The organism is Streptomyces sp. NBC_01471, assembly GCF_041438865.1.
Classification (GTDB): Bacteria; Actinomycetota; Actinomycetes; order Streptomycetales; family Streptomycetaceae; genus Streptomyces.
The window spans coordinates 2,349,387-2,577,119 of the sequence record NZ_CP109450.1 but is presented as its reverse complement, the minus strand read 5'-3'; the positions used below and the strand labels follow the sequence as shown (position 1 = coordinate 2,577,119).

208 protein-coding genes, 2 tRNA genes and 1 riboswitch (2 of these 211 running past the window's edge) are annotated in these 227,733 nt (G+C 70.8%); of the genes, 126 read left to right on the top strand and 84 right to left on the bottom strand.

Translation table 11 applies throughout. From position 1 onward, the window contains the following. Positions 1-1,155 carry the 5' portion of an exodeoxyribonuclease VII large subunit gene (gene xseA / locus OG285_RS11105; RefSeq protein ID WP_356827384.1) on the bottom strand. 117 nt of this gene lie to the left of the window's left edge, so only the first 1,155 of its 1,272 coding nucleotides appear in the window; the start codon lies at positions 1,153-1,155; the stop codon falls past the left edge of the window. Between the two features lie 170 nt (positions 1,156-1,325). Further along, positions 1,326-2,696 (bottom strand): APC family permease, encoded by a 1,371-nt coding sequence (locus OG285_RS11100; RefSeq protein ID WP_356827383.1) that lies wholly within the window; start codon positions 2,694-2,696, stop codon positions 1,326-1,328. A gap of 62 nt (positions 2,697-2,758) precedes the next feature. On the opposite strand from OG285_RS11100, the gene OG285_RS11095 reads away from it, so the two are divergent. Beyond that, entirely contained in the window at positions 2,759-3,790 is a 1,032-nt protein-coding gene (locus OG285_RS11095) for a 4-hydroxy-3-methylbut-2-enyl diphosphate reductase (protein WP_371790871.1), read from the top strand. A 98-nt stretch (positions 3,791-3,888) separates the two neighbouring features. After that, on the top strand, positions 3,889-4,626 hold the full coding sequence (gene ppgK, locus OG285_RS11090; protein ID WP_356827381.1) for a polyphosphate--glucose phosphotransferase: 738 nt from the start codon (positions 3,889-3,891) through the stop codon (positions 4,624-4,626). Positions 4,627-4,809: 183 nt separating this feature from the next. Here the strand turns inward: ppgK and OG285_RS11085 are convergent, their stop codons facing one another. Continuing rightward, complete coding sequence (locus OG285_RS11085) at positions 4,810-5,274, bottom strand: DUF6542 domain-containing protein (protein WP_371793502.1); 465 nt, start codon at positions 5,272-5,274, stop codon at positions 4,810-4,812. Between the two features lie 233 nt (positions 5,275-5,507). Between OG285_RS11085 and ychF the strand changes: the two genes are divergently transcribed. The 3 genes from ychF (at position 5,508) to OG285_RS11070 (ending at position 7,327) form a co-directional block, all read left to right on the top strand. After that, positions 5,508-6,596: a redox-regulated ATPase YchF gene (ychF, locus tag OG285_RS11080; RefSeq protein ID WP_356827380.1), complete on the top strand. Its 1,089-nt coding sequence runs from the start codon at positions 5,508-5,510 to the stop codon at positions 6,594-6,596. Between the two features lie 201 nt (positions 6,597-6,797). Then, a complete protein-coding gene (locus OG285_RS11075; RefSeq protein ID WP_356827379.1) occupies positions 6,798-7,076 on the top strand; it encodes a type II toxin-antitoxin system prevent-host-death family antitoxin in 279 nt (92 codons plus the stop codon). After that, the gene (locus tag OG285_RS11070) at positions 7,073-7,327 is read left to right on the top strand and encodes a Txe/YoeB family addiction module toxin (RefSeq protein WP_266508211.1); all 255 of its coding nucleotides are present in this window, start codon (positions 7,073-7,075) and stop codon (positions 7,325-7,327) included. Before OG285_RS11075 ends, OG285_RS11070 begins: the two co-directional genes overlap by 4 nt. Positions 7,328-8,399: 1,072 nt before the next feature. On the opposite strand, the gene OG285_RS11065 is transcribed toward OG285_RS11070, so the two are convergent. Further along, positions 8,400-9,350: a hypothetical protein gene (locus tag OG285_RS11065; RefSeq protein ID WP_371790870.1), complete on the bottom strand. Its 951-nt coding sequence runs from the start codon at positions 9,348-9,350 to the stop codon at positions 8,400-8,402. Positions 9,351-9,564: 214 nt separating this feature from the next. Between OG285_RS11065 and OG285_RS11060 the strand changes: the two genes are divergently transcribed. Next, positions 9,565-9,813 (top strand): hypothetical protein, encoded by a 249-nt coding sequence (locus tag OG285_RS11060; RefSeq protein WP_356827376.1) that lies wholly within the window; start codon positions 9,565-9,567, stop codon positions 9,811-9,813. A 98-nt stretch (positions 9,814-9,911) separates the two neighbouring features. Here OG285_RS11060 and OG285_RS11055 read toward each other — a convergent pair whose 3' ends face one another. Beyond that, complete coding sequence (locus tag OG285_RS11055; RefSeq protein ID WP_371790869.1) at positions 9,912-10,829, bottom strand: cyclase family protein; 918 nt, start codon at positions 10,827-10,829, stop codon at positions 9,912-9,914. A 240-nt stretch (positions 10,830-11,069) separates the two neighbouring features. Between OG285_RS11055 and OG285_RS11050 the strand changes: the two genes are divergently transcribed. Beyond that, entirely contained in the window at positions 11,070-11,675 is a 606-nt protein-coding gene (locus tag OG285_RS11050) for a TetR/AcrR family transcriptional regulator (protein WP_371790868.1), read from the top strand. A gap of 116 nt (positions 11,676-11,791) precedes the next feature. On the opposite strand, the gene OG285_RS11045 is transcribed toward OG285_RS11050, so the two are convergent. Both OG285_RS11045 and OG285_RS11040 read right to left on the bottom strand, forming a co-directional pair. Then, positions 11,792-12,313 (bottom strand): hypothetical protein, encoded by a 522-nt coding sequence (locus OG285_RS11045; protein WP_371790867.1) that lies wholly within the window; start codon positions 12,311-12,313, stop codon positions 11,792-11,794. A gap of 8 nt (positions 12,314-12,321) precedes the next feature. Then, positions 12,322-12,654, bottom strand: coding sequence for a YkvA family protein (locus OG285_RS11040; RefSeq protein ID WP_371790866.1), 333 nt, complete (start codon positions 12,652-12,654; stop codon positions 12,322-12,324). 144 nt (positions 12,655-12,798) lie between these two features. Here OG285_RS11040 and OG285_RS11035 point away from each other — a divergent pair, with 144 nt between their 5' ends. From OG285_RS11035 to OG285_RS10990, 10 genes are all read left to right on the top strand, one after another. Beyond that, positions 12,799-13,242, top strand: coding sequence for a MarR family winged helix-turn-helix transcriptional regulator (locus tag OG285_RS11035; protein ID WP_371790865.1), 444 nt, complete (start codon positions 12,799-12,801; stop codon positions 13,240-13,242). Between the two features lie 71 nt (positions 13,243-13,313). Continuing rightward, the gene (locus OG285_RS11030; RefSeq protein ID WP_371793501.1) at positions 13,314-14,729 is read left to right on the top strand and encodes an MFS transporter; all 1,416 of its coding nucleotides are present in this window, start codon (positions 13,314-13,316) and stop codon (positions 14,727-14,729) included. Positions 14,730-14,737: 8 nt separating this feature from the next. Continuing rightward, positions 14,738-15,289, top strand: a complete 552-nt coding sequence (locus OG285_RS11025) for an isochorismatase family protein (RefSeq protein ID WP_356827370.1) — start codon at positions 14,738-14,740, stop codon at positions 15,287-15,289. A 256-nt stretch (positions 15,290-15,545) separates the two neighbouring features. Beyond that, entirely contained in the window at positions 15,546-16,298 is a 753-nt protein-coding gene (locus OG285_RS11020) for a GntR family transcriptional regulator (protein WP_356827369.1), read from the top strand. Positions 16,299-16,692: 394 nt separating this feature from the next. Next, a complete protein-coding gene (locus OG285_RS11015; RefSeq protein ID WP_356827368.1) occupies positions 16,693-16,875 on the top strand; it encodes an SPOR domain-containing protein in 183 nt (60 codons plus the stop codon). Between the two features lie 92 nt (positions 16,876-16,967). Then, a complete protein-coding gene (locus tag OG285_RS11010; RefSeq protein WP_356827367.1) occupies positions 16,968-17,372 on the top strand; it encodes a (deoxy)nucleoside triphosphate pyrophosphohydrolase in 405 nt (134 codons plus the stop codon). A gap of 334 nt (positions 17,373-17,706) precedes the next feature. Beyond that, positions 17,707-18,111: an ATP-binding protein gene (locus OG285_RS11005; RefSeq protein ID WP_356827366.1), complete on the top strand. Its 405-nt coding sequence runs from the start codon at positions 17,707-17,709 to the stop codon at positions 18,109-18,111. A 154-nt stretch (positions 18,112-18,265) separates the two neighbouring features. Continuing rightward, a complete protein-coding gene (locus OG285_RS11000; RefSeq protein ID WP_371790864.1) occupies positions 18,266-20,779 on the top strand; it encodes a SpoIIE family protein phosphatase in 2,514 nt (837 codons plus the stop codon). Between the two features lie 122 nt (positions 20,780-20,901). Beyond that, the gene (locus tag OG285_RS10995; RefSeq protein ID WP_371790863.1) at positions 20,902-21,741 is read left to right on the top strand and encodes a helix-turn-helix domain-containing protein; all 840 of its coding nucleotides are present in this window, start codon (positions 20,902-20,904) and stop codon (positions 21,739-21,741) included. Further along, positions 21,726-21,932 (top strand): DUF397 domain-containing protein, encoded by a 207-nt coding sequence (locus tag OG285_RS10990; RefSeq protein WP_371790862.1) that lies wholly within the window; start codon positions 21,726-21,728, stop codon positions 21,930-21,932. The genes OG285_RS10995 and OG285_RS10990 overlap by 16 nt, the downstream gene beginning before the upstream one ends. On the opposite strand, the gene OG285_RS10985 is transcribed toward OG285_RS10990, so the two are convergent. Continuing rightward, positions 21,933-23,606 carry a TPM domain-containing protein gene (locus OG285_RS10985; RefSeq protein WP_371790861.1) on the bottom strand — a complete coding sequence of 558 codons (1,674 nt, stop codon included), beginning with the start codon at positions 23,604-23,606 and terminating at the stop codon, positions 21,933-21,935. 132 nt (positions 23,607-23,738) lie between these two features. Here OG285_RS10985 and OG285_RS10980 point away from each other — a divergent pair, with 132 nt between their 5' ends. After that, positions 23,739-24,782 (top strand): hypothetical protein, encoded by a 1,044-nt coding sequence (locus OG285_RS10980; protein WP_371790860.1) that lies wholly within the window; start codon positions 23,739-23,741, stop codon positions 24,780-24,782. 111 nt (positions 24,783-24,893) lie between these two features. On the opposite strand, the gene OG285_RS10975 is transcribed toward OG285_RS10980, so the two are convergent. The 4 genes from OG285_RS10975 to OG285_RS10960 all read right to left on the bottom strand — a co-directional run bounded on the left by OG285_RS10975 (position 24,894) and on the right by OG285_RS10960 (position 29,253). Then, positions 24,894-26,093 carry a glycoside hydrolase family 1 protein gene (locus OG285_RS10975; RefSeq protein WP_371790859.1) on the bottom strand — a complete coding sequence of 400 codons (1,200 nt, stop codon included), beginning with the start codon at positions 26,091-26,093 and terminating at the stop codon, positions 24,894-24,896. 69 nt (positions 26,094-26,162) lie between these two features. Continuing rightward, positions 26,163-27,011 carry a carbohydrate ABC transporter permease gene (locus OG285_RS10970; protein WP_356827359.1) on the bottom strand — a complete coding sequence of 283 codons (849 nt, stop codon included), beginning with the start codon at positions 27,009-27,011 and terminating at the stop codon, positions 26,163-26,165. Beyond that, positions 27,008-28,003 carry a carbohydrate ABC transporter permease gene (locus OG285_RS10965; protein ID WP_371790858.1) on the bottom strand — a complete coding sequence of 332 codons (996 nt, stop codon included), beginning with the start codon at positions 28,001-28,003 and terminating at the stop codon, positions 27,008-27,010. Before OG285_RS10965 ends, OG285_RS10970 begins: the two co-directional genes overlap by 4 nt. A 5-nt stretch (positions 28,004-28,008) precedes the next feature. After that, positions 28,009-29,253, bottom strand: coding sequence for a sugar ABC transporter substrate-binding protein (locus tag OG285_RS10960; RefSeq protein ID WP_371790857.1), 1,245 nt, complete (start codon positions 29,251-29,253; stop codon positions 28,009-28,011). A 268-nt stretch (positions 29,254-29,521) separates the two neighbouring features. Here OG285_RS10960 and OG285_RS10955 point away from each other — a divergent pair, with 268 nt between their 5' ends. Next, complete coding sequence (locus OG285_RS10955; RefSeq protein WP_371790856.1) at positions 29,522-30,544, top strand: acetylxylan esterase; 1,023 nt, start codon at positions 29,522-29,524, stop codon at positions 30,542-30,544. Between the two features lie 17 nt (positions 30,545-30,561). Here the strand turns inward: OG285_RS10955 and OG285_RS10950 are convergent, their stop codons facing one another. The 5 genes from OG285_RS10950 to OG285_RS10930 all read right to left on the bottom strand — a co-directional run bounded on the left by OG285_RS10950 (position 30,562) and on the right by OG285_RS10930 (position 35,800). Beyond that, positions 30,562-31,686: a LacI family DNA-binding transcriptional regulator gene (locus OG285_RS10950; RefSeq protein ID WP_371793500.1), complete on the bottom strand. Its 1,125-nt coding sequence runs from the start codon at positions 31,684-31,686 to the stop codon at positions 30,562-30,564. 191 nt (positions 31,687-31,877) lie between these two features. Beyond that, positions 31,878-32,648 (bottom strand): succinate dehydrogenase/fumarate reductase iron-sulfur subunit, encoded by a 771-nt coding sequence (locus OG285_RS10945; RefSeq protein WP_356827356.1) that lies wholly within the window; start codon positions 32,646-32,648, stop codon positions 31,878-31,880. Beyond that, positions 32,645-34,615, bottom strand: a complete 1,971-nt coding sequence (locus tag OG285_RS10940; RefSeq protein WP_371790855.1) for a fumarate reductase/succinate dehydrogenase flavoprotein subunit — start codon at positions 34,613-34,615, stop codon at positions 32,645-32,647. The genes OG285_RS10945 and OG285_RS10940 overlap by 4 nt, the downstream gene beginning before the upstream one ends. A 14-nt stretch (positions 34,616-34,629) precedes the next feature. Continuing rightward, positions 34,630-35,454 (bottom strand): hypothetical protein, encoded by an 825-nt coding sequence (locus OG285_RS10935; protein ID WP_371790854.1) that lies wholly within the window; start codon positions 35,452-35,454, stop codon positions 34,630-34,632. Positions 35,455-35,485: 31 nt separating this feature from the next. Further along, the gene (locus OG285_RS10930) at positions 35,486-35,800 is read right to left on the bottom strand and encodes a hypothetical protein (protein ID WP_356827353.1); all 315 of its coding nucleotides are present in this window, start codon (positions 35,798-35,800) and stop codon (positions 35,486-35,488) included. Positions 35,801-36,139: 339 nt separating this feature from the next. Between OG285_RS10930 and OG285_RS10925 the strand changes: the two genes are divergently transcribed. Together OG285_RS10925 and typA are read left to right on the top strand one after the other, a co-directional pair. Next, a complete protein-coding gene (locus OG285_RS10925; protein WP_371790853.1) occupies positions 36,140-38,356 on the top strand; it encodes an ABC transporter family substrate-binding protein in 2,217 nt (738 codons plus the stop codon). Between the two features lie 351 nt (positions 38,357-38,707). Then, positions 38,708-40,579 carry a translational GTPase TypA gene (gene typA, locus OG285_RS10920; protein ID WP_356827351.1) on the top strand — a complete coding sequence of 624 codons (1,872 nt, stop codon included), beginning with the start codon at positions 38,708-38,710 and terminating at the stop codon, positions 40,577-40,579. Between the two features lie 115 nt (positions 40,580-40,694). Here the strand turns inward: typA and OG285_RS10915 are convergent, their stop codons facing one another. Then, complete coding sequence (locus tag OG285_RS10915) at positions 40,695-41,156, bottom strand: GNAT family N-acetyltransferase (RefSeq protein WP_356827350.1); 462 nt, start codon at positions 41,154-41,156, stop codon at positions 40,695-40,697. Between the two features lie 58 nt (positions 41,157-41,214). Here OG285_RS10915 and OG285_RS10910 point away from each other — a divergent pair, with 58 nt between their 5' ends. After that, entirely contained in the window at positions 41,215-41,805 is a 591-nt protein-coding gene (locus OG285_RS10910) for a chloramphenicol phosphotransferase CPT family protein (RefSeq protein ID WP_371790852.1), read from the top strand. Between the two features lie 7 nt (positions 41,806-41,812). Here the strand turns inward: OG285_RS10910 and OG285_RS10905 are convergent, their stop codons facing one another. The 8 genes from OG285_RS10905 to OG285_RS10870 all read right to left on the bottom strand — a co-directional run bounded on the left by OG285_RS10905 (position 41,813) and on the right by OG285_RS10870 (position 53,250). Then, the gene (locus OG285_RS10905) at positions 41,813-43,078 is read right to left on the bottom strand and encodes an MFS transporter (protein WP_371790851.1); all 1,266 of its coding nucleotides are present in this window, start codon (positions 43,076-43,078) and stop codon (positions 41,813-41,815) included. A gap of 414 nt (positions 43,079-43,492) precedes the next feature. Further along, a complete protein-coding gene (locus OG285_RS10900) occupies positions 43,493-44,641 on the bottom strand; it encodes a ThiF family adenylyltransferase (protein WP_356827347.1) in 1,149 nt (382 codons plus the stop codon). A 206-nt stretch (positions 44,642-44,847) separates the two neighbouring features. Continuing rightward, positions 44,848-46,683, bottom strand: coding sequence for a M3 family metallopeptidase (locus OG285_RS10895; protein ID WP_371790850.1), 1,836 nt, complete (start codon positions 46,681-46,683; stop codon positions 44,848-44,850). 453 nt (positions 46,684-47,136) lie between these two features. Then, a complete protein-coding gene (locus OG285_RS10890) occupies positions 47,137-48,156 on the bottom strand; it encodes a dipeptide ABC transporter ATP-binding protein (protein ID WP_356827345.1) in 1,020 nt (339 codons plus the stop codon). A gap of 27 nt (positions 48,157-48,183) precedes the next feature. Next, positions 48,184-49,221: an ABC transporter ATP-binding protein gene (locus tag OG285_RS10885; protein WP_356827344.1), complete on the bottom strand. Its 1,038-nt coding sequence runs from the start codon at positions 49,219-49,221 to the stop codon at positions 48,184-48,186. Between the two features lie 59 nt (positions 49,222-49,280). Further along, the gene (locus tag OG285_RS10880) at positions 49,281-50,261 is read right to left on the bottom strand and encodes an ABC transporter permease (RefSeq protein WP_356827343.1); all 981 of its coding nucleotides are present in this window, start codon (positions 50,259-50,261) and stop codon (positions 49,281-49,283) included. 108 nt (positions 50,262-50,369) lie between these two features. Continuing rightward, positions 50,370-52,136 (bottom strand): ABC transporter substrate-binding protein, encoded by a 1,767-nt coding sequence (locus OG285_RS10875; RefSeq protein WP_356827342.1) that lies wholly within the window; start codon positions 52,134-52,136, stop codon positions 50,370-50,372. 79 nt (positions 52,137-52,215) lie between these two features. Next, a complete protein-coding gene (locus OG285_RS10870) occupies positions 52,216-53,250 on the bottom strand; it encodes an ABC transporter permease (protein ID WP_371790849.1) in 1,035 nt (344 codons plus the stop codon). 368 nt (positions 53,251-53,618) lie between these two features. Between OG285_RS10870 and OG285_RS10865 the strand changes: the two genes are divergently transcribed. The 5 genes from OG285_RS10865 (at position 53,619) to OG285_RS10845 (ending at position 59,516) form a co-directional block, all read left to right on the top strand. Next, complete coding sequence (locus OG285_RS10865) at positions 53,619-55,250, top strand: ABC transporter substrate-binding protein (protein WP_371790848.1); 1,632 nt, start codon at positions 53,619-53,621, stop codon at positions 55,248-55,250. Between the two features lie 79 nt (positions 55,251-55,329). Then, on the top strand, positions 55,330-56,253 hold the full coding sequence (locus OG285_RS10860) for an ABC transporter permease (RefSeq protein ID WP_356827339.1): 924 nt from the start codon (positions 55,330-55,332) through the stop codon (positions 56,251-56,253). Then, positions 56,246-57,220 (top strand): ABC transporter permease, encoded by a 975-nt coding sequence (locus tag OG285_RS10855; RefSeq protein WP_371790847.1) that lies wholly within the window; start codon positions 56,246-56,248, stop codon positions 57,218-57,220. The genes OG285_RS10860 and OG285_RS10855 overlap by 8 nt, the downstream gene beginning before the upstream one ends. Before the next feature lie 12 nt (positions 57,221-57,232). Then, positions 57,233-58,210: an ABC transporter ATP-binding protein gene (locus OG285_RS10850; protein ID WP_356827337.1), complete on the top strand. Its 978-nt coding sequence runs from the start codon at positions 57,233-57,235 to the stop codon at positions 58,208-58,210. Then, entirely contained in the window at positions 58,200-59,516 is a 1,317-nt protein-coding gene (locus OG285_RS10845; protein ID WP_371790846.1) for an ABC transporter ATP-binding protein, read from the top strand. Before OG285_RS10850 ends, OG285_RS10845 begins: the two co-directional genes overlap by 11 nt. 27 nt (positions 59,517-59,543) lie before the next feature. On the opposite strand, the gene OG285_RS10840 is transcribed toward OG285_RS10845, so the two are convergent. Together OG285_RS10840 and OG285_RS10835 are read right to left on the bottom strand one after the other, a co-directional pair. Continuing rightward, complete coding sequence (locus OG285_RS10840) at positions 59,544-60,698, bottom strand: ABC transporter ATP-binding protein (protein WP_371793499.1); 1,155 nt, start codon at positions 60,696-60,698, stop codon at positions 59,544-59,546. Positions 60,699-61,094: 396 nt separating this feature from the next. Next, entirely contained in the window at positions 61,095-63,236 is a 2,142-nt protein-coding gene (locus OG285_RS10835) for a prolyl oligopeptidase family serine peptidase (RefSeq protein ID WP_371790845.1), read from the bottom strand. Positions 63,237-63,449: 213 nt separating this feature from the next. Between OG285_RS10835 and OG285_RS10830 the strand changes: the two genes are divergently transcribed. The 8 genes from OG285_RS10830 (at position 63,450) to OG285_RS10795 (ending at position 70,800) form a co-directional block, all read left to right on the top strand. After that, a complete protein-coding gene (locus OG285_RS10830; RefSeq protein ID WP_356827334.1) occupies positions 63,450-63,644 on the top strand; it encodes a hypothetical protein in 195 nt (64 codons plus the stop codon). Positions 63,645-63,723: 79 nt separating this feature from the next. Next, on the top strand, positions 63,724-64,656 hold the full coding sequence (gene mshB / locus OG285_RS10825; protein ID WP_371793498.1) for an N-acetyl-1-D-myo-inositol-2-amino-2-deoxy-alpha-D-glucopyranoside deacetylase: 933 nt from the start codon (positions 63,724-63,726) through the stop codon (positions 64,654-64,656). Then, positions 64,653-65,060 carry a DUF6113 family protein gene (locus tag OG285_RS10820; RefSeq protein ID WP_356827333.1) on the top strand — a complete coding sequence of 136 codons (408 nt, stop codon included), beginning with the start codon at positions 64,653-64,655 and terminating at the stop codon, positions 65,058-65,060. The genes mshB and OG285_RS10820 overlap by 4 nt, the downstream gene beginning before the upstream one ends. A 164-nt stretch (positions 65,061-65,224) precedes the next feature. Further along, a complete protein-coding gene (locus OG285_RS10815) occupies positions 65,225-67,234 on the top strand; it encodes a hypothetical protein (protein ID WP_371790844.1) in 2,010 nt (669 codons plus the stop codon). Between the two features lie 143 nt (positions 67,235-67,377). After that, complete coding sequence (locus tag OG285_RS10810) at positions 67,378-68,301, top strand: ABC transporter ATP-binding protein (protein WP_371790843.1); 924 nt, start codon at positions 67,378-67,380, stop codon at positions 68,299-68,301. Further along, a complete protein-coding gene (locus OG285_RS10805; protein WP_356827330.1) occupies positions 68,298-69,038 on the top strand; it encodes an ABC transporter permease in 741 nt (246 codons plus the stop codon). The genes OG285_RS10810 and OG285_RS10805 overlap by 4 nt, the downstream gene beginning before the upstream one ends. Beyond that, positions 69,035-70,198, top strand: a complete 1,164-nt coding sequence (locus OG285_RS10800; protein ID WP_371790842.1) for a sensor histidine kinase — start codon at positions 69,035-69,037, stop codon at positions 70,196-70,198. The genes OG285_RS10805 and OG285_RS10800 overlap by 4 nt, the downstream gene beginning before the upstream one ends. Then, positions 70,195-70,800 (top strand): response regulator transcription factor, encoded by a 606-nt coding sequence (locus OG285_RS10795; protein WP_371790841.1) that lies wholly within the window; start codon positions 70,195-70,197, stop codon positions 70,798-70,800. The genes OG285_RS10800 and OG285_RS10795 overlap by 4 nt, the downstream gene beginning before the upstream one ends. 4 nt (positions 70,801-70,804) lie before the next feature. Here the strand turns inward: OG285_RS10795 and OG285_RS10790 are convergent, their stop codons facing one another. Together OG285_RS10790 and OG285_RS10785 are read right to left on the bottom strand one after the other, a co-directional pair. Next, on the bottom strand, positions 70,805-72,205 hold the full coding sequence (locus OG285_RS10790; protein ID WP_371790840.1) for a hypothetical protein: 1,401 nt from the start codon (positions 72,203-72,205) through the stop codon (positions 70,805-70,807). A gap of 359 nt (positions 72,206-72,564) precedes the next feature. Beyond that, complete coding sequence (locus OG285_RS10785) at positions 72,565-73,089, bottom strand: DUF2000 domain-containing protein (RefSeq protein ID WP_356827327.1); 525 nt, start codon at positions 73,087-73,089, stop codon at positions 72,565-72,567. 49 nt (positions 73,090-73,138) lie between these two features. On the opposite strand from OG285_RS10785, the gene OG285_RS10780 reads away from it, so the two are divergent. Next, the gene (locus OG285_RS10780) at positions 73,139-73,945 is read left to right on the top strand and encodes an AraC family transcriptional regulator (RefSeq protein ID WP_356827326.1); all 807 of its coding nucleotides are present in this window, start codon (positions 73,139-73,141) and stop codon (positions 73,943-73,945) included. A gap of 77 nt (positions 73,946-74,022) precedes the next feature. Here OG285_RS10780 and OG285_RS10775 read toward each other — a convergent pair whose 3' ends face one another. Together OG285_RS10775 and OG285_RS10770 are read right to left on the bottom strand one after the other, a co-directional pair. Then, positions 74,023-74,865, bottom strand: a complete 843-nt coding sequence (locus tag OG285_RS10775) for a transglutaminase-like domain-containing protein (protein ID WP_356827325.1) — start codon at positions 74,863-74,865, stop codon at positions 74,023-74,025. Between the two features lie 17 nt (positions 74,866-74,882). Next, positions 74,883-75,902, bottom strand: coding sequence for a GNAT family N-acetyltransferase (locus tag OG285_RS10770; RefSeq protein WP_371790839.1), 1,020 nt, complete (start codon positions 75,900-75,902; stop codon positions 74,883-74,885). Positions 75,903-76,015: 113 nt separating this feature from the next. Between OG285_RS10770 and fdxA the strand changes: the two genes are divergently transcribed. Continuing rightward, positions 76,016-76,336, top strand: a complete 321-nt coding sequence (gene fdxA / locus OG285_RS10765; protein ID WP_164267011.1) for a ferredoxin — start codon at positions 76,016-76,018, stop codon at positions 76,334-76,336. A 92-nt stretch (positions 76,337-76,428) separates the two neighbouring features. Continuing rightward, positions 76,429-77,529, top strand: coding sequence for a succinyldiaminopimelate transaminase (gene dapC / locus OG285_RS10760; RefSeq protein ID WP_356827323.1), 1,101 nt, complete (start codon positions 76,429-76,431; stop codon positions 77,527-77,529). A gap of 111 nt (positions 77,530-77,640) precedes the next feature. Here dapC and OG285_RS10755 read toward each other — a convergent pair whose 3' ends face one another. Together OG285_RS10755 and OG285_RS10750 are read right to left on the bottom strand one after the other, a co-directional pair. Then, complete coding sequence (locus OG285_RS10755) at positions 77,641-78,057, bottom strand: ATP-binding protein (RefSeq protein WP_356827322.1); 417 nt, start codon at positions 78,055-78,057, stop codon at positions 77,641-77,643. A gap of 311 nt (positions 78,058-78,368) precedes the next feature. After that, on the bottom strand, positions 78,369-79,310 hold the full coding sequence (locus OG285_RS10750; protein ID WP_371790838.1) for a hypothetical protein: 942 nt from the start codon (positions 79,308-79,310) through the stop codon (positions 78,369-78,371). Positions 79,311-79,340: 30 nt separating this feature from the next. Between OG285_RS10750 and dapE the strand changes: the two genes are divergently transcribed. Then, positions 79,341-80,420, top strand: a complete 1,080-nt coding sequence (gene dapE / locus OG285_RS10745) for a succinyl-diaminopimelate desuccinylase (RefSeq protein WP_371790837.1) — start codon at positions 79,341-79,343, stop codon at positions 80,418-80,420. A 65-nt stretch (positions 80,421-80,485) separates the two neighbouring features. Then, positions 80,486-81,241 carry a TIGR00730 family Rossman fold protein gene (locus OG285_RS10740; RefSeq protein WP_356827319.1) on the top strand — a complete coding sequence of 252 codons (756 nt, stop codon included), beginning with the start codon at positions 80,486-80,488 and terminating at the stop codon, positions 81,239-81,241. Positions 81,242-81,293: 52 nt separating this feature from the next. On the opposite strand, the gene folP is transcribed toward OG285_RS10740, so the two are convergent. Further along, entirely contained in the window at positions 81,294-82,154 is an 861-nt protein-coding gene (gene folP, locus OG285_RS10735) for a dihydropteroate synthase (RefSeq protein WP_371790836.1), read from the bottom strand. Positions 82,155-82,272: 118 nt separating this feature from the next. Here folP and OG285_RS10730 point away from each other — a divergent pair, with 118 nt between their 5' ends. Next, positions 82,273-82,602 carry a DivIVA domain-containing protein gene (locus OG285_RS10730; protein WP_356827317.1) on the top strand — a complete coding sequence of 110 codons (330 nt, stop codon included), beginning with the start codon at positions 82,273-82,275 and terminating at the stop codon, positions 82,600-82,602. After that, on the top strand, positions 82,599-83,192 hold the full coding sequence (locus tag OG285_RS10725; RefSeq protein ID WP_356827316.1) for a DNA-3-methyladenine glycosylase I: 594 nt from the start codon (positions 82,599-82,601) through the stop codon (positions 83,190-83,192). The genes OG285_RS10730 and OG285_RS10725 overlap by 4 nt, the downstream gene beginning before the upstream one ends. A 16-nt stretch (positions 83,193-83,208) precedes the next feature. On the opposite strand, the gene OG285_RS10720 is transcribed toward OG285_RS10725, so the two are convergent. Continuing rightward, on the bottom strand, positions 83,209-84,009 hold the full coding sequence (locus OG285_RS10720) for an enoyl-CoA hydratase-related protein (RefSeq protein WP_356827315.1): 801 nt from the start codon (positions 84,007-84,009) through the stop codon (positions 83,209-83,211). A 319-nt stretch (positions 84,010-84,328) separates the two neighbouring features. Here OG285_RS10720 and OG285_RS10715 point away from each other — a divergent pair, with 319 nt between their 5' ends. Further along, a complete protein-coding gene (locus OG285_RS10715) occupies positions 84,329-84,496 on the top strand; it encodes a DUF3117 domain-containing protein (protein WP_003966491.1) in 168 nt (55 codons plus the stop codon). Between the two features lie 136 nt (positions 84,497-84,632). Here OG285_RS10715 and OG285_RS10710 read toward each other — a convergent pair whose 3' ends face one another. Continuing rightward, a complete protein-coding gene (locus OG285_RS10710; protein WP_356827314.1) occupies positions 84,633-85,298 on the bottom strand; it encodes an O-methyltransferase in 666 nt (221 codons plus the stop codon). Positions 85,299-85,425: 127 nt separating this feature from the next. Here OG285_RS10710 and sigE point away from each other — a divergent pair, with 127 nt between their 5' ends. The 5 genes from sigE (at position 85,426) to OG285_RS10685 (ending at position 90,070) form a co-directional block, all read left to right on the top strand. Beyond that, complete coding sequence (gene sigE / locus OG285_RS10705; protein WP_356827313.1) at positions 85,426-86,199, top strand: RNA polymerase sigma factor SigE; 774 nt, start codon at positions 85,426-85,428, stop codon at positions 86,197-86,199. Beyond that, positions 86,196-87,128, top strand: a complete 933-nt coding sequence (locus tag OG285_RS10700; protein ID WP_371790835.1) for an anti-sigma factor — start codon at positions 86,196-86,198, stop codon at positions 87,126-87,128. Before sigE ends, OG285_RS10700 begins: the two co-directional genes overlap by 4 nt. Before the next feature lie 108 nt (positions 87,129-87,236). Beyond that, the gene (locus tag OG285_RS10695) at positions 87,237-88,775 is read left to right on the top strand and encodes a S1C family serine protease (protein ID WP_371790834.1); all 1,539 of its coding nucleotides are present in this window, start codon (positions 87,237-87,239) and stop codon (positions 88,773-88,775) included. Between the two features lie 103 nt (positions 88,776-88,878). Continuing rightward, positions 88,879-89,376: a sec-independent translocase gene (locus tag OG285_RS10690; protein WP_356827310.1), complete on the top strand. Its 498-nt coding sequence runs from the start codon at positions 88,879-88,881 to the stop codon at positions 89,374-89,376. Between the two features lie 82 nt (positions 89,377-89,458). Then, entirely contained in the window at positions 89,459-90,070 is a 612-nt protein-coding gene (locus OG285_RS10685) for a hypothetical protein (protein WP_356827309.1), read from the top strand. Between the two features lie 99 nt (positions 90,071-90,169). Here OG285_RS10685 and OG285_RS10680 read toward each other — a convergent pair whose 3' ends face one another. The 3 genes from OG285_RS10680 to OG285_RS10670 are packed head-to-tail and all read right to left on the bottom strand — an operon-like array spanning position 90,170 to position 93,210. After that, positions 90,170-91,303, bottom strand: coding sequence for an Mrp/NBP35 family ATP-binding protein (locus tag OG285_RS10680; protein WP_371790833.1), 1,134 nt, complete (start codon positions 91,301-91,303; stop codon positions 90,170-90,172). Positions 91,304-91,346: 43 nt separating this feature from the next. Next, on the bottom strand, positions 91,347-91,916 hold the full coding sequence (locus OG285_RS10675; RefSeq protein WP_371790832.1) for a DUF1003 domain-containing protein: 570 nt from the start codon (positions 91,914-91,916) through the stop codon (positions 91,347-91,349). After that, positions 91,855-93,210 carry a magnesium transporter MgtE N-terminal domain-containing protein gene (locus OG285_RS10670; protein WP_356827306.1) on the bottom strand — a complete coding sequence of 452 codons (1,356 nt, stop codon included), beginning with the start codon at positions 93,208-93,210 and terminating at the stop codon, positions 91,855-91,857. The genes OG285_RS10675 and OG285_RS10670 overlap by 62 nt, the downstream gene beginning before the upstream one ends. Positions 93,211-93,405: 195 nt before the next feature. Between OG285_RS10670 and OG285_RS10665 the strand changes: the two genes are divergently transcribed. Further along, positions 93,406-94,143, top strand: a complete 738-nt coding sequence (locus tag OG285_RS10665) for a hypothetical protein (RefSeq protein ID WP_356827305.1) — start codon at positions 93,406-93,408, stop codon at positions 94,141-94,143. Between the two features lie 13 nt (positions 94,144-94,156). Here OG285_RS10665 and OG285_RS10660 read toward each other — a convergent pair whose 3' ends face one another. Together OG285_RS10660 and OG285_RS10655 are read right to left on the bottom strand one after the other, a co-directional pair. Continuing rightward, positions 94,157-94,666, bottom strand: a complete 510-nt coding sequence (locus OG285_RS10660) for a hypothetical protein (protein ID WP_356827304.1) — start codon at positions 94,664-94,666, stop codon at positions 94,157-94,159. Between the two features lie 47 nt (positions 94,667-94,713). Then, the gene (locus tag OG285_RS10655; protein WP_356827303.1) at positions 94,714-95,829 is read right to left on the bottom strand and encodes a magnesium and cobalt transport protein CorA; all 1,116 of its coding nucleotides are present in this window, start codon (positions 95,827-95,829) and stop codon (positions 94,714-94,716) included. Between the two features lie 435 nt (positions 95,830-96,264). Here OG285_RS10655 and OG285_RS10650 point away from each other — a divergent pair, with 435 nt between their 5' ends. Then, positions 96,265-96,858, top strand: coding sequence for a suppressor of fused domain protein (locus tag OG285_RS10650; RefSeq protein ID WP_356827302.1), 594 nt, complete (start codon positions 96,265-96,267; stop codon positions 96,856-96,858). A gap of 101 nt (positions 96,859-96,959) precedes the next feature. Here OG285_RS10650 and OG285_RS10645 read toward each other — a convergent pair whose 3' ends face one another. Next, complete coding sequence (locus OG285_RS10645) at positions 96,960-98,192, bottom strand: MFS transporter (protein WP_356827301.1); 1,233 nt, start codon at positions 98,190-98,192, stop codon at positions 96,960-96,962. Between the two features lie 192 nt (positions 98,193-98,384). On the opposite strand from OG285_RS10645, the gene OG285_RS10640 reads away from it, so the two are divergent. The 3 genes from OG285_RS10640 to OG285_RS10630 all read left to right on the top strand — a co-directional run bounded on the left by OG285_RS10640 (position 98,385) and on the right by OG285_RS10630 (position 100,977). After that, entirely contained in the window at positions 98,385-99,020 is a 636-nt protein-coding gene (locus OG285_RS10640) for a DUF6758 family protein (protein ID WP_356827300.1), read from the top strand. Between the two features lie 254 nt (positions 99,021-99,274). Then, positions 99,275-100,156 carry a PHP domain-containing protein gene (locus OG285_RS10635; protein WP_356827299.1) on the top strand — a complete coding sequence of 294 codons (882 nt, stop codon included), beginning with the start codon at positions 99,275-99,277 and terminating at the stop codon, positions 100,154-100,156. Between the two features lie 215 nt (positions 100,157-100,371). Continuing rightward, positions 100,372-100,977, top strand: coding sequence for a MarC family protein (locus OG285_RS10630; protein ID WP_371790831.1), 606 nt, complete (start codon positions 100,372-100,374; stop codon positions 100,975-100,977). Between the two features lie 94 nt (positions 100,978-101,071). Here the strand turns inward: OG285_RS10630 and OG285_RS10625 are convergent, their stop codons facing one another. Further along, entirely contained in the window at positions 101,072-101,224 is a 153-nt protein-coding gene (locus tag OG285_RS10625) for a hypothetical protein (RefSeq protein WP_266853372.1), read from the bottom strand. 260 nt (positions 101,225-101,484) lie between these two features. Here OG285_RS10625 and OG285_RS10620 point away from each other — a divergent pair, with 260 nt between their 5' ends. Then, a complete protein-coding gene (locus OG285_RS10620) occupies positions 101,485-102,372 on the top strand; it encodes an NYN domain-containing protein (protein ID WP_356827297.1) in 888 nt (295 codons plus the stop codon). Between the two features lie 26 nt (positions 102,373-102,398). Here OG285_RS10620 and OG285_RS10615 read toward each other — a convergent pair whose 3' ends face one another. Both OG285_RS10615 and OG285_RS10610 read right to left on the bottom strand, forming a co-directional pair. Continuing rightward, positions 102,399-103,256 (bottom strand): alpha/beta hydrolase, encoded by an 858-nt coding sequence (locus tag OG285_RS10615; protein ID WP_356827296.1) that lies wholly within the window; start codon positions 103,254-103,256, stop codon positions 102,399-102,401. Between the two features lie 124 nt (positions 103,257-103,380). Next, positions 103,381-105,042, bottom strand: a complete 1,662-nt coding sequence (locus OG285_RS10610) for a DEAD/DEAH box helicase (RefSeq protein ID WP_371790830.1) — start codon at positions 105,040-105,042, stop codon at positions 103,381-103,383. A gap of 534 nt (positions 105,043-105,576) precedes the next feature. On the opposite strand from OG285_RS10610, the gene OG285_RS10605 reads away from it, so the two are divergent. Beyond that, positions 105,577-106,302: a ferritin-like fold-containing protein gene (locus OG285_RS10605; RefSeq protein WP_356827294.1), complete on the top strand. Its 726-nt coding sequence runs from the start codon at positions 105,577-105,579 to the stop codon at positions 106,300-106,302. A 70-nt stretch (positions 106,303-106,372) separates the two neighbouring features. Here the strand turns inward: OG285_RS10605 and OG285_RS10600 are convergent, their stop codons facing one another. From OG285_RS10600 to OG285_RS10585, 4 genes are all read right to left on the bottom strand, one after another. Then, positions 106,373-106,639, bottom strand: a complete 267-nt coding sequence (locus OG285_RS10600) for a hypothetical protein (protein ID WP_356827293.1) — start codon at positions 106,637-106,639, stop codon at positions 106,373-106,375. Positions 106,640-106,835: 196 nt separating this feature from the next. Further along, positions 106,836-107,063, bottom strand: coding sequence for a DUF3107 domain-containing protein (locus OG285_RS10595; protein WP_266853361.1), 228 nt, complete (start codon positions 107,061-107,063; stop codon positions 106,836-106,838). Between the two features lie 149 nt (positions 107,064-107,212). Continuing rightward, complete coding sequence (locus OG285_RS10590) at positions 107,213-107,854, bottom strand: TetR/AcrR family transcriptional regulator (RefSeq protein ID WP_356827292.1); 642 nt, start codon at positions 107,852-107,854, stop codon at positions 107,213-107,215. 140 nt (positions 107,855-107,994) lie between these two features. Then, positions 107,995-108,168, bottom strand: a complete 174-nt coding sequence (locus OG285_RS10585) for a hypothetical protein (protein ID WP_356827291.1) — start codon at positions 108,166-108,168, stop codon at positions 107,995-107,997. Positions 108,169-108,279: 111 nt separating this feature from the next. Here OG285_RS10585 and OG285_RS10580 point away from each other — a divergent pair, with 111 nt between their 5' ends. From OG285_RS10580 to OG285_RS10510, 15 genes are all read left to right on the top strand, one after another. Beyond that, entirely contained in the window at positions 108,280-109,245 is a 966-nt protein-coding gene (locus OG285_RS10580) for an alpha/beta hydrolase (protein ID WP_356827290.1), read from the top strand. A 47-nt stretch (positions 109,246-109,292) separates the two neighbouring features. Beyond that, complete coding sequence (locus OG285_RS10575) at positions 109,293-110,678, top strand: DUF3152 domain-containing protein (protein WP_371790829.1); 1,386 nt, start codon at positions 109,293-109,295, stop codon at positions 110,676-110,678. Positions 110,679-110,745: 67 nt separating this feature from the next. Then, the gene (locus tag OG285_RS10570; protein WP_356827288.1) at positions 110,746-110,841 is read left to right on the top strand and encodes an Ms4533A family Cys-rich leader peptide; all 96 of its coding nucleotides are present in this window, start codon (positions 110,746-110,748) and stop codon (positions 110,839-110,841) included. 164 nt (positions 110,842-111,005) lie between these two features. Beyond that, positions 111,006-112,739, top strand: a complete 1,734-nt coding sequence (locus tag OG285_RS10565) for an ABC transporter substrate-binding protein (protein ID WP_371790828.1) — start codon at positions 111,006-111,008, stop codon at positions 112,737-112,739. Between the two features lie 2 nt (positions 112,740-112,741). Further along, on the top strand, positions 112,742-113,734 hold the full coding sequence (locus OG285_RS10560) for an ABC transporter permease (protein WP_371790827.1): 993 nt from the start codon (positions 112,742-112,744) through the stop codon (positions 113,732-113,734). Then, on the top strand, positions 113,731-114,720 hold the full coding sequence (locus tag OG285_RS10555; RefSeq protein ID WP_356827285.1) for an ABC transporter permease: 990 nt from the start codon (positions 113,731-113,733) through the stop codon (positions 114,718-114,720). The genes OG285_RS10560 and OG285_RS10555 overlap by 4 nt, the downstream gene beginning before the upstream one ends. 17 nt (positions 114,721-114,737) lie before the next feature. Continuing rightward, positions 114,738-116,354 carry a dipeptide ABC transporter ATP-binding protein gene (locus OG285_RS10550; RefSeq protein ID WP_371790826.1) on the top strand — a complete coding sequence of 539 codons (1,617 nt, stop codon included), beginning with the start codon at positions 114,738-114,740 and terminating at the stop codon, positions 116,352-116,354. A gap of 198 nt (positions 116,355-116,552) precedes the next feature. Then, complete coding sequence (locus OG285_RS10545) at positions 116,553-118,352, top strand: DUF3492 domain-containing protein (protein ID WP_371790825.1); 1,800 nt, start codon at positions 116,553-116,555, stop codon at positions 118,350-118,352. A 313-nt stretch (positions 118,353-118,665) separates the two neighbouring features. Continuing rightward, positions 118,666-119,802, top strand: coding sequence for a hypothetical protein (locus OG285_RS10540; protein WP_371790824.1), 1,137 nt, complete (start codon positions 118,666-118,668; stop codon positions 119,800-119,802). 150 nt (positions 119,803-119,952) lie between these two features. Beyond that, positions 119,953-120,915 carry an NAD-dependent epimerase/dehydratase family protein gene (locus tag OG285_RS10535; RefSeq protein ID WP_356827281.1) on the top strand — a complete coding sequence of 321 codons (963 nt, stop codon included), beginning with the start codon at positions 119,953-119,955 and terminating at the stop codon, positions 120,913-120,915. Beyond that, positions 120,903-121,679: a spherulation-specific family 4 protein gene (locus OG285_RS10530; RefSeq protein ID WP_356827280.1), complete on the top strand. Its 777-nt coding sequence runs from the start codon at positions 120,903-120,905 to the stop codon at positions 121,677-121,679. The genes OG285_RS10535 and OG285_RS10530 overlap by 13 nt, the downstream gene beginning before the upstream one ends. A 62-nt stretch (positions 121,680-121,741) precedes the next feature. Beyond that, positions 121,742-122,920 carry an adenylyltransferase/sulfurtransferase MoeZ gene (gene moeZ / locus OG285_RS10525; RefSeq protein WP_371790823.1) on the top strand — a complete coding sequence of 393 codons (1,179 nt, stop codon included), beginning with the start codon at positions 121,742-121,744 and terminating at the stop codon, positions 122,918-122,920. A 235-nt stretch (positions 122,921-123,155) separates the two neighbouring features. After that, positions 123,156-124,280, top strand: a complete 1,125-nt coding sequence (locus OG285_RS10520; RefSeq protein WP_356827278.1) for a PP2C family protein-serine/threonine phosphatase — start codon at positions 123,156-123,158, stop codon at positions 124,278-124,280. Positions 124,281-124,474: 194 nt separating this feature from the next. After that, positions 124,475-124,978: a hypothetical protein gene (locus OG285_RS10515; RefSeq protein ID WP_356827277.1), complete on the top strand. Its 504-nt coding sequence runs from the start codon at positions 124,475-124,477 to the stop codon at positions 124,976-124,978. Continuing rightward, positions 124,921-125,127: a hypothetical protein gene (locus OG285_RS10510; protein WP_371790822.1), complete on the top strand. Its 207-nt coding sequence runs from the start codon at positions 124,921-124,923 to the stop codon at positions 125,125-125,127. The genes OG285_RS10515 and OG285_RS10510 overlap by 58 nt, the downstream gene beginning before the upstream one ends. Here OG285_RS10510 and OG285_RS10505 read toward each other — a convergent pair. Beyond that, entirely contained in the window at positions 125,096-127,975 is a 2,880-nt protein-coding gene (locus OG285_RS10505; RefSeq protein WP_371790821.1) for a lysylphosphatidylglycerol synthase domain-containing protein, read from the bottom strand. The two genes, OG285_RS10510 and OG285_RS10505, sit on opposite strands and share 32 nt — an antisense overlap. 200 nt (positions 127,976-128,175) lie before the next feature. Between OG285_RS10505 and OG285_RS10500 the strand changes: the two genes are divergently transcribed. The 5 genes from OG285_RS10500 to nudC all read left to right on the top strand — a co-directional run bounded on the left by OG285_RS10500 (position 128,176) and on the right by nudC (position 138,082). Beyond that, a complete protein-coding gene (locus OG285_RS10500; protein WP_356827275.1) occupies positions 128,176-128,556 on the top strand; it encodes an MGMT family protein in 381 nt (126 codons plus the stop codon). 174 nt (positions 128,557-128,730) lie between these two features. Further along, positions 128,731-132,105, top strand: coding sequence for an ATP-dependent helicase (locus tag OG285_RS10495; RefSeq protein WP_371793497.1), 3,375 nt, complete (start codon positions 128,731-128,733; stop codon positions 132,103-132,105). Positions 132,106-132,199: 94 nt separating this feature from the next. Continuing rightward, complete coding sequence (locus OG285_RS10490) at positions 132,200-135,616, top strand: UvrD-helicase domain-containing protein (RefSeq protein WP_371790820.1); 3,417 nt, start codon at positions 132,200-132,202, stop codon at positions 135,614-135,616. A 10-nt stretch (positions 135,617-135,626) separates the two neighbouring features. After that, the gene (locus OG285_RS10485; protein ID WP_356827273.1) at positions 135,627-137,030 is read left to right on the top strand and encodes a dipeptidase; all 1,404 of its coding nucleotides are present in this window, start codon (positions 135,627-135,629) and stop codon (positions 137,028-137,030) included. 146 nt (positions 137,031-137,176) lie between these two features. Next, entirely contained in the window at positions 137,177-138,082 is a 906-nt protein-coding gene (gene nudC / locus OG285_RS10480; RefSeq protein ID WP_356827422.1) for an NAD(+) diphosphatase, read from the top strand. 207 nt (positions 138,083-138,289) lie between these two features. On the opposite strand, the gene OG285_RS10475 is transcribed toward nudC, so the two are convergent. Next, on the bottom strand, positions 138,290-138,598 hold the full coding sequence (locus tag OG285_RS10475) for a trypco2 family protein (RefSeq protein WP_371790819.1): 309 nt from the start codon (positions 138,596-138,598) through the stop codon (positions 138,290-138,292). A 92-nt stretch (positions 138,599-138,690) separates the two neighbouring features. Between OG285_RS10475 and OG285_RS10470 the strand changes: the two genes are divergently transcribed. From OG285_RS10470 to OG285_RS10450, 5 genes are read left to right on the top strand one after another with little or no spacing between them, the layout of a single operon-like run. Then, entirely contained in the window at positions 138,691-140,481 is a 1,791-nt protein-coding gene (locus OG285_RS10470; protein WP_371790818.1) for a trypsin-like peptidase domain-containing protein, read from the top strand. Further along, positions 140,478-142,832, top strand: coding sequence for a tetratricopeptide repeat protein (locus OG285_RS10465; RefSeq protein WP_371790817.1), 2,355 nt, complete (start codon positions 140,478-140,480; stop codon positions 142,830-142,832). The genes OG285_RS10470 and OG285_RS10465 overlap by 4 nt, the downstream gene beginning before the upstream one ends. Continuing rightward, a complete protein-coding gene (locus OG285_RS10460) occupies positions 142,766-144,163 on the top strand; it encodes a VWA domain-containing protein (RefSeq protein ID WP_371790816.1) in 1,398 nt (465 codons plus the stop codon). Before OG285_RS10465 ends, OG285_RS10460 begins: the two co-directional genes overlap by 67 nt. Further along, positions 144,160-145,347: a hypothetical protein gene (locus tag OG285_RS10455; protein ID WP_371790815.1), complete on the top strand. Its 1,188-nt coding sequence runs from the start codon at positions 144,160-144,162 to the stop codon at positions 145,345-145,347. The genes OG285_RS10460 and OG285_RS10455 overlap by 4 nt, the downstream gene beginning before the upstream one ends. Beyond that, positions 145,347-146,597, top strand: coding sequence for an ABC transporter substrate-binding protein (locus tag OG285_RS10450; protein ID WP_356827267.1), 1,251 nt, complete (start codon positions 145,347-145,349; stop codon positions 146,595-146,597). Before OG285_RS10455 ends, OG285_RS10450 begins: the two co-directional genes overlap by 1 nt. Before the next feature lie 33 nt (positions 146,598-146,630). On the opposite strand, the gene OG285_RS10445 is transcribed toward OG285_RS10450, so the two are convergent. Beyond that, positions 146,631-146,870: a mycoredoxin gene (locus OG285_RS10445; RefSeq protein WP_164267504.1), complete on the bottom strand. Its 240-nt coding sequence runs from the start codon at positions 146,868-146,870 to the stop codon at positions 146,631-146,633. 255 nt (positions 146,871-147,125) lie between these two features. Between OG285_RS10445 and OG285_RS10440 the strand changes: the two genes are divergently transcribed. From OG285_RS10440 to OG285_RS10425, 4 genes are all read left to right on the top strand, one after another. After that, positions 147,126-149,312, top strand: coding sequence for an ATP-dependent DNA helicase UvrD2 (locus tag OG285_RS10440; protein ID WP_356827266.1), 2,187 nt, complete (start codon positions 147,126-147,128; stop codon positions 149,310-149,312). A 214-nt stretch (positions 149,313-149,526) separates the two neighbouring features. Next, complete coding sequence (locus OG285_RS10435) at positions 149,527-149,805, top strand: hypothetical protein (protein WP_356827421.1); 279 nt, start codon at positions 149,527-149,529, stop codon at positions 149,803-149,805. 131 nt (positions 149,806-149,936) lie between these two features. Continuing rightward, the gene (locus OG285_RS10430) at positions 149,937-150,305 is read left to right on the top strand and encodes a WhiB family transcriptional regulator (protein WP_266853311.1); all 369 of its coding nucleotides are present in this window, start codon (positions 149,937-149,939) and stop codon (positions 150,303-150,305) included. Further along, on the top strand, positions 150,302-150,631 hold the full coding sequence (locus OG285_RS10425; RefSeq protein ID WP_356827265.1) for a hypothetical protein: 330 nt from the start codon (positions 150,302-150,304) through the stop codon (positions 150,629-150,631). Before OG285_RS10430 ends, OG285_RS10425 begins: the two co-directional genes overlap by 4 nt. A gap of 209 nt (positions 150,632-150,840) precedes the next feature. On the opposite strand, the gene OG285_RS10420 is transcribed toward OG285_RS10425, so the two are convergent. Then, a complete protein-coding gene (locus OG285_RS10420; RefSeq protein ID WP_371790814.1) occupies positions 150,841-152,376 on the bottom strand; it encodes an ABC1 kinase family protein in 1,536 nt (511 codons plus the stop codon). Between the two features lie 41 nt (positions 152,377-152,417). Next, positions 152,418-153,560, bottom strand: a complete 1,143-nt coding sequence (locus tag OG285_RS10415; protein WP_371790813.1) for a TOMM precursor leader peptide-binding protein — start codon at positions 153,558-153,560, stop codon at positions 152,418-152,420. Between the two features lie 197 nt (positions 153,561-153,757). Between OG285_RS10415 and OG285_RS10410 the strand changes: the two genes are divergently transcribed. The 4 genes from OG285_RS10410 to OG285_RS10395 all read left to right on the top strand — a co-directional run bounded on the left by OG285_RS10410 (position 153,758) and on the right by OG285_RS10395 (position 157,625). Next, on the top strand, positions 153,758-154,354 hold the full coding sequence (locus tag OG285_RS10410; protein ID WP_356827262.1) for a M48 family metallopeptidase: 597 nt from the start codon (positions 153,758-153,760) through the stop codon (positions 154,352-154,354). A gap of 130 nt (positions 154,355-154,484) precedes the next feature. Further along, complete coding sequence (locus tag OG285_RS10405) at positions 154,485-156,161, top strand: TerD family protein (protein WP_356827261.1); 1,677 nt, start codon at positions 154,485-154,487, stop codon at positions 156,159-156,161. Between the two features lie 11 nt (positions 156,162-156,172). Then, a complete protein-coding gene (locus tag OG285_RS10400) occupies positions 156,173-156,853 on the top strand; it encodes an AIM24 family protein (protein WP_356827260.1) in 681 nt (226 codons plus the stop codon). A gap of 16 nt (positions 156,854-156,869) precedes the next feature. Further along, positions 156,870-157,625: an AIM24 family protein gene (locus tag OG285_RS10395; RefSeq protein WP_356827259.1), complete on the top strand. Its 756-nt coding sequence runs from the start codon at positions 156,870-156,872 to the stop codon at positions 157,623-157,625. A 103-nt stretch (positions 157,626-157,728) separates the two neighbouring features. Here the strand turns inward: OG285_RS10395 and OG285_RS10390 are convergent, their stop codons facing one another. Both OG285_RS10390 and OG285_RS10385 read right to left on the bottom strand, forming a co-directional pair. Further along, entirely contained in the window at positions 157,729-158,262 is a 534-nt protein-coding gene (locus OG285_RS10390; RefSeq protein ID WP_356827258.1) for an NUDIX hydrolase, read from the bottom strand. Beyond that, on the bottom strand, positions 158,259-159,752 hold the full coding sequence (locus OG285_RS10385; protein WP_371790812.1) for a zinc-dependent metalloprotease: 1,494 nt from the start codon (positions 159,750-159,752) through the stop codon (positions 158,259-158,261). Before OG285_RS10385 ends, OG285_RS10390 begins: the two co-directional genes overlap by 4 nt. 241 nt (positions 159,753-159,993) lie before the next feature. On the opposite strand from OG285_RS10385, the gene OG285_RS10380 reads away from it, so the two are divergent. From OG285_RS10380 to OG285_RS10365, 4 genes are all read left to right on the top strand, one after another. Then, complete coding sequence (locus OG285_RS10380) at positions 159,994-161,106, top strand: SDR family oxidoreductase (protein WP_371790811.1); 1,113 nt, start codon at positions 159,994-159,996, stop codon at positions 161,104-161,106. Between the two features lie 125 nt (positions 161,107-161,231). After that, the gene (locus OG285_RS10375; protein ID WP_356827255.1) at positions 161,232-161,690 is read left to right on the top strand and encodes a molybdenum cofactor biosynthesis protein MoaE; all 459 of its coding nucleotides are present in this window, start codon (positions 161,232-161,234) and stop codon (positions 161,688-161,690) included. 156 nt (positions 161,691-161,846) lie between these two features. After that, entirely contained in the window at positions 161,847-162,017 is a 171-nt protein-coding gene (locus tag OG285_RS10370) for a hypothetical protein (RefSeq protein ID WP_356827254.1), read from the top strand. Positions 162,018-162,097: 80 nt separating this feature from the next. Next, positions 162,098-163,192, top strand: coding sequence for a PDZ domain-containing protein (locus tag OG285_RS10365; protein ID WP_371790810.1), 1,095 nt, complete (start codon positions 162,098-162,100; stop codon positions 163,190-163,192). 69 nt (positions 163,193-163,261) lie between these two features. Here OG285_RS10365 and OG285_RS10360 read toward each other — a convergent pair whose 3' ends face one another. Then, the gene (locus OG285_RS10360; RefSeq protein WP_328319531.1) at positions 163,262-163,822 is read right to left on the bottom strand and encodes a PPA1309 family protein; all 561 of its coding nucleotides are present in this window, start codon (positions 163,820-163,822) and stop codon (positions 163,262-163,264) included. Positions 163,823-163,958: 136 nt separating this feature from the next. Here OG285_RS10360 and OG285_RS10355 point away from each other — a divergent pair, with 136 nt between their 5' ends. The 4 genes from OG285_RS10355 to OG285_RS10340 all read left to right on the top strand — a co-directional run bounded on the left by OG285_RS10355 (position 163,959) and on the right by OG285_RS10340 (position 169,274). After that, a complete protein-coding gene (locus OG285_RS10355; protein WP_356827420.1) occupies positions 163,959-166,835 on the top strand; it encodes a UPF0182 family protein in 2,877 nt (958 codons plus the stop codon). Positions 166,836-166,939: 104 nt separating this feature from the next. Then, a tRNA-Met gene (locus tag OG285_RS10350) sits at positions 166,940-167,013 on the top strand. A gap of 230 nt (positions 167,014-167,243) precedes the next feature. After that, positions 167,244-169,040 carry a tetratricopeptide repeat protein gene (locus tag OG285_RS10345; RefSeq protein ID WP_356827252.1) on the top strand — a complete coding sequence of 599 codons (1,797 nt, stop codon included), beginning with the start codon at positions 167,244-167,246 and terminating at the stop codon, positions 169,038-169,040. A 160-nt stretch (positions 169,041-169,200) separates the two neighbouring features. After that, positions 169,201-169,274, top strand: a tRNA-Met gene (locus OG285_RS10340). A gap of 103 nt (positions 169,275-169,377) precedes the next feature. Here the strand turns inward: OG285_RS10340 and OG285_RS10335 are convergent. The 4 genes from OG285_RS10335 to OG285_RS10320 form a co-directional block, all read right to left on the bottom strand. Beyond that, the gene (locus tag OG285_RS10335; RefSeq protein ID WP_356827251.1) at positions 169,378-170,511 is read right to left on the bottom strand and encodes an ABC transporter substrate-binding protein; all 1,134 of its coding nucleotides are present in this window, start codon (positions 170,509-170,511) and stop codon (positions 169,378-169,380) included. Between the two features lie 60 nt (positions 170,512-170,571). Further along, a complete protein-coding gene (locus OG285_RS10330) occupies positions 170,572-171,435 on the bottom strand; it encodes an ABC transporter permease (RefSeq protein ID WP_356827250.1) in 864 nt (287 codons plus the stop codon). Then, positions 171,432-172,250 carry an ABC transporter ATP-binding protein gene (locus OG285_RS10325; protein ID WP_371790809.1) on the bottom strand — a complete coding sequence of 273 codons (819 nt, stop codon included), beginning with the start codon at positions 172,248-172,250 and terminating at the stop codon, positions 171,432-171,434. Before OG285_RS10325 ends, OG285_RS10330 begins: the two co-directional genes overlap by 4 nt. Positions 172,251-172,409: 159 nt before the next feature. Further along, positions 172,410-172,826, bottom strand: a complete 417-nt coding sequence (locus tag OG285_RS10320) for a Fur family transcriptional regulator (RefSeq protein WP_356827248.1) — start codon at positions 172,824-172,826, stop codon at positions 172,410-172,412. Between the two features lie 126 nt (positions 172,827-172,952). Here OG285_RS10320 and OG285_RS10315 point away from each other — a divergent pair, with 126 nt between their 5' ends. Then, on the top strand, positions 172,953-174,422 hold the full coding sequence (locus tag OG285_RS10315) for a catalase (RefSeq protein WP_356827247.1): 1,470 nt from the start codon (positions 172,953-172,955) through the stop codon (positions 174,420-174,422). Positions 174,423-174,561: 139 nt separating this feature from the next. On the opposite strand, the gene OG285_RS10310 is transcribed toward OG285_RS10315, so the two are convergent. Then, positions 174,562-174,963: a cyclic nucleotide-binding/CBS domain-containing protein gene (locus OG285_RS10310; protein WP_371790808.1), complete on the bottom strand. Its 402-nt coding sequence runs from the start codon at positions 174,961-174,963 to the stop codon at positions 174,562-174,564. A gap of 197 nt (positions 174,964-175,160) precedes the next feature. Further along, positions 175,161-175,955 carry a histidinol-phosphatase gene (hisN, locus tag OG285_RS10305; protein WP_356827245.1) on the bottom strand — a complete coding sequence of 265 codons (795 nt, stop codon included), beginning with the start codon at positions 175,953-175,955 and terminating at the stop codon, positions 175,161-175,163. Between the two features lie 151 nt (positions 175,956-176,106). Here hisN and OG285_RS10300 point away from each other — a divergent pair, with 151 nt between their 5' ends. Then, positions 176,107-176,703, top strand: coding sequence for a helix-turn-helix domain-containing protein (locus tag OG285_RS10300; RefSeq protein WP_356827244.1), 597 nt, complete (start codon positions 176,107-176,109; stop codon positions 176,701-176,703). Positions 176,704-176,713: 10 nt separating this feature from the next. Here OG285_RS10300 and OG285_RS10295 read toward each other — a convergent pair whose 3' ends face one another. Beyond that, positions 176,714-178,405 carry an ABC transporter family substrate-binding protein gene (locus OG285_RS10295; RefSeq protein ID WP_356827243.1) on the bottom strand — a complete coding sequence of 564 codons (1,692 nt, stop codon included), beginning with the start codon at positions 178,403-178,405 and terminating at the stop codon, positions 176,714-176,716. A 290-nt stretch (positions 178,406-178,695) separates the two neighbouring features. Between OG285_RS10295 and OG285_RS10290 the strand changes: the two genes are divergently transcribed. The 3 genes from OG285_RS10290 to OG285_RS10280 are packed head-to-tail and all read left to right on the top strand — an operon-like array spanning position 178,696 to position 182,701. Then, positions 178,696-179,679 (top strand): ABC transporter permease, encoded by a 984-nt coding sequence (locus tag OG285_RS10290; RefSeq protein WP_356827242.1) that lies wholly within the window; start codon positions 178,696-178,698, stop codon positions 179,677-179,679. Between the two features lie 14 nt (positions 179,680-179,693). Further along, complete coding sequence (locus tag OG285_RS10285; RefSeq protein WP_356827241.1) at positions 179,694-180,629, top strand: ABC transporter permease; 936 nt, start codon at positions 179,694-179,696, stop codon at positions 180,627-180,629. Next, the gene (locus tag OG285_RS10280; RefSeq protein ID WP_371790807.1) at positions 180,626-182,701 is read left to right on the top strand and encodes a dipeptide ABC transporter ATP-binding protein; all 2,076 of its coding nucleotides are present in this window, start codon (positions 180,626-180,628) and stop codon (positions 182,699-182,701) included. The genes OG285_RS10285 and OG285_RS10280 overlap by 4 nt, the downstream gene beginning before the upstream one ends. A gap of 37 nt (positions 182,702-182,738) precedes the next feature. Here the strand turns inward: OG285_RS10280 and OG285_RS10275 are convergent, their stop codons facing one another. From OG285_RS10275 to OG285_RS10260, 4 genes are all read right to left on the bottom strand, one after another. Next, positions 182,739-183,062, bottom strand: a complete 324-nt coding sequence (locus OG285_RS10275; protein ID WP_328319545.1) for a multidrug efflux SMR transporter — start codon at positions 183,060-183,062, stop codon at positions 182,739-182,741. A gap of 80 nt (positions 183,063-183,142) precedes the next feature. Beyond that, the gene (gene rsgA / locus OG285_RS10270) at positions 183,143-184,153 is read right to left on the bottom strand and encodes a ribosome small subunit-dependent GTPase A (RefSeq protein ID WP_356827239.1); all 1,011 of its coding nucleotides are present in this window, start codon (positions 184,151-184,153) and stop codon (positions 183,143-183,145) included. A gap of 4 nt (positions 184,154-184,157) precedes the next feature. After that, the gene (aroA, locus tag OG285_RS10265) at positions 184,158-185,498 is read right to left on the bottom strand and encodes a 3-phosphoshikimate 1-carboxyvinyltransferase (protein WP_356827238.1); all 1,341 of its coding nucleotides are present in this window, start codon (positions 185,496-185,498) and stop codon (positions 184,158-184,160) included. 45 nt (positions 185,499-185,543) lie between these two features. Then, positions 185,544-186,230 (bottom strand): M50 family metallopeptidase, encoded by a 687-nt coding sequence (locus OG285_RS10260; protein ID WP_371790806.1) that lies wholly within the window; start codon positions 186,228-186,230, stop codon positions 185,544-185,546. A 49-nt stretch (positions 186,231-186,279) separates the two neighbouring features. Here OG285_RS10260 and OG285_RS10255 point away from each other — a divergent pair, with 49 nt between their 5' ends. From OG285_RS10255 to def, 8 genes are all read left to right on the top strand, one after another. Continuing rightward, on the top strand, positions 186,280-187,149 hold the full coding sequence (locus OG285_RS10255) for an SOS response-associated peptidase (protein WP_371790805.1): 870 nt from the start codon (positions 186,280-186,282) through the stop codon (positions 187,147-187,149). Positions 187,150-187,162: 13 nt separating this feature from the next. Next, a complete protein-coding gene (locus OG285_RS10250; RefSeq protein ID WP_356827419.1) occupies positions 187,163-187,816 on the top strand; it encodes an alpha/beta family hydrolase in 654 nt (217 codons plus the stop codon). 260 nt (positions 187,817-188,076) lie between these two features. Next, the gene (locus OG285_RS10245; RefSeq protein WP_250297961.1) at positions 188,077-188,733 is read left to right on the top strand and encodes a sigma-70 family RNA polymerase sigma factor; all 657 of its coding nucleotides are present in this window, start codon (positions 188,077-188,079) and stop codon (positions 188,731-188,733) included. Beyond that, entirely contained in the window at positions 188,730-189,044 is a 315-nt protein-coding gene (gene rsrA, locus OG285_RS10240; RefSeq protein ID WP_266853255.1) for a mycothiol system anti-sigma-R factor, read from the top strand. The genes OG285_RS10245 and rsrA overlap by 4 nt, the downstream gene beginning before the upstream one ends. 238 nt (positions 189,045-189,282) lie before the next feature. Next, the gene (locus OG285_RS10235; RefSeq protein WP_356827235.1) at positions 189,283-190,617 is read left to right on the top strand and encodes an HD-GYP domain-containing protein; all 1,335 of its coding nucleotides are present in this window, start codon (positions 189,283-189,285) and stop codon (positions 190,615-190,617) included. Beyond that, the gene (locus OG285_RS10230) at positions 190,614-191,903 is read left to right on the top strand and encodes an HD-GYP domain-containing protein (protein WP_371790804.1); all 1,290 of its coding nucleotides are present in this window, start codon (positions 190,614-190,616) and stop codon (positions 191,901-191,903) included. The genes OG285_RS10235 and OG285_RS10230 overlap by 4 nt, the downstream gene beginning before the upstream one ends. Positions 191,904-192,056: 153 nt before the next feature. Further along, the gene (locus OG285_RS10225) at positions 192,057-193,040 is read left to right on the top strand and encodes a hypothetical protein (protein ID WP_356827233.1); all 984 of its coding nucleotides are present in this window, start codon (positions 192,057-192,059) and stop codon (positions 193,038-193,040) included. A 77-nt stretch (positions 193,041-193,117) separates the two neighbouring features. Continuing rightward, on the top strand, positions 193,118-193,747 hold the full coding sequence (gene def, locus OG285_RS10220; RefSeq protein WP_356827232.1) for a peptide deformylase: 630 nt from the start codon (positions 193,118-193,120) through the stop codon (positions 193,745-193,747). Here def and OG285_RS10215 read toward each other — a convergent pair. Continuing rightward, positions 193,723-195,627, bottom strand: coding sequence for a family 20 glycosylhydrolase (locus tag OG285_RS10215; protein ID WP_371790803.1), 1,905 nt, complete (start codon positions 195,625-195,627; stop codon positions 193,723-193,725). The two genes, def and OG285_RS10215, sit on opposite strands and share 25 nt — an antisense overlap. A gap of 268 nt (positions 195,628-195,895) precedes the next feature. Between OG285_RS10215 and OG285_RS10210 the strand changes: the two genes are divergently transcribed. Beyond that, positions 195,896-196,672: a hypothetical protein gene (locus tag OG285_RS10210; RefSeq protein ID WP_371790802.1), complete on the top strand. Its 777-nt coding sequence runs from the start codon at positions 195,896-195,898 to the stop codon at positions 196,670-196,672. Between the two features lie 78 nt (positions 196,673-196,750). Here the strand turns inward: OG285_RS10210 and OG285_RS10205 are convergent, their stop codons facing one another. The 6 genes from OG285_RS10205 to OG285_RS10180 form a co-directional block, all read right to left on the bottom strand. Then, a complete protein-coding gene (locus OG285_RS10205) occupies positions 196,751-197,227 on the bottom strand; it encodes a TetR/AcrR family transcriptional regulator (protein ID WP_371790801.1) in 477 nt (158 codons plus the stop codon). 133 nt (positions 197,228-197,360) lie between these two features. After that, the gene (locus OG285_RS10200) at positions 197,361-198,386 is read right to left on the bottom strand and encodes a ribonucleotide-diphosphate reductase subunit beta (RefSeq protein ID WP_356827228.1); all 1,026 of its coding nucleotides are present in this window, start codon (positions 198,384-198,386) and stop codon (positions 197,361-197,363) included. After that, positions 198,386-200,743 carry a ribonucleoside-diphosphate reductase subunit alpha gene (locus tag OG285_RS10195; protein ID WP_356827227.1) on the bottom strand — a complete coding sequence of 786 codons (2,358 nt, stop codon included), beginning with the start codon at positions 200,741-200,743 and terminating at the stop codon, positions 198,386-198,388. The genes OG285_RS10200 and OG285_RS10195 overlap by 1 nt, the downstream gene beginning before the upstream one ends. 127 nt (positions 200,744-200,870) lie before the next feature. Beyond that, a riboswitch (cobalamin riboswitch) is annotated at positions 200,871-201,002 on the bottom strand. A gap of 283 nt (positions 201,003-201,285) precedes the next feature. Then, a complete protein-coding gene (mctP, locus tag OG285_RS10190) occupies positions 201,286-202,917 on the bottom strand; it encodes a monocarboxylate uptake permease MctP (protein WP_371790800.1) in 1,632 nt (543 codons plus the stop codon). Next, a complete protein-coding gene (locus OG285_RS10185) occupies positions 202,914-203,156 on the bottom strand; it encodes a DUF3311 domain-containing protein (RefSeq protein ID WP_328331285.1) in 243 nt (80 codons plus the stop codon). The genes mctP and OG285_RS10185 overlap by 4 nt, the downstream gene beginning before the upstream one ends. Before the next feature lie 339 nt (positions 203,157-203,495). After that, a complete protein-coding gene (locus OG285_RS10180; RefSeq protein ID WP_356827225.1) occupies positions 203,496-204,260 on the bottom strand; it encodes a GntR family transcriptional regulator in 765 nt (254 codons plus the stop codon). Positions 204,261-204,563: 303 nt separating this feature from the next. On the opposite strand from OG285_RS10180, the gene OG285_RS10175 reads away from it, so the two are divergent. The 4 genes from OG285_RS10175 to OG285_RS10160 all read left to right on the top strand — a co-directional run bounded on the left by OG285_RS10175 (position 204,564) and on the right by OG285_RS10160 (position 209,265). Next, entirely contained in the window at positions 204,564-205,844 is a 1,281-nt protein-coding gene (locus OG285_RS10175; RefSeq protein ID WP_356827224.1) for an extracellular solute-binding protein, read from the top strand. An 83-nt stretch (positions 205,845-205,927) separates the two neighbouring features. Continuing rightward, on the top strand, positions 205,928-206,914 hold the full coding sequence (locus OG285_RS10170; RefSeq protein WP_356827223.1) for a sugar ABC transporter permease: 987 nt from the start codon (positions 205,928-205,930) through the stop codon (positions 206,912-206,914). Beyond that, positions 206,911-207,741, top strand: coding sequence for a carbohydrate ABC transporter permease (locus tag OG285_RS10165; RefSeq protein WP_356827222.1), 831 nt, complete (start codon positions 206,911-206,913; stop codon positions 207,739-207,741). The genes OG285_RS10170 and OG285_RS10165 overlap by 4 nt, the downstream gene beginning before the upstream one ends. A 9-nt stretch (positions 207,742-207,750) precedes the next feature. Continuing rightward, positions 207,751-209,265, top strand: coding sequence for a glycoside hydrolase family 3 protein (locus OG285_RS10160; protein WP_371790799.1), 1,515 nt, complete (start codon positions 207,751-207,753; stop codon positions 209,263-209,265). A gap of 79 nt (positions 209,266-209,344) precedes the next feature. Here the strand turns inward: OG285_RS10160 and nagB are convergent, their stop codons facing one another. Then, positions 209,345-210,130: a glucosamine-6-phosphate deaminase gene (nagB, locus tag OG285_RS10155; protein ID WP_356827220.1), complete on the bottom strand. Its 786-nt coding sequence runs from the start codon at positions 210,128-210,130 to the stop codon at positions 209,345-209,347. Positions 210,131-210,809: 679 nt separating this feature from the next. Between nagB and OG285_RS10150 the strand changes: the two genes are divergently transcribed. Beyond that, a complete protein-coding gene (locus OG285_RS10150) occupies positions 210,810-212,276 on the top strand; it encodes a histidine kinase N-terminal domain-containing protein (protein ID WP_371793496.1) in 1,467 nt (488 codons plus the stop codon). Positions 212,277-212,516: 240 nt separating this feature from the next. On the opposite strand, the gene OG285_RS10145 is transcribed toward OG285_RS10150, so the two are convergent. Both OG285_RS10145 and OG285_RS10140 read right to left on the bottom strand, forming a co-directional pair. After that, on the bottom strand, positions 212,517-212,774 hold the full coding sequence (locus OG285_RS10145; RefSeq protein ID WP_004937597.1) for a WhiB family transcriptional regulator: 258 nt from the start codon (positions 212,772-212,774) through the stop codon (positions 212,517-212,519). A 320-nt stretch (positions 212,775-213,094) separates the two neighbouring features. Further along, on the bottom strand, positions 213,095-214,063 hold the full coding sequence (locus tag OG285_RS10140) for a diacylglycerol kinase family protein (RefSeq protein ID WP_356827219.1): 969 nt from the start codon (positions 214,061-214,063) through the stop codon (positions 213,095-213,097). A gap of 82 nt (positions 214,064-214,145) precedes the next feature. Here OG285_RS10140 and OG285_RS10135 point away from each other — a divergent pair, with 82 nt between their 5' ends. Continuing rightward, positions 214,146-214,574 (top strand): hypothetical protein, encoded by a 429-nt coding sequence (locus tag OG285_RS10135; RefSeq protein WP_356827218.1) that lies wholly within the window; start codon positions 214,146-214,148, stop codon positions 214,572-214,574. A gap of 30 nt (positions 214,575-214,604) precedes the next feature. Here OG285_RS10135 and OG285_RS10130 read toward each other — a convergent pair whose 3' ends face one another. From OG285_RS10130 to OG285_RS10120, 3 genes are all read right to left on the bottom strand, one after another. Next, positions 214,605-215,636 carry an RNA polymerase sigma factor SigF gene (locus OG285_RS10130; protein ID WP_371793495.1) on the bottom strand — a complete coding sequence of 344 codons (1,032 nt, stop codon included), beginning with the start codon at positions 215,634-215,636 and terminating at the stop codon, positions 214,605-214,607. After that, entirely contained in the window at positions 215,525-215,938 is a 414-nt protein-coding gene (locus OG285_RS10125; RefSeq protein WP_327295308.1) for an anti-sigma regulatory factor, read from the bottom strand. Before OG285_RS10125 ends, OG285_RS10130 begins: the two co-directional genes overlap by 112 nt. A 300-nt stretch (positions 215,939-216,238) precedes the next feature. Further along, positions 216,239-216,499 carry a UBP-type zinc finger domain-containing protein gene (locus OG285_RS10120; RefSeq protein WP_356827216.1) on the bottom strand — a complete coding sequence of 87 codons (261 nt, stop codon included), beginning with the start codon at positions 216,497-216,499 and terminating at the stop codon, positions 216,239-216,241. A 44-nt stretch (positions 216,500-216,543) separates the two neighbouring features. Between OG285_RS10120 and OG285_RS10115 the strand changes: the two genes are divergently transcribed. Further along, positions 216,544-218,142 (top strand): Na+/H+ antiporter, encoded by a 1,599-nt coding sequence (locus OG285_RS10115; protein WP_356827215.1) that lies wholly within the window; start codon positions 216,544-216,546, stop codon positions 218,140-218,142. On the opposite strand, the gene OG285_RS10110 is transcribed toward OG285_RS10115, so the two are convergent. Further along, the gene (locus OG285_RS10110) at positions 218,118-219,029 is read right to left on the bottom strand and encodes a 1-aminocyclopropane-1-carboxylate deaminase/D-cysteine desulfhydrase (RefSeq protein ID WP_371790798.1); all 912 of its coding nucleotides are present in this window, start codon (positions 219,027-219,029) and stop codon (positions 218,118-218,120) included. The two genes, OG285_RS10115 and OG285_RS10110, sit on opposite strands and share 25 nt — an antisense overlap. 269 nt (positions 219,030-219,298) lie before the next feature. Between OG285_RS10110 and OG285_RS10105 the strand changes: the two genes are divergently transcribed. The 6 genes from OG285_RS10105 to OG285_RS10080 all read left to right on the top strand — a co-directional run bounded on the left by OG285_RS10105 (position 219,299) and on the right by OG285_RS10080 (position 224,714). Next, entirely contained in the window at positions 219,299-220,705 is a 1,407-nt protein-coding gene (locus OG285_RS10105; RefSeq protein WP_356827213.1) for a family 2B encapsulin nanocompartment shell protein, read from the top strand. Between the two features lie 112 nt (positions 220,706-220,817). Further along, positions 220,818-221,858, top strand: coding sequence for a family 2 encapsulin nanocompartment cargo protein polyprenyl transferase (locus tag OG285_RS10100; protein ID WP_371790797.1), 1,041 nt, complete (start codon positions 220,818-220,820; stop codon positions 221,856-221,858). 114 nt (positions 221,859-221,972) lie between these two features. Next, positions 221,973-222,563 carry a GNAT family N-acetyltransferase gene (locus OG285_RS10095; RefSeq protein WP_356827211.1) on the top strand — a complete coding sequence of 197 codons (591 nt, stop codon included), beginning with the start codon at positions 221,973-221,975 and terminating at the stop codon, positions 222,561-222,563. Between the two features lie 221 nt (positions 222,564-222,784). Continuing rightward, positions 222,785-223,210: a DUF6304 family protein gene (locus OG285_RS10090; RefSeq protein ID WP_356827210.1), complete on the top strand. Its 426-nt coding sequence runs from the start codon at positions 222,785-222,787 to the stop codon at positions 223,208-223,210. 227 nt (positions 223,211-223,437) lie between these two features. Continuing rightward, entirely contained in the window at positions 223,438-224,364 is a 927-nt protein-coding gene (locus OG285_RS10085) for a DUF1648 domain-containing protein (protein WP_371790796.1), read from the top strand. After that, positions 224,364-224,714, top strand: coding sequence for a GntR family transcriptional regulator (locus OG285_RS10080; protein WP_356827208.1), 351 nt, complete (start codon positions 224,364-224,366; stop codon positions 224,712-224,714). Before OG285_RS10085 ends, OG285_RS10080 begins: the two co-directional genes overlap by 1 nt. 283 nt (positions 224,715-224,997) lie before the next feature. Here OG285_RS10080 and OG285_RS10075 read toward each other — a convergent pair whose 3' ends face one another. Continuing rightward, positions 224,998-225,837, bottom strand: a complete 840-nt coding sequence (locus OG285_RS10075; RefSeq protein ID WP_371790795.1) for an SDR family oxidoreductase — start codon at positions 225,835-225,837, stop codon at positions 224,998-225,000. A 99-nt stretch (positions 225,838-225,936) separates the two neighbouring features. On the opposite strand from OG285_RS10075, the gene OG285_RS10070 reads away from it, so the two are divergent. The 3 genes from OG285_RS10070 to OG285_RS10060 all read left to right on the top strand — a co-directional run. Further along, the gene (locus OG285_RS10070; RefSeq protein ID WP_371790794.1) at positions 225,937-226,314 is read left to right on the top strand and encodes a winged helix-turn-helix transcriptional regulator; all 378 of its coding nucleotides are present in this window, start codon (positions 225,937-225,939) and stop codon (positions 226,312-226,314) included. A 259-nt stretch (positions 226,315-226,573) separates the two neighbouring features. Then, on the top strand, positions 226,574-227,251 hold the full coding sequence (locus OG285_RS10065) for a TetR/AcrR family transcriptional regulator C-terminal domain-containing protein (protein WP_371790793.1): 678 nt from the start codon (positions 226,574-226,576) through the stop codon (positions 227,249-227,251). A 91-nt stretch (positions 227,252-227,342) separates the two neighbouring features. Then, positions 227,343-227,733, top strand: partial view of an FAD-dependent oxidoreductase gene (locus OG285_RS10060; RefSeq protein ID WP_371790792.1) — the start only. The gene runs 761 nt beyond the window's last position; only the first 391 of its 1,152 coding nucleotides appear in the window; the start codon lies at positions 227,343-227,345; its stop codon lies off the right edge, out of view.

The window sequence follows — 227,733 nt, the reverse complement described above, 5'->3', positions numbered from 1 at the left end:
CTCGCCGTCCGCGACCTCGCCGGGGGCGCGCACCACCGCGCCGGTCTCCCGCTGGAGCACCGCGTATCCCCGTTCCAGCGTCGCCGCCGGGGAGAGCGCGACGACGCGGGCGCGGGTGTGGGAGAGCTCCGAGTCCGCGCGGTCCAGCAGATGCCGCAGCGTCCGCCGGCTGCGCTCCACGAGGGCGTCGACGACTTCCTCGCGCTCCTCGACCATCCGCTGTGGCCGCTCCATGGACGGCCTGGCGAGCGCGGCGGCCAGCCCGCGCTGCTCCCGGTCGAGCAGCCCCTGCACGGTCCGCAGGGAGCGGTCCCGCAGCTGCCGTACGCGCTCCAGCTCCTCCCCGACGTCCGGTACGGCCTTCTTCGCCGCGTCCGTCGGTGTGGACGCCCGGACATCGGCCACCAGGTCGAGCAGGGGTGAGTCCGGCTCGTGGCCGATCGCCGACACCACCGGCGTACCGCACGCGGCCACTGCCCGGATCAGCTGCTCGTCCGAGAAGGGGAGCAGGTCCTCCACGCTGCCCCCGCCCCGCGCCACGATGATCACGTCCACCTCGGGGAGCCGGTCCAGCTCCTGCACGGCGTCGACCACCTGGGACACCGCGCGCACCCCCTGCACCGCCACATTGCGCACCTCGAACCGGACGGCGGGCCAGCGCCGCCGCGCGTTCTCCAGGACGTCCCGCTCCGCCGCGCTCGCGCGGCCGGTGACCAGGCCGATCAGCTGCGGCAGGAACGGAACGGGCCTCTTGCGGTCCAGGGCGAAGAGCCCCTCGGCGGCCAGTGTCCGCTTCAACTGCTCCAGCCGGGCGAGCAGTTCACCGATTCCCACCGGTTTGATCTCCACCGCCCGCAGCGACAGCTGGCCCCGTGGTGCGTACCACTCCGGCTTCGCGTGGACCACGACCCGCGCACCCTCCGACACCACATCGGCGACCGCGTCGAAGACCTGGCGGAAGCACGTCACGGACACCGAGATGTCGTACGAGGGGTCGCGCAGCGTCAGGAACACCACCCCGGCCCCCGGCCGGCGCGAGAGCTGGGTGATCTGCCCCTCGACCCACACCGCGCCGAGCCGGTCGATCCACCCCCCGATGAGCCGGGACACCTCGCCGACGGGCAGCGGCGCGTCCGCACTCGTATTCAGAGCCATGTACGCAGGTTAAGCGGTGCCACTGACAGCCCGCCCGCCCCGCGCGGCTCCGTACGGGGAGGCGCCGTACGGAGCCGCCCCGTACGGCTGCTGACCCGCGTACCCCTGCCCGACGGTCGACCGTCACACTTCACGCTCGGCACGCCTCACGCGGCACACCCCGCACCACTTCACACCTCGCGTTCGACGCGGCGGCCCCGCTGCACCCCGAACACCACGAGACCGGCCACCAGCCAGATCAGCCCGACCCACTGGGCGGCGCTCGTCGCCTCCACGATCACCGCGATCGTCACCGCCGCGCCCAGCACCGGCACCAGCACGTGCCGCCACCAGACCGGCGGCCCCGCCGCCTTCCGTACCGCGAACCAGCCCACCACCGACGCGTGCAGCAGCAGGAACGCGGTCAGCGCCCCGATGTCGACCACCGAGACCAGCCGGTCCAGACCGTCGTCGCGCCGCGCCGCCCACACCGCCGCGATCAGCGTCACCACCGCCGCGAGCAGCACCGCGACCCGCGGCACGCCGGACGGGCCGTCCACCTTGGACAGGACATGCGGCAGCCGCCGGTCGCGGCCCATCGCGAAGAGCAGCCGGCCCGCCGCCGCCTGGCCCGCCAAGGCGGCGAAGGCGGCGCCGATCGCCTTGCTCACCGCGACCAGGTCGTGCAGCCAGCTGCCGACCGACGCGTCCACCGTGTCGTAGAAGGCCGAGCCCTGGGCGACGGGCTTCGCGGCCAGCTGGGCGGACGACATGGGCTCCAGGACCGCCGCCAGATACGACTGCACGATGAAGAGCACACCCGCGAGCACCAGGCAGAACAGCACCGCCCGGGCGACCTTCGCCGACCCGCCGGTGACCTCCTCGGCGAACGAGGCGATGGCGTCGAAGCCCAGATACGACAGCACCGCGACGGACACCGCCCCGAGCACCGCCGTCAGCGAGAACCCCCCGTCGCCCGTGAACGGCGTCAGCCAGCCGCGCTGCGCGCCGTCCCGGACGAGCACCACGATCGCGGCCACCACGAACACCGCCAGGACCGCGATCTCCAGGGTGAGCACCGCGAAGCCGACCCGGGCCGCCGCCCGTACGCCCCACAGGTTCAGCGCCGTGGTCACCACCACGGCGATCGCGGTCCACACCCAGCGCGAGACAGAAGGCACCAGCGAGTTCATCGCGATCCCCGAGAAGAGGTACGCGACGGCCGGGATCAGCAGATAGTCGAGCATCGCCATCCACCCGGCGATGAACCCGGGCCCCTGGCCGAGCCCCTTGCGCGCGTACGCGAAGACCGAACCGGCCTGCGGGACGACCCGCACCATCTGGGCGTAACTGAACGCGGTGAAGGCCATCGCGATCGTCGCCGCGATGTAGACGAGCACGACCGCGCCGTGCGACTTGGCATCCAGGGTGCCGAAGATGCCGACCGGGGCCATCGGGGCAATGAAGAGCAGTCCGTACACCACCAGATCCCGGAATCCGAGATTTCGGTGCAGTTCCGGCGCCTTCACACCACTGTCCGGGGCCGTCTCGTCAGAAGTCATGGCATCAGTCTTCCCACAAGTGCGGATCCCGGTCCTCCTGACACGGCCTTACGATGGACCGCATGACTGCTACGCCCAGCCCGTCACCCGCCGCCACCCCGACCGGAGACGCCGCGCGAGGCAGCGGCGCCCGCCGCGTTCTGCTGGCCGCCCCGCGCGGGTACTGCGCGGGTGTGGACCGCGCCGTGATCGCCGTCGAGAAGGCCCTTGAGCAGTACGGCGCGCCGGTCTACGTCCGCAAGGAGATCGTCCACAACAAGTACGTCGTGCAGACGCTGGAGAAGAAGGGCGCCGTCTTCGTCGACGAGACGCAGGAAGTGCCCGAGGGCTCCATCGTCGTCTTCTCCGCGCACGGTGTCGCCCCCGTCGTCCACGACGAGGCCGCCCAGCGCAGCCTCGCCACCATCGACGCCACCTGCCCCCTGGTGACGAAGGTCCACAAGGAAGCCGTCCGCTTCGCGAACGACGACTACGACATCCTGCTGATCGGCCACGAGGGCCACGAGGAGGTCGTCGGCACGAGCGGTGAGGCACCCGAGCACATCACGCTGGTCGACGGCCCCGAGGACGTCGCCAACGTCAGCGTGCGCGACGAGTCGAAGGTCGTCTGGCTCTCCCAGACCACGCTCTCCGTGGACGAGACGATGGAGACGGTCGACGCGCTCAAGGAGAAGTTCCCGCAGCTGATCTCGCCGCCCAGCGACGACATCTGCTACGCCACGCAGAACCGCCAGACCGCGGTGAAGCAGATGGGCGCGGACGCCGACCTGGTCATCGTCGTCGGCTCCAAGAACTCGTCCAACTCGGTACGGCTGGTCGAGGTCGCCCTCGGCGCCGGTGCCCGCGCCTCCCACCTGGTGGACTTCGCGGACGAGCTGGACGAGGCCTGGCTGGAGGGCGTCACCACGGTCGGCGTCACCTCGGGCGCATCCGTCCCGGAGATCCTGGTCGACGGCGTACTGGAGTGGCTCGCCGCCCGGGGCTTCGGCGACGTGGAGATCGTGAAGGCGGCCGAGGAGTCGATCACCTTCTCGCTCCCCAAGGAGCTCCGCCGCGACCTGCGCGCCGAGGCCGCGGACCTGTCGGGCAAGTAGCCGCGGCGGGGCCGGGACGTCCGGGGGCTTTCACGCCCCCCGCGCCCCGGAAGCCGCTCCGGCAAGTGACGGAGGGCTCCACGCCGTAACGTGGAGTCATGCAGATCTTCGGTGTGGACATCGGCGGATCCGGGATCAAGGGCGCTCCCGTTGACCTGGACCGCGGAGACCTGGCGCAGGAGCGCCACAAAGTGCTGACCCCGCATCCGGCCACACCCGACGGTGTGGCGGACGGGGTCGCCGACGTCGTCAGGAACTTCGACTGGTCGGGGACGGTGGGGATCACCTTCCCCGGCGTGGTCACCGACGGCACGGTCCGTACCGCGGCCAATGTCGACAAGAGCTGGGTCGGCGTCGACGCGGCCAAGCTGATCGGCGGCAGACTCGGTCTCCCGGTGACCGTGCTGAACGACGCCGACGCCGCGGGCATCGCGGAGATGACCTTCGGAGCGGGCCGGGACCGCAAGGGCACGGTCATCCTGCTCACCTTCGGCACGGGTATCGGTTCGGCGGTCTTCCGCAACGGCGGCCTGGTCCCGAACACGGAACTGGGCCACCTCGAACTGCACGGCCACGATGCGGAGACGCGTGCGTCGACGAAGGCCAAGGAGGACGAGGACCTGAGCTGGCACCACTGGGCGCACCGGGTGCAGAAGTACCTGGAGCACGTGGAGATGCTGTTCTCGCCCGAGCTGTTCATCATCGGCGGCGGCGTGAGCCGCAAGGCCGACAAGTTCGTGCACCTGATCGAGGGGATCCGGGCCGAGATCGTGCCCGCCCAGCTGGAGAACAACGCGGGCATCGTGGGCGCGGCGATGGCGGCATCCAGCCGCTGAGCGCGGGGGCGGCGGGCTCTTCTGGTGGTGACGGCTGAGCGTGACGCCGGGGCCGGGGCCGGGGCGGTGGGACGGCGAGGTGAACAGGTGACTGGCCGCCGGGCAGGAGCGTCCCGTCCCGGCCCTGCCCAACCCACCCCAGTCCGACTCCCACCGTCCGTCCGCCGGGGAAGGCAGACCGGGTCAGCGGTAGCGGCGCCGGATCATCCGGATCTTCCGTACGGTGGCGATCACCCCGGCGATGAGCGTTCCGCCGTACAGCCAGCCGGCGTTCAGCGCCAGGGTCGTGATCACGGCGACGATGCGGCCACCGGCCCCACCGGTGCCACCGGCGATCGGCAGCGAGCCGAAGGCGAACGAGATCGGCACGCTGATCGGCGCGGTGACCAGGTCGGCGGGGCGCACCCAGAGAGCGGTCAGTGCCGCGACCGGCAGGAACAGCAGTCCGTACATCAGCGGCCCGCCGTCGAACAGCAGCGAGTCCAGGCAGCCGAGCAGGAACATCACCGCCGCACTGAAGATCCCACCGCCGAGACCGGTCAGCCGGGGGTTGGGGAACCGGCGCACCGCGATCACCGCCGACGGCGCCGGGCGGGCGGCCCGCACCGGGGCCGCCCGGTAGACGGCCGCCGGCGCGGACGCCGCGATGCTGCTCTCGGAAGGACCGTCGGCCTGAGTCGTACGAATCCTGGGTCGCTGCTCCACGTAACCAAAGTAGGTCGCAAGGTGGGAGGAATCCGGCGTTGGACACGCGCTTTGGGCGAGCTTGGCGATCAGTTCGACGAGACGGGGCGCCGGGACCCGTACGACACGCCCGTAAACTGGGGGATCGGCCCACCCCCGGGCCGGTACATCAGCTCTCGCTACGGGAAGTCGCCAACGTGTCGCTCACGATCGGAATCGTCGGTCTGCCGAATGTCGGCAAGTCGACCCTGTTCAACGCCCTGACCAAGAACGACGTGCTGGCGGCCAACTACCCGTTCGCCACCATCGAGCCGAACGTCGGTGTCGTCGGTGTCCCCGACAGCCGTCTCGCGGTGCTGGGCGAGCTCTTCAGCTCGCAGAAGGTCATCCCGGCGACCGTCGACTTCGTCGACATCGCGGGCATCGTCCGGGGCGCGAGCGAGGGCGAGGGGCTCGGCAACAAGTTCCTGGCCAACATCCGTGAGTCCGATGCGATCTGCCAGGTCATCCGGGCCTTCAAGGACGAGAACGTCGTCCATGTCGACGGCAAGGTCTCGCCCAAGGACGACATCGAGACGATCAACACCGAGCTGATCCTCGCCGACCTCCAGTCGGTGGAGAAGGCGGTCCCGCGCCTCCAGAAGGAGTCCCGCCTCCAGAAGGAGAAGGTCGCGGTGCTGGCGGCCGTCGAGGAGGCCCAGAAGATCCTCGAAGCGGGCACCACGCTCTTCGCGGCGGGCATCACGGCCAACACCGAGAAGGGCCGCCTCCTCCACGAGCTGCACCTGCTCACCACCAAGCCCTTCCTGTACGTCTTCAACGTCGACGAGGACGAGCTGGTCGACGAGGACTTCAAGAACGAGCAGCGCGCCCTGGTCGCCCCGGCGGAGGCGATCTTCCTCAACGCCAAGATCGAGTCCGAGCTGATCGAGCTGGACGACGCGGAGGCGCTGGAACTCCTCCAGTCGATGGGCCAGGAGGAGCCCGGCCTGGCCACTCTGGGCCGCGTCGGCTTCGCCACGCTGGGCCTCCAGACCTACCTGACGGCCGGCCCGAAGGAGTCCCGCGCCTGGACGATCAAGAAGGGCGCCACGGCCCCGGAGGCGGCCGGTGTGATCCACACCGACTTCCAGAAGGGCTTCATCAAGGCCGAGGTCATCTCCTTCGCCGACCTGGTCGACATGGGCTCGGTGGCCGAGGCGCGCGCCAAGGGCAAGGCCCGGATGGAGGGCAAGGAGTACGTGATGCAGGACGGGGACGTGGTGGAGTTCCGGTTCAATGTCTGAGCGGATGAAATAGCACCACGTTGGCAGACTGGTGAACGAGCAGGTCAAATGGGGTCGACTCTCCTTGGAGTCGGCCCCTTGCTGTCTTTCCCGTACTGGGATGGAGCTGGGAGGTCTGACTCTCCAACAGCCACTCGACCCCGCTGGAGGACGTCAAGAGTGGTACGTTATTACGTACCACTTGAGGGAAAGGGGCAGGTCATGTCGATAACCGCGAGTGAAGCCCGCAAGGGGCTCTTCCCGCTGATCAAGAAGGTCAACGACGATCACGAGGCTATCGAGATCGTCTCCAAGCACGGCAATGCCGTGCTCGTCTCGGCCGAGGACTATGCGGCGCTGCGCGAAGGTTCGTATCTGCTCCGTTCGCCGGCGAACGCACGTCGGCTCCTCAAGGCGTACGAGAACGCTCTGGGCAACATGAATGTGTCGGAACGTGAGCTGATCGATCCGGACGCGGACCCCGGAGCGGGTGCTGCGTGAGGCTTGTCTTCGAGGACCAGGGCTGGGAGGACTACACGTCCTGGCTCAAGAACGACCGCAAGATGCTCACTCGGATCAACAAGCTCATCGAGGACGTCAAGCGTGATCCCTTCACGGGGATCGGCAAGCCCGAGCCACTCAAGTACCACTTGCCTGGGGCGTGGTCGAGGCGGATCGATGACGAGCATCGTCTCGTCTACTTGGTCACGGACAAAGAGATCGTGATCCTGGCGGCTCGTTACCACTACTGAGTGCTGCACTGGGCCCAGCGCTACCCGGCATGGGGACCGACGCTGGTGATCAGGGAAGCAGAGGTGGCGGCGAGTGCGCGGGCGAGCCCCCGTGCCGGTCGCTCCTGAGAACCGCTCCAGAAGGGCTGTCAGTTCCCGTTCGCGGCCACGCACACCAGCCGCATAAGGAACATCGCGGAACAGGGCTCGGCCCGGCCCCGGTCGCTCACTTGCCGGCGCTGCTGGGGCGACCCGAAGCCCCTGTAACAGCCCTGGGAGCTCGTTCAGCCGAACCGTACGTCGGTTGAGCCGACGATCGCCGGACCACTGAAACATCTTCACGAACAGTGCGTCGACAGTGCTGTCGACCTCGCTGGCTGCCATGGCGATGGGAGACAGGCGAAGCAGCTCCAGCCGAGCCTGGTCGAGGATCTGTTCCCACGGGCCGCGCCGGGTCTCGAGCTCCAGTCGACGTAGGAGCGGGTGATCCTCGACGGACAAGGTGATGGCGTTTTGAAGCTCCACACATTCGGCCGACCACTGCTGCGCGTTGTGCACGGCGCGAGCCCGAGCTGCCGCTTCCTTCACGGCCTGCCCGGATGCGTTCACCGGGGCGTCTGACAGGAAACGCAGTACCGCGTACCGCAAGGGTCGGCCTCTCCCCATCGACGGGCGAGCCGGATCAGGTCGGGGCCGGACCACGAACCCGGCTCGACACGGGTCTTGGCTTGCGCCAGCAAGAGTGGCTGCCCCTGCGCATCGCGCACCTCGAAGTCGATGGCCTCGTCGGCCCCTTCCACCCGGAAAGTGTGGGCCTCCGGATACTGCTCTGGCGCACGAATCAGCTGCAAAATGGCGCACGCTGTCTGGAGCTCATGCCACGTGCTGTATCGACCCCACCCACGTCCGATCCGCCCCTCGATACTTGATCTGCTTCAGCATGCCGGACCTCACCGGCAGTCGTGCCTTGGATCTTCGAATCGACAGGTACGCAGCGGAGGAGGGGAGGTGTACGGCCCCGATCATGCCGGCCAACCCTCCCCGCCGCGGTGTGCGGTGAAGGGGATCCCCGGAGAGCCGACCGCCTACCGGATCAGCTCCCTTGCTCGTCCTCCTCGTCCTTCTCGTCCTCCTCGTCCTCCTCGTCCTTCTCGTCCCGTGCGCGAGGCGCGGCGGGCCGGTGCGGGCTGTGCGACCTGTCCCAGAAGCGCGGAGATGTCTTGTCGTCCTCGTTCGTCTTCCACCAGTCTTGGTTCCGCTCGCCCCTGCCGCTCTCCGCCGACCCCGGCGTGAACGTGCCCGGGCCCGCGTCGGTATCCGGGTCCGCGGCTGCGGCCGCGTCGGTGAATGGCGAGCCCTCGGGGGCTGGGAAGCCCGGCGACCAGGGCCCCGTGGCGTCGCCCTCGCCCGAAGTCCCATCCTCCGGCCCCTCGCCCTCACTCGCGTCCTCGTCGGGGGTCGGGAGAAGGGTCCGCCTGATCTCCGCGGCGGCCTCGTCCAGCCCGGCCGCTTCCAGGCTCCGCACCACACGGTGCACGAACACCGTGTACTCGTCCATGTCCGGCTTCAGGTCCAGCGCTGCCAGCAACAGGAGCAGCCGATCCGAGACCCCTACTTCCTCCTCACGGTCGAACATCCCTTCTTCCTGGCCGGCCCCGCCCCACTGCGGGCCCCCGACGGTCGCCTCGCTCCGCGCGCCCACGGGCGGGACGAGCAGGTGGCGGAAGAGTTCGGGCACCTCCTCGTCGTTGGCCGCTGCCGCGACCTGGGCGAGCGGGCCGATCATGTCGACCGCCTTCTCGATCTCGTTCTCGTGGCGGGCGAGCCACCACACCACCGCGCTGCCCGCGCTCTTGAGCACGTCGTCACCCAGGTAGTTCCGCTTGTTGCGCTCATGCTGACGCTCGTACTCCCAGATCTCCTCGTCCTTGCGAAGGTCTTGCAACTTCCGCAGGCGCTCGCGGTCGGCGGGGGCGAGGGCCAGCGTCACACCGGCCGCGAGGGCCTTCACCCGTCCGCTGCGGTCCGGGAGCGGGACGCCCAACTCCCCCTCCAAGAGGTACCCCGCGAAGCTCGCCCGGCCGGGCTCCTCACGGCGGACGACCTCAGTGCCCGGCTGACGATCGAGGACGCGGCGAGGGCCGGAAAGGCGCCGTCGGACCGGTCGGCGCGGTCGGGGACCGGCCTCCACCACACGGAGGCGGAGAAGAGGAAGTCGTAGCTTCGACCCTGACGGGGGCAGGCCGGAACCCGCCGACATGGCCCGGACGCTCTACGACTGGGAGGACGCGACCATGGTCGCGGCCCCCGAAGTCACCTTCCCCGAACTGCCCTCCGGTCCGTCGGTCCGGGTCCGGGGCACCTTCCGCAAGAATCGCCGCCGGCTGTTCGGGCGCCGGATGGCCGAGTTCATCCGGTACGCGATCTACTCGCCGGACGTCGGCTGCCTCGTCATCATGACGGCGATAGGGAGCAAGCTCGCCGTCGACGAGGTGGCGGCTCCGTGAACGTCATCGCCCGGCAACTGGAGATCGGGAGCGGCGAGACGGCGGCGGAGGGGGGCACGGCACAGTGAAGACCGCGGGCGGATTTCCGGGTGGGTGGTTCAGCGGATCGCCACCGGGCTGACGGGGGAGCCGACGCCGCCCGTGATGCGGAGGGCCGTGGCCGTGAGGAAGAAGTCCCACGTGTTGTCGGCGCGGCAGGCTGCCGCGAGTTCCTCGAAGTTCCACATCTCGCCGAGCATCATGCCCATGTCCCTGATCAGGATGGCGTGCAGGGGTATGTCGCCGTCGGTGCCCGGCAGGACCTCGACTCCCCAGTTGTCGGATGCCACCATCGCCAGTTCGCGGTCGTGGATCCAGGTCGCGCACTCCGGTGCGAGTCCGGGCTCGGCGTCCAGCCAGCCGTCCCAGCCCTCGGTGAGCCCCTTGCGCATCCAGCCGGTGCGGACGAGCAGGGCGTCGCCGCTCCCGAGCCGCGATCCGCCGGCTTCCTCGCCGCGTTCCAGATCGGCCACCGTGATGGCACGGCCGGGCTCCAGCCACGGTCCGCCGTCGAGGGAGGCGAGGTCGAGGAGGACGCCGCGGCCGGTGAAGCCGGGGAGCGTCGCGTCGATGGAGTTGCGGGTCGCCCCGCGGGCCGGGGTGACCGCGTCGACCGGCACGCCGTTGTAGAAGGCGCCGTCGTAACCGACGTGGGTGAGGCCGTCGAGTTGGGTGCCGGACTGGAGCGGCATGGCGATGAAGTCGTCGCTGATGACGACGCCCTCGGGTGCGGTGAAGTCGTGCGGCGTGACCGTCATGGTGTGTACGGGGTTGATCCGCCGCATCCAGCCGGTCTGCGGCCCGCCGGCACCCACGGGGATGCTCAGCTCGTACCGTCGGCCGGTCCGCACGGCGTTGACGGCCTGCCTCACCGTGTCCGGCGTCACGAAGTTGAGGGTGCCCCTCTCGTCCTCGTCGCCCCAGCGTCCCCAGTTGGACAGTTTCCGGCCGGTCTCTTTGAACGCGTATTCAGCCATGTCGTGCCTTTCTCGTCGAGGGCGGCGCCGGGGCGGCGGCGTCGGGTGGCGGTTCGGTCGCCGGGCCCCGGAGGTCTCCGGAGCGGGTCCGTGGGACTGCCTCGGTTCCGGTGCGCCGGCTGCGCTCCTCAAGGCGACGTCGGTGCACTCATTGCACTCTCGGTCGTGAGGGTACTCTGAGGGTGCAATGAGTGCAAAGGCCCGGCTGGGCGACCCCGATACGTCGACAGGACAGAAGCTGTGACTGAACCCCGGCGACAGCCAGTGAGCCAGCGCGAGAACCGGAAGCGGGCGACGGCCGCGCGGCTGCGTGACTCGGCGACCAAGCTGGCCGGCCGCCGGGGGACGGACCGGGTCACCATCGACGACATCTGCGCCGACGCGGGAGTCTCCCGGCGCACGTTCTTCAACCACTTCGCGACCAAGGACGAGGTCTTCCTCGCCTGGGACGCTTCCGACGACGCCTACCTCACCGGCCTCATCGTGGACCGGCCCCGGTCCGAGAGTGCCGTGCGGGCCGCGTTGTGCGCCATGACCATCACCGCTTTCCCGCCCGAGCCCGGCAGTCGGGCCACCGTCGTCCGGGAGGTCATGGCGAACCATCCGGACGTGGCCGCGCAGGCCACCCAGCTCACGCGCAAGGTCGTCCGGGCCGTCGAGGCGGGCATCGCCGAGCGCCTCGGCCTGCCCGCCGACGCCCATGCCGTGCGGCTCGGCGCCGTAACCGCCGTCGCCGCGCTCACTGTCACCATGAACCCCTCGGACCCCGACGAAGCCGCGCGGCAGCGGCTCCTGGAAGAGACCTGTCGCATCCTGGACCAGGGGTTCATGACCGTCGAGCCCTGAGGGGGGGGCAGGTATCGCCGGGGCGGCGAGCGCCAGGAGGCGCGTGCCCCGGAGGGGCGGCCGGCCCAGCCGTCCCGGCTGTCGGCGTCGTCCCCGCCGTCGTCCCCGAAGTCCGCTCAGCCCCGCAGGTCCACCTCGTGCGGGCCGTTGAATGCCGCCAGGCACCGTACGGTCCGGGGGGTGCGCAGTCCGTCGTGTCCGGTGAAGAGCTTGCGGGCTTCCTCGTACCGGACCTCGTTGCCCGCCACCCGTGCCACCTCGTCGTACAGGTCGCGGATCGCGTCCGTCATGCCCTCGTCGTCCTCCGCGCCCACTCCCCAGATGTCCCACAGCAGCGTCTCGGTGCGGTTGAGTGCCGCGAGGTCCAGCCGTACGTTGCCCGCCACGAACCACGCGCCCGTCAGTTCGGCCCCGGGGATCAGCAGGCCGAACGTCTTCGGGTCGGCCTCGCCCGCGCGGATCGACCGCCATGCCTCGCCCGCGACCAGGAAGCGGTCGCGCGGAACGTCCATCGGGTCGAACGGCACCGCGTAACGCGCCGCGACCGCCGGGTCGGTGAGTTCCGCGTCGGCGAGCAGCCAGCCCCGCCGTGCGTCCCGGTGTTCGGTGACGACATGGTCGCGGTGGAAGCTGACCACACATTCGATTACGGGGTCGGTGGGCCCACCGTGCCAAATTTCCCCGCCTGGTGTCCAGGCTTCTGCGGGAGCCCCCGGCGGGCCGCCCGCTCCAGCGAGTGCAGCGCGAACAGCAGGACGCCGATGTCGTCCAGGTAGACCGGGTCGGGAAGCAGGTCCACCGGGCTGATGGTGTAGATCAGCGCGCCCCAGAAGGCGAGCTTGTTCTGGAGGGGGATGCCCGCCTCGCGCAGGAAGCGCCGGGCGCGGAAGAGGCGTACGGCGAGGACGACCGTGAGGGCCAGCGTCGCCAGGAGCACGAGCGCGATGACCACCAGCAGCGCTTTCGAGTCGAAGTCCATGGGTGTACGGGTACCCGGCGGCCGGACCGCCACGCTGAACCTCGCTGGGCTGCACCCGCTCCGCCCGGGGGTGGTGGCAGGGCGGTGGAGTAGTTGGGCAGGGCAACTTGCAAGGCTTCCTGTCTATCTCTTACCGTGGCCGTCATGGCCAGCTCCCACGACGAACCCAGCCCCGAGCAGATCGCCGCCGAACTCGCGGTCGTTCTCGGACGCGTGGCGCGGCGGCTGCGGCGGACGTCTCCCGGCCTGGAGCTGACGCACTCGCAGCGGTCGGCCCTCTCCCTGCTGGACCGGGAGGGGCCGATGACCACGGCCGCGCTGGCCCGCGCCGAACTGGTCAGGCCGCAGTCCATGCGGCTGACCGTCGCCGCACTGGAGGGCCGGGACCTGGTCGAGCGTGTCCCCGACCCGACGGACGGACGCCAGTCCGTCATGTCGGTCACCGATCTCGGCCGCCGCACGCTCGAAGGCGTACGCGCCGACAAGCAGGGCTGGCTCGCGCTCGCCATCGGCGACGAACTCGACACGGCGGAGCGGCGCACGCTCACCGACGCCGTCGCGCTGCTCGAACGGCTGGTGCAGAGGTGACCGATGCGGAATCCGAAACGGATATAGCCACGGCCACCGGTACGGAGACGGATCCGGGTACCCGTCGGGCCATCAGGGCAGAGACGGATCCGGGTACCCGCCGGGCCACCGGCGCGGCCACACCCGGTCCCGGATTCGGGACCCGCCTCACTGCCCCCCTGCTGCTGGGCTCGCTGCTCAATCCGCTCAACACCACCATGATCTCGACGGCGCTGGTGTCGATCGGCCACCACTTCGGGATCGGCGCCTCCAGCACCGTCTGGCTGGTGTCCGTGCTCTACCTGGCCAGTGCCGTCGCCCAGCCCGTGCTCGGCAGGCTCGCCGACTCCATGGGCCCGCGCCGGGTCTTCCTCGCCGGGCTCGCCGTCGTGGCGGCCTCCGGGCTCGTCGGTGCGGTCGCCCCCGGCTTCGGCTGGCTGATCGCCTCCCGGCTGCTCCTCGGAATCGGCACGTCCGCCGCCTATCCGGCCGCCATGGCCGTACTGCGCTCCGAATCGCGCAGGCTCGGCCGCCCCACCCCGCGTACCGTCCTGGGCCGTCTCTCCTTCGCCGCGCTCGGCAGCGCGGCGGTCGGGCCCACCCTCGGCGGGCTGCTCGTCGCCACCTGGGGCTGGCGGGCGATCTTCGCGGTCAATGTGCCGCTCGCGTTCGTCGCGTTCGTCTGCGCCATGCGGTGGATCCCGAAGGACGACGGCCGGGGCGCGGTCGCGGGCGCGGAGCGGGGGCCGGCCGGGCTCGACCCGCTCGGCATCGTGCTCTTCACCGGCACCCTCACCGCCCTGGTCTTCTTCCTCCTCGACCTGGCGCACCCGGTGTGGTGGCTGCTCGGCCCCGTCGCCGTCCTCGCCGCCGTCCTCACCTGGTGGCAGCTGCGGTGCCCGGACCCCTTCATCGACCTCCGGATGCTCGGCCGCAACCACGCACTCGCCCGCACCTATCTGCGGCACGGTCTGAGCTATCTCGTCATCTACTGCGTGATGTACGGATTCACCCAGTGGCTGGAGGAGGGCCGCGGCTACTCCTCCCTGCACACCGGTCTGCTGATGCTTCCCATGTCGGTGGCCGCGCTGGTGTGTTCGCTGCTCGGAGCCCGTACGAAGGGGATCCGGGCCCCGCTCACCACCGCCGCCGTCCTGGTCACGGCGGGCAGCGCCCTGCTGATCCTCGCCACCGGCGCCACCCCGGTCGCCGTGCTGCTCCTCACCGGTGCCTGCTTCGGCATCCCGCAGGGGCTGATCGGCACCAGCAACCAGGCCGCCGTCTACCAGTACGCTCCCGCCGACGCCGTCGGCTCGGCCGCCGGCCTCCAGCGGACCGCCCAGTACATCGGCGCCATCACGGCCTCCAGTCTCATCGCCCTCGCCTATGGGCAGCGGGCGAGCGACGGCGGGCTGCATCTGATGGCAGCCGTCTCCGTTGTCCTCGGTCTGGTGCTCGTCGCCCTGACCGTCTCCGACCGGGCGCTCCGTGCCCGTAACCGAAAGTGAGCCATTCCATGACAGCCACCACCCTCGACACCCGCACCGCGCTGATCCTCGTCGACCTCCAGAAGGGCATCGTCGGCCTGCCGACCGTGCACCCCGCCGCCGAGATCGTCGAGCGTGCCGCGCGGCTGGCCGACGCCTTCCGCGCGCACGACCTGCCGGTCGTCCTCGTACGGGTCACGGGCGGTGCGCCCGGCCGCAACGAGTCGCCCGCCGGGCAGGGCACGCCCCCGGCGGACTGGGCCGACCTGGTCCCCGAACTGAAGCAGCAGGACAGTGACATCGTCGTCACCAAGCAGACCTGGGGCGCCTTCTACGGCACCGACCTCGACATGCAGCTCCGCCGCCAGGGCGTCACCCAGGTCGTGCTGGCCGGGATCGCCACGGCCATCGGCGTCGAGTCGACGGCCCGCTCGGCGCAGGAGCACGGGTACCACGTGACCGTCGCCACCGACGCCGTCACCGACATGGACCCGGAGGCCCACCGCAACGCCGTCGAGCGGATCTTCCCGCGCCTCGGCGAGACGGACACCACCGACGCGGTCATCAAGCTGCTCGGCTGATCACCCGTCCGTCCGTCGGATACCGCGGCCCGCTGTGACGCCCGGCCCCGGCCCAGGGACCGCATCCGGGGCCGGGGCCGGGGCCGGCGCACGGCGTGAGCAGATGCTGAACGGAGTCGACCAGCTGTGCCCTCCCTGTGGAGGGTTTCGCCAGGCACATTTCATCACTTCGGGTGAAACTTTGGCCTCTGCTTGCGGTCAACAACCCACGGTTGCCACGCTGTTGCGGTCTGTCAACCTTTATGGGGAGTGGCCAGTGACTTTTGGTGAGCAGCCGGCCTATCTGCGCGTCGCGAGTGATCTTCGGCAGAAGATCACCGACGGCTCGCTGCCACCGCACACGCGACTGCCCTCACAGGCCCGCATCCGCGAGGAGTACGGGGTCTCCGACACGGTCGCCCTCGAAGCGCGCAAGGTGCTGATGGCCGAGGGACTGGTCGAGGGCCGCTCCGGATCGGGTACGTACGTCCGGGAGCGCCTTGCCCCGCGCCGCATCGCCCGCTCCGGCTACCGGCTGCCCGAGGGGGCGACGCCGTTCCGCCAGGAGCAGGCCGACGAGAGCGTGCACGGCACCTGGGAGTCCAGCAGCGAGCAGGACGTCGCGGACGCCGACATCGCGCTGCGGCTCGACATCCCCCCGGGCGGGCGGGTGATGCGCACGCGGTACGTCTACCGCGACGCAGGCGAAACGATGATGCTGTCCACCTCCTGGGAGCCCCTGGGGATCACCGGGCGCACCCCGGTGATGCTCCCCGAGGAGGGCCCGCTCGGCGGCTGCGGCGTCGTCGAGCGGATGGCCGCGATCGACATCGTCGTGGACAACGTCGTCGAGGAGGTCGGCGCCCGGCCCGGTCTGGCCGAGGAGCTGCTCGCTCTCGGCGGGGTGCCCGGTCATGTGGTGGTCGTCATCTCCCGTACGTACTACGCCTCGGGGCGGGCGGTGGAGACGGCGGACATCGTCGTCCCGGCCGACCGGTACCGCATCGCGTACCACCTGCCGGTGAAGTGAGCGGCCGGGCCGGTTGATGCCCGGTCCGGCCCGCTCCACCGGGCCGTGCGGGACGGCGGGGACGCCGGATGCCGGCACGGCCCGTTCGACGGCGCTTGAGGCCGCTTCTTGCGGGGAGTTGGGCACAGCCGTGCCCGAACCCGTTGCGGCGCCTGCCCTCTTGGGTATCCGAAGGGTGTTCGTGGAGTGCCCGTGGTGTGCCCGTGAGGGGTCCGGCGGCTCTGCGACGCTCCGCCGTGTACTCAATGGAAATTGCAGAGTGGCTTGATGCGTACCTCTTTGTGAAAATACGTATTCGCTCAGTGAGGGTCGGGCGTACGCTCGGGCATATGCGGACTGCGGTTTCCTGGGGATTAGAGATGGCCTGCCCGCCGGCGTACGACGGGGGCATGCGATGACGGACAACGGGAACGCCATGCTCCCGTGGCAGGTGATACGTGAGGACGACAACGGCAATCGCTATCGCGTCGGAAGGTACGCGACGAGGGACGAGGCGCAGAAGACCGCCGACACCCTCGGTGCCCGCGGGCACCGGCAGATGTACTGGATCGAACGCGTCGGTCAGAGCGTGCAGTAGCGGGCCCGCGGCGGGCACCGGTCCCGCGCGGGTGTGACGCGGGCCCGCCGACGTGGACCAGAGCCCCGCGGGGCCTCGATAGGCTCGGTGCCATGGCTGATCGTGTCGTCGTGGGTGGAGCGTTGTACGACCAGGGGCGGCTGCTCGCCGCGCGCCGCAGCGCGCCGCCCGAACTCGCGGGGCGCTGGGAACTGCCCGGCGGGAAGCTGGAGCCGGGGGAGAGCGCGGACCAGGCGCTGGTGCGTGAGCTGCGTGAGGAACTGGGCGTCGAGACGGAACCGCTGGAGCGGATCCCCGGCGAGTGGCCGCTCGGCCGCGGCCTCGTGCTGCACGTGTGGACCGCACGGCTGATCTCGGGTGAGGTGCGTCCGCTGGAGGACCATGACGCGCTGCGCTGGCTCGGGCCGGACGAGGTCGACACCGTGGACTGGCTCGACCAGGACCGCCCCGCCGTGGCGGAGGCGGCGCGCCGCCTGAGGGCCGGGCTGCACGGGTGATCCGGGTCGGGCCCCCGGCGGGTCGGACCCACGCACGTCGGTCCACCCCTGACCTGCGTCGGCCCGTGACCTCGGCCCGTGACCTGCGCCGCCCTTCACCCGAGTCCGACCCCTGCCCTGCGCCGCCCGCTGGCCTGCCTGCGCCCGGTCCGCCCGGATGCGGTGAGGCCCCGGACGATGCCCCGGCCCACACCTGACGGACATCCAGGAATGTGCGCCGTTCGTGCCCCTGTGCGGCATAGGGGACGGCGTAGCCGATATCTGCGTGCGATACAGGGTATGTGCTGGTTAGTACCTATTCATCAGTGCGCATGTCCGTTGTCGGCCAGGGGAAGTGATCGGCTTGATCGACACCGAAGGCGGATGCGCCGAGTGGACCTTCCCCGCCGAGCCCGACGCCGTACGCGTCGCGCGCCGGGCGGTTCGGGACACTCTGCGCAGCTGGGAACTCGACGGCGCCTTCGAAGACGTCGCCATGCTGCTCGTGAGTGAGCTGGTGACCAACTCGATGCGGCACGCGTCCGGACCGATCGGGGTCAAGGTCGCGCGACTGGATCAAGCCACGCTCCGGGTGGAGGTTTCCGATCCGCTTCCGGATCCGCCCCGCGAGAGGACGGCAGGACCCGACGACGAGGGCGGCCGTGGGCTGCAGCTCGTGGCCTGCTCGGCGCAGCGTTGGGGGACGGCGCGCGGCAGATCGGGCAAGACGGTGTGGTTCGAGCTGGCTCAGCCTGGTTAGGAGAGGGGTGGGACTCGATCGCGGTCGGAGTGTCCGAAAGTGACTGAGACCGTGCTGTGATCGTGAACGCCGTGCCGCTGGGGTCCGTAGTGCTGAATACTGCGGGTGCCACCTTGGGCGGTTCGGTGCGTGGTGAGCTGGAGGGGACGGTCGCGTGAGCGATATATCCGGTGCGACGGGCGATGTCGTATGGCAGAGCAGTCCGCCCGGTTCGATCTATGACTACATCAGGGTTGCGTCGTTCTCGATCGGGGCCGACGGGCTGGTGGAGCAGTGGAGCAAGCGGGCCGAGGAGCTGTTCGGAGTGGACGCCCGCGATGCCGTGGGCGTGGACCCGGTGGAGGTCTTCCTGCCTCCGGAAGTGCGCGGCAGAGGGCATGGCAGGGTCACCGAAATCCTCGACGGCAAGGAGTGGACCGGACTGGTCCCCTTCCGGATGCCGGACCGGCCGGAGACACAGGGGCTCGCCGAGCTCTATGTGATGCCGACGGAGACGGCCGACGGCGGACGGGCCGCCGTCTGCATCATCGTTGACGTCAGAGTGCTGCGGCACATCGAAACCGACCTCGCTTCCTCGCAGGCCATATTCGGCCAATCTCCTTTCGGGTTCCTGCTGTTCGGTCCGGACCTCACGGTGCGCCGGGTCAACAAGCGGTTCGCGGAGCTCTTCGGGGACGAGGTGGCGGAGCACCGCGGCCGTACGGTCCACGACTATCTCGCCCGCGCCGAGGCCGACCGGATGACCGTGGCGCTGAAGCGGGTCCTGGAGACAGGGCGCCCCGTCACCGACCTCCAGCTGATCGGCTCCGCGCCGGGCAGCGCCGAGCGCAGGCACTGGTCGGTCAACCTCTACCGCGTACACAGCGGGGCAGGTGTCCCCATCGGTGTCGCCGGCCTGGGCACCGATGTCACGCGCCGTCAGGTCGCGGCCCGCGAGGCCGCCAACGCCCGGCGCAACCTCGCCCTGCTGAACGAGGCGGGCGCCCGGATAGGGAACTCGCTCGATCTGGAGACCACCGCCCGGGAACTGCTCGACGTGTCCGTCCCCGGCTTCTGCGACCTGGCGTCGGTCGACCTGTACCAGGGGCTGCTGGCCGGGGACGAGTCCCCGAAGGGCAGCGCCGACGGCAGTGCGGAGCTGCGCCGCGTCGCCTATGCGAGCGCTGTGTCCGACGTCCTGCTGAAGGACTCGGACGACGGGCCGACGCTCGGCGCCGTCCACCGCTACGCCTTCCACTCGCCGTGTGCGAGTGCCCTGCGCACCGGCAAGGTGCGCTCCGTACCGGGCTCGCCCGGCAGCCACGTGCAGTCCACCCTCGCGGTGCCGATGGTCGCCCACGACACGGTCGTCGGCCTGGTGCAGTTCTCGCGTACGAAGGGGAGCGAGCCGTTCGGGGAGCGGGACCGTTCGCTGGCCGTGGAGCTGGCCGCGCGCGCCGCGGTCTGTATCGACAACGCCCGGCTCTACCGGCGCGAACACGAACGGGCCCTGATACTCCAGCGTTCCCTGCTGCCGCCCGGCGACCCCGAGGCGGCCGGGCTCGACATCGCCTGCCGCTATCTGCCCGGCAACACGGCGAGTGAGGTCGGCGGCGACTGGTTCGACGTCATCGAACTGCCCGGACACCGGACGGCGCTGGTCGTGGGCGACGTCATGGGTCACGGGCTGCGGGCCGCCGTCGCGATGGGGGAACTCCGCACCGCTGTGAGGACGCTGGCCCTGCTGGACCTGGAGCCCGCCGAAGTCCTCGAAGCGCTGGACGAGATCGCCCGTGGTCTCGGCACCCCGAGCGGGACCCAGCAGGCCTCGCGCGCCGCGCACAAGACACGCGAGGCCGACCTCTCCGAGGTCTACCTCGCGACCGCCGTCTACGCGGTGTACGACCCGGTCACCCGGCGCTGCACCTTCGCCAACGCCGGGCATCTGCCGCCCGTACTGGTCGAGCCGGGTGAGCAGGCGCTGCTGCTCGACGTGCCGCCCGGGATGCCGCTGGGTGTCGGGGGCGAACCGTTCGAGGAGGTCGAGGTCGAGATCCCCGAGGGCGCACTCCTCGCGCTCTACACGGACGGCCTGGTCGAGTCCCGGGAACATCCGCTGGACGAGGGCCTGAGCGCCTTCCGCGACGCCCTCACCCACTCGGAGCGCCCGCTTGAGGACGTCTGTGACCACGTGCTCAACACGCTGGACACCCAGCACGGCGAGGACGACATCGCCCTGCTGATGGCCCGTATCCAGGGTCTGCCGTCCGACGCGGTCGGCGACTGGCAGCTGCCCCGCGAACCGCGCTCGGTGGGCCGGGCGCGCGAGCTGGCCCGGGAGCAGCTGGTGGCCTGGGGCCTGGACGATCTGGTCGACACGACCGAACTCCTGGTCAGCGAACTGGTCACCAACGCCCTGCGGTACGGCGAGGGTGAGATAAGGCTCCGGCTGCTGCTCGACCGCACCCTGGTCTGCGAGGTCTGGGACGCGGGCCTGGTCCAGCCCCGCCGCCGCCGCGCCCGCGACACGGATGAGGGCGGTCGTGGTCTCCAGCTGGTCGGACTGCTGAGCGCGGCCTGGGGCTCACGCAGGACGCCGCGCGGGAAGACGGTCTGGTTCGAACTCGCCCTCCCGGACGGCGCGTCCGCGCCGGAGCTGAGCGTGGAGCAACTGCTGAGCATGTACTAGGGCTGTTTCGCGGTGAGTTGGGTGGTTTCGCTGCCGGGCTCACCGCCCGTGAACTACGGTGCGTAGCAGGGCCGTTACGGGAAGACCGTCCGGGTGTGCCGGAGCGCCCTGGAAGGAGCGCCATGCCGCAGCGACGCCTCGTCACCAGCCGCAGCAAGGAGCCGCGTCAGCGGTTCGCGGAGGAGCTACGGAAGCTGCGCGCCCAGCGCGGTGACAGCCTGCGGCAGCTCGGCGACCGGCTCGGCTGGGACTATTCGCTGTTCGGGAAGATGGAGAAGGGCGAGACGCTGGGCGGGCCCGAAGTGGTCCAGGCGCTCGACCACTACTTCGGCACGCAGGGGATGCTGCTCGTCCTGTGGGAGCTGGCTTCGGGCGACCTCCGGCAGTTCCGTGAGCGGTACCGGCGGTACATGGAGCTTGAGTCGGATGCATCCAGCCTGTGGCACTTCGCTGTGGGACTGCTTCCGGGGCTCCTTCAGACCGAGGCGTACGCGCGCGAAGTGCTGGCTGCCGGACGGCTTCGCGGAGAAGAGATCGAGAAGCAGGTGATGGCTCGGCTGACCCGCCGGGAGCTGTTGGACGGGGACGACGCGCCCCAGTTCCGTTCCATCCTCTCGGAGACGGTGCTCCGAACTCCGTTGCGGGACAACGCCGCCTGGCGGGAGCAGTTGGCACACCTGGCCGAGATGGCCCAGCGCCCCAGAATCGTCCTGCAAGTACTGCTCCACAGCGCAGGCCCCCACAGCCTGGCCCACACGGACGTGATGTTTCTGCGGGTGAGGGAGGGACGTACGGTCGCCTACGTCGAGAGCGCCAGCAAGGGCGATCTGCTGGAGGCACCGGCACCTGTTGAGGAACTCCAGCAAATGTACGATTCGGTACGTGACTTGGCGCTGTCCCCGGGCGAGTCGCGTAATCACATTTTGCGCCTGTTGGAGGAAGTACCGTGCGATCCGACCTGAGCGCCGTCAGATGGCGCAAGAGCAGTTACAGCAACTCGGACGGCGGCCAGTGCGTCGAGGTGGCTGACGGCTGCGCCGAAGTCGTACCGGTCCGCGACAGCAAGAACCCGCACGGGCCGGTGCTCGCGTTCGCGGCGGCCGGCTGGGAGTCCTTCGTGTCGGCCGTGAAGCACGGAGACGTGCGCGCCTGATCAGTGGCCGGAGCTCATCCGGCCGCGTGTTCCGCTGCCGCCGAAACGGGCGGGGCCGCCCACCGTGCCGAGAATGATCCCGCCGACGACCGCGCCGCCCGGATCCCAGCCGTGCCCGTTCTCGTACGTTCGTACGTCCTGCTCGGCGAGGTACTGGGCCTGGCCGGCCATCGCGCCGGCCTGCTGGGCCTCGGAGAAGGCGCGCTGGGCGTCGGTGTCCGCGAGAGCGCCGGACTGCTCCAGATGGCGATGGGCCTCGGCCAGCCTGGTGCGGGCCTGGCAGCCCACCGCACCGCGGTGTGTCGTGAGGTAGTCGGCCGCCGCCCCGACCGTGGAACGCGCCGTCAGCGTCGCCGGTTCGAGGAGTTCGGCGGCCCTGCGGGTCCCGTCCAGTGCCTTGTTCAGGGAGGCGTCGGCCTCCTCGATCCGGCGCAGCGCGTCGACGGGGTCGTACCGTCCGGCCCGCTGTTCCCGCCGCACACCCGCCGTCACCGTCTCCGCCCGGCTGATCCGGCCCTGGAGGTCGGCCGTGGATGTCCCGGCCGCGGTGCCGTCGAGCAGGGTGCGGGCCGCCGCCAGGTCCGCGTCCGTTCCGGTGAGGGCACCACTCAGCCGGACCTCCGCCTCCGCCGCCTCCCGTGCCATCCGGTCCACCGCGTCGACGAGTGTGGTCGCCTGGCCCACAGCGCTCTCCGCCGCCCGCACGTGGACCGCCGCCCGGTCGTTGTCCCCGCCGTCCACCGCCTGCCGGGCCTGGTTCAGGCTGTTCGTCGCGAAGAGCAGCCGGTCCTTGGTCTGCTCGATGTTCCCGGCGACCGCCGCCGACGCCGAGTCCGCGTACCGCTGGCGCAGCGCGGCGAACGTGGACTCGGCTGCTCCGGTGCGCCCCGCGACCGCCCGGAAGGCGGTCTCCGCGGTTGTCAGCGCCTCTGGGGCGTTCCGCTCCAGGTCACGCAGCCGGTCGAAGCTCTCCGACTCCTCGTCGAGCCGGCGGTCGGCCTCCGTGCACCGCGCGATGATCTCCTCCAGCATCTGCCGCCGGGCCGGGTCGTCCTCGGGGTACGAGTCGTCGAGCTTCTGGCGCAGCCGGAACGCCGTGGTCAGCTCGCTCCGGGCATACGTGAGCGCCGCCGTGAAGGGCTCCGCCGCCCCGTCCCCGAACCGGGCCGCCGCGAAGCCCAGTTCCTCGGTACTGGTACGGATCGCGTCGTCCGCCCCGACCAGCAGCTTCCCGGCCTCGGCATCGAGCTGTGACAGCGGTACCCCCGCTGTGCCTGCGCCGCCCCAGCCCTGCTGCTGCGCACTGCTGCCGGGGGTCGTCCTGGCCTCGGCGCGCCGCCTTCTGACGGTGTACGCGTAGATCGCCAGGCCGCCGACCACGACCACCAGCCCGAGCGGCACCAGCAGGGCGCCGTTGCCCATGTCGGGGGTCCTGTCGCTGCCGGAATCGGACACGGCGGGGGCGGCCGCCTCCTCCGTCCGGTCGCCGAGTGCGATCGCCCGGTCGGCGATCCGTCCGTTCGCCGGGAGGACCGAAGGGCCGGCCGCGTGCGCGACCGGCACCGGAGCGGCCACCAGGCACACCGCGGCGAGCGCGGCGGCCAGGGCGGCGACGGCGGCGGGCGCGGCGGTGGCAGCGGTGCGCGGCCGTGCGGAGGGCTCGTGCGGCGTCACATTTGGGAGCGTATGACCGACCTGGGAGCCCCGCGACCGCAGCTACTCTGTGGGGCCTACCGTACGAGCTCGTGGGGGGCAGGAGTGCAGGTACGACGCTGCGGCGTCCGAATACGGCGCATGCTGGCCGGCATGCTGATCCGGATCGCACCGCACGGCAGAGGGGTGCGAAGACCGCTGCACACCTGGCTGAAGCGGTTCGCACTCGGGATCGCCGTACTCGTTCTCGTCCCGGTGCTCACCGCGGGCATCGCCCTGCGGGCCGACTACGCGGGCGACTACCGCGACGGCACCCGCACCCGCGGCCGGGACGCCCTCTGGCTCGGCCACGCCTGGGTCGACGGGCGGAAGAAGGACACCGACGTGGACGCGCTCGCGGCCCGGTTGCGGGGCACCGGCCTGCGGGACCTCTATGTGCACGCGGGGCCTCTGGAGCACGACGGCACCCTGCCGCCCGCCCGCTACACCAGGGCGAAGTGGCTCATCGGCGCCGTGCACCGCGAACTGCCCGGCGTGCGCGTGCAGGCCTGGCTCGGCGACCAGCTGGACACCGAGAGCGCGGACGGCCTCGACCTCACCCGGGCCGCGTCCCGCAGCGCGATCGTCGGCTCCGCGCGCGGGATCATCGACGCGGGCTTCGAGGGGACGCACTTCCACCTGGAGCCGCTGCACTCCGGCGACCGCGACTATCTGGCGCTCCTCGACCGCCTGCGCGCCCTCACCAGGGACCGGGGTGTCCTGCTGTCCGTGGCCTCCCACCAGATCGACCCGCTGCCCGCCCTGCACACCGTCGCGGGCGCGCTCACCGGACACCCCAAGTACTGGTCGCAGGAGTTCTTCGGGGAGGTGGCCCGCCGGGTGGACCAGATCGCCGTCATGTCGTACGACACCGCGCTGCCGCTCCAGAGCCTGTACGGCGGCGCTGTCGCCGAGCAGACCACGCTGGCCCTCGAAGTCACCCCGGAATCAACGGACTTGCTGATGGGGCTGCCCTTCTACCACGAGACGAAGCCCGGCCACATCGCGTCCGCCGAGACGGCCGCGGCAGCGGTGCGCGGGGTGCGGCTCGCGCTCGGCCGGCAGGATCGCGACCGGGAGCACTTCGGGGTCGCGCTGTACGTCGACTTCGCCGCGACGGAGGCCGACTGGACGGCGTACCGAAAGGGCTGGAACTGAGCGGCCTTCTGCGGGAACGGCCGGAACGGCCGGCCCATGGAGGGAGCCGGGCCGAGAAGGGAGCCGGCGGCGTCAGGACCGCCGGCTCCCCGGTTCAGGTGTGCCCCCGGATCAGGAGGCGACGCGCGGCAGCTCGCGGGTGCCGCCGAGCCCGCCCAGCCAGATCGCGGACGGCTTGGCGGTACGGGCGAAGGTCTCCGGGTCGACGGAGATCAGGCCGAAGGTGGGCCGGTAGGAGCCCCATTCGTAGTTGTCCAGGGCGCTCCACGCCAGATATCCGGCGACGTTGACGCCGTCCTCGACGGCCGCGCCCACCGCGCTGAGCGCTCCGGTGTAGTAGTCGATCCTGCGCGCGTCGTCGGCGGTCGCGATGCCGTTCTCGGTGACCACGAGCGGGATGTCACCCACGATCTCCGCGGTGTGGCGCAGCGCGTGCCCGACGGCGGCGGGGTAGTACTCCCACTGCGTCAGGGTCCGCTCGGCGTCGTCGGGCGCCGGGATCGGGCCGTCCTGGCCGATCATGGTCCGGGTGTAGGACTGCACACCGATCCAGTCGTCGCCGCGTGCCGCCTCGATGAAGACGTCCTCGCGCGGGTGGCGGTAGGCGGCGGTGACGTCCTCGGCGCCGGGCAGCGCCTGGTAGACCTGGTTGGCGATGGTCCAGCCGGCCTGGATCTCCGGGTTGATGCCCTTGACCGCCTTCACGGCCGCGTGGTGGGCGGCGATGACCGCGTCCGTGGTCCCGGCGTCTGGCGTCGGCAGACCGGCCGGCGGGAAGCCGTCGTTGCCGGACTTCGCGAGCCCCGCCATCACGGCGATCATGTTCGGCTCGTTGATGGTGCAGACATGGCGCACCCCCGTACCGATGACCGGTGCGGTGGCCTCCACGTACCGGGCGAAGAGACCGACGGCGCCGTCGGCGGTCCAGCCGCCGCGCTCCTCGAACCAGCGCGGCACGGTGAAGTGGTGCAGGGTCACCATCGGGCGCAGGCCGCGCTCGATCGCGCCCTCGACCATCCGCCGGTAGTGCGCGAGTTCGGCCCGGGAGAAGTGGCCTTCGGCGGGCTCGATGCGGGCCCACTCGATGCTGAACCGGTAGTCGGTGAAGCCCAGCCCGGCCAGCAGATCCATGTCCTCGGGCCAGCGGTGGTAGCTGTCGCACGCGTCCAGGCTCGGCTGCTCGACGTGCGAGGTTCCGCTGTGCTCCTTCGCCCACCAGTCGCTGTTGGTGTTGTTGCCCTCGATCTGGTGGGCGGCGGTGGAGGCCCCCCACAGGAAGCCCTCGGGGAACGGGGTCGGGGTGTGCGTCATCGCTCTGTCTCTCTTGTACGTACGTGAGGGGAGGGGGAAGGGGGCTCGGTGCGCCGGTGGGCGAGCCGGCTACTTCATGCCGGCGGTCGCGATGCCCTGGGTGAAGTGCCGCTGGAGTACGGCGAAGACGAGCAGCACGGGCAGCACCACCAGGAGGGACCCGGCCATCAGCATGCCGTTGGAGCCCGCCGACTGGTTGGGGTCGGTGGCGAACGTCGCCAGGGCCACCGGGAGTGTGTACTTCCCGGGGTCGTTGGTCGCGATCAGCGGCCAGACGAAGTTGTTCCAGGAGCCCAGGAAGGTGATGATCGAGAGGGTCGCGAGGGCGGGCTTGACCAGCGGCATCACGATCCGCCAGAAGATGTACCACTCGCGGGCGCCGTCCATCCGGGCGGCTTCGAGCAGTTCGTCCGGGATCGACTGCATGAACTGGCGCATCAGGAAGACCCCGAAGGCGCCCGCCGCGAAGGGCAGGACGAGACCCGCGTACGAGTCGATCAGATGCAGCTTGCTCATCAGGACGAAGAGCGGCAGCAGCATCAGATTGCCGGGCACCATGAGGGCGCCGAGCACCAGCGCGAAGACCTTGCTGCGGCCGGCGAACCGCAGCTTCGCGAGCGCGTAGCCGAGCATCGAGCAGAAGACCAGGTTGCAGACGGTGACCAGCACGGCCACGATCACCGAGTTGAGGAAGTAGAGCGGCAGGTCCAGCTTGTCGAGCAGCTCGCTGAAGTGCGTCAGGGTCCAGGTGGCCGGGATCCAGACCGGCGGGCTCGCGCCCAGCTCCTTGTTGGTCTTGAAGGCGGAGAGCGCCATCCAGAGGAAGGGCGCCGACATGACCAGCAGACCGGCCGAGAGCAGCACGTACACGAACGGCTTCTTCAGGCGTGCGCCGCCTGTGGCACGGATGTCGCTCACTTGGTGTTGTCCTTCAGCAGTCGGAGCTGGAGCACCGTGATGCCCATGATCACAACGAAGAGGACATACGCCATCGCGCTCGCATAACCCATGTGGAAGAAGTTGAAGCCCTCGCGGTACATGTCCAGCGAGACCGTCAGGGTCGAGTCCGAAGGGCCGCCCTGCGTCATCACGAACGGCTCCTCGAACACGTTGAGATAGCCGATGGTCGTGATCACCGTCGCGTAGAGCATCGTCGGCCGCAGCAGCGGCACGGTGATCCGGCGGAACTCCTGCCACATCCCCGCGCCGTCCAGCTTCGCGGCCTCCCGCACGTCGGCGGGGATCGCCTGGAGCCCGGCGATGAAGAGCACCATGACCGTACCGACGTTGCGCCAGACGGCCATCGCGATCAGCGAGGGCATCGCCAGCTTCTCGGACCCCAGGAAGTCCGGTGCGGTCAGGCCCACTTCGGAGAACAGGCCCGCGATCAGGCCGTCCGAGGGGTCGAGCACGAAGCGCCACACGACGGCGACGGCCACGATGCTGGTGACCACCGGCGCGTAGAAGCCGATCCGGAAGAACGTCCGCGCCCGGTCGATGCCGTTGTTGAGCAGGACGGCGACGACGAGTCCCAGGACGATCGTCAGCGGGACCCCGGCGACCACGAAGTACGCGGTGTTGAAGAGCGACGTGAGGAACTTGTCGTCGCTGAAGAGATGCGTGTAGTTGTCGAAGCCGATGAATTTCGCGCTGAGCGGGTCGGTGACGTTGCGCAGCCCGAAGTCGGTGAAGCTCATGACGAGCGTCGCGACGATCGGGAAGGCCATGAACACGCTGAACAGCACGAGGAACGGGGTGGAGAACAGCCAGCCCGCCGCGTTCTGGACACCCATGGCCCGGCGCCTGCCGCCCGGCCGCCGCCTCGGAGGCCCGGCGGCCGGGGACGTCACGGTCCCCGGTCCCGCCTGCTTGCCGGCCGTCTCCGCGGCCGGACCGGTCGTGGTGCTCATGTCGCCTACTTCACGAGGCCTTCGATGTCGGAGTGGGCCTTATTGGCGGCGTCCTCGGCGGACGCCTTGCCCTGGGTGACGGACTCGATGGCCGTGTCGACCTTCGAGGTGATCTCGGTCCACTTGGGCTGGACCGGCGAGGACCGCGCCGTCTTCATCTGCTCGCCGTAGGTCTTCAGACCCGGGTCGGTGGCGAGCTCGCCGGTCTTCCACGCCGAGGTGTTGGCGGGCAGGTCCTTCGACCGCTCGAACCAGTCGGCCTGGCCCTTCGCGCCCGTCAGGTACGAGATGAACGCCTTCGCCGCCGCCTTGTGGCCGCTGTCCTTGGAGATCGTCAGGCTGGAGCCGCCCGCCATCGAGACGGAGGCCTTGTCGCCGGGTATCTTCGCCACGGCCCACTTGCCCTTGAGCTGCGGCTGACCCTCGTCGATCATGCTGGTCTGCCAGGGGCCGCCGAAGAACATCGGCACCGAGCTGTTGCCGAAGTCCTTGATGACGTCGTAGCCGGGCTGGACGCTCTTCTTGACGATGCCCTTGCTGAAGTACGAGCCGTACTCCTTGAACGCGCGGACCGACGCGGGGCTGTCGATGACGATCTTGCCGTTGTCGTCCACGATGCCGCCGCCGGCCGAGTACAGGAACGGGTAGAAGCTCTGCACCGTGTCCAGGCCGCTCGGCTGGACGTAGAGGCCCCACTTCGTACCGGCCTTCTTCTGGTAGGCGGAGGCGAGCTGCTCCATCTCCTTCCAGTTGGCCGGGGCCTTGGTGATGCCCGCCTTCTTCGCGAGGTCGGTGCGGTAGTAGAGCACCCGGGTGTCGACGTACCACGGCACGCCGTACGCCGTGTCGTCGACGACGCTCTGCTTCCAGGAGGCGGGGAAGAAGTCGCTCTGCTTGAAAGTCTTGGTGTCCACGGGCTCCAGTACGCCGAGGTCGGCGAACTCGCCCAGGTAACTGCCCCCCATCTGCGCGATGTCCGGCATGGTGCCGGCGGCGGCCGCCGAGACCAGCTTCTGGTGGGCGACGTCCCAGCCGACCGGGGTGACCTTCACGGTGATGTTCGGGTGCGCCTTCTGGTACGCCTTCGCGACGTCCGCGAGCTTCTCGCCCTCGGCGCCCATGGCCCACACGGTGAGCGTCTGCTTCTTGTCGGCGGCGACGCTCCCGCCACCGGAACTGCCGCATGCGGCAAGAGTGAAGGCCGACGCGATGGCGACGGCGGCCGATGCGGTTCTGGCGGCGCGGTGCATGGACGGCTCCTCCTTGAGCTTCCCCGATGTATGCGCTGTCTGTAAGCGCATACATAACTGTGTGGCACGGCCCGGGAAGGTGGCAAGGGGGGACTGGGTCACACTCGCGTAACGGGTGTTCCGGTCGGTGCGCCGTGCGAGGTAAGGCTTAAGTAAGTTATGCCGGAAGTTTGCACATTAAAAGGAATAGTGACCGATTTCGCTTTTACCGGGACGGGGTGCGGGGTGCGGTCCGGGGGGTGGCGCGGCGGTCGTTAGGGTCGCGCGCATGGGTGCTCACTTCACGCACGAATTCCCCTTCGACCCGGCGTACGGCCAAACCCTGGACGACCTGCTGCACGTCGGGGCCCCGGCGGCGCCCGAGGACTTCGACGCGTTCTGGCGGGCCGGGTACGCGTCGGCCCTGCGGGTCGACCCGGCGCCGGAGACCGGGCCGCTGGAGGAGGAGCGCGACGGCGTGCGGATCTTCGCCGTGAGCTACACCTCCGTCGGCGGCGTACGGATCGGCGGGCGTCTGGTGCTGCCCGCCGAGGGCCCGGTGGAGCACGGCTTCGTCATCGGGCACGGGTACGGCGGACGCGACGCCGCCGGTCCCGACGTGCCTCTCCCGCTGCCGCACTCGGCCGCGCTGCTGCCCTGCGTCCGGGGCATGGGCGACCGGAGCCTGCTGCCGGGGATCCCCGGTACGGCCGACGCGCATGTGCTGCACGGGATCGGGTCGCGGGAGAGCTATGTCATCGGCGCGTGCGTGGCGGACCTGTGGTGTGCGGCGTCCGCGCTGCTCGCGCTGGTGCCGGAGCTGGACCGCAGGGGCGGTCCCGGTCCCGGTCCTGGTTCCGGCCCCGTTCCCGGTCCCGGGCTCGGGTATCTCGGGGAGAGCTTCGGCGGCGGGCTCGGGGCGCTCGCGCTGCCCTGGGACGCGCGGTTCGCGGCGGGCCAGCTGACGGTCCCGACGTTCGGCAACCACCCGCTGCGCCTGACGCTGCCGTGCGCGGGGAGCGGCGAGTCGGTCCGTGCGTACCACCGTGCGCACCCCGGCGTCACGGACGTACTGCGGTACTTCGACGCGGCGACCGCGGCCACGCGGGTACGGGTCCCGGTGCTGGTGGCGGCGGCACTCTTCGACCCGGCGGTGCCGCCGCCCGGGCAGTTCGCGGTCTTCAACGGGCTGGCCGGGGAAAGGGAGTTGAGGGTGCTGTCCGCAGGGCACTTCGAGCACCCGGGTACGGAGTCGGAGGTGCGCGAACTCGCCCTGGCCAGGCGGGAGTTCTTCGCGCGGCAGAACGTCTGAGGGGGCGGCCCGCCCCCTCAGACGGCCGGACCGTCCACGTCGGCGGCAGCGGTCCGGCCGGCGGGGCCGGAGAGGACCGCCGGGTCACAGCCGCAGCTCGCCCGGTAGACGGGCGTCACCGGCAGCATCAGCGACATCGGTTCGTCGCTGTCCGCGCCGGTGAGCCGGCGCACCAGCCGTTCGACCGCTTCCTCGCCCATCCGCCGCATCGGCTGGCGCACCGTCGTCAGGGCCGGACGGACCAGCCTGCTGAGCGGGATGCCGTCGAAACCCGTCACGGCCACATCCGCGGGCACCCGCACCCCGCGCCGCTCCAGGGCGTGCAGGGCGCCCGCCGCCATCTGGTCGTTGGCGAAGAGCATGGCCTGCGGCGGGCCGGCATCGCCGGGGTCGCCGTCGCCGTCGCGGTCGAGCAGCATCCCGGCGGCGCGCGCGCCCTCCGCCTGCGTCATCATCGCGATCCGCACGTCGGGCTCGTCGGCCACCGGCAGACCGGCCGTCCGGCACGCCTCCTGATACCCGCGGAACCGCGCCTCGGCGTCCGGTGAGTCCCGCTCGCCCGCGATGAAGGAGAGCCGCCGCAGCCCGTGGTCCTCGATGAGGTGGCGCGTCAGCTCCCGCTGGCCGTCGGAGTTCGCGGCCTCGATGTGGTCGAGGTGGTCTATCTCGCGCGGTCCGGCGAGCATCACCACCGGCAGCCGCCGCGAGATGACCTCCAGGTCCTCGGTCGGCACGGTCCTGGCCAGGACGGCGAACCCGTCGACCCGCCCCGCCACCTTCGCGACCAGGCTCTCCGGGCCGCCCTTGAGGGAAGCGGCGATCAGCAGCGCGTACCCGTGCCGGCGCGCGGCGCGCTCCATGCCGCGGATGATCTGGTCGGAGTAGAGCATCGCGGCGTTGTCGTCGGCCTCGTCGTCCGGTCCCGTTTCGGTGTCAGGATCGGCGTAGTCGGGGAAGCAGAGCCCGAGCACTCCGGTGGAGCGGCTGGCCAGTCCCCGGGCGTTCCCGCTCGGTACGTACCCCAGCTCGCGGGCCGCCGCGAGCACCCGCTCACGGGTCTGGGCCCGCACCGAATCCGGGTTCCGGTACACCCGGGACACGGTCGCGATGGAGACGCCGGACCGCTCGGCGACGTCGTACACCGTGGGGGCTGTGCTCACCCGATCGACCGCCTGATCCTCGTTCGGTGCCGGGCCCGTGCGGCGTCCTGAGCGCCGCACGGACGGACTCTCCGCGCCCCGGGGGCTGTCCCCTGCCTATGAAAGCGCATTCACCCTAGGCGCGGACCCGGCACGTGAGCAAGGCAGGGCCGGTCGCACGCGCACATCCGTGCTCACTCGCGGCGGCGGCCGATCTTGTTCCCCAGCCAGACCAGCGGGTCGTACTTCCGGTCCACGGCCCGCTCCTTCAGCGGGATCAGGGCGTTGTCGGTGATCTTGATGCCCTCCGGGCAGACGTCCGTGCAGCACTTGGTGATGTTGCAGTAGCCGAGTCCGTGCTCCTCCTGCGCGGTCCGCTTCCGGTCGAGCCCCGCGTCGGCCGCCGCGTCCAGCGGGTGCATGTCCAGCTCGGCGACCCGCATCAGGAACCGCGGACCGGCGAAGGCCGCCTTGTTCTCCTCGTGGTCGCGCACCACATGGCAGGTGTCCTGGCAGAGGAAGCACTCGATGCACTTGCGGAACTCCTGCGAACGCTCCACATCCACCTGCTGCATCCGGTACTCGCCCGGTTTCACCCCCTCCGGCGGTACGAAGGCGGGCACCTCCCGGGCCTTCGCGTAGTTGAAGGACACATCCGTCACCAGGTCCCGGACGACCGGGAAGGCCCGCAGCGGGGTCACGGTGATCGTGTCCGTCCGCGCGAAGACGGACATCCGCGTCATGCACATGAGCCGCGGCCGCCCGTTGACCTCGGCGCTGCACGAGCCGCACTTGCCGGCCTTGCAGTTCCAGCGGACCGCCAGATCGGACGCCTGGGTCGCCTGGATGCGGTGGATGATGTCGAGGACCACCTCCCCGTCGTTCACCTCGACGGCGAAGTCCCGCAGTTCCCCGCCGGCCGCGTCCCCGCGCCAGACCCTGAAGCGTGCTTCGTACGAACTCACTCGTACAACTCCTCTTCGGCGAGGTACTTGACCAGCTCTTCCCGCTCGAAGAGGGCGAGCAGGTCCTGACGGATCGGCACGCTCTGCTTCCGGACGAGCACGATCTGGCCCGTGTCGGGCTCGGCCGGGGCCGGGTCGGCCGCCGCCGGGCCGGCCAGCCGGCACAGCAGATTGACGCCGCGCCAGCCGCGGTCCATGGCGGGCCAGTCCTCGCGGGTGTGGCCGCCCCGGCTCTCGGTCCGCTCCAGCGCGGCGCGCGCGACGCACTCGCTGACCAGCAGCATGTTGCGCAGATCCAGCGCGAGGTGCCAGCCGGGGTTGAACTGCCGGTGCCCCTCCACCCCGGCGCGGCGGGCCCGGATCCGCAGTGCCGCCAGCTTCTCCAGGGCCTGTTCCATCTCGGCCTCGCGGCGGATGATGCCGACCAGGTCGTTCATGGTCTGCTGGAGTTCCTGGTGGAGGGTGTACGGGTTCTCGGCCGCTGCCCCCGGTCCGTCCCCGGTACCGGGGCTCTCCGCGCTGAAGGGGCGCAGCGCCTCGGCGGCCGCCGCGTCGATCCGGTCCTCGTCGACCTGTGGCCGTACGGTGAGCGACGCCGCGTGCCGTGCCGCGTGGAGCCCGGCGCGGCGGCCGAAGACCAGCAGGTCGGAGAGGGAGTTCCCGCCGAGCCGGTTGGACCCGTGCATCCCGCCCGCGACCTCGCCCGCCGCGTAGAGCCCCGGTACACCGAGCGCGGCGGCGGTCTCCGAGTCGACCGCGATCCCGCCCATCACGTAGTGGCAGGTCGGGCCGACCTCCATCGGCTCGGCGGTGATGTCGACGTTGGCCAGCTCTCTGAACTGGTGGTACATGGAGGGCAGCCGGCGTTTGATGACCTCGGCGGACATCCGCGTCGACACGTCGAGGTAGACCCCGCCGTGCGGTGTGCCGCGGCCCGCCTTGACCTCGGAGTTGATGGCGCGGGCCACCTCGTCGCGCGGCAGCAGCTCGGGCGGGCGGCGGTTGCTGTCCGGGTCCTCGTACCAGCGGTCGCCCTCCTCCTCGGACTCCGCGTACTTCTCCTTGAAGACATCGGGGACGTAGTCGAACATGAACCGCTTGCCCTCGCTGTTGCGCAGCACCCCGCCGTCTCCGCGCACCGACTCGGTGACCAGCAGCCCCTTCACCGAGGGCGGCCAGATCATCCCGGTCGGGTGGAACTGCACGAACTCCATGTTCAGCAGCGGCGCTCCCGCGAGCAGCGCCAGCGCGTGCCCGTCACCGGTGTACTCCCAGGAGTTCGAGGTGACCTTGAAGGACTTGCCCATGCCACCGGTGGCGAGGACCACGCTGGGCGCTTCCAGGACGAAGAACCGGCCCGACTCGCGCTGGTAGCAGAAGGTGCCCGCGACCCGCTCGCCCGTGGTGGAGCCGCCGTCCGGCGCGGTCGTGAGGATCCGGGTGACCGTGCACTCCTGGAAGACCTTCAACCGCGCCTCGGGGTCGCCGAATTCCCGCGCGTCCTCCTGCTGGAGCGAGACGATCTTCTGCTGGAGGGTGCGGATCAGCTCCAGTCCTGTCCGGTCACCGACATGCGCGAGGCGCGGGTACTCATGGCCGCCGAAGTTGCGCTGGGAGATCTTCCCCTCCGGCGTACGGTCGAAGAGCGCGCCCCAGGTCTCCAGCTCCCAGACCCGGTCGGGGGCCTCCTGGGCGTGCAGTTCGGCCATCCGCCACTGGTTGAGGAACTTCCCGCCGCGCAGGGTGTCGCGGAAGTGCACCTGCCAGTTGTCGCCCGAGTTCACATTGCCCATGGAGGCCGCGATCCCGCCCTCGGCCATGACCGTATGGGCCTTGCCGAACAGCGACTTGCAGATCACGGCGGTCCTGGCGCCCTGTTCGCGGGCGGCGATGGCGGCGCGCAGCCCGGCACCGCCCGCGCCCACGACCACGACGTCCCACTGCTGCCGGTCGAGCTGAGTCGTCATCCAAAAAACCTCATCTAGAAGAACCTCGGATCGTCGAAGACACCGGAAGCGACGAGCCAGACGTAGAAGTCGGCGACCGCGATGCTGACCAACGACGCCCACGCGAGCTGCATGTGACGGGCATTCAGCGCACTGACCCAGCCCCATAGCCGGTAGCGCACGGGGTGCCGGGAGAAGTGCTTCAGCCGGCCGCCCACGATGTGCCGGCAGGAGTGGCAGGAGGCGGTGTACGCCCAGATCAGCGCGGTGTTGACGAGGAAGACCACCGAGCCGAGGCCCATATGGCCCCAGTGGTAGTGCTCGTCGCGGAAGGTCATCACCGTGTCGTACGTGAGGATTCCGGCGATGACCACGGCCGCGTAGAAGAAGTACCGGTGGATGTTCTGCATGACCAGCGGGAAGCGGGTCTCCCCGCTGTACTTCTTGTGCGGCTCGGCGACCGCGCAGGCGGGCGGGGACGCCCAGAAGCCCCGGTAGTAGGCCTTGCGGTAGTAGTAGCAGGTCAGCCGGAAGCCCAGCGGGAAGACCAGGATCAGGATGGCGGGGGAGATGCCCCACCAGCTGCCGAAGAGGTCCCAGTTCGGTCCGTGCCGCATGGGCACGCACTTCTGCGCCAGGCAGGGTGAGTAGAAGGGCGAGACGTAGGGCGCCGTGTAGTAGTCGGCGTTCGCGAAGGCCCGCCAGGTCGAGTAGACGACGAAGGCGAGCAGTCCGGCGGCGGTGGCCGCGGGTGAGAGCCACCAGCGGTCGGTCCGCAGATGGCGGGCGGCGATGGCGGCGCGCGAGGCGTCGTGCACGCCCGTGCCGGGACGGGGCCGGGGTTCCGTGCCTGTTGCCAACGGGGACTCCACTTCGTCGGCCGAGCTGGGTTCAGGGGGCGTGCCGGTCGCGGGCGCCGATCCCCTCGTCGTCCACGTAGTCGGCGGCAGCGGAGGACGCGGCGGACGACCAGAGGGCCGTGTCGTACGGGGCGTCGGGGATGGTGACCAGATCGGGGCCGGCCGCGGGACCCGCGGCCGGTACGGCGTCACGCAGCAGGGCGAGGCTCTCGCGCAGATGACCGGCGTCCGTACGGACCCGGCGGATCTCCAGGCCGCTGCCGAGCCGCTCCTCCAGCAGGCCGAGCGAGCGGACCAGCTCATCGAGAGAGCGCTGAGCGGCGGTCAAATCGTCGTGCAGGGGCATGACGTGCCTCACTTCCGCCGATGCGGACGGCAAACGATCGCGCGTCGGAGAGTGTCGCGCGTCACATCGCGCTTGTGAAGGGATATGGACGGATCCGCCGGAGCCCGGGGCGCGCCCCGGCGGCGCGCGCCCGGTTGAGCGCCCCCCATTGCTCCGCACGGGTGGGGTTCGGGCGGTGCCGCGCCGTGTCTCCCACGGACGGTGCGGGGCCTCCCCTTCAGTGAAGGGGTCATAGGTGTGATCAACATGAAATGCCACCAAACCCGAAGATTCACGTTCCTTCCCGGCAGGGGTCGTTCCCGGCAGGGGTGGGCGGGGTCGGCCCCGGAGGTATCAGCCATGTCCCACGTCGGCGTCCCACACGGGGGAGCGAAGCGTCGCAGCGTCGCGCTCCTCGCCACCGGTGTACTCGCGCTGCCCGTGCTGGCCGGGTGCGGTTCGAGCGATGAGCACGGCAGCGGTGCGAAGGCGGCGGCCCCCGACATCGCGACGGCGTCGCGGGCCCGGGTCGCCGACGGCGGCACCCTGCGCTGGGCGGTCGACGCGATGCCCGCCACCCTGAACACCTTCCAGGCCGACGCCGACGCGTCCACCTCGCGGGTCGCGGGCGCGGTGCTGCCCTCGCTGTTCACGCTCGACCGCTCGGGGCGGCCGCAGCTCAACGGCGACTACCTGGAGTCGGCCAAGGTCATCAAGCAGGAGCCGAAGCAGGTGGTCCGGTACCGGATCAACCAGAAGGCGGTCTGGAGCAACGGCCGGGAGATCGGGGCGCCCGACTTCGTGGCCCAGTGGCGGGCGCTCAGCGGCAGGGACTCGGGGTTCTGGACCGCGCGCAACGCCGGGTACGACCGGATCGAGAAGATCGAGAAGGGCAAGGACGACCTGGAGGTCGAGGTCACCTTCAACAAGCCCTACGCGGACTGGCGTTCGCTCTTCACCCCGCTGTACCCGAAGGAGGTCATGAGCACCCCGGACACCTTCAACGACGGGGCGCGCAAGACGCTCGCGGCGACGGCCGGGCCGTTCGGCGTCAAGCGTGTGGACACGGGCGCCAAGCAGGTCACGCTGGTCCGCAACCCGCACTGGTGGGGGCAGCCGGCCAAGCTCGACTCGCTCGTCCTGACCGCCGTACCGGCCGAGGAGCGCACCGCGGCCCTCGCCGCGGGCTCCCTCGACCTGGCGGACATCGGCGGACCGGATGCCGGCCGGATCACCCTGGCGGACAAGGACGGGAACAACGGGCAGCCGCTGACCCACGGCCCGGGCAGCGAGGTGCAGCCGGCCGACGCCCTGCTGAACTGGGCGGCGGCGCACGGCGCGGACGGCCCGGAGGCAGAGGAGGCGGCGAGCCGGGCGGCCGAGCAGACCCGCAAGGACCGCCAGGAGTACGCCCGGCAGCAGGCGGCCCTGCACGGCTATGTGGTCCGCAAGTCCCTGGAGCCCGCCTTCACCCAGCTGGCCATGAACGGCAGCTCGGGCCCGCTCGCGGACGAGCGGGTGCGCCGGGCGGTCGCCCGGGCGCTGGACCGCAAGGAGATCGCGTCCGACGTGCTGAAGCCGCTCGGGCTGCCCGCCCTGCCGCCCGGCAGCCATCTGGCGCTGGCGGGCCAGGAGGACTACGCGGACAACAGCGGCGCCGTCGGCGGCCACGACCCGCGGCAGGCCCAGGCGCTGCTGGCGGACGCGGGCTGGACGGCCGGGGGTGCGCGCGGGACGGGCCAGGGCACCAAGGCGGGAAGCAAGCCGGACGCATCGGGCACACCCGCGGAGTCCGGCAGGCCGGACGCTTCCGGCAAACCCCAGGAGTCCGCGAAGCCCGAAGCGTCCACCCAGTCCGACGCTTCTTCCAAGCCCGACGCTTCCGCCAGGCCCGAAGCGTCGAAGTCCTCGGCGGGCTCCCTCGACGACTCGAAGTCCGGGGCCGCGTCCGGCGACGAGAAGCACCAGGTGGCAGGCGCGTACGCCCCCAAGGGCACCGCGGCTCCGGCCGCCGCCGCACCCGCCGCCGTGCTCGGCAAGAACGGCAAGCCGCTGACCCTGCGCTTCGTGCTGCCCTCGGGACCCGGCTCGGAAGTGATCAACAGCGTCGGCACCAAGATCACGCAGGAGCTGGACGCGGTCGGCATCCGCACGGTGGTCACCAAGGTCGACAGCGCCGGTTACTTCAAGGACCACATCGCTTCCGGCGACTACGACCTGGCCATCTACTCCTGGCCCGCCACCGCCTACCCGGCCACGGACGCCCGCCCGATCTACGCCAAGCCGGGTGTCGCGTCCGACGGCTCGCTCCTCGTCGACCAGAACTACACCCGGGTCGGCACCGAGCGTATCGACCAGCTCTTCGACCGGGCCTCCGGCGAGCTGAACGAGAAGTCCGCGCGGGACCTGGTGAAGCAGGCCGACGCCCATATCTGGGCCACCGCAGGATCGATTCCGCTCTATCAGCGCCCGGAACTCGTCGCGGCCAAGCGGGGTGTGGCGAACGCCGGAGCCTTCGGTTTCGCCGCCCCCGTCTACCAGGACATCGGCTTCCTGAAGTCCGCCAAGAGGTCCTGAGCGCCTACCGGAACAGACTCCGTATCCCCGCCGAACCCCGGCCGTAATTCCGCGGAACCGCAGGTCGTCGCGGTGATCCGGGGTGGTGACCGGAATCCGGACCTGACTCCTCCGCTTGCCCGCCGGCCCTGCCGGCGGGCAAGCTGGTTTTCCGCGCCGCAGGCCGGCCGGCGAGACCCGTCCAGCCCCCGCACGACCCTTGGTACGCAAGGGCCGGGGGCCGGTAACCCTCGCCCGGGAAGCCCCGGGCGCGCAGGCCCCGTACCATGGGACTGGCCGTGGCGCGTCCGCCCGGCGGGCGTACCAGGACAGACGCCGCATCCCACGAGCTGAGAGAAGCGCAAGCCACCCATGCCCACGCGCCACGACATCCGTAACGTAGCCATCGTCGCCCACGTCGACCACGGCAAGACCACCCTGGTCGACGCCATGCTCAAGCAGGCCGGCGCCTTCGCCGCGCACGCCGCCGAGCACCTCGACGACCGCATGATGGACTCGAACGACCTGGAGCGTGAGAAGGGCATCACGATCCTGGCCAAGAACACGGCCGTGAAGTACCACCCCAAGGATGGCGGCGACGTCATCACGATCAACATCATCGACACCCCCGGCCACGCCGACTTCGGCGGTGAGGTCGAGCGCGGTCTCTCGATGGTGGACGCGGTCGTTCTCCTCGTCGACGCCTCCGAGGGACCGCTGCCCCAGACCCGCTTCGTGCTCCGCAAGGCCCTGGACGCCAAGCTGCCGGTCATCCTCTGCGTGAACAAGACGGACCGTCCGGACTCCCGGATCGACGAGATCGTCAACGAGACGTACGACCTCTTCCTGGACCTGGACGCCGACGAGGACCAGATCGAGTTCCCGATCGTCTACGCGTGCGCCCGTGACGGCGTCGCCTCGCTGACCAAGCCCGCGGACGGCACCGTCCCGCAGGACAGCGACAACCTGGAGCCGTTCTTCTCCACGATCCTCTCCAGCGTCCCGGCGCCGGAGTACGACGCGGACGCCCCGCTCCAGGCCCACGTCACCAACCTCGACGCGGACAACTTCCTCGGCCGTATCGCGCTCTGCCGCGTCGAGCAGGGCGAGCTGCGCAAGGGCCAGACCGTCGCGTGGATCAAGCGCGACGGGACGATCTCCAACGTCCGCATCACCGAACTGCTGATGACCGAGGCGCTCACCCGCAAGCCCGCCGAGAAGGCCGGCCCGGGCGACATCTGCGCGATCGCCGGTATCCCGGACATCATGATCGGCGAGACGCTGGCCGACCCGGAGAACCCGATCGCGCTGCCGCTGATCACGGTGGACGAGCCGGCCATCTCGATGACCATCGGTGCGAACACCTCGCCGCTGGTCGGCAAGGGCGGCAAGGGCCACAAGGTCACCGCCCGGCAGATCAAGGACCGTCTGGACCGTGAGCTGGTCGGTAACGTCTCGCTCCGCGTCCTGGACACCGAGCGCCCCGACGCCTGGGAGGTCCAGGGCCGTGGTGAGCTGGCGCTCGCCATCCTGGTCGAGCAGATGCGCCGCGAGGGCTTCGAGCTGACCGTCGGCAAGCCGGAGGTCGTCACCAAGCAGATCGACGGCAAGACGCACGAGCCGATCGAGCGCATGACGATCGACTCGCCCGAGGAGCACCTCGGCGCCATCACCCAGCTGATGGCGACCCGCAAGGGCCGTATGGAGACCATGACGAACCACGGTTCGGGCTGGGTCCGCATGGAGTGGATCGTCCCGTCCCGCGGCCTGATCGGCTTCCGTACGGAGTTCCTCACGCAGACCCGCGGCACCGGCATCGCGCACTCGATCTTCGAGGGCCACGAGCCGTGGTTCGGTGACCTGCGTACCCGCCACAACGGTTCGCTCGTCGCGGACCGCGCGGGCGTCGTGACGCCGTTCGCGATGGTCAACCTCCAGGAGCGCGGTGTCATCTTCACGGAGGCCACCACGGAGGTCTACGAGGGCATGATCATCGGTGAGAACTCGCGCGCCGACGACATGGACGTGAACATCACCAAGGAGAAGAAGCTCACCAACATGCGTGCCGCCTCCGCGGACACCACGGAGAACGTGGTGCCCGCCAGGAAGCTGTCGCTGGAGCAGTCGCTGGAGTTCTGCCGCGACGACGAGTGCATCGAGGTGACCCCGGAGACCGTGCGCATCCGCAAGGTCGTCCTGGACCAGAAGGAGCGCGGCCGCAGCGCCTCGCGCGCCAAGCGCTGACGCCCTCTGGCACTGCCGGACCGGGTCCTGGTGGCCCGTGACGCCCGGCCCCACACCGCTCGCGGTGTGGGGCCGGGCGTCTGTGCTCCGGCTTCCCTTCCCGCCGGGTCCCGCGTCAGGCAGGCCCCCGGTACTGGTGCATCATCACCGCGGGATCCGGAGTCCAGTCCGCGTGCACGGTGGCCGTGCGGATCCATCCCAGGCGTTCGTACAGCGCGACCGCCGTGGTGTTGGTGGTGACCACGTCCAGGAGCGGGCACAGCCCCGACTCCCTTGCCGTGGCCGTGAGCCGGATCATCAGCAGCTCACCGATGCGGTGCCCGCGTGCGGCCGGAGAGACGTACAGCCGCTTCACCTGGCAGGTGCCCGGTTCGTCGCCCGGTGACAGCACCGCGTGCCCCGCCACCTCTCCGCCGAGTTCGCCCACCCAGACGCCGAGCAGGCCGTCCGGCGTGAGCCAGCCGACGGGGTCGGCGGGCCAGTTGAGGGGGTAGCTGTCCCTGGCGTGTACGTCGGTGAGTATGCGGACGCAGGCGGCCAGATCCGCGTCCCGGCGGGGGCGTACGTGAGCGGTCATCGGAGAATCGAAACACAGACGGATTGCGGGGCCGGAGCCCGCCCTGTTGGGTGAGCGGATGAGCAGCGGCAACGGTCAGCGCAGCCCCAACCGTACGCATGTGCCCCGCGGCGGCACGGTCATCTTCCTGAACGGGACGTCCAGTTCGGGGAAGTCCAGCATCGCCACCGAGCTGCTGCGCATCCTGGACGGCCGGTACTTCCACTTCCCGGTGGACGCCTTCCACGCGATGCGTTCGGAGCGGGAGATCCTGCCGCACGAGTTCCAGGAAGTCATCGACAGCACCGCCCGCGGATTCCACCGGGCCGCCACGGGCATGGCGGCCGGCGGGAACAACATCGTCGTGGACCATGTGCTCAGCCAGAGCTGGCGGCCGGCCGACTGCCTCTCCGTCTTCGTCCCGGACGACGTCCTGCTGGTCGGGATCCGCTGTCCGCTCCCGGAGCTGGAGCGGCGCGAGCGGGAGCGCGGGGACCGCACACCGGGGCTGGCGGCCATGCAGTACGCCCAGGTCCACGCACACGGTCTCTACGACATCGAATGCGACACCAGTGTGCTGAGCCCGCTGGAGTGCGCGGAGCGGATCAGGGACCTGCTGCCGGTCCGCCCGCATCCGACCGCCTTCCGGCAGTTGCGGGACAGCCCATAGCGGCGCGTCAGGAGGCCTGCTCCGCGCCCGCCGCCCCGGCCGCCGACCGGGGGCCGGCGTCGTCGGCTTCGATCACGCCCTCGACCGGGGTGCGCAGCGGGGAGAGGTACGCGAGCCCGGCGATGGCCAGGCGGAGCAGTGCGCCGACAGCGATGATCAGATACATGTCGTGGAAGGCCGATTCCAGGGCGCCGGCCAGAAGGGCGGAGACCGGGATGGAGGCGAAGGCCAGCATGCGGGTGGTCGCGACCACCCGGCCGAGCAGTTCCCGTGGAACGATCTTCTGGCGCAGGGTGAACCAGGCCACCGGGTTGATGGAGCCCAGCGCGTACAGCAGCCCCCAGACGACTCCGATGGCCAGCGGGCTGCGCAGCGGGATCAGCAGCAGGGTGCCCAGACCCGCCATCGCCGTGGTGGCGATCAGGATCCGGCCGGGCGCGAACTTCTGCACCAGACGGCCCGCGACCGCCGCGCCGAGCACCGCGCCGACGCCCTGGGCGGCCAGCACCACCCCGATCACCTCCGGGCTCAGGTGCCGGTAAGTGGTCAGGTAGAAGACGAAGTTGGCCTGGATCAGCCAGATCGCGAAGTTGGTGCCGGTGAACATCAGCGAGCCGGCGGCCAGCACCCGGTTCCGCCGGAACACGTAGCGCAGGGCCACCCGGATGTCCTGGACGAAGGTGGCCTTGCGGTGCGGCTGCCGTTCGCCCCCGCCCGCGGTCTGCCGGATCAGCAGGATGGCGCCGGCCGAGATGATGAACGTCGCCGCGTTGACGTAGATGGTGGTCTCGTAACCGAGGAACATCACCAGACCGCCCGCGGCGGCCGGCCCGATCATGCTCATGATGTTGTCGCCGGACTGCATCCAGCTGTTGGCCGGGCCGAGCCGGTCGGCAGGCACGATCTCCGGCAGGAAGCTCTGGAACGCCGGGTGGTAGACCGGCTCCACGCAGGCCAGCAGGAACGCCGTGAGGTAGATGGGCCACAGCGCGTGGCTTCCTGCCGAGACCACCAGGGCGAGCCCGGTGGCGATGACGGCCGCGGTGAGGTCACCGAAGATGAGCATCTTGCGCCGGTCGAAGCGGTCGGCGAACACCCCGCCGGGCAGGGACAGCAGTAAGAAGGGGATGTACTCGATCGCGTAGACCGCACCCGTGCTGAGCGCTGAACCGGTGAGTTTGAGGACCAGCAGGGGCAGGGCGAGCCGGTAGAGCCAGTTGCCCAGCGAGGACGTGATGTAGGCAGTCAGCAGGGTGTAGTAACGACTTCCCACAGGCGCTTCTCCAGAGAGTCCGTGACGAATCGGCGCCGATGCGCAGGAGTTGAGCGAGTTCTGGGCAGGGAAGCCGGGCCCCGTCCGCGGTCACTGACAGCGAGGGCCGGGCGACACTCTATATATTTCCGGGCCCCGACAGGCGGTGTCCGGCCCCGATCCCCCGATCCCGATCCCGGCCCCGGGCAGCCCTCCGGCGGCAGCGGGAGCAGCGGGCCGCCCTGACGGTTCGGCGGGTACGGGGCAACCCAGTTGTAGGACAACAGGGCGAGGGGACAACAGGGCGACGGGACAACAGGAGGGCCGGACAACCGGGTGGTGGGGAAACCAGGAGGGACAACTGGGTAGTAGGGCAACCGGGTAGTGGGGCAACCCGGTGGGACCACAACCGGGCGGAGGGCTCCCGCCGCTGGATCAGCGCGACGCGGCCAGACCGGCCACCTGCGGGCTGGAGTCGGCCGCGGTGCCGCACACGGGGCAGTCGCTCTGCCGCTCCCAGCGCTCGCTCTCGCCCATGGCGTAGTCCGCGAACCGGAGTTCCATCAGCCGTCCGGCGGCGACCGGCGGAGCAATGCCCGTGACCAGCCTGGTCAGTTCGCCGATCAGGAATCCGGTGGTCATCGTGACCAGCGGGCAGAACGCCGCGTTGTCCCCGCCGATCTGCCGCTCCCGCTTCTCCTCGAGGAGTTGTGCGGCGACTTCGTCGGCGGCGAAGGTCTGGCGCCGCCAGCACTCGATGCAGCCGGTCCGGCCCGGCAGCATGGTGTAGTACACGGCGCGCTGGGTCTCCAGACCGCCGGTGATCAGCGGTACCCCGGCGCGCACACAGGCTTCGTTCACCCAGTTCGCGATCTCCATCTTGGGCCGGTCCGCGACGGAGATGACCACGTCCGTCCCGTCCAGTACGCGCAGGACGTCCTCGACGGAGCCGATCTTCAGGTCGACCGGCTCGATGTCGATGTGCGGGTTGAACTGCTTCACCCGCTCCACTGCCAGGTGCAGCTTCTGCTGCCCGATGTCGGATTCCCGGTACAGGATCTGCCGGTTGAGGTTCGACAGCTCCACCCGGTCGAACTCCACGGCCCGCACGTGCCCGATCCCCATCGCGGCCATGTCCAGCAGGATGTGGGAGCCCAGGCCGCCCAGCCCGAGCAGGGTGACCCGGCAGTCGCGGAGCTTGCGCTGCTGCTCGTACTTGTTCTGGTCCATCCGCGCGAACGAACCGAAGAAGTTGATGTTGCGTTCCCAGCGCTTCAGTTCATGCGCTTCGAGGACACCGTCCGAGGAAAGCTGGGCGTCCAGCAGGAACTGGGCCTCGTCGAACTGGGCCACCGCCTCGTCGACGTCCTGGCGCGTGACCTCGGGGAAATCGGCGCTCAGCGCCTGATGCACCTCGCCGGTGGTGCGCGTGCCGTCCAGCAGCTGAAGGAGCCGGCGGATGGCTCCCGTCGGGTCGGCGATCTCGGTCACCTCGCCGTAGCCGCCGATGAAGACCGTGTCACCCGAGCCGAAGGTGGGCGAGGTGTGCTTGAGCTGGGGCCTGCGTGTCTCGGCGGGGGGCATCGTCGTCTTCCTTCCGCGATACTGATGCGTGCGACGGGCCGGAGGGCCGGACCGTCCAAGGGACCTCCGCGGGTGGGCGATTGGCGCGCCCACCCGCGGAGTCGTAGACAGTGAGGGGTCAGGTGCCCCTCACGTGAGGGCTCAGCCCTCGTTCGCCTGGCCGGCGATGCTGGCCTTACGGGTCGTCATGGCAACGGACATGTGGATCACCTCCTTCGGGCCCCTCGGGGCGTGGATTTCCCGCTGCCCGCGGGGTGCGGGGAACGGAAGTCTGTGAGGGCGCGCAGCTCGTCCAGCGAGAGCGTGAGCTGTGCGAGCGCGTCGTGCCAGGTACGGCCGGGGTCACCGGTGACCAGGGTCAGCAGGTCCGCCGGCTTCCGGGTGTCGCCCAGCCGCAGCATCGCCGTCAGCCGGGAGCCGACGCCGTGCGGATCGGCCTCGAAGTGGCGCAGCAGGGTGAGCGCGGACAACTGGCCGTAGACGTAGGCGTAGTTCGAACCGGGGGCGGTGAAGAGGGAATCCAGATAGCTCCACCACAGGCCGTACCCCTCGGTCAGCCGCACCGCGGGGCCGTAGAGCCGGCGCTGCCCCTCGGTCCACAGCGCGCCGATGTGCGCCGCGTCGAGCTCCGCACCGTCGCGCACCCGGTCGTGCAGGGCGACCTCGAAACGGTGCAGCGCCGCATGACGGCCGATCGCGACCATCTGGTCCTCCAGCCAGCGCGCCAGCCACCGCAATCGCACCGCCGGGTCCGCGGTACCGGCCAGTTGCTGCCGCACGGCCAGCCCCTCGCAGAACAACGCGAAGGTCTCGGCCATGACGGGGGCCGGGGTGGCCGCCAGGTAGGGCTGCCCCGCGGCGAGCTGAAGGTAGACGGCGTGCCCGGTCTCATGGACGAGAGTCAGCACGTCCCTGGGATTTCCGCGGAAATTCATGGAAATGCAGGGGAGCTGCCCCGGAATGGACTGGGTGTAGGCGCTCCTGCCCTTACCGGGGCGAGGTGCCGCGTCGATTCTGCCGTTCTCGAACATCGTGCGGGACAGCTCGGCAGCCGCCGGTGATATGGATTCCATCACCGATATCGCCGCGTGTACGGCCGCTGCCCACGTTATTTCTGGCGAGGCCGGGCCGACGGGTGCGTACCTGTCGTAGTCGGCAAAGTCGTCGACTCCCAGGATTTCTCGCTTCAGGGCGTAATAGGAGTGGATAAGCGGAAGGCATTCGTCCGACGCCGCCAGCAGTGCGTCGAGCTCCGCCCGGGTCACCTGGTCGAACAGGCGGCGTTCGCGCAGCCAGTCCGTGCCGCGGATCCCCGCCCGGGTCTCGCTGTCCGCCACCGTCATCGACAGGGCGAAGGCACGCAGTTCCGCCTGGTCGGCGAGGGCGGCTCCGATGGCCGCGTGGGTCGCCAGCCGGGCTTCGCGGTCCGCCTCGTACAGGCGGGGCACCGTCTCCGCGATGCTGTGCGAAGCGCCGTCCAGGTCGACCGAGATGGCGCGCAGCAGCTGCTGGGACAGCCGTTCCCAGCCCTCCCCGCCCGTCGGCAGCAGCTGGGCAAGAATGGATTCCTGCACGTCAGAAAGGTTTCCGGAGCTTCCGGCCCGCACCTTACCGACGAAGTTCATGTAGGGGCCCAGGTCGTCCGGTGCCTCGGATGTCCGGGTGCCCAGTTCCGTTTCGAAGAAGGCCAGGGTCGAGGCCAGTTCCGCCCACGCCCGGTCGCAGCGGGACAGCAGGGCGACCGCCCGTGGGCGCAGCGCGACGTCCGTCCGGAGGAGCTCGCCGTAGCAGGAGGCTTCCTGGATCCGCGCGACGCAGTTCTCGTACCGCTGGATGGCGACCCGTAAGGACTCCGCGTCCAGACCGGCCAGCACGCCGGTGTAGTCGGCTGCTATTTTCTGCGCCTCACGGAGCGGCTCGCCCAGTAATTCGTCCACCGCCGCGGACTGCGGGTCAGGGAAGAGGGAAGCGATGTCCCAGCGCGGTGCAGTGGAATCCGACAGGGAATCCAGAGTGAGTGGCTTTTTGCCGTGCGCCGACATCGATCCTCCTTTCAAGCCCATCCGTGCTGGCCGTCCGACGATTGCCGAGAACAGAAAAACAGAGAGAGTGACTTGGGGGATCTCCGCACGGCTGACTGAAATATCAAGCGGCGGCAGGAGGACAGTAGGCAGGGGGTTGCGCGGGCGTCAAGTACCCGTCGCGGAAAAGCTGGGGGCCGCTGTTATGGACCGGCTTTTGATTTCACCGAGTGTCACAACTCGCCCGGGTAATCTCCCTGATGTCCGTATTGTGACTCCGGAACGTAGTCCTGCTCCGGCCGGCCCCACAGCCGTACGCCCGGGAAGAACGGGCTGTGCCCGTGGCCGTGCCCGCAGCCGTGCGGCCCCGGCACGGCACAGCACAGCACAGCACAGCGCCCCGCACGGGCTGGTGCGGGGCGCTGTCGGGAGCGCGCGGGCCAGGAGAGGCCGCCAAGGCTGCCAGGGGGGCCGTCAGGCCGCGGCCGGGGGCTCCTCGGGGAAGTGGCACGCCGTGAGGTGACCGGGCTTGCTGTCGGTCAGCTGGACGAGCGGCGGCTCGTCGGTGGCGCACTTCTCGGTGGCCTTCCAGCAGCGCGTACGGAACCGGCAGCCGCTCGGCGGGTTCAGCGGCGACGGGACGTCGCCGACCAGCCGGATGCGGTTGTCCTCCTTCTCCGTGCCCTCGTCGGCGACCGTGGCCTCCGGGACGGCAGAGAGCAGCGCCCGGGTGTACGGGTGCCGCGGTGCGCTGTAGAGCGTCTCGCGGTCGGCGACCTCGACGATCTTGCCGAGGTACATGACGGCGACGCGGTGCGAGAAGTGCCGGACGATCGCCAGGTCGTGGGCGATGAAGAGGAAGGAGATCCCCATCTCCTTCTGGAGCTTCTGAAGGAGGTTGACGACCTGGGCCTGGATGGAGACGTCGAGTGCGGAGACCGGCTCGTCGGCGACGATGAGCTTGGGTTCCAGGGCGAGGGCGCGGGCGACGCCGATGCGCTGGCGCTGGCCGCCGGAGAACTCGTGCGGGAAGCGGTTGTAGTGCTCCGGGTTGAGACCCACGATCTCCAGGAGCTCACGGATCCGGTGTTCCCGGCCGCCCTTGGGATTGATGTTGTTGACCTCCATCGGGCCGCCGACGATCTTGCCGACGGTCTGACGGGGGTTGAGCGAGGAGTACGGGTCCTGGAAGATCATCTGGATCTCGGAGCGGACCGGCGCCAGTTCCTTGCGGGAGGCGTGCGTGATGTCCTTGCCCTGGTACGTGATCTTGCCGGCCGTGGGCTCCATCAGGCGGGTTATCAGCCGCCCGGTGGTGGACTTGCCGCAGCCGGACTCGCCCACCAGGCCGAGCGATTCGCCCTGGTGGACGGTGAAGTCGAGGCCGTCGACCGCTTGGACGTCCGCGACCTTGCGCTTGAACGGGAAGCCGCCCATCACCGGGAAGTACTTGGTCAGGCCGGTGACTTCGAGCAGGGGGGTGTCGGTGGTCATGTTCGTTCGTTTCCCTTTGGCTCTGGGTCAGCTCAGCCGGGGCTGGATCTGGTCGGCGAAGATGTCCTTCTTCTGGACTGGGGTGAGGTGGCAGGCGGAACCGCGCCCGGCGGCGAGTTCGAGAGGCGGCCGCTGAGTGGAGCAGCTGTCGCCCTCGACCTGGTCCTTGAAGGTGCACCGGGGGTGGAAGCGGCAGCCCGTCGGCGGGTTCAGCAGGCTGGGCGGCGAGCCCGGGATCGGCATCAGCGGGATGTCGACCGGACCCTTCAGGCTCGGCATCGAGCCGAGCAGCCCCCAGGTGTACGGGTGCTGGGGCGCCCGGAGCACCTGACGCTTGGTGCCCCGCTCCACGCAGCGGCCGCCGTACATCACCAGCACGTCGTCGGCGATGTCGGCGATCACACCGAGGTCGTGGGTGATGAAGACGATGGCGGTGCCGAACTCCTGCTGGAGGTCCTTGAGGAGGTCCATGATCTGCGCCTGGACGGTGACGTCCAGCGCGGTCGTGGGCTCGTCGGCGATCAGCAGCTCGGGGTCGCAGACCAGCGCCATCGCGATCATCGCGCGCTGCCGCATACCTCCGGAGAACTGGTGCGGGTAGTCGTCGACCCGCAGGTCCGGCTGGGGAATGCCGACCCGGGTGAGCATCTCGATCGCCCGCTTCCGGGCCTCCTGCTTGGAGGCACCGGTGTGCTTCCGGTACGTCTCGCTGATCTGCCGGCCGACGGTGTGGAACGGCGACAGCGAGGCCAGGGCGTCCTGGAAGATCATCGCCATCTTGTTGCCGCGCAGCCGCTCCAGCTCCCGCTCACTCGCGCCGAGCAGCTCCTTGCCGTCGAGCGTGATCTCGCCGTGGATCTCGGTGCGTTCCCGGTCGTGCAGGCCCAGGATCGTCAGGTTGGTGACGGACTTGCCCGAGCCGGACTCGCCGACGATGCCGAGCGTCTTGCCCTTCTCCACGTCGAAGGAGAGGCCGTCGACGGCCTTGACTGTGCCGTCCTCGGTCGAGAAGTGGACCTGTAGGTCCCTGACAGAGAGGAAGGGCTGCTGATCGGTGCTCGTCACGAGGACGCTCCAGGAAGTGTTGCGGGGATCGGGGGTGGGGCGGAGACGGCGGGAGCGGGTCAGGCGAGTCGGATCCGCGGGTCGATGAGGCCGTAGATGGCGTCCACGAAGATGTTGAAGAAGACGATCGCCGCGGCCGCCACGAGGGTGACTCCCAGGAGCATGGGCAGATCGCTCGTGTCGACGGACTGGACCGCGAGCCGGCCGATCCCCTGGATGCTGAAGACCTGTTCGGTGATGATCGCGCCGCCGATCAGCGTGCCCAGGTCGATGCCGAAGATGGTGACGATGGGTCCCATGGCTCCGCGCCAGGCGAAGCGGAAGAAGACCGAACTCCGGGAGAGGCCCTTGGCGCGCGCCGTGCGGACGTAGTCCTCGGTGAGCTGTTCGACCAGCTGCGAGCGGGTCATACGGGTGTAGTTCGCCGTGAAGATGATGGAGAGCACCAGCCACGGCAGCAGCAGCCCGGACGCCCACTTGATCGGGTTCTCCGTCAGCGGCGTGTACGAGGGCTGGTCGAGCAGCCCCATCTGCTGGACCAGGATGAACATCGCGATGTAGCCGACGAAGTAGATCTGCAGCGAGGAGCCGAGCAGCGAGACCGAGCTGGCGATCTTGTCGAGTGCCTTGCCCTGCTTGACGGCGGCGAGCATGCCGGCGCCGACACCGATGATCAGGAAGAAGAAGGCGGAGCCCAGCGCGAGCGAGATCGTCAGCGGCAGGCGGTCCAGGATCGTGCCGAGGACGGGCTGGCGGTTGGTGAAGGAGTAACCGAGGCAGGGGGCCGGGCAGTGGCCGTAGTTGCCGTAGTCACGGCCCGCGAAGATGCCGACCAGCCAGTGCCAGTACTGGACGGGCATCGGGTCGGCTATCCCCAGGTTCAGCCGGATCTGCTTGAGCAGCTCGGGCGTGCAGGTCTTGCCGCAGGCCAGGCGCGCCGGGTCACGGGGGATCGCGTAGAAGAGGTAGAAGACGATGGCGCTGATGACCAGCAGGATGACGATAGCGCCGGTCACGCGGCGGAGAAGAAATCGAAGCATGGGGTCGTGACTTTCCGGGTGGGGCGCCGTCGCCGAGGTGTAGGGAGCGGGGGAGGGCCGGGGCCGGGGGTGGGCGGCCGATCGGGCCGCCCACCCCCGGATGACGAGCTACGCCGTGGTGTAGAGCTTGGTGATCGCGATACCCGTCGCGCCGGCGTCGTAGATCAGGCCGCCGACCTTGGAGCCGTGGAACCAGTTGCGGATCGGCCAGTAGTCCGGGACGACCGCGGCGAGTTCCATGATCTGGCGGTCGATGGCGCCCCAGGCCTCGTCGGCCTTCTTCTGGTCCGTGATCAGCGCCGCCGCGTCGATGGCCTTGTTGACGCTCGCGTTGTTCAGCTGCGGCCAGTTCGACGCGCCGTTGGCGATCACGCGGCCGTCGAAGGTGGGCTGGAGCGCGGTGTAGCCGCCCGGCCAGTCGGCGGACCAGCCGGCCGCGAACATGTCGTAGCTGTTGTCGATCTGGGCGATCTGTGTGTAGAAGGTCGTCTTGTCGACCTGCTTGGTGACCGGGGTGAAGCCCGCCTTGGTGAGGGCGTTCTTGATGGCCACGGCCGTCTTGACGGCGTAGTCGGACGCCTGGAAGGCGATGACGACCTTCTGGCCGAGCTTGCCGGCCTCCTTGAGGATGGCCTTGGCCTTCTCCGGGTCACCGGTCGGCTTCTTGCGCTTGCCGTAGAGGTCGAACTCGGTGTGGCCCGGGGTCAGCGGGCTGATGATCGTGGTGGCGATCTCGGAGGACGCGGTGCCACCGCGGATCAGCTGGCACTGCTGCGACGGCCACGCGTAGTTGAGCGCCTGGCGGACCTTGACGTCCTTGATCCGCGTCGTGTTGATGGCGTAGTAGTACGTCGCGGTGTCGAGGTGCGTCAGGACGCGCTTCTTCATCGCCGGGTCGCCGAGCACCTTCTGCATGCGCTCGGGGGCGACCTCGTTGAACATCGACACGGTGTGCTGGTCGTTGCCCTGGTCAGCGATGTAGCGGTCCGTGGACGCGAGCAGCTGGAAGCCGAACTGGAGCTGCCACTTGTCCGGGTACGCGTTGCGGATCGGGTCCGTCTTCGGGTCCCAGTGCGCGTTGCGCGAGATCGACATCGACTTGCCGGGCTGACGGCTGTCGATCTTGTACGGACCGCAGGAGAACGGCTTCTTGTCGTAGTCCGCCTTGGTGTCGTGCTTCTTCGGCACCAGGGAGAAGGCGCGCATACCGAGCGTCAGGTTGAAGTCGGTACGGGCGGTGTTCAGGTGGAACGTGACGGTCTTGCCGCTGATCTCGATGGAGTCGAGGTGCTTGCCCTCGTAGGGGCCCTTGTAGCCCTTGCCGCCGACCAGCCACTGCTGCGGGTAGCGCGGGCCGTACGTGATGAAGGTGGCGAAGAGCCGCTCGAAGGTGTGGCGAACGTCCTCGATCGTGACGTCGGAGCCGTCCTCCCACTTGGCGCCGTCCTTCAGCGTGAAGGACCAGGTCTTGCCGCCGTCCTTCATCGTGCCGGCGTCGGTGGCGAGGTCGCCCACGAGAGTGGCGGTGCCGTTGTTGGCGATCTTGTAGCCGACCAGGCCGCGCATGAAGAGCGGGGTGATCCAGCCCTCGTAGCTGGACCAGATCTGCGCCGGGTCCAGGTGGTCGCAGTCGAGCTGGTCCATCGTCCAGATCGTGCCGCCCTTGACCGCGCCCGGAACCTCGGGGGCGGGACCGACGGAGTCCGCCTTGGTACCTATGACGATCTTGTCGGCCTTGCCCTTGCTGACGTTCGGGGCGTCCTTGCCGCCACTGCCGTCGCCGCCACCGCCGCCGCTGCTGCAGGCGCTGAGGACAGTGGAGCTGGCGGCTGCCACTCCGGTGGCGATGAGGAAGTTTCTACGGGAGAAAGACATGGCGTATCGGTCCTTGGGTTCGGTGAACGAGGCAGGTGCGACAGGCCGGACCACAGCGGCCGGGCTGTTGGAGCGGAGGTCAGCGCCTCGACTTGGGGTCGAGCGCGTCGCGTACCGAGTCGCCGAGCAGATTGAAGGCGAGCACGAAGATGACCATGGAGATGCCCGGGAAGAGCATGAAGGTGATGTCGTTCGTGTAGTAGGACGAACCACGCGCGATCATGACGCCCCAGTCCGGGGTCGGGTCGATCATGCCGACGCCGAGGAAGGCGAGACCCGCCTCCGCGGTCACCATGGCGGGCAGCGCAAGGGTGGACTGGATCAGGATCGGCGTCCAGAGGTTCGGAAGCAGCTCTTTGAAGATGATCCGGACAGGCGAAGCGCCGGTCACCTTGGCTGCCTCGACGAACTCCCGTTCACGCAGGGCCAGTACCTGCCCGCGCAGCAGACGTGCCATCGATGCCCAGCCGAAGCCCGCGAGGACGATGATCAGCGAGATGGCCCGCAGCGAGGTCGGAATGTCGTCGTCAGGGCCCACGAAGAGCCCGTACATCACCGGCATGAAGGCGATGAAGAACAGGGTCGACGGGAACGACAGGAGGATGTCGATGAGCCGGCCGATGAGGTAGTCCGTCTTGCCGCCCAGATAGCCAGCCGTGACGCCGACGACCACACCGACGACGGTGAGGAGGATCGTGATCGCCGTGGCGATCATCAGCGAGGTACGGATGCCGTAGAGCAGGAACGTGAAGACGTCCCGCCCGAGCGACGGCTCCAGGCCGAACCAGTAGTCACTGCTGATGCCGCCGTTGGGCTTGATCGGATAGGCATAGCCGTTGAGCAGCCCGGGGATGTCCTGGCCGTACGTGTCGTACGGGTTCTTCCCGTACAGCTTCGCGATCAGCGGTGCAGCAAGGGCGATCACGAAGAAGAACACGACGATGCAGGCGGACACCATGCCTGTCTTGTCGCGCTTGAATCGCCGCCAAGCCAGTTGGCTCGGGCTCCGGGCGTCGGCGCCCTTGTTCGGGCTGTCGGGCTGCCGGGACTCCTCAACGATGCCGATGGATGTGGTGTCCACCGGAACGAGGGGGGCCGGGGATGGCGTGGTCATCGAACTCCTGTCCCCGTACGGAAAGCGGCATCCTCCGGGCAGGAGGAGCTAAGGGGTTGGAACGGACCCAATCAATCGAGTTGACAACGGTCAATGCGCGTAGCAACTCCACACCTGTTCTTTAGGTTTTTGACCATGTCTTTACGAAGAAAAGATGTCCTCAAGGTGGACGGCTGATTTACGAAAACCGCAAATCGCATGATCACGGACTCTCGCGTCCGGTCAAAGGTGTGTCCATTTCGTTATGCGGGGCATCCGGGCGTTTCTGGTGACGGATGGACACAGACGGCCGCAGAGAAGGTGCATTGGTGCTGCTATCCGTTGATATTGGGCTCTAAGTGGGATTTAGGACCTAGAGGAGGCACTCCATGCGCGGAGCCACACACGCCAAGTGGGCCGCATGCGCGGTCGCCGTCGCCCTCGCGGCGACGGCCTGCGGCGGCGGCGGAAGCAGCGGCGGAAGTGGTGGAGCGAACGGAGTCCTCAGCTCGTCCTGGGGTGATCCGCAGAACCCCCTGGAGCCGGCGAACACCAATGAGGTCCAGGGCGGCAAGGTCCTCGACATGATCTTCCGGGGCCTCAAGAAGTACGACCCGAAGACCGGCAAGGCCAAGAACATGATGGCGACCAAGATCGAGACCACCGACTCGGTCAACTTCAAGATCACGATCAAGAAGGGCTGGACGTTCAACAACGGCGAGAAGGTCACCGCCAAGTCGTACGTCGACGCCTGGAACTACGGCGCGGACCTGAAGCACAACCAGAAGGACGCCTACTTCTTCGGCTACATCGACGGCTACGACAAGGTCCACCCGGACTCCGGCAGCGCCAAGGCCTCCACGCTCTCCGGGCTGAAGGTGGTCAACGACACCACCTTCACGGTGAAGCTGAACCAGAAGTTCTCCACGTTCCCGGACACCCTGGGGTACCCGGCCTTCGCCCCGCTGCCCACGGCGTTCTACAAGAACCACTCCGCCTGGCTGTCCAAGCCGGTCGGAAACGGCCCGTACACCGTGCAGTCGTACACCAAGGGCTCGAAGATGAGCCTGCGCAAGTGGGCGAAGTACCCCGGCCCCGACAAGGCACAGAACGGCGGCGTCGACCTCAAGGTCTACACGGACAACAACACCGCCTACACCGACCTGACCGCGGGCAACCTCGACCTGGTCGACGACGTGCCCGCCGCGCAGCTCAAGAACGTCAAGGCCGACCTGAGCGGGCGCTACATCAACACCCCCGCGGGCATCATCCAGACGCTCGCGTTCCCCTTCTACCGCCCCGGGTGGAACACCGCGGGCGCCAAGAAGGTGCGGATCGGTCTGTCGATGGCGATCAACCGCCCGCAGATCACCAAGACGATCTTCCAGAACACCAGGACCCCGGCCACCGACTGGACGTCCCCGGTCCTCGGCGCCGCCGGCGGATACAAGGCCGGACTGTGCGGAGCCTCCTGCACGTACAACCCCACCGAGGCGAAGAAGCTGATCAAGGAGGGCGGCGGGATCCCCGGCGGCCAGCTGAAGATCTCGTACAACGCGGACACCGGCTCGCACAAGGAGTGGGTCGACGCCATCTGCAACAACATCAACAACACCCTCGGCAACGACAAGGCGTGTGTCGGCAACCCGATCGGTACGTTCGCCGACTTCCGCAACCAGATCACCGCGAAGAAGATGACGGGCCCGTTCCGGGCCGGCTGGCAGATGGACTACCCGCTGATCCAGAACTTCCTGCAGCCGCTGTACTACACCAACGCCTCGTCCAACGACGGCCACTGGACCAACAAGCAGTTCGACAAGCTCGTCAACCAGGCCAACGCGGACACCGACAAGGCCGCCGCCGTCAAGAAGTTCCAGGACGCCGAGGGTGTGCTCAGGGACAACATGGGCGCCATCCCGCTCTGGTACCAGAACGGCAGCGCCGGCTACTCGGACCGCGTCTCGAACGTCGCACTGAACCCGTTCAGCGTGCCCGTCTACAACGAGATCAAGGTCCACTGACGCCTGAGGAAGCACGGCCCGGCGCGCCGAGCGCGCCGGGCCGCAGACCTTCCCGGAACGACGACCCCCGGAGCCCCTCATGGGACGTTATGTGATCAGGCGTCTGCTGCAGATGATCCCGGTCTTCATCGGCGCGACACTGCTGATCTTCCTGATGGTGAACGTGATGGGCGACCCCGTCGCCGGACTCTGCGGCGACCGTGCCTGCGACCCGGCGACCGCCGCCCAGCTGCGCAGCGAGTTCGGCCTCGACAAGCCCGTGTGGCAGCAGTACCTGACCTACATGGGCAACCTCTTCACCGGCGACTTCGGCACCGCGTTCAACGGGCAGAAGGTCACCGACCTGATGGGCAGCGCCTTCCCCGTCACCATCCGGCTCACCATCGTCGCCATCATCTTCGAAGTGATCATCGGTATCGCCTTCGGCGTGATCACGGGGCTGCGGCGCGGCCGTCCGGTCGACTCCACCGTCCTGCTGCTCACCCTGATCGTCATCTCCGTGCCGACCTTCGTCACCGGCCTGCTGGCCCAGCTGCTGCTCGGTGTGAAGTGGGGGCTCATCAAGCCCGCCGTCTCCCCGGAGGCCCCGTTCAACGAGCTGATCATTCCCGGTCTGGTGCTCGCGTCCGTGTCACTCGCGTACGTCACCCGGCTGACCCGGACCTCGATCGCGGAGAACCGGCGCGCCGACTACGTCAGAACGGCCACCGCCAAAGGGCTCCCGCGGCGCCGCATCATCGTCCGGCACCTGCTGCGCAACTCACTGATCCCCGTCGTGACCTTCATCGGGACCGACATCGGGGCCCTGATGGGCGGTGCCATCGTCACCGAGCGCATCTTCAACATCCACGGCGTCGGCTACCAGCTCTACCAGGGCATCGTCCGCCAGAACAGCCAGACCGTCGTCGGCTTCGTCACCGTCCTCGTCATCGTCTTCCTGGTGGCGAACCTCATCGTCGACCTCCTCTACGCCGTTCTCGACCCGAGGATCCGGTATGCCTGAGCCGCAGAATTCCGACGAAGCCATCTCCGCCGCCGGCGCCGGCGGGGCCACCGACCTCGCCATGGGCGAGGGCGTGACGCTGGAGAACCAGCCGGACTCCGGCGGGCCGGGCCCCGAGGAGCAGGCCCGCAGCCTCTGGTCCGACGCCTGGCGCGACCTGCGCCGCAACCCGGTCTTCATCATCTCGGGGCTGATCATCCTGTTCCTCGTGGTCATCTCGATCTGGCCGCAGCTCATCGCCGACCAGAACCCGCTGGCCTGCAACCTGGACAAGGCCCAGGAGGGCTCCCAGCCCGGACACCCCTTCGGCTTCACCGGACAGGGCTGCGACGTCTACACCCGTACGGTCTACGGCGCCCGGCAGTCCGTCACGGTCGGCGTCTGCGCGACGGTCGGAGTGGCCCTCATCGGCAGCATCCTGGGCGGGCTCGCCGGCTTCTTCGGCGGCGCGGGCGACGCGATCCTCTCCCGGATCACCGACATCTTCTTCGGCATCCCGGTGGTGCTCGGCGGTCTGGTGCTGCTGTCCGTGGTCACCAGCGCCACCATCTGGCCGGTGATCGGCTTCATGGTGCTCCTCGGCTGGCCGCAGATCGCGCGCATCGCCCGCGGCTCCGTCATCACCGCCAAGCAGAACGACTACGTCCAGGCGGCGCGGGCGCTCGGGGCATCCAACTCCCGGATGCTGCTGCGCCACATCGCGCCGAACGCGGTCGCCCCGGTGATCGTCGTGGCGACCATCGCCCTCGGTACGTACATCTCGCTGGAGGCGACACTCTCGTTCCTCGGCGTCGGCCTGAAACCGCCCACCGTCTCCTGGGGCATCGACATCTCCGCCGCCTCCCCGTACATCCGCAACGCCCCGCACATGCTGCTCTGGCCCGCCGCCGCGCTGGCGGTCACAGTGCTCGCCTTCATCATGCTCGGCGACGCGGTGCGCGACGCCCTCGACCCCAAGCTGCGCTGAGGAGTCCGGACCATGCTGCTCGAAGTACGCGATCTGCACGTGGAGTTCCACACCCGCGACGGGGTCGCGAAGGCGGTGAACGGCGTCGACTACACCGTGGACTCCGGTGAGACGCTCGCCGTCCTCGGTGAATCGGGCTCCGGCAAGTCGGTGACCGCCCAGGCCATCATGGGCATCCTCGACGTGCCGCCGGGCCGGATCGCGGGCGGCGAGATCCTCTTCCAGGGGCAGGACCTGCTGAAGCTCAAGGAGGAGGAACGGCGGAAGGTCCGCGGCGCCAAGATGGCGATGATCTTCCAGGACGCCCTCTCCTCGCTCAACCCGGTGCTCAGCGTGGGGGAGCAGCTCGGCGAGATGTTCACCGTCCACAAGGGCATGTCCCGCAAGGACGCCAAGGCCAGGGCCGTCGAGCTGATGGACACGGTGCGGATCCCGGCTGCCAAGGAGCGGGTCGGCCAGTACCCCCACCAGTTCTCCGGCGGGATGCGCCAGCGCATCATGATCGCCATGGCACTGGCCCTGGAGCCGGACCTGATCATCGCCGACGAGCCGACCACCGCCCTCGACGTGACCGTGCAGGCCCAGGTGATGGACCTGCTCGCCGAACTCCAGCGGGAGTTCAACATGGGGCTGATCCTGATCACCCACGACCTGGGCGTGGTGGCGGACGTCGCGGACAAGATCGCGGTGATGTACGCGGGCCGCATCGTCGAGACGTCGCCGGTCCACCCGATCTACAAGGCCCCGGCCCACCCGTACACCAAGGGCCTCCTCGAATCGATCCCGCGCCTCGACCAGAAGGGCCAGGAGCTCTTCGCGATCAAGGGCCTGCCCCCGAACCTGCTGCACATCCCGCCCGGCTGCGCCTTCAACCCCCGCTGCCCGCTGGCCCAGGAGGTGTGCCGCACCGACGTACCGCCCCTGTACGAAGTGTCCCCGGAACGCCGGAGCGCCTGCCACTTCTGGAAGGAGACGCTCAATGCACGCTGACCACTCGCGGCGCGACGCGGCACGTGACACAGCACGTGAGGAGGCCGAGGCCGACCGCGACCTGATGGAGAAGTCGCACGCGGAGATGGCCTTCCACGAGAAGGAGCCCATCCTCGAAGTCCGCGACCTGGTCAAGCACTACCCGCTCACGCAGGGAATCCTGTTCAGGAAGCAGGTCGGCGCGGTCAAGGCCGTCGACGGGGTGTCGTTCGCGCTCAGCCAGGGCGAGACGCTCGGCATCGTGGGCGAGTCCGGCTGCGGCAAGTCGACCGTGGCCAGGATGCTGGTCAACCTGGAGGCTCCGACGGCCGGTTCGATCCGGTACAAGGGGGAGGACATCACCAAGATGTCCGGGCGCGCGCTCAAGGCCGTGCGCCGGAACATCCAGATGGTCTTCCAGGACCCGTACACCTCGCTCAACCCCCGGATGACGGTCGGCGACATCATCGGGGAGCCGTACGAGATCCACCCCGAGGTGGCGCCCAAGGGCGACCGGCGCCGGAAGGTCCAGGACCTGCTGGACGTCGTCGGGCTCAACCCGGAGTACATCAACCGCTATCCGCACCAGTTCTCCGGCGGCCAGCGCCAGCGCATCGGCATCGCGCGCGGCCTCGCCCTCAACCCCGAGATCATCGTGGCGGACGAGCCGGTCTCCGCGCTCGACGTGTCCGTGCAGGCGCAGGTCATCAACCTGCTGGGGCGGCTCCAGAAGGAGTTCGACCTGGCGTACGTGTTCATCGCGCACGACCTGTCGATCGTCCGGCACATCTCCAACCGGGTCGGTGTGATGTACCTGGGGCGGATCGTCGAGGTCGGCTCGGACGCCGAGATCTACGAGCACCCCACCCACCCGTACACGCAGGCGCTGCTCTCGGCGGTCCCGGTGCCGGACCCGGAGGCGCGGGAGCGGCGCGAGCGGATCATCCTGGTCGGCGATGTGCCGTCGCCCGCCGACCCGCCGTCCGGCTGCCGCTTCCGTACCCGCTGCTGGAAGGCTCAGGAGCGGTGCGCGCAGGAAGTGCCGGCACTGGCGGTGCCCGCGATGTTCCGGACCGTGGAGGGCCCGGTGCACCACGACTCGGCCTGTCACTTCGCGGAGGAGAAGCAGGTCGTGCCGGACAGCGCGGGCGGGCCGGACGAGGGCCCGGGCGGCCCCGCGGGGCCCTCCGGTACGCCGGGCCCGTCCGGTGGTACGCCGGGGCCCTCCGGCGCGACGCCCGCGGGGCCGTCCACCGGCGCGACGCCCGCAGGCCCGGTGGACAGGGCGGGGCCGCCCGGGCCCTCGACCGGAGCGACGCCCGCCTAGATCCTGTCCGGACAGGGCCTGGCGTCCCTACGCGGGGCCCCGGGCCTCCACCCCGGGCGCGCCGGGGCCGCCCTGGTCCGCCTCCAGTTCCCGCAGCGCCGGGTCGAGGATGATCTCCTCCTCGCGTTCCGTCGTCGGGTCCTCGGGGAAGTGGCAGGCCGTCAGGTGCCCCTCCCGGCTGCCGCCGGCCCGTTGCAGCGGGGGCTCCTCGGCCGCGCACTTGTCCTGCGCCTTCCAGCAGCGGGTACGGAAGCGGCAGCCCGACGGCGGTGAGACCGGGGACGGCACGTCGCCCGCGAGCCGGATGCGCTGATGGGCCGCGCGCTCCTCGTCGCTGACGAGCGCGGCCTCCGGGACCGCCGAGAGCAGGGCGTGTGTGTACGGGTGGCGCGGCTGCTGGTAGATGGAGTCCCGGTCGCCGGTCTCGACGATCTTGCCGAGGTACATGACGGCGACGCGGTGCGAGAAGTGCCGGACGATCGCCAGGTCGTGGGCGATGAACAGGAACGCGATGTCCAGCTCGCGCTGGAGTTCCTGGAGGAGGTTGACGACCTGGGCCTGGATGGAGACGTCGAGTGCGGAGACCGGCTCGTCGGCGACGATGAGCTTGGGTTCGAGGGCGAGGGCGCGGGCGACGCCGATGCGCTGGCGCTGGCCGCCGGAGAACTCGTGCGGGAAGCGGTTGTAGTGCTCCGGGTTCAGCCCGACGATCTCCAGGAGCTCACGGATCCGGTGCTCCCGGCCGCCCTTGGGGCGGATCCCGTTGATCTCCATCGGGCCGCCGACGATCTTGCCGACGGTCTGACGGGGGTTGAGCGACGAGTACGGGTCCTGGAAGATCATCTGGATCTCGGGGCGGACCGGCGCGAGTTGGCGCCGTCCCGCACGGGTGATGTCCTGGCCCCGGTAGGTCAGCCGGCCCGACGTCGGCTCCAGCAGCCGCGTCAGCACCCGTCCGGTGGTGGACTTGCCGCACCCCGACTCGCCCACCAGACCGAAGCTCTCGCCGACGTGCAGCGAGAGGTCGATGCCGTCGACGGCCTGGACGGCGCCGATCCTGCGCTTGAACGGAAAGCCGCCCATGATGGGGAAGTGCTTGGTCAGCCCCTCGGCGGAGAGCAGCACCTCACCCTGACGGGGCGCTTTGTCGCGGGGAGCGGGAATGGTGGCCTCGTGCGCCATGTCGTATCGCTTCCTAGGTGTGGTGCCCTGGCCCCGGCCGGTGGGCCCGGCCGTGACGTGATCCATCAACTCCCTTGTCAGCGGTGTGAGATGGGCTCGCCGCCGCGTTTTCCCCGCTGAGTGGAATCAGCGCGGCTGAGCGGACTGTGGCCCGGTGCGACGACGTGAGTCAAGGGCCTGAGCAGTCGGAATTCTTTAACAAAGCGGCAACTCGGCTGTCGTGGTGCGGATATGCGGGGCCGTCAGACTTGGGACCTACGGGGCCGTGCGGGTGCCGTGGACCGGCCGGGGTGACGTGTCACCCCGGCCGGTCGCATCCCGGCTGTGCCGTACCGGCCGTCCCGTACCGGCTTTGTTGTCCCGGCCGTCCTGTACCGGCCGGGCGGTCGTGGCCCCTCAGCGCGCCCCGCGCGCCGCCGGGTCCAGCGACCGCCTGATGAAGTCCACCTGGAGCAGCAGCAGATTCTCCGCGACCTGTTCCTGCGGCGTCATATGGGTGACACCGGAGAGCGGCAGCACCTCGTGCGGGCGCCCCGCCGCGAGCAGCGCCGACGACAGCCGCAGGGTGTGGGCCGCGACCACGTTGTCGTCCGCCAGGCCGTGGATGACCATCAGCGGCCTGGCCGGATTCTCGGGCGCCGAGAGCCCGTCGTCGGTGACGAGCGCGCTCGCCGCGTACACCTCGGGCCGCTCTCCCGGATCGCCGAGATAACGCTCCGTGTAGTGCGTGTCGTACAGCCGCCAGTCGGTGACCGGGGCGCCCGCGACACCCGCGTGGAACACGTCCGGGCGGCGCAGCACCGCGAGCGCGGCGAGGTAACCGCCGTACGACCAGCCCCGGATGGCGACCCGCTCCAGGTCCAGCGGGAAGCCCTGGGCGGCCAGACCGTGCAGGGCGTCGATCTGGTCGTCGAGCGTGAGCGTGAAGTCGTCCTTGACGGCCTTCTCCCACGCGGGGGAGCGGCCCGGGGTTCCCCGGCCGTCCGCGACGACCACCGCGAAGCCCTGGTCCGCGAACCACTGGGACGTGAGGTGCGCGTTGTGCGCGGCGACCACCCGCTGTCCGTGCGGGCCGCCGTACGGGTCGAGGAGCACCGGGAGCGCGCCGTCGGATTCCCGGTGGCCGCTGGGGAGCAGGACGGCGCACGGAATTTTTCGTGCGCCCCCCTCGGTGAACTTCACGCGGGGGGTGAGGCCCGGCGTCTCCGCGTAGGAGGCGACAGCGGCCACCTCCCTGCCGCCCCGCAGCACCCGGACATCCGTGCCCGGCCGGTCCGGACGGGCCGAGAGGAGGACCGTGACACCGCCGGAGCGCACCGCCGAGTGGACGCCGGGCCCCTCCGAGACGCGCTCGACCCCCAGCTCGTTGACCCGGTAGACGTGGATCTCGCCGGTCTCGGGGTCGGCGGCCGTCTCGCCCGCCGACGCGGAGACCAGTACGTCGTCAACAGAGATGTCCAGCACCGCCCGTACGTGCAACTCCGGTCCGGTGAGCAGCCGGTCGCCGACCGCGAGCACCCGGGCGCCGCCCTCGTCCGCGATCCGGACCAGCCCGCCGGCAGGTGCCCAGGCGGGCACCCCGGGGAAGAGGTCGAGCCACACCGGATCCTCGTCGACATGGACGGTCCGGGTGGTGCCGGACTCCGTGTCGACCCCCAGATAGCGCTGGCTGCGCTGGTCACGCGCCTGGACGAGCAGCAGCGGGGCGCCGTCGGGCGACCAGTGCACGGAGGCCAGATACGGGTGGCGGGCGCGGTCCCACACCACCTCGGTGCGGGTGCCGTCCAGGGCGTACAGGAAGAGCCGCACCTCGGCGTTGGGGGTGCCGGCCGCCGGATATCCGACCTGCGCGGGCTCCCGCTCGGGGTGCGCCGGATCGGCGATCCACCAGCGCTGTACGGCGCTGTCGTCGGCCCGCGCCACGAGCAGGCTCCGCGAGTCCGGCGCCCACCAGTAGCCGCGCGAGCGCTGCATCTCCTCGGCCGCGACGAACTCGGCCAGCCCGTACGTGATGTGCGCGTCCTCCGGCTCGGCGAGCGCCCCGTCACCCTCCCCGTCCGCCCCCACGACGCGCAGCGCGCCGCCGGTCACATAGGCGATACGGCTGCCGTCCGGGGACGGCCTGGGGTCGATGACCGGCCCCGGCACCCGGATCTCATGGGTGCCCCCGGCCCGCAGCCCGGCCGTGAACAGCCTTCCGGAGAGGGCGAACGCGGCCAGTTCGGCCGCGCCGTCCACCGCGTAACCGACGATGCCGGCCGAGCCCTCCCTGCTCCGTTCGCGGCGTGCCCGCTCCCCGGCCGAGAGCTGTTCGGCCGCACCGCCGAGCAGCTCGTCCGGATCGGCGGCGACGCGCTCCTGTGCGCCCTGTGCGAGGTCGAGCACCCAGAGCCGGTTCGCGCGGTCCGTTCCGGTGGGGGAGCGCAGGTAGCTGACCCTGCTGCCGTCGGGCGACACCGTGAAGGCGCGCGGGGCACCGAGCGTGAAGCGCTGGGTTCTGGCGAACCGGCGCGGAAAGGAGTGTTCGTTCGATGTCATGCGACTGAACCTAGAGGAGTGCCGCGGACCGCCCTCGACAGCGGGCATGTGCCGACCGGTTCTGCCGGGGGCGTACGTCCATGCGCCCCTCGTGCTGCCGTGCATCGATCATGCACGCCGCCGGATAGTTATGATCCGTAGCGCTAGGTGGGTATGACGCTACCGGCAGTTGTGGCATGCCCCTGGACCGTACGCAAATGGAGGTGAACCGTCATGGCGCTCTCGATCTCGGCGGTGGTGCTGCTGACGATCATCGTCGTGCTCATGGTCAGGAAGTCGGGGCTCAAAGCGGGGCACGCGCTGGTCTGCGCGCTTCTGGGCTTCTACCTGGCCAGCTCGTCCGTTGCGCCCACCATTCACTCGCTCACGACCAACGTGGCCGGGATGATCGGCGGTATCAAGTTCTGAGACGACGTACGTACGGACGGGCGCCCCTGGAAGCGGGGGCGACTCGTAGGCTGTTCCCATGACGGACCTCCCCGACCGGCTGACGGGCCTCCCCGACCGGCGCCTTCTCCTGGTGCACGCGCACCCCGACGACGAGTCGATCAACAACGGCGCCACCATGGCCGCATACGCCGCCGAGGGTGCTCACGTCACCCTGGTGACCTGCACGCTCGGCGAGGAGGGCGAGATCATTCCGCCCGGCCTCGCTCATCTCGCGGCCGACCGCGAGGACGGTCTGGGTGCCCATCGCATCGGTGAACTGGCCGCCGCGATGCGGGAACTGGGCGTCACGGACCACCGCTTCCTCGGCGGCCCCGGGCGTTTCCGGGACTCCGGGATGATGGGCGTCGCGCAGAACCACCGCGAGGGGGCCTTCTGGAACACGGCGGTCGACACCGCGGCGGCGTACCTGGTCGAGGTGGTCCGCTCCGTGCGGCCGCAGGTCCTGGTGACGTACGACACCAACGGCGGCTACGGCCACCCCGACCACATCCAGGCGCACCGTGTCGCGATGCGCGCAGCCGCACTCGCGGCCGAGCCCGCCTTCCGGCCGGAGCTCGGCGAGGCGCACACGATCGCGAAGATCTACTGGAACCGGGTGCCGCGGTCGGTGGCCGAGGAGGGCTTCGCCGGGCTGCGGGCCGCCGGTGCCGCTTTCCCGGGGGTCGCGGACGTCGGCGATGTGCCGGGGGTCGTGGACGACGCCGTCGTCACCGCGGAGATCGACGGCACGGCGTACGCGGCCGCCAAGTCGGCCGCGATGCGCGCGCACGCCACCCAGATCGCGGTGGACGGGCCCTTCTTCGCGCTCTCCAACGACCTGGGGCAGCCGCTCCTCACGCGCGAGTACTACGAACTGGTGCGCGGCGCATCGGGGGCACCGGACGGCGAGCGCGAGACGGACCTCTTCGCGGGCATCGAAGCCGGCAGCACGGCGAGCGGCACAACGGGCAGTACGGGAGTGACCGAATGAGTATGAACCAGGGTCATCCGGGCATCGCGGCGCCGCTGAACCCCCGCCGTATCGCTGCCTACTTCGGACTCCTCGTCCTCGGCGCGCTGACCGGCCTCGCGGGCGCGCTCGTACAGGCGGGCTGGTTCCCCGGCGGCCTGGTGCTCGCGCTGCTGGGCACCGCGGCCGTCTTCTACGGCGGCCGGGTGGCGACCGGTACGGCGGTCGGGGTCGGCGCCCCCGCCGTCGGCTGGCTGGTCGCCGTCATGCTGCTGACCTCCACCCGCCCGGAGGGTGACTTCGTCTTCGGCGCGGGAACGGGGTCGTACGTCTTCCTGCTGGGCGGGATGGTGGCCGCTGTGATCTGTGCCACCGTGCGCAAAGTGCCGCAGCCGGGGCCGGATTCCGCCCGACCTGGCAAGTGATGTGCCGCTTCGCCCGGTGAACCGGACGCCGCCGCCGGGCTGTCGGAACATCGCATTCCGCTGGGTGTGGGGTGTCATCGCGCCGTGGCCAGTATGGTGGTGCGCGCCGCCGAACCTCCCGCACAAGTAAGAACGGGCGGCGGAGCCAACCGGGAGAACCTGCCTTGAGTCGTGAAACTGACAGTTCGTCCACCGGTCCCCAGGGGCGTGGCGGGGCCGCGTACCCCTCGGGCACGCCGCCGTACGGAACCCGCCAGTCTCCGGAGGAAGCCGCAGCGCCGGCCCCCGAGCCGCAGCCGGACGAGCCCAGGACCGAGACCACGCTGACGACGCGTATCCGGATCAACATCCCCGGCTCGCGGCCGATTCCACCGGTCGTCATGCGGACGCCGATGGGGGAGAGCGAACCCATCAACGGCGCCGGTGCCGGTGGTGCCGGCGGTGCCGGTGGCACCGACCAGGAGCGGACCGCGGCGATGCCGCTGCCGCCCGAGCCCGATCCGGAGCCGGAGGCCGACGAGCCGCCGGCCGGGCGGCCCACCAGCGACTGGTTCGCGCCGCGCAAGCCCGCCGCGCCGTCAGCGCCCTCCGGGGCCAACGGTGCGCTCGGAGCGCCGCGTTCCGGCACGCCGTCAGGGCCGCCCGCACCCGCCGCCCCGCGCGGGCCCGGTGCACAGGACGGCAGCGGCCCCCGCTCCGACCTGCCCTACTTCTCCGAGCCGCCGCAGCGGACCACCGGCACGTCCGCTCCCTCGGGTCCTCCCGGGGCACTCGGCTCGCTCGGGCCGCTCGGGGCCGGCGGGCTCGCCGGCCCCTCCGGGCCGACCACGGGGCCCATGACGGGCACCAGCCCGCTGACGCCGCCGCTCGGCGACGGCCCCTCCGCTCCCGGGGGCTCCGGGACGCCGCTGTCGGACGACACCGCCGTACTGACACCGCAGCAGCCCGCGCCGGAGTTCGGCAACGGCGGCCAGGGCGGTCCGCCGGCCGGCGGCAACGTCTCCGGCTCTACGCTCAGCAGTGGCGTCCCGGTGGCCCCGTCCGAGCGCCGTGCGCCGTTCCCGCCGGGCCCCGGCGGCGGCTCCGGCAGCGCTACGGGTCCCGGCCCGGACGGCCCCGGCGGCCCGCCGCGGCTCTCCGACGGCCCCTCGCCGTACAGCCCGTCCGCACACCCCGGCGTGGTCCCGGCCCCGGCGCCCGCGCCGGTCCGTCCGGCCGCACCGGCCAGGAAGGGCCGCTCGAAGCTCGGACTCATCGGTGTCGGCATCGTCGTGCTCGGCGGACTGGCGTACGGCGCGGGACTGCTGATGAACCACTCCGACGTACCCAAGGGCACCACCGTGCTCGGCGTCGACATCGGCGGCGGCACCCGCGACGAGGCCGTCAACAAGCTCGACAGCGCGCTCGGACAGCGGGTCAACGCCCCGATCCAGCTGAGCGTCGACGGCCGGAAGACCGAGCTCAGGCCCGCCACGGCCGGGCTCACCCTGGAGACCCAGGCCACCGTGCGCTCCGCCGCGGGCAGTGACTACAACCCCGTATCGGTGATCGGTTCGCTCTTCGGCGGCCGGCGCCAGGTCGAGCCGATCCTGCCGACCGACGAGGAGAAGCTCGGCGTCGCGCTCACCGATCTGGCGGGCACCTCCGGCTCGGCGTCCGACGGCACGATCAAGTTCGAGCCGGGCAAGGCCGTCCCCGTACCGGGCAAGGCGGGCAAGGCACTGGACGTCAACAAGTCGATGGTCGCCGTCCGGGACGCGTTCCGCGCGCAGGTCCAGACCGGGCAGCCGCACACCGTCCGGCTCCCCGTCGTCTCCAGGGAGCCGACGATCACCAAGACCGAGATCGACCGGGCCATGAAGGACTTCGCGCAGCCCGCGATGTCCGGTCTGATCACGATCAAGGCGGGCAACAAGGAGATCCAGTTCGGCCCGGAGAGGTCGCTCCCCAAGATCCTCTCCATGAAGCCCGTCAACGGCCGCCTCGAACAGGTCTACAACCGGACCGCGATCACCCAGCTCCTGGAAGGCGTCTTCGACGGCGTCATGATCACCAAGGGCGACGGGCAGAAGCACCAGGTCTCGGCGACGGACGTGGCGCAGGCCATGCAGAGCGCACTGCTCGGCAAGACGCCGGCGGAGCGCGTCGCCACGATCAACCTCGACCCGAGCTGACCGCGGCCGCAATCACGCCGCACCCGGCCCCCGCCGATCCCATCGGCGGGGGCCGCGTCATGCATCCGCCATGACATCTGTCATCGAGGATTCACGACAGGCGGCTCTGCCGCCGGGCACCCCTGCTGAGCGACGCTGTTCCCATGACGAAGACGACAGCACCGCCCACCACCGTGGCGAGCTTCGAGAACGTGAACAAGAGCTACGGCCAGGTGCAGGCCGTGGCCGGCCTCACACTCGATCTGCACCCCGGCGAGACCGTCGCGCTCCTCGGCCCCAACGGGGCGGGCAAGTCGTCGACGCTCGACCTCCTGCTCGGGCTGCGCAACGCCGACTCGGGCACCGTCCGGGTCTTCGGCACCACCCCCGAGCAGGCCATCAGGGACGGCCGCGTCGGCGCGATGCTGCAGAGCGGCGGACTGATGGAGGACGTCAAGGTCCGCGAGCTGGTCCAGCTGGCCTGCGATCTGCACCGCCACCCCCGCCCGGTCGCCGACGTGCTCGACCGCGCGGGTATCACCCAGATCGCCGACCGCATGGTCAACAAGCTCTCCGGCGGCCAGGAGCAGCGGGTCCGCTTCGCGCTGGCGACGGCCGGGGACAACGACCTGATCGTCCTCGACGAGCCGACCACCCGGATGGACGTCTCCGCGCGGCACGCCTTCTGGGCCACCATGCGCGAACAGGCCGACCAGGGCCGTACGGTCCTCTTCGCCACGCACTACCTGGAGGAGGCGGACGCCATCGCCGACCGGGTCCTGGTCCTCCACAAGGGCCGGCTGCTCGCCGACGGGACCGCGTCCGAGATCAAGGCCAAGGCCGGTGCCCGGCGGATCGCCTTCGACCTGGAGGGCGCCATCGACGAGGGCGCGCTGCGCGGTCTGCCGTTCCTGACCGCCTTCGACGTCTCCGGCCGCACGGTCCGTATCCAGTCGTCCGACGCCGACGCCACCGTCCACGCGCTGTACGGACTCGGTCTCTACCCCCGCAACCTCGAAGTCGCGGGCCTCGGCCTGGAGCAGGCCTTCGTCGCCATCACCGAGGCCGAGGAGGCCAAAGCAGCATGAGGACCCTGATCAAGCTCGAAATCACCCGGACGCTGCGGAACAAGAAGTTCATGTTCTTCTCGATCCTCTACCCCTCGATGCTCTACCTGATCATTTCGAGCGGGGCGTCCTCGTCGGACAAGGTGGGCGGCACCGGCCTCACCCTGCAGAACTTCTACGTGGTCGCCATGGCCTCCTTCGGCGCGCTCACCGCGGTCCTCATGGGCAACAGCGAGCGCATCGCCAAGGAGCGCGAGAAGGGCTGGGTGCGCCAGCTGCGCCTCACCTCGCTGCCGGGCCGCGGCTATGTCATCGCGAAGATCGGCAGTGCGGCCGTCGTGACGCTGCCCTGCATCGTCGTCGTCTTCATCGTGGCGGCGCTCGCCAAGAACGTACGGTTCGACGCCTGGCAGTGGCTCGCCCTGACCGGAGTCATCTGGGCCGGCAGCCTGGTCTTCGCCGCGCTCGGAGTCGCCATCGGGTACATCACCAGCGGTGACGCGGTCCGCCCGATCACGATGATCATCTACTTCGGCCTCTCCATCCTCGGCGGCCTCTGGCTGCCCACGACGGCCTTCCCGCAGTGGCTGCAGAACATCGCGGAGTGGCTGCCCACCCACGCGTACGCCGGTCTCGGCCAGTCCATCGAGCTGGGCAACGCCCCGCACATGAAGGACGTGGCCATCCTCTTCGTGTACTTCCTGATCTTCGCGGGCGGCGCCGCCTGGCTCTACCGGAAGGACACACTGAAGGCGTGAACCAGGAACGAGCGATCGGTATCGGAAGAGCGCCCCAGAACACCCGGGATGCCGCCAGGAAGATGCTCTGGATCGGCATCTGGCTGATCTTCCTGAGCACCCCGCTGAACGCCCTGCTCGACGGCCGCTACTCGGCTGCCGGGCAGGCGCTCGGCTGGACCGGGCTGATCGTCTTCGTCGGCCTGTACCTCGTCATGGTCTTCCGGAACACCAGCCGCACGCTCGCGCCGCCGGTGATCCACACCACCCTGGCCGCCCTCGGCGTCATCGCCATCGGGCTCAACCTCGCCCTCGGCTCCCCCTGGCTCGTGCTCTTCGTCTACGTGGCGGTGAACTGCGGCGCGGTCCTGTCGCTGCGCAGGGCGACCTGGGGCATCCTCGGGGCCACGGCGCTGATGTGCCTCCTCTCGCTCCGCGCCGACGATCCGCCGGGGCTCGTCGGGCCGCTGCTCGTCCCGGCCCTGCTCGGCGGATTCGCGATGACCGGGGTGCGGCAGCTGATCCGTACGACGGTCGAGCTGAAGGAGGCCCGCGCCACGGTCGCCCAGCTCGCCGCCAACGAGGAGCGGCTGCGCATGGCCCGCGACCTGCACGACCTCCTCGGCCACTCGCTGTCGCTGATCACCCTCAAGTCCGAGCTGGCAGGCCGGATGCTCCCGGACCACCCGGGGCAGGCGGCCGCCCAGGTCGCGGACATCGAGCAGGTCAGCAGAGAGGCGCTGACGGACGTCCGGGAAGCGGTCACCGGCTACCGCCGCCCCACCCTGCCCGGCGAGCTGGCGGGGGCCCGCACCGCCCTCGCCGCCGCGGGCATCACGGCGGACGTGCCCGCCGACGTGCCCGAGGACTGCCGTACCGGCGATCTGGACGAGGACCAGGAGGCCGCCCTGGCCTGGGCGCTGCGGGAGGGCATCACCAACGTCGTACGCCACAGCGCGGCCCGCCACTGCACGGTCACGCTCAGCTCCCGGCAGACCCTGGACGGCCGCCGCCTCGAACTCATGGTGCGTGACGACGGCAGAAACGCCGTGGCGGGCCCGCACGGCAACGGGCTCACCGGCCTGGCCGAGCGTCTCGCCACGGCGGGCGGCACGCTCGATACGCGGGCCGGTCCCGGCTTCACGCTCACCGCCCGGGTCCCCCTAGGATCCGGTGCATGATCAGGCTCTTGCTCGCCGAGGACCAGGCCATGGTCCGGGAGGCCCTGGCCGCGCTGCTCGGCCTGGAGCCGGACATCGAGGTCGTGGCCCAGGTGGCCCGCGGCGACGAGGTCCTGGCCGCCGCCCGGGCCCACGCCGTGGATGTCGCGCTGCTCGACATCGAGATGCCGGGCATGACCGGCATCGAGGCGGCGGCCCAGCTCCAGCGTGAACTGCCCGCGCTCAAGGTCGTCGTCCTGACGACCTTCGGCCGCCCCGGCTATCTGCGCCGGGCCATGGAGTCCGGCGCCCACGCCTTCCTGGTCAAGGACGCCCCCGCGTCCCAGCTGGCCTCCGCGGTACGGAAGGTCCTCGGCGGCGAGCGGGTCATCGACCCGACCCTGGCGGCCGCGGCGCTCTCGGACGGGGCGAACCCGCTGACGGACCGTGAGCGCGACGTGCTGCGCGCGGCGGCGGACGGCTCGACCAACGCGGAACTGGCGGCGGCGCTGCACCTGTCGCAGGGCACCGTCCGCAACTACCTCTCGACGGCGATCCAGAAACTGACCGCCCGCAACCGGGCCGAGGCGGTGCGGATCGCCCGCGAGAAGGGCTGGCTCTGAGGGGTCAGCGGGCCGGACCGCGCCGCTCGTACACCGTCACCCGCCGTCCGCGGACCTGCTTGTCGGCCACGGCCGTGAAGTACTTCTCCAGCACCGAGATCTTCATCCTGTCCCGCTCGGCCGTCACCGGTTTCGCCACCCCGGGTGTGTCGGTCACCAGGAGGATCCACCGCTGGACCAGCATCGCGGCACGTATCCGGCCCGGATCCGCCTCCAGGCCCTTCAGGGTCCCCGACTCCTCCGGGCCCTGCGCCAGAGCGATGTCCCGCAGTCCCGAAAAGGCGCTCGGGGAAACGGATTTGGTGTCCCGGCGTGCCGACGGGACGAAGAGCACCGCGTCCCCGGTCTCCTTGAGCCGCCGTATGTCCGACGCCACCGCCAGGACGTCGTCCACCCGGCTCGACGGGGACCGCTTGGCCAGCGACTGCGGCAGCAGCGCCACCATCGCGACGGCGATCACGGCGGGGAGGACCCACAGCGACGCTCGCGGGTGCCGGGGACGCAGTGCCTGCACCGCCGAGCCGATGCCCCTGCCGATCAGCAGCGCGAGCCCCAGCAGGCTGAACATTATGTACCGGTCCAGGAACAGCGGCTGGATCAGGGACAGCCCGACGAGGCCGATCTGCGGCACCGCCAGCAGCGGCAGTCCGACGGCGGTCACCGACAGTCCGCGCGCCCGGGGCCGGTCCAGAAGGGCGCCGGCCGCACCGATCACCAGCAGGACCGCCGGGCCTATCAGCATGTGCCAGGTCAGCGGCGGTATCCAGGACACCTGGACCGACTGGCGCCGACTGAAAAGGACCAGGGGCAGCACACCGGCCGTGGCAGCGGCGGCGGCGGTGATCCAGCGTTTCCACACTCCGTGGCGGGCCCGGCTCCAGACCAGAGTCGCCAGGTGCGCCGGGAGGATCATGAGCGAGAGCCAGTTCAGGAGCCCGCACATCAGGACGGTCCCGCCGTAGGCCGCCCAGTGCGCGGTCCTGCCCCGCCCCTGCAGCAGGATCACGAGCAGCGACGTGGATATCCCGGCCCCGGCCGCGACCAGCGCGTACGGCCGTCCCTCCTGGAGGTAGAACTGCACGGCCGGAAGCAGCCCGAGGGCCAGCCCACCGGCCAGGCCCGCCCACATTCCGGCCAGCCGGTGGCCGATACCTCCCACGCACGCCGCCGCCACCCCGGTGGCCAGCACCGAGGGCAACCGCAGGGTGGTGGTGCTGGCTCCGAAACACTCGAAGAGCGCGTGCATCAGCAGGTAGTAGCACCCGTGCACGACGTCCACGTTCCCCAGCATGTGCCATATCTCAGCCGTGGAGCGCTGGGCCACCTGCCAGGTCGCGGCCTCGTCCCGCCACACACTGTCCTGTCGGGACAGGCCCCACAGACCGAGGCAGAAGGTCCACATCATGGGTATTAACCAGACGAGAACGCGGTGGCGGGCCGTGCCGGCCGGGGATGACGAGGACGTCGTTCCGGCCCCCGGCGAACGGGGCGGCGAACACGGGGCGTGAGCAAGGGACATGGAGGAGGGCTTCCGGAGCGACTGTGACGCGGGTAAGGAGTGTCAGAGGCGCGAAGGCCACTCACCGCCCCGAATCGTATGCAGTCGCGGCATCTCCGTGCACAGCCCCTGCACAGGTAATTCCAGATTCCCGGTCCGAACCCGGTCCCGAGCCCGGTTCTGGGCCCGATCCCCGCGCCCCATCGCAACCCGATCCCGAGCCCGGACCCGGCCCGCTGTCCGGCGGTAGGGTCCGAAAAGCCCTGCTACGGGTGCATCCGTGCTCCCTTGAGCACCTTGTCCACCGCGTTGCGCGGTCCGTACACCGCCAGCCCCACCAGATCGAGCCGGTCGCGCCCGACCGCCCGGACCGCGGCCCGGTTGTCCCGGTCGTTGCCCGTACTGAACAGGTCGCGGGTGAAGACGGCCCGGGGGAGTGCGCGGGACAGCGCCCGGGAGTGCGCGGTGGTGAGCGTCTCGCCGGTGCCCTCGAAGACCAGCACGGGCTGCCGGAACATCGGCAGATAGGCGGTGCCGTCGGCGTCGGCGTACGGTCCGCCGATCACCTCGGGCACCGTGGCGCCGAGACCGCTGACCAGGAAGGCGGTGACGTTCAGCCGCTGCCAGGTCGCCAGGTCCTCGTGCAGCAGCACGGCGATCTTGGTGTCGAAGCGGACCGGTGCGCCGTCGCGGGCGCTGCCCGCCGGGCTGTCGTCGGCGTGGTCGGGAACGGCGTGGTCAGGAGCGCTGTGGCCGGGCGCGGTGGCGGTGGGGGCAGTCTCGGTTCTCATGCTCCGAGACTGCCGAGTGGTCCCGCGCACCGTCTTGTACGTTGTTTGCATGGTGTCTGAGCAGGAGGTCTCCGCCTGGCGACCGGCCGTCGCGGGTGTCGTGGAGGTCTTCCATGCCCACTTCACCGAGCACGCCTACCCGATGCACGTCCATGACGCCTGGACCCTGCTGATCGTCGACGACGGCGCGGTGCGCTACGACCTCGACCGTCATGAGCACGGCACCCCGCACGACACCGTCTCGCTGCTGCCTCCGCAGGTGCCCCACAACGGTTCGCCCGCCACCCCGCGCGGCTTCCGCAAGCGGGTGCTCTATCTGGACATGACACAGCTGGACGCCGGGTACATCGGCGCCGCAGTCGACCGTCCCGATCTGGTCGACCCGGTGCTGCGCAGCCGCGTCGGCCGGCTGCACACGGCCCTGGCCTCACCGGGCGACGAGCTGGAGGCGGAGAGCCGCCTGGCCCTGATCAGCGAGCGGCTGCGCGGGCATCTGCGCCCCGGCAGCGCGGCCGGACGCCCGGCCGAGGACGGCAGGTCCGTCGCGGACCGGCTGCGGGCGCTGCTCGACGAACGGCTGGTCCAGGGGGTGACGCTGCAGGAGGCCGCCGCGCAGGTGCACGCCCATCCCGCCCATCTGGTACGGGCGTTCAGCGCCGCCTTCGGTATCACCCCGCACCAGTACCTGACGTCCCGCCGGGTCGACCGGGCCCGTGGGCTGCTGCTCGAAGGGCAGCGGCCCGGCGAGGTGGCCGTGGCCACCGGGTTCTACGACCAGTCGCATCTGACGCGGCACTTCAAGCGCGTCGTGGGCATCGCGCCGGGCCGGTACGCCCGTACCGGACCGGCCCGGTGAGCGCACCCCTGACCGCCGATACACCCCTGACCGCCGATAGAACAACAGCCTTCAGCCGAGCGCGGGTCGAGCCGCACTCAGTTGAGCATCGCGCGCGCCGACCTCGCCCGTCCGCGTACCGTCTCGGCCGTTCCCGGGTCGACCGCGGCGACCACCTCCGCGTACTCCTCCATCTCCACCGCGCCGCGCACGAAGTCGCCCCGCTCGACCAGCAGCTGGGCGTGCTCGTAGCGCAGGCGTGCCGGGTGGGAGGGCAGCAGCAGAGAGAGTTCGACCGCCCAGAGCTGGACGTCCGTGCGCTCCGGGCGGGCCGCCGCCCAGGCGCGGATGTTGTTCAGGACCCGCAGGATGATCTCCAGCGGATCCGCCGGGGCGAGCATGGACGGGTCGAAGGGCGCACCGGTCGCTCCGGCGACCAGGGCGCCCGCGTCCTCGCCGCTCAGCAGCCGGCCGCCCCCGAAGGGATCGGCGAGCACCTGCTCGTCCGGCGGGCCCGACGGATCGCCGAAGCCGACGACGAAGTGGCCCGGCAGCGCCACCCCGTACACCGGGGCCCCGGCCCGCCGCGCGACCTCGGTCCAGACCACCGAGAGCAGGATCGGCAGTCCGCGCCTGCGCCGCAGCACCTCGTGCAGCAGTGAGGACTCCAGCCGCTGGTATTCGGCTGCGCCGCCCCTGAAGTCGTGCTGCACGCCGAGGAGTTCACCGAGTGCGGTGGCCCAGGCGCGGGTACCGGTCACGCCGTACGGCAGCAGGCCCGCCAGCCGGTCCAGTTCGATCTGGGCCCTGTCGATGCCGTCCTGGCCGAGTGAGGGATCGGCCTCCGTGCCCACCAGCAGGCACAGCAGGGCGAGATCGGGCCGCTCGGCGCGGGCCTCCTCGGCGAACTGCCGCCGCCAGTCGGTGGATTGCTCGTCCATATGAGTCTCGTACCCGCCTATGCCGTGGGGATGTGCGGCCGGTAGTAGTGGTACCGGTGGTGGGTCCGGAAGCCCATGCCCTCGTAGAGCGCACCGGCCCCGCCGTTGTTCTCCTCGACCTGGAGCCAGGCCGCCGACGCGCCCTCGTCGAGCGCCCGGCGGGCCAGCGCGGTCATGACCGCGGTCGCCAGCCCTTGGCGGCGGGCCGCAGGGTCGACCTCCACGGCCATGAACCCCGCCCACCGGCCGTCGGTCACACCGCGGCCGATCGCCACGGGGACCCCGTCAGACCCGGGGACCGAGGCGAACCAGGTCGAGGGGCCGCTGCTGAGCACTTTCAGAATGGCCGGATCCGGGGCACTGAAACGCTGGTAGCGGTTGAGCCAGGAGGTGTCGCAGGAACGGGAGAGCGTGACCCGGTCGACCGTCTCCTCCAGCGGGCGGGCCGGGTCGCCCAGCGGGGCCAGCGCCCCGGTCAGGACCCGCGTGCTCACCTCGCGGGTCCAGCCGCGCCCTTCGAGAGCGGCGGCGAGAGTCTCCTGGGTGGCCTCGGCCCCGCTGGAGAGCTGGAGACGGGCGGGCAGGCCGCGCTCCGCGTACCACGCGGTCACCTGGTCCAGTGCCTCGTCCAGCGGGCGGCCCGGATCGCCGAGCGGCAGTACGGAGTTGGCGCGGCGGGTGAAGCCGGCGGCGGCCCGCAGCTGCCAGTCGCCGAGCTGCTCGCTCTCCGCCGGCTGCCAGGCGCGTGCCATGGTCCGCGCGAGTTCGGGGAAGGTCGCCGACGGGCCCCGTCTGCGCGCGGGCGCCGGGGGCACGGTCTTCCCCGCGACGAGCGCCGATTCCGGGATCCGCACCGACACGCCCGACCGCGGTGTGATGGACAGCACACCCGCGTCCCATGATGTGAGAACACCCACCGTGTCGGTGAATTTCGAGCCTGGTGGGGCCTCATCGGTCAGCTGCCTGACTGATACCCGTTTGCCCACGTCAACAGGTGTAATTCGGACCTCGAGCCGTCCGCCGGTAGTGAATTCCACAGCTCTCTCCGCCCCTCCTGTTCGGATCGCGCCCAGGAACGGAGATACTAGGTGCGGGCATCGACGACGCCGCGCTCCCGCGCAGAGCAGCCCTACCGAGGAGGAACGACAGCGTGACTTACGTCATCGCGCAGCCTTGTGTCGACGTCAAGGACAAGGCGTGCATCGAGGAGTGCCCCGTCGACTGCATCTACGAGGGCTCCCGGTCCTTGTACATCCACCCGGACGAATGCGTCGACTGTGGTGCCTGTGAGCCGGTCTGTCCGGTGGAAGCGATCTTCTACGAGGACGACACCCCGGAGGAGTGGAAGGACTACTACAAGGCGAACGTCGAATACTTCGACGAGCTCGGCTCGCCCGGTGGCGCCTCCAAGCTCGGCCTGATCGAGCGCGACCACCCCTTCATTGCGGCGCTGCCTCCGCAGAACGGCTGATCCCGTAGCGACCCGGTCCCGTACGGCACTCTTCGCCGTACGGGACCGCGGCATTTCTTGTGAAGCTCCGTACGTACGAGAAAGTGAAGCCCGTGTCCGCACTCTCATCGCGTCTCCCCGCCTTCCCCTGGGACAAGCTGGAGCCGTACAAGGCGACGGCCACCGCCCATCCGGACGGCATCGTGGACCTCTCGGTCGGCACGCCGGTCGACCCGGTCCCCCCGATCGTGCGCGACGCGCTCGTCGCGGCTGCCGACTCGCCGGGGTATCCGACGGTGTGGGGGACCCCCGGGCTGCGCGACGCGATCAGCGGCTGGTGCGAGCGCAGGCTCGGCGCGCGCGAGGTGGCACACACCAACGTGCTGCCCGTCGTCGGCTCCAAGGAGCTGGTGGCCTGGCTGCCCACGCAGCTCGGCCTGGGGTCCGGTGACCGGGTGGCGTACCCGCGGCTCGCCTACCCGACGTACGAGGTGGGCGCGCGGCTCTGCGGCGCGGAGCCGGTCGTGTACGACGACCCGACGGAGCTGGACCCCGAGGGGCTCAGGCTGCTCTGGCTCAACTCGCCGTCGAACCCGACCGGCGAGGTCCTCGGCCGGGACGAGCTGGTCCGGATCGTCGCCTGGGCGCGGGAGCACGGCGTCCTCATCGCGAGCGACGAGTGCTACTTCGAGCTGGGCTGGGAGGCCGAGCCGGTCTCCGTGCTGCACCCGGATGTCTGCGGCGGTACGTACGAGGGCCTGATCGCCGTCCACTCGCTCTCCAAGCGCTCCAACCTGGCGGGCTACCGCGCCGCGTTCATCGCGGGCGACTCCGCCGTGCTCGGCGAGCTGCTGCAGATCCGCAAGCACGGCGGGATGATGACGGCCGCGCCCGTACAGGCCGCGGTGGTCGCCGCGCTCGGCGACGACGCCCACGTGACGGAGCAGCGGGAGCGGTACCTGGCCCGGCGCACCGCCCTGCGGACCGCACTGGAGGCGCGCGGCTTCCGGATCGAGCACAGCGAGGCCAGCCTCTACCTGTGGGCGACCCGCGACGAGCCGTGCTGGGACACCGTCGCCCACCTCGCCGAGCTGGGCATCCTGGTGGCGCCCGGTGACTTCTACGGGGTGGCGGGCGAGCGCTTCGTCCGGGTCGCGCTGACGGCCACGGACGAGCGGGTGGCCGCCGCGGTGAAGCGGCTGGGCGAGAAGTAGCCCGCCGGCGGTGCCGCGGTCCGCACGCGGAAGGGCCCCGGGGAGCGAACTCCCCGGGGCTCTCGCGCGCGTGCCGGACGGTGCCCTGACCGGCCGGATCGCCCGCCGGGTCTAGCGGCCGAGCGGCAGGCCGTTGACCGGCAGCTTGCCCGCGGACGGCAGGCCGCCGCCGACGCCCTGCGCGGTCCCGCCGACCAGGGTGCCGGCGCTGCCCGCGGTGTCGCCCGCGGCCTTCTGGGCGGCCGGGGCGGCGGTCTTGCCGACGGCGCCGACCGTCTTGCCCGCGGCCGGCACGGCCTTCTTGACGGCCTTGCTGCCGGCGTCACCGGCCATGCCGGTGGTCGTCCGGGCCGCGCTGTCGACGGAGTTGCCCAGGCCGGCGCCGTCGAGGGCGGTCACGCCGCCCAGGTTCGGGGTCTGCGGGAGTTCCGCGGCGCTTGCGACGCCGGCCGCACCGACCACGGGGGCCGCGCCCGCCGCGATCAGCAGCGCGGTACGGGCGATCCGACGGGTCAGGGAGAGGGACATGGTGCTCCTTGAGCGGGAGGGGACGTTGACTGTCCGGCGTTCGGACGCTGTGACAACCGCTCGGGGGGAGGGGGAAGTTGCGGTGCACCAAGGTAAAGACTGTGCAATGTGTCGCATTATCGGGTTCGGGTAAAAACGGACAAACGGTGGCGTGCGGAGAGGCCTGCTGAACCGTCACTTCCCTTGGCCCCCAAGGGGTCTCCGGAGGGAGGGCGAGCGTGCCCGGAGGGGGTCCGGAAGGCGTTCCCCGGCGGGCTGGGTGAACCGCTTCCGGGTGAGGGATCGCGTACCTGTACGGGTCGCTTCCGGCGCTATTTCATGACCGTGATGCGGACTTCCGCGGCGCCCTGGCCCGCCGCACCGCTTCGCCAGGTGTCCGTCCTGTGCCAGGGTGCCTGGTTCGTCCCCGCGGTCCACTCCCGGCCCGCGTAGGAGACCCGCTGGATGTGGAGCGCGGCCGAGTTCGCCACCGCCCAGTGCGCCAGCTCCCAGCCGCGCTGCTGTACGGATCCGGTACCGGGCGCCGCCGCCCCGACGGCCCGCGCCGCGGTCGTACGGACCGGCAGCCGGACCTCCGACGGCTGCGCCGACTTCCCGGTGGGCAGCACCCCGGCCCCGAAGGCCCGCTTCAGCGCCGCGCGCACCGCGGCCGGGTCCCCCGCCAGGCTGCTCTTCGTCGCCGCGCAGGAGAACGAAGCGGGATCCCGGCCGGTCAGCGCGGCCGAGAGCAGCTCGGCGTCCGGCTGGTGCTTCGCGTACGCCTGCGGGAAGCCGCTGCGCTGCACCTCCTGGGCGGCGACCGTCAGCGGCAGCCGCGAGTAGTCGGGGATCTTCGCGAGATGCTCGTAGAACTTCCCGGCCGCGTACACCGGGTCCATGACCTGCCGGGCCGTACCCCAGCCCTGCGAAGGACGCTGCTGGAAGAGGCCGAGCGAGTCCCGGTCGCCGTGATCGAGGTTGAGCAGCCCCGACTCCTGGAGCGCGGTCGCCAGCGCGATGGTCACCGCGTGCTCCGGCATCCCGCGCGAGGTTCCCACCGCGGAGATGGTCGCCGCGTTGACGGCCTGCTCGGGGCTCAGCCGGTACCTGCCCCCCTTGCTGGACTGTGCCGTGCAGCGCGGTCCGCTTCCGCCACCGCTGATGTACTGCACGAGGACATAGCCCGCCAGCGCCAGCAACACGGCGACGGCGGCCACGATCCGGAAGAAGCGGCCGCGGCGTGGCGCGGCAGTGGGCTGGGACACAGGGCACACCGTACTGGAGCCCGGGTTAGGGTCGGAGCCATGTCAGAGACCCCGCTTGACCTCACACTCGACGCCCCGGCCCTGACCGCACAGCTGGTCGACTTCCCGTCCGTGAGCGGTACCGAGAAGCCCCTCGCCGACGCGGTCGAGGAGGCGCTGAGGGCGCTGCCGCACCTGACCGTCGACCGGTTCGGCAACAACGTCGTCGCCCGGACGCACCTCGGCCGCGCCGAGCGGGTCGTGCTGGCCGGACACCTCGACACCGTGCCGATCGCGGACAACGTCCCGTCGCGGCTCGACGAGAACGGCGTCCTGTGGGGCTGCGGCAGCTGTGACATGAAGTCGGGCGTCGCCGTGCAGCTGCGGATCGCGGCGACCGTGCCCGAGCCCAACCGGGACCTCACCTTCGTCTTCTACGACAACGAAGAGGTCGCGGCCGAACTCAACGGCCTCAAGCACGTGTCCGAGGCGCACCCCGACTGGCTCACGGCGGACTTCGCCGTGCTGCTCGAATCCTCCGACGGTGAGGTCGAGGGCGGCTGTCAGGGCACGCTCCGGGTCATCCTGCGCACCAAGGGCGAGCGCTCCCACTCGGCGCGCGCCTGGATGGGGTCCAACGCGATCCACTCGGCCGCCCCGATCCTGGCGAAGCTGGCCGCGTACGAGCCGCGCAAGCCGGTGATCGACGGCCTGGAGTTCCACGAGGGCCTGAACGCCGTCCGGATCGAGGGCGGCGTGGCCAACAACGTCATCCCGGACGCCTGCACGGTGGTGGTCAACTTCCGTTACGCGCCCGACCGCAGCGAGGAACAGGCGCTGGCGTACGTCAAGGAGTTCTTCGCCGACTGCGACATCGAGGAGTTCGTCGTCGACGACCACACCGGCGGTGCGCTGCCCGGTCTCTCGCATCCGGCGGCGGCGGCCTTCATGGCGGCGGTCGGCGGCGAGGCCCGACCGAAGTTCGGCTGGACGGACGTGTCGCGCTTCAGCGCGCTCGGCGTGCCCGCGGTGAACTACGGACCGGGCAACCCGCTGCTCGCGCACAAGCGCGACGAGCGGGTCGAGATCACGCGGATCTCGCAGACCGAGGAACGACTCCGCTCCTGGCTGACGGCCTGAATTTCCTCATACGTCACATGTGCGGACCTAGGCTGTCGGAACACGTACAGCGGAGGGAGCACAACATGGGCAACCCTGAAGGAGCACCGGCGCCGGAGGAACAGCGGCTCGGCCCGGTGGTGCGCCGCCGGGACCAGGTTCAGCCCGGCACCACCGACCAGCGGCTGCTCGACACCACGGAGAAGGGCTCAGCGGACTGGCTGCACACCGACCCCTGGCGGGTCATGCGCATCCAGTCGGAGTTCGTGGAGGGCTTCGGCGCACTGGCCGAACTGCCCAGCGCGATCAGCGTGTTCGGGTCGGCCCGTACCAGGGCGGGTTCGCCGGAGTACGAGGCGGGAGTACGGATCGGACGCGCGCTGGTCGAAGCGGGCTTCGCGGTGATCACCGGCGGCGGCCCCGGCGCCATGGAGGCGGCGAACAGGGGCGCCAGGGAGGCCAACGGCGTCTCGGTCGGCCTCGGGATCGAGCTGCCCTTCGAGCAGGGCCTCAACCAGCACGTCGACATCGGGGTGAACTTCCGCTACTTCTTCGTCCGCAAGACGATGTTCGTGAAGTACGCGCAGGGCTTCGTGGTCCTGCCGGGCGGACTCGGCACCCTGGACGAGCTGTTCGAAGCGCTGACCCTGGTCCAGACGCGCAAGGTGACCCGGTTCCCGATCGTGCTCTTCGGCACGGAGTACTGGGGCGGCCTGGTCGACTGGCTGCGCGGCACGGTGGTGGCGCAGGGCAAGGCCTCGGAGCGCGATCTGCTGCTGTTCCACGTCACGGACGACGTGGACGAGGCGGTGGCCCTGGTGACCAAGGAGACGGGGCTGTAGGGCCCGCGGGCGAGGAGGGAGGGACTCGGCAAGGACAAGCCCCTCCCTCCGGTCACGCCAGACCCCGCCGGGCCACCGCGGGCGCCCGGTGGCCCGCGATCGTCGCGACCATGTCCAGCACCTGCCGGGTCTCGGCCACCTCGTGCACCCGGTACACCTGCGCCCCCAGCCATGCCGACACCGCCGTCGTGGCCAGCGTCCCGAGCAGCCGCTCCTTGACCGGCTTGTCGAGGGTCTCGCCCACGAAGTCCTTGTTGGACAGGGAGACCAGGACCGGCCACCCCGTCGTGGTCATCTCGCCCAGCCTGCGGGTCGCCTCCAGCGAGTGCCGGGTGTTCTTCCCGAAGTCGTGGCCGGGGTCGATCATGATCCCGTCGGGCCTGACGCCCAGCGCGACCGCCCGCTCCGCGAGGCCGACCGTGACCCGCAGGATGTCGTCCATGACGTCGTCGTACGTGACCCGGTGCGGCCGGGTGCGGGGTTCGGCGCCGCCCGCGTGCGTACAGACCAGACCCGCGCCGAACCGGGCGGCGACAGCCGCCAGTTCGGGATCGAACCCGCCCCACGCGTCATTGAGTACATCCGCGCCCGCCTCGCACACCGCCGCACCGACGTCCTGGCGCCAGGTGTCGACGCTGATCACCACATCGGGGTGGCGCCGCCGTACCTCGGCGACGAAACCGACCGTGCGCCGCGCCTCCTCCTCGGCCGTCACCTCCTCGCCGGGGCCCGCCTTGACCCCGCCGATGTCGATGATGGCCGCCCCCTCGGACACCGCCTGCTCCACGCGGGAGAGCGCGGGCTCGTCGCGGAAGGTCGCCCCCCGGTCGTAGAACGAGTCCGGGGTCCGGTTCACGATCGCCATGATCACCGGCTCGTGCGCGCCGAACTCGCGCCGTCCCAACCGCAGCATCCAACCTGCTCCTTCCACCCGCTGAGTTCACCCGCTGAGTCGCCTGCGACCCTAACCGCCAGGTGGGCATGGCACGATCGGACCCGCACGGTTCCGCTATCCGGGGAGAGGCCCACTCGTGTTCTGGTTCTTGCTGATCGCGATGGTCGTGGTGGTCGCCGCGGTCACCCTCGCGGTGATCGGCGGCGGTGACGGCGCCGTACTGTCCGAGGCATCCCCCGAACTGCCCGTCGATCCGCTGCCCGCCGCCCGCCCGGTCGGCCGCGCGGACATCGAGGCGCTGCGGCTGCCCATGGTGGTGCGCGGCTACCGGATGGCCGACGTGGACGACGTGCTGGGCAGGCTCGGAGCCGAACTGGCCGAGCGCGACGCGCGGATCGCCGAGCTGGAAGCGGCGCTCGCCGGGGCGCGGGCCGCGGCCGTCAACGACGACGGCCCCCGCCCGTGACCTCGGACGCCGTCCCCGGGGCGGACGGGAAGCTGCGCTGTCCGTGGGGGGTGTCCACCGAGGACTACGTCGAGTACCACGACACCGAGTGGGGCCGTCCGGTCCACGGCGACGACGCGCTGTACGAACGGCTCTGCCTGGAGGCGTTCCAGTCGGGGCTCTCCTGGATCACGATCCTGCGCCGCCGCGAGGGATTCCGTAAGGCCTACTCCGGGTTCGGCATCGCCGGGGTGGCCGCCTTCACCGACGCCGACCGGGACCGCCTGCTCGCCGACCCGGGGATCATCCGCAACCGCGCCAAGATCGACGCGACCCTCGCCAACGCCCGGGAGCTCGCGGGCTGGGCGCCCGGCGCGCTCTCCGCGCTGATCTGGTCGTACGCCCCGGATCCGGCCGCCCGCCCGGCGCCCCGCCGCCTCGCCGACATCCCCGCGGTCACCGCGGAGTCCACGGCGCTGGCCAGGGAGCTCAAGAAGCGCGGCCTGCGCTTTGTCGGCCCGACCACGGCCTACGCCCTGATGCAGGCGTGCGGTCTGGTCGACGACCACTTGGCGGACTGCTTCGCCAGGCGGACGCCCGCGGGCCGCTGACCCGCGCGGACGGGTCTCAGCGCCCCAGGTACCGCGGCTTCGTCTTGCCGACGAAGGCCTCCACCGCGATGAGGTGGTCCTCCGACGCGCCGGCGCGCGTCTGGAGTTCGTCCTCCTTCTCCAGCGCGTCGCGGAGCGGATGGCCCGCCCCGTAGGCGAGGGACTCCTTGATCGCCGCGTACGCGACCGTCGGGCCCTCGGCCAGTGCCCGGGCCACGGCCAGCGCCTCCGACGCGAGATCGGCCTCCGGTACGAGCTTGTTGGCGATGCCCAGGTCGTACGCCTCCTGCGCACCGAACGAGCGCGGGAACAGCAGCAGATCGGCCGCGCGGCTCTGGCCGATCAGCCGGGGCAGCGTCCAGGAGACGCCCGAGTCCGCGGTGAGCGCGACACCCGCGAACGACGTGGTGAATTTCGCGGTGTCGGCCACGACCCGGTAGTCGGCGGCGAGCGCGAACCCGAGGCCGGCTCCCGCGGCGACGCCGTTGACCCCGGCGACGACCGGCTTCGGCATCTCCGTGAGGGCCCGCACGATCGGGTTGTAGTGCTCCCGCACGGTGGACATGGTGCGCCCGGTGCCCGCCTCGCGGTCCGCCGTCAGCGAGGAGACGTGCTCCTTGAGGTCCTGCCCGACGCAGAAGGCACGCCCGGTGGCGGTGAGCAGGACGGCCCGTACGTCCGAGGCCGCCGCCGCGGTCTGGACCGCGTCGCGCAGGGCGGCCTTCGCCTCGGTGTTCATCGCGTTCATCGAGTCGGGACGGTTGATGGTGACCGTCGCGAGTCCGTCGGTCACCTCGTAGAGCACGGTGTCCGCCATGGGGCCCTCCACTGCTGGGTGTCGGCTGCTGATGGGTGCTGATTCGTCGTCCGCAGCTCAGCATGCCGGAGATCATCGGCGGCGAACATGTGACCTGCGTCAAACAATGCTGGTCAAGAATGGTGGACGAGGCGGCGCAGTATCGCAGGGGGAACGCCGAATTGAGTGGTTTTGAGGAAGTGCGTTGCGGAAGCGATGCAGACCGATGTTGGTCATCGGGTCCTGGGATGCGGGATAATGGCTGGGAAGCAATATGTTCGATGCCGGTGACACCTGGGTTGTCGGCTGCGATGAGCTGGTTTCAGGAAGGGGAACGAGCATGGCGGCCATGAAGCCGCGGACGGGCGACGGCCCGCTCGAGGTGACCAAGGAGGGGCGGGGCATCGTCATGCGCGTTCCGCTCGAAGGCGGCGGACGACTTGTTGTCGAGCTGACTCCGGACGAGGCCGATGCACTCGGCGACGCGCTGAAGAAGGTCGTCGGCTGACGCGGACGCCCCCCATTGTTCTCTCCACTGCCCCGGCTCCGGCCGGGGCAGTGGTGTTTCACAGCGGTGTTCAGCGGTAGCGGTGTTCAGCGGTGACGCCCGGCAGAGGTGTTCCGCGGGGCAGGCGGCTGTGCGCTCAGCCCAGACGTACGGCGCAGAGCAGCCCGTCACCGACCGGGAGGAGCGAGGGCAGCAGCTCCTGGCTCTCGCGCACGGTGCGCAGCAGGTCACGCAGGTGCAGCACTTCGGCGGGCTGTGCGGCGGAGTCGACCGTGCGGCCGTCCGCGAAGACCCCCTCGAAACACACCAGTCCGCCGGGCCGCAGCAGGCGCAACGATTCAGCGAGCACGTCCAGTGACTCCAGCCGGTCGCCGTCGCAGAACACGAGGTCGTACCCGCCGTCCGCGAGGCGCGGCAGTACGTCGAGGGCCCGGCCGGGGATGAAGCGCGACCGGTTCGCGGCGAAGCCGGCGGAGCGGAAGGCCTGACGGGCGAAGCCCTGGCGCTCGGGCTCCGGGTCGACGGTGGTCAGCACGCCGTCCGGCCGCATGCCCTGGAGCAGGTAGATGCCCGATACGCCGGTCCCCGTACCGATTTCGGCCACCGCTTTGGCGTCGGTGGTGGCGGCGAGCAGCCGCAGTGCCGCACCGGTGCCGGGCGAGACCGAGGGCAGGCCGGAGTCGCGGGCCCGGTCGCGGGCCCAGCGCAGGGCTTCGTCCTCGGCGACAAACGCGTCGGCGAAGGCCCAGCTCGTCTGCCGGTTGGCGGTAATGGCCCTCTCCTGTCCCCGTAGTTGGCGCACTCGTGACTGTATCCGCTGCGCCCGGGAACCCGCAGATGGGACCGGGCGTTGTAGGAGGGCAGGGGGGATGCGGATGTACGAGGATTCCGGCAATCAGTCTTATCCGGAGCTAACGGGCGAGGTGGCTATGGTAGGGGCTCTACTGGACACCACCAGAGCCGACAGGGGAGGTGCGGCTGCGCCTGTGGATCGGGGAGGAGTGCTGCGGCGCTTTCTCAGGTCGGCGGGTGAGCCGAAATCCGTGACCGACATTGCTGACAGCTCCAGCGCTGCTGACTCGGTACAGACCGCGACTTTCGCCTCAGACGCGGACGCGCAGACATGGACTCCGCCCTCGTGGGAGGAGATCGTCAGCACGCACAGCGGCCGGGTCTACCGGCTCGCCTACCGCCTGACCGGCAACCAGCATGACGCCGAGGACCTCACCCAGGAAGTCTTCGTCCGCGTCTTCCGCTCGCTGTCGACGTACACGCCGGGCACGTTCGAGGGCTGGCTGCACCGCATCACCACCAACCTCTTCCTGGACATGGTCCGCCGCAAGCAGCGGATCCGCTTCGACGCCCTCGGGGACGACGCGGCAGAGCGGCTGCCGAGCCGTGAGCCGTCACCGCAGCAGGTCTTCCACGACACGCACTTCGACGCGGACGTCCAGCAGGCGCTGGACACCCTGGCACCGGAGTTCCGTGCGGCAGTCGTCCTCTGTGACATCGAGGGGCTGTCGTACGAGGAGATCGCCGCGACGCTGGGCGTCAAGCTCGGCACCGTCCGCAGCAGGATCCACCGTGGCCGCTCCCACCTGCGCAAGGCACTCAAGCACCGTTCGCCCGAGGCCCGTCGCGCCGAGCAGCGCGCGCTGGCCGGGGTGGCACCCGGCCTGGATGGAGAGGATGGGACCGCGTGAGTGGATCCAGTCCGACCCCGGCCGAACAGCACCTCGGGGACCGGCTCGCCGCGCTGGTCGACGGTGAGCTGAAGCACGACGCCCGCGAGCGGGTCCTCGCGCACCTGGCCACCTGTGCGAAGTGCAAGACCGAGGCCGACGCGCAGCGCCGGCTGAAAAGCGTCTTCGCCGAGACCGCGCCCCCGCCGCCCTCCGAAGGGCTGCTCGCCCGCCTCCAGGGACTGCCCGCCGGGCCCGGCAGCGGCGAAGAGGGCCGGCGCGGACCGTTCGGCGGCCGCTTCGCCGACGAGTTCTTCGGGGCCGCCCGGTCGTCGGACGGGCGCCCGTCCGACGACCGGATCGACACCTTCGGCTATGTGCCCGCGGGACCGCACGCCACCACGATCCCGGACGGTGGCCCGGCCGGCGGATTTCGGATCCACCCCGTGGGCCGGAGCGATCAGGAGCGGTCGGCCTGGCGCGGCCGGCGATTCGCGTTCGCGGCCGCCAGCGCGGTCTCGCTGGCCGCCATCGCGCTGGGCGGCACGCTGCCGTTCGACGGCACGGGCGAATCCCCGGCGCACACCGACGGGCCGCCCAACAACGTGACGCCGATGAGCGTCACGGACCCCGTCGGCATCGGCGCGGATCCGCACCGGCGGCGCACCGGCGACGGCGCCCGGCTGAACCACGGCGGACGGCCCCCGGTCCTGCCCACCGCCTTCGGCGGGCGGCACGCGGCGGCCGCACCCGACGCCCGTGCGAGCAGGCAGTCGCTGTACTCGCTGACGACCCCGCTGGTCACTGTCTCGTCGCTGTCCGCCGTCCGTCCCCCGCTGGCCGCCAACCCGCCTGCCGAGCCCGCACAGCCGAGCCCGACGACCACGCCGCCACCGGTCCCGCTCGCCGCTCCGGACCCCTCGGGCCTGCCGACTTCCGCCCTGCACTGAGCGGGCTCCGCCCCTCTCTGGAAACCTGGCTGAATCCCTGACAGGCTGCCCGCCACAGGGCTCGCGGAGCACAGGGCACGCGGAGCGTGGGGCAGGTGCGGGGAGAGCATGGACGACGGGAGGCCCACCGGGCCGGACGCCAACGGGTGGAGCAGGCCCACCCCGCCACGTACGGCGGCCCGTCCCACACCGGAACCTCCCGCGCCGTTGAGCCCCGCGCCGTTGAGCCCCGAGCCGTTGAGCCCCGCGCCCGAAAATCCAGGGCCGCCGTCCCAGCCCCCCGAACCCCCGGCACCTGCGCGGACCCCGGCGAGCGGCACCCAGGCAGCGCACCTGACAGGTGAAGCCCCTGCCGGTCGTCCACGGGCCCTGCACGACCCCGACCCCTACGGCACCCCGCCCTGCGGTGGTCCGGGCCCCTGGGCCCCCGCACCGCCCGTCCAGCAGTCCCCCCAGTGGCTGCGATACGACCCGTGGGGCACGCCCCCGTCACCGCCTTCGCCGCCCGTCCGGGAGGCGATCGGGGAAAAGGGACACCGGCGTCGAGCGGTCGTGGTCATGGTGGTCGTCGCGCTGGTCACCGGTGTCATCGGTGGCGGCCTGGGCGCGTACTCCGTGCTGAACGGCTCGTTCTCGGACGTACGGCTCCCGCAGGCAGGCAGGGAGAGCCCCGCCCGCGCGCCGGGCACCGTGGCGGGGATCGCCGCGAGCGCGCTGCCCAGCGTGGTCACCCTGCATGTCAGGGGAGGCGACGAGGCGGACACCGGTACCGGTTTCGTCCTCGACCGCGAGGGGCGCATCCTCACCAACAACCACGTGGTCGAACCCGCTGGTTCCGCCGGCGACATCACCGTCACGTTCAGCGGCGGTGAGAGCGCCAAAGCCCGGGTCGTCGGCAGGGACAGCGGCTACGACCTGGCCGTGGTCCAGGTCACCGGGGTGTCCGGACTCACCCCGCTGCCGCTGGGCAACTCCGACAACGTGCAGGTCGGCGACCCGGTCGTCGCCATCGGCGCCCCCTTCGACCTCGCGGACACGGTGACCTCCGGCATCATCAGCGCCAAGGACCGCCCGATCACGTCCGGCGGCGGGAAGAACGACGGCAGCGACGTCAGCTATGTCGACGCGCTCCAGACCGACGCCCCGATCAACCCGGGCAACTCGGGCGGCCCGCTCGTCGACAGCAAGGCCCGGGTCATCGGCATCAACAGCGCCATCCGCGCCGCCGACGACAGCTCGGACACCGAGGGCGGCCAGGGCGGCCAGGGCGGCTCGATCGGGCTCGGGTTCGCCATCCCCATCAACCAGGCGAAGCGCGTCGCCGAGGAACTGATCAACAACGGCAGGGCCGCCCACCCCGTGATCGGTGTCACACTCGACATGAAGTACGCGGGCGACGGCGCCCGGGTGGCGGCCCGGGCGAACGACGGCGGCCCGGCCGTGGCACCGGGGGGCCCGGGGGCCGCCGCGGGCATCGAGCCGGGGGACATCGTCACAGGTGTGGACGGTGAACAGGTGCACAGCGCGCAGGATCTGATCGTCAGGATCCGGGCACACCGGCCGGGCGACAGACTCGCTCTCACCGTCCGCAGGGACGGCCGCGTCCGGCCTGTGACCTTGTCTCTTGGATCAGCCGACGGCACATGAAAGACCGGTGGAAGGTACCGTCCGGGCACCTTCGCCGGGTACCGTGGTCGGGGCCCGGACCACACCCCCGACCTGCGGGCCGCGGAGAACACCAGGAGCAAAAGTGTTCAATGACGTAGGCCCCCTCGAGATCGTGACGCTCGTGGTGCTCGCCGTGATTGTTTTCGGCCCGGACAAGCTGCCGAAGGTCATCCAGGACGTCACCCGCACGATCCGGAAGATCCGCGAGTTCTCCGAGAGCGCCAAGGAGGACATCCGCACCGAGCTCGGCCCCGAGTTCAAGGACTTCGAGTTCGAGGACCTGAACCCCAAGACGTTCGTGCGCAAGCAGCTCATGGACGGCAGTGACGAGCTGGGGCTCAAGGAGATCCGCAGCAGCTTCGATCTGAAGAAGGAGATCTCCGAGATCACCGACGTCGTGAACGGCAGGTCGAGCACCGCCGATGACGACACGGAGACCGCGGCCGAGATCGCCCCGGGTAGCGCCAATGGCTCATCGACAGGCCCGGACCTGTTGAAGAAGACCGGCCCTGACCTGCAGAAGAAGAGTGTGACGGTCGACACCGAAGAGCGTCCGCCGTTCGACGCCGACGCCACCTGAGTATTCTCCATCTGTCCGGCAGTGAGGGCGCCCGTGGGGGTGGGCCGCTTCGGACGCTGAGGATCGAGGAGGCGGCCGGCACATGGAGACGACGAGTCGGACAGGGACCCACACGGTCGACGACTATCTGAGGGCGCCCTTTTCCTGGTACGGACTGGACGAGGCGTTCACCGGCCCGCGGCGGCTGATGCAGGTGGGCGTCGCAGCGGACGGCACGGTCCAGCACGGCTCGCTGGGACACGGTGACGAGCCCGCTGTGAGACCGGACGCAGAACCTGAGAAGGAACACTTCGCCGCCGTGGTGACCATCGCGTCCAGCCCCGTGCGGCGCAGCGGAGACGGTACGGGCGTGCTGGAGGCCACCACGGTCTCCTCCGCGGCCTGGCTCGCGGGGTCCGGCCTGCTGGCGTGCACCTGGCCCGTGCAGCTGGACCACACCCTGCGTGACGACTGGCTGGACCAGCAGACCGAGGCCGCGTTCGAGCTCGCGGACGACCTGTCCGGCCCGGAGTGGTCGGAGCTGACGCTGCCGGTGGACGGCGTACCGACGCCGTTCTCCTACCGCGAGACGGAGTTCGGCTGGGTACTGGCCGGGGCCACCGAGACCGGGGTGCACCTCGGGGCGTACGGGCGCGGGATGAGTGCGTACGGGCTGGGCTTCGCCGTGGCCAAGGACATCACCGCGTACGTGTGACGACGCGACGCGGCGACAGCCGCGCCGTGCACCACAGCAGCACTCACCCCCGGGAGGCGGCCGCCGCGGCGGACCGCCCCCTGGGGGTGCCGTGTGTCGCTAGAACTTGTTGCGCGGGGTGACCCCGAGCGACATGCCCGCCAGACCGCGCTGACGGCTGCTCAGCTTGTCCGCGATGGCGCGCAGCGCGGTGCCCGCCGGGGAGCCCGGGTCGGTCAGTACGACGGGCTTGCCCTCGTCGCCGCCCTCGCGCAGCCGTACGTCGATCGGGATGGAGCCGAGCACCGGCACGGTCGCCCCGGTGGTCTTCGTCAGGCCCTCGGCGACCTTCTGCCCGCCGCCCGTACCGAAGACGTCGACCATCTCGTCGCAGTGCGGGCAGGGCAGGCCCGACATGTTCTCGACGACACCGACGATCTTCTGGTGCGTCTGCACGGCGATGGAGCCGGCCCGCTCGGCCACCTCGGCCGCGGCCTGCTGCGGGGTGGTGACCACCAGGATCTCGGCGTTCGGCACCAGCTGCGCCACCGAGATCGCGATGTCGCCGGTCCCCGGCGGCAGGTCCAGCAGGAGCACGTCGAGGTCGCCCCAGTAGACGTCCGCCAGGAACTGCTGGAGTGCGCGGTGCAGCATCGGGCCGCGCCACACCACCGGGGCGTTGCCCGGGGTGAACATGCCGATCGAGATGACCTTCACGCCGTGCGCCGACGGCGGCATGATCATGTTCTCGACCTGGGTGGGGTGACCGTACGCGCCGAGCATCCGCGGCACGCTGTGCCCGTAGATGTCCGCGTCGACCACGCCGACCTTCAGCCCGTCGGCGGCCAGCGCGGCGGCCAGGTTGACCGTCACCGACGACTTGCCGACGCCGCCCTTCCCGGACGCGACCGCGTACACCCGGGTCAGCGAGCCGGGCTTGGCGAAGGGCACCTCGCGCTCGGCGTTGCCCCCGCGCAGCGAGGTCGCGAGCTCCTTGCGCTGCTCGTCGCTCATCACGTCCAGCTCGACGCTGACCGCTGTCACCCCCTCGACGCGGGCGACCGCGTCGGTGACGTTGGTGGTGATGGTCTCGCGCATCGGGCAGCCGGAGACGGTGAGGTAGACCGTGACAGCGACCGCCCCGTCCGCTCCGATGTCGACCGATTTGACCATGCCGAGTTCGGTGATCGGACGGTGGATCTCGGGGTCGTTCACTGTCGCCAGTGCTTCACGCACCGCGTCTTCCATAGCCATGCGTCGATGGTACGGCGCCCACGGCGGGGCCGGGAAAGAGCGGTCAGCGGTCGGCTTCGTCACTTTCTCGCGGGAATACCTGCCGCCGCTCCGCCATGTCCTTCACCAGGTCCTGGAGTTCGGACCGGATCCAGTCACGGGTGGCGACCTCGCCGAGGCCCATCCGGAGCGCGGCGATCTCCCGGGTGAGGTACTCGGTGTCGGCGATGGAGCGTTCGTTCTGGTGGCGGTCCTGTTCGAGATTGACCCGGTCCCGGTCGTCCTGGCGGTTCTGCGCGAGGAGGATCAGCGGGGCCGCGTACGAGGCCTGGAGCGAGAGCACCAGGGTCAGGAAGATGAAGGGGAACGGGTCGAAGCGCAGCGCGTGCGGGGCCCAGGTGTTCCACACCACCCAGATGACGATGACGACCGTCATCCAGACGATGAACCGCCCGGTCCCCAGGAACCGCGCGACCCGCTCCGATGTCCGCCCGAAGGACTCCGGGTCGTACTCCGGCAGCCAGCGCCGCTTCGGCGCGAGCGGCTGGTCGAGACGGCCCCGGGACGTCGGCTCAGCGGTCATCGGCGGCCTCCGCCGGGTGCTCGTCCGGGCCGGCCCGGCCCTCGTCCTCATCGGGCCGGCCGTCGTCGGCCTGCCGGTCGTCGGGCACACCGGACTCCTGGTGGAAGTCGGTCTCGCGCCAGTCGCTCGGCAGCAGGTGGTCGAGCACGTCGTCGACGGTGACCACCCCGAGCAGCGAGCCGCTCGCGTCCACGACGGGCGCCGCGAGCAGGTTGTACGCGGCGAGATAGCTGGTCAGCACCGGCAGCGTGGCCTGCGGCGGCAGCGGCGGGAGGTCGCTGTCCACGATCGCGCCGACCAGCGTGAACGGCGGATCGCGCAGCAGCCGCTGGAAGTGCACCGCGCCCAGGTACTTCCCGGTCGGCGTCTCGTCCGGCGGCCTGCACACGTACACCTGCGCGGCCAGCGCGGGGGAGAGGTCCTCCTTGCGTACGCGGGCCAGCGCGTCGGCGATCGTCGCGTCCGGGCGCAGCACGATCGGCTCGGTCGTCATCAGCCCGCCCGCGGTCCGCTCCTCGTAGGAGAGCAGCCGCCGCACATCGGCCGCGTCGTCCGGCCGCATCAGGGTCAGCAGCCGCTCCTTGTCCTCCTCGGGCAGCTCGCTCAGCAGGTCGGCCGCGTCGTCCGGGTCCATCGCCTCCAGGACGTCGGCCGCGCGCTCCTCCTGGAGCTTGCCGAGGATCTCCACCTGGTCGTCCTCGGGCAGTTCCTCCAGCACGTCGGCGAGCCGGTCGTCGTCGAGGGCGGCGGCCACCTCCGCCCGGCGCTTGGGCGACAGATGGTGCATCACATTGGCGAGGTCGGCCGGGCGCAGCTCCTCGAAGGTGGCGACCAGGCTCTCCGCGCCCTGCCCCTCCTCCTCCAGCGAGAAACCGGTGACCCCCGACCACTCGACCGTCAGCGTCTCGCCCTTGCGCCGCAGCGCGCCGCCCTTCCCCTTCCGTACGAAGACCTTGTCGATCTCCCAGTCACGGCGGGCCGGCAGCTGCTGGACGGACACGTCGAGGACGGTCACCTGCTCGTCCGTCCCGGTCAGCCGCACCCGCCGGTCGAGCAGCTCGCCGAGGACCAGCCGCTCGGTGGGGCGCTGTTCGAAGCGGCGCACATTGACCACTCCGGTGGTGATGACCTGTCCCGACTCGATACCGGTGACCCGGGTCATGGGCAGGAAGATCCGGCGGCGGCCGACCACCTCGACGACCAGCCCGAGCAGCCGGGGCGGGCGGGTCCCGACCCGCAGCATCGCGACGAGGTCGCGGACCCGGCCCACCTGGTCGCCGTTCGGGTCGAACACGGAGACTCCGGCGAGGTGCGAGACGAAGATCCGGGGGACGCCTGCCGCCATCCGCGCCTCCTCTTCGTACGCTCCGTACGGCGCCCGTTTCGTGCTGTTGCGGCGCCTTGTTCGGGCTTCACGTTAGCCCGTCCCGTTCCGTGCCGCCCCGGCAGCGGGTCCGGATGGCTCTCCGCCTGCCGTGCGGGCGACACGGGTACGCTGCGGTCTCCTGGTGAGGACACTCGTATGAGAGGCAGTGCGTACGTGGCTGCATTTCCCCTGGCCGCCCGGGCCCGCAGGGCAGGACTCGCGGGCGCACTGTGCGCCGCTCTGGCGGTGTCGCTCGCGGCCTGCGGCGGCGACCCCGACGCGGGGACCAACGGCGTCGCCAAGCTCTCCGCGAAGGAGATCGAGACAAAGGCGCGCGCGGCGGCGGACGCGGCCAAGGCGGTGACCCTCGCCGGCACGCTGATCGGCAAGGGCGGCTCGTACCAGCTGGACATGCGCCTCAACGCGGACGGCGGCACCGGCTCCGTCACCTCGAAGAGCAGTACGTTCGCGCTGCTGCGGATCGGCGACGCGCTCTATGTGAAGGCCGGGGCGGGCTTCTGGAAGCAGGCCGACAGCAAGGACGGGGCCGGTGCCGCCGGCAAGCTCGACGACAAGTACGTCAAGGTGCCCAAGAGCGACCCGGCATACGACCAGTTCCGCGGGTTCACCGACATGCACGCGCTGCTCGACGGGCTGCTGGGGCTGCACGGCTCACTGGGCAAGGGGGACCGGACCAAGGTCGGCGGCGTCCCGGCGATCCAGGTCACCGGCGGAGACGGGCAGGGCGGCAGCCTCGACGTGTCGCTGAAGGGGACCCCGTATCCGCTGCGGTTCGAACGGGCGGGCGGCGCGGGCACGCTCCAGCTGACGGAGTGGAACAGCAACGTCACGCTGGTGCCGCCGGGCAAGGGTGACACCGTGGACTACGGGCACCAGCTGCCCACGTCATAGCCCCGGGCCCCGCTCACCGGCGGCGCTTGCGCCTGAGCAGCAGCTTCGGGAGGCCCGCCGGGATCTCCTCACGGGTCGTCGCCGGTGTCGGCAGGGGGACGGCGGCGAGTGATCCGTCCGGCAGCTCCGTGCTCGCCTCGCGCGGCACGAGCCGCAGCACCCGGCACTCCCGCGCCCAGCGCTCCACCATCGCCTCGCCGTCCGGGGCGTTCAGCCGCTTGCCCCTGAGCTCGGCGACGGCCGCCTCCCACGCCTCCGAGCGGGGCGTGAGCTCCGCCGTCACCGCGGTCCAGGCGACCAGCCGGCCGCCCTTGTCCTTGCTGCGCACCGTGACCTCGGCCGCCGCGCCGTCGGCCAGCCCCGGCAGCGGCTGCTCCCCGGGGCCGTCCCCGACGAGCAGCGCGGCGCCGTCGTGCCAGACGTGCCAGAGCGCCCGCACCGGGCCGGTGCCCCGCACCCAGATGAGGCCGGACTTCTTCGTGGCCTCCTCGACGAGGGCCCGGTCGAGCAAGGTCTGTGTCATGCGCCCAGGGTAAGGGCCGCCCCGCGCCGGTATCCGGGCGCCGGCCTTCAGAGCCAGCCGTTCCGCTTCAGGGTGCGGTGGATGCCCACACACAGGGCCAGGATCCCCACCATCACCATGGGGTAGCCGTACCGCCAGTGGAGCTCCGGCATGTGCTCGAAGTTCATGCCGTACACGCCCGTGATCATCGTGGGTACGGCGATGATGGCCGCCCACGCGGTGATCTTGCGCATGTCCTCGTTCTGGGCGACCGTCGCCTGCGCCAGGTTCGCCTGGAGGATCGAGTTCAGCAGGTCGTCGAAGCCGACGACCTGCTCCTGGACCCGCGCCAGGTGGTCGGCCACATCGCGGAAGTACTTCTGGATGTCCGGGTCGACCAGCCGCATCGGCCGCTCGCTGAGCTGCTGCATCGGGCGCAGCAGTGGCGAGACGGCCCGCTTGAACTCCAGCACCTCACGCTTCAGCTGGTAGATGCGACCCGCGTCGGTGCCGCGCGACGTCCCCTTCGCGGGCTCGGAGAAGACATCGATCTCGACCTCGTCGATGTCGTCCTGAACGGCGGACGCGACCGCCAGATAGCCGTCGACCACCTGGTCGGCGATGGCGTGCAGGACGGCGGACGGGCCCTTGGCGAGCAGCTCCGCGTCCTCCTGGAGCCGGTGGCGCAGGGCGCGCAGCGAGCCCTGGCCGCCGTGCCGGACGGTGATGACGAAGTCCCGTCCGGTGAAGCACATCACCTCGCCGGTCTCGACCACCTCGCTGGTGGAGGTGAGTTCGGCGTGCTCGACGTAGTGGATGGTCTTGAAGACGGTGAAGAGGGTGTCGTCGTACCGTTCCAGCTTCGGCCGCTGGTGTGCGTGCACCGCGTCCTCGACCGCGAGCGGGTGCAGCCCGAACTCGGCCGCGATACCGGAGAATTCCTCCTCGGTCGGCTCATGGAGCCCGATCCAGGTGAAACCGCCGGACTCGTCGGCGCGCTTCAGTGCCTCGCGCGGCGTCAGGCACTTCTTGCCCGCTTCACGTACGCCGTCCCGGTAGACCGCGCAGTCCACGACCGCGCTGCTGGCCGAAGGGTCGCGGGTGGGGTCGTAATTGCTGTGCGCGGAGCTGCTCTTGCGCAGGGAGGGACGGACCGCTGCGCGCAGGTCACGGATCATCGACATGGCGGGGCTCCTTCACGGAGAGGCCGTCGGCGGGGCGTGGCACTGCCCGGAATGGGGGCGTATCGAGGTGTTGGTCTCATACGTCCGCAAAGCGGGCGGAACCGCGGCGTCGCGGTGACGGCGTTCGCTACAGACACGGATCAGACAGAAGCGAGGTGCTCTTCCGGCGTGCGAAATGCCATGAGACTCAGGAGGTTTCCCGGTGTGGCGGCCGGGTATGCAGGGTCTCGGGTCACAGAGAACGCGTAAAACGCGCGGAAGAGCGGCTTGTACTGCACGGTCGACTCGGATCTCGATCCATCGCAGTCCCACCTCCTCCGGCCGGTCCCCCGTGGGGGACAATGATGCTGCCCTGACCAGCGGCCAAGACTATCAGCCGGCTGAAGCGTCAAGCCCCCACTTTGCCTGTTCGATACGCGCTCTATGCTCGGGCCCATGGCAGATGTTCTCGCTCTGGTCGAAGCCCGGCTGCGCTCAGCGCTGGGTGAGCCGGACGCCCGCGCGGCCGTGACGTTCCTCGGCACGGACCGGATCGAGGTGCTGCGCTTCGTGGATGCCCGGGATCCGTCCGTCGTCCGCTACGCCACGCTCGGGATGTCCGCGTACCCGATGTCCGACCCCACGGCCACCCTCGCCGACCCGGTGCAGGGGCCGCGTGCGGAGCTGGTCCTCTCGGTGCGCGCCGGGCTCGCCGACACCGACAAGGTGCTCCGCCCGCTCGCCGTACTGGCCGCGTCACCCCAGGTCGAAGGGGTCATCGTGGCCCCGGGCGCCTCGCTCGACCTCGGTGAACCGCTGTGGGGCGGTGCTCCGTTCAGCTCGGTGCTGGTGGCCGAGCCCGGCGGGCTCGTCGAGGACCTGGAGCTGGACGCGCCGCTGGACCCGGTCCGCTTCCTGCCCCTGCTGCCGATGACGGACAACGAGGCGGCGTGGAAGCGGGTGCACGGGGCCGGGGAACTCCAGGAGCGCTGGCTGGCACGCGGTACGGACCTGCGCGATCCGCTGCGCAGGTCCGTACCGCTGGACTGATCCGGCGGATCGGGCCCAGTAGGTCCGTCCGATGTCGTCCGGTCCACGGTCCACGGTCCGCTGTTCGATGCCGTCCGGTCCGGTCCGGCAGTCCGTCCGGTTCAGTTCACGAAGGCGGACACGCCGTCCTCGGTCGCGTGGGCCGGTTCCAGCTCCTCCGCCTCGTGGGTGAGCGCCGCCCGCCGTACCCACACGACCAGCGCACCGACCACCGCGGCTGCCGCGGCCACCACGAAGGGGATGTGGATGTCGGTCCAGCTCTCGATGTGCGGGGCGAGGAAGGGCGCCGCGGCCGCGGCGAACCAGCGGACGAAGTTGTAGCCCGCACTCGCGACCGGGCGGGGCGCGTCCGAGACGCCGAGCGCCAGCTCCGTGTAGACGGTGTTGTTGAGGCCGATGAAGGCACCGGACAGGATCGTGCAGACGATGGCCGTCGTGTGGCTGCCGTAGCCGAGTACCACCAGGTCGGCGGCGAGCAGCACCAGTGAGGCGCCCAGCACCTTGAGGGTGCCGAAGCGCTTCTGGAGCCGGGGCGCCACGAGCACGGAGAACACCGCGAGCAGCAGGCCCCAGCCGAAGAAGACCGCTCCCGACTTGTACGGGGTCATGTTCAGCACGAACGGCGTGAAGGCCAGCACCGTGAAGAACGCGTAGTTGTAGAAGAAGGCCGATCCCGCCACCGAGGCCAGCCCGCCGTGGCCGAGCGCCCTGATGGGGTCGAGCAGCGAGGTCTTCCTGGCCGGCTTGGGCTGTTCCTTGAGCAGGAACGAGATACAGATGAAGCCGATGGCCATGAGGGCCGCGGTGCCGAAGAACGGGTAGCGCCAGCTGGCGTTGCCGAGCAGCGCGCCGACCAGTGGTCCGCAGGCCATCCCGAGGCCGAGCGCGGACTCGTACAGCAGGATCGCGGCGGCGCTGCCGCCCGCCGCGGCGCCGACGATGACAGCGAGCGCGGTGGAGACGAAGAGCGCGTTGCCCAGCCCCCAGCCGGCCCGGAATCCGACCAGTTCACCGACGGAGCCCGAGGTGCCCGAGAGGGCGGCGAAGACCACGACCAGGGCGAGTCCGGCCAGCAGGGTCTTCTTGCCGCCGATCCGGCTGGAGACCCAGCCGGTGACCAGCATCGCGACGGCGGTGATCAGGAAGTAGGAGGTGAAGAGCAGCGAGACCTGGCTCGGTGTCGCCTGCAGGCCCTTGGCGATGGACGGCAGGATCGGGTCGACGAGCCCGATCCCCATGAAGGCCACGACCGAAGCACCCGCCGTGGCCCAGACGGCCATCGGCTGGCGCAGGATGCTGCCGGCCCCTTCGTCGAACGGATCCTTTCCTGGCATGGGACGCCCTCACTCTCGGTTGGACCCTGGCGCTCGATCACCGCACCAGGTCGTTGCGTTATACACACAATAAGTTAGTGAGGCTAATAAGTGCAACATGCATCTAGTTTTGGGCGGACGGACGGCGGGACGGGCGGCGGACGGGTGATCGTCGCTTGACGTGGTGACGGCCGGGGAGGACCGTTGGGAGGTATGAGGGGCGAACCCAGTTGCCCGAAGTGTGGCGGCCGGGTCAGGGCACCCGGCCTCTTCGCCGACGCGTGGCAGTGTGACGCGCACGGCGTGATCCATCCGCTGCAGCCTGCGGTCCCGCCCAGCGTCGAGGCGCTGGAGGTGGTCGCCCACCGCGCGCGGGTGCCCGTCTGGATGCCGTGGCCGCTCCCTGTCGGCTGGCTCTTCACCGGGGTGGTCAGCGCGGGCGACGACCGCAGCGGAGGCCGCGCCACCGCCGTCGCCTGCTCGGGGCCCGGCCCGCTCGAAGGCCCGGGGGAGCTGCTGCTGGTGGCCGAGGAGCTGGGCGTCGGACTGGGCGCGCGGTACGCGGGCATCGAGGGCCCCGACCCCGGCCGGTACATCGACGTCGGCAAACCCCCGCAGGCCAAGGTGCTCGCCGCGGGCCGCCCCACTCCGCTCTGGCGCATCGAGTCCCCGGGCGACCGCGCGGTCTTCGCGGGCGAGGCGCGCGGGCTCTGGCTGTGGGCCATTCTCTGGCCCGAGCAGTCGGGGCTGCTGATGTACGACGAGCTGGTCCTGACGGACCTGCGGGACGTGGGCACGGAAGTGGAACTGCTGCCGTGCGGGGCGCTCTCGCCGCGCATCCTGGGCTGAGCCGCTTCCCGGGCCGAGCCGCACACGCTGGGCCGACGTGCTTGCTGGGCCGCGCCCCGTCGGTGAGCCCGTCCTTCACGGCGCGCAGGCCGGCGGTGCGATGCGGTGACGAGGTGAGGCGCCGCGGCCGGCTGGGGAGGACACCGCGCCGCCGACCAGGACCCGGGCCGGGGACCTCCGTACGCCGGTTACCCTTGAACGTCCCCCCATGGACGGTCCCCCCCCTACGTCCCCGAGCCCCGGAGTCCCGCGTCGTGCGCATCGATCTGCACACCCACTCCACGGCCTCGGACGGTACGGACACCCCGGCCGAGCTGATGCGCAACGCGTCCGCCGCCGGACTCGACGTCATCGCCCTCACCGACCACGACTCGACCCGCGGCCACGCCGAGGCCCGCGCGGCGCTGCCCGCGGGGCTGACCCTCGTCACGGGCGCCGAACTCTCCTGCCGTCTCGGCGGCACCGGGGAGAGCGACGGCGTCGGCCTGCACATGCTCGCGTACCTCTTCGACCCCGACGAGCCGGAGTTCCTGCGCGAGCGCGAACTCGTACGGGACGACCGTGTCCCGCGGGCCCGCACCATGGTCCGCAAACTCCAGGAGCTGGGCGTCCCGATCACCTGGGAGCAGGTGGCGCGCATCGCGGGTGACGCCTCGCTGGGCCGGCCGCACATCGCCGCCGCCCTGGTGGACCTGGGGGTCGTGGAGACCGTCTCCGACGCCTTCACCGCCGAGTGGCTGGCCGACGGCGGACGCGCGTACGCCGGGAAGCACGAACTCGACCCCTTCACCGCGATCCGGCTGGTCAAGCAGGCCGGCGGTGTCACCGTCCTCGCCCACCCGCAGGCCGTCAAGCGGGGCAGGGTGGTGCCCGAGCCGGCGATAGCGGATCTGGCCGACTGCGGCCTCGACGGCATCGAGGTCGACCACATGGACCACGACGAACCCACCCGCGCCAGGCTGCGCGGGCTCGCGGCCGACCTGGGGCTGCTGGTCACGGGCTCCAGCGACTATCACGGGAGCCGGAAATTCGTGGACCTCGGGGCGTGTACGACGCATCCCGAGATCTACGGCGAGATCACCCGGCGCGCGACCGGGGCGTTCCCGGTGCCGGGCGCCGGCGGACACTCCGCCTAGGTCCTGTCCGGCCGACAGGACCCGGCACCGCGCCGCCCGCCGCCGGACCGTATGCGGGTCCGGTGCCCGGTGCCGCCTGCCCGCTCCCGTTCTGTCACCTTCCGGTGTGCCGCGTTCCGGCGGCGCCCCCTCCGGTGCCACTCCGTACCGGCCCGTGTCCGCGCTCCGGTGCCACCTTCCCCGCTCAATCTCTCCACGCAAGCAAGGCCCTCACTGTGTTCGACGTCGCCGTTTTCGGATCCCTCTTTGTCACGCTTTTCGTGATCATGGACCCCCCTGGGATCACCCCGATCTTCCTCGCCCTCACCGCGGGCCGTCCCGCCAAGGTCCAGCGCCGGATGGCCGGTCAAGCGGTGGCGGTGGCCCTCGGGGTGATCACCGTCTTCGGCCTGCTGGGCCAGCAGATCCTGGACTACCTGCATGTCTCCGTACCGGCGCTGATGATCGCCGGCGGGCTGCTCCTGCTGCTCATCGCGCTCGATCTGCTCACGGGCAAGACCGACGAGCCGACGCAGACGAAGGACGTCAACGTGGCCCTCGTGCCGCTGGGCATGCCGCTGCTGGCGGGGCCCGGTGCGATCGTCTCGGTGATCCTGGCGGTGCAGCACGCGTCCACCGCGACGCAGCAGGTGTCGGTGTGGGCCGCGATCGTCGCCATGCACGTGGTGCTCTGGGTGACCATGCGGTACTCGCTGCTGATCATCCGGGTCATCAAGGACGGCGGTGTGGTGCTCGTGACCCGGCTCGCCGGAATGATGCTGTCCGCGATCGCGGTGCAGCAGATCATCAACGGCGTCACCCAGGTCATCAGGGCCGGCTGAGCGCTCCCGCCGGTCGGACAGGGCCTGGTGGCCGGAACGCACAGCGCCCCCGTGCATCTGCACGGGGGCGCTACCTCTGGAAAATCTTCCGGTGTTACGAGGCCGACGATTCGGCCGGGCGGATGTAGATGCGCTGGCCGATTGCGGCGGCCTGCTGCACGATCCGGTTGACGGAGGCGGCGTCTACGACGGTGCTGTCCATGGCGGAGCCATCCACATCATCGAGTCGCATGATTTCGAAGCGCAAGGCTTCTCCCTTCGTCTGATCCTCCTGCTAGGAGAACTACTGGTGCGGGCTCCATCAGTCTCGTCCCGCGCTGAGTCCGGACGGTTGCCCGTCCGTTAAGAGGTGATTGCGTGATTAGCGTGCAACACGTTCCGTAGGTGACAACGAGTTGCTTCCGGCAAACATTCCCTACGCTAAATAAATTTTTCGCGAGCCTAACGACCGATGGGTCGGGCCGCAGGTTGTGCTCACTCCGTGACGCCACAGAGAATGAACCCCGTATGAACGATCCAGAGATCAGCGCCCAGCTGGAGCGCACCAACGCGCTCCTCCAGCGCGTGCTGTCCGAGGTGTCCAAGACACCCTCCACGCACGCGATCTTCGTCGACGCCGGATATGTCTATGCTGCCGCCGGTCTGCTGGTCACCGGCAATGAGGACCGCAGATCGTTCGACCTGGACGCGGAGGGCCTGATCGAGGCGTTCATCGACAAGGCGCGGACCATCTTCGCGGACAGCAGGCTGCTCCGGGTGTACTGGTACGACGGGGCCCGCCGCCGTATCCACACCCCCGAGCAGCAGTCCATCGCCGAGCTGCCGGACGTCAAGGTCCGCCTCGGCAACCTGAACGCCAACAACCAGCAGAAGGGCGTCGACTCCCTGATCCGCACGGATCTGGAATCGCTCGCCAGGCACCGCGCGATCAGCGATGCCGCGCTGGTCGGCGGCGACGAGGACCTCGTCTCCGCCGTCGAGGCCGCCCAGGGGTACGGGGCGCGCGTCCACCTGTGGGGCATCGAGGCGGGAGAGGGCCGCAACCAGGCCGAGCCGCTGCTCTGGGAGGTCGACAGCCAGCGGACCTTCGACCTGGAGTTCTGGAAGCCGTACGTGGGCCGCCGCCCGGTCACGGTGTACGAGGACGCGACGCCCCCGCCGTCCCGTGAGGACGTCCGCTTCATCGGTGCGCAGATCGCGGCGACCTGGCTCTCCGAGCGCGGCCGCCAGACCCTGGCCGAGCTGCTGCCCGGGCGCCCCTATCTGCCCGGGCCGGTGGACCAGGATCTGCTGGTCGACGCGGAACGGCTGCTCCAGCGCTCGCTGCGCGGCCACGGCGACCTGCGGCGGGCGCTGCGGGACGGCTTCTGGAACCACCTCCAGTCGCAGTACTGAAGAACGAGCCGCGGTGTGCGGGGCGTTCAGTCCTCCTGTGCGTCCCAGAACGCGGTCAGCGCCTCGGCCGTCCGCCGGGGCCGGTCGGTGTTGGGGGAGTGCTCGGCGCCCGCGATGACGCTCCGTACCGCCCCGAGCCGTACGGCCATCTCGTCCAGCAGCGGTACCGGCCAGGTGTCGTCCCGCTCGCCCGACACGACATGCCGGGCGAGTGGCAGGGCGGCAAGCTCGTCCACCCGGTCGGGCTCGGTCGCCAACTGCCGCCCGGTTGCTATGAGCTGGGCCGGATTGTGCATCAACCAGCGCCGCCGGAGGGCGGGTTCGTCCCCGGCGTCGGCGTCCTGCGGCGGACCCATCGCCCGCATCGCCTCCCACACCTGCTCCATGCCCAGCTTGGTGAGCGCGGTGGTCAGCAGCTTGATCTTCCGCTGCTGGGCGGTGGTGACTTCTGCGGGGCCGGACGAGATCAGCGTCAGGGACGCGAAGGGCGACGGGTCGAGCAGCACCGCCGCACGGGCGATCTGGCCGCCGAGCGAGTGCCCGACCAGATGGACGGGCGTGCCGACCGCCGCCGCCTGGGCCAGTACATCCCGGGCCAACTCCCCCTGCGCGTAGGCCTCTTGGTCGTCGAGCCCGGGGGTCTCGTACTGCCCGCGCCCGTCGACGGCGACCACGCGGTAGCCCGCGGCGGCGAGTGGCTGGAGCATCGCGGTGAAGTCCTCCTTGCTCCCGGTGAACCCGGGGAGCAGGAGGGCGGTGGGCCTGGGGCCTGCGGCTGCGGGACCGGCGGCAGGAGCCACCAGGGACGCGAAGGTGCCGCGGGAGGTCCGCAGAGGGGCGGAGTGCGTGCCGGGGGGCGGCGTGAAGGTGAGGGGCCTGCTCATGCCCTGAGGCTAACGTCTCCGGCGGCGGTGGAGAGGAGCGGAGCACGTGGGCCGGACACACCGGTGGCCCGGACCCTGTCAGCAGGATCCGGGCCACCGGGTGTCGCTGGTCTCAGCGCTTGGTTCAGCTCTCGGGCTGTGCCGCCTTCGGCGCCCGCGTGCGGCGGCGCCTCGGCTTGGCCTCGGCCGCCGTCTCGGGCTCGGCCGCCACGGCCGCGGGAACCTCGGCCTCGGCTGCCTTCGCGCCGGTGGCCTTGGCGGTCCGGGTCCGGGTCCGCTTCGGCTTGACCTCGGCAGGGGCCTCGGCCGGCGGTGCGGCCGGAGCGACCACCGCTGCCTCGGCCACCGCGGTCTGCGTGTCCGCGCTGCTCGACCGCGTACGACGGCGGCGGCGCGGTGCGCGTACCTCGTCGGTGCCGTCGGCCCGGTCCGCCGGGGCGGACTGCTCGGTCACGGCCTCCGCGGCGGGTGCGGCGGCGCCGGACTCGGTGAGCGGTGCGCCGTTGCGGGTGCGCCTGCGCTGGCGGGGCGCACGCGGGGCGCGCTCCTCCTTCACGGCGGGCGCGGGCACCGACGCCTTGCGGCCGCGGCCGCCGGTCTCGCCCAGGTCCTCGACCGCCTCGGCGCCGAGCCCGGCGCGCGTGCGGTCCGCGCGCGGCAGGACGCCCTTCGTGCCGGTGGGGATGGACAGCAGCTCGTAGAGGTGCGCCGAGGTGGAGTAGGTCTCCTCCGGCTCGTCGAACGGCAGGTCCAGCGCCTTGTTGATCAGCTTCCAGCGGGGGATGTCGTCCCAGTCGACCAGGGTGATCGCCGTACCCGACTTCCCCGCGCGGCCGGTGCGGCCGATGCGGTGCAGATACGTCTTCTCGTCCTCGGGGGACTGGTAGTTGATGACGTGCGTCACATCGTCGACGTCGATACCGCGGGCGGCGACGTCGGTGCAGACGAGAACGTCGATCTTGCCGTTGCGGAAGGCGCGCAGCGCCTGCTCGCGGGCGCCCTGGCCGAGGTCGCCGTGGACGGCGCCCGAGGAGAAGCCGCGGGTGGCGAGCTGCTCGGCGATGTCGGCGGCCGTCCGCTTCGTACGGCAGAAGATCATCGCCAGACCGCGGCCCTCCGCCTGGAGGATGCGCGAGACGAGCTCGGGCTTGTCCATGGAGTGGGCGCGGAAGATGTGCTGCGTGATGTTCGCGACCGTCTGGCCCTCGCCGTCGGGCGAGGTGGCGCGGATGTGGGTGGGCTGCGACATGTAGCGCCGGGCCAGACCGATGACCGCGCCGGGCATGGTCGCCGAGAACAGCATGGTCTGGCGCTTCGCCGGCAGCATGTTCATGATGCGCTCGACGTCGGGGAGGAAGCCCAGGTCCAGCATCTCGTCGGCCTCGTCCAGAACGAGCGCGCGGACGTGGCCGAGGTTGAGCTTCTTCTGGCCCGCGAGGTCGAGCAGCCGGCCCGGGGTGCCGACGATGATGTCGACGCCCTTCTTGAGCGCTTCGACCTGCGGCTCGTAGGCCCGGCCGCCGTAGATGGCGAGCACCCGGACGTTACGGACCTTGCCGGCGGTCTGGAGGTCGTTGGTGACCTGCTGGCACAGCTCGCGGGTGGGGACGACGACGAGCGCCTGGGGGGCGTCGGTCAGCTGGTCGGGCCTGGCCCGGCCCGCCTCGACGTCCGCCGGGACGGTGACGCGCTCCAGGAGCGGCAGCCCGAAGCCGAGCGTCTTGCCGGTGCCGGTCTTGGCCTGGCCGATGACGTCGGAGCCGGAGAGCGCGACGGGGAGCGTCATCTCCTGGATGGGGAAGGGGGACGTGATGCCGACGGCTTCAAGGGCTTCGGCGGTCTCGGTGAGAATACCGAGGTCTCGGAACGTAGTCAGGGTGCTGCCTCTTCTGTGAGACGCGGACCGAGGCGAACAAGGGGGTCGTACCGTGCCGACTGGCGCGGGACCACTGCCTTCGCTCAAGCGCTCGTGCCGCTGAGGGGGCCCCTCACATCTAATTGGTGAGGGCGGTCAGGTGGAGCCGATCGGGCCACCGACCGGGCATCCTCATTCGGATGACCCGCCGAACATGCTGAACATTCGGCAGGCGCATTACCACTGTACCCCCAAATCGCGCAGGTGCGTTGGGTGAATTCATGAGGAGACCAAGGCCACAGTGGTTTTCCATACCCGCAGGGGCCTCTCCCGGCGCCCTGATTCCCCCCGGTCACAGGGGTTCCACGCGCTCCTCACCAGGGGTGCACGCACGCCGCACTCTCCGCCCGCCGGGACCGTGCTCGGCAATTCGTCCCCGGCGAACGGAGCGCTATTGTGCGGTCCATGCAGACGCCTGACACCGCCAAGGAACAGACCGGTATCGCCGCGCAGAACTGGGACACGGCGTCGGCCGACCCGAGGTACCACGCCGCGGTCGTGGACCTGCTCGGCGCACTCGCGTACGGCGAACTGGCGGCCTTCGAGCGCCTCGCCGAGGATGCCAAGCTCGCGCCGACGCTGGGTGACAAGGCGGCGCTGGCGAAGATGGCGTCCGCCGAGTTCTCCCACTTCGAGCGGCTGTCCGAGCGGCTGGCCGCGATCGACGTGGAGCCGACGGCATCCATGGAGCCGTTCGCCCAGGCCCTGGACGACTTCCACCGCCAGACCGCGCCGTCGGACTGGCTGGAGGGCCTGGTCAAGGCATACGTCGGCGACTCGATCGCGAGTGACTTCTACCGTGAGGTCGCGGCCCGGCTGGACTCCGACACCCGCGAACTGGTGCTCGGCGTGCTCGACGACACCGGCCACGGCAACTTCGCCGTCGAGAAGGTCCGCGCGGCGATCGAGGCGGAGCCCCGGGTCGGCGGCCGCCTGGCGCTGTGGGCGCGACGGCTGATGGGCGAGGCACTGAGCCAGGCCCAGCGGGTGGTGGCCGACCGGGACGCGCTCTCCACCATGCTGGTGGGCGGCGTCGCCGACGGCTTCGACCTCGCGGAGGTCGGCCGGATGTTCAGCAGGATCACCGAGGCGCACACCAAGCGGATGGCCGCACTGGGCCTGGCCGCATAACGGCCACCGTCGCACCCGCGCACCGCGCTTCCGGGGCGTGGCCGGCTCCGGGCGGCGGCCGTGGTGCGGGCTACACCGCCGCCGACCGCCGGATCCGGTGGACGGGACGCAGCAGCAGGGAGAGCACCACCGCTCCGATCACCACCGCGCCCAGCAGGACGACCGTGCCGTGTCCGGGGCCGAGTGCCGAGCGGGTGAGGAAGGCGCCGAACAGGGCGCCGACCGGGCCGGTCGCCAGGACCACGTGCCGGGACGGCAGGCGGGTGGGCAGTTTCCGTGTCGCGTACCAGGCCAGCGCCAGGCCGAGCAGTACTGATGCGAGGGCTTCCCAGAGCATGTTTTCCCTTCCGCGAGCCGCTGTGAGCCAGCTGTGAGCTGACTGGTCCTTTACTGATGTCGGTCTTACCCGGTGACCGCGGAACGCAATCCTGGGCGCCGCCGGACCACACGCACGGGAACGGCCCGGCGGTCGTGTTGACCGCCGGGCCGTTCCCGTCGTTCGTCCTGCTGTTGTGCCGCCTGCGGAGCCCTGGCTACAGAGCGCCGAACCCGACCCGGCGGGTCGCGGGCTCACCGAGCTCCACGTACGCGATGCGGTCGGCAGGTACCAGGACCTTGCGGCCCTTGTCGTCCGTGAGGCTGAGCAGCTGCGCCTTGCCGGCCAGCGCGTCGGCAACCGAGCGCTCGACCTCCTCGGCGGACTGCCCGCTCTCCAGAACGATCTCCCGGGGTGCGTGCTGAACCCCGATCTTGACCTCCACGGTTATGTCCCTCCGACGGTCGTGCGGTGCGCGGTCAGCCGCGCCGTACGCAGCACACATTAGCCGGGCCCGGCGGCCCGCAGGACGTCAGCACCGCACGCCCGCAGCGAACAGCCCCCGGTCCGGATATCCGTGCGGACCGGCCAGGATCAGCTCTGGTCGCTGCCGTGCAGCGGGAACCCGGCGATGCCGCGCCAGGCCAGCGAGGTGAGCAGTTGCACCGCCGTGTCGCGCGGGATGCCGGACTCGCTGGAGAGCCAGTAGCGGGCCACCACCTGGGAGACACCGCCGAGCCCCACGGCCAGCAGCATCGACTCGTCCTTGGAGAGCCCGGTGTCGCCCGCGATGACGTCCGAGATCGCCTCGGCGCACTGGAGCGACACCCGGTCGACGCGCTCGCGCACGGCGGGCTCGTTCGTCAGGTCGGACTCGAAGACCAGCCGGAACGCGCCGCCCTCGTCCTGGACGTACGCGAAGTAGGCGTCCATCGTCGCCGCCACGCGCAGTTTGTTGTCCGTGGTCGACGCCAGGGCCGTACGGACCGCCTGGAGCAGCGACTCGCAGTGCTGGTCCAGCAGGGCCAGGTAAAGATCGAGCTTGCCCGGGAAGTGCTGGTAGAGCACGGGCTTGCTGACACCGGCGCGCTCGGCGATGTCGTCCATCGCCGCAGAGTGGTACCCCTGCGCGACAAAGACCTCCTGGGCGGCGCCCAGCAGCTGATTCCGTCGTGCGCGGCGCGGCAGCCGCGTACCCCGCGGACGTGCTGCCTCGGTCTGCTCGATGGCTGTCACGCCGCCTCCCAATGATTGAACAAGCTCAGTTGAACAAGCACACGCTGGTGCGTCGCTGCCCGCCATCGTACTTTTGGGTAACCCGGCTGTGTGTGGTGTGGACGCAGAATTTCACGGACCGGACAGCTCGGGAAGCGGTATCAGCGGTAGTCGTCCTCGTCCACGGGAACCACCCGGGTCTGCTCGCTGGCGTCGGCCTCGTCGGCCTTCGCGGGATCGATGCCGGTCAGCGGGTCGTCCTCCTGCGGAGTGAGGTCCTTCCGCTGCTCCTCGCTGTCGGCCGGATCGGCCTCGGCGTTCTGGTCGGTCGGCATGGCTGCTCCCCTTCCCTCTCTACCGAGAGTAGGAGCCCGCGCCCCGGAGCGCGATGTGTCTGTGACGGCGAACACACGGATACCCGCGTGATCGTCTCGTAACATCGCCTTATGTCTTCGACCGAGCTGCCGGGAATCGCGGCCGCCGCCCCGGCAACAGGAGCGAGCACCGTACGGATCGGGGCGGGAGAGACGCTGCGGACCGTCACGCTTCCGGGACTGACGCTGACCGTCCGCTCCCGGCCCCCGGCGCGGGCCGGGCTGCCGCCCGCGCTCTTCGTGCACGGGCTCGGCGGGTCCTCGCAGAACTGGTCGGCGCTGATGCCCCTCGTCGACGACATCGTGGACAGCGAGGCGCTCGACCTGCCCGGTTTCGGCGACTCGCCGCCGCCGGACGACGGGAACTACTCGGTCACCGGGCACGCCCGTGCGGTGATCCGGATGCTCGACGCGGGCGACCGGGGCCCGGTCCACCTGATCGGCAACTCGCTGGGCGGCGCGGTCACCACACGCGTCGCCGCCCTGCGCCCCGATCTGGTGCGCACCCTGACCCTGATCTCACCGGCCCTGCCCGACCTGCGGGTGCAGCGCACGGCCGCGCCCACCGCGCTGCTCGCGGTGCCCGGTGTCGCCGGTCTCTTCCAGCGGCTCACCAAGGACTGGACACCCGAGATGCGCACCCGCGGCATGCTCGGGCTCTGTTACGGCGACCCGTCGCGGGTCAGCGACGAGGGCGTGCGCAACGCGGTCGAGGAGATGAAACGCCGCCTGGAACTGCCGTACTTCTGGGATGCGATGACCCGGTCGGCGCGCGGCATCGTCGATGCGTACACACTGGGCGGGCAGCACGGGCTGTGGCGTCAGGCGCAGCGGGTGCTGGCGCCTACGCTGCTGGTGTACGGAGTCCGGGACCAGCTCGTCTCGTACCGTATGGCCCGTAAGGCGGCTGCCGCGTTCCGCGGTTCCCGGCTGCTGTCGCTGCCCGATGCCGGGCATGTGGCGATGATGGAGTACCCGGAACTGGTCGCGACCGCCTTCCGGGAGTTGCTGAACGACAACAACAGCAGTGGGAGCTGATCCGGGGAGTGGGACGTCACAGCCGTCGGGACGATGCGCCTCAGGGCGTGGAAGACACCTCCGGCGACACCGCCGTTGACGGCGCGGACACCGGCGCGCAGGTACGTGCCGGGACCGGGACCGGACGCCGCAGGAGGGCGGCCGAGGAGACGGCGCCGCCGCAGGTGCGGGGCGGCCACCCCCAGCAGCCCGAGTGGAACGCGCCGGGCCCCGAGCGGTACGGCGCCTGGCAGGGCGCTCAGCGACGTCCCCAAGTACCCGGCCCCCGCAAGGAGTTCGTCGATGCCTTCGCGGACCTCCCCGGCGGGGACCCGGGCGCCGGCGGCTCCGGCGCGACGGGAGCTGCGACGGGGGCCGCGGCCGGGACCGGTACGAAGAGCCCTGCGGCGGGAGCGGGCCGTCCCGCGACGGCCGGCGCCCCGGGCAGCCAGGGCACTTCAGGCAGTCAGGGCAAGGGCACATCGGGCACCGCCGTCGCCCCCGACCCCTCAGTCGCCTCAAGCCCCCCGGACGCCTCAAGCCCCTCGGACGCCGCTGCCGTCGCCGACTCCGGTACCCGCAGCGACGGCACCGGCGGCTCCGGGACCGGCCAGGACGGCACGGACGGGGCGGACGGCACCGGGGGCAAGGGCGGCAAGGGCCGTACCTTCGCCGGGATCGCCGCCGCCGCGGTGATCACTGTCCTCGCCGTCGTGGTCGCCGGTCAGGTCACCGGCGGAGGGGACAGCCACGGCGACAGCCGCGCCACGGGCCAGGTCAAGCGGGGTACCGGCCAGGGGTCTGCCTCGCGCGGCGACATCCGGGTGACGCCGAAGGCCGCTCCGGTGCCCCTCACGTACACGCAGAAGATGTCCAAGCTGTATCCGCTCGCCCCGAAACTCAAGGCGTCCGGCGACTTCTCCGTGGTCCCGGGGTCGGCCAAGGCGCCGGGCCAGGGGCAGAAATACCGCTACCGGGTGGATATCGAGAAGGGAATGGGCCTCGACGGCACCCTGTTCGCCGACGCGGTCCAGAAAACCCTGAACGACAAGCGGAGTTGGGCCCACAACGGGGCCAAGACATTCGAGCGCATTTCGTCCGGGCACCCGGATTTCGTGATTACGCTGGCCAGCCCCGTCACCACCGCCGACTGGTGCGCCAAATCCGGTCTCGAGACGCTCGAAGAGAATGTGTCCTGCGATTCGGCGGCCACCGACCGCGTGATGATCAACGCCTACCGCTGGGCCCAGGGGTCGACGACCTACGGGGACAGCAAGATCTATCCGTACCGGCAGATGCTGATCAACCACGAAGTCGGCCACCGGCTCGGCCACAACCATGTGAGCTGCCGCACCCCCGGCGCCCTCGCGCCGGTCATGCAGCAGCAGACCAAGTCGCTGGACATCGACGGGATCAAGTGCCGGGCCAACCCCTGGGTGTATCCCACCGGATGAGACAGCTGTCTCATCGGGTCGTCCAGTCACGTTGACATCGGTCGAGCGGTCGTTCATATTTCTCGGCATGCCGCGCTGCCCCGAGTCCTCCGATCACACCGCTCTTGAGCTGGTGCTGTTCGGCGTGACCGCGCACTGCGTCGCCGACATTCTCTGTCGCTGACACCGCCTGCCCCGGCGTGTGTCGGCCTTTCCTCCTGCCGCGCCCGGGCCTCTTCCACCCGCAGGCGCGGCATTTCTGTTTCTCCCGGTGCTCACTTCCGGCGCTGCTGCCTGTGCGGATCCCTGTCACTTTCCGCGTTCAGCACACCGAGAGGTGCCTTTCCGATGCGTCATCCGTCCCCACGCGCAGCGTCCTTGGCGGCCGCGAGTCTGGTTCTGGCCCTGGGCGCTGCCGCCTGCGCCGGGCCCAAGGACAGCGGCGACGCCACGTCCGGAGCCCAGGGCAAGCCCCAGAAGGGCGGCAAGCTCACCGTCCTCAACAGCCAGCCGCAGACGGACTTCGACCCCGCGCGCCTCTACACGTCGGGCGGCGGCAACGTCCCCTCGCTGGTCTTCCGTACGCTCACCACCCGCCACCGTGCCAACGGCGCCGCCGGTGCGAAGGTCGTCCCCGACCTCGCCACCGACATCGGCAGACCCAGCAAGGACGCCACCGTCTGGACGTACACCCTCAAGAAGGGGCTGCGGTACGAGGACGGCACCCCCATCACCTCCGGCGACATCAAGTACGGCATCGAGCGGTCCTTCGCCGGCGAGCTGTCCGGCGGGGCGCCGTATCTGCGGGACTGGCTCATAGGCGGGGCCCAGTACCAGGGCCCGTACACGGCGGGAGCCGACGGCAAGAAGGGCAAGGGCCTCGACTCCATCGTGACGCCCGACGACCGGACCATCGTCTTCCACCTGAACAAACCCGAGGGCGAGTTCCCCTATCTGGCGACGCAGACCCAGACCACTCCCGTACCGAAGGCCAAGGACACCGGCACCAAGTACGAGGAGCACCCGCTCTCCTCGGGCCCGTACAAGGTCGTCAAGAACGAGAACGACGGCGAGCGGATCACCCTCGCGCGCAACACGCAGTGGTCCGCGAAGACCGACAGCGAACGCAAGGCCTACCCCGACACCATCGACGTCCGCTCCGGGCTCGACTCCTCGGTCATCAACCAGCGGCTCGCCAGCTCGCAGGGCGCGGACGCCGCCGCCGTGACCACCGACACCAACCTCGGCCCGGCCGAGCTGGCGAAGGTCACCGGTGACAGGAAGCTCGCCTCGCGCGTCGGCACCGGGCACTTCGGTTACACGAACTACCTCGCCTTCAACCCGAAGGTGAAGCCGTTCGACAACCCGAAGGTGCGCCAGGCCGTCTCGTACGCGGTGGACCGCACGTCGGTGATCAACGCGGCGGGCGGTTCCGCACTCGCCGAGCCCGCCACCACCTATCTGCCCAACCAGAAGTCCTTCGGGTACACGCCGTACGACCACTTCCCGGCGGGCGCCACCGGCAACCCGGGCAAGGCGAGGACGCTGCTGAAGCAGGCCGGCTACCCCAAGGGCCTGACCGTCACTCTCACGCACTCCAACGCCAAGGACTTCGAGACCAGCCCGGAGATCGCCACCGCCGTGCAGGAATCCCTCAAGAAGGCGGGCATCACCGTCAAGCTCCGGGGTCTTGAGGACAACGACTACAAGGACAAGACCAAGAACGCGAAGACCGAACCGGGCCTCTTCCTCGCCCACTGGGGCGCCGACTGGCCCTCCGGCGGCCCCTTCCTCGCCCCGATCTTCGACGGGCGCCAGATCGTCAAGGACGGCGCCAACTTCAACACCGGCTTCCTGAACGACCCGTCGGTCAACAAGGAGATCGACGCGATCAACAAGCTGACCGACCTGAGCGCCGCCGCCCGCCGCTGGGGCGCGCTGGACAAGAAGATCGGCGCACAGGCGCTGACCGTGCCGCTCTTCCACCCGGTCTACAAGCGGCTCTACGGCGAGGACATCAAGAACGTCGTGATCAGCGACTGGACCGGTGTGCTCGACATCTCCCAGGTAGCGGTCAAGTAACCATGTCGGAAGCCCTGTTGGCCAACGGAGCGGGGACCGCCGTCGCGGTCCCCGCCTCCGGGGCCCGTCAGTTCTGGCGGCGGCTGCGCGGACAGCGCGCCGCCGCCGTGGCGGCGATCGTCGTCGCCCTGCTCATCCTGGTCGCGCTCGGCGCGCCGCTGCTCACCGCCCTGGAGGGCCAGGACCCCAACGCCTACCACCCGGCTCTCATCGACTCGGCGCGCGGCGGTGTCCCCGTCGGGCCGCTCGGGGGCATCAGCGCCGACCACTGGCTCGGCATCGAACCGCAGACCGGCCGTGACCTCTTCGCCCGGCTGGTCTACGGGGCCCGGGTCTCGCTCTCCGTCGCGTTCGCCGCGACCCTCGTACAGGTGCTGCTCGGTGTCGTCCTCGGGGTCGCGGCGGGGCTCGGCAACAAGCTCGTCGACAACGTCCTCAGCCGGATCACCGACGTCGTCGTGGCGATGCCGCTGATGGTGCTCTCGCTCGCGCTGATGGCGATCGTCCCCGACACATTCCCGCGGCCGGTGCTGGTCTCGCTCGTCATCGGCCTCGTCGCCTGGGGCGGTACGGCGAAGATCGTCCGGGCCGCGACGCTGAGCCTCAAGTCGCTCGACCATGTCGCGGCGGCCCGGCTCAGCGGCTGGAACCAGTGGCAGATCGCCCGCCGCGAGCTGCTGCCGTCGCTGGCCGCACCCGTGATCACGTACGCCGCGCTGCTCTTCCCCTCGAACATCTCGGCCGAGGCCGCGCTGTCCTTCCTCGGGGTCGGCGTCAAACCGCCCACCCCCTCCTGGGGACAGATGCTCACATCGGCCGACGTCTGGTACCAGGCCGCGCCGCAGTACCTGCTGCTCCCGGCCGGGATGCTCTTCCTCACCGTCGTCTCGCTGACGGTGCTCGGTGACGGTGTACGGACCGCACTCGACCCGCGTGCCGCCTCCCGGCTGCGGATCGGCACCGGACGCAAGCGCGAGAAGGAGGCTGCGGCATGACGGGCTTCCTGCTGCGGCGCCTCGCCGGCGCCGCCGTCACCCTCCTCGCGATCTCCGTGATCATCTACGCGGTCTTCTACGTCGCCCCCGGCAACGTCGCGCAGATCACCTGCGGACCGCGCTGCTCACCGTTCCAGGTGCACCAGGTCAGCGAGCAACTGCACCTCGGTGACCCGCTGTACGTGCAGTACGGGCACTTCCTTCAGGGCATCTTCGCCGGCCGGGACTTCTCCACCGGCACCTCGGTGCTGCACTGCCACGCGCCCTGCCTCGGCCTCTCGTACCGCACCGACCAGCAGGTCACCCAGCTGATCCTCACCAAGCTGCCGGTCACCGCGTCGCTCACGCTCGGCGCGATGGTGATGTGGCTGGTCCTCGGGGTCGGCACCGGTGTCCTCTCCGCCTGGCGGCGCGGGCGGCCCACCGAGCGGCTGCTCACCGGGGTCACCCTGGCCGGTACCGCGACACCCGTCTTCGTCATCGGCCTGGTGCTGATGATCGTGGTGTGCGGGACGCTGGGCTGGCTGCCGTATCCGCAGTACGTGCCGTTCTCGGACGACCCCCAGCAGTGGGCGTGGAACCTGCTGTTGCCCTGGCTCTCGCTCGCCCTGATCGAGTCCGCCAAGTACGCCCGGCTGACCCGGGCCTCGATGCTGGAGACGCTCGCCGAAGACCATGTGCGGACCTTCCGCGCGTACGGGGTGAGCGAGCGCCGCATCATCGGACGGCACGCGCTGCGCGGGGCCCTCGCTCCGATCATCGCGCTCAACGCCAATGACTTCGGGTCGATGTTCGGCGGCGCCGTACTGACCGAGTCGCTCTTCGGCATCCCCGGGATCGGGCGCGAACTCGTCCACGCGGTCAACGTGGTGGACCTGCCGGTGGTGGTCGGCATGGTGCTGGTCACCGGCTTCTTCGTGGTGCTCGCCAATGCCGCGGCGGACGTGCTGTACGCGGTGGCCGACCGACGGGTGGTCCTGACATGAGTACGGGTGGTCCTGCCATGAGTCTGGTCGACGTCCGGGACCTCTCGGTCACCTTCGACGGGTCCGTACGGGCGGTCGACGGGCTGTCGTTCACGCTGGAGGCGGGCGGCGCGCTCGGCGTCGTCGGTGAATCCGGCTCCGGCAAGAGCGCGTCCGCGTACGCCCTGCTCGGGTTGCACCGGGGGAGCGGCGCACAGGTCACCGGGTCGGTGACGGTGGCCGGTGTGGACGTGGGGACGGCGTCCGACGCCGAACTGCGCGGGCTGCGCGGCGGGAAGGCCGCGATGGTCTTCCAGGACCCGCTCTCCTCGCTGGACCCGTACTACGCGATCGGTGACCAGATCGCCGAGGTGTACCGGGTCCATGTGAAGACCTCACGCCGGGCGGCCCGTGCGCGGGCGGTCGAGGTGCTCGACCGGGTGGGCATCCCGGACGCCGCGCGGCGCGCCAGGTCGCGGCCGCACGAGTTCAGCGGCGGGATGCGCCAGCGGGCGCTGATCGCGATGGCACTGGCCTGCGAGCCGCGGCTGCTGATCGCGGACGAGCCGACGACCGCGCTGGACGTCACCGTGCAGGCGCAGATCCTCGATCTGCTGCACGGGCTGCGGCAGGAGACCGGGATGGGGCTGCTGCTGGTCACCCACGACGTGGGTGTCGCGGCGGAGTCGGTCGACGAGGTGCTGGTGATGAAGGAGGGACGGGCGGTGGAGCGCGGCCCGGTGGCGGGGGTGCTCGGGGCACCGCGCGAGCCGTACACCAAGGCGCTGCTCGCCGCGGTGCCGCGGGTGGAGGCACCACGCGTGGATCCACCGCTGGTGGAGGCGGCGGAGGGTGCTCCGGTGCGGGCGGCCCCCGGGGCCGGGGACCCGCCGCTGGTCGAAGCCGTCGACGTACGGCGGGTGTTCGGCCGGGGGAAGTCCGCGCTCGCCGCGGTCGACGGGGTGTCACTCGCCGTCCACCGGGGCGAGACCCTGGGCATCGTCGGCGAGAGCGGCAGCGGCAAGACCACGCTCGGGCGGATGCTCGTCGGGCTCCTGGAACCCACGTCGGGGCGCCTGCACCGGGCCGACCGGGTGCAGATGGTCTTCCAGGACCCGGTGTCTTCGCTCAACCCCCGCCGGTCCGTGGGCGAGTCGGTCGCGGACCCGCTGCGGGCGCGCGGCGACCGGGACGAGTCGCTGATCCGGGACCGGGTCCGCGATCTGCTGAGCCGGGTCGGTCTGGACGCGGCCCAGTACGACCGCTATCCGCACGAGTTCAGCGGTGGTCAGCGCCAGCGGGTCGGGATCGCGCGGGCGCTCGCCGCCGAGCCGGAGCTGATCGTCTGCGACGAGGCGGTCTCCGCGCTCGATGTGACGACCCAGGCCCAGGTCACCGCCCTGCTGGCCGAGTTGCAGCGGGAGCTGGGGCTCGCCCTGGTCTTCGTCGCGCACGACCTCGCGGTGGTGCGCCAGGTCAGCGACCGGGTCGCCGTGATGCGGCAGGGCCGGATCGTCGAGGAGGGCGATGTGGACAGCGTGTACGGCGCCCCGCAGGACCCGTACACCAAGCAACTGCTGGCCGCCGTCCCCACGCTCGACCCGGTGCTCGCCGCGGCGCGCCGCGCGGCCCGGACGGAGCTCGCCGGGGTCTGACGGGCCCCGGCCCCGGGTGACCGAGAGGCACCGTAGCGCCACGGAACGCTACTGGTGGGAGAAAGTTACGACGGTTCACCCCTTCTGGTGGCGCGATGGACAACCGTCCATCGCGCCACCTCTGTCCGCTTACGGTCGTCCCGCTGCGAGTCGCCGTCACCAACGGCGGCTGCCTGAAGGGAGACCGGGGGTGTGCTCATGCGGACAGGACTGCTTACGGATGGTGGTTATCCGTATGCGACAGGTGAGTCGCGACTCTGGTGCGACCGGCTGGTGCGCGGTCTCGACCAGCACGAGTTCGATGTCTACGCACTGAGCCGCAGCGCGCACCAGGAGGCGTCCGGGCGGGTGGAACTACCGCCCCAGGTACGCCGGGTGCGCACCGCCCCGCTCTGGACGGCGCCCACCGCGGGCCGTGCTTACGGGCGCCGCGACCGGCGCCGCTTCGCCGGACACTTCGGCGAACTGGCGGCCGCCGTCTGCGGCGGAGGCCCGGACTTCGCCGCCGGACTCTACGGTCTGGCCGAACTGGCCAGGGAGCGCGGCGGGCTGCACACGGCGCTCCGCTCCGAGACCGCCGTACGCGCCCTGGAGTCCGCGTGCCGTGCGCCCGGCGCGGGACGCACCGTGCAGGCCGCCGGAATCCCCGACCACCTCGCCTTCGCCGGCCTCCTCGAACGCGCGCTGCGGCCGCTCTCCCTCGACTGGTACACCGAGGACGGCCTGGGGTCGGTGGACCTCTGCCACGCCGCGGCGGGCGGCACGGCGGCGCTGCCGGGACTGCTGGCCAAACGCTTCTTCGGGGTGCCGTTGCTCGTCACCGAGTACGGGATCCAGCTCCGCTCGCACTTCCTCGCGGGCGGTGACCGGAGCGCACCGGTACGGGCGCTGCTCGCCGCCTTCCACCGCGCGCTCGCCGCCGAGGTGTACGCACAGGCCGCGGTGATCACCCCCGGCAACACACACGCCCGCCGCTGGCAGGAGAAGTGCGGCGCCGACCCCGCGAAGGTGCGTACGGTCCACCCCGGCATGGAGGCGGCGCGCTTCACCGCCGTGGGGGAGGGCGCGGACCCGGGCGACCCGGCGACCCTGGTCTGGGTCGGGCGCATCGAACCCGCCAAGGACCTGATCTCCCTGCTGCACGCCTTCGCCGAGGTGCGCAGGCAGGAGCCGGGCGCGGTGCTGCGGATCGTCGGAACCCCTGCCGAAGGCCCCGGGGGTGCGGCCCATCTCGCCCACTGCCGGGCGCTGGCCGCTCAGCTGTTCCCCGACGAGGCGGCCGGCGCGCACGCCGTCGGCACCAACCCGGTGGCCTTCGAGGAGATCGGCGGCCCGGAGGCCCCGGAACTCGCCGACGCCTACGCGGGAGGCGCGGTCGTCGTGCTCTCCAGCGTGGTGGAGGGGTTCCCGGTGAGCCTGGTGGAGGCGATGTTCTGCGGCCGGGCGACGGTCTCCACGGATGTGGGGGCCGTGGTCGAAGTCATCGGCGGTACGGGGCTCGTGGTGCCGCCGCGCAACCCCCGTGCCCTGGCCGACGCCTGTCTCGCCCTGCTGCGCGACCCCGCGCGCCGGGAGCGGCTGGGTGCGGCGGCGCGTGCGCGGGCGCTCGAACTGTTCACGGTCGAGCAGAATCTCGCGGCATTTCGCGGCATTTACCTCGATCTGATCTCGCACTGTCCGGTACGGCGTGCGCCGGAGCACGACACCGGGGAGCCCCGGCCGTTCGCACATCCGGCGGAGTCGCACGTCCCGGGGAACTGGACGGCCGGTGGCGGCGGCCCGGTCCGTACCCCGAGCTGGGCCTGGGCGGGGCCGGGGCCGGGTGACGGCTCGCTCGCCGGTGCCGGTGGAGGTGGCACGCCGGGTGCGGTGCGGGTGGACGGACTGCGTGCGGGCGGGCTGCCGGTGGGCGTGCCGGCTGCGGATGCCCTGGCGGTGGCCGTGCCGGTGTCGCGGGCTGCCGGTGCGGTGGCCGCGATGGGGGAGGGCGGCCGGTGAGCGGGGGCCGGGCGGCGTCGATAGCCGCGTCCCGGTGGAGCCCGCGGGAGTTCCCGCCGGGGATCCCGCCGGAGTCGAGCGAGCGCGGGGCGAGAGCGCGGAAGCAGGGGGCGTACGCCGGTGCGCGCGGGGTTGTGGTGGCGCCACTCCCGTCACCGGAGCGGGGCTCCGCACGCGCCACCGGACGCTCCGGCGCATGCCCCGGCTCGGGCCGGCCCGCGGCGCACACCCCGGTCCGGCCCCCGCACCGCGACCTCGTCCCCGTTCGCCGTCTCCGGCCCCCACTCACCTGCCAGCGCCGAGAGGTCGCCGTATGAGCACCCCCCGTACCACCGAGCCCGCGCCGCTCGACGGGCCGCGGCCGCCCGTCGGCGCCGACGCCTGGGACGACCGGTCCGAAGCCGTACTCGGCGAAGCGGCCGGGGAGCCGGGACCCCCCGTGCGCAAGGGCGTGCGCGGTCCCGCCGACCCCGTACGGGCACTGATGCACCGGCACCGCGAGCTGTGCGAGCAGGCCGTCGACCCGCTGGAGATCGCCGCCGGTCTCGAAGCGCACGGAATCACCGACCGGACGGCCGCCCGCTTCCGGCACCGGGATGTCTTCTCGCTCGCCGACGAGCTGTACGCCCGGGTCCCCCGGGGCGCGGAGGCCGAAGACGCCGAACCGGCGCGCACGTCGGCCGCCGTTCCGCGCGCTCCCTTCGACGGACTGCTGCCCGGTGCCTGCGCCGTCGCGACGGCCGCCGGTGCCGGACTGACCCACGGCGGCGGCAGGCTCGCGGCCGAGGCGGCCCTGACCGGACTGGCCCTCGCCGTCACCCTGCGCCGCGGCCCGCTGCGCGCCAGGGGGCGCACGGTGCCCGCCGCGCGCCTGTACGTCTGCTGGCTGATCGGCTACGCGCTCTGCGGCGACGGCCTCCTCGACCAGTTCCAGCGGGGCGGCCCCGACGGCCCGTGGCCGCTCTCCGGAATCGCGGTGGCCGGTCTCGCCGTGGCCGTCGCGCCCGCCGCCTGGTGTGTCCGGCTCTTCGCGCGGCTGGCCGGGCGCAAGCTCGCGACCAGCCGCGGAACCGCGGAGTTCGCGGCGCACGCCAGGCCGCTCGTGGTCCTGGTCACCGTGGTGTACGCGGCCGTGCCCGCCGCCCTGCTGTTCGTCCCCGGCTTCAGCGCGGGAGCGGCCGCACTCGCCGTCCTGCTCCTGCTCTCCCGGCTGCTCACCGTCCACGGCCTCCCCGGCGGCGCGGCCGCCGCGCTCGCCACCGCCTGCGCGGGGGAGGCGCTCGCGCTGGCGTCCGTCCTCATCGGCCGCCTCCCCGGCTGCCGCGTCATCGCCGCTCCCGTCGACGCCCTGGGCGCGGCAGCCGTACCGGCCGTCGTCTGCGGAGCGGCGGCGCTCGCCCTGCTGGTGCACGCCACCGCCGCACTCTCCCGCGCCTCGGCGCACACCTGAAGCGGCGGCCGGCCACCCGCCGGACCGCCCCCGAAACTCCCGCGGAGCCGACGCCGCGGGCCGACCACCCGGTAACACCTCAGAAGGAGAACGAAAAATGAGCCCCGAACTTCCAGCACCGTCCCGTCGGTATCGAGAGGCGGCCGCGCGATGAGGGTGCTGCTGCTCGGAGCCAACGGATATCTCGGCCGCTATGTGGCCGACCGCCTGCTCGCCGACCCCGCCGTGCACCTCACGGCCCTCGGACGCGGTGACGACGCCGACGTCCGCTTCGACCTCGCCAGCGGCAGCCCGGGAGCGCTCACCCGCTTCCTGGACGCCGTCCACCCCGGGGTCGTCATCAACTGCGCCGGTGCCACCCGCGGCGGCGCCCGCGATCTGACCCGGCACAACACCGTCGCCGTCGCCTCCGTCTGCGAGGCGCTGCGCCGCAGCACCTGCAACGCGCGGATGGTGCAGCTCGGTTGCGCCGCCGAGTACGGACCGAGCCAGCCCGGCTCATCCACCGCCGAGGACGCGGTCCCGCGCCCCGGCGGCCCGTACGGGGTCTCCAAACTGGCCGCCAGTGAGCTGGTGCTCAACTCGGGCCTCGACGCGATCGTCCTGCGGGTCTTCTCGCCGGTCGGCCCCGGCACCCCCGCGGGGTCCCCGCTGGGCCGGCTCGCCGAGGCGATGCGCCGTGCGATGCAGGCCGGGGACAAGGAGCTGAAGCTCTCCGGACTCGGTGTCCAGCGCGACTTCGTCGATGTACGGGACGTGGCGCGCGCCGTCCACGCGGCGTCGCTCTCCGCCGCCCAGGGCATCGTCAACATCGGTACGGGCCACGCGGTGAAGCTCCGTGACGCCGCCGCCGTCCTGGCCAGGGTCGCCGGATTCGGCGGCACGCTCCACGAGCTGGACGCACCCCAGCACCGTCACTCGGGACTGGTCGCGCCGCGCCCCTCGGAGCCGGTCATGGACCATCTGGCCGCGCCCTCCCCGTATCCGGACGGCTGCGGCAGCTGGCAGCAGGCGGACGTGCGCACCGCCCGCGACCGCCTCGGCTGGCGCCCGCGCATCAATCTGGAGGAGTCGCTCGCCGACATCTGGATGGAGGCGGCATGCCGCATCTGACCCCGGGCGCGACCCTCTCGGCCGAGCTGGGATTCGGCGTACCGGGGTACGCGCACCCGCTGGTCGCACCGGTCGAGTGGGCCGAACTGGCCCGGCCGGGAACGCCGTTGCACTGGGTCGTCCTCAACGTCGCCAACGGCCCCGGCGCCCGGCCCGACCCGCACTGCCTGGCGGCGGCGGGCCGGCTGCGGAACGCGGGGACGCGGGTGCTCGGCCATCTCGACATGGCCCACGGCACCCGCCCCTTCGGCGAGCTGATCGCGGAGGCCCACCGGTTCACCGACTGGTACCGCACCGACGGCTTCTTCCTCGACCGGGCCCCGGCCGGGCGCCCCGACCTGCCCGAGACCCGGCGGATCGCCGGTGCCCTCAGGTCGGTGACGGGGCCGGGCGGCCATCTGGTGCTCGGACACGGCGTCCACCCGTACCCCGGATACGCCGAGACCGCCGACCAGTTGGTCACCTTCAGCGGCCCCTGGACGGACTACCGCTGGTCGCAGGTGGCGGAGTGGACCGCCGGGTACGACCCGTCGCGGTTCGCCCACTTCGTACACGGCGTCCCGCGCACACACCTGGAGGAGGCCGTCCGGATCGCCCGCTGGCAGGGGGCGGGCACGATCTTCTTCACCGACCGGACCGACGGCACTCATGGCGCCGCATCCGACTCCACCGCGGGCAGGCCGGAGGAGCACGCGCCGTTCGAGGCGCTGCCCGGCTACTGGGACGAAATCGTCTCGCGGATCGGACCTGGTGTCTCGGAATGAGAAGGGGCGTGGCAGTGTTACGGAAGAACCATCGTACGTAGATACCGACCAACGGAGTCCCCGTGTCGCTGCCACCCCTGGTCGAGCCAGCTGCTGAACTCACCGTCGACGAGGTCCGCAGGTACTCCCGCCACCTGATCATCCCCGATGTCGGGATGGACGGGCAGAAGCGGCTGAAGAACGCCAAGGTGCTCGCCGTGGGCGCGGGCGGCCTCGGCTCCCCCGCCCTCATGTACCTGGCCGCGGCCGGTGTGGGCACGCTGGGCATTGTGGAGTTCGACGAGGTCGACGAGTCGAACCTGCAGCGCCAGATCATCCACAGCCAGGCCGACATCGGCCGTTCCAAGGCCCAGTCGGCCAAGGACACGGTCCTCGGGATCAACCCCCTGGTGAACGTGATCCTTCACGAGGAGCGGCTTGAGGCCGAGAACGTGATGGACATCTTCTCCCAGTACGACCTGATCGTGGACGGCACGGACAACTTCGCCACCCGCTACCTGGTCAACGACGCGTGCGTGCTGCTCAACAAGCCGTACGTCTGGGGCTCCATCTACCGCTTCGACGGCCAGGCGTCGGTCTTCTGGTCCGAGCACGGTCCCTGCTACCGCTGCCTCTACCCGGAGCCGCCGCCCCCCGGCATGGTCCCCTCCTGCGCCGAGGGCGGCGTGCTCGGCGTGCTCTGCGCGTCGATCGGCTCCATCCAGGTCAACGAGGCGATCAAGCTGCTCGCCGGGATCGGCGACCCGCTGGTCGGCCGCCTGATGATCTACGACGCCCTGGAGATGCAGTACCGCCAGGTCAAGGTCCGCAAGGACCCCGACTGCGCGGTCTGCGGTGAGAACCCCACCGTCACCGAGCTCATCGACTACGAGGCCTTCTGCGGCGTCGTGTCCGAGGAGGCCCAGGAGGCGGCGGCCGGTTCGACGATCACTCCCAAGCAGCTCAAGGAGTGGATCGACACCGACGAGAAGATCGAGATCATCGACGTCCGCGAGCCGAACGAGTACGAGATCGTCTCGATCCCGGGCGCGAAGCTGATCCCGAAGAACGAGTTCATCATGGGCACCGCCCTGTCGGACCTCCCGCAGGACAAGAAGATCGTCCTGCACTGCAAGACGGGTGTCCGCTCGGCCGAGGTCCTGGCCGTGCTGAAGTCCGCGGGCTTCGCGGACGCCGTCCACGTGGGCGGCGGCGTGATCGGCTGGGTCAACCAGATCGAGCCCGAGAAGCCGGTGTACTAGACCGGAGCACGACTGAGCAGAAGGGGCGGCCCGCACGGGATGTGCGGGCCGCCCCTTCCGCGTGCGCTCCGCGAGAGCGTGGCGGTGGCCGGTCCGGCGCTCTGCCGCTCTGCCGCTCTGCCGCTCTGACGGTCTGCCGCGGTGCCGCCCGTGTCGCTGTGCCGCCGTGCGGTCGGCGCTACTGTGAGAGGAGAGGTACGACAAAAGCCGCATATCCGCCAGATGGGATCTCTCCATGCCGCTCGCCCGCAGCCTCTCGCGTGTGCTCGTGGAGCGGAAGACGACGCGAAGGCAGCGCACCGTGTTCCTCGCGTTCCTGCTCGTCGTGCTGGCCGTGATCATGGCCGTGGAGTCCGTCACCCCCGGAGACCTGCGGGTGGTGCTGTTCGCGAGTCTGGTCCCGCTCGTCGGCGCCCTCGTGCTGAGCGTCCTGACCACCGCCGCGCTGGCCACCCTCGCCGGTATCTGCATCGCCGTCTCGTACCCGCTCTTCGCGCCGCACGAGCGCGATCCCGGCCAGATGGCGGTCGTGCTCGGCGCGACCTGGACGGTCGGCATGCTCGCGCTGCTCATCGCGCGGCTCGGCTCCCAGCGGCAGTCCCTCCTGGAGCAGACCCGCGGCGCCGCGGAGGCGGTTCAGCGCGCGCTGCTGCGGCCGTTCCCGCTGCGCACCAGGGACTTCGAGGCGTACGGGGTCTACCTCGCCGCGGACGAGTACGCGCGGGTGGGCGGCGATCTGTACGAGCTGATCGAGTCGCCCTTCGGGACCCGGGTGCTCGTCGCCGACGTGCGCGGCAAGGGACTCGACGCCATCAACGCGGGCGCGGCCGTACTCAGCGCCTTCCGGGTGGCGGGGTACGAGGAAGCGGGCCTCTCGGACCTGACCCGGCGCATGGAGAACATACTGGACCGCTACAACGAGTACGCCGAGACCATCGGCCAGCAGCCGCGTCATGTCACCGCGCTCCTGGTGGAGTTCGGGCCGGACCGGCAGCGGATGCGGCTGGTGAACTGCGGCCATCTGGAGCCGTTCGCCATCCGCGGGTCCGGTGCGCGGCAGATCGGCCTGGGAGAGGCCGGACTCCCGCTGGGGCTGGGGTTCCTGGTCCCCGAGGAGGAACGGGCACGCGCCGTCGTGGAGACGCGACTGCCCTACGGGGCCCGGCTGCTGCTGTTCACGGACGGGGTCACGGAGGCCCGGGACAGCCGGGGGGTCTTCTACCCGCTGGCCCGGCGGCTGGAGAACTGGACCGGTCTTGAACCGGCCGCCCTGGTGCGGGAGATCGAGGAGGACCTGCACGATTACGTCGGCGGTCGGCTCCACGACGACGCGGCGATCCTGGTGGTCACCGCCCGCTGAGCAGGCCCTTCTCCGGAGCCGGGCCGGGGTGGGCGAGTGGCAAACGGCTCCGGGCGGGCAGCGGTTGGGACGTGGCGACGGGTGCGGGCCGGGACTTTTGTCCTGCCGGAGTGCGGACGGTTCACTCTGCCGCCCGAGGTGCCCGGCGCGGGAAGCTTCCCCTGTCGGAAACGAAGCCTCAGGGGGAGCCGGAAATGACCGCAGTGGGCGCAGTGAGCACGGAGCAGATCGCCGCACGGAGCACGGTACCGAGCACCGGGCAGGACAAGACCGCACATGGCACCGCACCGGCGCCCGTGGAGATCAGGCCGCTGCCCAACTGGTACTTCCCGATCGTCGGCACCTTCGCGGGCGTCTTCGACATCGCCCGGGCCTACCCGGCCGCGTACTGGCTGATCCCGGTGGTCGCCGCGGTGAACCTGACGCTCTCGCTCACGGTCCTGCGGACCCGGATGCGCTTCATGCGGGCGCTCTGGAAGAACAAGCGCACCCGGCTGCTGGCCGTCGGCCTGGTCGCGCTGCGGTTCGCGGTCCGCGGAGCGCTGGGGCTCGCCGGGTTCGCCGTGGGGGCGGCCGTCGGCAGCGTGGTGATCGGTGTGGTGATGGCCGTACTGGGCACGGCGATGGCATGGGGTGACCAGTGGCTGATCCTGCGGACTCTGGAGCGGACCCGGGCCCGGACGGCGCAGGGCGCCTGAACGGCGGCGCAGGGCGCCTGAACGACAGCGCCGGGCGCCTGAACGGCGGCGCGGGACAACGCCCCAGCGACCCCGGCGGCCGCCCGACCCGGCCCTGTCCGGCCGACCGGACAGGGCCTAGAGGGCTCCCCTGCGCGTCAGATAGTTGAAGCACAGCCAGCCGGGCAGCACCGGAAGCCAGAACGTCAGCAGCCGGAAGAGCAGCACGGCGGCGGCGGCGGTGCCCGGGTCGACGCGGGCGATGATCAGCGCACCGGTCAGCGCCGTCTCGACTGCCCCCACCCCGCCGGGGGTCGGTACGGCGGACCCCACCGCGTTCGCGGTCAGGAAGACCACGGCGATGCTCGCGTAACTTATGGTCGAGCCGCCGCCGAAGGCCCGGATCGAGGCATCGAGACACATCACGAACGTGCCGGTCAGCAGCAGCATCCCGCCGATCCCGGTGAGCAGCTTGCGGGGCTGCTGGAGCACGTCGAGCATGCGTGGCACCACCCCGGCGAACAGCGAACGCACCCGCGTGACGACGAACTTCCGCAGGATCGGCACCGCCGTCACCACCAGCGCGAGCACCGCGGCCGTCAGCAGGCCGGCGATCACCGTGCGGGAGGGGGTCAGTGACGGGGTCTGCTCGGTACCCGTCACATAGCCGAAGACCATCAGCAGCAGGATGTGGCTGGCGAGCCCGAAGAGCTGCGAAGCCCCGACACTGGCCACCGCGAGCCCGGGGCGCACGCCCGCGCGTTGCAGGAAACGGGTGTTGAGCGCCACCCCGCCGACCGCGGCGGGCGCCACCAGCTTCACGAAGGACCCGGCGACCTGCGCCGACACGGCCCGCAGGAACGGCACCTTCTCGGGCACGAAGCCGAGCAGGCTCATCGCCGCCGCCACATAACTCACCGCGGAGAACAGCACTGCCAGGGCGACCCAGCCCCAGCGCGTGGTGGTGATCAGCTGGTGGTACGGGATGTTCGCCAGCTGCGAGAGCAGGAAGTACGCGGCGACGGACCCGGCGATGACGGTGAACAGGGTGCGGAGCTTGACGCGCTCCAGCCGTACCGGTTCGGCGTGCGCCTGCGGGCGGATCAGCAGCACCTGGTGGCGGATCTGCGAGAGCAGATCCTCTTCCCGGGCCCCGTCCAGCGCGTCGTCGATGGCCTCCTTCTCGGCCTTCTTCTCGGCACGGGCGCTCTTGCGGCTGTCGTCCGGTGCCGCGTCGGCCCCGGCCTTCGCCCGCTTCGCCGCCTCCGATGCCTCGATCACGGCTTCGCGCTCGCGCTGCGCCCGCTCCCGTGCCAGCTGGCGCAGGGTCGCCCGGGTCGACCGGCTCAGCGCCAGCGGCTGGAGCAGCGGCAGGCTGTCGGCCACCTTGTCGGGACCGATGACCGCCACGGCGGAGGCGACCGAGCGCTCCGCCCCGGCCCGCAGCCCCAGCGTGGTGAGCAGCTGCGCGATGTCCATGCGCAGCACGATGTCGCTCGCCGCGATCTCGCCGCCGCGCAGATCGGTGAGGATCACCCGGCCCGACCGGTCCACCAGGATCGCGTCGCCGACCAGTCTGCGGTGCGCGATACGGCGGGACTGCAGCGCCTGCATCTGCCGCCAGGCGTTCCGCATCAGCTCGTCGGTGATCTCCTCGTCGGGCAGCGAGTCGAGGGAGCGGCCCCCGGTGTGCTCGTACACGAGCATCACCGCGTCGGGGCCCAGCTCGGACGTGGCGATCAGCTTCGGCGCGTTCGCCCCGGCGGCGATGGCCGCGTACGCGAGGAGTGCCTCCTGCTCCAGGGCCTGCCGCAGTGACTGGATGGAGCGGCCGGTGGAGATCGACCGCAGGGTGAGGCGGCGCCACACCCGGTAGAAGAAGCCCTGCGCCTGTTGCTCCCGGTCGACGACGGTGACGTCGAGCGGTCCGCCGTCCTCCAGCGTGACGAAGTAGCGGCGGCCCCGGTCGCCCTGTTCGGCGGAGTCGGGGATGTCCTCGGCACGCATCGCGCTGACCGGGTTGAAGCCGACGTGCCGCAGCCCGGCGAGCAGCTGGCGGCCGGTGGGGCGGACGTTGGGTGAGCCGACCGCGTACAGGGTGCCGTAGGCGACGGTCCAGCCCAGCAGGATCGTCACGATGATCGAGAAGGGCGTGGTCTGCCGGCCGACCAGCACGGCGAAGGAGTTGACGAGCAGCACCACCCAGAGCGCCACCCGCCAGCGCGGCCTGCGGGCCATGCCGACGGCCGTCATATAGGCGATGACGGGGGCGAGATAGCCGTGCACGGGGTCGGTGAGCGTGCCGTTGGTGAGGGACTGGGTGAGCGCCTCCGTGATCGACTTGGGTGCGGCCTTGGCGACCCAGAGGTCGGTGGCGAGCGCCGCGCCGTGGGCGAGTACGGCGGCCAGCACGCCGTCCGCGATCCGCAGACCGTCCCGTTTGACCAGCCGTTCGATCGCGAAGGCGACCGGCAGGATCAGTATGGCGATGGACGAGAAGAGCCCGGCGAGCTTGAGGAGCAGGTCGGGTGTCTGGACGGTGCCGTTGTGGATGTCCTCGGCGAGACCCGAGGTCGTGCCGTGGGCGAACGCCGCGATGGCGAGGACCAGCGCGATGGCCAGGATGCCGGTGAGCAGGCGCAGCAGGTCCGACGGGCGGTGCACCCGGGCGGCGAGCAGCGGCTCGTCCCCGGAGACCCGGTCGATGGCGGTGGCCCCGCTGAACTCGGGGTGCGCGTCCGGACCGGGGTGCGATCCGGTGCCGGGGCGTGATTGTGGTTCCGGGTGCGATCCGGTGCCGGCGGCCGGTCCGGGCTCCGGACCTGATCCGGTCCCCGGGTGTGATCCGGTCCCGGACTCCGTGCCGTCGGCCGGACCGGAGCCCGCCCCCGGCACGTCCGGCCCTTTCCCCGGCCCGTCGCCCGACGCCGGGCCGTCGCCCGGGCCCGGACCCGTCTCCGGTTCGCCCGGAGGGGTTTCGGAGTCGGGGGCGTCCGCCGCCTCCGGTGGCTCCTGCACGCCTGGCCCCTCCGTCGGTTCCTTCTGGTCTCGTATCACTGCGCTCCACCTCGGGGTGCTGGGCCCGCGGGCCCAGCGGCCGGGCGCTGCTCGCGGGAAGCCCGGCCACCGCCCGGACGATGGTGGCATGTCCGGGCGGCGCCGGCGGGCATCAGGGCCCCTTTGCGGAAAATCGCCCGGTCTGCGGCGAGCCCGGCGCGATGTCGGCGCTGTGGTGCAGGATGGGCCGGGTGAGTGCTGAGCTGCCGGAGTACGCGGAACGGGTGCTGGACGTCGCGGAGCTGATCCCGCCCGGCCGCGTCATGACGTACGGGGACATCGCCGAATGGCTGGGAGAGGGCGGCCCGCGCCAGGTGGGCCGGGTGATGACCCTCTACGGCAGCGCCGCCCCGTGGTGGCGTGTGGTGCGCTCGGACGGTGCGCTGCTCGCGGGCCACGAGCTGCGGGCCCTGGAGCACTACCGGGCGGAGTCCACCCCGCTGCGGGACGCCTCCCGGGCCGCACGCGAGGCGGACGGCCATCTGCCGCGCCTCGACATGCGGCGGGCGCGGTGGGACGGCGGCGACGGGGCTCATGTCTGACAGCTTCCGCCATTCGGCCCTCCCGCGGGTGGTCTGAGACCCGTACGGAGTACGCGCGGCCCGGGCCACTGTCGTCCCGGTCACACCGCCCGACGGCGTAGCGTCGGCGGGGCACCGCGGGCACGCCCCCGCCCCTTCCGCCCGCACATCCACGCACCCCTTCCAGGACCGGCGATCCACGTGAGCACCTCCACTTCCCACCGGGTACGGCAACGGGCCCCGGGCGCGTACCGACTGGTGCGCACCCCGCCGGGCACCGTGGATCCACCCGTACTGGACGCACGGCAGCGCGCGGTGGTTGATCACCGCACCGGGCCGCTGCTGGTCCTGGCCGGGCCGGGCACCGGCAAATCCACCACGCTCGTGGAAGCGGTGGCCCGGCGCATCGCCGACGGGACGGATCCCGAACGGATCCTCGTCCTCACCTTCAGCCGCCGGGCCGCGGTGGAGCTGCGCGACCGGATGGCCGTACGGATCCAGGGCAGCGGGCCCGGGCCGCTCCCCGGCGGGTCCGCCGACGGCGCGGGCGGCGCCGGATCCCGGATCGGCACGTACGGCCCGCAGGCGACCACCTTCCACTCCTTCTGCTACGCCCTGGTCCGCGCCCACCAGGACGCCGACCTCTTCGCCGAGCCGCTGCGGCTGCTGTCAGGGCCCGAGCAGGACGTCGCGGTGCGGGAGCTGCTGGCCGGGCAGGTCGACCTGGACCGGATCCGCTGGCCCGACGAGCTGCGGGCCTGTCTGACGACCCGCGGCTTCGCCGACGAGGTGCGCGCGGTGCTCGCCCGCAGCCGGGAGCTGGGGCTCGGCCCGGAGACCCTGGCCGCGTTCGCGGACCGCACGGGGCGCCCCGACTGGCACGCGGCGGCCGGGTTCCTCGCCGAGTACCTGGACGTCCTCGACGCGCAGGGCGTCGTCGACTACGCGGAGCTGGTGCACCGCGCGGTGCCGCTGGCCGAGCGGGCCGACCTCCGCTACGACGCGGTCTTCGTCGACGAGTACCAGGACACCGACCCGGCCCAGGTCCGGCTGCTGCACGCACTGGCGGGCGGCGGCCGGACCCTGGTCGCGTTCGGCGACCCGGACCAGTCGATCTACGCGTTCCGGGGCGCCGACGTGAACGGCATCCTGGACTTCCCCGACACGTTTCCCCGCACCGACGGCCGCCCGGCCCCCGTCGAGGTGCTGACCACCTCACGCCGCTCCGCCACGGCCCTGCTGACGGCGACCCGGCTGCTCACCCAGCGCATGCCACTGCCCCGGCTCCCGGCGGCGAAGGTGCGCGCGCACCGGGACCTGTCGGCGGTACGGGCCGGGGGCCGGGTCGAGGCGTACACCTACCCGACGGCCGGCACCGAGCTGGACAACATCGCGGACGTCCTGCGCCGGGCCCACCTGGAGGAGGGCGTGCCGTGGAACGACATGGCGGTCCTGGTCCGTGCGGGCGGCCGCTCCATCCCGGCGGTGCGCCGTGCACTGACCTCGGCCGGGGTCCCACTGGACATCGCGGGCGACGACGTACCGCTGCGCCACGAGCCCGCGGTCACCCCGCTGCTGACGGCGCTGCGGGCGGTGGCGGAGGCGGCACTGACAGGGGCAGGGGCAGGGGCAGGGGCAGGGGAAGAGGAAGCGGAAGCGGAAGGGGACCAGGTGGCCGGAGGCGGGGCCCCCGCCGCCCGGCTGTCCACCGAGACGGCTCTCGCGCTCCTCACCTCGCCGCTCGGCGGCATGGACGCCGCCGACCTGCGCCGCCTCGGCCGCGCCCTGCGCGACGAGGAACGGGCGGGCGGCAACAGGCTGCCCGCGCCGTCCGACGAACTGCTCGCCCGCGCACTGGCCGAGCCCGGACGGCTGATCGCGCACGACCCCGCGTACGCCAGGGGCGCTCAGCAGCTCGGCAAGCTCCTGAGCAGGACCCGCGCGCTCCTGGAGAACGGCGGCACCGCCGAACAGGCCCTCTGGGAGCTGTGGAGCGGCACCGGCTGGCCCCGGCGCCTGGAGCGCGCCACCCTGCGGGGCGGGGCCGCCGGGCGCAACGCCGACCGCGACCTGGACGCCGTGTGCGCGCTCTTCGACACCGCGGCCCGCGCCGAGGAACGCACCGGCGGGCGCGGCGCGCTCAACTTCCTGGAAGAGGTCGACGCCCAGGACATCGCCGCCGACACCCTGTCGAAGCGGACCGTGCGCCCCGAGGCGGTCCAGCTCATGACCGCACACCGCGCCAAGGGCCTGGAGTGGGGCCTGGTCGTCGTCGCCGGTGTGCAGGAAGGGCTGTGGCCCGACCTCAGGCGGCGCGGCTCCCTGCTGGAGGCGGACCGGATCGGGCGCGACGGGATCGCCGAACCGCTCAGCCCCGGTGCGCTGCTCGCCGAGGAGCGCCGGCTCTTCTACGTCGCGGCCACCCGTGCCCGCGACCGGCTCGTCGTGACCGCGGTGAAGGCACCGGCCGACGACGGGGACCAGCCGTCGCGCTTCCTCACTGAGCTGGGGGTGGAGCCGAAGGACGTCACGGGCCGCCCCCGGCGCCCCCTCGCGGTGGCCCCGCTCGTCGCGGAGCTGCGCGCCACGACCGTCGACCCGAAGGCGTCCGCGGAGCTGCGCGAGGCCGCCGCCCACCGGCTCGCCCGGCTGGCCGCGCTCGCGGACGAGGAGGGCCAGCCGCTGGTGCCCGCGGCGCATCCGTACCGCTGGTGGGGGCTGTACGAGCCGACGCACTCCGCGGTCCCGGTGCGCGACCCCGCGCAGCCGGTCGCGCTCTCCGGGAGCGCCCTGGACCAGCTCGCCCACACCTGCTCGCTCCAGTGGTTCCTGGGCCGTGAGGTGAAGGCGGACGCGCCCGCCACCGCCGCCCAGGGTTTCGGCAACGTGGTGCACGTCCTCGCGGACGAAGTGGCGTCCGGGCGGACCCCGGCCGACCTGGCCGTCCTGATGGAACGGCTCGACTCGGTCTGGAACTCGCTCGCCTTCGACGCCCCCTGGAAGTCCGGCCAGGAGAAGGAGAACGCGCGCGCCGCGCTGGAACGCTTCCTGCGCTGGCACGTCATGGACCGCACGGGCCGCACCCCGGCCGCCACCGAGCACCCCTTCGACGTGACCCTGGAGGCCGGTGAGTACCAGGTGCGGATCCGGGGCTCCATGGACCGGGTCGAACGGGACGCGGAGGGCCGTGCGTACGTCGTCGACTTCAAGACCGGCAAGCAGGCGCCCACGAAGGACGAGGTGGCCCGCCATCCGCAGCTCGCGGTGTACCAGCTCGCGGTCCGCGAAGGAGCGGTGGACGAGGTCTTCGGCGGCATGCGCCCCGACGCGGGCGGCGCCGAGCTCGTACAGCTGCGGCAGGCCGCCGCCAGGAAGGAGGGCGGGGACGCGCTGCCCAAGGTCCAGTCGCAGGAACCGCTCGCGGGGGAGTGGGTCGGCGACCTGCTGGCCACCGCCGCCGGGAAGGTGCTGGACGAGCGCTTCACACCGACGACGGGCAGCCACTGCACGCACTGCGCGTTCCGGGCGTCCTGCAGCGCCCTGCCCGAGGGGCGCCACATCGTCGAGTGACGGCGCTACGACGACAGCAGTACGTGAGCGGGCCCCGGCGAGTACGTGAGCGGGCCGGGCGGGAATGTCACAGGGCGCCGTTAGCCTTTCTGAGGTGACCCCACGCATCACCGACCCCGAGCAGCTCAAGGAGCTCCTCGGCATCCCCTTCACCCCGGAGCAGACGGCCTGCATCACGGCGCCGCCCGCCCCGCAGGTCATCGTGGCCGGAGCCGGTTCGGGGAAGACCACGGTGATGGCCGCGCGGGTGGTGTGGCTGGTGGGGACCGGGCAGGTCGCGCCCGAGCAGGTGCTCGGGCTGACCTTCACCAACAAGGCGGCCGGCGAGCTGGCCGAGCGGGTCCGCAAGGCACTGGTCCGCGCCGGGGTCACCGACCCGGACGTCATCGATCCGCCGCACCGTCCGGCACCGTCATCCGGCCGCCACCCCTCGGTGCCGACGGCGAGTGCGGACCCCTACTACTCGCCGGGCGAGCCGCGCATCTCGACGTACCACGCCTTCGCCGGACAGCTGCTCACCGACCACGGGCTGCGGATCGGCCTGGAGCCGTCCTCCCGGCTGCTCGCCGACGCCACCCGCTACCAGCTGGCAGCGAGGGTGCTCAAGGAGGCGCCGGGCCCCTATCCGGCGCTGACGAAGTCCTTCTCCTCGCTGGTGAGCGACCTGCTGGCGCTGGACGGCGAGCTGGCCGAGCATCTGGTGACCCCGGAGACACTGCGCGCGTACGACACCGATCTGCTGGCCACGCTGGAGGGCGCCCGGCTCTCCAACGCCGAACTGCGCAAGGTCCCGGAGGCGGCGGGCGCCCGCCGGGAACTGCTCGATCTGGTGAGCCGCTACCGCGCGGCCAAACGCAGCCGTGACCTGCTCGACTTCGGCGACCAGATCGCCCTCTCCGCCGAACTGGCGCTGACCAGGCCAGAGGTGGGCACCATCCTGCGGGACGAGTTCCGGGTGGTCCTGCTCGACGAGTACCAGGACACCTCCGTCGCCCAGCGGCTGCTGCTCTCCGGCCTGTTCGGGGGCGGCAGCGGCCATGCGGTGACCGCCGTGGGCGACCCCTGTCAGGCGATCTACGGCTGGCGCGGCGCGTCCGTCGCCAACCTGGACGACTTCCCCGAGCACTTCCCGTACGCCGACGGGAGCCCCGCCACCCGCTTCTCGCTGAGCGAGAACCGGCGCAGCGGCGGCCGCCTCCTCGACCTGGCCAACGGCCTCGCGGCGCCGCTGCGCGCGATGCACGCGGGCGTCGAGGCGCTGCGGCCCGCGCCGGGCGCCGAGCGGGACGGCATGGTGCGGTGCGCCCTGCTCCGGACGCACGAGGAGGAGATCGGCTGGCTGGCGGACTCGCTCGCGCATCTGGTGCGTACGGGCAAGGACCCGGGCGAGATCGCGGTGCTCTGCCGCACCGCGGGTGACTTCGCGGAGATCCAGGGCGCGCTGGTGGCCCGGGACGTGCCGGTCGAGGTGGTCGGCCTCTCGGGGCTCCTGCACCTCCCCGAGGTCGCCGACCTGGTCGCGGTCTGCGAGGTGCTCCAGGACCCGGGGGCCAACGCCTCGCTGGTCCGGCTGCTGACCGGGCCGCGCTGGCGGATCGGCCCGCGCGACCTGGCGCTGCTGGGCCGCCGGGCGCGGCTGCTTGTGCGCCACGACGGCGCCGCGGGCGCGGAGGGGGCCGACCCGGACCAGCGGCTCGCCGAGGCCGTCGAAGGCGTCGACCCGGCCGAGGTGGTCTCGCTGGCGGACGCGCTGGACACGTTCCTGGCCGGTGGCGGGAGCGCGGAAGGGGGCTTCCCCGACGGGTCGGACGACGGGCTTCCGTTCTCCGCGGACGCCCGGGTGAGGTTCGCCCGCCTCGCTGCCGAACTGCGCGATCTGCGGCGCTCGCTGGCCGACCCGCTGATGGACGTACTGCACCGGGTGCTCGCCACGACGGGCCTGGAGGTCGAGCTCTCGGCCTCGCCGCACGCCCTGGCCGCCCGCCGGCGCGAGACCCTCTCGCACTTCCTGGACATAGCGGCGGGCTTCGCGTCGCTGGACGGAGAGGCGAGCCTCCTGGCCTTCCTGGCCTTCCTGCGGACGGCCGCCCAGTACGAGAAAGGGCTGGACAACGCGCTGCCCGGCGGCGAGAACACCGTCAAGGTCCTCACCGCCCACAAGTCCAAGGGCCTCGAATGGGATGTGGTCGCCGTTCCCGGTCTGGTGGTCAGGCAGTTCCCGAGCGAGCAGTCCCGTGAGTCCTGGACGGCGCAGCCGAAGGTGCTGCCGCACGCGCTGCGCGGCGACGCGACGACGCTCCCCGGGGTCGGGGCGTGGGACGCGAAGGGACTCGCCGCTTTCAAGGCGGCGATGAAGTCCCACCAGCACACGGAGGAACTCCGCCTCGGCTACGTCACCTTCACCCGCCCGCGCTCGCTGCTGCTCGGCTCGGCCCACTGGTGGGGACCGACCCAGAAGCGCCCGCGCGGCCCGTCGGACTTCCTGCTCGCGCTCCAGGAACACTGCGCCGCGGGGTACGGCGAGACGGAGGTCTGGGCGGACACCCCGGAGGAGGACGAGGAGAACCCGGCGCTGCGGGACGCGGCGGCGGACCACGCCTGGCCCCTGCCGCTGGACGAGACGTCCCTGGCCCGCCGCAGGGCAGCGGCCGGCCTGGTCATGGACGAGCTGAACGAAGCGGCGGCCCAGGCCGGTCCGGCGTTCGACGACCGGGGTCCGGAGCGGCGCCCCGGGACGCCGGCCCCGCACGACGACACCCCCGCCCCACCGCTCGTGCCCCACGCCAGGACCCCGCTCACCCCCGAGGACGCCCGCACCATCACCTCCTGGGACCGCGACCTCGACGCCCTCACGGCCGAACTGCTCCGCGCCAGGAGCACCGTGCGGGACGTCCCCGTACCGCTCACTCTCACCGCCACCCAGCTGCTGCGCCTCGCCGAGGACCCCGACGCGTTCGCGCACGAGCTGGCCCGGCCCATGCCGCGCCCACCGCAGCCCGCCGCCCGGCGCGGCACCCGCTTCCACGCCTGGGTCGAGTCGCGTTTCGAGGACCTGCCCCTGCCCATGCTCGGGCCCGACGAGCTGCCCGGCGGTGACGACGACGAACCGGAGATCGCCGACGAGCGTGATCTGGCCGGACTGAAGGCGGCCTTCGAGCGCACCCCGTACGCCGGGCGTACACCCCACCGGGTCGAGGCCCCCTTCACCCTCACCCTCGCCGGGAGGGTGATCCGCGGCCGGATGGACGCCGTCTACCGCACCTCCCGCGACACCTACGAGATCGTCGACTGGAAGACCCACCGCGCCCACACCGCCGACCCGCTCCAGCTGGCCGTCTACCGCCTGGCCTGGGCCGAGCAGCACCACATTCCGCTCACGTCGGTGACGGCCGCGTTCCTCTACGTACGGACCGGAGAAGTGATCCGGCCCACACCGCTGCCGGGCCGGGCCGGTCTTGAGCGGATCCTGCTCGGAGATCCACCGGGCGAGCCACCCCGACCGGCCGGTTAGGCTCGACGGCATGAGCGACACCCCGGACAGCGCTGTCCGCACGTACATCGACCAGCACCGCGGGTCCTTCCTCGACGACCTGGCCGACTGGCTGCGCATCCCCTCCGTCTCCGCGCAGCCGGAGCACGCAGCCGATGTACGCCGCAGCGCCGACTGGCTGGCCGCCACACTCAAGGGCACCGGCTTCCCGGTCACCGAGGTCCTCGATACGCCCGGTGCCCCCGCGGTGTTCGCCGAGTGGCCTTCGGGCGACCCGGAAGCGCCGACCGTGCTCGTCTACGGCCACCACGACGTCCAGCCCGCTGCGGTCGAGGACGGCTGGCACACCGACCCGTTCGAGCCGGTCGTCAGGGACGGCCGGATGTACGGCAGGGGTGCCGCCGACGACAAGGGCCAGGTGTTCTTCCACACACTCGGTGTCCGGGCCCACCTCGCCGCCACCGGCCGCACCGCCCCCGCCGTCAATCTCAAGCTCCTCGTCGAGGGCGAGGAGGAGTCCGGCTCCCCGCACTTCAGGGAGCTGGTCGAGCAGCACGCCGAGCGCTTCGCCGCCGACGTGGTGATCGTCTCGGACACCGGCATGTGGTCCGAGACGACCCCGACCGTCTGCACAGGTATGCGTGGCCTCGCCGAGTGCGAGATCACCTTCGGGGGTCCCGACCAGGACATCCACTCGGGCTCGTTCGGCGGCGCCGTCCCGAACCCGGCCACCGCCGCTGCCCGGCTGGTCGCCGCGCTGCACGACGCCGACGGGCGCGTCGCCGTCCCCGGCTTCTACGACGGGGTCGCCGAACTGACGGACGCCGAGCGCGAGCTCTTCTCCGAGCTGCCCTTCGACGAGGGCGAGTGGCTGCGGACCGCCAAGTCCCGTGCGGCGGCCGGGGAGCGGGGCCACACCACACTGGAGCGGATCTGGGCCCGCCCGACCGCCGAGGTCAACGGCATCGGCGGCGGCTACCAGGGCGCGGGCGGCAAGACGGTCGTCCCGTCGTCCGCCATGGTCAAGCTCTCGTTCCGGCTGGTCGCGGGCCAGGACCCGGTCCGGATCGAGCAGCTCGTCACCGAGTGGGCGGCGGGCCGGGCGGAGCCCGGGATCCGCCAGGAGATCACGTTCAGCGCCGGCACCCGGCCGTGCCTGACCCCGCTGGACCACCCGGCGCTCCAGTCGGTCGTACGGGCCATGGGCCGGGCGTTCGGCGAGAAGATCCGCTTCACCCGGGAGGGCGGCTCGGGCCCCGCCGCCGACCTCCAGGACGTCCTCGGTGCCCCGGTGCTCTTCCTGGGCATCTCCGTGCCGTCCGACGGCTGGCACGCACCGAACGAGAAGGTCGAACTCGGCCTGCTGTTCAAGGGCGTGGAGACCACCGCCCATCTGTGGGGCGATATGGCCGACGCCCTGCGACGAGAATGCTGAACCCGAACCACCCAGTCCATGAGGGGGAGTTGGAAGCACCTGTGAGCAACTTCAGCAATGCCACCGAAGGCCACGCGAGCGGAGGCGGGGCCGCTGACGGCCGGGCCACCGACGACCCGGCCGCCGCCACGGATCCGTACCGGCCGATCGGCCTGACGGCCCCGAACGGCATCGACCGGGCAGCCCACCACCGCCTCGACGAGGCGTGGCTCGCGGCGGCCTGGAGCCACCCGACGACCCGGGTCTTCGTGGTCTCCGGCGGCCAGGCGCTGATCGACGAGACGCCCGACGGCCGCACCGAGCTGCTCAAGACGCCGTCGTTCGAGGCCCCGCTCACCGAGGAGCACCGCTACTTCCTCGGCACGGACGCGGACGGAGTGCGGTACTTCGCGCTCCAGAAGGACACCCTCCCCGGCCGGATGGACCAGTCGGCCCGGCCGGCCGGGCTGCGTGAGGCCGGGCTGCTGCTCTCGCCGCTCGACGCCGGGCTCCTGGTGCACGCGGTGGCGCTGGAGAACTGGCAGCGCCTGCACCGGTTCTGCTCCCGCTGCGGTGAGCGCACCGTCATCGCCGCCGCGGGCCACATCCGGCGCTGCCAGGCCTGCGGGGCCGAGCACTACCCCCGTACCGACCCGGCCGTGATCATGCTCGTCACCGACGAGCACGACCGGGCACTGCTCGGCCGGCAGGTGCACTGGCCCGAGGGCCGGTTCTCCACGCTCGCCGGTTTCGTCGAGCCGGGCGAGTCCATCGAGGCCGCGGTGGCGCGTGAGGTGTTCGAGGAGGCGGGTGTGACGGTCGGCCCGGTCCAGTACGTCGCCAGCCAGCCCTGGCCCTTCCCGTCCAGTCTGATGCTCGGCTTCATGGCGCAGGCCACGTCCTCCGAGATCACGGTGGACGGCGAGGAGATCAGCGAGGCCCGCTGGTTCTCGCGGGAGGACCTGCGGTCGGCCATAGAGTCCGGGGAGGTGCTGCCCCCGGCCGGTATCTCGATCGCGGCCCGGCTGGTGGAGCTCTGGTACGGCAAGCCGCTGCCGAAGCCGCTGAACTGACCGGACCGGACGGGACCGGACGGGACCGGACGGGACCGGACCTGACTTGACCCGACAGGGTTACGGGGCAAGGGGTACGGAGCCCCGCAGGGTGATGGCACGGCCGGACGAGGGGCCCGGAGCCCCTCGTCCGGATCATGCCTGTCCGGCCGTCCGGCCGTCCGGCTGTCCGGCTGTCCGGCTGTCCGGCGGCGCGACCGTGCCTGCCTAGCGGCTCACCGGGATCCAGCCCGGGGTGTCGTCCTCGTTGCGGGGCTGCAGCTCGACCTTGATGTGGTGGGTGTTGTCGCGCGTCACCGACCCGCTGCCGCCCACGGTGACCACGCCGATCCGCAGCTTTCCCTCGCCTTCGGTCTCCCGGCTCACCTGCACCGCGATCTCCAGCGTCACCCGCTCCACACTGAGGCGCAGCGCGCTGTCCCCGATCCGGCGCTGCGCCTCGGCCAGTTCGGTCCTCACCTGGCTGATCAGGTCCGCCAGACCCGCCACTGGTGCGGCTCCCGTCCCGTCGTTCATTGCTCCCCCTTGTGCAGCCCGGGTCCCATTGTCGCGCCCTGCCCCTACTCTGGGGAAGCATGGAGGGGGAGCCGTTATGGCTCAACACGCTTATGGATCAACAGAGTTGGCGGCTCCGACTGCATGCGGAGCTGCCCGGGGGCGAGCCGGGGGACGTGCTCGGCGCCGGGGTCCTGTTCGGCCGGGACCTGGTGCTGACCTGTGCCCATGTGCTGCCGGGCCCCGCCGAGCCGGTGCGGGTCGAATTCCCGGTCCTGGCCGGGGAGCCGAAAGGCGTGTCGCGCTCGGCGAGGGTGGTCGACGGCCACTGGGTGGAGCGGTACGGGCGCGACGAGGGGGACCTCGCGCTGCTCCGGCTCACCGAGCCCGCCCCGGTGACCTCCACGGCCGTACTGCACCGCGACCCCGCCCCGTACGACACCCGGGTGACGGTGGACGGCTTCCCCCGGAACCGGTCGGGCGGTCTCTGGGTGGACGCCGTGCTCAAGGGGCCGGGGGGCCACGGCGACGAGTGGGTGCAGATCAACCCGGTCGACTTCCACGACCCGGACCCCCGCGGCTTCAGCGGGGCCGGAGTCACCGAGGCCGGGACCGGCCGGCTGCTCGGGATCATGGTCGCGGTGTACGACACCCCGGCCGGCCGGAGTCCGTTCTTCCACTTCTATATGATCCCCGCCGCGACGATCGCCGGTCATCTCCCGCTCGTCGCGGAACACCACATGACAGGGCCCCGGGTCATTCCGCCGCAGTTGTCGGTGGCACCGGGCGACCAGCGGACCGGCCGGCCGCTGGGCCTCCAGCAGACGCTGACCTGCTGGCTGAACGGTGACGACACCAGCTGGGACATCGAAACCGTCTTCCTGCGCGAGGACGACGAGGAGGCCGATGTCGCGCTCCGGACGACCCTGGGCCTGGCCGACCGGGAGCGCTCACCCGGGCTCTCGACCACGGGGAGCAGCCGGCCCGGCGGCCCCGCGGTCCCGCACCGCGGCAGCATCAGCCTCGCGGTGGCCGCGGCCGGGCGCTCCCGTGAGCAGCTCGCGCGGGACCTGGAACCGGAGCCTGCGCGGCAGTTGACCTCCGTGGTGGTCTCGCTGCCGGACCGGGCGGCCGCGGCCCCCGGCGAGACGGCCGGGCTGCTGCGGCGCCTGGCGGACCGCGGAGCCAGACTCCTGCTCGTCCTGCACGGCCCGGCCCCCGGACTCACCGGCGAACTGCTGCCCGCCGGACGCGCCGCGCAATGGCTGGAACGCCTGGCGGACCGGGCCGACCGGCTCTCCGAGACCGAACGCGCCGTCAGGGACCTGTTCCGGCGACTGGAACCGCGCGTCACCGGGCTGCCGGGACCGCCCGCCCGGCACGGCGACCGGGCCCAGCTGTGGACCGCGCAGCTCGCGGCCGAACTGGAGCAGACGCAGCAACGGGAACAGGAGCCGGCGGGATGTCCGCCCTCCGGGAGCGAGATGGGGGTGGCCGCGCTGCTGCAGATGCTGTCGTACGCCGAACAGTCCGTCCTGAGCGCGCTGTTGCGGGCCGAGGACGTCGAACAACGGCTGCTCGCCGCCCTCGACCGGATGCTGGACCTGCGCGGCCTGCTCGCCGCCGAACAGGCCAGGCTCGCCGACCACCAGCGGGCCGAGGACGCCGTGGCGGCCGGCCAGTACCGGCGGGCGCAGCAGCTGCTGACGGAGGGGCCGAGCAGCCTCGATGACGTGGAGCGGGCGGTCGCGGCGTTCGTCGCGACCGTACACGCGCGGCTGGACGGCGGTTCCGGCGCGGAAGCGGCCCCCCGGCAGCGGGACGCCGGAGAGGGCACGGCGGCGAGGGACGGCGGACAGGGCACGGCGGTGGCGAGGACCGCCGGAGAGGAGGGGACCCGTTGAGCCCGTGCCCCCACCCCGGCTGTGGCAGCCGGGTCACCCCCGCCGGTTACTGCCAGCGCAGCGGCAGGCGCGTCGACTCCGCGACCGGCCGCCACGCCGGGGCCACCCGGCCGCCCGGCCCGCGCCGGGAGCAGTCCGCGGCTCCGGCCGCCGCCGTGCTGCTCCCGCCGCCCGAGAAGGACCACGACCCGCTGGTCCTCCCCGAGGTGCGGCCCGCGGCGCCGGTGGCCGGCCCGTACGACACCGGCCGGCTGCGGAGCCTGGGCCTCGGCCCGGACCGGATGCTCGCGGGGCAGTACCGGTTGATCAGGAGCATCGGGTACGGGGGCATGGGCGAAGTGCATCTCGCCGAGGACACCCGGCTGGAGAACCGCCCTGTGGCGGTCAAATTCCTGCACCAGCAGCACGACGGTGACGACAGGGACCCGCCCAGCGCGCGCCGTGAGCACATCCGGCTCAACGAGAAGGCGATGCGCAGCGAACGCCAGGAGCTCGTCGCCCTCAACCACCCCGATCTCATCCGGGTGTTCAACTACGGCAGCCACGATCCCGCGGGCGAGTTCCTGGTGCTCGAATACGCGAACGGGCTGACCCTGGAGGACGTCAGGGTCCGGGTGGTCAACGATCCCGGGGCCTTCGGCGGGGTGCGCTTCCACGAGTTCGTGCTCGGTTACGGCATCCGCATCCTGAACGCCCTCGGCTATCTCCACCAGCAGAAGGGCAAGGTGTACGGCGATCTCAAGCCGCACAACGTCATGCACTGCGGTACCGAGATCAAGATCGTCGACGTGGGCAGCGTCCGCCAGGAGCGGGCCGAGGGCCCGGTCACCCGAGGCTACTTCGCCCCCGGCGTCGGCCCGAACGGGGAGACCCGTTTCCAGGACGACCTGTTCAGCCTCGGCGTGACGCTGCGCGAACTCAGCGCCGCCGCGCCGCCCGCGCAGGGGCTGGGGCCAGAGTCCCTGCGCAGGGCACTGGACCGCGCCACCCACGCCGACCGCAGGGCCAGATTCGCCACCGCCGACGAGATGGCGCACCAGCTCCGCGGGGTGCTGCGCGAACTGCGCTCGCTGCGCACGTCCCAGGAGTCCTTCGAGCCGTCCCCGGTCTTCGTCCAGTCCGCACACGCCCTCGACGGGGCGATCGGCTCACCGCCACCGCTCAGCCACTGGGCGAGCGGCGCGCCCCCGGTCCCGCCCGGCCCGGTCCCGCCGGAGCCGGGCGAGATGGCCTGCGGCCTGCCCGTACCGAAGCCCGACCCGCACGACCTGAACGCGCCCCGGCTCGGCCGGCTCGCGGAGGACGACGCGACGGCGCTGCTCCAGCGCACCAGCGGCTGGGATCCCTCGGCCGAGCTCCATCTGCTGCGCTGCAGGCTGCACATGGCGCTCGCGGTCGCCGCCGACGACACCCGGCCGCTGCGCCGGGCGTACGCGGAGATCAGCCGGGCCCGGCGCTCCATCGCCCCGGGCTGGGCACCGTACGACTGGCGGATCGACTGGCACCTGGGTCTGCTGGCGCTCGCGTCCGGGAACACCGACGGCGCGCGCCTGCGGTTCGACGCCATCTACGACGCGATCCCCGGCGAGTACGCGCCCAAACTCGCGCTCGGCTACTGCGCGGAGCGGCGGTGCGAGTGGCCGCAGGCGCTGCGGCTCTACGACGCGGTCCGCCGCCGCAACCACTCACTTGGCGGCGCTGCCTTCGGCTGCGCCCGGGTGCTGCTGGCCGCGGTGAGCGACGGATCGGAGGCCGTGGCACGTGACCTTGACGGGCCGGCCACCGACCGGTCCGGAGAGCCCGCGGCCGACCGGGGCGAAGGGCTGGCCGGTGCGCTGGCCGCGCTGGAACTGGTCCCTGCGCACTCCCGTCATCTGACCGCGGCCCGGACGGCCATCGTCCGGATCAAGGCGGCCCGGGCACGGAACTCACCCCCCGACGACGATGCGCTCAAGGACGCCCTGCACCGGCTCGGGCCGCTCTTCCACGAGCACGGTCTGACGGACCACCGGGGCCGCCACCGCCTGGAGACGGAGCTCTGGGAGACGGTCCTCGAACGCGTTCCGCACCGGCCCCTGACCGATTTCACCGCGGCGCTCGACGCCCGGCTCACGGCGCCGCAGAGCCCGCAGGGGCTGGCCGACATGCTCTCACTGCTCTACCGAGGCCTCGCCGACCAGGCCAGACGCTCCGACCTGCCGGACAGCAACGAGATCGCGGAAGCGCTCATCGACCGGGCCAACAGCGTCCGCCCGCTGGGCTTCCGCCACGACAGGAGGCACCCATGGCTGGGGAAGGCACACCGGCAGCGCATCCGGGACCGGCTGAGCCCGCGGTCTCCCTCGAAGTGAGCCAGGTCCCCGAACTGCCGGTGCCCGACCCGGGACACGAGGCCCGGATGTACGCCGTCGTCACCGTGACCGTCCGGCGCCCGGTCGCCGCGGACACCCGGCGGGCCGCAGCGCAGGACCAGGGGCCGCGCCATGCCGTGGTGTTCCTCATCGACCACTCGTCGTCGATGGTGAACCCGCCCACGCGGATGGCGGCCGCCAGGAACGCGGCGGCCGCCGCCGTACGGGCCGTGCCGGACGGCGCGTACTTCGCGGTCGTCGCAGGGCGGGACCGGCCCGGCACCGTGTACCCGGAGCAGCCGCCCGGCGGGCGCCGCACCCTGGCTGTCGCCGACGACCTGACCCGGCGGGCGGCGGAGGACGCCCTGCGCGCCTGCCACCCGGGCGGCGGCACCGCGATCGGCAGCTGGCTGGGGCGCGCCCAGGAGCTCTTCGCCGGACTCCCCGGCTGCGGCGCCGACTTCGTACGGCACGCCCTGCTGCTCACCGACGGCAGGAACGAACCGGGCTACGAGTCCCGCGAGGAGCTGACCGCCCGTATCGCGGAGTGCGCGGGGCAGTTCACCTGCGACGCGATCGGCATCGGTGACGGCTGGGACACCGGGGAGCTGCTCCTGATCACCACCGGGCTGAACGGCACGGCGCACGCCTTCGAGGAGACCGGGCCGACCGGTCCGCTCCCCGCCAGGCTGCACGACCTCACCCGACAGGCGGCAGGACGCGACCTCACCGGACTGCGGCTGCGGCTCTACCGCAGCGACAACGCCGAACTCCGGTCCTTCGGACAGGTCCACCCGACACGGCGGACGCTGCGGCCGGTGGAGGAGACCGAATTCCTGCGGGAGTTCGCCACCGAACCCTGGGGCGACGAGACCCGCTCGTACCTGCTCTCGCTCAGTGCCCGGCACACCGCCGAGGCCGGGGGCCCGGAGCTGATGCTCACCGAGGTGGAGCTGGTGCGCGACGGCGCCGCCCGGCCGCCGGTGGAACTGCCGCCGTCACAGCCTGTCGTGGTCCGCTGGTCGGGAGACCACGGGCTGTACAGCCGGGTGCACCCCGATGTCGGCCACTTCCTGCACCAGGAGGACCTGGTCCGGTGCTTCGAGGAGGGCTGCGCCGCACTGCGTGCCGGTGATCCCGAGACCGCCCGCGGGGCCCTCGGCCGGGCCTGGCAGCTCGCGGTGCAGGTCGGCGACGACGCCATGCGGGAGCACCTGGAGAAACTGGTCGAGCCCGGTGCGGACGGCGAGGTGGAACTGCACGCCCGCATCAGACGGTTCGACATCGAGACCGCCCGGATCCGTACGAGTTACACGAAGAGCCGCCGGTGAGCGGCGCGGGGGAGCGACAGGTGCACAGCGCGGGGGAGCCACCGGGGTACGCCGCGGGCCGGGTGACCGCGGTGTTCGGGGCGCTGCGCCGTCTGCTCTGCCTGGCGCCCGTACCGGCCGGGCAGAGCCCGGCCTTCCTCCGTGACCGGCTGATCGCGCTGCCCCTGCTCACGGTGATCGCGTTCGGATCGCTGTCGCCGGCGTACGGAGAGGTGCACGGCGACTCGTCCCGGATCGCCGAGCGCACCGGCCCGGCCCTGGTGGAGCTGACCCGCGCCGAAATCGCCCTGGACCAGGCACAGAAGGAAGCCGATTCGGTCCTGCAAGGGCCAGAACTGATCGGACTCGGCCAGACCTATCCGACCCTGATCACCAGGGCCACCCAGAACCTCAACGAGGCCGCCCAGTCGCCCGCGCTCAGCGCCTCCCAGCGGCAGGGCCTCCAGGTGGTGTCGGGGCTGGTGGTCGACTACAACGGCTACATCGGCACCGCCGACCGCAACCGGGACGACCCCACGCTCAAGAAGGCGTATCTCTCGTACGCGCTCAGCATGCTCTGCGAGACGGCGGGCGGCACGGACGGCGCGGGCTCCCCGGCGCGCTGCGCCGACCGCGCCGTACACGGCTACGAGGCGACCACCATCCAGGACCGCATCGGCTCGCTGCAGCGGAGCCTGCGCGCGGATCTCGACCACGAGGCGGGCTGGGGTACCGCTCCCGTCGTCCTTGCCGCCGTCGCCTGCGCCGCGTTCGCGCTGCTGGCGATCGGCCTGTTCCGGACGCTCGCTTTCCTGAAGGTGCGGCTCCGGCTGCTGAGCCTGCCGCTGGCGGCGGCCGTACTGCCGCTGCTCGTCGTGCCGGTGCTGGCGTTGGGCACGGTTCAGGTGCAGCACGGACAGGCCGCCGTGCGGCACATCGCCGACGGGGAGCTGGCCCGGGTCTCCGCCGCGGCCCCGGCGGTCCAGCTGTCACGGACCACCGGCACGACAGCCGCACCGGGCTCCGTCGACGGGCTGCAGCAGCGGATCGACGCCGCCATGCGCCGGGCGCACAGCGGGGGCTGGGCGTCGGTGACGGGGTTCATCCTGCCGGTCGGACTGCTGGGCGCGGCGGTCACCGGCTGGGCGCTCCTTGCCTACCGGCGCGACTACGTACGGGTCCCGACGCGGGAGGACTACCGGTGATGCGGGCGAATCGCGGCACAGGCCTGCGCCTGCTGCTGTCCGGCACGCTGATCGTGCTCGCCGCCGCGCTCGGCGGCTGCTCCGGCGGCGGCAAGCAGACGGTCGTGGTCCTCGGACCGTGGACGGGGAACGAAGCGGCCGCGTTCACCAGGACGCTGGACCTGCTGGACAACGGCACCCCGTACACCTACAGCTACCAGGGCACCAGTTCGCTGCGCGAGACGCTGGTCGCGCAGTTGGAGGCGGACGCGCCGCCGGACGTGGCGATCCTCAACAGTCAGGGTGAGCTGCTCGAATACGCACGCGAGGGCGCGCTCACACCGCTGACCGGCTCCCTGGCGACCCGGGCGTACCCGCCCTGGGCCCCCGAGCTGGTCGTCAGCGGCGCCAGACACACCTACTGGGTCCCGCTCAAGGTCGACATCAAGAGTCTGGTGTGGACCAGGACGTCCCAGCCGGTCAGGCCGCACAGCTGGTGCCTCGGCATGAGCGCCCAGGCCACCACGGGCTGGCCGGGCACCGACTGGATCGAGGACATCCTGCTGCACAGGTCCGGTCCGGAGGCGTACGAGAAGTGGGCCACCGGGATCCTGCCGTGGACCAGCCCCGAGGTACGGGACGCGTGGAGCACCTGGGCCTCGCTGATGGCCGGGCAGAACACCAGGAGCGCGCTCGACATCCCGTACACGGGCGAGGGCGGCAAGGGGCTGCTCAACTCCGGTACCTGCACGGAGGAGCACGCGGGGACGTTCATCCGTTATCTGTACGGCCCGGACATCACGTTCAGGCCGTCGGCCGACACGATCCCCGGACTGGGCGGCCACAAGGACGCGTACGAGGTGTCGGCCGACATGGCCGCGGTGTTCCGCGACAGTCCGGCGGCGATGAAACTGCTGAGCAGACTGGCCGGACCCGAGGGGCGCAGGATCTGGCTGGCCCAGGCCGCACCGCAGCTGAAACCGCACTTCCCCAGTGCGTCGGACCCACAGCCCACCGACCCGCTCGGCCGCAAGGCGGCGACTCTCCTCACCGGCGGAACGAGCGAGGCGCCGACGCACCAGTTGTGCTTCGACGCCTCGGACACCATGCCGCCCACCCTGCGCGACGCCTTCCAGCACGCCGTGCTGAAGTTCCTCAGCACACCCGACAGCGCCACACAGAACAGGCTGCTGGCACAGCTGGAACAGGAACGCCGCAGACTGGCGGGCGCGGACCTGCTGCCCGGCGTGTGCGGGAGCCCCGCACCGTAGGGGCTGACCGCTCGGGCCGCAGAGGCTGCCCGGTCAGGCGATCTTCTGCTTGACCTGGGCCAGCGAGGGGTTGGTCAGTGTCGAACCGTCCGGGAAGAGGACGGTGGGAACGGTCTGGTTGCCACCGTTCGCCTTCTCCACGAAGGCCGCGGAGTCGGCGTCGTGCTCGATGTTCACCTCGGTGTACGCGATGCCCTCGCGGTCCATCTGGCCCTTCAGCCGACGGCAGTAGCCGCACCACGTGGTGCTGTACATCGTCACAGTGCCCGGCATGTCTCTCGCGCTCCTCTGCTGCTGCGTCGCCCGCAGCCTTCTGTGCTGCTTCGTCCGATACATGGGGATTCCCGGGGGGCGGCCTCGGGAAGTCACATGCCGTAGAACGTACGTGATCCGGCCACCATTCCCGTATGAGTGCGACGGGAACTCAGTACGACTGCGACTGAGCGCGACGGGGACTTAGTACGACTGCGGCCCGGTACCTGTGGACAACCGACTCGTCAGTCTCGCGGGACCTGGCAGCATGGCGGGGTGACAGCAGCAACGCACGCCTCTCTCTTCCCCCAGGTACCGGACTCCGCCGACGCGGTGCTCGACGGGCTCGACCCCGAGCAGCGCGAGGTCGCGACGGCCCTGCACGGGCCGGTGTGCGTCCTGGCCGGAGCCGGTACGGGCAAGACCCGCGCGATCACGCACCGCATCGCCTACGGGGTGCGTGCCGGGATCCTGCAGCCTTCCACGGTGCTCGCCGTCACCTTCACCAACCGCGCGGCCGGCGAGATGCGAGGACGGCTGCGCCAGCTCGGCGCGGGCGGTGTCCAGGCACGGACGTTCCACTCGGCGGCGCTGCGCCAGCTCCAGTTCTTCTGGCCCAAGGCGGTCGGCGGCGAGGTGCCCCGGCTGGTCGAGCGCAAGGTACAGCTGGTCGCCGAGGCGGCGGCGCGCTGCGGCGTCCGGCTCGACCGCAACGAGCTGCGGGACGTCACGGGCGAGATCGAGTGGTCCAAGGTCACCCAGACCGTGCCCGCCGACTATCCGGCCGCCGTCGCGAAGTCGGCCCGCGAGGCGCCCCGGAGCCCGGCCGAGATCTCCCAGATCTACGCGATGTACGAGCAGCTCAAGCGCGACCGCGGAGTGATCGACTTCGAGGACGTGCTGCTGCTGACCGTCGGCATCCTCCAGGACCGGCACGACATCGCCGACCGGATCCGCAGCCAGTACCAGCACTTCGTGGTCGACGAGTACCAGGACGTCAGCCCGCTGCAGCAGCGCCTTCTCGAACTGTGGGTGGGGGACCGGGAGGATCTCTGCGTCGTCGGTGACGCCAGCCAGACGATCTACTCCTTCACCGGCGCCACCCCCGACCACCTGCTGACCTTCCGGGTCCGCCATCCGCAGGCGACGGTGGTGAAGCTGGTCCGGGACTACCGCTCGACACCACAGGTCGTCCACCTGGCCAACGGGCTGCTGGCCCAGGCCCGCGGCCGCGCCGCCGACCACCGACTGGAGCTGATCTCGCAGCGCTCCCCGGGACCCGAGCCCGTCTACAAGGAGTACGGGGACGAACCCACCGAGGCCGAGGGCACCGCGCGCCGGATCCGGGACCTGATCGCCGCGGGCGTCCCCGCGTCCGAGATCGCCGTGCTGTACCGGATCAACGCCCAGTCCGAGATCTACGAACAGGCGCTGGCCGACGCGGGGGTGCCCTACCAGCTGCGCGGAGCCGAGCGGTTCTTCGAACGGCCCGAGGTGCGGGAGGCCGGCGTCGCGCTGCGCGGAGCCGCCCGGGCCGGCGGGAACGACCCGCTGCTCGACGACGCGGTGGATCTGCCGTCCCAGGTGCGGGCGGTGCTCGGCACCAAGGGGTGGCGGGCGGAAGCCCCCGCGGGGTCCGGGGCGGTCCGGGACCGCTGGGAGTCGCTGGCCGCGCTGGTGCGCCTGGCCGAGGACTTCGCCAGGGCCAGGGAGGGGGCGACCCTCTCGGACCTCGTCGCCGAGCTGGACGAGCGGGCGGCCGCGCAGCACGCCCCGACCATCCAGGGCGTCACCCTGGCGTCACTGCACTCGGCGAAGGGCCTGGAGTGGGACGCGGTGTTCCTGGTCGGGCTGACCGAGGGCATGATGCCGATCACCTACGCCAAGACCGATGAGCAGGTCGAGGAGGAACGCCGACTGCTCTATGTGGGCGTCACCAGGGCCCGGCTGCACCTCACGCTCTCCTGGGCGCTGTCCAGGTCGCCCGGCGGCAGGGCCTCCCGGCGGGCCAGCCGCTTCCTCAGCGGACTGCGGCCGGGTTCGGCGGGAGGCCCTGCCGCCGGGCTGCGCGGCGCCGCCGGTGGCGCGGGCGGGATCGAGCGGGGTGCGGCGGCCCGCCGCAAGCACCGCGGGCCCGTGCGGTGCCGGGTCTGCGGCAAGACCCTGACCGACGGCGGCGAGATGAAGCTGATGCGCTGCGAGGACTGCCCGTCGGACATGGACGAGGCGCTGTACGAGCGGCTGCACGAGTGGCGCGCGGTCCAGGCGAAGGAGACGGGACAGCCCGCGTTCTGCGTGTTCACCGACAAGACCCTGATGGCCATCGCGGAGGCGGTGCCGTCCAGCGAGACCGAGCTCACACGGATCGCCGGCGTCCCGGCCCGGAAGATCACACGGTTCGGAGGCGATGTGCTGAAGATCTGTGCAGGCCAGGAGCTTGTGGACGGTGACGGAGAAGACTGACCGAAACTCGTTGAAAAAATAGTTTGCGCACGCCCCGGGAACCCCCTTAGGTTCTTAACCACGGGAACAGCGACTTCTCTGAAGCCCTGGTTCTGTGCTGTACTTCACCACAGCTGTACCTGACCTACATTCGAATGGGACGAGGCCTCCGGGCCCCCGCTCCCCGAGACGCCGAGAGGAGGCGAGACCAGTGGCAACCATCACGAAGACCAAAATGACCGATCGCTCGGTCGTCGTCACCTGCCTGCTCGGCTCCTCTCTCCGTGGAACCGGTCTGTCCGGCATCTCTGCCGTCAGCCCCGTTTCCCTGGCGGGTCTTCCCATTCGGGACCGTAATGAGCGACCGACCAAGGCACCGGAAGCAGCAGTAGCAATCGCGGGGATGCCGTCCTATGCGTTTGCGGCAGCCGGTGCCGAGTTCGGGACGCAGGCAACGCAGCATCACACGATGTGGGCCTTCCGTGGGCTCGAACCCTGGAGTGATCCAGTCTGATTCACCATCAGGCAGGCGCCTTCAGGGCCGCGGAACCCCACCCGGGATCCGCGGCCCTTTTGTTTGTACTGGGCCACCAGACGACATCCGGTCAAACAGACCGGAACGACCAGACGAGGAATGAAACCACCGTGCAAATCGAAGCGCACGCCCCGTCCGTACCGCCCTCACAGACACTCTCGCCGCCTGTTGCCCCGGAGGATCCCACCGTGTTCCCGCTTACCGCGCTGACCGTTCTCGACGACGCCATCGAGAACCTCGATGTGCCCGTCCCCTGCCGTGCCTACGACCCGGAGGTCTTCTTCGCCGAGACCCCGGCCGACGTCGAGTACGCCAAGTCGCTCTGCCGTACCTGCCCGCTCGTCGAGGCCTGCCTCGCCGGGGCCAAGGAGCGTCGCGAGCCGTGGGGCGTCTGGGGTGGCGAGCTGTTCGTCCAGGGCGTCGTCGTCGCCCGCAAGAGGCCGCGTGGGCGTCCGCGCAAGAACCCGGTCGCAGCATGAAACTCACCGGCCCCGGAACGATTGACCGCCCCCACAAGCACGATCCCCAGAAGCAGGACCCGATGACCTCTTCCACCAGCGAGCCGTCCGGCTCCGCAACACCAGTCGTCACCACCATCGGCGCGACCGCGTCGCGCCAGAACAGGACCCGTGAGATGCAACTCATCCCAGAAGCCATGGCTCGTGCTCATATGCACGAGCGCCGCAGGGAGGCCGACGCCGAACGTCAGGCCCTGCGCCTGGTGTCCGCCCGCCGCATGCAACGCCGCGCCGAGCGCGTCTCGTTGCGCGCCCGCCGTGCGATCGCCATGGCGGTCATGCAGTAAGGCGGTCGTGCACACCGGCCGCCGCGCAGCGGCGAAGAAGGAACAGAGCAATAGCGCAGAAGCGCAGCAATACAGCAGCGCAGTAGTACAGAAGTAGCAGTAGAGAAGCGGTAGTAGAGAAGAAGACGCGCAGAAGGCGCGGAGGACATCGGGGGCCGGTCGGCGTGACCGGCCCCCTGGCATGTCCCGGATGCGCGGAACCGGTCCGGTCAGGCACGCGCCTGGGCAGGAGGCAGTTCCTCCTCCGGAACCGTTTCCCGGACTGCTTCCGAGACTGCTTCCGTGCCTTGTTCCGGGAGTTGTTCGGTGACCTGATCCCGGAGTTCGGTCTCCCCGGTCTCCCCGGGCTCCGACAGGAACCCCGGCATCCAGGCTTCGAGTTCGTCCCGGAGCCGTACGGTCGCACCCAGCTGGCAGAGCACTCCGATGGTGCTCAGTGTCACCCGGTGGATCAGCAGGTAGGACGGCGGCAGATTGAGCTGCTTGCCCAACTGGTGGGCGGGGGAGCGGGGATCGGCGATCCTGGCGGCCTGCGCCCGCATCCACCCCCGGCTGAACGTGAACTCGTCGGCCTGCACCGGTTCGATGATCGGTACCAGATACTCCAGCACCGCCTCCGGATCGAGATCGATGGACTCCTTGACGAAACCCTCCTCGCAGAGCATCTCGTAGACGCCGGATGCCTCACCCTCGATGGTCATCCGCAGGGCGTGGCCGATCGTGGCGGGAAGTCCGCCCGGCAGCCGGTCCACCGTCCCGAAGTCGAGCACCCCCAGTCGCCACTGTGCGGTGGCCTCCTCTGAGGTGGCTCCCTCTGAGGTGGCGTCGTCCTCAGCGCCGTCGTCCTCAGCGATCCCGTCGTCCGCCTCGGCCGGCAGCAGCCGGAAGTTGCCGGGGTGCGGGTCGGCGTGCAGCAGTCCCGTACGGGCCGGGCCCGAGAAGAGGAACCGCGCGAGCAACTGCCCTGCCCGGTCCCGCTGTTCGTCCGTGCCGTCCGCGATCACATCGGCCAGCGGGATTCCGTCGATCCACTCGGTCACCAGTACCTGGTCGCTCTGGTGCACCACATCGGGCACCACCACGTCCGGATCCCCGGCGAACTCCTCCGCGTGTTCCCGCTGGGCCTCCGCCTCCAGCTCGTAGTCCAGCTCCTCCGACACCCTGTCGCGCAGTTCGGTGATGAGCGGCTTGATGTCCATACCGGGAATCAGCGGACCGAGCAGCCGGGCGAAGCGGCTCAGCTGGGTCAGGTCCGACAACAGGGCCTCACCGGCCCCCGGGTACTGCACCTTGACCGCCACCCGGCGCCCGTCGTGCCATACCGCCCGGTGCACCTGGCCGATGGACGCGGCGGCGGACGGCTTGTCGTCGAACTCGACGAACAGTTCGCGCCACTCCGTCCCCAGCTGCGCTTCCAGCACGGCGTGAACTGTCTGCACGGGCATGGGAGGGGCGGATTCCTGGAGCTTGGTCAGCGCCGCCCGGTAGGGCCCCGCGATCTCCTCGGGCAGGGCGGACTCGAAGACCGAGAGGGCCTGCCCCATTTTCATGGCCCCGCCCTTCAGCTCGCCCAGGACCTTGAAGAGCTGGTCGGCCGTGCGCTGCTGCACCTCGCGTGCCACGATCTCCGCGGATCTGCCGCCGATCCGCTTGCCCAGGCCCCAGGTGGCGCGGCCGGCGAAACCGAGTGGGAGTGCCGCCAGCTTGGCGGTACGTGTGACCGCTTTCCGGGGAAGATCAGACATGCGCCCCTCCAAATCCCAGACTGCCGTGGAGCGTACGGCGGTTACCCGGCCATTGTGTCGTGCGGAGCCCCGGCCTCCGAGGCGCGCTCCCCTCCAGTGTGCCCACCCGCACCGCAGCGGCAGTCGGGGTGGGGTGTGATACGGGCCGATCGCCAGTCGAGCAGCGGCAGGGACGCCTCCCACCGTGCCCCCGTCGATGCCGGCAGCTCGCCGTCGAGGAACGCCAGCGTGTGTGCCGCCGCCAGCCCGGCCACCGCCGTGGCCAGGCCGAGATCGCAGGCGGGCACGGAGCCACGTCTGCCCGAGCGCCACTGCGCGACCATCCGGGGCCAGCCGGGATCGTGCTCGGTCCGCCGCAGCGCCAGGCAGCCCGAGCACGCCGTTCCTCCCGGCAGGACGAGTGGCCCGACCACTCCTGTCCCTTCGAGCACGCCCGTATAGAGATGAGGCGTGCCCGACGTGATCCACTCCGTGGAGAGTGCCGGATCGGGCACATAGGCATCGAATCCGTCACGCGGTGCGACGACGATCAGTGACAGCCCCGGTTCACCGTCGGTGCCCGGCGCGGCAGCGCAGGCGCGGGGTGGCGGGCCGGGTGCGACGCGCCTGATCAGCTGACGCGCCGCTGCGTCCCGACGCGCCCCGACCGCCTCGGCCGGAAGGCCCCCCGGTGCCACGTCAGCGGGGGTGACGGAGCCACCGTCCAGCACGTCGACCCGGCCCACCCCGGAGGCCGACAGGAGTGCGGCCACGGTGGCACCGACCCGGCCCGCACCACGTACCTGAACCCGTATGGCCCGCCGGGCCGCGAGGCGGACCGTGCCGCCGCCCGGCTCCGGATGGACCAGCGAGAGGGATGCCAGATCGGGGCGGAGCCGGTCCAGGGTGCCGGGCCGTTTCCGTAACGCGTCGGCCGCCGCGCCTCCGGCTGTCGCATCGTCGATCAGTCCCGCCTTCGAGAGCCGGGCGACCAGCTTGTCCACCTGGCCGTCCGGCAACCGCATGGCCCGCGCCTCCTCCCGCAGCAGCTCCATCCCGCGGGTGCCGTCCAGCAGCCCGAGGAGGCAGCCGGTCGCCGGGTCCACCGGGCCGAGCACCACCGCCTGTGCGGGAGTCACCCCGAACTGCACCGCCTGCCGGTCCCGCCATGCGCGCCGCAGCGCGGGCTTCACCATCGGATGCATCGCACGCCCCCGTCCACAGTCCGCCGGGCTGTCCCGGCGGCTCTGTTGCCAGAATGCCCTCAGGTCACGGCGGGTGCGGAAAGTTATCCACAGGCCCGGTGTGCTGATACTTCGAATGCTGCACCCTGTGGAATGGATCAAGGTTCAACCGCGATGGGCGCGGGACTTCCCCCACTGACAGCGGGTAACGTCGAGGCGTGCCCGTCGACCCTCTGCACACCGCCGGAAGTCCACCGCGCAGCGCGAAGAGCCAGCCGCCCCGCGCCCCGGCGACGAGCCCGGTCGAGGTCCGCAGAAGCGCCCGGCGCAACAGAACGGTCTCCGCGTACCGGGAGGGCGACCGAACCATCGTGCTCATCCCCGCCCGGATGTCGGACGCCGAGGAACGGCGCTGGGTGACCGTGATGCTCGACAAGCTCGCGGCCCAGGAGAGCAAGCGCGTCCTCGGCGACACCGAGCTCGCCGACCGGGCGGCGCGCCTGTCCGAGCAGTACTTCGCGGGCCGGGCCCGCCCCGATTCGGTGCGCTGGGTGACCAACCAGAACACCCGGTGGGGTTCCTGCACGCCGGCCGAGGGCAGTATCCGGCTCTCGCACCGGCTCCAGGGCATGCCGGAGTACGTCGTCGACTACGTGTTGCTCCACGAGCTCGCCCACCTGCTGGTCCCCGGGCACGGCCCGCGCTTCTGGCAGCTCCTCACGGCGTATCCGCGCACCGAGCGGGCCCGGGGCTATCTCGAAGGGGTGGTGGCCGCCGAGCGGCTCCCGCAGCTGCCCGCCGCCCGCGGTGAGTGACAGCTCCGGTGTTCCCGGGTGACTCTGTACCGGCTGAGTACCGGGTCCGTCCCGGCTTGGCCGGATGTCGGTCCCAGCCGCTAGCCTGGCGCGACGGAAACACATTCGGGATGGGGGACGGTCGTTACGTATGGCCAGGCAATTCCAACGCGGCCACAAGGCCAGGATCAGTGACCTGACAGCGGGCACGGACCTGTACGTGGGTGTGCAGATCGCGGGCGCCGGACTGACCTTCGACATCAGCTGCTTCGGACTCGACGCCGACGAGCAGCTCTCGGACGACCGGTATTTCATCTTCTTCAACCAGCCGAAGTCGCCGGAGGAGTCGATCCAGCTCCTCGGCGCACAGGCCGGTGACACCGAGTCCTTCCGTGTCACGCTCGACCGTATCCCCGCCGGTATCCAGAAGCTCTCGTTCACCGCGACGCTCGACGGCGCCGGCCAGATGTCGCAGATCGGGCCCGGGTACATCCGTATCGTCGCCGGTGGCGACGAGGTCGTCAGGTACGCCTTCACCGGCTCCGAATTCACCACGGAGCGCGCCGTCATGCTGGGCGACTTCTATCTGAAGGACGTCTGGCGGTTCGCCGCCGTCGGCCAGGGTTTCGACGGCGGACTCGACGCGCTGCTCAGGAACTTCGGCGGTGAGGTGGCCGAGGACGAGCCCGCACCACCGCAGCAGGCCGCCGCTCCGCCGGCCTTCGGTGCCCCGGCTTTCGCCCCGCCCGCCGCGGCCCCCGATCCAGCCCCCTCCTTCGGCGCACCGGCCGCTCCGCCCCAGGGGCCGCCTGCTCGGACACCGCCGCCCCTCCCCTCGTCCGGCGGAGTGGCGACCCCGCCTCCGCTGCCTGCGCCCGCCCCGCCGCCGATTCACTCGGCGCCCACCATCGCCGCGCCGATGCACCTGGACGGGGGCGCCACCCCGCCGCCCGCCCCCGCTCCGTACGCACAGCCGCCGCAGCTTCCGCAGCAGCAACAGCCGCCTCAGTTCGGCCAGTTCCCGGGCCAGGCCCCGCCGCCGGGCGCCCCGGCCCCACACGGCGGCCCTCCAGGCCAGCCGGGGCCCTACGGCCAGCAGCCGCCCCCCGGACAGCCCGCTCCGTACGGACAGCCTGCCCCCTACGGACATCAGCCGACCGTCGCGGGCCCCGGGCTGCAGGCCGCCTTCCAGAAGTACCGTGAAACGGACACCGGCCAGCGCTGGACGCCGCAGAACAAGTACCTGATGCGGGCCGATCTGACCGTCAGTGACACCCCCGTCCTCGCCCGCCAGGGCAGCATGGTGATGTACCAGGGCAAGGTCGACTTCAGCTACAAGGGAGCCGGTTTCGCGGGGCGGATCGTGGGCCGTGCGACCGGCCAGGAGATGCAGCTGATGCGCTGCACCGGCCGCGGCCAGGTCTTCTTCGCCGAGAACAGCGCCCATCTGCACCCCATCGAGCTCCAGGGCGACGGCATCTGCGTCTCGGCGGAGAACGTGCTCGCCTTCGACGAGACCCTCCAGTACGAGGTCCGCAGGATCGAGGGTCACGGCATTCCCGGCGGGGCGCTGTTCACCATGCAGTTCCAGGGCACGGGCACGGTGATCGTCAAGACGCACGGTGTGCCGGTGGTCCTGCCGGTCACCCCGACCACCTTCGCCGACTGCAACGCGGTCGTCGCCTGGTCGTCCGCCTCGCAGGTGATCGTCTCCAGCCAGGTGCGGCTGCGGCAGAACGCCTACGCGGGCGACAGCGGCGAGAGCGTGAACCTCCAGTTCCGGGGCGCCCCCGGGAACTTCATCATCGTCCAGCCGTACGAGGTCTGAGGGAGCCCGTCATGAACCAGCAGCTCGCGGGCTACGCCCCGACCCCCGTCACGGCCCGCATGGAGAACCACGGCAGCAAAATGCTGAAGGTCGCCATGCAGACAGGCCAGGACCTCCTCGCCCGGACCGGATCCATGGTCGCGTACGAGGGCTTCGTGCAGTACGAGCCGAATCCGCCGGCCGTTCGCCAGATCGCCCGTGACTGGATCACCGGCGAGGGCGCTCCGCTCATGAAGTGCTCGGGCGACGGCCTGCTCTACCTCGCCGACTACGGTGCGGACGTCGTCGTCATCAACCTCAACAACGACGCGCTGTCGGTCAACGGCAGCAATCTGCTCGCCTTCGACGCAAGCCTCACCTGGGGGGTGGAGCGGGTCAAGGGCATGGCGAAGTTCGCCGGACAGGGCTTGTGGAACATCCAGGTGTCCGGCAGCGGCTGGGTCGCCATCACCTCGCGCGGTACGCCGATCGTCGTCGACTGCGGCAGAGGTGAGGACGAGACGTACGTCGACCCGGATGCCCTGGTCGCCTGGTCGCCGAATCTCAAGGTGAAGGGCAAGCGGAGTTTCAAGGCCGGTTCGCTGATCGGGCGGGGCAGCGGGGAGGCGTACCAGATGGCCTTCTCCGGGGAGGGCATCGTCGTCGTACAGCCGAGCGAGGACAGCACCGACCGTCTGCGGATCCGGACCTGAGGGGAGCCAGAACACCATGCAGAGCCCGCTTTTCAGCTACACGGAACAGCAGACCCAGGACCGGTACACGGTGCAGAACCCGCAGTTGCTGCGGGTCGCGCTGACCGGGCACGACGACGTGCTCGCCCGCAAGGGCGCCATGGTCGCGTACCAGGGGCTGATCGAATTCGACGGTGAGTACCAGTCGAACCAGCAGCAGCGCGCCCGGGCGTACACGGGGGAGGGGCTCGACCTGATGCGCTGCCACGGGCAGGGCACGGTCTACTTCGCCAACCTGGCGCAGCATGTGCATCTGGTCGACGTCGACCAGGACGGGCTGACGGTGGACAGCGCCTACGTCCTGGCGATGGACTCCAGCCTGAACCACACGGTCGTCGCGGTCGACAGCCAGTACGGCATCTCGGGATCGGGCAAGTACCAGCTCAACATCACCGGCCGGGGCAGGGTCGCACTGATGACCTCGGGGCAGCCGCTGATGATGCAGGTCACGCCGGACAAGTACATCAACGCCGACGCGGACGCGGTGGTCGCCTGGTCGTCCGGTCTGCGGGTGCAGATGCAGGCGCAGACGCACGCCTCGGGGGTACGGCGGCGGCGCGGCAGCACCGGCGAGGGCTGGGAGCTCAGTTTCCTGGGCCAGGGCTTCGCGCTCGTCCAGCCCAGCGAGGTGATGCCGCCGCAGCACGCGAACATCGGGGACGGGGTGCTGGCGCAGTTCGGTATGGGGCAGCAGGGGGCGCACGGCCAGAACCAGGGCAACGTCTGGAACTGAACGCGCGGCCTCGGGTGACGGGATCTCCTCGGAGAAGCCCTCACCCGAGGCCGGGTTGTCTTCGTCGCTGTCCGGCGTCGCTGTCTGCCGTCGCTGCTGCGTTTCAGAGCGCCGCGCGGGCAGCTTCCACCAGCCGCCGGACCGACAGGTCGGCGACGGCCGCCACCTCGTCGTAGGCGAACCATCGCAGGTCAAGCGACTCGTCGCTGATCAGTTCCACCGCTCCTGGCGGGACCAGGGCCGCGTACTGCACATCGAAATGCTGGGTGCAGGGCGCCGGAATCGAGTGACGGTCCAGCCTCAGGGGGCCGCCGGGCAGCAGCGTCAGCCCCTCGATGCCCGACTCCTCGGTCGCCTCGCGCAGGGCGGCTCCCGCCACCGTCGTGTCGCCCGGCTCGCAGTGCCCGCCCATCTGGAGCCACATCCGCAGCTTCCTGTGCAGGGTGAGCAGCACCTGCCCGCGCTCCGGGGCCAGGACCAGAGCGCTCGCGGTGAGATGTCCCGACCCGCAGGACTTCCACATCCCGTCGGGGTGGGCCGACAGATGGTCCAGATAGCTCTGACGCAGCTCGTCCTGGCCCTGCTGGTCCTTCAGTACGCGGACCGCGTCGTCCTGCAGGGTGCCCTGGTGCGTCACTGGCCGGAGTCGTCCTTCTTCTCGCCGGTCCCGTCGGTCCCGTCGTTTCCGTTCTGTGTGTCCTGTGTCTCCTGCGAGTCCTTCGTGCCGGGCTTCTCGCCCTTGGTCAGGTCGGGCTTGCCCTGGCCGGTCTTGCCGCCGCCGGCGGCCTCACCGAGCATCTTGTCCAGCTCGGAGAAGTCCAGGTGCTCGTGGTGGACGAAACCGTCCGGGTCGTCCAGGTCGGAAGCGGTCGGCAGCATGTCCGGGTGCTCCCACAGGCCGTCGCGGCCGTCGACACCCCGCGCGTCCGTGAGCGAGGCCCACAGCCGCGAGGCGTCCCGCAGCCGGCGCGGCCGCAGCTCCAGACCGATCAGCGTGGCGAAGGTCTGCTCGGCCGGACCGCCGGAGGCCCGGCGCCTGCGCAGCGTCTCGCGCAGCGCGTCCGCCGAGGTCAGGCGGGTCTTCGCGGCCTCGTGGACCACGGCGTCCACCCAGCCCTCGACCAGCGCGAGAGCCGTCTCCAGACGGGCCAGTGCGGCCTTCTGCTCCGGGGTGTCCTCCGGCTGGAACATGCCCTGCTGAAGGGCTTCCTGCAACTGCTCGGGGTGCGAGGGGTCGAGTTGGCCGACCACGTCCTCCAGCTTCGAGGTGTCGACCTTGATGCCGCGGGCGTATCCCTCCACCGCGCCGAACAGATGCGAGCGCAGCCACGGCACGTGGGCGAAGAGCCGCTGGTGGGCGGCCTCACGAAGCGCCAGGTAGAGCCGCACCTCGTTCTTGTCGATGCCCAGGTCCTTGCCGAAGGCCTCGATGTTCAACGGGAGCAGCGCCGCCTTGCCGGCCGGGCCGAGCGGCAGACCGATGTCGGTGGAGCCGACCACCTCGCCCGCGAGGACGCCGACCGCCTGCCCGATCTGCTGGCCGAACATGGCTCCGCCCATGGACCGCATCATGCCGAGCAGCGGGCCGGCCATGGCCTGCATCTCCTCGGGCAGCACACCGCCCATGGCCGCGCCGACGCGCTCCGCGACCGGGTCGACGAGCTCCTTCCACACCGGCAGGGTCGCCTCGACCCACTCGGCGCGGCTCCACGCGACGGCCGTACCGGCCCCGGAGGGCAGCGAGGTCGCGCCGTCCAGCCACAGGTCCGCCAGGCGCACGGCCTCCTCGACCGCCGACCGCTCGGCCGGGCCCACACTGGTGTCCTTGGTGCCGTCGGACGTGCCCTGGGCGACCGTCTGCCGTGCGATGTCCTTGGCCATGTCCCAGTTCACCGGGCCGCCCTCGTAGCTCAGCATCTGGCCGAGCTGCTGGAAGGCCGCACCGAGGTCGTTCGGGTTCATCGAACCGAACATCGCCGCGAACGGATTGTCACCGCCGCTGCCGGGACCGAACCCGAGCGGATTCTGCGGGGAGCCTCCGCCGCCCTGACCGCCCTTGCTCTTGCCCGCGTCGCCGTCCTCCGGCTCCTCCGGCGGAAGGCCGAATCCGAATGGAGTGTCACTCACGGGTTTCCTCGGCTCGTAGGGCCGTCGGCCGACTGGCCGACAGCGATTGCCCGACAACACCACCCAGGGTAGGGGGTGACCGCCCGGTCAGGCCGGGTCCGACCGGGCGGCTCTCCACAGACACCGGTGCCCGATGAGGGCTCAGTGCTTGGCTGACGCATGGGCTGCGGCAGGATGGACGCCACCTGGTCCGTACGTGTCAGTTCGCGTACGTACTGAAGACAACCTCTGGAGACGCCCGGTGAGTTCCCCAGATCCGCAGGTTCGCGCAGCGCGAAACCTCTCAACCAAGCCCTCCCGAGGACCCGTCGTCGCGGTCACCGGAGCCGCCTCCGGCATCGGCGCCCTGCTGACCGGTCGGCTGGCCGCGTCCGACGAGGTCAAGCAGGTCGTGGCCATGGACGAGCGGCGAGGCGACGTGGCCGAGGCCCAGTGGCACATCCTCGACGTGCGCGATCCGGCGATCGCCGAGAAGCTGCGCGGCGCAGACGTCGTGGTGCACCTCGCGCTCGACCTCGATCTGGAGACCGACGCGACCGCCCGCTCGGCCTACAACGTCCGCGGTACCCAGACGGTCCTCACGGCCGCCGCGGCCGCCGGTGTCCACCGCGTCGTGCTCTGCACGTCGGCGATGGTCTACGGCGCGCTGCCGGACAACGACATCCCGCTCTCCGAGGACGCCGAGCTGCGGGCGACCGCGGAGGCCACCGGCGTCGGTGACCTGCTGGAGATCGAACGCCTCGGCCGCCGCGCGCCGCGTGCCCACCCGGGTCTGAACGTCACCGTGGTCAGGCCCGCGGTCCTGGTGGGCGGTACGGACACCGCGCTGACCCGCTACTTCGAGTCACCCCGGCTGCTCGTGGTCGCGGGCACCCGCCCCACCTGGCAGTTCTGCCATGTGGACGACCTGGTCAGCGCACTGGAGTACGCCGCGCTCGAAAAGGTCGACGGCGAGTTCGCGGTGGGCTGCGACGGCTGGCTGGAGCAGGGCGAGGTCGAGGAGCTCAGCGGTATCCGCCGGATGGAGCTGCCGTCCGCTGTCGCCCTGGGCGCCGCCGCCCGGCTGCACCGGATCGGCCTCACCCCGTCGCCCGCCGGTGACCTCGCGTACACGATGCATCCCTGGGTGGTCAGCGTCGGCAGGCTGCACGACGCGGGCTGGCGACCCCAATGGACCAACGAGGACGTCCTCGCGGAACTTCTCGAAGAGGTGGCGGGACGGCACACGGTCGCGGGCCGCAGGCTCGGCCGCAAGGACGCCACGGCCGCGGGGGCGGCGGGTGCGACGGTCGCGCTGCTCGGTACGGCGGCGCTGGTGCGCCGGGCGCGCCGGGCCCGGCGGGGCCGTATCTGAGGGTTCCGCGCCCCCGCCCCCGGCCCGGCGGCGGGTCGTCCTGTAGGACGCTCCAAGGGGCACGCGCAGGTACCGGTCGAAAGCGCCATTCCGTGCGGTGGGCCCCGTACGGCACCATTGATGTCATGGCACTCACCAACGACCACCCCGGCGAACAGGCCGCGCATGACCCCATCCGGCTGCTGGAGATCCGCGACACCCCGCTCAGCATCGACGAGGTGTTCAAGGTCGTGGGCGACGAGGCGGCCGGCGGCACGGCGCTCTTCGTCGGCACGGTGCGCAACCACGACGGCGGGACCGACGTCGATGCCCTCGGCTACTCCTGCCATCCCTCCGCCGAGGCCGAGATGCGCCGGATCGCCGAGCGGGTGACCGAGAAGTTCCCGGTGAGAGCCCTGGCAGCGGTCCACCGCGTGGGCGATCTCGCGGTGGGCGACCTCGCCGTGGTGGCCGCCGTCTCGTGCGCGCACCGCAACGAGGCGTTCGAGGCCTGCCGGATGCTCATCGATGATCTGAAGCACGAAGTGCCGATCTGGAAGCACCAGACGTTCTCGAACGGCACGGATGAGTGGGTCGGCATCTGACTCCGTTCGGCGCGGCCGGTCCGGCCCGCAGCGGCGGCGCTGTCCGCCATGTGCCCGATTTGCGTAACCCCACCCCGGCCGTGAGCGTTGGAGCAGCAGATGACTAATCTGTTGATCAGTCGGTTCGCGACTGTTCACGGGGGTCCGGAGGTCGGTATGGGTGCACTTGCCTGGTTGCTGATTCCGCTCTTCGCCGCGGTCGGAGCCGCCCTGTGGGGCAGGTGGGCCGCGCGGCAGCGCACGGCCGGTGACGGCGCCGAACTCGCCGGCTACGCCAGGTTCCGAGAGGCGATGGAGAAGGCGGACGCCGGCTCCGACGCCCTCTGACTCCCGGTGTCCCGCCTGATCAGGGCCTGGGGCCCCGGCCCCGAGCGGTGCGTCACAGACTGGTCCCGTACTGTCGTTCCATGCCACGCCGCACCCTGACGCTGCTCACGTCCACCCTCGTGCTGATCGCGCTGCTGTGCGGCGGAGTGTTCCTCACCGTCCCGTACGCCGAGATGAGCCCGGGGCCGACCGTGAACACGCTCGGCAAGGCGGGTGGCCAGCCGGTTCTCCAGGTTTCCGGCCACAAGACGTACCCGACGAGCGGTCACCTCAACATGGTGACGGTCAGGGTCACACGGTCCGACTACCAGATGAACCTGGTCGAGGCGGTCTACGGCTGGCTCGCACACGACAGCGTGGTCGTTCCGCACGACACCCTGTACCCGGACGGCACCACCGAGCAGCAGTCGACCCAGCAGAACGCCGAGGAGTTCAGCGAGTCCCAGGAGAGCGCCAAGGTCGCGGCCCTGGACGAGCTGGGGATCCCGGTGAAGTCGCGGACCGTGGTCTCCACGGTGGTCAAGGGCAGCCCCGCGCAGGGCAGGCTCCACGCGGGCGACGTCATCAAGGCCGTGGACGGCAAGGCCGTCACCGAGCCCGGTGACGTGGCGAAGCTCGTCACCCAGCACAAGCCGGGCCAGTCGGTCGTCTTCACGGTCGTACCGGCGGCGACCGCGGCGGCCGCGGAGAAGACGAGCACCGAGCCGAAGGGCACCAAGAACGTGTCCATTGTCACCGCGAAGGCCCCCGCTCCGGACCCGGGCCGGGCCATCGTCGGCATCCAGGCGGGCACCGACCACACCTTCCCGTTCCACATCGACATCAAGCTCGCGGATGTGGGCGGTCCCAGCGCCGGTCTGATGTTCTCCCTCGGCCTCGTCGACAAGCTGACGCCGGGCGATCTGACCGGCGGCAAGTTCGTCGCCGGTACCGGCACCATCGACGACAAGGGCGTGGTCGGGCCGATCGGCGGCATCGAGATGAAGCTCGTCGCCGCACGCCAGGCGGGCGCCCAGTACTTCCTGACGCCCAGCGACAACTGTGCGGCGGCGGCCGCGGACACCCCGTCGGGCCTCACCCTGGTGAAGGTGAAGGCGATGAAGGACGCGAAGCAGGCGATGGACAAGATCCGCGCCGGGGACACCGCCGGGCTGCCCAGCTGCTCTGCCAAGTAGCCACCGGTCCTGGGCGCGTGACCGCCCGGCGGAGCAGCCGGGCGCGGCCCGGCCGCGCCGTCCCTCCGCCTACGCCTCGAAGGTCACCGAGAGCGCCTCGGCGAGGCCGGGGACCAGCTCCGAGCCGGTGAGCACCTCGTTCGGCGAGTCCTTCGCACGCAGCCGCAGCGCCGACTCACGGGTGCCGTCCCGCAGCACCGCCACGGTCATCCGCACCTCCTGACGGTCCGGGTGCTCGGCGACCCAGGCCGTCAGCTGCGCCTCGTCCATCCCCTCCGGCACGGTTGCTTCCGCCGACGGCGGCAGCATCAGCCGCTCGACCGTCATCGCGCACCCTGCCACCGCGTCCGGCCAGGCGATCGTGGCGAGGAACTCGTCGAGTGGGGTGGTGTCCGGGATCTCGTCCTGCTCGACGGGGGTCAGTGACGCGGCGGGCTCGCCGTCGTCGAGACCGAGCTGGGCGGCCAGGCCCGGCTCCTGGGTACGGAGCTTCGCGGTGTCCACGAGTGCGAAGAGTCTGGCGGGCTGGTCCCAGCCGAGACCGGACGCGTACTCGTCGATTTCGAGCACCGCCACGGTGAGCGGACTGGCGGCCATCGGAGGGCCTGAGGGCGAAGAAAGGTTGGGCATGGGCAATATCCTGCCCTCTTCCACCCCGGGAACGGGAACTGGGTAAAGCCTCAGTAAGTTGCATGAGTGGGCTCTACGATCGCGGGGCCTGTTCCACACGACCGCAAACTTCGAGGTGCGCACGTTGGCTTTCCAGATGCCGGACCGCGGCGGAGGCCCGACCGGGCCACGGACCAGAGTGGGACGGCCGTCCCGCCGCGCCCGGAACATGCTGTTGACCCTGGGCGTGCTGATCGTCCTGGCCATGGCGTTCATCATGTTCTCCGGGTTCTGGACCGACTGGCTCTGGTACCGCTCCGTCCACTACTCATCCGTCTTCACCACCACCCTGTGGACGAAGATCGGGCTCTTCCTCGTCTTCGGCGTGCTGATGGGGGCCGCCGTCGGCCTGAACATCTGGCTGGCGCACCGGCTCCGGCCGCCGCTGAGCGCGATGTCGCTGGAGCAGCAGAATCTCGACCGCTACCGGATGGGCATCGCGCCGTACAAGAAGTGGCTGCTGCTCGGGGTGACGGCGGTCATCGGGCTGATCGCGGGTGCCTCCGCATCCGGGCAGTGGCGCACCTGGCTGATGTTCGTCAACGGTGTGCCGTTCGGTCAGAAGGACCCCCAGTTCAAACTGGACGTGTCGTTCTACACCTTCGATCTGCCCTGGTACCGCTTCCTGCTGGGCTTCGGCTTCGCCGCCGCGGTGCTCTCGCTGATCGCCGCCGCCCTGGTGCACTACCTGTACGGCGGGCTGCGTGTCACGAGCCCCGGAGCGCGCGCCACCTCGGCTGCCACCGGCCATCTGTCGGTGCTGCTCGGCATCTTCGTGGCGTTCAAGGCCGTGGCGTACTGGCTCGACCGGTACGGACTCGCGGTGAAGTCCAGTGACTTCAAGGCCACCGGCAACTGGACGGGCCTGCGGTACGTGGACGCCAACGCCTATCTCCCGGCCAAGACGATCCTGTTCTGCATCGCGGTCATCTGCGCCCTGCTGTTCTTCGCGACGCTCTGGCGCCGCACCTGGCAGCTGCCGGTGATCGGTTTCGGTCTGATGGTGCTCTCCGCGATCCTGATCGGCGGGCTCTACCCGGCGATCGTGCAGAAGTTCACGGTCGAGCCGAACGAGCAGGCCAAGGAAGCGCCGTACATCCAGAAGAACATCAACGCCACGCGCAAGGCGTACAACATCGCCGACACGGATGTCGACAACTACTCGGGCAAGAGCAGCACCAAGGACACGACCAAGCAGCGCAACGACGCGAACTCGGCGGCCAGCTACCGGCTGATCGACCCGAACGTCGTCTCGCCGACCTTCCAGCAGCTGGAGCAGAAGCGGAAGTACTACGGCTTCCCGGCGACGCTGGACGTGGACCGCTACAAGGGCCAGGACACAGTGATCGGCCTGCGCGAGCTGAACATCGCGGGCATCCCGAAGCACAACTGGATCAACGACCACTTCACCTACACCCACGGCTACGGCGCCATCGCGGCCAAGGGCACGACCACGGACGGCAACGGAGCCCCGGTCTTCACCGAGTCCGGTCTGCCGGCCAAGGGCGATCTTCCCGGCTACCAGCAGCGGATCTACTACGGCGAGAAGACCACCCAGTACTCGATCGTCGGGGGCCCGCAGAAGGAACTCGACTACGAGAACAACGGTGAGAAGACCACCAGTTACCAGGGCAAGAGCGGGGTGGACATCTCCAACCCGCTGAACCGCGCCGCGTACGCGGTGGCGTTCAACGAACCGCAGATCCTCTACTCGGGAGCGATCGGCAAGGGTTCGAAGATCCTCTACAACCGCACGCCGAAGCAGCGCGTCGAGGCGGTCGCCCCCTGGCTGACCATCGACGGCGACTCCTATCCGGCGGTGGTGGACGGGAAGATCCAGTGGGTCGTCGACGCGTACACCACAACCAATGGATATCCGTACGCCTCGCGTACGACGCTCGGTGACAGCACGGCCGACTCGCTGACCGACAACCAGCGCGCGGTGGTCGCCCAGCAGAACCGGGTCAACTACATCCGCAACTCGGTGAAGGCGACGGTCGACGCCTACACCGGCCAGGTGAAGCTGTACCAGTGGGACGCCAAGGACCCGGTCCTCAAGACCTGGATGAAGGCGTTCCCCCACACGGTCGAGCCGAAGGCGGACATCCCGGCGGACCTGAAGGCGCATCTGCGCTATCCGCAGGACATGTTCAAGGTCCAGCGCGAGCTGCTGGCGCGCTACCACGTCACGAACCCCAAGCAGTTCTACAGCGGCAGTGACGCCTGGCAGGTGCCCAACGACCCGACCACCAGGGACAACAGGGCCGTACCGCCCTACTACCTGTCGCTGAAGATGCCGGGCCAGAAGGGCGACACACGGCAGTTCTCGCTCACCACCACGTTCACCCCCAGCGGGCGCCCCAACCTGGGCGGCTTCATGGCGGTGGACGCGGACGCCGCGAGTCCGGACTACGGCACGATCAGACTCCTCAGAGTCACCTCCGAAGTGCCGGGCCCGGAGCAGGTGCAGAACAAGCTCAACGGCCTGGCGAGCGTGGGTAACTTCGTCCGGGACATGAAGGGCGCCGACTCGGACATCGAGTACGGGAACCTGCTCACGGTGCCACTGGACGGCGGGTTCCTCTACGTCGAGCCGGTGTACGCCCAGGGCCGCAACGCGCACTATCCGCTGCTGAAGAAGGTGGCCGTCTCGTACGCGGACGCCGACTCACCGGACGGCGACACCACCGCGTTCGAGAACACCCTGGGCCAGGCGCTGGACAAGGTCTTCGGGGTGGACGGTCAGGAGACCAACCCGCCGTCGACCGGGAACACCACCAGGCCGCCGGCGAACGGCACGGTGAAGAAGGCCATCGCCGACGCCCAGCAGGCGTACGAGGACGGTCAGGCCGCGCTGGCGAAGAAGCCGCAGGACTGGGCCGCCTACGGCAAGGCGCAGAAGGACCTGCAGGACGCCCTCCAGCGGGCCTCCGACGCCGGAGCCAAGGTCAAGCCGAGCGGCAAGAGCGGCTGACCGTCTGCCGGGTCCGGGCCTGGTCAGGGTAAAAGCCCTGATCAGGCCCGACCGCGGGCCGGTAAAGCGGCCCTCCGCGCCGTGGTACGGTTGCAACACAACGGCGCGGGGTGGAGCAGCTCGGTAGCTCGCTGGGCTCATAACCCAGAGGTCGCAGGTTCAAATCCTGTCCCCGCTACTGAAGTCGAAGGCCCGGATCTCGAAAGAGATCCGGGCCTTCGTCATGTGCCGGTCCGAAGCGTCTGCCCGCTTGCCCGTCCGTGCGACTCCTGTGAAGAAGGCGCCGCCTACGGGAAGTTGGGACTGGTTCATGTTTCACTTACCGCGCTGCGGGAAGTCGACAAAACGCTGTAGTGACCTAGTCGGCTGCGATATACCGGGTGTGCGCGAGTTGCACGTAGTGGGACGATGGTGTTTATGGGGGACAGGGCAACTCTGTTGGAGACAGGGCGGTTTGTGCAGAAGCACGCCGATGACGGCCACGACGCCGTCGACGCGGAGGAAACGGCTGACGCCGAGGCCGAGGCACGCCACCGGAGCGGTGCCGAGAGCGGTGAAGCCGCGTCGATGAGTGTGCTGGGTGCGCTGCTGCTGCGCCGCGGGGACCTCGACGGCGCGGAGCGCTGGCTGCGTGCCGCCACCGGCGAGGGGGACCGGGCCGCGGCCAACAACCTGGGCGTGCTGCTGCACCAGCGGGGCTACGCGGACGAGGCGGCCGGCTGGTGGCGCATCGCCGCCGTCGCGGGCTCCGCGGCCGCGGCCCACGCGCTGGGCAGACACCACCGGGAACGCGGGGACGAGCCCGCCGCCGAGTACTGGCTGCGCCAGTCCGCCGAGTCGGGCCACGCGCTCGGGGCGTACGCCCTCGCGGACCTGCTGGAGCACCGCGGTGACATCGGCGCGGAGCGCTGGCTGCGCGCCGCCGCCGAGCAGGGCCACCGGGAGGCCGCCTACCGGCTGGCGCGCGCGCTGGACCGCGCCGCGACCGGGAAGGCCCCGGCTGCCGAGGCCGAGCAGTGGTACCGGCAGGCCGCCGCGCGCGGCCACCGGCGCGCCGCGCTGCACCTCGGCGTGATCCTGGAGAAGCGCGGCGACCTCAAGGAGGCCGGCCGCTGGTACCTGACGTCGGCCAAGGACGGCGAGGCCCGCGCGGCCTGCGCGCTCGGCTTCCTGCTGCGCGACGCGGGCGACGAGGAGAGCGCCGCCGTCTGGTGGCTGCGTGCCGCCCAGGACGGCGACGGCAACGCCGCCAACGCGCTGGGGGCGCTGCACGCGGCCCGGGGCGAGCAGCAGACCGCCGAGCGCTGGTACCGGGCGGCCATGGACGCGGGTGACGTCAACGGCGCGTACAACCTGGCCCTGCTCTGCGCCGCCCAGGAGCGCACGGCGCAGGCCGAGCAGTGGTACCGCCGCGCCGCCTACGCCGGGCACCGCGAGGCGGCCAACGCGCTCGCCGTGCTCCTCCTGCAGAACGGCGACCCGGCAGGCGCCGAGCCGTGGTTCTCCAAGGCGGCCGAGGCGGGCAGCGTGGACGCCGCCTTCAACCTGGGCATCCTGCACGCGGGCCGCGACGACGACCGTGGTGCCTTCGTCTGGTACGAGCGGGCGGCGGCGGCCGGGCACACCGAGGCCGCGCTCCAGGTCGGCATAGCGCTGCTCAGGGACGGCGAGGAGCACATGGCGGAGCGCCACCTGCGCTGCGCGGCGGGCGGCGGAAGCATCGAGGCGGCCTTCCGGCTCGGCGCGCTGCTCGACGCCAGGATGCCCCCGCCGGGACCGCCCGTGCTGGGTGAGCCCGTCACCGAGAAGAGTGAGTGCGAGGAGTGGTACGAGCGCGCCGCCGAGCAGGGGCACCGCCGCGCCCAGGTCCGGGTCGGCATGCTGGCCGCCTCCCGCAACGACGTCGAGGCGGCCGCGGGCTGGTACCGCGAGGCCGCCGAGGCGGGCAGCCGCAACGGCGCCTTCAACCTCGGGCTGCTGCTGGCCCGCGAGGGCAACGAGCGCGAGGCGGGTCTCTGGTGGGCCAGGGCCGCCAACGCCGGGCACGGCAGGGCCGCCCTGCGTCTCGCGCTGCTCGCCATCCGCCGCGGTGAGCTGGGTGAAGGGCAGAAGTGGTGCAACCGGGCCGTGGAGCTCGGTCCCGCCGAGGTCGCCGAGCGCGCGGCGCGCCTCAGTGAGGCACTGCGCCAGGAGCTCACCGCGTGACGGTGCGACCGGCCGGCCAGTAAGGCGGCCGGCCGCGCGCACCGGTCGGCAGCCGCCCGCGTCCCGGCAGGCCGGCCGGTGCATGTCCCGGTCCCGCCCGGCTCACGGGAACGGGATTTGCACTGGTCGGCGGCCCCACGTACAGTTACGAACACAACGGCGCGGGGTGGAGCAGCTCGGTAGCTCGCTGGGCTCATAACCCAGAGGTCGCAGGTTCAAATCCTGTCCCCGCTACTGAAGACCGAAGGCCCGGACTCGGAAGAGTCCGGGCCTTCGGCATGTTCTCCGAGCTTTCGGCATGTACGCGGCGGCATGTCCGGGCGTCAGCGCCCGCCCCTCAGGATGTGTGGCCCACCGCCTCCGCGTACAGCGAGCGGTCCACCACCTTGTCCTCCGGCAGCGGGTCGCCCTGTGCGACCCCGGCGTCCCGGTACGCCTTCTGCAGCCGGTCCGTCGTGCCCTTGCGGATCTCCCAGTCCATCCGGAGCGACGGCGTCGAGGTCAGCACCGACTCGTCGGTCTTCAGCAGCTTGGCCAGCGAGGCCGTGAACCCCTTGTCGGCCTTGTAGTCGCCGGAGAAGTAGGTGTTCACGGTCCGGATGTACGCGCGCAGGAAGGCGACGCCCGCGTCCGGGTCCTTGGTCAGCAGATTCGGGCCGAAGAGCAGCCCGCCGAGCGGTTCGCCCAGCGGCTGGCCGCCCAGGAAGGTGTACTTCGCGTTCCCGTCGACCTTGCGCCAGACCGGGTCGAGCAGCCAGGCGGAGTCGACTCCGCCGTTCTGCAGCGCTGTCAGTACGTCCGCGGAGCCGAGTTGCTGGAAGCCGATCGAGTCCAGCCCGCCGCCGTGGTTCTGGAGCGCCTTCTCCATCGCGTAGGTGACGACCGATCCCTTGCCGATCATCGTGCCCATCTTCCGGCCCTTCATCGTCACCGAGGCAGGGGTCTCACCGTTCTTGAGCCGGGCCCACAGGCCGCTCCTGGACGCCGGGTCGGGGGAGAAGTTCCCGGCGACCCACTTGATGTCGAAGCCGCCTCTGATGCCGTTCATCACGGCTGCCTCGGGCGCCGCCCACTGGGCGTCGATATCGCCCTTGGCGAGCAGCGGGAGCGCGTCCGGCGTCGGCAGTACCTTCAGCTGGACGTCCAGCCCCTCCTTCTTGAACTCTCCCTTCTCCACGGCTACTTCGAGCGGTGCGACGTACTCCGCCGCCAGGGTGCCGGTCGCGAGGACGAGCTTGCGCTTCCTGGCCGGCGGCCGGGGGGCGGGCGCACCCTTCGCGCAGCGGGCCGGCGCCCGGCCCGGGGCGAGGTCGGCCGGGTCGGTCCAGCCCTTGGCGCAGCCCGCGACGGCTCTCACCGGGCGGGGTTTCGCGGCAGGTGCCGGGCCGCCGCTGTCGTGTTTCGCACACCCGGCGGAGACGAGCAGGGAACCGGCGGCGAGCAGGGTGGTGCAGAGCGTGCTGATACGCATGGAGCCTCCGTACGTGCGGACATCGGGGCTGCGGGGGGACCCGTCGGTGGACGGACCGGTTCAGGACTGGCTGCGGCCGCGGTCGCGCGGGGCCCAGGGAGTGAGCAGCCGTCCGGCGATCCGCACCAGCTCGGAGAAGAGCACCCCGAGGACGGCCACACAGACGATCCCGACGAACATCACGTCGTTCTGGAAGAGCGCGCGGGAGTCGAAGATCAGATGCCCGAGGCCGTTCGGCGCGGCGATCTGCTCCGATGCGACGATGACGAGCACGGCCACCCCCGCCGCGATCCGGGCCCCGACGAGCACCGCCGGCAGGGACGCGGGCAGCAGGACGTGCCGGAACATCTGCCAGGGTGACGCGCCGAAGACCTGCCCCGCGTCGCGGTGCCCGGCGGGGACGGCGAGCACCGCCGCCATCGTGGAGATCCAGACGAAGAAGAAGACCGTGGCGGCGACCAGCGCGATCTGCGGCCCCTCGCCGAGCCCGAACATGTTGAGGAAGACCGGCAGCAGAGCCAGCTTCGGGACCACGTACAGCGCGTCGAGCAGCGGTTCGAGGGCGGCCCGTACGAGGGCCAGCGACCCCATCAGCAGACCGAGGACGTATCCCGACACCGTGCCGATCGCATAGCCGCCGAGCACCCGCTTGAGCGTGGCCCACACATCGGGCCAGAGCACGCCGCGGGCGGCGCGGTCCCAGCCGTCGGAGAGGATGGTGGAGGGCGCGGGGTAGACCCGGTCGTCGATCCAGGACCGGTCCGCCGCCAGCTGCCAGAGCAGGATGAGGACGACGGGTACCGCGACGGCGAGTGCCAGTTCCAGGGTGCGGCGCCTGCGGTGGGTGCGTACGGGGTGCAGCTCCTGCGGGCCGGGCCGTCTGACCAGCACTCCGTCCTTCGGGGCCTTGACCGCCGTGCTCATGCCGGGACCGCCTCTCCGCGTACCTCGCCGCGCAGCAGCTCCCACAGCTCGGACTTGAGCGCGGTGAACTCGGGGGCCGACCGCATGTCGCCGGTCCGGGGCCGGGGGAACGGCGGCCGGCGCTCGGCGATGATCCGGCCGGGGCGCGCCGACATCACCAGGACCCGGTCGCCCAGGACGATCGCCTCTTCGAGGCTGTGGGTGATGAAGAGGGCCGTGGTGCGGGTGGTCTGGGTGAGTTCGAGCAGCTCGTCCTGGAGGATGGTCCGCAGCTGTGCGTCGAGGGCCGCGAACGGCTCGTCCATCAGCAGGATCTCGGGCTCCACGGCGAGGGCGCGGGCGATGGCGACCCGCTGGCGCATGCCGCCGGAGAGGGCCCCGGGGTAGGCGTCGGCGAAGTCGGCCAGTCCGATGCGTGCCAGCCAGTCGCGGGCGCGGCGGTCGGCCTCCCTGCGCGGGACCCGCTGGATGTCGAGGCCGAACCGGACGTTGGCCAGGACGTTCTTCCAGTCGTAGATGCCGTAGTCCTGGAAGATCATCGCGGCGGGACGGGCGGACGCGGTACGGATGGACAGCTCACCCGTGCTGGGGCGCAGCAGCCCGGCCGCGATCCGCAGCAGGGTCGACTTGCCGCAGCCCGACGGGCCGACGATGCAGGTGAACTCGCCGGGGGCGATGTCCAGATCCAGTGGTCCGAGGGCGTCCAGGGCGGTGCGGCCGCGGCCGAAGGTGCGGGTGAGGGACCGGGCGTGGAGTTTGGCGGATCGGCCGGGCGCCGGTTCTGGGGTGAGTGGGGGCGGGTGCGGGTCTCCCACGGTGTCTCCTTGCGGAGGTGGTGGACGGGTGATCGCCGCAGAGGATATGACGGGTCGTCAGATACTGGAAGAGGCATGCACGCGCCGGGGCCCGGGGGCGCGCACGACGGAGCCCCGGGGCGCTTGCCCCGGGGCTCCGGTGGGAGTGCTGGAGAGGGTTCAGGCTCCCGCACAGGCCGGGCAGATGCCCCGGTACGTCACCTCGACGTCGGAGATCGTGAAGCCGAAGCGCTCCGTGTCCGGGAGGTCCCGCAGGGGGTTGCCCGCGGGGTGCACGTCGCGGATGGAGCCGCACTGGGCGCAGACCAGGTGCTGGTGCGGCCGGTGCGCGTTCGGGTCGTACCGCTTGGCGCGGCGGTCCGTGGAGACCTCGATCACCTCGCCGAGGACGACCATCTCGCCCAGGGTGTTGTAAACCGTTGCCCGGGAGATCTCCGGCAGCCGCGAGACGGCGCGGGCATGTACCTCGTCGGCGGTCAGATGAACGTGGTCCCCGTCGAGGACCTCGGCCACGACGCGACGCTGGGCGGTCATGCGCCAGCCCCGCTCGCGCAGGCGTTCCAACAGGTCACTCATAAGGTCCAGCCTAACAGGAGAAGGGTCGAGTCCCGAATGGATGTGACTTTGGACTATCACTTGACTTAGACAAAGTCCATCGTAGGATCGGGAGCGGCACACGCCAAGGGACAGGACACAGCAGGAATGACGCAGGAGGCGCACGTGACGCAGGGACCACTCACCACGGAGACCGGAGCTCCGGTTGCCGACAACCAGAACAGCGAGACCGCAGGCGCCGGTGGTCCGGTTCTGGTGCAGGACCAGCTGCTCCTCGAGAAGCTCGCGCACTTCAACCGTGAGCGCATTCCGGAGCGCATCGTGCACGCCCGCGGCGCAGGCGCGTACGGCACCTTCACGCTGACCCGCGACGTCTCGCAGTGGACGCGCGCGAAGTTCCTCTCCGAGGTCGGCAAGCAGACCGAGACCTTCCTGCGCTTCTCGACCGTGGCGGGCAACCTCGGTTCGGCGGACGCGGTGCGTGACCCCCGCGGCTTCGCGCTGAAGTTCTACACGGAGGAGGGGAACTACGACCTCGTCGGGAACAACACGCCCGTCTTCTTCATCAAGGACGCCATCAAGTTCCCCGACTTCATCCACACCCAGAAGCGCGACCCGTACACCGGTTCGCAGGAGGCCGACAACGTCTGGGACTTCTGGGGTCTCAGCCCCGAGTCGACCCACCAGGTGACCTGGCTCTTCGGTGACCGCGGCATCCCGGCGACCTTCCGCCACATGAACGGGTACGGCTCGCACACGTACCAGTGGAACAACGCGGAGGGCGAAGCCTTCTGGGTCAAGTACCACTTCAAGACCGACCAGGGCATCAAGAACCTCACCACCGACGAGGCCAACCGCCTCTCGGGCGTGGACCCGGACAGCCACCAGCGCGACCTGCGTGAGTCCATCGAGCGCGGTGACTTCCCGTCCTGGACCGTGCAGATCCAGGTCATGCCGGTGGCCGACGCGGCCAACTACCGCTTCAACCCGTTCGACCTGACCAAGGTCTGGCCGCACGAGGACTACCCGCCGATCGAGATCGGGAAGCTGGAGCTCAACCGCAACCCGGAGAACATCTTCGCCGAGGTCGAGCAGTCCACCTTCTCGCCGGCCAACTTCGTGCCGGGCATCGGTCCTTCGCCGGACAAGATGCTCCAGGGCCGTCTCTTCGCGTACGGCGACGCGCACCGCTACCGCGTCGGCATCAACGCCGACCACCTGCCGGTGAACCGTCCGCACGCCGCCGAGGTGAACACCAACTACCGGGACGGCGTGCTGTACGACGGCCGTCACAAGGGCAGCAAGAACTACGAGCCGAACAGCTTCGGCGGCCCCTTCCAGACGGACCGGCGGCTCTGGAACTCCACCCAGGTCAGCGGCGCCACGGGCAACCACCCCGCGCCCAGCCACGCGGAGGACGACGACTTCGTCCAGCCCGGCAACCTGTACCGCCAGATGACCGAGGACGAGAAGGGCAGGCTCGTCGAGAACCTGGCCGGCTTCATCTCGAAGGTCTCGCGCGACGACATCGCCGAGCGCGCGGTGAACAACTTCCGCCAGGCCGACGGTGACCTCGGCAAGCGGCTGGAAGCGGCGGTCCAGGCCCTGCGCGCCTGAACCGCACCGGCCGGAGCACCGGCTGAGCAGGACTGAGGAGGGCCGGATCCCCGTGCGGGGGTCCGGCCCTCCCGTGCTGTCCGCGTACGGGAACCGCTGTGCCCGTACACCGGGTTGCCCGTACACCGGGTTGTCCGGGTCAGGAGACCAGCGCCGCCGGTGCGCTTCTGTCCGGCGCCCAGCAGCGGATGATGTCGCGCACCGACACGACCCCGACGGGGCCGATGTCGTCGAGCACGATGAGATGCCGGAAGCCGCCGTTCGCCATCGCGCCCGCGGCTTCCTCCAGGGTCCAGGAGGGTGCGGCGAAGACGACATCGGTGGTGGTGTGGGCGCCCGCGGTCTCCTGGTCGGGATCCAGGCCGCCGCCGACGGCGTTCAGGATGTCGCGTTCGGTGAGAATGCCGACCCCGCAGGTGTCGGGATCGAGGACGACAGCCGCGCCGATACGGCGTGCGGACATCAGAGTGGCGGACTGTCGGAGGGTGTGGGCCGGGCCGATGGTGAGGACCACCGTGCTCATGGCGTCGCGGACGAACATGGCGGGTGCCACCTCCTGGGGAATCCAGCATGCGCGTGAATTCACAAGTTCACAAGTGGGGGAGCTCTCAGAGTCCCACCCGGGTGCGAGGTGAGCAAGGGTGCGGAAGGAGTCAGCAGGGGTGAAGAGGGTGGTGCGGAAGCGCCGCCGCCTCCGCTTCCGTGAAACGCGCCCCGGTCAGTACCTGCCGGGGGTGTTCATCCGCGCAGATAGCTCAGCAGTTCCCCGTGGAGCAGCCCGTTGGAGGCGGCCGCGTTGCCGCCCTCGACTCCCCGCACCCCGTCCAGGCTGGTGAACTCGCCGCCGGCCTCCTGGACGACGATGGCGGTGGCCGCCATGTCCCAGAGCGACAGCTCGGGCTCCGCGCACATGTCCACCGAACCCTCGGCGACCATCATGTACGGCCAGAAGTCCCCGTACCCCCGGGTGCGCCAGCAGTCCCGGGTCAGGTCCAGGAAGCCGTCGAGCCGGCCCTGTTCGTCCCAGCCGGTCAGCGAGGAGTACGCGAACGACGAGTCCGAGACCTTGGCGACCTTGGAGACGTGCAGCCGGGTGGCCGAGGTCAGACTGCGCCCGGTGTACGCGCCGCCGCCCTTCGCCGCCCACCAGCGGCGGCCCAGCGCCGGTGCGGACACCACGCCGACCACCGGTTCGTGGCCGTCCTCGCCCGCCACCGCGAGCGAGATCAGCGTGGCCCAGACCGGGACCCCGCGTACGTAGTTCTTGGTGCCGTCGATCGGGTCGATGATCCAGCGGCGCGGGCCCGTGCCCGACAGGCCGTACTCCTCACCGAGGATCGCGTCGCGGGGCCTGGCGCGCTGGAGCTGTCCGCGGATCAGCTCCTCGGCGCCCTTGTCGGCCTCCGTCACGGGGGTCATGTCCGGCTTGGTCTCGACCTTCAGGTCGAGGGCCTTGAACCGGTCCATGGTCGCCGCGTCGGCGGCGTCCGCGAGGACATGGGCGAAGCGCAGATCATCGTGGTAGTCGGGCATGGTCGTCACAGTATCCACCGGGTGCTCGATCGAGCCACAGGGCCCTGCCGGGCGGGCTGTCGCACGGGAGGTCGACAGGGGGCCGGGTATTGACACCCCTGCGGCCTCCGTCAACTCTGAGCGCAGAGCCGTACCGCCCCCGGAGGCGACGATGCCCGCAGCGCGAGAATCCCTGCTCGACTCCGCCCTCACAGCCCTCACCGAACGCGACTGGTCCGCCGTGCGCATGGTGGATGTGGCGTCCGCTGCGGGGGTCTCCCGGCAGACCCTCTACAACGAGTTCGGTTCCAAGGAGGGCCTGGCCCGCGCCCTGGTACGGCGCGAGGCCGACCGGTACCTCCGGGGCGTGGAGCGTGCGCTGGCCGGACCGGCCACGGAACGCGAGCGGATGGTGGCCGTCGCCGAGTGGACGGTCGCGGCCGCCCGTTCGCGCCCGCTGGTTCGGGCGCTGCTGACCGGCTGCTGGGCCGGTCGGCTGCCCGCGCCCGGCCCAGCGCCCCGGCCCGGCAGGTCGTACGTCCCCGCCCAGCGCCGTGCGGACACGGGGCCGCCCGCGCCGGGCGAGCTGATCGCGGCGGTACGCCACCGGGCGGCCCTGGCGCTGACCGCCGGACATGTGGAGGAGGAGGCGGCCGACCTCGTGTACCGGTGCGAGGTGGCCGTACGCCTCGCGCTCTCGCACCTCCTCGCACCGGGCGATCTGACGCTCGATCGCCTGGTGCGCGACGCGGTGGTGCGGGCGGCGTGAGCGGCGCGTCCTACTTCTTGAGCCAGCCGACCTTGGTGTAGTCGGTGTCGGCGAGGCCGGTCGCTCCGTAGTTGGCGAGGCCCTTGCGGACCGCGATGATCTGCGGGCGCTGGTACAGCTCGATCGAGTGGCCGAGCTTCCAGATCTCCGCGTCGGCCTCGTTGTAGAGCTTGATGGCCTGGGCGTGGTCGGTGGCCTCGCCGGCCTTCTTCATCAGCGCGTCGATCTTCGGGGAGCCGACCGAGCCGAAGTTCTGGAAGAGGTTCTTGCCCCGCGGCTGCTGGAAGACGGGGTAGATCTTGCTCGTGTAGCTTTCGTCGACGTTGCGGAAGCTGGCGAGGTCGAAGTTGCCGAGGTTCACGAACTTGTTGAAGTAGTCGTTGGCCGGGACCTTCTTGATCTCGACCCGGACGCCCACCGCTCCGTACATCTGCTGCACCAGTTCGGCCTGGTCGGTGGAGGAGGAATTGCCGCCCGCGCTCAGGACGTAGTCGAGGGTGAGCTTCTTACCGTCCTTGGTGCGCGGCTTGCCCTCACCCGCGCTCTTCCAGCCCGCCTCGTCCAGCAGCTTCTTGGCCTTCTCGGGGTCGAACTTGTCGAACTCGCTGGTGTTGTCCTGGTAGCCCTGCTGGTTGGGCATGAAGAAGTGGTTGTCCAGCGGCTTCAGTTCGAAGGACAGGTCCTTGGCGAAGCTGGCGTTGATTCCCTTGCGGTCGGTGGCCGCCTGGAGGGCGTTCCGCACCCTGACGTCCTTCAGCGGGCCCCGGCCGCCGTTGAGCGTGATGTGCACCTCGTCCCAGCGCGCCCCGCGGCGGATGTCGGTGTCCGGGGCCTTGACCAGCCGCTTGTAGTCCTCGGGCTGGATGGCGGGCGCGTCGTCGACTTCCTTGTTGAGGTACGCCTCGGTGTTGGCGCTGATGTCGAGGACGCGGTAGACGATGGAGGCCAGCCTGGGCTTGTTCCCCCACCACTTGGGGTCGGGGACCAGGGTGACGGTCTGGCCCGTCTTGTCATACGTGCCGACCTTGAACGCGGCTCCGGTGACCGGCGCCTTCTGTGTCCAGCCCGTGTTGAACTTCTGCGGGGTGCCGATGTAGGCGGCCGGGTACAGCGGGTCGAAGAGGCGCTGCCAGTCGGCGTACGGCGTGCCGAAGGTGATCTTCACCGCATGTGTGTCGGCGCCCTGCTCGACCTTGGATATCTGGTCGTAGCCCGTGGTGTCGGCCGCTTCGTACGCCTTGTCCTTACCGTTCAGCGCCGTCCACTGGGCGTGGAAGTCCTTCCAGCTCAGCGGCTTCCCGTCGGACCACTTCGCCTTCGGGTTCAGCTCGTACGTCACCACCTGCGGGCTGGTGGACGTGACCTTGGCCGAGACCACGAAGTTGGGGTTGGGGTGGCCGATCCCCTTGGCGTCGGCGTCGAAGAGATCGGGCAGGACCGCTCCGGCGAGGTCCGCGCCGTCCCCCTGCTGGCCGTCCACCTGGTTGATGTTGTACTGCGTGATCCACTGATCGATCCCGAACCGCAGCGAGCCGCCCTGCTTCAGGTCGCTCACCGGATGCGCGTTGATGCTCTGGCCGTCCGCCTGCGGAGCCGCCTGCTTCTTGGCCGAGTCGCCGTCACCGTCGGAGGAGCTGCAGCCCGCCACCGCCAGGGTGGCCGACAGTGCTGCGGCGATGGCGACAACGGTGGTTCTGCGCATCGGTGTTCTTCCTCCGGTTCAAGGTGACCTGATCGAGGTCACAGTCCCCGAGAAGGTAAGTCGATCTCCTTGCACAACGGGAGGGCTCCGGTGATGCTGTTATCCATTCTTTGCATGCGCGCAACAAACACTGGTCAAACTGGATCAACAAGCCGACGAAAAGCACCCGATGAATGACGCCGGACGATCGATACTCGATCAGCACCGGACAAAGGCACCGATGGGGCCTGCCGCGGCCGTGATCCCACCACGATCCCCAGCGCCCGAACCCCAGCGGAGGACCAACACCCGTGGCCGCCTTCCTGGCCAAGCGACTCGGCTACTACGCCGTCCTGTTGCTTGTCGCCATCTGTCTGTCGTACCTGCTGGCGTCACTCGCGCTCGATCCGCGCGCGTACTACGAGGGGCGCCAGCCACCCCTCTCGCCCAGCTCCGTCGACCACCACCTCACCGCGCTCGGCGTCAACGACCACACGCCGCTGCTCACCCGCTTCGCCCACTGGGCCGGACACGCCCTGCGCGGTGACCTCGGGCAGACCATCGACGGGACCTCGGTGGGCGCGGAGTTCGGCCGCCGGATCGGGGTCAGCCTGCGGCTGCTGCTCCTGGGCAGCATCCTCGGCACGGTCATCGGCGTCCTCGCCGGGGCCTGGACCGCCGTACGCCAGTACCGGCTCTCCGACCGCACGGTGACCCTGATCTCCTTCGTGCTGCTCTCCACGCCGGTGTTCCTGCTCGCGGTGCTGCTGAAGATCGGTGCGATCTGGTTCAACCAGAAGACCGGCACCGACTTCATCGAGTTCACCGGTGAGAAGACCCCCGGAGTGGACTCCGGCTTCTTCGCCGTGCTGAAGGACCGTTCGGTGCACCTGCTGCTGCCGACCGTCTCCATCGCGCTGGGCACCATCGCCAGCTACAGCCGTTACCAGCGCTCCACCATGCTCGACGTCCTCGGCTCGGACTATCTGCGCACCGCACAGGCCAAGGGCCTCACGCGGCGCACCGCGCTGATCAGACACGGGCTGCGGACCGCGCTGATCCCCATGTCGACGTACTTCAGCTACGGGTTCCTGGCGCTCTTCACCGGCGCCACCTTCACCGAGACGATCTTCGGCTGGCACGGGATGGGCGAGTGGTTCGTCTCCTCCATCGGCAAGAACGACGTCAACTCGGTCGTCGCCGTCAACGTGTTCGCCGCCGTGCTGGTGCTGCTCTCCGGCTTCCTCGCGGACGTCCTGCACGCCGCGCTCGACCCGCGCATCCGGAACGCCTGAGGAGTACGGACACCATGACCGCTGTCATAGAGACCGCCGCCGCCGACGCGGCCGGCCAGGGTGCGGAGCCGATACGCCCCGCGGGGCGCGCCTCGGTGGTGCTGCGCCGTTTCGTACACAACCGGGGCGCGCTCACCGGAGCCGTCCTGCTGCTGCTGCTCTTCCTGCTGGCCTTCGCCGGCCCGCTGATCAGCCGCTGGGACTACAGCCACATCGACTACACCGCACTGCGGGAAGCCCCGAGCGCCCAGCACTGGTGGGGCACCAACCGCATCGGCCAGGACGTCTTCGCCCAGACCATCCGGGGACTCCAGAAGTCCCTGCTGATCGGTCTGCTCGTGGCGCTGTTCTCCACGGTCCTGGCCTCGCTGACCGGCGCCTGCGCCGGGTACTTCGGCGGCTGGACCGACCGGATCCTGATGTTCTTCGTCGACCTGCTGCTGGTCTTCCCGTCCTTCCTGATCATCGCGATCATCTCGCCGCGGCTGCAGAACGGCGGCTGGTTCGCCTTCGTCGGGCTGCTCGCCGTCTTCGGCTGGATGATCACCGCACGCGTGGTCAGGTCGATGACGCTGTCGCTGAAGGAACGCGAGTTCGTGCGTGCGGCCCGGTACATGGGCGTCGGACCCTTCCGGATCATCTGGCGTCATGTGGTGCCCAACATCGCCTCGTTCCTCATCATCGACGCCACCATCGCGGTCGGCGGCGCGGTGATGAGCGAGACAGCGCTCTCGTACTTCGGGTTCGGCGTCCAGTCGCCCGACGTCTCGCTGGGCACGCTCATCGCCTCCTCGACGGGGGCTGCCGTCACGTATCCCTGGATGTTCTTCTTCGCAGCGGGGCTTCTGATCATTTTCGTACTCGCGGTGAATCTGGTGGGAGACGGGCTGCGCGACGCGCTGGACCCGACCTCCCGCCGGCGCCGCAGCCGCAAGGGGGCAAAGCGATGACCGCGGTACTCGAAGTGAGTGGTCTGGAGGTCGACTTCGACGGCGCACCCGCGGTCCGCGGCGTGAGCTTCTCGCTGCGGCGCGGCGAAGTGCTCGGCCTGGTGGGGGAGTCGGGGTCCGGCAAGTCCGCGACCGCGCTCGCCGTCCTCGGGCTGCTGCCCGGGAACGCGGCCGTACGCGGATCGGTCAGGCTCGACGGTACGGAACTCGTCGGCGCCTCCGACCGCGAGCTGTCCGCGGTGCGCGGCAGCCGGATCGGCATGGTCTTCCAGGACCCGCTCTCCGCCTTCACCCCCGTCTACCGGATCGGCGACCAGATCGCCGAGGCGGTCCGGGCCCACCAGGACATCCCGCGTGCGGCGGCCCGTGCGCGCGCCGTCGAACTCCTCGACCTCGTCGGGATCCCGGAGCCCGGACTCAGGGCGCAGTCCTATCCGCACGAGTTCTCCGGCGGGATGCGCCAGCGCGCCATGATCGCGATGGCCATGGCGAACAACCCGGACGTCATCCTCGCCGACGAGCCGACGACCGCCCTGGACGTCACCATCCAGGCGCAGGTGCTCGATGTGCTGCGCACCGCGCAGCGCGAGACCGGCGCCGCGCTGGTCCTCGTCAGCCACGACCTCGGGGTGATAGCGGGCGCGGCGGACCGGGTGGCGGTGATGTACGCGGGACGGATCGTGGAGAGCGCCCCCGCCGAAGAGCTCTTCGAGCGGCCCCGGATGCCGTACACACTGGGCCTGATCGGCGCGGTGCCCCGGCTGGACACCGCCGGTGAGGTGCTGGTGCCGATCCCCGGGTCACCGCCCACGGCCGGGAGCACCGGGCCCGGCTGCCCGTTCGCACCGCGCTGCCCGCTCGCCGGGGAGCCCTGCCTGACGGCTGAGCCCGCCCTGCGGACCGTGGACGGGCACGCGGTCGCGTGCGTACGCGCCGACGAGATCGCGGAGAAGCGGCTCGGCCCGCTCGATGTGTTCCCGGTACCGGACATCCCGCCCGCTGCCGAAGCCGCACCTGCCACCGGAGCCGCACCTGGTGCCCCCGCCGGAGGGACCGGCGCCGGCGCCGTGCTGGACGTGCGCGGACTCGTCAGGACGTTCCCCGTTCTGAAGGGCAGCGCCTTCAAGCGGCGGGTCGGCACCGTGCACGCCGTGGACGGGGTCGATCTGCGGATCCGCCGCGGCGAGACCCTCGCACTCGTCGGGGAATCCGGTTCCGGCAAGTCCACCACGCTCTTCGAGCTGCTCAACCTGGTGCGCCCCGAGGGCGGCGAGATCGAGCTCTTCGGACAGTCGCTCGACGGTCTCGGCGCGGCTGCCCGCCGGGCGCTGCGCGGACAGGTGCAGATCGTCTTCCAGGACCCGATGGCCAGCCTCGACCCGCGGATGACGGTCGGTGACATCGTCGCCGAGCCGCTGCGTGCCCAGGGCACGGACCGCAGGACCGCGGCGGGACGCGTCCCCGGACTGCTCGGACAGGTCGGCCTCGACCCGGCGCACGCCACCCGCTTCCCGCACGAGTTCTCCGGCGGCCAGCGCCAGCGCATCGGCATCGCCCGCGCCCTGTCCGTCGGCCCGAAACTGCTGGTCCTCGACGAACCGGTCTCCGCGCTCGACGTGTCCGTGCAGGCGGGCGTCCTCAACCTGCTGCGGCGGCTCAAGTCCGAGCTGGGTCTGGCCTATCTGTTCGTCTCGCACGACCTGTCCGTGGTGCGGCACATCGCGGACCGGGTGAGCGTCGTCTACCTCGGGCGCACCGTCGAGTCGGGGGCGGTCGGTGAGGTCTTCGAGCGGCCCAGGCACCCGTACACGCAGGCGCTGCTCTCCGCCGTCCCGCTGCCGGACCCGGTGCGCGAACGCGAGCGGCAGCGCACCAGGATCCTGCTGCCCGGTGACCCGCCCAGCCCCACCCACCGGTACGAGGGCTGCCGCTTCCGGGCCCGCTGCCCCGTCTTCGCGCGGCTCGGCGCGGACGAGCGGAAGCGCTGCGAGAGCGAGGTGCCGGTGGACCAGCGGCACGCGGCCGACCATGTGGCGGCCTGTCACTTCCCCGCGGTGCGCGAGGTGGTGTGACGATCCCCGGCCCGCGACCGCCCGGCCCGCGGCCGCGTCAGTGCGCCGAACCGGAGATCTGGAGCCCGATCACGCCCACGATCACGAGCCCGATCGAGACGAGTTTGAGGGTGGAGACGATGTCACCGAGGAAGACCATCCCGTAGATCGCGGTGCCCGCCGCGCCGATGCCGGTCCACACGGCGTAGGCGGGCCCGACATCCAGCTTCCGCAGCGAGAGCGTCAGCAGCCCGAAGCTGCCCAGCGCGAACGAGGCGAAGGCGATCGTCGGCCAGAGCCGGGTGAATCCGTGCGAGAGCTTGAGACACACGGCGAAGCCGGTCTCCAGGAGTCCCGCGACCACGACCAGCAGCCACGCCATTCAGTGCCTCCCCTTGGGGCCTGTCGTTACTGGGAGCGATTATGCATTCAGCCAGCTCGGCCGGGCGGCAAACCGGTGGATCAGTCGCCCTCGCGCCGCTCCCGGGTGGCCAGCAGCCTGCGCAGTGAATCCAGCCGCGCCGGGTCGGCGTGCCCCCCGGCCACCCAGGCGTCCAGGGCGCACTCCGGCTCGTCGTGGCTGCAGCCGCGCGGGCACTCCTCCGTACCCGGCACCAGATCGGGGAAGGCGAGGATGACGCGTGAGGGGTCCACATGGTGGAGCCCGAAGGACCGCACGCCCGGGGTGTCGACGACCCAGCCGCGGTCGTCCGGCAGGGGGAGCGCCAGGGCCGAGGTCGTGGTGTGCCGGCCGCGGCCGGTGACCGCGTTGACGTGGCCGGTGCTGCGCCGTCGGTCTTCCGGCACCAGTGCGTTGACCAGGGTCGTCTTCCCGACGCCCGAGTGGCCGACGAACGCGGTGACCTTGTCGTTCAGGAAGTCCCTGACCCGGTCGGCCGCCTCGCCCTTCGCCAGCTCGTCGCGGCTGGTCACCACGTACGGGATGTCGAGCGCCCCGTAGGAGGCGAGCAGTTCGTCGGGCGGGGCCAGGTCGGACTTGGTGAGCACCAGCAGCGGGGTGAGGCCGCCGTCGTACGCGGCCACCAGGCAGCGGTCGATCATGCGCGGGCGCGGCTCGGGGTCGGCCAGGGCGGTGACGATCGCCAGCTGGTCGGCGTTGGCGACCACGACTCGCTCGAACGGGTCGTCGTCGTCGGCCGTGCGGCGCAGCACCGACTTCCGGGGCTGGATGCGCACGATGCGGGCCAGGGTGTCCTTGGCGCCGGAGAGGTCCCCGACGATCATGACCTGGTCGCCGACCACGGCGGCCTTGCGGCCCAGCTCACGGGCCTTCATGGCGGTCACCGCGCGCCCGTCGACCAGACAGGTGAGCCGGCCCCGGTCGACCGTGAGGACCATGCCCTCGGCGGCTTCCTCGTGCTTGGGGCGGATGTTCGTACGGGGGCGGTTGCCCTTGGGGTTGGGGCGGACGCGGATGTCGTCCTCGTCGGGGTTCTTGCCGTATCGGCGCATCGCGTCAGGCCTTGAGCATTTCGGTCCACATCTCAGTGAAGTCGGGGAGTGTTTTGGCGGTTGTCGCCACATTCTCGATCTGTACGCCGTCGACGGCGAGCCCGATCACCGCACCGGCCGTGGCCATGCGGTGGTCGTCGTACGTGTGGAAGACGCCGCCGTGCAGCGGGCGCGGGCGGATCCGGAGCCCGTCGGCGGTCTCGCTGACATCGCCCCCGAGTCCGTTGATCTCCGCGGTCAGCGCCGCCAGCCGGTCGGTCTCGTGCAGCCGCAGGTGGGCGACACCGCGCAGCGTGGACGGTCCGTCGGCGAGTGCCGCGACGGCGGCGATGCCCGGGGTCAGCTCGCCGACCTCGCTCAGATCCACGTCGATGCCGTGGATCCGGCCTGATCCGGTGAACTCCAGGCCGCGCTCGGTCAGCTCGCAGCCGCCTCCCATCGCGGTGAAGATCTCCCGCAGCGCGTCCCCCGGCTGGGTGGTCCGCGCGGGCCAGTCGGGGACGGTGACCCGGCCGCCGGTGACCAGGGCGGCCGCCAGGAACGGCTGGGCGTTCGACAGGTCGGGCTCGACGGTCAGGTCCCGGCCGAGCACGGCGCTGGGGGAGACCCGCCAGACATTCGGCTCGCCGCCCGTCTCCGGCTCGTCGACCTGGGCGCCGACCGCGCGCAGCATGTCCACGGTCATCCGGATGTGCGGCAGCGAGGGCAGTGTGGCCCCGGTGTGCCGTACCTCGACGCCCTGGTTGAAACGCGGCGCGGAGAGCAGCAGCGCCGAGATGAACTGGGACGAGGACGACGCGTCGATCTCGACGCGGCCGCCGTCGAGCGCCCCGCCGCCGTGCACCGTCAGCGGCAGCGCCCCCCGCCCGTCGTCGTCGATCCGGGTGCCGAGCGCGCGCAGCGCGTCCACGACGCCGTGCAGCGGACGCTCGTACGACCGGGGGTCGCCGTCGAAGCGGACGGGCCCGTCGGCGAGTGCGGCGACCGGGGGCAGGAAGCGCATGACCGTGCCGGCGTTGCCGACGTCGATGGTGGCCGGCCCGTGCAGCCCCGCCGGAATCACCCGCCAGGCCTCACCCGTGCCGCCCGTCGCCCCCACGGCCGCGGAGCTGGACGAGACGGTCTCCTCGATGCGGACGCCCAGCGCCCGCAGGGCGTCGGCCATCAGCAGGGTGTCGCGGGAGCGCAGCGGGCGGCGGAGCCAGCCCGGCTCGGCGGCCAGGGCGGCCAGCACGAGTCCGCGGTTGGTGACCGACTTCGATCCGGGCACGGTCACCGTCGCGTCGACGGCTCCTGACGCGTACGGGGCGGGCCAGTGAGGAGTGTGCGCGGAACTTTCGGTCATGGCCCTCACTTTACTGATGGCCGGGGGGCCGGGGCGCCGCCCGTCTCACAGGCCCAGCAGCCAGCGCCCGCCGCCGATGAGCGCGCAGAGCGAGACGAGGTGGAAGACCAGCAGCCACACCGTCGGAGGGAGATGGGTGAGCCGGCCGAGCTGGTCGGCGTCCGAATCGCCCGCATGGCCGCGCACCCGCTTGCGCTGGAGCTCGAAGGCCGGGCGCACACCGCCGATGAGCAGGAACCAGACAGCCGTGTACGCGAACGCCGCCTGCACCTCGGCGCTGGTCAGCCAGGAGATCAGGACGAACGCGGCGCCCGTGACGATCACGGTGAGCGCCCCGTACGCGTTGCGGATCATCACGAGCATCGCGAGGAGCAGGACGCAGGCGGCCCAGAGGAAGAGAGTGATGTGGTCGGCGGCGAGCAGCCAGGCACCGCCGAGCCCCAGCAGCGGCGGCGCGGTGTATCCGGCGCCCGCCGTGAGGATCATGCCGAGGCCGGACGGTTTGCCGCGGCTGACGGTGAGGCCGCTGGTGTCGGAGTGCAGCCGGATGCCGTCCAGACGGCGACCGGTGAGCAGCGCGATCAGACCGTGGCCGCCCTCGTGGGCGATGGTGACGGCGTTGCGGGTGAGCCGCCATATGCGGTGCGGGAAGACCGCGAGCAGTGCGACGACGCCGGTGACGATCACCAGCCACTGGTCGGGGTCGGACTGGGTGGCGAAGACGCGGTCCATGGTGGGAAGGGGCTCCTCAGCAGATGGCGGTCGTGGCAGTCTGGCAAATATGTGCGGACGGTTTGCGGCGAGTCGTGGACCCGAGGATCTCGCAGGGATCTTCGGGGTGGAGAAGGGGGATGCCCCGTCCCGGTCGGAGACGGTGGTCCCCGACTGGAATGTGGCACCGACGAAGACGGTCCAGGTCGTACTGGAGCGTCCACTGAAAGACGCGGCATCACGCCGTCCGGTTCGGCAGCTGCGGAATCTGAGGTGGGGACTCGTGCCCTCCTGGTCGAAGTCGCCCGAGGGCGCCGCCCGGATGATCAACGCACGGGCCGAGACGGTCCAGGAGAAGCCGTCGTTCCGGCGGGCCTTCGCCGCGCGCCGCTGCATCGTCCCCGCCGACGGCTACTACGAGTGGATGACCGAGCCGGACGAGCGGCGGCTCGAAGTGGAGGGCAAGAAGAAGCGGGCACGCAAGCAGCCCTACTTCGTGACGCCCGCCGACGGGTCGGTGATGGCCTTCGCCGGTCTGTACGAGTTCTGGCGGGACCCGACGCTGCCCGCCGACCACCCGCACGCGTGGTGGGCGACCTGCACGATCGTCACGACCGAGGCGGAGACCACCCCGCTCGCCGGACAGGCTTTGGGAGCGGGAGCGGGAGCGGGAGCCGGACAGGACGAGGGGGAGGAGGACGGCCCGCGGTCGCTGGCCGCGATACATCCCCGGATGCCGCTGGTGCTGACCCCGGACCGCTGGGACGACTGGCTGGACCCGGCCCACACGGACCCGGCGCGGCTGGCCCCGCTGCTCGATCCGCCGCCCGCCGGACTCGTACGGGCGTACCCGGTGTCCACGGCGGTCAGCAATGTTCGCAACAACGGCCCGGAGCTGCTGACCGCACTGGAGGGCCCCGAGGAGGGCACACTCTTCTGATGTGACTCAGAGCATGATCGTGGAGAGTGTCGACACCCCCGCCGGTGAAGCCCGCATCACCTGGCATCCCGCTGCCCGCCCGCATCTCGTGATCGCGCTGGGCCATGGCGCCGGCGGCGGCATCGAGGCGCGCGACCTCCAGGCGCTGGCCGCCGCGCTGCCGCCGCTCGGGGTGGGTGTCGCGCTCGTGGAACAGCCCTGGCGGGTGGCCGGCCGGAAGGTCGCGCCCGCGCCGAAGACCCTGGACACCGGGTGGCGCGCGGTCTGGCCCGCACTGCGCCGCCCCGGACTGCCGGTGGTCGCGGGCGGGCGGAGCGCCGGGGCGCGGGTGGCCTGCCGGACCGCCGGGGAGCTGGGTGCCCGCGGGGTCCTGGCGCTGAGCTTTCCGCTGCACCCGCCGGGGAAGCCGGAGAAGTCCCGGCAGAGGGAGCTGACCGCTGCCGGGGTCAGCACTCTGGTCGTACAGGGCGTGAAGGACCCGTTCGGCAGGCCGGCCGAATTCCCGGACGCAGCCGCGTTCACTGCGGGGGACTTCGAGCTGGTGGAGGTGGCGGACGCCGACCACGGCTTCGCCGTGCCGAAGCGGGCGCCGACCGGCCAGGAGCAGGCACTGAAGATCATCACGGACGCCGTGGGCGGGTGGGCCGTGCGGCTGCGGGAATGCTGAGTCCGGGAATGCCGAGTCGCGGAGCGCTGTTGTGGGGAACGTCGGTGCTCGACACCGGCACACAGAAGCTTGTTCGTGGAGAGGGAGTCCGTCGCATGGGTTCGACCATCTGCCCGCGCCGCCCGCACGCCGCTGACCTGGAGTGGACGGTGCTTTCGGCGGACCGGAGCGCTTCTTCCCGGGCGGCGGGCGGACCGGATCGTCGTCTATCCTCCGATTCGAGTGGGTCCGCATTCGGATCCGCCACGGCGTTGGAGGAGGTGGGTCCGGTCACTGGGACCGACACAGGGACCGAAGACGGCCATGCGGAAGAGACGGCCGCGGAGCGCAATGCGCGCTTCGAGCGGGATGCCCTCGGCTACCTCGACCAGATGTACTCGGCCGCGCTGCGCATGACGCGCAATCCGGCCGATGCCGAGGACCTGGTGCAGGAGACCTACGCGAAGGCGTACGGCTCGTTCCACCAGTTCCGCGAGGGGACCAACCTCAAGGCGTGGATGTACCGCATCCTCACGAACACGTTCATCAACTCGTACCGCAAGAAGCAGCGTGAGCCTCAGCGCAGTGCCGCCGAGGAGATCGAGGACTGGCAGCTCGCCCGCGCCGAGTCGCACATGTCCACCGGTCTGCGCTCCGCCGAGTCGCAGGCGCTCGACCACCTGCCCGACTCGGACGTGAAGTCCGCACTGCAGGCGATCCCCGAAGAGTTCCGCATCGCGGTGTATCTCGCCGATGTCGAGGGCTTTGCGTACAAGGAGATCGCAGACATCATGGGGACACCCATCGGGACGGTCATGTCCCGGCTGCACCGGGGCCGCCGTCAGCTGCGCGGCATGCTGGAGGACTACGCACGCGACCGCGGGCTGGTCCCGGCGGGCGCCGGAGAGTCGAACGAAGCGAAAGGTTCGGGCTCATGAGCTGCGGAGAGCCGCACGAAACGGACTGCTCCGAGGTCCTGGACCATCTCTACGAGTTCCTCGACCACGAGATGCCGGACAACGACTGCACCAAGTTCGAGGTGCACTTCGAGGAGTGCTCCCCGTGCCTGGAGAAGTACGGCCTGGAGCAGGCCGTGAAGAAGCTGGTGAAGCGCTGCTGCGGCAGTGACGACGTACCGGCGGACCTCCGGTCCAAGGTCATGGGACGCATCGACCTGATCCGCTCGGGACAGGCGGTGCCCGACCAGGACATCACCGTCACCGACCGGTCGGCGGCCGCTCAGGAGTAACCGCCCCCTGGGGGCCGGGCACCCGGCCCCCAGCACGGAACACAGCGGGACCACGTCACAGCGGGACCACGGCGCGCACGCCGTGGTCCCGCTGTGTGCCATGTCCCGGTTTTCGCCCCGGACCGTCACCCGATGGGCTGCTGATCCGCCGATGCGGCCCCCCGGAACCCCGCCCGCGCCTATTGTCCCCACCCTGTACGGACGCCGGAGCCGTGCGGGCCCGGACGAGGAGGCCGCCATGCGGGCACTGCCGCCGACGGCGCGTGCCTGCGTCCTGTGCGCGGTCCTGTGCGCCGTCGGCTGTGTGCTGCCCGCCCTCACCGACCCCGCGACGCCCTGGGCGGCCGTGGCCCTGCTCGCCGCGGTGTACGCCGGGTGCGAGCTGCTCGCCCGCAGATCGCCGGGGACGGGGTCGTTCTTCGCGGTGCTCCTCGCCGCCGCCCTGCTCCTGCCACCCGCGGCCGCCGCGCTGACCGCCGTGCCCGGGGCGCTGCTCGGCGCCGCCGAGCACCCTCCGTACGGCGTCCGGCGGGTCTGGCACGCCGCGCAGCTCGTGCTCGCCGTGCGGGCCGCCGCCGAGGTCCCGGCGCTCTTCGGCGGGGTGCGCAGGCCCCCGGACTTCCCGTACGCCCTGCTGCCGGCCCTCGCGGCCGCCCTGGGCCTCTGCCTGGCGCTGACCGCACTGGACGGCGCCGTCCGGGCCGCCGCCGAGCGCCTGCCCGCCCGCACCGTGCGCGACGCGCTGGTGCGCTCACTCGCCCCGCACACCGTGCACGGTCTTGCCGGGCTCATGATGGCGGTCCTGTGGCGCAGCCCCTTCGGACCGCCCGCCGCCCTCGTCGTGCTGCTGCCCATGTACATCTCCAGCTGGGTCTTCGCGCAGTACCACCGCGAGCGCGCCGCCCACCGGGCCACGATCCGGGCGCTGGTCCAGGCCGTCGACATCAAGGACCAGTACACCCGCGGCCACAGCGAACGCGTCGGCCGGGCGTCGGCGATGATCGCCGGGGAGCTGGGGATGGCCGGTGACCGCCTGGAGGCGCTCCGCTTCGCCGGGATCCTGCACGACGTGGGGAAGCTCGGGGTGCCCACCAGACTGCTCAGGAAGGACGGGCCGCTGACGCCCGACGAGCGCCGCGTCATCGAGCTGCACCCCGAGTACGGGCACGAGATGGTCCGTGGCATCGGCTTCCTCGGCGAGGCCAGGGCCGCCATCCTCCACCACCACGAGCGGCTCGACGGCTCCGGCTACCCGTACGGGCTCTCCGGGCAGCAGATCCCCGAGTTCGCCCGGGTCGTCGCCATCGCCGACGCCTTCGACGCCATGACGTCCACCCGCTCCTACCGCCGGGCCAGACCCGTCGACGCGGCCCTGCGGGAGCTGCTGCGCTGTGCGGGGACGCAGTTCGACCCGCTGATGGTCGAGGCGTTCGTACGGGCGCTCGCCCGGCACGGCTGGCACCCCGCCGTCACCGCCGACGAACCGGACGCCCACCCGCACGGCGCCGTCCCGCCCGCCCGCGCCCGGGCCGCGGCGCCCGGCCCGCCCGCCGACCTGGAGCACCCCGCGTGAGCGCCCGCACGCCCTGCGCCGTGCGCCTCGTCCACGGCGCCGCCGCCCTGGTCGCCGCGGCCGGTCTCGGCTGGACCCTCTGGCACGGCGTCGGCGACGCGGCCACCGCGCTCGCCTTCGGGATACTCGTCGCGGCGGGCGAGCTCACCCGCCGTACCGGCCCCGGCAGCGAGCGCGAACCCGCCCCGCTCGGCGCGGCCGGTGCCCTCGCCTACGCCCTGCTCGGCCAGAACGCCGGCCACCCCACCGTGCACGGTGTGCCCCAGGTCGTCGCCGTCGTCGTGGCCGGCGCGCTCGCGGGCACCGCACCGCACGTCGCGCGCGGCCGCGGCCCCACCGCGGACCACATGGCCCGCCGGGTGCTCACGGTCGCCTTCGCCGCCACCTGCTTCCAGCCCCTGTGCGGCGCGGGGCGGACAGCGGCCTGGGTGGTCCGCGGCCCCTCGTACGCCGTCGTGCTGATCCTTCTGCTCGGCCTCACCGCCCTCTGCGACGCCGTCCTGGCCGCCGCGCTGGCACACGCCCGCACCCGCTGCCCCTCCCCGGGCCCTCGGCCCCGCCCGGACAGGGGAGTCCCCATCGGGCCGCTGCTCGGCGGTGAACTGCGCGCACTCGCGGGCATCGGCTCGGCCGTCTGCGCCACCGGTGTGGTGATGGCGCTGGGCGTCGCGGTGGCGGGGCTGTGGGCGCTGCCCGTCGTCTCCGTGCCGCTCCTGCTCACCCAGCTCTCGCTCCGCCGCCAAGCCCTGGTCCGCACGACCTACCGCCAGACCATCACCTCGCTCGCCCGCGCCACCGAGATCGCCGGATACACCCCGCACGGCCACGCCCGCAGGGTCGCCGAGCTCAGCCGCGCCGTCGGCCGGGAGCTGGGGCTCTCCGAACCGGCGCTGACCGTCCTGGAGTACGCGGCCCTGATGCACGACATCGGCCAGCTCTCCCTCGTCGACCCGGTCCCGGGCGGCGCCACCGCACCGCTGCCACCGGGCGAACAGCGCAGGATCGCGCTGCTCGGCGGCGCCGTGGTCCGCCAGACCGGGGTCGACTCCCGGGTCGCCGTGATCGTGGAGCGGCAGGCGGATCCGTACCGCGAGCAGCCGCTCACCGCCCGGATTGTGCGGGCCGTCAATGCGTACGAGGACCTGGCCGGGGAAAATGAAGAAGTGAGAGGTGCGGGCGGTCCGCTGGGTGTGCTGGAGCGGCTGCGCCTGGGCACCGGCCACGACTACCAGCCGGAAGTCGTGGAATCCCTCGCCCGTGTGCTCTCCCGGGGCGGTGTCGCCTGACGGTGTCCCGGGAGCGGAATCCGGGCCCCGGAGCGGGTAACCGATGGGTAATGAGCGCCGCTCCGACTGGGCATGGTTGGATGCGAAGAGAGGGTGTCCGGGGGAATCGGAGCCCGGAAGCAGAGTCCTTTCAGCGACCGGCAGGCGGGAATCGTGAGGATCTTCGGGAAGGTACGGCATCGGCCCTCCGCATCCTGGCGGCAGGCCACGGACCGCGCGTTCACGCTGATCGGCGACGGTCGGTACGAGGACGCGGGAGCGCTCCTCACCCGCGCGGCCGATCTGGAACCGTGGCTCTCCGAGTCCTGGTTCAATCTGGCCCTGCTGCACAAGTTCCGGCACGACTGGGACCGGGCACGGACCGCGGGGCTGCGCGCCGTGGCGCTGCTGGACCGCGAGGCGGGCGCCCCGGACTGGTGGAACGTCGGGATCGCGGCCACCGCGCTGCAGGACTGGCCGCTGGCCCGCCGGGCCTGGCAGGCGTACGGGCTGCGGGTCCCGGGCGAGCCCGCGGCCAGCGGCGAGCCGCTCGGTATGGACCTCGGCTCGGCCGCCGTGCGGCTCTCCCCGGAAGGGGAGGCCGAGGTGGTCTGGGGCCGCAGGCTCGACCCCGCCCGGATCGAGGTGCTCTCCATCCCGCTGCCGTCCTCCGGCAGGCGCTGGGGCGAGGTCGTCCTGCACGACGGCGTCCCGCACGGCGAGCGCGTCACCGCAGCGGGCCCCTCCTACCCCGTGTTCGACGAGATCGAGCTGTGGGCGCCCTCGCCGGTGCCGACCTGGGTGGTGCTGCTCGAAGCGGCGACCGAGGAGGACCGGGACGCCCTGGAACAGCTGGCCGCCGACGCGGGCTTCGCCGCCGAGGACTGGTCGTCCTCCGTCCGGCTGCTCTGCCGCGCCTGCTCCGAGTCGGAGATGGAGAGCGACGAGGGCGACGGGGAGCAGCGCCCCGACCCGCACGACCACAGTGAGCCCGGCCACCCCGGCCCGCTCGGCCACCGCACGGCCGGCGGCCTCTGGGTCGCCGAGCGCGAGTGCGGCATAGCCGCCCCGGCGGGACTGGTGCGCGGACTGCTCGACGGCTGGGTCGCGGACAGTCCGGACAGCCGCGAGTGGCGGGACCTCGAAGAGGTCTGCTGAGCCCGCTCCCTATTGCTGGACGGCCCGTTAGGCTGTACGGGATCGATCCGGGTTTTTGAGGAAGGCGTACGGCGGACATGTCGCAGCAGCAGACGGACCAGCAGGTCAATGACGGTTTCGTCGTGGACACCGAGGACTGCGAGGAGCGCGAGGAGGCCCACCGCGCCCGTGGCACCGCCCGTCCCATCACCGTCGTGGGCAACCCCGTCCTCCACCGGGAGTGCAAGGACGTCACGTCGTTCGACGCCGAGCTCGCCCAGCTGATCGACGACATGTTCGCCAGCCAGAAGGCCGCCGAGGGCGTGGGCCTGGCCGCGAACCAGATCGGTGTCGACCTCAAGGTCTTCGTCTACGACTGCCTCGACGACGACGGGCAGCGCCACGTCGGAGCCGTCTGCAACCCGGTACTCACCGAGACCCCGGCCGAGCGCCGCCACCTCGACGAGTCCAACGAGGGCTGCCTCTCCGTCCCGACCGCGTACGCCGAGCTGGCCCGCCCCGACTACGCCGAGGTCACCGGCCAGGACGCCGAGGGCAACCCGGTGAAGCTGCGCGGCACCGGCTACTTCGCCCGCTGCCTCCAGCACGAGACGGACCACCTGCACGGCTACCTGTACATCGACCGCCTGTCGAAGCGCGACCGCAAGGACGCGCTCCGGCAGATGGAAGAGGGCACGCCGCGCTACGAGACCGTTCCGAACGTCTGACCGCGCAGCGACTGGACCGCGGCGCCGTCCGGAGCCCGTTCGCCGACGGCGAGCTGGGAGACGGCGTTGCGGATCAGCAGGCCGCCGGCCGAGCGCTCCAGCTGCCAGCGCTGGGTGCGTGAGTCCGCCGAGCAGGTGTTCACCGAGAGCTCCGAGCCCACATCGAGCGGAGCCCCGGTGTGCAGCTCGCCCCGGTTGTCCTCCAGGCACTGGCCGGTGGCCGACGTCAGGGTGTAGTAGCCGTCGTCGGTGGCCTTCAGCGTCCAGGCCGCGGACGGGTCCGTTCCGAACACCACGTCAGAACCGGCCGCCGGGGCAAGGGTCTTGTGGTCCTCGGCCGTCAGCTTGTAGGTGCCGTCGGCGACCGGCGTACGGTCGGTGTCCGACCAGCCCGGGGCGTGCCCGATCTTCTTCGCGAGCGCCTCGAAACCGGCGTACGTCGGGCTCGGCTTCGGCCCGCCCCAGGTCGCCTGCGCGATGAACCGCAGCGGCATGAAGGTCTTGGCCTCGACCTCGTTCTCGGTCTCGGCCGCCGCGCTGTCCGGCCAGAGGGAGATCTTCGCGCCCGTCAGATTGGCGGGCTTCGACGCCAGGGTCTGGCCTTCGAACTCCAGCGGGGACCAGTCGCTGTCGTACAGCCGCTGGGTCTGCGTCGTGTAGCCGCCGCGTACGAGATAGAGCGAGTACGCGGAGTTCATCACGGGACGGCCCTCGGCGATGAGCTGGGACGGCGTCTCCATGGTGCCGCCGCTGGTCCAGTGCTCGACGGTGACGTCACGGTCGAGCGGGACGGCCGAGTTCTTGCCGGTCAGCCCGTCGTTCCAGATGCGCAGCGGGTGTCCGGCGGCCTTCACATGGGAGTTGACCCGGTTGATGAAGTCGGTGAAGAGATCGTCCGGGGTCGCTCCGGCGCCGAACCGCTTCACCGCCTCGGCCCGCAGCTGCGGGTAGTCGGGGTACGCGGAGCCGATCATGTACTCGTCCGCGCCCATGTGCCACTGCTTGGCGCCCCAGGCCTTCAGCGCCTCGTCGACCAGCGAGGTGTAGTAGGTCAGCGCCGCCGGCCCGGAGATGTCCAGCCGGGTCGGTGACGGCACCCCGTTCTTGTCCTTGAGCTGGAGCTCGGGGTGGTTCTTCAGATACGGGTCCATGTGGCCTGGGGAGTTGATCTCGGGGACCAGCTCGATGTGGTACTTCGCCGCCAGCGCGGCCAGCTGCCGGACCTCCGTCTTGGTGTAGTAGCCCCAGAAGGCGGTCTCCGGGTCGACGTCGCTCCTGACCTTGGCCTCGATCCAGAGCTGGTTGAGCTTCTGGGACGCCATGTCCTTCATGAGCCGCTCGAACCACGGGACGGAGACGTGGATGTAGCAGGCGCACACGCCGACACCGCGCTCGCGGTACGCGGGGATGTCGGTGGCGGAGCCGCGGGCCGCCCGGCTGTCGTCGTTCAGGAGCTGGAGCACGGTGCGAGTGCCGTAGAAGACACCGGTGGAGGTGGCCGCGGTCACGGTCACCCGGTCGCCCACCGAGATGCGGTAGCCCTCCTTGCCCAGCCGGTCCTGGAGGGAAGGCTGTCGGGCCAGTACGACATCGCCGTCCCGGGCCGCGCCGTGGGTGACCCGGTGGTGTCCTGTCAGCTCGCCGGCGAAGCGTCCGGCGTCGGTGTCCGTACGGTGGTCCGTGCCCCGCAGCACGATGCGGGCGCGCCCGGTCAGCGTGAACCGGCCCGCCTCACCGTGCCATTCACTCAGCGCGGGCAGCACCTCGGGCGGTGCGCCGCCGGCTGTCTCCCCGGCCGCCGCGCTCCGCACCGGCAGCACCGCCGCACACAGCGCGGCAACTGCCGCCAGGGCCACGGCCGCGGAATGTCGGCTTGCCATCCGCATGATCGTCCACGTCCTTCCGTAGGGCTGGTGCCCCGACCTTCACGGGGACCGGATGACATGTCCATGGACGAGAGGTGCGTGCTCTTGGACAAAGCTGACGTGTGACGTCGGACGGCTGGCCGTCCGTACGGAGAGGTGTCAGCCCGCGTCCGGGAGGGCGGCGGGCCGCGCACGGGCGGTGCACCGGCCGCCGCCTCGGCCCGCGCGGCTGACCGGCCGGCCTTACTCTGTGCTTCGTCAGTTGAAGTATCAAGGAGGGGACATGCGCAGAACTGCGCTGTTGGCCGCGGCATCCGGTGTCGCGGCTCTGGTGGTACTGGGGGCTCCGGCGGCTCACGCCGAGGGCAAGGGGGACATCAGGGTCACGAAGACCGTGGTGAACAACGGGGGCAACGTCATTGTGGGGGTGCATGACGTCAAGACGTTTCCGGTCACCTTCACGGTCAAGGACAACTCAGGGGTGAAGGGCCTCAGCCGGGTCAGCATCTTCAACTCGAAGAACGGCTACGGCGTCGGGGACTGGACCGGGAACAGCTGTCACAAGTCGAACAGCACGACATCGGTCTGCACCGAGACCTTCCAGGTGCGTCCTGGCTCGTTCAAGTCGTCCGTGGACATCGACCCCAACGAACTCGCCGGCACCTGGCAGGTCAACGCCACCGTCCAGGCGAAGGACGGTGACTACTGGATCCACGACAGCCTCGCGCACTTCGACTTCAAGCGCGCGTCGACGCTCACCACCGACGCCACCCCCGAGCCCGTCGCCAAGGGGGCCAAGCTCACCGTCAGGGGCAAGCTCGCACGGGCCAACTGGAACGACCTCAAGTACCACGGTTACTCGAAGCAGAACGTGAGGCTTCAGTTCAAGAAGACGGGTGCGGCGGGCTACTCGACGGTCAAGACGGTGCAGACCAGCTCCACGGGCACCCTGAGCACCACGGTCACGGCGACCGCGTCGGGCACCTGGCGCTGGAACTTCTCCGGTACGCACACGACCATGGCGATCACTTCCGCCGGTGACGCGGTGAAACTGCGCTAGTTCCGCTGCCGGCAACAGCTGAAGAGTCATCCGGTCCTGTGACCCCGGCCGCCGACGGCCGCGGTCACAGGACCGTTTTCATGACCCCGCAGGCCTGCGCAGCCCCGAGAGCAGGTGGATGACGACCTGCCCGGCCTCGCGAGCCGCCTTCCCGGGGGCACGGGCGAAGGCCACCGATGTCGCTGCCTCGCAGAGCATGCGGAAGATCACGGTTGCCGCGGCGTCCAGGTCGGCGGGCTGCGGTTCACCGCGCTCGTCCAGCAGTTCCAGCAGGAAGCGCATCTGCGGCAGCGCCAGCTCTTCGTCGATCCTGCGGCAGCGTTCGGCGCCGAGGACCCCGGCCGACTGCCGCAGCAGGGGCCTCTTGTCCGCGTCGGTCTCGAAGCTGCGCAGGAAGGCCCGGGCCGAGGACTCCGCGAGCGCCCACGGAGACGCCCCTTCGGCCGATGCGGCCTCCGCGACCTGCGCCATCACGGCCCGCTGACTCTCGCGGAAGACCTCGTCGAAGATCGACCGCTTGTCGGGGAAGTGATGGTGGACGGCCCCCTTGCTCACCCAGGGCGTTCGGGTGCGGAGTTCGCCGATCGCCGACCGAAGACCGCGGGGCTGTCCCGGGACGTATCCCGGGACAGCCCCGCAGCCGTGGTCGTTCCCCTGCTTTCCCTGACTCCTGCCGTCCCCGAACGGATCAGAAGTCGTCGTCGAAGGAGACCGAACCCTCGACCGCGACCTGGTACGCCGAAGGGCGCCGTTCGAAGAAGTTCGTCAGCTCCTGCACACCCTGCAGCTCCATGAAGGAGAACGGGTTCTCCGAGCCGTACACCGGGGCGAAGCCCAGCCGGGTCAGCCGCTGGTCGGCCACGCACTGGAGGTACTCGCGCATCGACTCGGTGTTCATCCCCGGCAGCCCGTCGCCGCACAGGTCCCGGCCGAACTGCAGCTCAGCCTCGACCGCTTCGCGCATCATGTCGGTGACCTGCTGGCGCAGCGCGTCGTCGAAGAGCTCGGGCTCCTCCTTGCGGACCGTGTCGACCACCTCGAACGCGAAGTTCATGTGCATGGTCTCGTCGCGGAACACCCAGTTGGTGCCGGTCGCGAGACCGTGCAACAGCCCCCGCGAGCGGAACCAGTACACGTACGCGAAGGCCCCGTAGAAGAACAGCCCCTCGATGCACGCGGCGAAGCAGATCAGGTTCAGCAGGAAGCGGCGGCGGTCCGCCTGCGTCTCCAGCTGGTCGATCTTCTCGACCGAGTCCATCCACCGGAAGCAGAACTGCGCCTTCTCACGGATGGAGGGGATCTCCTCGACCGCGTCGAAGGCCGCCGCACGGTCCTCCGGGTCGGGGAGATAGGTGTCGAGCAGCGTCAGATAGAACTGGACGTGCACGGCCTCCTCGAACAGCTGGCGCGAGAGGTACAGCCGCGCCTCGGGGGAGTTGATGTGCTTGTAGAGCGTCAGCACCAGGTTGTTGGAAACGATCGAGTCGCCCGTCGCGAAGAACGCGACCAGCCGGCCGATCATGTGCTGCTCACCCGGCGAGAGCTTGCCCAGGTCGGTCACGTCCGAGTGGAGGTCGACCTCCTCGACCGTCCAGGTGTTCTTGATCGCGTCGCGGTAGCGCTCGTAGAAGTCCGGGTAGCGCATCGGACGCAGGGTCAGTTCGAAGCCCGGGTCGAGCAGGTTCTTCGCGGTCTTCTGGGGTTCGTCACTCATTACTGGCAGGCCTCGCAGGACTCGGGGTTCTCAAGGGAGCAGGCGATGGCGTCCGCGTCGGCGGCGGCCGGTGCCTGCTGGGCGGGGACGGTGGCGGAGCGCGCCGCCCGCGCGATGCGCGTCGCCGGACGCGAGCGCAGGTAGTACGTGGTCTTGATGCCCTGCTTCCACGCGTACGCGTACATCGAGGAGAGCTTCCCGATGGTGGGCGTCTCCAGGAAGAGGTTCAGCGACTGGCTCTGGTCGATGTACGGGGTACGGGCCGCGGCCATGTCGATCAGACCGCGCTGCGGGATCTCCCACGCCGTGCGGTACAGCGCCCGGACCTCCTCGGGGATCCAGCTGAAGCCCTGCACCGACCCGCTGGCCTCGCGCAGCGCCTCGCGGGACTGCGCGTCCCAGACGCCCAGTTCCTTCAGCTCGTTCACCAAGTACGCGTTGACCTGGAGGAATTCACCGGAGAGCGTCTCGCGCTTGAAGAGGTTGGAGACCTGCGGCTCGATGCACTCGTACACCCCGGCGATCGAGGCGATGGTGGCGGTCGGAGCGATGGCGAGGAGCAGCGAGTTGCGCATCCCGGTCTTCGCGATCCGGGCGCGCAGCGCGTCCCAGCGCTCCGGCCAGGTGAGCTCGGTCGCGTAGTGGTCGGGGTGCAGCACACCACGCGCCGCACGGGTCTTCTCCCAGGCGGGGAGCGGTCCGCTCCTCTCGGCGAGGTCGCAGGACGCCTCGTACGCGGCGAGCATGATCCGCTCGGAGATCCGCGTGGAGAGCGCCTTCGCCTGCGGGGAGTCGAAGGGCAGCCGCAGCTGGAAGAAGACGTCCTGGAGCCCCATCAGGCCCAGGCCCACCGGGCGCCACTTGGCGTTGGAGCGGCCCGCCTGCTCGGTCGGGTAGAAGTTGATGTCCACGACCCGGTCGAGGAAGGTGACCGCGGTGCGGACGGTCGCGTCGAGGCGCTCCCAGTCGAGCGAGCCGCCGGAGACGAACGCGCCGACGTTGACCGAGCCCAGGTTGCAGACGGCGGTCTCGCCGTCGTCCGTCACCTCCAGGATCTCGGTGCACAGGTTCGACGAGTGGACGACGGAGCCGGGCTCGGCGGTCTGGTTGGCCGTACGGTTCGACGCGTCCTTGAAGGTCATCCAGCCCTGGCCGGTCTGTGCGAGGGTGCGCATCATCCGCCCGTACAGCTCCCGCGCCGGGATGGTCTTCCTGGCCAGCCCGTCGGCCTCCGCCTTGCGGTACGCGGCGTCGAAGGCGTCGCCCCACAGATCGGTCAGCTCCGGTACATCGGCGGGCGAGAACAGCGACCAGGTGCCGTCCGTGTCGACCCGGCGCATGAACTCGTCGGGCACCCAGTGGGCCAGGTTGAGGTTGTGCGTACGCCGGGCGTCCTCACCGGTGTTGTCGCGCAGCTCCAGGAACTCCTCGATGTCCGAGTGCCAGGTCTCCAGGTAGACGGCTGCGGCGCCCTTGCGCCGGCCGCCCTGGTTCACCGCCGCGACCGAGGCGTCGAGGGTCTTGAGGAAGGGGACGATGCCGTTGGAGTGCCCGTTGGTGCCGCGGATCAGCGAACCGCGGGAGCGGATGCGGGAGTACGAGAGACCGATGCCGCCCGCGTGCTTCGACAGGCGCGCCACCTCGTGGTAGCGCCCGTAGATCGAGTCCAGCTGGTCGAGCGGCGAGTCCAGCAGATAGCAGGAGGACATCTGCGGGTGCCGGGTGCCCGAGTTGAAGAGAGTGGGGGACGAGGGCAGATAGTCGAGGCGGCTCATCAGCCCGTACAGCGAGCCGACCTCCGCCAGGGCGCCGGCCGATTCGTCGGCGGCCAGGCCGCAGGCGACCCGGAGCATGAAGTGCTGGGGGGTCTCGATCACCTGGCGGGTGATCGGGTGGCGCAGCAGGTAGCGGCTGTAGAGGGTGCGCAGCCCGAAGTATCCGAAGCGGTCGTCGGCTTCGGTGTCGATGGTCGCGTCGAGCCGGGCCGAGTGGAGCTTCACGAACGCGGCCGTGCGGTCGGCGATCAGGCCCTCGCGGTGTCCGACGGCGACCGACGAGGAGAACGACACCGCGCCCTGTCCCGCCGCCTCGTCCGCGATGGTGCGGGTGAGCAGCCTGGCGGCCAGCCGCGAGTACGCGGGGTCCTCGGAGATGAGACCCGCGGCCGCCTCGGTGGCCAGCTCCCGCAGCTCGGCCTCGTCCGACGCGGCGTTGCGTCCGCGCAGGGCGGCAGCGGCGACCCGGCCCGGGTCGGTGTCGGTGAGATCGGCGGTGAGGTCGGTCAGGGTCCGCAGCAGTACGGTTCCCGGGGCATCCGCCACCTGCTCGGAGACAGGTGCGGTGGGCGCGATGGTCACGGTGCGCTCTCCCTCGCTCGGCTGGGGCCGGCGGGGGCACGGGTGCGTACGGGCACAGCAGAGCAGCACACCGCACAGCATCCGCAGGCCCAACCGCGAGGCCCGGACGTTTCCCATCCGGTTCGGTCGAGCCGGATGCGCCGTCGGCAGGTCCTCGGACTCCACGGTGCGCGAAAGCGCACTGATCACACCGTTGCGGGACAGTTCCGGATTCGCACCGGATTCCCCTGCGGCGACAGCGAGCATGAGCATACATGTGGGGTGCCCGTCGGAAAGCACCCCCCATATGTTGTGTCGTGCGGGCGAAATGGATCGCCGGAGGGGCAGCCCGTACGTCGGCGTACGCCGCCCCGGGAGTGGCTCCCAGGCCCTCTCAGGCGTCCCTGCGAAGCCCGGCCGGGAGCAGATCGCGCGGGCCCCGGCCCGTGCGGGCGGGGTGGCCGGGGCGGGCCGCGAGACGACGTCACAGGACCGCGCGCACGGCGAGGGCCGCCGCGTCTCCCGGGAACGGAGACGCGGCGGCCCTGGTGGAGCGGGTGGGCTCAGTGGCCGGCGGGGGCGCCTGCCGTGGCCGACGGGAGCTCCACCTCGACGCCCTCGTCACCGGCGTCGGCCGTGTAGTCCTCCGGGGAGGTCTCGTCGATTCCGGCGGGCGCCTTCACCGCGTTGAGCACGACGGTGAGCACCAGCGTCACGACGACGTTCAGCACGAACGCGGTCAGACCGATGTAGCCGATCTGGCCGATGCCCGGGATCTCCTTGGAGGAGCCGCCGAAGTGCGCCTGCGTCGGGCTCGCCACGCCGTACGCGGCGAGTGTGCCGTACACCATGCCGACCGCCCAGCCCGCGAGCAGTGCCCAGCGGTGGAACCACCGGGTGAAGAGCCCGCCGACCAGCGCCGGCATCGTCTGGAGGATCCAGATGCCGCCGAGGAGCTGGAAGTTGATCGCCACCGTCGGGTCCATGGCGAGCACGAAGAGGAGTGCGCCGACCTTCACCACGAGCGAGACCAGCTTGGAGACCTTGGCCTCCTGGGCGGGTGTCGCGCCCGGTTTGATGAAGTCCTTGTAGATGTTGCGGGTGAACAGGTTCGCCGCCGCGATGGACATGATCGCGGCCGGTACCAGCGCGCCGATGCCGATGGCGGCGAAGGCCACGCCCGCGAACCAGTCGGGGAACATGTTCTCGAACAGCTGCGGGATCGCCAGCTGGCCGTTCTTCACCTTGATGCCCGCGGCGATCGCCATGAAGCCGAGCAGCGCGAGCAGCCCCAGCATCAGCGAGTAGAGCGGCAGGATCGCGGTGTTGCGGCGGATCACGTTGCGGCTGCGCGAGGAGAGCGTCGCCGTGATCGAGTGCGGGTACATGAACAGCGCGAGCGCCGATCCGAGCGCCAGCGTCGCGTAGCCCCACTGGCCGGCGGCGCCCGGCGCGAGCGCTCCGCGCGGCTTGCCCGTCGCCGGGCTGGTCTGCGAGAACGCGTGGCCGGCCTTGGCGAAGATGTCGTCGAAGCCGCCGAGCTTGACCGGGATGTAGATGATCGCCACCAGGATGACGATGTAGATCAGCCCGTCCTTGACGAAGGCGATCAGCGCGGGGGCCCGCAGCCCCGAGGAGTACGTGTACGCGGCGAGCACCGCGAAGGCGATCAGCAGCGGGAGGTCCTTGACGAACCAGTTGCTGCCCTCGCCGCCGACGCCCATGACGTCGAGCACCGCCTGGATGCCGACCAGCTGGAGGGCGATGTACGGCATCGTGGCGAGGATGCCGGTGACCGCGACGGCCAGCGAGAGTCCCTTCGAGCCGAACCGCCCCCGGACGAAGTCCGACGTGGTGACGTACCCGTGCTTGTGCGAGACCGACCAGAGCCGCGGCAGGAAGGTGAAGATCAGCGGGTAGACCAGGATCGTGTACGGCACGGCGAAGAACCCGGCCGCGCCCGCCGCGTAGATGGCCGCGGGGACGGCGACGAAGGTGTACGCCGTGTAGAGGTCGCCGCCGAGCAGGAACCAGGTGACCCAGGTGCCGAACGAGCGCCCGCCCAGGCCCCATTCGTCGAGGGTGGCCGCGTTGTCGGCGCGGCGCCAGCGGGCGGCCATGAAGCCGACGACCGTGACGGCCACGAAGAAGAAGATGAAGACGCCGAGAGCGACTCCGTTCACTCCGTCCTTCATGCGGACGCACCCCCCTTGCGGGCGCGCTGGTCACGCTGCCACAGCTTGTACGCGGTCATCGTGAGCGCCGTCGAGATGAGCACCCAGAGCATCTGGTACCAGTAGAAGAACGGGATACCGATGAAGGCCGGGTCCACCTTCGCGTACGAACTCACCCAGAGCATGGCGACAAAGGGTGCGATCAGGCATACCGCGATGATCACGCGCACCGGCGTGATCACCGGTCTTTTCTCGGGCATGGTGCGGTCCGTCCCCTCACTGAGCACCTGGTACAACGCGCCAGAAATCTAGGCGAGGATGCTCATTCGGCGGAACCCCTATCCGCATACCGGAACGGCAACGCCGGTCATCCTGGGGGATTTCGGTGAAGAGTGCCCCTTCTGCGGGGTGTTGACGCAGGTCGTCCCGGCGGGCGGCGGTCCGCCGCCCGGACCCCGGCCTCAGTCCGTCGGCCGCCGCAGCCGTGCCACGCTGTGCTTGCCCGGGGGGCGACCCCCGGACCCCCGGCCTCAGTCCGTCGGCCGCCGCAGCCGTGCCACGCTGTGCTTGCCCGGGGGGCGACCCCCGGACCCCCGGCCTCAGTCCGTCGGCCGCCGCAGCCGTGCCACGAACTTGTAGCGGTCGCCGCGGTAGACCGAGCGCACCCACTCCACCGGCTCGCCCCGCTCGTCGATCGAGTGGCGCGAGAGCATCAGCATCGGCAGCCCCACGTCCGTACCGAGCAGCCCGGCCTCCCGCGGGGTGGCCAGTGAGGTCTCGATCGTCTCCTCGGCCTCGGCCAGCCGGACGTCGTACACCTCGGACAGTGCGGTGTACAGCGAGGTGTACTTCACGAGTGAGCGGCGCAGCGCGGGGAAGCGCTTGGCCGACAGGTGCGTCGTCTCGATGGCCATCGGCTCACCGCTCGCCAGCCGCAGCCGCTCGATACGCAGCACGCGCCCGCCGGCCGTGATGTCGAGCAGCCCCGCGAGGGTGTCGTCCGCGGTGACGTAGCCGATGTCCAGCAGCTGGGAGGTGGGTTCGAGGCCCTGCGCCCGCATGTCCTCGGTGTACGAGGTGAGCTGCAGGGCCTGCGAGACCTTGGGCTTGGCCACGAAGGTGCCCTTGCCCTGGATGCGTTCCAGCCGGCCCTCCACGACCAGTTCCTGGAGCGCCTGGCGCACGGTGGTGCGTGAGGTGTCGAACTCGGCTGCCAGGGTCCGCTCCGGCGGCACCGGGGTGCCCGGCGGCAGCGTCTCCGTCATGTCGAGCAAGTGACGCTTGAGCCGGTAGTACTTGGGCACCCGCGCGGTGCGTCCGGGTGCCGCGCTTTCCGGCCCGGTGGTCCCCCCGCTGGTGCTCATGGCCTGCCTTCCCGAGTGCTGCGCTGCTGCCGTCACCGGCTCCTCCGTCTGTCGCGGCTCACATGGTGGCACGGTCCGGTCACGGGTCGTCGCCCTCCCTCAGGTGTCGGTCCGATAACGGACACGACAGCCTTTCTTATACACCCTTGACACCCCAATAGGTCTAGGCCAAGCTCCCGGTACTGGTCTAAACCATTAAAGACCAGGTCCCAGCCCCACGGGCAGTACCGGTCGCACTTGTTGTGGCAGAAACGGCGTTCTCGGGTGGTGGGGGGAAGATTTTGCATCCCTGAGGAGGGTGTCGTGAAGCGCGGACTCATCGCGGCGATCGGTGTGGCGGCAATGCTGGCAAGCGTCGCGGCCTGTGGCTCGGACGACAGCAAGGACAGCAAGAAGGCGGGGGCCGACGGCTACAAGGGGCAGACCCTGACCGTCTGGGCGATGGACGGGTCCACGCCTCCCGGCTGGACGAAGGACCTCAAGGCCGCCTTCAAGAAGAAGACCGGCGCCACGGTCAAGTTCGAGACGCAGAAGTGGGACGGGATCCAGCAGAAGATCACCACCGCTCTCTCCGAGTCGACCCCGCCGGACGTCATCGAGGTCGGCAACACGCAGACCCCGGCGTACGCGGCGACCGGCGGCCTCGCCGACCTCAGCGACCTGAAGAGCGAGATCGGCGCCGACTGGACGCCGTCGCTCAGCAAGTCCTCGGTCTACCAGGGCAAGTCGTACGCCGCGCCCTGGTACTTCGCCGACCGCGTCGTCATCTACAACAAGAAGGTCTGGGCGGACGCCGGCATCACCGGCACCCCGAAGACCCGCGCCGAGTTCTTCAAGGACCTCGACGCGATCAAGAAGAAGGGCCAGGCCGAGCCGATCTACCTGCCCGGCCAGAACTGGTACTTCTTCGACGGCCTCACCATCGGCCAGGGCGCGGACCTCGTCAAGAAGGACGGCGACAAGTACGTCTCCAACCTCGGCGACCCCAAGGTCACCGCCGCCATGGAGCTCTACAAGAAGTACCAGTCGTACTCCAAGGCGCCCAAGGACAAGGACGAGGCCACCCCGCAGCAGGCCGAGGTCTTCGCCAAGGGCAACGTCGGCGCCTTCGTCGGCATGGGCTGGGAGGCCGCCACCGCCGTCGCGGCCAACAAGAAGATCGCGAAGGACATCGGCTACTTCACCATCCCCGGTGAGACGGCCGCCAAGCCCGAGGGCGTCTTCCTCGGCGGTTCGAACTTCGCGGTGGCCGCGGCCAGCAAGAAGCAGGACCTGGCCAAGGAGTTCCTGAAGATGGCGCTCGGCGACAAGTTCGAGGGCGCGCTCGCCAAGGAGAGCGGCGTCGTCCCGAACAAGGCGTCGCTCGACTCCAACCTCAAGGGCAACGCCGCTGGCGAGGCCGCCGCACCCGCCGCGGCTGTGTCGGGCGGCACGACCCCGCTCATCCCCGAGTGGGCCTCCGTCGAGAACGAGCCCAACCCGATCAAGAGCTACATGACCTCGGTCCTCTCCGGGAAGTCGCCGGCCGCCGCCGCGGCCGCCGTCGAGGGTGAGATCAACAAGCGCCTGGCGCAGAAGAGCTGACCGCAGGCGCCGGGGGGCGGGCCACCGCCCCCCGGCGTCCCCGCATGGATCTCGACCGTACGGCTCAAGAAGAGATGGCGAGCATGTCAGTGCAGACCGAACAAGCGGACTCGGTCCCCAAGGCCGGCCCCCGCAAGGAAGACGTGCCCCCCGGCGGCCCGGCGGCGGCGACCCGGAGGAGAGCCGGGAGCGCGGGGCCCTATCTGCTCCTGCTGCCCGCACTGCTCGCCACCGTGGTGCTGCTGGGGTACCCGCTGGTCAAGAACGGCATGCTGTCGTTCCAGAACCTCAACCCGCGCCAGCTGATCCTCCACCTGACCGAGTGGAACGGCTTCTCCAACTACCAGGACGTCCTGGGCGGCTCGGACTTCTGGAAGGTCGTCGAGCGGTCGGTCTTCTTCACCGCGGCTAACGTCGTGCTGATCATGCTCCTCGGCACGCTCACCGGCCTGCTGCTCGCCCGCCTCGGCAAGAAGATGCGGCTGCTCCTCATGCTCGGCCTGGTGCTCGCCTGGGCCATGCCGGTCATCGCCGCCACCACCGTCTACCAGTGGCTGTTCGCCCAGCGCTTCGGTGTCGTGAACTACGTACTCGACAGCCTCGGCTGGCACTCGATGGCCGACTACAACTGGACCGGCAGCCAGTTCTCCACCTTCTCGGTGGTGACACTGCTGATCGTCTGGCAGTCGGTCCCCTTCGTGGCGATCAACCTCTATGCCGCCTCGACGACCATCCCCAAGGAGCTGTACGAGGCCGCGTCGCTCGACGGCGCCGGGAGCTGGAAGAGCTTCACCTCGGTGACGTTCCCCTTCCTCAAGCCGTTCCTGCTGGCCACGACGTTCCTCGAAGTCATCTGGGTCTTCAAGTCCTTCGCCCAGCTCTTCGCGATCAACGGCGGCGGCCCGGACCGGCTCACCGAGACCCTGCCCGTGTACGCCTTCGTCGAGGGCGTCGGCAACCAGCACTTCGGCATGGGCGCGGCGATCTCGTTCCTGACGATCATCGTGCTGCTCGTGCTGACCGGCTACTACCTTCGCACCGTACTGAAGCAAGAGGAGGACGAGCTGTGAGGCGCTCACTGTTCGGCCGGTTCTGGCCCAACGCAACGGCGATCATCCTCTTCCTGGGCTTCGCCTTCCCCGTCTACTGGATGTTCAGCACGGCCTTCAAGCCGACCGGCGACATCATCACCGACACCCCCGTGTGGTTCCCGACGGACTTCACCTTCTCGCACTTCAGCAAGGTCGTCAGCGCGGACCACTTCTGGACGCTGGTGCGCAACTCCGTGCTGGTCACCGTCATTTCGGTGCTCTCGTCACTGGTGATCGCGCTTCTCGCGTCGTTCGCCATGGCGCGGATGCGCTTCAAGGGCAAGCGCGGGGTGCTCCTGACGTTCATGATCGCGCAGATGGCCCCCTGGGAGGTCATGGTCATCGCGGTCTACATGCTGGTCCGCGACGCCGACATGCTGGACAGCCTGGTCCCGCTGACGGTTTTCTACATGATGATGGTGCTGCCCTTCACGATCCTGACGCTGCGGGGCTATGTGGCCGCGGTGCCCAAGGAGCTGGAGGAATCCGCCATGGTCGACGGCTGTACCCGGCCCCAGGCGTTCGTGAAGGTGATCCTCCCGCTGCTCGGCCCCGGGCTGATGGCCACCTCGCTCTTCGGCTTCATCACCGCGTGGAACGAGTTCCCGCTGGTGCTCATCCTCAACAAGGACATCGGGTCGCAGACGCTCCCGCTGTGGCTCTCCCAGTTCCAGACGGCGTTCGGCGACGACTGGGGCGCGACCATGGCGGCCTCCTCGCTCTTCGCCATCCCGATCCTGATCCTCTTCGTCTACTTGCAGCGCAAGGCGGTCAGCGGTCTCACCTCCGGTGCAGTGAAGGGATAACGGCGCTCCATGACCACCATCACCACGGGCACGGACAAGCTCACCCGCGATGCCCTCGCCGTCCTCCAGCCCGGCTTCGCCGGCACCACGGCCCCCGACTGGCTGCTGCGCAGGATCGGCGAAGGGCTCGCGTCCGTCGCCCTGTTCGGCCGCAACGTCACCAGCGCCTCCCAGGTCGCCGCGCTCACCGCCCGGCTGCGGGCCGAGCGGGACGACGTCCTCGTCGCGATCGACGAGGAGGGCGGCGACGTCACCCGCCTCGAAGTGCGCACCGGGTCCTCCTTCCCCGGCAATCTCGCGCTCGGGGCGGTCGACGACCCGGAGCTGACCCGGGCCGTCGCCCGCGAGCTGGGCCGGCGCCTCGCCGAGTGCGGGGTCAACCACAACTGGGCCCCGTCCGCCGACGTCAACTCCAATCCGGACAACCCGGTCATCGGCGTACGGTCCTTCGGCGCCGACACCGCACTGGTCGCCCGGCACACCGCCGCGTACGTCGAGGGAATGCAGGCCGCCGGAGTCGCGGTCTGCACCAAACACTTCCCCGGCCACGGCGACACCGCCGTCGACTCGCACCACGCGATGCCCCGGATCGACGTGGACCTGGCGACGCTGCACGCCCGCGAACTCGTCCCCTTCAGAGCCGCCATCGCGGCGGGTTCCAAGTCGGTCATGAGTGCGCATATCCTGCTTCCCGCACTCGATCGCGAGCGCCCGGCGACGCTGAGCCCGCAGATCCTCACCGGGCTGCTGCGCCGCGAACTCGGTTACGAGGGGCTGATCGTCACCGACGGTATCGAGATGCGCGCCATCGCATCGGCGTACGGCATCGAACGCGGCACCGTCCTCGCCATCGCGGCGGGCGCCGACGCCATCTGTGTGGGCGGCGGCCTCTCGGACGAGGGCACCGTACTGCGGCTGCGCGACGCGCTGGTGGCGGCGGTACGGGCGGGCGAACTGCCCGAGGAACGGCTGGCGGACGCCGCCGGGCGCGTACACGCGCTCGCGGGGTGGACCCGCCGGGCCAGGGGGGCATCGGAGCCGGGCGCGGCGTCGCAGGAGGGGACCGCGCCCGGTACCGATATCGGGCTCGTCGCTGCCCGCAGGGCGCTGCGGGCCACCCCGTCGGACCACCGGCCGCTGACCACCGCCCCGTACGTAGCCGTCTTCGCCCCGGGGGCGAACATCGCCGTCGGCGACGAGACCCCGTGGGGCATCGCAGCCGAGCTGGCCGCACTGCTGCCCGGCACCGGGACCGGCACATACGGGGCGGACAGCGCACCGGCCGACGTGCTCTCGGCCGCGGGGGAGCGCACGATCGTCGCGGTCGTCCGTGACGCCCACCGCCACCCGTGGATGACGGCCGCGCTGGACGCGCTGCTCGCGGCCCGCCCCGGCACGGTCGTGGTCGAGATGGGGGTCCCGCGGGCGGAGCCGCGCGGCGCTCTGTATCTGGCGACGCACGGCGCCGCCCGGGTCTGCGGCCGGGCGGCGGCCGAGTTCATCACGGGCGCCACCGGTCGGTAGCACCGAGGCGGAGCGGAACGAGTGGGCCGGGCACCCCGCGGGTGCCCGGCCCTTCGCCGTTCTTCGCTGTGCCGCTGCGCTACAGGCCCTGCCACTCCGGCTTCGAGGCGAACGTCGCGCGGAAGTAGTCGGCCAGCTTCAGCCTGGACGCGGCCGCCTCGTCCACGACGACCGTCGCGTGCGGGTGCAGCTGGAGCGCGGAGGCGGGCACGACGGCTGCCACGGGACCCTCCACGGTCTGCGCCACGGCCTCGGCCTTGCCCTCCCCGGTGGCCAGCAGCACCACATGGCGGGCCTCCAGGATCGTCCCGATGCCCTGGGTGATGACGTGGTGCGGCACCTGGTCGATGTCACCGTCGAAGAACCGGGCGTTGTCGACCCGGGTCTGCTCGGTGAGCGTCTTGATCCGGGTGCGGGAGGCGAGCGAGGAGCAGGGCTCGTTGAAACCTATGTGCCCGTCGGTGCCGATGCCCAGGAGCTGGAGGTCGACCCCGCCGGCCTCGGCGAGCGCCCTGTCGTACGCCGTGCAGGCCGCCGGGATGTCCTCGGCCGATCCGTCGGGTCCCATGAAGGAGGTCTCGGTCAGCCCGAGCGGTTCCACGACCTCGCGCAGCACCACCGAGCGGTACGACTCGGGATGCCCGGCCGGCAGCCCCACGTACTCGTCGAGCTGGCAGATCCGGGCCCGCGCGGCGTCGACGGCCCGTGCGCCCACCTTGGCGGCCAGCGCCTCGTAGACGGGCAGCGGGGTCGACCCGGTGGCGACACCGAGCAGGGCGTCGGGCTTGCGGCGCAGCAGTTCGGCCATGGCCTCCGCGATGACCTCGCCGCCTGCCTTGGCGTCCGGGACGATGACAACTTCCACGCTGGGCCTGCCGATCTGGAGAGTGCAAACATGTGGTATAGACCAATCTAGCAGAGTGCCCCTCTCCCGCCAGGAGTTCCCCCTCATCTCATGTTCGACCGGTGACGCGGGGATCGCATGCGGGCCCGGAGTCACCGGTCGACGGGGGGCCGCCGGGATCGCGCGGCTGCTCCACGAGTCCGCCGCCGCGCTCACGGAGCCGGCCCATCCGCGCGGCTGCCTCGTGATCAGCGCCGCTGCCAACTGCTCGACGGCAGAGGTGGAACAGGACCTCCGTGACCGGCGGAACGCGAACATCGCGGAGTTCGAGCGCCGGATCAGGGCCGATGTGAAGACCGGCGAGCTGCCGGCCGGCGCGGACGCGCGGGCGCCGGGGAGGAGTGAGTCCGCGGCATCGCCCCGGAAACGACTGCGGGCCGCGGCGCCGGTGCGGTCGGGACCCTCGGCCCGGCCGTACGGCACCGCAGCCCTCAGCTGCTTCGGCCGTCAGGTGTGCGGTGCCCGGCGGCCGTGGGAGGTCTTGGCGCAGTCAGGGCAGAGAGCGCCGCGTACCTCGTCTCCACTCTCCTGTGCGGGGAGAGCGGAAGTCTTTGCACGCACATTGTGGACTAGACCATTCGCCTCTGTCCATGCGTACGACAGAAAGAATCCGGCGGGTACGCTCACCCACGTGCCCTCCATGAACGATCTCGTACGCCAGCACACCGCTCTGAGTGACACCGACCTCGAGTGGCTGCACCTGCTGGTCTCGGAGTGGCAGCTGCTCTCCGACCTGTCCTTCGCCGACCTCGTGCTGTGGGTGCCCACCCGCGACGGCACCCGCTATGTCTCCGTGGCGCAGATGCGGCCGAACACCGGCCCCACCTCCTACCAGGACGACATGGTCGGCCATCTCGTTCCACGCGGCCGGCGTCCGCTGCTCGACGCCGCCCTCGACGAGGGGCGGATCGTGCGCGAGGGCGACCCGGAGTGGCGCGAGGAGGTGCCGGTGCGGGTCGAGTCCATTCCGGTGCGCCGGGAGGGCCGGGTGCTCGGGGTGATCGCCCGCAACACCAATCTGCTCACCGTCCGTACGCCGTCGCGCCTCGAACTCACCTATCTCCAGTCGGCGTCGGACCTGGCCCAGATGATCGCCGCGGGGTCGTTCCCCTTCCCCGGCCAGCAGGTCGACATGGACGCGTCCCCGCGGGTGGGGGACGGGATGATCCGTCTCGACGCGGACGGGGTGGTCCTGTACGCGAGCCCCAACGGACTCTCCGCCTACCACCGCCTCGGGCTCGCGTCCGACCTGGTCGGCCAGCACCTCGGCCAGCTGACCACCGACCTCGCACCGGCCCGCGGCCCGGTGGACGAGGCCATGGTCAAACTGGCCAGCGGCTACGCGCCGAGGGAGACGGAGGTCGAGGGGAACGACGGGGTGATCCAGCTCCGTGCCATCCCGCTCTCCCCGAAGGGCACCCGGATCGGCTCGCTGGTGCTGCTGCGGGACGTCACGGAACTGCGTCGCCGCGAGCGTGAGTTGATCACCAAGGACGCCACCATCCGGGAGATCCACCACCGGGTGAAGAACAACCTCCAGACGGTGGCGGCACTTCTGCGCCTCCAGGCCAGGCGGATGGACTCGGACCGCGGCAGGGAAGCGCTCAACGAGGCGGTGCGGCGCGTCGGTTCCATCGCGATCGTCCACGAGACGCTCTCGCAGAATCTGGACGAACGCGTCGAGTTCGACGAGATCGCCGACCGTGTCATCGCGATGGTGGCCGAGATCTCGCCGGGCAAGATCGAGTGCCGCCGCACGGGCCGCTTCGGCATCCTGGACGCCGAGGTCGCCACCCCGCTCTCCATGGTGCTGACCGAAGTCCTGCAGAACGCGCTGGAGCACGCCTTCGGGCCGGGCGAGCTGGGCACCGTCGAGGTCTCCGCCGTCCGGGGCGGGATGCGCGAGGACGCCAGGCTGCTCATCACGGTGCAGGACGACGGGCGCGGACTGCCCGACGGCTTTGACGCGAAGACAGCGGGGAACCTGGGGCTGCAGATCGTGAGGACGCTGGTGGAGGGGGAGCTGGGCGGCTCCTTCGACATGGTCCGGGCTCCGGAGCGTGGCACCCAGGTGGTGCTCGACATACCGGTCCCGGGCGACGCGTAGCCGGTCCGCCCGGCGGACTGCGGTCCACGGGCGGGCGCGGCCCCCGGGCGCAGCAATGAGCCCCGGACCGAAGTGGTCCGGGGCTCACTGTGCTGCTCACTGTGTGCTGGGGGAGAGGAACTCTCCCGGCGTTGTCCTACTGCGTGCGCATCGGGGGTACTGCGCGCTGCGTTTCGGGGGCGACGGTGGTGCGTACTCGCTGTACGCGCGCCGCCTGGCTCAAGCTCGTGAACAGGGTGGTCAGGCGGTCGCGTTACGCGCCCGGTTGCGAGCGGCACGGCGCTTCATTGCGCGGCGCTCGTCCTCACTGAGGCCACCCCAGACGCCGGAGTCCTGGCCGGACTCAAGCGCCCACTGCAGGCACTGCTCCATGACGGGGCAGCGGCGGCAGACGGCCTTGGCTTCCTCGATCTGCAGCAGCGCGGGACCGGTGTTGCCGATGGGGAAGAACAGCTCCGGGTCTTCCTCACGACAAACGGCGTTGTGACGCCAGTCCATGGCTGCTACCTCTCTTAGGGTGTTACGTGCAGGTTGCTTGTGAATGTGAACGCTTTCACGAATCCCCCGACAAGTGAAGGGCCGACTTCCAGATGACCTGGTTGTGGTCCTGTGTGTTGAGGAGGGGTTCTGGCTTTCAGGGAGGCCGGTGTTGCGGGCCGTCCCGAGCGCCATGTAGAGATTCGCAAACCTCGGCTGCGGATACAACCCCTTCTGGAAAGTTTTTTTTGATTCCTCGGTGTCGGCTAGGTCACAGCCGTACTTCCATGGGGTGGATCCCAGCCCAAACGTTCGAGTTAAAGGACTTTGGGCTCTTCCACTCACACAATCACACGCAGTGCACGGCGTACGCCTGTGAACGTCACGCTCGTGCGGAGCCCCAGGTGGTCGCCGTCCATCTGGAAGGGGAGTCGAACCTTGGAATGCAAGGAGAAGTCGGTCAGGTCATGCAGCGAAACTGCGTGCTTTCCGTGGGGACCTCGTTCGGGCGTCGAGGTGAGCAATTGAGTAGCGAAACGTGCCACATGAGCGGGTGACATTTTCGACAGCCCCAGCACATCGAGCGCGGTGTCGAAGGACGCTTCGGGGGAGGCGTACATCGGGCGATTGCCCAGGTAGGTATAGGGAGACGTGTTGCAGATTATGGACATCACGAGGTCCGTGACCGGGTCCTCGCCGGGGCGTTCCAGGGTGATCGCGCCGTGCCTGCGGCTCGGCTCGTCGAGGAACTGGCGGACCACCTGACGCACATAGAGGGCGTGGGTGGACCGCTTTCCGCGTTCCCGTTGCTGTTCGACCCGGCCGACGACGCCCGCGTCGAACCCGAGTCCGGCACAGAACGTGAACCAGCGCGAGGGAACCCCCTCGTCCGCCGTGCCCGGGGTGCCGGCCGCCAGGCCCAGGCCGACCGTCCGCTCGCGGCGCTCACGCAGCGCGTCCAGGAGTGCGCCGGTCGCCTCCACCGCGTCGTTGGGCAGGCCGAGCGCGCGGGCGAAGACGTTGGTGGAGCCGCCGGGGACGACCGCCAGGCCCGGCAGCCCGTCGAGGTCGGGTCCGTGGTGCAGGAGCCCGTTGACCACCTCGTTGACCGTGCCGTCACCGCCGAGAGCGACGACGAGGTCGATGTCGTCGCTCTCCGCGGCCCGTCGGCCCAGGTCGCGGGCGTGCCCCCGGTACTCGGTCGTGACGGCCTCCAGCTTCATCTCGCTGGCCAGTGCGTGGAGCAGTACGTCACGAGTGCGGGCACTGGTGGTGGTTGCTGCCGGATTGACCACGAGGAGTGCGCGCATGACCAGAAGATTACCTACCGCTTGGTACCGGGCCCAGCCCCGGCCTCGATCGGGCCCCCGCGGTGCCCGCTACCCTGCAGGGGTGAGTACCGACCAGACCGCAGAGCAGCCCAGCGGACCCCGCCCCACCCGTCTGACCGCCGCCGCGGCGCTGGCCGCGCTGGAAGGGGCGGCGATGGCCGCCGGGGGGCTGTACGTGATCGGGAAGGGCGTGTTCGCCGACGGCGACAGCCCCGAGCAGTCCGTACTGGCCGGTCTGACGCTGATCGTGCTCGCCCTCATCCCGCTGCTCGCGGCCCGCGGACTGCTGCTCCGCCGCAGCTGGAGCCGGGGCCCGGCGATCGTCACGCAGATCATCGCGCTGCCCGTGGCGTGGACGCTGCTCTCGGCGCAGGGCGTGCTGATTCCCGCGGGGGCGGTGCTCGCGGTGGTGGCCCTGGCGGCGCTCGTCCTGCTGGTGAACCCGACGACGGCCAGGGCGCTGGGGATCAGGGGCGCACGGGGGGCCTGAGCCGTACCGCCCGTGCCCCCCGGCTGCCGGTTACTCCTCGACCAGCAAACGCTCCCGCAGCTGGGCCAGTGTCCTGGCCAGCAGCCGCGAGACATGCATCTGCGAGATCCCCACTTCCTGGGCGATCTGCGACTGCGTCATGTTCCCGAAGAACCGGAGCAGCAGAATCCGCTTCTCTCGCGGGGGCAGATCCTCCAGCAGCGGCTTGAGGGACTCGCGGTACTCGACACCTTCGAGCGCCTCGTCCTCCGAGCCCAGGGTGTCCGCCACCGCCGGCGACTCGTCGTCCGTGTCGGGCACGTCCAGCGAGAGGGTCGAGTACGCGTTCGCGGATTCCAGGCCCTCCAGGACCTCTTCCTCCGAGATGCCAAGACGCTCCGCCAGCTCATGGACCGTGGGCGCCCGGCCGTGCTGCTGGGAGAGCTCCGCGGTGGCCGTGGTCAGCGACAGCCGCAGCTCCTGGAGGCGGCGCGGCACGCGGACCGCCCAGCCCTTGTCCCGGAAGTGCCGCTTGATCTCGCCGACCACCGTCGGTGTCGCGTACGTGGAGAACTCCACCCCGCGGTCCGGGTCGAACCGGTCCACCGACTTGATCAGACCGATTGTGGCGACCTGGGTCAGGTCGTCCAGCGGCTCCCCGCGGTTGCGGAAACGGCGGGCCAGATGCTCGACCAGCGGCAGATGCATCCGCACCAGCCTGTTGCGCAGTTCGGCCTTCTCGGGGGAACCGTCCGGGAGCTCGCGCAGCTCGATGAAGAGCGCCCGCGCCCCGCTGCGGTCCCGCGGGTTGTGCTGCTCGTGGTGCTCGTGTTGCTCGCTCATGAGGCCCGCCTGATCCGCCGACTCCAAAAGGCCGTCCACCGGATGCGGCCGGGCCTGTTGCTCCGGGATGTCCCCCGTGCCCAGCGCCCGCCCGCCGCGCTCGTCGTCCCGCACCGGTCCGTCCCCGTTCACGCCGGTCCAGGTCCAGCGCCGCGCTGTTTGTACAGACTGATGCTGACCGTACGGTCGTCGGCCACCGTCGACTCGACCTTGCCCGCCAGTGCCGAGAGCACCGTCCAGGCGAAGGTGTCGCGCTCCGGTGCGCGGCCGTCCGTGGTGGGCGCGGACACCGTCACTTCGAGGGAGTCCTCGACGAGGCGGAACACGCAGCTCAGCACGGAGCCCGGCACGGCCTGCTGAAGCAGGATCGCGCAGGCCTCATCGACCGCGATGCGCAGGTCCTCGATCTCGTCGAGGGTGAAGTCCAAGCGTGCTGCGAGGCCGGCCGTGGCCGTGCGCAGCACAGACAGGTAGGCACCCGCAGCGGGCAGCCGGACTTCCACGAAGTCCTGGGTCCCGGGCTCGCCTGCGATCTGGGACACCCTCACCTCCAAGGTGGCACAAGCTCGTTCATGGTCGGGGAAATACTGCTCCCGCAACCGTGCGTGACATGGTCGCTTCCTGACGCCGTGACGCTATCGCGATCCAAGGTTCCCTGTCGCCAGGACCCCCACCCCACGACTGTCACTCATGGTAAGCCCATGAGTACATACGGTCGCCAGGGGTGTGCACATCCGATTGTGGCGCTGTGATTCTCCGGAATGTCCGGCGGCTCCGTGGGGTTCCCCCCGGGTGCTTCGGCCAACTGGAAAGACGCAGCGAACGGTTGACGTACCCAGAGCTCAGACGATCGAACCGTCGACAAAGCACCACCGCCAGCTCTCTCCCGGCTCGAAACTCCGCATCACCGCGTGCCCGGTCTCCTTGAAGTGCCCGGTGGCGTGCTGGTGCGGGGACGAGTCGCAGCAGCCCACATGCCCGCACACCAGGCACAGGCGCAGCTGTACGGGATGGCTCCCGATGGCCAGGCACTCGGGACAGGTGTCGCTCAACGGGGCCGGCTCGGGGCGCGGCAGTTCTGCAACATGCTGGCACTCGCTCATGATTGCCAGGTTACGACGGACCGGGACCGAGGGCGGGGAGACCCATGGACGCATTGCCGCTGGTGGCACTGGTGGCGGGCAGCGCGGCGGTGGCGGGCGCGGCACGCCGGACACCGGTGGCCGCCCCGCTGCTGCTGGTCGCCGTCGGGCTGGGCGCCGCGTATCTGCCGGGGGTGCCCGAGTACACCCTGGATCCGGGCGTCGTCCTGCCGCTGGTGCTGCCGCCGCTGCTCTACACGGCGGCCGTCGACTCCTCGTACCTGGACCTCCGTGCCAATCTGCGGCCCGTCGCGCTGCTCTCGGTCGGCTATGTGCTCTTCGCGACCCTCGCGGTGGGCTGGCTCGCCCATCTGATCGTGCCGGATCTCCCGCTCATCCCTGCCCTGGTGCTCGGCGCGGTGATCGCACCGCCCGACGCGGTGGCGGCCACGGCCATCGCCCGGCGCCTCGGGCTGCCCTCCCGGCTCACGACGGTCCTGCAGGGTGAATCGCTCGTCAACGACGCGACCGCGATCACCGCCTACAAGGTGGCACTGGCGGCCGCGGTGGGCGCCGGGGTCTCCTGGGCGGAGGGGCTCCGGGAATTCGCACTGGCGTCGGTCGGCGGAATCGGCGTCGGTCTGGTCCTGATGGTTCCGCTGCACTGGCTGCGTACGCATCTCAAGGAGGCGCTGCTGCAGAACACCCTCTCGCTGCTGATTCCCTTCGTCGCCTATGCGGCGGCGGAGCGGGTGCACGCTTCGGGGGTGCTCGCCGTGGTGGTTGTCGCGCTCTATCTGGGACACCGTTCCTGGCAGGTCGACTTCGCCACCCGGCTTCAGGAGGAGGCCGTCTGGAAAATGGTCTCCTTCATTCTCGAATCGACGGTCTTCGCGCTGATCGGACTGCAATTGCCCTTTGTGCTCCGGGGGCTTGGGGCTTACGGCGGAGCAGAGGCCGCCTGGTATGCGGCGGCCGTTTTCGTGGTGGTCGTGGTGGTGCGCTTCGTCTGGGTGTTTCCCGCCACTTTCCTGCCGCGGGTGATCTCCAGCAGGATCCGGGAACGCGAACCCGATACGGACTGGACCGCGCCGGTCGTCGTCGGCTGGGCCGGAATGCGCGGCGTGGTCTCGCTCGCCATCGCCTTCTCGATCCCGCTGACCGCGCACGGCGCACCGTTCCCGGCCCGGAATCTGGTGCTGTTCCTGACCTTTACGACGGTGATCGCCACGCTGGTCGTCCAGGGGCTCTCCCTGCCGCCGCTGATCCGGCTGCTCAGGATCCCGGGCCGTGACACGCACGCCGAGACGCTCGCCGAGGCCCAGGCGCAGAACGAGGCGTCCCAGGCGGCGGAGGACCTGCTGAACTCGATGCTGGCCGACGAGGACAACGGACTCCCGGAACCACTCGCCGACCGGTTGCGCACCGTGATGGCGCGGCGCAGGAACGCGGTCTGGGAGCGGCTCGGCACGGTGAACGAGCACACCGGGGAGAGCGCCGACGAGACCTACCGGCGGCTCGCACGGGCGATGATCGGCGCCGAGCGCGCGGTCTTCGTCGAGCTGCGCGACCGGCGGCGCATCGACGACGAGCTCCTCCGGACGCTGCTGCGCAGGCTCGATCTGGAGGAGGCGGCGGCCTACCGCGAGGAGGAGTCGGGCTGACCGGTGATGACGGCGGCGATCCGGGTGCCCGCCGGGAACGCGCCATCGGCGGCCAGCTCCGTCAGCCCGTACAGCATTTTGGCGACATAGACCCGCTCGACGGGGACTCCGTGCCGCTCCTCGAATCCGGCGGCGAAGGATTCGAGCTCAGGGGTCGTGCGGGCGTACCCGCCGCAGTGGAACCGGTCGTCGAGGCGCCAGTCACCGGTGCGGGCTCCGAAGGCGGCCTGCTGGAGCGCCGCGACCTCGGTGGCGAGGAAGCCGCCCTTCAGGACGGGGAACCCGATGGCGCGCTGGTCCGCCGTGAGGCCGGCCGCCAGGCCCGCGAGCGTGCCGCCGGTGCCGACGGCCACCGCCACGGTGTCGGCGAGCCCGTGCAGTTCCCGGCCGAGCGCGCGGCAGCCGCGCACGGCCGCGGCGTTGCTGCCGCCCTCGGGGACGACGTACATCCCGGCGGTGTCGAGACCGGCCGGGACCGCCTTGGCGCGGTAGGCCCCGCGGTCCACGAAGTACAGCCGCATACCGTCGGCGGCGCACTGCGCGAGGGAGGGGTTGAGCGGGCGGTGGGCCAGCTCGTCGCCGCGTACGACACCGACCGTCGGGAAGCCGAGCAGCCGGCCCGCCGCTGCGGTGGCCCGCAGATGGTTGGAGTACGCGCCGCCGAACGTCAGCACGGTCCGCCCGGCGGCTGCCGTCAGATTGGGCACGAGTTTGCGCCATTTGTTGCCCGGCAGATCCGGATGGATCAGGTCGTCACGTTTGAGCAGCAGCCGTACGCCGTTCCGGGTGAAGCGCTCGTCGTCGAGCGGCTCCAGCGGCGACGGCAGCAGCGGCCGCAGCCGGTGGTGACCGGCGCCGGGACCGGGATCGGGGACTCCAGGGGACATGGGCTCATTGTCCGCCCCGGTCGTCCGCCCCGGTCGAGCGGCCCGCGCGCTGGGCGTGGTCGGCGGGCATACGGTCGCCGGCCTCGACTCCGCAGAGCGGCACGCTGGATAACGTGCATAAAGATCCAAGTTATGACCGTCCCGGACAACGAACGACAGCGTGCCCACTCCAACGCCCTATTAGTCACACTCTTTTGTGTAATGGCGCGCCGCCGGTCTCCGCTGAAAGGCTCTTCAGGCACGTCAGTCGATGATCGAGAGGACGTCAGATGTCCGTTGGTGAAGAGGTTCGCGACACGCAGGCACCGCCGCAGCAGAGTCTGGGCACGGCAGCTGCGCGGAACCTCGCAACGACCACCAAGTCCGCACCGCAGATGCAGGAGATCACTTCACGGTGGCTGCTGAAGACGCTGCCGTGGGTTCAGGTGCAGGGTGGTACGTACCGGGTGAACCGGCGGCTGAGCTACTCGGTCGGCGACGGCCGCGTGACGTTTGTGCAGACCGGCGGCCGTGTGGAGGTCATCCCGGCCGAGCTCGGTGAGCTGCCCGCCCTCCGGGACTACGCGGACGAGGCGGCTCTGGCCGAGCTGGCCCAGCGCTGCACCCAGCGGGAGTTCGCCGAGGGCGATGTGCTGGCAGCCGAGGGCGATACGGCGGACCGGGTGTTCCTGCTGGCGCACGGCCGGGTCCAGAAGATCGGCACGGGGCCCTACGGGGACGAGACCGTGCTCGGTTCGCTGGCCGACGGGGCGTACTTCGGCGACCAGGCGCTGCTGGAGGAGGGGGCCACCTGGGAGTACACGGCCCGTGCCGACACCGCGTGCGTCGCACTTGAGCTGACCAGGTCGGACGTGCTGAACCTCGCGGAGCGCGCCGACTCGCTGCGTGAGCATCTGGCGGGGGTGGCCTCGCTGCCCGCACAGCGCACCAACAGCTACGGCGAAGCGGCGATCGACCTCTCCGCGGGTCACGTCGGTGAAGCCCTCGTCCCGCACACGTACGTCGACTACGAGGGTGCGCCCCGCGAGTACGAACTGAGCGTCGCCCAGACCGTGCTGAAGGTCCACAGCAGGGTCGCCGACCTCTACAACCAGCCGATGAACCAGACCGAGCACCAGTTGCGGCTCACGGTCGAGGCGCTGCGGGAGCGCCAGGAACACGAGCTGGTCAACAACCGCGAGTTCGGCCTGCTCCACAACTGTGACTACGGCCAGCGGCTCCAGCCGCACGACGGGGTGCCCAGCCCGGACGACATGGACGAACTCCTCTCGCGCCGGCGCGGATCGAAGCTCTTCCTCGCACATCCGAAGGCCATCGCCGCGTTCGGCCGCGAGTGCAACAGGCGCGGGCTCGTCCCGGAGAGCGTCGACGTCGGCGGCCACCACGTGCCCGCCTGGCGCGGGGTGCCGATCTACCCGTGCAACAAGATCCCGGTCAGTGACGCCCGCACCACGTCGATCATCTGCATGAGGACCGGCGAGGCCGAACAGGGCGTCATCGGGCTCCAGCAGAGCGGCATCCCCGACGAGATCGAGCCGAGCCTGTCGGTCCGTTTCATGGGAATCGACGAGAAGGCGATCATCTCGTACCTGGTGACGGCCTACTACTCCGCGGCCGTGCTGGTCCCGGACGCACTCGGCGTGCTGGAGAACGTCGAAGTCAGCCGCTGGGGGTGAGGTGCCGCCCCGGACGGGGCCGGCCCGGACGGCGGTCAGGCCGCCGCGGGGACCGGCGCGTCCGGGGGGCCCGTGGCGATCACGCCGTACGCACGCCACAGAGGAAGCGACCATGACCATGACCAGAACGGACGCCGCGACCGAGGGGCACGAGGCCGCAGCGCTCCTGGAACGCACCCGCACCGTCGTCGACCCGGAGCTCCGCTCCGCGCTGGAGTCCCTGCCAGGGCCGATGCGGAACATCGGGATGTACCACTTCGGCTGGGAGCAGTCGGACGGCTCGCCGGCCGCGGGACAGGCGGGCAAGGCGATCAGACCCGCGCTCGTCCTCGCCGCGGTCCAGGCACTGAACGGAGACATGCGGCAGGCGGTACGGGCTGCCGCGGCGGTGGAGCTGGTGCACAACTTCACGCTGCTGCACGACGACGTCATCGACCGGGACGCCACCCGGAGGCACCGGGCGACCGCCTGGGCCGTCTTCGGTATACCCGACGCGGTCATAGCCGGGGACGCGATGCAGGCCCTGGCCCTGCGGCTGCTCGCGGAGGACCCGCACCCCGCGGCGAAGGCGGCCGCCGGGCGGCTCGCGGCGTGCGTCATCGAGCTCTGCGCCGGACAGCAGGCCGACTGCGCCTTCGAGGCCCGTGCGGATGTCTCGCTGGACGAATGCCTGACCATGGCCGAGGCCAAGACCGGGGCACTGCTCGGCTGCGCCTGCGCGATGGGCGCCCTCTACTCGGGCGCCGGACCCGAAGAGGCGGCGGCGATGGACGCGTTCGGCCGGGAGGCCGGGCTCGCCTTTCAGCTGATCGACGACCTGATCGGCATCTGGGGCGAGCCGTCCCACACCGGCAAGCCGGCCGGTGCGGATCTGGCCGCCCACAAGAAGTCGCTGCCGGTGGTGGCGGCGCTGGGCTCGGGCACCCGGGCGGCGGCCGAGCTGGCGGAGCTGTACCGCGGACCTCTCGAAGGGGACGGCATCAGGCGGGCCGCCGACGCGGTCGACCGGGCCGGTGGCCGTGACTGGGCACAGGCCGAGGCGGCCGACCGGATGGCCAGAGCGGTGGGCCATCTCTCCCGCGCCGTCCCCGACCTCGCGGCGGCGGGAGGTCTGCTCTCCCTCGCGGAGTATGTGACGCGGCGCAGCCGCTGAGCCGTACCGCCCATGGTCGGGCCGCTCAACTCTAGTATCGCGTCTGCGAGTTGCCGATGGTGCGCTCATCGAGCGACTGAACGACGTGAACGCCGAGAGAAGAGGGACCGGACCATGGGCGTGGCGATACGACAGGCGGGCAAGGCCGACCGCGAGGTGCTCGTACGGCTTCTTGACGAGTCCTTCATGCAGGACCCGGTGAGTACGTGGGTGTTCCCCGACGTGGCGCACCGCAGGAACGTGCACGGCAGGTTCCTCGGGGTCTTCATCGACGTGGCCCTGGCCGAGGGCCGGGTCGATCTCGCCGAGGACCATACGGCGATGGCTCTCTGGCTCGACATCCCCGCCGGTGTGCCGGAGGAGGACGACACTCCGGCCAGGATGCGGGAGACCGCCGACCCGGAGAACGAACGGGCCGAGCTGGTGGGCCGGTTGACGGGGAAGGTCCATCCGCACGACCGGGCGCACGCCTACCTGCTGATGATCGGTGTGACACCGGAGCGGCAGGGCGAGGGCCTGGGCACCGCGTTGATGGCCCCCGTGCTGGAGCGCTGCGACCGGGAAGGGGTTCCGGCGTATCTGGAGGCGAGCAGTGCGCGCAGCCGCGAGCTGTACGAGCGGCTCGGGTTCGTGTTCATGGGCACCGCGGTCCAACTGCCCGGCGGTCCGCAGATGTGGCCGATGTGGCGGGAGCCGCGCGGCTGATCCGTGAGGCGGGCGGGACCCGGACGCGGGCAACTCACCCGTTCGGTGGCCCGGCCGGTCACCCGTACGTGCGCTCGTCGGGTGGTGTGCGCGGAGTGCGTCCGAGACCTTTCGGGCCATCAGGAATGGGATGCGTGGAGCGAAGTGGCCCAGGAACCAGTAATTCCGGACTTGATCACTCTTGGTGACGCCGAGCTGGTGGCAGCGCTACAGTCGCGCTCATGACACCACAGTCATGGGCCGGCTGGTACCGGGACAGCCATGGATCAGATGCCCTAGTGATCAGCGCAGTAGAGCGTCAACTCCGCACCCGGATCAGGGGAGTCGACTATGCCGGAGCTTCGTTCGACTCGTTCGCGCCGGTCGGAGACGTACCGGAGGGGGCCGAGCCATTGAGCGACTGTGTCCTGGAGTGGGACATGCCGCTCCCCGTCGTCGCCGGTGACAGCACGGCCCAGCAGGCCACGCTGAGCTGCCTGTTGGCCCTGCGCCGTCCGGCCACCGATCTCGGCGTCACCCTGCACTACGGCGGCACGAGTTACGTATCGGGCAACGACCAGGGCGACTTCGGCGCCGCGGTCGCCCTGATCCAGGAACAACTGCCCTCCGGCTCCACCCTCCAGTCCCCCTTCTCCGCGGCCGTGTAGCCCGCCGTCGCGCGACGGCGGCACGAAAGCAAGGTTCGCCGGCTCCACCGGGCGGCCCCTCGACGGCACGTGAGCACGCGCGCACGAATGCCGGTGAGGGGCCGCTGCTCTTTGCCTGCCCCCCCGCGCCCCCGGCCGCCCCCGTTCTCTTGACGGCCCCAGCCATTCGTTGTTCTATTTGAATGCAAACAATAGGGGGAACGATGAGGGACACCACGGGGGTTCCGATGAGGCACGGACGCATCCGGCGCGCGACAGTTGCCGGCCTGCCCTTCCTGCTTGCCCACGCCGTCGATCTGGTGGTCTTCTTCCAGCTGCGGGACCGGCTGCCGCACCGCCTGGCCAGCCATTTCGGGAGCGGCGGCCGGCCGGACGACACGGCGGGGCAGACGGAGTACGTGCTGGTCACCACCGGGCTCCTGATCGGCATGGGGCTGATCTGGATGCTGATCGCCCGCGGCGTGCGCGGTCTGATCGCCACGGGCTGGGCGCTCGCCGGCTTCGTCGGTGCGGTGATGGCCGCGGTCCTGTACGCCAATCTCCGCACCCCGGTCGAGTTCCCGTTCTGGAGGGTCGCCGTCGCTGTCGGGGTGGCGGCACTGGCGGGCGGGGCCGGGTGGTGGCTGGCCCGCTTCGTGCCGTCCGTGCTGCCGCTGCCCGCCGAGGGGCCCGTCGAGCGGATCGACCTCGCGGCCGGTGAGACGGCCGGCTGGGCACGCCATGCGGGCGCACGCCCGCTGCTGGTGCTCGCGGCGGGCGTCGTCGTCACCGGCGTCGTCGTGCTGACCTTGTCCGGCTGGCAGGACGCCGTGGCGCCTGTCGTGATCGGCCTGGTGCTGATGGTCTTCGCCAGGCCGTACGTCACCGTGGACCGCAGGGGCCTGACCGTCTCCACCGGCCGGCTGCCCTGGCCGCGTATCCGGGTGCCGCTGGACGAGGTCGAGCAGGCGACCAGCCGCGACATCAACGCCCTCAAGGACTTCGGCGGGTGGGGCTACCGCTTCCGCGCGGGCCGCTCCGGGCTCATCCTCCGCTCGGGCGAGGCCATCGTGGTCCGGCGCAGGAACGGCCGCGACTTCGCCGTCACCATCGACGGCTCGGCCGATGCCGCCGCCCTGCTCAACACCCTGGCCGAGCGGCGGGCGAACGGCTGATGCTCTTCCGGATCGACCCGTCGTCCGCGATCCCGCTCGGGGACCAGATCGCCGCCTGTGTCCGGGGCGCCGTCGCGGACGGCCGGGTGGAAGCGGGTGAGCGGCTGCCCGCCGCCCGTGTCCTCGCGGACTCGCTGGGGGTCAATGTCCATACGGTGCTGCGGGGTTACCAGCGGCTGCGCGAGGAGGGCCTGATCGAACTGCGCCGGGGGAGGGGGGCGATGGTCGTCGGGGGCCCCTCGCGGGCGCGGGCGCGACTGCTCGTACGGGTGCGGGAATTCACGGCGGAGGCACGGGAGCTGGGCCTCACGGACGAGGCCGTGCTGGCGCTCGTACGCGAGGCGCTCTGAGGCCGCGTTGGGCCAGTACTGTGACATAAGTGGTCAGACTCTGTGGAACCCGTCGAACGGGGCCTCCCGGTTGTTCATGAGGTGCTGGTCCTGGCGGAGAGGGCACGTACCGAGGCGTACCGGCAGCCCGCAGGCCCGGCAGAGGGCGGCGGTCTCAAGGATGTTCAGGTCCCGGGGGCCTGGATGCCTCCGAGGACGCTCGGGCCGCCGCCCTTCAGCCGAAGTCACGTGAGCTGGGCCGCTTCATGGCGGCCTGAGCCCGGTCCGCCGGCCCTCGGGAATCTCAGCGGAAAGCGGCGACGTTGCGGGTGGCCCAGTCGGCGAAGGGGCGCGGGGCGCGGCCGAGGACCCGCTGGACGTCCGGGCTGACGCGCAGCTCGGCCGGGCTCGGGGAGCCGAGGATGTCCAGAGTGTCGTCGGCGAGTTCCGCCGGCATGCTCTGGGCCATGGCGGCCCTGGCCTCGTCGCGGGTGAGTTCGTGAAACCTCAGCGGCGAGCCCAGCGCGGCGGCGATGGCCTCCGTCTGCTGGCGTGGAGTGATCACCTCCGGGCCGGTCAGCTCGTAGGCGCCGCCGGTGTACCGGTCGTCCAGCAGGCAGGCTGCCGCGACCGCGGCGATGTCCGCCGGATCGATGACCGGCACCCCGATGTCGCCGAAGGGCGCGGCGACGACTTGTTGCGCGCGGATGGAATCGGCCCACCACAGGGCGTTGGAGGCGAAGCCGCCCGGCCGCAGGACGGCCCACTCCAGGCCGGACTCCCGCAGCGTGTCCTCCAGTGCGCGCATCGCGATTCGCGTTCGGCCGGAGGGCCTGGTCACCACGCCGAGAGTGGAGAGCAGGACGACCCGGCGGACCCCGCTGTCCGCGGCCTCGCCGATGATGTCGGCAGGGTTGGCCCCAGTGGCGTGCAAATCGCCGGACAGCAGCAGGAACAGCGCCTTCGCCCCGGCCAGTGCGGGCTTGAGGCTGCCCGGCTCGGCCAGGTCTGCCGTCACGTGGCGGACCCCCTCCGGCACCGCCGCCGTGTGCCGTGACACCGCCGTCACCTCCCGGCCCGTCTCGGCCAGTGCCTGCGTCAGCGGTCGGCCGATGTTCCCAGTGGCCCCGGTCACTACGATCATGATCAGCTCCTTGTCGGATGCCCTCGGTGGGCTGTGGCCGTCACGCTAGGAGCGCGGGCTAACTTTTGGTAAGGACATACCTCGACGTAAGCTCCTGACATGGTGGAAGGCGTGCAGCGCAGGCAGGTCGAGGCGGGGGAGCGGTATGACGTGTTTCACACCGACTGCCCCGCGCGTGATGTGGTCGACCATGTGACCAGCAGATGGGGCATCTGGGTGCTGATCTCCTTGCGGAGCAACGACCTCCGGTTCTACGAGCTGCGCGAGAGCATCCAGGGCATCAGCGAGAAGATGCTCGCCCAGACCCTGCGCGCGCTGGTTCAGGACGGCCTGATCTGGCGGGAGGTCGAGCCGACGACGCCGCCCCAGGTCACCTACGGGCTGACCGGGTTCGGCCGGGACGTCGGCGAGCCGCTGACGGAGCTCTTCGACCGGATCACGCTGCGGCTGTCCCCGCACAGCTCGGGACAGGCGTGATGGCGGCTGCTGCGCGCGCGCTTGCGCGACGCGTTGGGCGGCCCGATGGGGCGGATTCTTCGCCCTGATCCCGTGGCGCCCCTTGGCCCCCGTGGCGCCCTCTGGCTGCCCCGGGCGTACCGCGTGACCCCGGGTGGAGGAACGTCACGGCCGTGATGCGCGCCCCGCCGTATCCGGAGGGGCCGACCTGCGGCCCCGCCGTCACGAACATGTTCGTGACGGACTTGTTCTGAACGAATGCGTTCGTTACGGTGGAGTCATGCATCCTCGCTCCGAACCTCGCAGTCGCCGTGAGCGGCCCGCCAAACCGGCTCTGACCAGGGACGGGATCGTGGCCGCCGCGCTGGGCATCATGCGGGCCGACGGCCTGGAAAAGGTCACCATGCGCCGCCTGGCACAGGACCTGGACACCGGTCCGGCCTCGCTGTACGTCTACGTCAGCAACACCGCCGAGCTGCACGCGGCGATCCTCGACGAACTCCTGGGCACCCTGCCGGAGCCGGCGGACGGCCCGTGGCGCGAGCGCCTGGAAGAGCTGCTCACCGCGTACACACTGGTCCTCTTCGCCCACCCCGGCCTGGCGCGCTCCGCGCTCGTGGCCCGGCCCAGCGGACCCCACTACCTGACCCTGATCGAGTCGCTCCTGCGTTTCCTGGACGAGGGAGACGTGCCCGACGGCCGCGCCGCCTGGGGGGTGGACGTGCTGATGCAGTACGCCACCGCGACCGCCGCCGAGCATTCGACCCGTGAGCACGCCGTCGACGCTCAGGACGAGTGGGACGCGCTGACCCACGCCGTGCACACCGCCGACGAGCGAACCCATCCGCGGATCGCGGCCCTGGCCCCCCGGCTGGTGTCCGGTGCGCCGGACGAACGCCTGTCCTGGGGCTTCCAGGCCCTGATCAACGGCGTCGTCCACACACCCACGCCCTCCTGAGCCCACACGCACCTGACCCCACAGGCACACGTGCGCCCACCCCTACTTCTCGGCCCGCTCCCGCCCCCGTTCCGACACAAGGAGAAGCGCCATGACCCCCACCCCCCACCACGCCGTCGCGATCGTCGGCGGCGGCCTCGGCGGCCTGACTCTGGCCCGCGTCCTGCACGTGAACGGCCTGTCGGCTGCCGTCTACGATCAGGAAGCCTCCCGCGAGGTCCGCGGCCAGGGCGGCATGCTCGACATCCACGAGGATTCCGGCCAGGTGGCGCTGCGCGCCGCGGGCCTGCTGGAGGACTTCCGCGCTCTCGTGATGCCCGGCGGCGAGGCCCTGCGCGTCCTCGACAAGCACGCCGTGGTCCACCTGGACGAGGAGGACGAGCGCTCGGGCAACACCCGTCCCGAGGTCGACCGCGGCCATCTGCGTGACCTGCTGCTCGACTCGTTGCCCACCGGCACCGTGCGCTGGGGCGCCAAGGCCA

What these genes read in the sequence shown, in the direction of transcription:
- OG285_RS11100 (WP_356827383.1), bottom strand. Translation starts at nt 2,696, where the DNA reads ATGACTTCTGACGAGACGGCCCCGGACAGTGGTGTGAAGGCGCCGGAA.
- OG285_RS11095 (WP_371790871.1), top strand. Translation starts at nt 2,759, where the DNA reads ATGACTGCTACGCCCAGCCCGTCACCCGCCGCCACCCCGACCGGAGAC.
- ppgK (WP_356827381.1), top strand. Translation starts at nt 3,889, where the DNA reads ATGCAGATCTTCGGTGTGGACATCGGCGGATCCGGGATCAAGGGCGCT.
- OG285_RS11075 (WP_356827379.1), top strand. Translation starts at nt 6,798, where the DNA reads ATGTCGATAACCGCGAGTGAAGCCCGCAAGGGGCTCTTCCCGCTGATC.
- OG285_RS11060 (WP_356827376.1), top strand. Translation starts at nt 9,565, where the DNA reads ATGGCCCGGACGCTCTACGACTGGGAGGACGCGACCATGGTCGCGGCC.
- OG285_RS11055 (WP_371790869.1), bottom strand. Translation starts at nt 10,829, where the DNA reads ATGGCTGAATACGCGTTCAAAGAGACCGGCCGGAAACTGTCCAACTGG.
- OG285_RS11040 (WP_371790866.1), bottom strand. Translation starts at nt 12,654, where the DNA reads ATGGACTTCGACTCGAAAGCGCTGCTGGTGGTCATCGCGCTCGTGCTC.
- OG285_RS11035 (WP_371790865.1), top strand. Translation starts at nt 12,799, where the DNA reads ATGGCCAGCTCCCACGACGAACCCAGCCCCGAGCAGATCGCCGCCGAA.
- OG285_RS11025 (WP_356827370.1), top strand. Translation starts at nt 14,738, where the DNA reads ATGACAGCCACCACCCTCGACACCCGCACCGCGCTGATCCTCGTCGAC.
- OG285_RS11015 (WP_356827368.1), top strand. Translation starts at nt 16,693, where the DNA reads ATGACGGACAACGGGAACGCCATGCTCCCGTGGCAGGTGATACGTGAG.
- OG285_RS11010 (WP_356827367.1), top strand. Translation starts at nt 16,968, where the DNA reads ATGGCTGATCGTGTCGTCGTGGGTGGAGCGTTGTACGACCAGGGGCGG.
- OG285_RS10995 (WP_371790863.1), top strand. Translation starts at nt 20,902, where the DNA reads ATGCCGCAGCGACGCCTCGTCACCAGCCGCAGCAAGGAGCCGCGTCAG.
- OG285_RS10980 (WP_371790860.1), top strand. Translation starts at nt 23,739, where the DNA reads ATGCTGATCCGGATCGCACCGCACGGCAGAGGGGTGCGAAGACCGCTG.
- OG285_RS10975 (WP_371790859.1), bottom strand. Translation starts at nt 26,093, where the DNA reads ATGACGCACACCCCGACCCCGTTCCCCGAGGGCTTCCTGTGGGGGGCC.
- OG285_RS10965 (WP_371790858.1), bottom strand. Translation starts at nt 28,003, where the DNA reads ATGAGCACCACGACCGGTCCGGCCGCGGAGACGGCCGGCAAGCAGGCG.
- OG285_RS10960 (WP_371790857.1), bottom strand. Translation starts at nt 29,253, where the DNA reads ATGCACCGCGCCGCCAGAACCGCATCGGCCGCCGTCGCCATCGCGTCG.
- OG285_RS10955 (WP_371790856.1), top strand. Translation starts at nt 29,522, where the DNA reads ATGGGTGCTCACTTCACGCACGAATTCCCCTTCGACCCGGCGTACGGC.
- OG285_RS10940 (WP_371790855.1), bottom strand. Translation starts at nt 34,615, where the DNA reads ATGACGACTCAGCTCGACCGGCAGCAGTGGGACGTCGTGGTCGTGGGC.
- OG285_RS10930 (WP_356827353.1), bottom strand. Translation starts at nt 35,800, where the DNA reads ATGCCCCTGCACGACGATTTGACCGCCGCTCAGCGCTCTCTCGATGAG.
- OG285_RS10925 (WP_371790853.1), top strand. Translation starts at nt 36,140, where the DNA reads ATGTCCCACGTCGGCGTCCCACACGGGGGAGCGAAGCGTCGCAGCGTC.
- typA (WP_356827351.1), top strand. Translation starts at nt 38,708, where the DNA reads ATGCCCACGCGCCACGACATCCGTAACGTAGCCATCGTCGCCCACGTC.
- OG285_RS10915 (WP_356827350.1), bottom strand. Translation starts at nt 41,156, where the DNA reads ATGACCGCTCACGTACGCCCCCGCCGGGACGCGGATCTGGCCGCCTGC.
- OG285_RS10910 (WP_371790852.1), top strand. Translation starts at nt 41,215, where the DNA reads ATGAGCAGCGGCAACGGTCAGCGCAGCCCCAACCGTACGCATGTGCCC.
- OG285_RS10900 (WP_356827347.1), bottom strand. Translation starts at nt 44,641, where the DNA reads ATGCCCCCCGCCGAGACACGCAGGCCCCAGCTCAAGCACACCTCGCCC.
- OG285_RS10895 (WP_371790850.1), bottom strand. Translation starts at nt 46,683, where the DNA reads ATGTCGGCGCACGGCAAAAAGCCACTCACTCTGGATTCCCTGTCGGAT.
- OG285_RS10890 (WP_356827345.1), bottom strand. Translation starts at nt 48,156, where the DNA reads ATGACCACCGACACCCCCCTGCTCGAAGTCACCGGCCTGACCAAGTAC.
- OG285_RS10880 (WP_356827343.1), bottom strand. Translation starts at nt 50,261, where the DNA reads ATGCTTCGATTTCTTCTCCGCCGCGTGACCGGCGCTATCGTCATCCTG.
- OG285_RS10875 (WP_356827342.1), bottom strand. Translation starts at nt 52,136, where the DNA reads ATGTCTTTCTCCCGTAGAAACTTCCTCATCGCCACCGGAGTGGCAGCC.
- OG285_RS10870 (WP_371790849.1), bottom strand. Translation starts at nt 53,250, where the DNA reads ATGACCACGCCATCCCCGGCCCCCCTCGTTCCGGTGGACACCACATCC.
- OG285_RS10865 (WP_371790848.1), top strand. Translation starts at nt 53,619, where the DNA reads ATGCGCGGAGCCACACACGCCAAGTGGGCCGCATGCGCGGTCGCCGTC.
- OG285_RS10860 (WP_356827339.1), top strand. Translation starts at nt 55,330, where the DNA reads ATGGGACGTTATGTGATCAGGCGTCTGCTGCAGATGATCCCGGTCTTC.
- OG285_RS10855 (WP_371790847.1), top strand. Translation starts at nt 56,246, where the DNA reads ATGCCTGAGCCGCAGAATTCCGACGAAGCCATCTCCGCCGCCGGCGCC.
- OG285_RS10850 (WP_356827337.1), top strand. Translation starts at nt 57,233, where the DNA reads ATGCTGCTCGAAGTACGCGATCTGCACGTGGAGTTCCACACCCGCGAC.
- OG285_RS10845 (WP_371790846.1), top strand. Translation starts at nt 58,200, where the DNA reads ATGCACGCTGACCACTCGCGGCGCGACGCGGCACGTGACACAGCACGT.
- OG285_RS10840 (WP_371793499.1), bottom strand. Translation starts at nt 60,698, where the DNA reads ATGGCGCACGAGGCCACCATTCCCGCTCCCCGCGACAAAGCGCCCCGT.
- OG285_RS10835 (WP_371790845.1), bottom strand. Translation starts at nt 63,236, where the DNA reads ATGACATCGAACGAACACTCCTTTCCGCGCCGGTTCGCCAGAACCCAG.
- OG285_RS10830 (WP_356827334.1), top strand. Translation starts at nt 63,450, where the DNA reads ATGGCGCTCTCGATCTCGGCGGTGGTGCTGCTGACGATCATCGTCGTG.
- OG285_RS10820 (WP_356827333.1), top strand. Translation starts at nt 64,653, where the DNA reads ATGAGTATGAACCAGGGTCATCCGGGCATCGCGGCGCCGCTGAACCCC.
- OG285_RS10810 (WP_371790843.1), top strand. Translation starts at nt 67,378, where the DNA reads ATGACGAAGACGACAGCACCGCCCACCACCGTGGCGAGCTTCGAGAAC.
- OG285_RS10805 (WP_356827330.1), top strand. Translation starts at nt 68,298, where the DNA reads ATGAGGACCCTGATCAAGCTCGAAATCACCCGGACGCTGCGGAACAAG.
- OG285_RS10795 (WP_371790841.1), top strand. Translation starts at nt 70,195, where the DNA reads ATGATCAGGCTCTTGCTCGCCGAGGACCAGGCCATGGTCCGGGAGGCC.
- OG285_RS10790 (WP_371790840.1), bottom strand. Translation starts at nt 72,205, where the DNA reads ATGATGTGGACCTTCTGCCTCGGTCTGTGGGGCCTGTCCCGACAGGAC.
- OG285_RS10785 (WP_356827327.1), bottom strand. Translation starts at nt 73,089, where the DNA reads ATGAGAACCGAGACTGCCCCCACCGCCACCGCGCCCGGCCACAGCGCT.
- OG285_RS10780 (WP_356827326.1), top strand. Translation starts at nt 73,139, where the DNA reads ATGGTGTCTGAGCAGGAGGTCTCCGCCTGGCGACCGGCCGTCGCGGGT.
- OG285_RS10775 (WP_356827325.1), bottom strand. Translation starts at nt 74,865, where the DNA reads ATGGACGAGCAATCCACCGACTGGCGGCGGCAGTTCGCCGAGGAGGCC.
- OG285_RS10755 (WP_356827322.1), bottom strand. Translation starts at nt 78,057, where the DNA reads ATGTCCCTCTCCCTGACCCGTCGGATCGCCCGTACCGCGCTGCTGATC.
- dapE (WP_371790837.1), top strand. Translation starts at nt 79,341, where the DNA reads ATGTCAGAGACCCCGCTTGACCTCACACTCGACGCCCCGGCCCTGACC.
- OG285_RS10740 (WP_356827319.1), top strand. Translation starts at nt 80,486, where the DNA reads ATGGGCAACCCTGAAGGAGCACCGGCGCCGGAGGAACAGCGGCTCGGC.
- folP (WP_371790836.1), bottom strand. Translation starts at nt 82,154, where the DNA reads ATGCTGCGGTTGGGACGGCGCGAGTTCGGCGCGCACGAGCCGGTGATC.
- OG285_RS10720 (WP_356827315.1), bottom strand. Translation starts at nt 84,009, where the DNA reads ATGGCGGACACCGTGCTCTACGAGGTGACCGACGGACTCGCGACGGTC.
- OG285_RS10715 (WP_003966491.1), top strand. Translation starts at nt 84,329, where the DNA reads ATGGCGGCCATGAAGCCGCGGACGGGCGACGGCCCGCTCGAGGTGACC.
- sigE (WP_356827313.1), top strand. Translation starts at nt 85,426, where the DNA reads ATGGTAGGGGCTCTACTGGACACCACCAGAGCCGACAGGGGAGGTGCG.
- OG285_RS10695 (WP_371790834.1), top strand. Translation starts at nt 87,237, where the DNA reads ATGGACGACGGGAGGCCCACCGGGCCGGACGCCAACGGGTGGAGCAGG.
- OG285_RS10685 (WP_356827309.1), top strand. Translation starts at nt 89,459, where the DNA reads ATGGAGACGACGAGTCGGACAGGGACCCACACGGTCGACGACTATCTG.
- OG285_RS10680 (WP_371790833.1), bottom strand. Translation starts at nt 91,303, where the DNA reads ATGGCTATGGAAGACGCGGTGCGTGAAGCACTGGCGACAGTGAACGAC.
- OG285_RS10675 (WP_371790832.1), bottom strand. Translation starts at nt 91,916, where the DNA reads ATGAGGACGAGGGCCGGGCCGGCCCGGACGAGCACCCGGCGGAGGCCG.
- OG285_RS10670 (WP_356827306.1), bottom strand. Translation starts at nt 93,210, where the DNA reads ATGGCGGCAGGCGTCCCCCGGATCTTCGTCTCGCACCTCGCCGGAGTC.
- OG285_RS10660 (WP_356827304.1), bottom strand. Translation starts at nt 94,666, where the DNA reads ATGACACAGACCTTGCTCGACCGGGCCCTCGTCGAGGAGGCCACGAAG.
- OG285_RS10655 (WP_356827303.1), bottom strand. Translation starts at nt 95,829, where the DNA reads ATGTCGATGATCCGTGACCTGCGCGCAGCGGTCCGTCCCTCCCTGCGC.
- OG285_RS10650 (WP_356827302.1), top strand. Translation starts at nt 96,265, where the DNA reads ATGGCAGATGTTCTCGCTCTGGTCGAAGCCCGGCTGCGCTCAGCGCTG.
- OG285_RS10645 (WP_356827301.1), bottom strand. Translation starts at nt 98,192, where the DNA reads ATGCCAGGAAAGGATCCGTTCGACGAAGGGGCCGGCAGCATCCTGCGC.
- OG285_RS10640 (WP_356827300.1), top strand. Translation starts at nt 98,385, where the DNA reads ATGAGGGGCGAACCCAGTTGCCCGAAGTGTGGCGGCCGGGTCAGGGCA.
- OG285_RS10620 (WP_356827297.1), top strand. Translation starts at nt 101,485, where the DNA reads ATGAACGATCCAGAGATCAGCGCCCAGCTGGAGCGCACCAACGCGCTC.
- OG285_RS10615 (WP_356827296.1), bottom strand. Translation starts at nt 103,256, where the DNA reads ATGAGCAGGCCCCTCACCTTCACGCCGCCCCCCGGCACGCACTCCGCC.
- OG285_RS10610 (WP_371790830.1), bottom strand. Translation starts at nt 105,042, where the DNA reads ATGACGCTCCCCGTCGCGCTCTCCGGCTCCGACGTCATCGGCCAGGCC.
- OG285_RS10605 (WP_356827294.1), top strand. Translation starts at nt 105,577, where the DNA reads ATGCAGACGCCTGACACCGCCAAGGAACAGACCGGTATCGCCGCGCAG.
- OG285_RS10600 (WP_356827293.1), bottom strand. Translation starts at nt 106,639, where the DNA reads ATGCTCTGGGAAGCCCTCGCATCAGTACTGCTCGGCCTGGCGCTGGCC.
- OG285_RS10585 (WP_356827291.1), bottom strand. Translation starts at nt 108,168, where the DNA reads ATGCCGACCGACCAGAACGCCGAGGCCGATCCGGCCGACAGCGAGGAG.
- OG285_RS10580 (WP_356827290.1), top strand. Translation starts at nt 108,280, where the DNA reads ATGTCTTCGACCGAGCTGCCGGGAATCGCGGCCGCCGCCCCGGCAACA.
- OG285_RS10570 (WP_356827288.1), top strand. Translation starts at nt 110,746, where the DNA reads ATGCCGCGCTGCCCCGAGTCCTCCGATCACACCGCTCTTGAGCTGGTG.
- OG285_RS10565 (WP_371790828.1), top strand. Translation starts at nt 111,006, where the DNA reads ATGCGTCATCCGTCCCCACGCGCAGCGTCCTTGGCGGCCGCGAGTCTG.
- OG285_RS10560 (WP_371790827.1), top strand. Translation starts at nt 112,742, where the DNA reads ATGTCGGAAGCCCTGTTGGCCAACGGAGCGGGGACCGCCGTCGCGGTC.
- OG285_RS10555 (WP_356827285.1), top strand. Translation starts at nt 113,731, where the DNA reads ATGACGGGCTTCCTGCTGCGGCGCCTCGCCGGCGCCGCCGTCACCCTC.
- OG285_RS10550 (WP_371790826.1), top strand. Translation starts at nt 114,738, where the DNA reads ATGAGTCTGGTCGACGTCCGGGACCTCTCGGTCACCTTCGACGGGTCC.
- OG285_RS10545 (WP_371790825.1), top strand. Translation starts at nt 116,553, where the DNA reads ATGCGGACAGGACTGCTTACGGATGGTGGTTATCCGTATGCGACAGGT.
- OG285_RS10540 (WP_371790824.1), top strand. Translation starts at nt 118,666, where the DNA reads ATGAGCACCCCCCGTACCACCGAGCCCGCGCCGCTCGACGGGCCGCGG.
- OG285_RS10535 (WP_356827281.1), top strand. Translation starts at nt 119,953, where the DNA reads ATGAGGGTGCTGCTGCTCGGAGCCAACGGATATCTCGGCCGCTATGTG.
- OG285_RS10530 (WP_356827280.1), top strand. Translation starts at nt 120,903, where the DNA reads ATGCCGCATCTGACCCCGGGCGCGACCCTCTCGGCCGAGCTGGGATTC.
- OG285_RS10520 (WP_356827278.1), top strand. Translation starts at nt 123,156, where the DNA reads ATGCCGCTCGCCCGCAGCCTCTCGCGTGTGCTCGTGGAGCGGAAGACG.
- OG285_RS10515 (WP_356827277.1), top strand. Translation starts at nt 124,475, where the DNA reads ATGACCGCAGTGGGCGCAGTGAGCACGGAGCAGATCGCCGCACGGAGC.
- OG285_RS10500 (WP_356827275.1), top strand. Translation starts at nt 128,176, where the DNA reads ATGTCGGCGCTGTGGTGCAGGATGGGCCGGGTGAGTGCTGAGCTGCCG.
- OG285_RS10485 (WP_356827273.1), top strand. Translation starts at nt 135,627, where the DNA reads ATGAGCGACACCCCGGACAGCGCTGTCCGCACGTACATCGACCAGCAC.
- OG285_RS10475 (WP_371790819.1), bottom strand. Translation starts at nt 138,598, where the DNA reads ATGAACGACGGGACGGGAGCCGCACCAGTGGCGGGTCTGGCGGACCTG.
- OG285_RS10470 (WP_371790818.1), top strand. Translation starts at nt 138,691, where the DNA reads ATGGATCAACAGAGTTGGCGGCTCCGACTGCATGCGGAGCTGCCCGGG.
- OG285_RS10460 (WP_371790816.1), top strand. Translation starts at nt 142,766, where the DNA reads ATGGCTGGGGAAGGCACACCGGCAGCGCATCCGGGACCGGCTGAGCCC.
- OG285_RS10450 (WP_356827267.1), top strand. Translation starts at nt 145,347, where the DNA reads ATGCGGGCGAATCGCGGCACAGGCCTGCGCCTGCTGCTGTCCGGCACG.
- OG285_RS10445 (WP_164267504.1), bottom strand. Translation starts at nt 146,870, where the DNA reads ATGCCGGGCACTGTGACGATGTACAGCACCACGTGGTGCGGCTACTGC.
- OG285_RS10435 (WP_356827421.1), top strand. Translation starts at nt 149,527, where the DNA reads ATGACCGATCGCTCGGTCGTCGTCACCTGCCTGCTCGGCTCCTCTCTC.
- OG285_RS10425 (WP_356827265.1), top strand. Translation starts at nt 150,302, where the DNA reads ATGAAACTCACCGGCCCCGGAACGATTGACCGCCCCCACAAGCACGAT.
- OG285_RS10420 (WP_371790814.1), bottom strand. Translation starts at nt 152,376, where the DNA reads ATGTCTGATCTTCCCCGGAAAGCGGTCACACGTACCGCCAAGCTGGCG.
- OG285_RS10415 (WP_371790813.1), bottom strand. Translation starts at nt 153,560, where the DNA reads ATGCATCCGATGGTGAAGCCCGCGCTGCGGCGCGCATGGCGGGACCGG.
- OG285_RS10405 (WP_356827261.1), top strand. Translation starts at nt 154,485, where the DNA reads ATGGCCAGGCAATTCCAACGCGGCCACAAGGCCAGGATCAGTGACCTG.
- OG285_RS10400 (WP_356827260.1), top strand. Translation starts at nt 156,173, where the DNA reads ATGAACCAGCAGCTCGCGGGCTACGCCCCGACCCCCGTCACGGCCCGC.
- OG285_RS10395 (WP_356827259.1), top strand. Translation starts at nt 156,870, where the DNA reads ATGCAGAGCCCGCTTTTCAGCTACACGGAACAGCAGACCCAGGACCGG.
- OG285_RS10375 (WP_356827255.1), top strand. Translation starts at nt 161,232, where the DNA reads ATGGCACTCACCAACGACCACCCCGGCGAACAGGCCGCGCATGACCCC.
- OG285_RS10370 (WP_356827254.1), top strand. Translation starts at nt 161,847, where the DNA reads ATGGGTGCACTTGCCTGGTTGCTGATTCCGCTCTTCGCCGCGGTCGGA.
- OG285_RS10365 (WP_371790810.1), top strand. Translation starts at nt 162,098, where the DNA reads ATGCCACGCCGCACCCTGACGCTGCTCACGTCCACCCTCGTGCTGATC.
- OG285_RS10360 (WP_328319531.1), bottom strand. Translation starts at nt 163,822, where the DNA reads ATGCCCAACCTTTCTTCGCCCTCAGGCCCTCCGATGGCCGCCAGTCCG.
- OG285_RS10355 (WP_356827420.1), top strand. Translation starts at nt 163,959, where the DNA reads ATGCCGGACCGCGGCGGAGGCCCGACCGGGCCACGGACCAGAGTGGGA.
- OG285_RS10345 (WP_356827252.1), top strand. Translation starts at nt 167,244, where the DNA reads ATGGTGTTTATGGGGGACAGGGCAACTCTGTTGGAGACAGGGCGGTTT.
- OG285_RS10335 (WP_356827251.1), bottom strand. Translation starts at nt 170,511, where the DNA reads ATGCGTATCAGCACGCTCTGCACCACCCTGCTCGCCGCCGGTTCCCTG.
- OG285_RS10330 (WP_356827250.1), bottom strand. Translation starts at nt 171,435, where the DNA reads ATGAGCACGGCGGTCAAGGCCCCGAAGGACGGAGTGCTGGTCAGACGG.
- OG285_RS10320 (WP_356827248.1), bottom strand. Translation starts at nt 172,826, where the DNA reads ATGAGTGACCTGTTGGAACGCCTGCGCGAGCGGGGCTGGCGCATGACC.
- OG285_RS10315 (WP_356827247.1), top strand. Translation starts at nt 172,953, where the DNA reads ATGACGCAGGAGGCGCACGTGACGCAGGGACCACTCACCACGGAGACC.
- OG285_RS10310 (WP_371790808.1), bottom strand. Translation starts at nt 174,963, where the DNA reads ATGTTCGTCCGCGACGCCATGAGCACGGTGGTCCTCACCATCGGCCCG.
- hisN (WP_356827245.1), bottom strand. Translation starts at nt 175,955, where the DNA reads ATGCCCGACTACCACGATGATCTGCGCTTCGCCCATGTCCTCGCGGAC.
- OG285_RS10300 (WP_356827244.1), top strand. Translation starts at nt 176,107, where the DNA reads ATGCCCGCAGCGCGAGAATCCCTGCTCGACTCCGCCCTCACAGCCCTC.
- OG285_RS10295 (WP_356827243.1), bottom strand. Translation starts at nt 178,405, where the DNA reads ATGCGCAGAACCACCGTTGTCGCCATCGCCGCAGCACTGTCGGCCACC.
- OG285_RS10285 (WP_356827241.1), top strand. Translation starts at nt 179,694, where the DNA reads ATGACCGCTGTCATAGAGACCGCCGCCGCCGACGCGGCCGGCCAGGGT.
- OG285_RS10280 (WP_371790807.1), top strand. Translation starts at nt 180,626, where the DNA reads ATGACCGCGGTACTCGAAGTGAGTGGTCTGGAGGTCGACTTCGACGGC.
- OG285_RS10275 (WP_328319545.1), bottom strand. Translation starts at nt 183,062, where the DNA reads ATGGCGTGGCTGCTGGTCGTGGTCGCGGGACTCCTGGAGACCGGCTTC.
- rsgA (WP_356827239.1), bottom strand. Translation starts at nt 184,153, where the DNA reads ATGCGCCGATACGGCAAGAACCCCGACGAGGACGACATCCGCGTCCGC.
- aroA (WP_356827238.1), bottom strand. Translation starts at nt 185,498, where the DNA reads ATGACCGAAAGTTCCGCGCACACTCCTCACTGGCCCGCCCCGTACGCG.
- OG285_RS10260 (WP_371790806.1), bottom strand. Translation starts at nt 186,230, where the DNA reads ATGGACCGCGTCTTCGCCACCCAGTCCGACCCCGACCAGTGGCTGGTG.
- OG285_RS10255 (WP_371790805.1), top strand. Translation starts at nt 186,280, where the DNA reads ATGTGCGGACGGTTTGCGGCGAGTCGTGGACCCGAGGATCTCGCAGGG.
- OG285_RS10250 (WP_356827419.1), top strand. Translation starts at nt 187,163, where the DNA reads ATGATCGTGGAGAGTGTCGACACCCCCGCCGGTGAAGCCCGCATCACC.
- rsrA (WP_266853255.1), top strand. Translation starts at nt 188,730, where the DNA reads ATGAGCTGCGGAGAGCCGCACGAAACGGACTGCTCCGAGGTCCTGGAC.
- OG285_RS10235 (WP_356827235.1), top strand. Translation starts at nt 189,283, where the DNA reads ATGCGGGCACTGCCGCCGACGGCGCGTGCCTGCGTCCTGTGCGCGGTC.
- def (WP_356827232.1), top strand. Translation starts at nt 193,118, where the DNA reads ATGTCGCAGCAGCAGACGGACCAGCAGGTCAATGACGGTTTCGTCGTG.
- OG285_RS10215 (WP_371790803.1), bottom strand. Translation starts at nt 195,627, where the DNA reads ATGGCAAGCCGACATTCCGCGGCCGTGGCCCTGGCGGCAGTTGCCGCG.
- OG285_RS10210 (WP_371790802.1), top strand. Translation starts at nt 195,896, where the DNA reads ATGCGCAGAACTGCGCTGTTGGCCGCGGCATCCGGTGTCGCGGCTCTG.
- OG285_RS10200 (WP_356827228.1), bottom strand. Translation starts at nt 198,386, where the DNA reads ATGAGTGACGAACCCCAGAAGACCGCGAAGAACCTGCTCGACCCGGGC.
- mctP (WP_371790800.1), bottom strand. Translation starts at nt 202,917, where the DNA reads ATGAAGGACGGAGTGAACGGAGTCGCTCTCGGCGTCTTCATCTTCTTC.
- OG285_RS10185 (WP_328331285.1), bottom strand. Translation starts at nt 203,156, where the DNA reads ATGCCCGAGAAAAGACCGGTGATCACGCCGGTGCGCGTGATCATCGCG.
- OG285_RS10180 (WP_356827225.1), bottom strand. Translation starts at nt 204,260, where the DNA reads ATGAGCACCAGCGGGGGGACCACCGGGCCGGAAAGCGCGGCACCCGGA.
- OG285_RS10170 (WP_356827223.1), top strand. Translation starts at nt 205,928, where the DNA reads ATGTCAGTGCAGACCGAACAAGCGGACTCGGTCCCCAAGGCCGGCCCC.
- OG285_RS10160 (WP_371790799.1), top strand. Translation starts at nt 207,751, where the DNA reads ATGACCACCATCACCACGGGCACGGACAAGCTCACCCGCGATGCCCTC.
- OG285_RS10150 (WP_371793496.1), top strand. Translation starts at nt 210,810, where the DNA reads ATGAACGATCTCGTACGCCAGCACACCGCTCTGAGTGACACCGACCTC.
- OG285_RS10145 (WP_004937597.1), bottom strand. Translation starts at nt 212,774, where the DNA reads ATGGACTGGCGTCACAACGCCGTTTGTCGTGAGGAAGACCCGGAGCTG.
- OG285_RS10140 (WP_356827219.1), bottom strand. Translation starts at nt 214,063, where the DNA reads ATGCGCGCACTCCTCGTGGTCAATCCGGCAGCAACCACCACCAGTGCC.
- OG285_RS10120 (WP_356827216.1), bottom strand. Translation starts at nt 216,499, where the DNA reads ATGAGCGAGTGCCAGCATGTTGCAGAACTGCCGCGCCCCGAGCCGGCC.
- OG285_RS10115 (WP_356827215.1), top strand. Translation starts at nt 216,544, where the DNA reads ATGGACGCATTGCCGCTGGTGGCACTGGTGGCGGGCAGCGCGGCGGTG.
- OG285_RS10110 (WP_371790798.1), bottom strand. Translation starts at nt 219,029, where the DNA reads ATGTCCCCTGGAGTCCCCGATCCCGGTCCCGGCGCCGGTCACCACCGG.
- OG285_RS10105 (WP_356827213.1), top strand. Translation starts at nt 219,299, where the DNA reads ATGTCCGTTGGTGAAGAGGTTCGCGACACGCAGGCACCGCCGCAGCAG.
- OG285_RS10100 (WP_371790797.1), top strand. Translation starts at nt 220,818, where the DNA reads ATGACCATGACCAGAACGGACGCCGCGACCGAGGGGCACGAGGCCGCA.
- OG285_RS10095 (WP_356827211.1), top strand. Translation starts at nt 221,973, where the DNA reads ATGGGCGTGGCGATACGACAGGCGGGCAAGGCCGACCGCGAGGTGCTC.
- OG285_RS10090 (WP_356827210.1), top strand. Translation starts at nt 222,785, where the DNA reads ATGACACCACAGTCATGGGCCGGCTGGTACCGGGACAGCCATGGATCA.
- OG285_RS10085 (WP_371790796.1), top strand. Translation starts at nt 223,438, where the DNA reads ATGAGGCACGGACGCATCCGGCGCGCGACAGTTGCCGGCCTGCCCTTC.
- OG285_RS10080 (WP_356827208.1), top strand. Translation starts at nt 224,364, where the DNA reads ATGCTCTTCCGGATCGACCCGTCGTCCGCGATCCCGCTCGGGGACCAG.
- OG285_RS10075 (WP_371790795.1), bottom strand. Translation starts at nt 225,837, where the DNA reads ATGATCGTAGTGACCGGGGCCACTGGGAACATCGGCCGACCGCTGACG.
- OG285_RS10070 (WP_371790794.1), top strand. Translation starts at nt 225,937, where the DNA reads ATGGTGGAAGGCGTGCAGCGCAGGCAGGTCGAGGCGGGGGAGCGGTAT.
- OG285_RS10065 (WP_371790793.1), top strand. Translation starts at nt 226,574, where the DNA reads ATGCATCCTCGCTCCGAACCTCGCAGTCGCCGTGAGCGGCCCGCCAAA.